The sequence below is a fragment of the Tahibacter aquaticus genome, assembly GCF_004363655.1.
Classification (GTDB): Bacteria; Pseudomonadota; Gammaproteobacteria; order Xanthomonadales; family Rhodanobacteraceae; genus Tahibacter; species Tahibacter aquaticus.
The window spans coordinates 172,064-392,082 of the sequence record NZ_SNZH01000007.1 but is presented as its reverse complement, the minus strand read 5'-3'; the positions used below and the strand labels follow the sequence as shown (position 1 = coordinate 392,082).

At 65.2% G+C, this 220,019-nt stretch carries 192 protein-coding genes and 5 tRNA genes (1 of these 197 cut by a window edge); 89 read left to right on the top strand and 108 right to left on the bottom strand.

Annotated elements, in window-relative coordinates:
- Positions 1-179 precede the first annotated feature (179 nt).
- A complete protein-coding gene (locus tag DFR29_RS13995) occupies positions 180-2,258 on the bottom strand; it encodes a TonB-dependent receptor (protein WP_208113594.1) in 2,079 nt (692 codons plus the stop codon).
- A 320-nt stretch (positions 2,259-2,578) separates the two neighbouring features.
- On the opposite strand from DFR29_RS13995, the gene DFR29_RS13990 reads away from it, so the two are divergent.
- Positions 2,579-4,387: a DUF4394 domain-containing protein gene (locus DFR29_RS13990; RefSeq protein ID WP_133819218.1), complete on the top strand. Its 1,809-nt coding sequence runs from the start codon at positions 2,579-2,581 to the stop codon at positions 4,385-4,387.
- A gap of 82 nt (positions 4,388-4,469) precedes the next feature.
- On the opposite strand, the gene DFR29_RS13985 is transcribed toward DFR29_RS13990, so the two are convergent.
- From DFR29_RS13985 to DFR29_RS13960, 6 genes are all read right to left on the bottom strand, one after another.
- Positions 4,470-6,545, bottom strand: a complete 2,076-nt coding sequence (locus DFR29_RS13985; protein ID WP_166654082.1) for a M13 family metallopeptidase — start codon at positions 6,543-6,545, stop codon at positions 4,470-4,472.
- A gap of 383 nt (positions 6,546-6,928) precedes the next feature.
- A complete protein-coding gene (locus tag DFR29_RS13980) occupies positions 6,929-7,441 on the bottom strand; it encodes a YybH family protein (RefSeq protein ID WP_208113593.1) in 513 nt (170 codons plus the stop codon).
- A 77-nt stretch (positions 7,442-7,518) separates the two neighbouring features.
- Positions 7,519-8,574, bottom strand: coding sequence for a 2-oxoacid:ferredoxin oxidoreductase subunit beta (locus DFR29_RS13975; RefSeq protein WP_133819216.1), 1,056 nt, complete (start codon positions 8,572-8,574; stop codon positions 7,519-7,521).
- A gap of 21 nt (positions 8,575-8,595) precedes the next feature.
- Positions 8,596-8,883, bottom strand: coding sequence for a hypothetical protein (locus DFR29_RS13970; protein ID WP_133819215.1), 288 nt, complete (start codon positions 8,881-8,883; stop codon positions 8,596-8,598).
- On the bottom strand, positions 8,883-10,727 hold the full coding sequence (locus DFR29_RS13965) for a 2-oxoacid:acceptor oxidoreductase subunit alpha (protein WP_133819214.1): 1,845 nt from the start codon (positions 10,725-10,727) through the stop codon (positions 8,883-8,885). Before DFR29_RS13965 ends, DFR29_RS13970 begins: the two co-directional genes overlap by 1 nt.
- A gap of 115 nt (positions 10,728-10,842) precedes the next feature.
- The gene (locus DFR29_RS13960) at positions 10,843-12,669 is read right to left on the bottom strand and encodes an FAD-dependent oxidoreductase (RefSeq protein WP_208113592.1); all 1,827 of its coding nucleotides are present in this window, start codon (positions 12,667-12,669) and stop codon (positions 10,843-10,845) included.
- Between the two features lie 201 nt (positions 12,670-12,870).
- Here DFR29_RS13960 and DFR29_RS13955 point away from each other — a divergent pair, with 201 nt between their 5' ends.
- Entirely contained in the window at positions 12,871-13,956 is a 1,086-nt protein-coding gene (locus DFR29_RS13955; protein WP_133819213.1) for an aromatic ring-hydroxylating oxygenase subunit alpha, read from the top strand.
- Positions 13,953-15,251 carry an amino acid permease gene (locus tag DFR29_RS13950; protein WP_243746049.1) on the top strand — a complete coding sequence of 433 codons (1,299 nt, stop codon included), beginning with the start codon at positions 13,953-13,955 and terminating at the stop codon, positions 15,249-15,251. The genes DFR29_RS13955 and DFR29_RS13950 overlap by 4 nt, the downstream gene beginning before the upstream one ends.
- A gap of 144 nt (positions 15,252-15,395) precedes the next feature.
- Here DFR29_RS13950 and DFR29_RS13945 read toward each other — a convergent pair whose 3' ends face one another.
- The 7 genes from DFR29_RS13945 to DFR29_RS13915 form a co-directional block, all read right to left on the bottom strand.
- Positions 15,396-15,965: a CAP domain-containing protein gene (locus DFR29_RS13945; RefSeq protein ID WP_166654081.1), complete on the bottom strand. Its 570-nt coding sequence runs from the start codon at positions 15,963-15,965 to the stop codon at positions 15,396-15,398.
- A 226-nt stretch (positions 15,966-16,191) separates the two neighbouring features.
- Positions 16,192-16,416 (bottom strand): formate dehydrogenase subunit delta, encoded by a 225-nt coding sequence (locus tag DFR29_RS13940; RefSeq protein ID WP_133819211.1) that lies wholly within the window; start codon positions 16,414-16,416, stop codon positions 16,192-16,194.
- Positions 16,413-17,246, bottom strand: coding sequence for a formate dehydrogenase accessory sulfurtransferase FdhD (fdhD, locus tag DFR29_RS13935; RefSeq protein WP_133819210.1), 834 nt, complete (start codon positions 17,244-17,246; stop codon positions 16,413-16,415). The genes DFR29_RS13940 and fdhD overlap by 4 nt, the downstream gene beginning before the upstream one ends.
- Positions 17,247-17,259: 13 nt before the next feature.
- Positions 17,260-20,109 (bottom strand): formate dehydrogenase subunit alpha, encoded by a 2,850-nt coding sequence (fdhF, locus tag DFR29_RS13930; RefSeq protein WP_133819209.1) that lies wholly within the window; start codon positions 20,107-20,109, stop codon positions 17,260-17,262.
- An 84-nt stretch (positions 20,110-20,193) separates the two neighbouring features.
- A complete protein-coding gene (locus DFR29_RS13925) occupies positions 20,194-21,732 on the bottom strand; it encodes a formate dehydrogenase beta subunit (RefSeq protein ID WP_133819208.1) in 1,539 nt (512 codons plus the stop codon).
- On the bottom strand, positions 21,729-22,250 hold the full coding sequence (locus DFR29_RS13920) for a formate dehydrogenase subunit gamma (protein WP_133819207.1): 522 nt from the start codon (positions 22,248-22,250) through the stop codon (positions 21,729-21,731). Before DFR29_RS13920 ends, DFR29_RS13925 begins: the two co-directional genes overlap by 4 nt.
- Positions 22,251-22,302: 52 nt before the next feature.
- On the bottom strand, positions 22,303-23,955 hold the full coding sequence (locus DFR29_RS13915) for an OFA family MFS transporter (RefSeq protein ID WP_133819206.1): 1,653 nt from the start codon (positions 23,953-23,955) through the stop codon (positions 22,303-22,305).
- A gap of 201 nt (positions 23,956-24,156) precedes the next feature.
- Between DFR29_RS13915 and DFR29_RS13910 the strand changes: the two genes are divergently transcribed.
- Entirely contained in the window at positions 24,157-25,230 is a 1,074-nt protein-coding gene (locus DFR29_RS13910) for a substrate-binding domain-containing protein (RefSeq protein WP_133819205.1), read from the top strand.
- A gap of 161 nt (positions 25,231-25,391) precedes the next feature.
- Here DFR29_RS13910 and DFR29_RS29185 read toward each other — a convergent pair whose 3' ends face one another.
- Positions 25,392-27,842, bottom strand: a complete 2,451-nt coding sequence (locus tag DFR29_RS29185) for a hypothetical protein (RefSeq protein WP_166654080.1) — start codon at positions 27,840-27,842, stop codon at positions 25,392-25,394.
- Between the two features lie 249 nt (positions 27,843-28,091).
- Between DFR29_RS29185 and DFR29_RS29180 the strand changes: the two genes are divergently transcribed.
- The 3 genes from DFR29_RS29180 to DFR29_RS13895 all read left to right on the top strand — a co-directional run bounded on the left by DFR29_RS29180 (position 28,092) and on the right by DFR29_RS13895 (position 31,605).
- Complete coding sequence (locus DFR29_RS29180) at positions 28,092-28,811, top strand: copper homeostasis protein CutC (protein WP_166654079.1); 720 nt, start codon at positions 28,092-28,094, stop codon at positions 28,809-28,811.
- Positions 28,812-28,901: 90 nt separating this feature from the next.
- Positions 28,902-29,573, top strand: coding sequence for a YceH family protein (locus tag DFR29_RS13900; RefSeq protein WP_133819204.1), 672 nt, complete (start codon positions 28,902-28,904; stop codon positions 29,571-29,573).
- A 31-nt stretch (positions 29,574-29,604) separates the two neighbouring features.
- Positions 29,605-31,605: a right-handed parallel beta-helix repeat-containing protein gene (locus tag DFR29_RS13895; protein WP_166654078.1), complete on the top strand. Its 2,001-nt coding sequence runs from the start codon at positions 29,605-29,607 to the stop codon at positions 31,603-31,605.
- Between the two features lie 129 nt (positions 31,606-31,734).
- On the opposite strand, the gene DFR29_RS13890 is transcribed toward DFR29_RS13895, so the two are convergent.
- The 3 genes from DFR29_RS13890 to DFR29_RS13880 form a co-directional block, all read right to left on the bottom strand.
- Positions 31,735-33,075 carry an N-acetylmuramoyl-L-alanine amidase gene (locus DFR29_RS13890; protein ID WP_133819202.1) on the bottom strand — a complete coding sequence of 447 codons (1,341 nt, stop codon included), beginning with the start codon at positions 33,073-33,075 and terminating at the stop codon, positions 31,735-31,737.
- 100 nt (positions 33,076-33,175) lie between these two features.
- Complete coding sequence (gene tsaE, locus DFR29_RS13885; protein WP_133819201.1) at positions 33,176-33,652, bottom strand: tRNA (adenosine(37)-N6)-threonylcarbamoyltransferase complex ATPase subunit type 1 TsaE; 477 nt, start codon at positions 33,650-33,652, stop codon at positions 33,176-33,178.
- On the bottom strand, positions 33,645-35,141 hold the full coding sequence (locus DFR29_RS13880) for an NAD(P)H-hydrate dehydratase (RefSeq protein ID WP_133819200.1): 1,497 nt from the start codon (positions 35,139-35,141) through the stop codon (positions 33,645-33,647). Before DFR29_RS13880 ends, tsaE begins: the two co-directional genes overlap by 8 nt.
- A 192-nt stretch (positions 35,142-35,333) precedes the next feature.
- On the opposite strand from DFR29_RS13880, the gene queG reads away from it, so the two are divergent.
- Positions 35,334-36,395, top strand: a complete 1,062-nt coding sequence (queG, locus tag DFR29_RS13875) for a tRNA epoxyqueuosine(34) reductase QueG (RefSeq protein ID WP_243746048.1) — start codon at positions 35,334-35,336, stop codon at positions 36,393-36,395.
- A gap of 20 nt (positions 36,396-36,415) precedes the next feature.
- On the opposite strand, the gene pgi is transcribed toward queG, so the two are convergent.
- Complete coding sequence (pgi, locus tag DFR29_RS13870) at positions 36,416-38,041, bottom strand: glucose-6-phosphate isomerase (RefSeq protein ID WP_133819198.1); 1,626 nt, start codon at positions 38,039-38,041, stop codon at positions 36,416-36,418.
- A 227-nt stretch (positions 38,042-38,268) separates the two neighbouring features.
- Here pgi and DFR29_RS13865 point away from each other — a divergent pair, with 227 nt between their 5' ends.
- Positions 38,269-38,466 (top strand): hypothetical protein, encoded by a 198-nt coding sequence (locus tag DFR29_RS13865; RefSeq protein ID WP_133819197.1) that lies wholly within the window; start codon positions 38,269-38,271, stop codon positions 38,464-38,466.
- Between the two features lie 114 nt (positions 38,467-38,580).
- On the opposite strand, the gene panC is transcribed toward DFR29_RS13865, so the two are convergent.
- The 4 genes from panC to pcnB all read right to left on the bottom strand — a co-directional run bounded on the left by panC (position 38,581) and on the right by pcnB (position 42,276).
- On the bottom strand, positions 38,581-39,438 hold the full coding sequence (panC, locus tag DFR29_RS13860; protein ID WP_133819196.1) for a pantoate--beta-alanine ligase: 858 nt from the start codon (positions 39,436-39,438) through the stop codon (positions 38,581-38,583).
- 2 nt (positions 39,439-39,440) lie between these two features.
- A complete protein-coding gene (gene panB / locus DFR29_RS13855; protein ID WP_133819195.1) occupies positions 39,441-40,265 on the bottom strand; it encodes a 3-methyl-2-oxobutanoate hydroxymethyltransferase in 825 nt (274 codons plus the stop codon).
- A gap of 92 nt (positions 40,266-40,357) precedes the next feature.
- Positions 40,358-40,870: a 2-amino-4-hydroxy-6-hydroxymethyldihydropteridine diphosphokinase gene (folK, locus tag DFR29_RS13850; protein ID WP_133819194.1), complete on the bottom strand. Its 513-nt coding sequence runs from the start codon at positions 40,868-40,870 to the stop codon at positions 40,358-40,360.
- Positions 40,867-42,276, bottom strand: coding sequence for a polynucleotide adenylyltransferase PcnB (pcnB, locus tag DFR29_RS13845; protein ID WP_425598835.1), 1,410 nt, complete (start codon positions 42,274-42,276; stop codon positions 40,867-40,869). Before pcnB ends, folK begins: the two co-directional genes overlap by 4 nt.
- Positions 42,277-42,325: 49 nt before the next feature.
- Here pcnB and DFR29_RS13840 point away from each other — a divergent pair.
- Both DFR29_RS13840 and fdxA read left to right on the top strand, forming a co-directional pair.
- A tRNA-Glu gene (locus DFR29_RS13840) sits at positions 42,326-42,401 on the top strand.
- Positions 42,402-42,441: 40 nt separating this feature from the next.
- Positions 42,442-42,765, top strand: a complete 324-nt coding sequence (gene fdxA / locus DFR29_RS13835; protein ID WP_133819193.1) for a ferredoxin FdxA — start codon at positions 42,442-42,444, stop codon at positions 42,763-42,765.
- A gap of 147 nt (positions 42,766-42,912) precedes the next feature.
- On the opposite strand, the gene DFR29_RS13830 is transcribed toward fdxA, so the two are convergent.
- Together DFR29_RS13830 and dapA are read right to left on the bottom strand one after the other, a co-directional pair.
- Positions 42,913-43,467 carry a hypothetical protein gene (locus tag DFR29_RS13830; protein WP_133819192.1) on the bottom strand — a complete coding sequence of 185 codons (555 nt, stop codon included), beginning with the start codon at positions 43,465-43,467 and terminating at the stop codon, positions 42,913-42,915.
- Between the two features lie 40 nt (positions 43,468-43,507).
- Entirely contained in the window at positions 43,508-44,392 is an 885-nt protein-coding gene (gene dapA / locus DFR29_RS13825) for a 4-hydroxy-tetrahydrodipicolinate synthase (protein ID WP_133819191.1), read from the bottom strand.
- Between the two features lie 121 nt (positions 44,393-44,513).
- Here dapA and DFR29_RS13820 point away from each other — a divergent pair, with 121 nt between their 5' ends.
- The 3 genes from DFR29_RS13820 (at position 44,514) to DFR29_RS13810 (ending at position 47,033) form a co-directional block, all read left to right on the top strand.
- Positions 44,514-45,098 carry a glycine cleavage system transcriptional repressor gene (locus DFR29_RS13820; protein WP_341829854.1) on the top strand — a complete coding sequence of 195 codons (585 nt, stop codon included), beginning with the start codon at positions 44,514-44,516 and terminating at the stop codon, positions 45,096-45,098.
- Complete coding sequence (locus tag DFR29_RS13815; protein ID WP_133819190.1) at positions 45,098-45,559, top strand: peroxiredoxin; 462 nt, start codon at positions 45,098-45,100, stop codon at positions 45,557-45,559. The genes DFR29_RS13820 and DFR29_RS13815 overlap by 1 nt, the downstream gene beginning before the upstream one ends.
- An 82-nt stretch (positions 45,560-45,641) precedes the next feature.
- A complete protein-coding gene (locus tag DFR29_RS13810; RefSeq protein ID WP_133819189.1) occupies positions 45,642-47,033 on the top strand; it encodes a PhoH family protein in 1,392 nt (463 codons plus the stop codon).
- 141 nt (positions 47,034-47,174) lie between these two features.
- Here DFR29_RS13810 and DFR29_RS13805 read toward each other — a convergent pair whose 3' ends face one another.
- Positions 47,175-48,308 carry a hypothetical protein gene (locus DFR29_RS13805; protein WP_133819188.1) on the bottom strand — a complete coding sequence of 378 codons (1,134 nt, stop codon included), beginning with the start codon at positions 48,306-48,308 and terminating at the stop codon, positions 47,175-47,177.
- A 203-nt stretch (positions 48,309-48,511) separates the two neighbouring features.
- Between DFR29_RS13805 and thiD the strand changes: the two genes are divergently transcribed.
- From thiD to DFR29_RS13790, 3 genes are read left to right on the top strand one after another with little or no spacing between them, the layout of a single operon-like run.
- Positions 48,512-49,336, top strand: a complete 825-nt coding sequence (thiD, locus tag DFR29_RS13800; RefSeq protein WP_133819187.1) for a bifunctional hydroxymethylpyrimidine kinase/phosphomethylpyrimidine kinase — start codon at positions 48,512-48,514, stop codon at positions 49,334-49,336.
- Positions 49,337-49,348: 12 nt separating this feature from the next.
- Positions 49,349-49,642 carry a hypothetical protein gene (locus DFR29_RS13795; protein ID WP_133819186.1) on the top strand — a complete coding sequence of 98 codons (294 nt, stop codon included), beginning with the start codon at positions 49,349-49,351 and terminating at the stop codon, positions 49,640-49,642.
- 41 nt (positions 49,643-49,683) lie between these two features.
- Complete coding sequence (locus tag DFR29_RS13790; RefSeq protein ID WP_133819185.1) at positions 49,684-51,960, top strand: hypothetical protein; 2,277 nt, start codon at positions 49,684-49,686, stop codon at positions 51,958-51,960.
- A gap of 76 nt (positions 51,961-52,036) precedes the next feature.
- On the opposite strand, the gene DFR29_RS13785 is transcribed toward DFR29_RS13790, so the two are convergent.
- A complete protein-coding gene (locus tag DFR29_RS13785) occupies positions 52,037-53,050 on the bottom strand; it encodes an isocitrate dehydrogenase (RefSeq protein WP_133819184.1) in 1,014 nt (337 codons plus the stop codon).
- Between the two features lie 98 nt (positions 53,051-53,148).
- Here DFR29_RS13785 and DFR29_RS13780 point away from each other — a divergent pair, with 98 nt between their 5' ends.
- Positions 53,149-54,264, top strand: coding sequence for a hypothetical protein (locus tag DFR29_RS13780; protein WP_133819183.1), 1,116 nt, complete (start codon positions 53,149-53,151; stop codon positions 54,262-54,264).
- A gap of 42 nt (positions 54,265-54,306) precedes the next feature.
- On the opposite strand, the gene DFR29_RS13775 is transcribed toward DFR29_RS13780, so the two are convergent.
- Positions 54,307-54,693, bottom strand: a complete 387-nt coding sequence (locus tag DFR29_RS13775) for a carboxymuconolactone decarboxylase family protein (protein ID WP_133819182.1) — start codon at positions 54,691-54,693, stop codon at positions 54,307-54,309.
- The gene (gene grxC / locus DFR29_RS13770; RefSeq protein WP_133819181.1) at positions 54,690-54,953 is read right to left on the bottom strand and encodes a glutaredoxin 3; all 264 of its coding nucleotides are present in this window, start codon (positions 54,951-54,953) and stop codon (positions 54,690-54,692) included. The genes DFR29_RS13775 and grxC overlap by 4 nt, the downstream gene beginning before the upstream one ends.
- A gap of 244 nt (positions 54,954-55,197) precedes the next feature.
- On the opposite strand from grxC, the gene DFR29_RS13765 reads away from it, so the two are divergent.
- The 7 genes from DFR29_RS13765 (at position 55,198) to DFR29_RS13735 (ending at position 64,381) form a co-directional block, all read left to right on the top strand.
- Positions 55,198-56,883 carry a M48 family metalloprotease gene (locus tag DFR29_RS13765; protein ID WP_133819180.1) on the top strand — a complete coding sequence of 562 codons (1,686 nt, stop codon included), beginning with the start codon at positions 55,198-55,200 and terminating at the stop codon, positions 56,881-56,883.
- A gap of 47 nt (positions 56,884-56,930) precedes the next feature.
- The gene (phoB, locus tag DFR29_RS13760) at positions 56,931-57,620 is read left to right on the top strand and encodes a phosphate regulon transcriptional regulator PhoB (RefSeq protein ID WP_133819179.1); all 690 of its coding nucleotides are present in this window, start codon (positions 56,931-56,933) and stop codon (positions 57,618-57,620) included.
- 28 nt (positions 57,621-57,648) lie between these two features.
- Positions 57,649-58,965, top strand: a complete 1,317-nt coding sequence (phoR, locus tag DFR29_RS13755) for a phosphate regulon sensor histidine kinase PhoR (protein ID WP_133819178.1) — start codon at positions 57,649-57,651, stop codon at positions 58,963-58,965.
- Entirely contained in the window at positions 58,965-59,885 is a 921-nt protein-coding gene (locus DFR29_RS13750) for a phosphate ABC transporter substrate-binding protein (RefSeq protein WP_133819177.1), read from the top strand. Before phoR ends, DFR29_RS13750 begins: the two co-directional genes overlap by 1 nt.
- Complete coding sequence (gene ppk1 / locus DFR29_RS13745; protein WP_133819176.1) at positions 59,882-61,969, top strand: polyphosphate kinase 1; 2,088 nt, start codon at positions 59,882-59,884, stop codon at positions 61,967-61,969. Before DFR29_RS13750 ends, ppk1 begins: the two co-directional genes overlap by 4 nt.
- Positions 61,970-62,043: 74 nt before the next feature.
- Positions 62,044-63,567, top strand: coding sequence for a Ppx/GppA phosphatase family protein (locus DFR29_RS13740; RefSeq protein ID WP_243746057.1), 1,524 nt, complete (start codon positions 62,044-62,046; stop codon positions 63,565-63,567).
- Positions 63,568-63,694: 127 nt separating this feature from the next.
- Positions 63,695-64,381 carry a peptidylprolyl isomerase gene (locus DFR29_RS13735; protein WP_133819175.1) on the top strand — a complete coding sequence of 229 codons (687 nt, stop codon included), beginning with the start codon at positions 63,695-63,697 and terminating at the stop codon, positions 64,379-64,381.
- An 88-nt stretch (positions 64,382-64,469) separates the two neighbouring features.
- On the opposite strand, the gene DFR29_RS13730 is transcribed toward DFR29_RS13735, so the two are convergent.
- From DFR29_RS13730 to DFR29_RS13710, 5 genes are all read right to left on the bottom strand, one after another.
- Positions 64,470-64,964 (bottom strand): hypothetical protein, encoded by a 495-nt coding sequence (locus DFR29_RS13730; protein WP_133819174.1) that lies wholly within the window; start codon positions 64,962-64,964, stop codon positions 64,470-64,472.
- A 105-nt stretch (positions 64,965-65,069) separates the two neighbouring features.
- Positions 65,070-65,576 carry a hypothetical protein gene (locus DFR29_RS13725; protein WP_133819173.1) on the bottom strand — a complete coding sequence of 169 codons (507 nt, stop codon included), beginning with the start codon at positions 65,574-65,576 and terminating at the stop codon, positions 65,070-65,072.
- Positions 65,577-66,237: 661 nt separating this feature from the next.
- A complete protein-coding gene (locus DFR29_RS13720; RefSeq protein ID WP_133819172.1) occupies positions 66,238-67,662 on the bottom strand; it encodes a hypothetical protein in 1,425 nt (474 codons plus the stop codon).
- A 71-nt stretch (positions 67,663-67,733) separates the two neighbouring features.
- Positions 67,734-68,234 carry a hypothetical protein gene (locus DFR29_RS13715; RefSeq protein ID WP_133819171.1) on the bottom strand — a complete coding sequence of 167 codons (501 nt, stop codon included), beginning with the start codon at positions 68,232-68,234 and terminating at the stop codon, positions 67,734-67,736.
- A 41-nt stretch (positions 68,235-68,275) separates the two neighbouring features.
- On the bottom strand, positions 68,276-69,043 hold the full coding sequence (locus DFR29_RS13710) for a hypothetical protein (RefSeq protein WP_133819170.1): 768 nt from the start codon (positions 69,041-69,043) through the stop codon (positions 68,276-68,278).
- A gap of 336 nt (positions 69,044-69,379) precedes the next feature.
- Between DFR29_RS13710 and DFR29_RS13705 the strand changes: the two genes are divergently transcribed.
- The 3 genes from DFR29_RS13705 to DFR29_RS13695 are packed head-to-tail and all read left to right on the top strand — an operon-like array spanning position 69,380 to position 71,626.
- Positions 69,380-70,072 (top strand): glycosyltransferase family 2 protein, encoded by a 693-nt coding sequence (locus tag DFR29_RS13705; protein WP_133819169.1) that lies wholly within the window; start codon positions 69,380-69,382, stop codon positions 70,070-70,072.
- Entirely contained in the window at positions 70,069-70,449 is a 381-nt protein-coding gene (locus DFR29_RS13700) for a DUF2304 domain-containing protein (protein WP_133819168.1), read from the top strand. The genes DFR29_RS13705 and DFR29_RS13700 overlap by 4 nt, the downstream gene beginning before the upstream one ends.
- 10 nt (positions 70,450-70,459) lie before the next feature.
- Positions 70,460-71,626 (top strand): glycosyltransferase, encoded by a 1,167-nt coding sequence (locus DFR29_RS13695; RefSeq protein WP_133819167.1) that lies wholly within the window; start codon positions 70,460-70,462, stop codon positions 71,624-71,626.
- Here DFR29_RS13695 and DFR29_RS13690 read toward each other — a convergent pair.
- The 3 genes from DFR29_RS13690 to DFR29_RS13680 are packed head-to-tail and all read right to left on the bottom strand — an operon-like array spanning position 71,556 to position 74,964.
- Positions 71,556-72,959 carry a hypothetical protein gene (locus DFR29_RS13690; RefSeq protein ID WP_133819166.1) on the bottom strand — a complete coding sequence of 468 codons (1,404 nt, stop codon included), beginning with the start codon at positions 72,957-72,959 and terminating at the stop codon, positions 71,556-71,558. The genes DFR29_RS13695 and DFR29_RS13690 overlap by 71 nt on opposite strands.
- On the bottom strand, positions 72,956-74,149 hold the full coding sequence (locus DFR29_RS13685) for a hypothetical protein (protein ID WP_133819165.1): 1,194 nt from the start codon (positions 74,147-74,149) through the stop codon (positions 72,956-72,958). The genes DFR29_RS13690 and DFR29_RS13685 overlap by 4 nt, the downstream gene beginning before the upstream one ends.
- The gene (locus DFR29_RS13680; protein WP_133819164.1) at positions 74,149-74,964 is read right to left on the bottom strand and encodes a ferritin-like domain-containing protein; all 816 of its coding nucleotides are present in this window, start codon (positions 74,962-74,964) and stop codon (positions 74,149-74,151) included. The genes DFR29_RS13685 and DFR29_RS13680 overlap by 1 nt, the downstream gene beginning before the upstream one ends.
- A gap of 142 nt (positions 74,965-75,106) precedes the next feature.
- Here DFR29_RS13680 and DFR29_RS13675 point away from each other — a divergent pair, with 142 nt between their 5' ends.
- Positions 75,107-75,895 (top strand): class I SAM-dependent methyltransferase, encoded by a 789-nt coding sequence (locus DFR29_RS13675; protein WP_166654077.1) that lies wholly within the window; start codon positions 75,107-75,109, stop codon positions 75,893-75,895.
- A 45-nt stretch (positions 75,896-75,940) separates the two neighbouring features.
- On the opposite strand, the gene purF is transcribed toward DFR29_RS13675, so the two are convergent.
- From purF to prmB, 13 genes are all read right to left on the bottom strand, one after another.
- Entirely contained in the window at positions 75,941-77,416 is a 1,476-nt protein-coding gene (purF, locus tag DFR29_RS13670) for an amidophosphoribosyltransferase (protein WP_133819162.1), read from the bottom strand.
- A 14-nt stretch (positions 77,417-77,430) separates the two neighbouring features.
- Positions 77,431-78,012, bottom strand: a complete 582-nt coding sequence (locus tag DFR29_RS13665; protein ID WP_133819161.1) for a CvpA family protein — start codon at positions 78,010-78,012, stop codon at positions 77,431-77,433.
- Between the two features lie 4 nt (positions 78,013-78,016).
- The gene (locus DFR29_RS13660) at positions 78,017-78,937 is read right to left on the bottom strand and encodes an SPOR domain-containing protein (protein ID WP_166654076.1); all 921 of its coding nucleotides are present in this window, start codon (positions 78,935-78,937) and stop codon (positions 78,017-78,019) included.
- Between the two features lie 78 nt (positions 78,938-79,015).
- Positions 79,016-80,332 carry a bifunctional tetrahydrofolate synthase/dihydrofolate synthase gene (gene folC, locus DFR29_RS13655; protein ID WP_133819233.1) on the bottom strand — a complete coding sequence of 439 codons (1,317 nt, stop codon included), beginning with the start codon at positions 80,330-80,332 and terminating at the stop codon, positions 79,016-79,018.
- Complete coding sequence (gene accD / locus DFR29_RS13650) at positions 80,329-81,222, bottom strand: acetyl-CoA carboxylase, carboxyltransferase subunit beta (RefSeq protein WP_133819159.1); 894 nt, start codon at positions 81,220-81,222, stop codon at positions 80,329-80,331. Before accD ends, folC begins: the two co-directional genes overlap by 4 nt.
- Positions 81,223-81,331: 109 nt before the next feature.
- Positions 81,332-82,150, bottom strand: coding sequence for a tryptophan synthase subunit alpha (gene trpA, locus DFR29_RS13645; RefSeq protein ID WP_133819158.1), 819 nt, complete (start codon positions 82,148-82,150; stop codon positions 81,332-81,334).
- Positions 82,151-82,205: 55 nt separating this feature from the next.
- On the bottom strand, positions 82,206-83,414 hold the full coding sequence (gene trpB / locus DFR29_RS13640) for a tryptophan synthase subunit beta (protein ID WP_133819157.1): 1,209 nt from the start codon (positions 83,412-83,414) through the stop codon (positions 82,206-82,208).
- Positions 83,411-84,052: a phosphoribosylanthranilate isomerase gene (locus tag DFR29_RS13635; protein WP_133819156.1), complete on the bottom strand. Its 642-nt coding sequence runs from the start codon at positions 84,050-84,052 to the stop codon at positions 83,411-83,413. The genes trpB and DFR29_RS13635 overlap by 4 nt, the downstream gene beginning before the upstream one ends.
- Complete coding sequence (truA, locus tag DFR29_RS13630; RefSeq protein ID WP_133819155.1) at positions 84,049-84,831, bottom strand: tRNA pseudouridine(38-40) synthase TruA; 783 nt, start codon at positions 84,829-84,831, stop codon at positions 84,049-84,051. Before truA ends, DFR29_RS13635 begins: the two co-directional genes overlap by 4 nt.
- A gap of 391 nt (positions 84,832-85,222) precedes the next feature.
- A complete protein-coding gene (locus DFR29_RS30325; RefSeq protein WP_133819154.1) occupies positions 85,223-87,853 on the bottom strand; it encodes a motility hub landmark protein FimV in 2,631 nt (876 codons plus the stop codon).
- Between the two features lie 252 nt (positions 87,854-88,105).
- Positions 88,106-89,143, bottom strand: a complete 1,038-nt coding sequence (locus tag DFR29_RS13620) for an aspartate-semialdehyde dehydrogenase (protein ID WP_133819153.1) — start codon at positions 89,141-89,143, stop codon at positions 88,106-88,108.
- Between the two features lie 63 nt (positions 89,144-89,206).
- Positions 89,207-90,304: a chorismate synthase gene (aroC, locus tag DFR29_RS13615; RefSeq protein ID WP_133819152.1), complete on the bottom strand. Its 1,098-nt coding sequence runs from the start codon at positions 90,302-90,304 to the stop codon at positions 89,207-89,209.
- 61 nt (positions 90,305-90,365) lie between these two features.
- Complete coding sequence (gene prmB, locus DFR29_RS13610; protein WP_133819151.1) at positions 90,366-91,283, bottom strand: 50S ribosomal protein L3 N(5)-glutamine methyltransferase; 918 nt, start codon at positions 91,281-91,283, stop codon at positions 90,366-90,368.
- A 72-nt stretch (positions 91,284-91,355) separates the two neighbouring features.
- On the opposite strand from prmB, the gene DFR29_RS13605 reads away from it, so the two are divergent.
- Both DFR29_RS13605 and asd read left to right on the top strand, forming a co-directional pair.
- Complete coding sequence (locus DFR29_RS13605) at positions 91,356-91,997, top strand: SCO family protein (RefSeq protein ID WP_133819150.1); 642 nt, start codon at positions 91,356-91,358, stop codon at positions 91,995-91,997.
- Positions 91,998-92,056: 59 nt separating this feature from the next.
- Positions 92,057-92,905 (top strand): archaetidylserine decarboxylase, encoded by an 849-nt coding sequence (asd, locus tag DFR29_RS13600; RefSeq protein ID WP_133819149.1) that lies wholly within the window; start codon positions 92,057-92,059, stop codon positions 92,903-92,905.
- A gap of 168 nt (positions 92,906-93,073) precedes the next feature.
- Here asd and DFR29_RS13595 read toward each other — a convergent pair whose 3' ends face one another.
- Both DFR29_RS13595 and DFR29_RS13590 read right to left on the bottom strand, forming a co-directional pair.
- The gene (locus tag DFR29_RS13595) at positions 93,074-93,511 is read right to left on the bottom strand and encodes a hypothetical protein (protein WP_133819148.1); all 438 of its coding nucleotides are present in this window, start codon (positions 93,509-93,511) and stop codon (positions 93,074-93,076) included.
- Positions 93,512-93,692: 181 nt separating this feature from the next.
- Positions 93,693-95,210 carry a transglycosylase SLT domain-containing protein gene (locus tag DFR29_RS13590; RefSeq protein WP_133819147.1) on the bottom strand — a complete coding sequence of 506 codons (1,518 nt, stop codon included), beginning with the start codon at positions 95,208-95,210 and terminating at the stop codon, positions 93,693-93,695.
- Between the two features lie 159 nt (positions 95,211-95,369).
- On the opposite strand from DFR29_RS13590, the gene DFR29_RS13585 reads away from it, so the two are divergent.
- On the top strand, positions 95,370-96,875 hold the full coding sequence (locus tag DFR29_RS13585) for a helicase HerA-like domain-containing protein (RefSeq protein WP_133819146.1): 1,506 nt from the start codon (positions 95,370-95,372) through the stop codon (positions 96,873-96,875).
- 32 nt (positions 96,876-96,907) lie between these two features.
- The gene (locus DFR29_RS13580) at positions 96,908-98,188 is read left to right on the top strand and encodes a DUF4013 domain-containing protein (RefSeq protein ID WP_133819145.1); all 1,281 of its coding nucleotides are present in this window, start codon (positions 96,908-96,910) and stop codon (positions 98,186-98,188) included.
- A gap of 105 nt (positions 98,189-98,293) precedes the next feature.
- Here DFR29_RS13580 and DFR29_RS13575 read toward each other — a convergent pair whose 3' ends face one another.
- Positions 98,294-98,620, bottom strand: a complete 327-nt coding sequence (locus DFR29_RS13575; RefSeq protein WP_133819144.1) for a HesB/IscA family protein — start codon at positions 98,618-98,620, stop codon at positions 98,294-98,296.
- A gap of 178 nt (positions 98,621-98,798) precedes the next feature.
- Here DFR29_RS13575 and asnS point away from each other — a divergent pair, with 178 nt between their 5' ends.
- From asnS to DFR29_RS13530, 9 genes are all read left to right on the top strand, one after another.
- Positions 98,799-100,199: an asparagine--tRNA ligase gene (gene asnS / locus DFR29_RS13570; protein ID WP_133819143.1), complete on the top strand. Its 1,401-nt coding sequence runs from the start codon at positions 98,799-98,801 to the stop codon at positions 100,197-100,199.
- 2 nt (positions 100,200-100,201) lie between these two features.
- A complete protein-coding gene (locus tag DFR29_RS13565) occupies positions 100,202-100,507 on the top strand; it encodes a hypothetical protein (RefSeq protein ID WP_133819142.1) in 306 nt (101 codons plus the stop codon).
- Positions 100,504-100,848 carry a hypothetical protein gene (locus tag DFR29_RS13560; RefSeq protein ID WP_133819141.1) on the top strand — a complete coding sequence of 115 codons (345 nt, stop codon included), beginning with the start codon at positions 100,504-100,506 and terminating at the stop codon, positions 100,846-100,848. The genes DFR29_RS13565 and DFR29_RS13560 overlap by 4 nt, the downstream gene beginning before the upstream one ends.
- Before the next feature lie 22 nt (positions 100,849-100,870).
- The gene (locus tag DFR29_RS13555; RefSeq protein WP_133819140.1) at positions 100,871-101,659 is read left to right on the top strand and encodes an SDR family oxidoreductase; all 789 of its coding nucleotides are present in this window, start codon (positions 100,871-100,873) and stop codon (positions 101,657-101,659) included.
- Positions 101,660-101,865: 206 nt separating this feature from the next.
- Positions 101,866-102,480: a hypothetical protein gene (locus tag DFR29_RS13550; RefSeq protein WP_133819139.1), complete on the top strand. Its 615-nt coding sequence runs from the start codon at positions 101,866-101,868 to the stop codon at positions 102,478-102,480.
- 46 nt (positions 102,481-102,526) lie between these two features.
- The gene (locus DFR29_RS13545; protein WP_133819138.1) at positions 102,527-103,981 is read left to right on the top strand and encodes an aldehyde dehydrogenase; all 1,455 of its coding nucleotides are present in this window, start codon (positions 102,527-102,529) and stop codon (positions 103,979-103,981) included.
- Between the two features lie 84 nt (positions 103,982-104,065).
- On the top strand, positions 104,066-104,719 hold the full coding sequence (gene can, locus DFR29_RS13540; protein ID WP_133819137.1) for a carbonate dehydratase: 654 nt from the start codon (positions 104,066-104,068) through the stop codon (positions 104,717-104,719).
- 135 nt (positions 104,720-104,854) lie between these two features.
- Positions 104,855-106,189: a hypothetical protein gene (locus tag DFR29_RS13535; protein WP_133819136.1), complete on the top strand. Its 1,335-nt coding sequence runs from the start codon at positions 104,855-104,857 to the stop codon at positions 106,187-106,189.
- Positions 106,186-106,614 carry a RidA family protein gene (locus DFR29_RS13530; RefSeq protein WP_133819135.1) on the top strand — a complete coding sequence of 143 codons (429 nt, stop codon included), beginning with the start codon at positions 106,186-106,188 and terminating at the stop codon, positions 106,612-106,614. The genes DFR29_RS13535 and DFR29_RS13530 overlap by 4 nt, the downstream gene beginning before the upstream one ends.
- Before the next feature lie 48 nt (positions 106,615-106,662).
- Here the strand turns inward: DFR29_RS13530 and DFR29_RS13525 are convergent, their stop codons facing one another.
- The 4 genes from DFR29_RS13525 to DFR29_RS13510 all read right to left on the bottom strand — a co-directional run bounded on the left by DFR29_RS13525 (position 106,663) and on the right by DFR29_RS13510 (position 114,643).
- Positions 106,663-108,099 (bottom strand): hypothetical protein, encoded by a 1,437-nt coding sequence (locus DFR29_RS13525; RefSeq protein ID WP_133819134.1) that lies wholly within the window; start codon positions 108,097-108,099, stop codon positions 106,663-106,665.
- Between the two features lie 107 nt (positions 108,100-108,206).
- Positions 108,207-108,602 (bottom strand): hypothetical protein, encoded by a 396-nt coding sequence (locus DFR29_RS13520; RefSeq protein ID WP_133819133.1) that lies wholly within the window; start codon positions 108,600-108,602, stop codon positions 108,207-108,209.
- Positions 108,595-113,802, bottom strand: coding sequence for an RHS repeat-associated core domain-containing protein (locus DFR29_RS13515; protein WP_166654074.1), 5,208 nt, complete (start codon positions 113,800-113,802; stop codon positions 108,595-108,597). The genes DFR29_RS13520 and DFR29_RS13515 overlap by 8 nt, the downstream gene beginning before the upstream one ends.
- Positions 113,803-113,983: 181 nt before the next feature.
- Positions 113,984-114,643 carry a hypothetical protein gene (locus DFR29_RS13510; RefSeq protein ID WP_133819131.1) on the bottom strand — a complete coding sequence of 220 codons (660 nt, stop codon included), beginning with the start codon at positions 114,641-114,643 and terminating at the stop codon, positions 113,984-113,986.
- A gap of 153 nt (positions 114,644-114,796) precedes the next feature.
- On the opposite strand from DFR29_RS13510, the gene DFR29_RS13505 reads away from it, so the two are divergent.
- The 18 genes from DFR29_RS13505 (at position 114,797) to ccmI (ending at position 131,396) form a co-directional block, all read left to right on the top strand.
- The gene (locus tag DFR29_RS13505) at positions 114,797-115,318 is read left to right on the top strand and encodes a 3-hydroxyanthranilate 3,4-dioxygenase (protein ID WP_133819130.1); all 522 of its coding nucleotides are present in this window, start codon (positions 114,797-114,799) and stop codon (positions 115,316-115,318) included.
- 52 nt (positions 115,319-115,370) lie between these two features.
- On the top strand, positions 115,371-116,378 hold the full coding sequence (locus tag DFR29_RS13500) for an amidohydrolase family protein (protein ID WP_133819129.1): 1,008 nt from the start codon (positions 115,371-115,373) through the stop codon (positions 116,376-116,378).
- A 15-nt stretch (positions 116,379-116,393) separates the two neighbouring features.
- Entirely contained in the window at positions 116,394-116,912 is a 519-nt protein-coding gene (locus DFR29_RS13495) for a hypothetical protein (protein ID WP_133819128.1), read from the top strand.
- A gap of 7 nt (positions 116,913-116,919) precedes the next feature.
- Positions 116,920-118,203 carry a kynureninase gene (gene kynU / locus DFR29_RS13490; protein WP_133819127.1) on the top strand — a complete coding sequence of 428 codons (1,284 nt, stop codon included), beginning with the start codon at positions 116,920-116,922 and terminating at the stop codon, positions 118,201-118,203.
- A gap of 25 nt (positions 118,204-118,228) precedes the next feature.
- Positions 118,229-118,723: a hypothetical protein gene (locus tag DFR29_RS13485; RefSeq protein WP_133819126.1), complete on the top strand. Its 495-nt coding sequence runs from the start codon at positions 118,229-118,231 to the stop codon at positions 118,721-118,723.
- Between the two features lie 19 nt (positions 118,724-118,742).
- Positions 118,743-120,167, top strand: a complete 1,425-nt coding sequence (locus DFR29_RS13480; RefSeq protein WP_133819125.1) for an FAD-dependent oxidoreductase — start codon at positions 118,743-118,745, stop codon at positions 120,165-120,167.
- Positions 120,168-120,269: 102 nt separating this feature from the next.
- A complete protein-coding gene (locus tag DFR29_RS13475) occupies positions 120,270-120,608 on the top strand; it encodes a DUF3293 domain-containing protein (protein ID WP_208113591.1) in 339 nt (112 codons plus the stop codon).
- A 105-nt stretch (positions 120,609-120,713) separates the two neighbouring features.
- Positions 120,714-121,280: an ECF-type sigma factor gene (locus DFR29_RS13470; RefSeq protein ID WP_133819123.1), complete on the top strand. Its 567-nt coding sequence runs from the start codon at positions 120,714-120,716 to the stop codon at positions 121,278-121,280.
- The gene (locus DFR29_RS13465) at positions 121,277-124,180 is read left to right on the top strand and encodes a serine/threonine-protein kinase (protein WP_133819122.1); all 2,904 of its coding nucleotides are present in this window, start codon (positions 121,277-121,279) and stop codon (positions 124,178-124,180) included. Before DFR29_RS13470 ends, DFR29_RS13465 begins: the two co-directional genes overlap by 4 nt.
- 73 nt (positions 124,181-124,253) lie before the next feature.
- Positions 124,254-124,913: a cytochrome c biogenesis heme-transporting ATPase CcmA gene (gene ccmA / locus DFR29_RS13460; RefSeq protein ID WP_133819121.1), complete on the top strand. Its 660-nt coding sequence runs from the start codon at positions 124,254-124,256 to the stop codon at positions 124,911-124,913.
- Positions 124,910-125,593, top strand: a complete 684-nt coding sequence (gene ccmB, locus DFR29_RS13455) for a heme exporter protein CcmB (protein ID WP_133819120.1) — start codon at positions 124,910-124,912, stop codon at positions 125,591-125,593. Before ccmA ends, ccmB begins: the two co-directional genes overlap by 4 nt.
- Positions 125,594-125,645: 52 nt before the next feature.
- The gene (gene ccmC, locus DFR29_RS13450; protein WP_133819119.1) at positions 125,646-126,404 is read left to right on the top strand and encodes a heme ABC transporter permease CcmC; all 759 of its coding nucleotides are present in this window, start codon (positions 125,646-125,648) and stop codon (positions 126,402-126,404) included.
- Positions 126,401-126,577, top strand: coding sequence for a heme exporter protein CcmD (ccmD, locus tag DFR29_RS13445; protein WP_133819118.1), 177 nt, complete (start codon positions 126,401-126,403; stop codon positions 126,575-126,577). The genes ccmC and ccmD overlap by 4 nt, the downstream gene beginning before the upstream one ends.
- Positions 126,574-127,038 carry a cytochrome c maturation protein CcmE gene (gene ccmE / locus DFR29_RS13440; RefSeq protein WP_133819117.1) on the top strand — a complete coding sequence of 155 codons (465 nt, stop codon included), beginning with the start codon at positions 126,574-126,576 and terminating at the stop codon, positions 127,036-127,038. The genes ccmD and ccmE overlap by 4 nt, the downstream gene beginning before the upstream one ends.
- Before the next feature lie 133 nt (positions 127,039-127,171).
- Complete coding sequence (locus DFR29_RS13435; protein WP_133819116.1) at positions 127,172-129,154, top strand: heme lyase CcmF/NrfE family subunit; 1,983 nt, start codon at positions 127,172-127,174, stop codon at positions 129,152-129,154.
- Positions 129,155-129,160: 6 nt separating this feature from the next.
- Positions 129,161-129,703 carry a DsbE family thiol:disulfide interchange protein gene (locus tag DFR29_RS13430; protein WP_133819115.1) on the top strand — a complete coding sequence of 181 codons (543 nt, stop codon included), beginning with the start codon at positions 129,161-129,163 and terminating at the stop codon, positions 129,701-129,703.
- The gene (locus DFR29_RS13425) at positions 129,700-130,155 is read left to right on the top strand and encodes a cytochrome c-type biogenesis protein (RefSeq protein WP_243746044.1); all 456 of its coding nucleotides are present in this window, start codon (positions 129,700-129,702) and stop codon (positions 130,153-130,155) included. Before DFR29_RS13430 ends, DFR29_RS13425 begins: the two co-directional genes overlap by 4 nt.
- A complete protein-coding gene (ccmI, locus tag DFR29_RS13420; protein WP_133819114.1) occupies positions 130,152-131,396 on the top strand; it encodes a c-type cytochrome biogenesis protein CcmI in 1,245 nt (414 codons plus the stop codon). The genes DFR29_RS13425 and ccmI overlap by 4 nt, the downstream gene beginning before the upstream one ends.
- Before the next feature lie 233 nt (positions 131,397-131,629).
- Here the strand turns inward: ccmI and DFR29_RS13415 are convergent, their stop codons facing one another.
- The 6 genes from DFR29_RS13415 to trmB form a co-directional block, all read right to left on the bottom strand.
- Positions 131,630-132,268, bottom strand: coding sequence for a response regulator (locus DFR29_RS13415; RefSeq protein WP_133819113.1), 639 nt, complete (start codon positions 132,266-132,268; stop codon positions 131,630-131,632).
- Positions 132,265-132,957 carry a sensor histidine kinase gene (locus tag DFR29_RS13410; RefSeq protein ID WP_243746043.1) on the bottom strand — a complete coding sequence of 231 codons (693 nt, stop codon included), beginning with the start codon at positions 132,955-132,957 and terminating at the stop codon, positions 132,265-132,267. Before DFR29_RS13410 ends, DFR29_RS13415 begins: the two co-directional genes overlap by 4 nt.
- Before the next feature lie 73 nt (positions 132,958-133,030).
- Positions 133,031-136,396, bottom strand: a complete 3,366-nt coding sequence (locus DFR29_RS13405; RefSeq protein ID WP_133819112.1) for a serine/threonine-protein kinase — start codon at positions 136,394-136,396, stop codon at positions 133,031-133,033.
- Between the two features lie 33 nt (positions 136,397-136,429).
- The gene (locus DFR29_RS13400; RefSeq protein ID WP_133819111.1) at positions 136,430-137,323 is read right to left on the bottom strand and encodes an FHA domain-containing protein; all 894 of its coding nucleotides are present in this window, start codon (positions 137,321-137,323) and stop codon (positions 136,430-136,432) included.
- A gap of 21 nt (positions 137,324-137,344) precedes the next feature.
- Complete coding sequence (locus tag DFR29_RS13395; RefSeq protein ID WP_133819110.1) at positions 137,345-138,271, bottom strand: DUF6689 family protein; 927 nt, start codon at positions 138,269-138,271, stop codon at positions 137,345-137,347.
- Between the two features lie 171 nt (positions 138,272-138,442).
- On the bottom strand, positions 138,443-139,111 hold the full coding sequence (gene trmB, locus DFR29_RS13390; protein WP_133819109.1) for a tRNA (guanine(46)-N(7))-methyltransferase TrmB: 669 nt from the start codon (positions 139,109-139,111) through the stop codon (positions 138,443-138,445).
- Positions 139,112-139,207: 96 nt separating this feature from the next.
- Between trmB and metX the strand changes: the two genes are divergently transcribed.
- From metX to DFR29_RS13375, 3 genes are all read left to right on the top strand, one after another.
- On the top strand, positions 139,208-140,308 hold the full coding sequence (gene metX / locus DFR29_RS13385) for a homoserine O-acetyltransferase MetX (protein WP_133819230.1): 1,101 nt from the start codon (positions 139,208-139,210) through the stop codon (positions 140,306-140,308).
- Positions 140,309-140,339: 31 nt separating this feature from the next.
- On the top strand, positions 140,340-140,918 hold the full coding sequence (locus tag DFR29_RS13380) for a cysteine dioxygenase family protein (protein WP_133819108.1): 579 nt from the start codon (positions 140,340-140,342) through the stop codon (positions 140,916-140,918).
- 160 nt (positions 140,919-141,078) lie between these two features.
- A tRNA-Leu gene (locus tag DFR29_RS13375) sits at positions 141,079-141,165 on the top strand.
- A 344-nt stretch (positions 141,166-141,509) separates the two neighbouring features.
- Here the strand turns inward: DFR29_RS13375 and DFR29_RS29175 are convergent.
- A complete protein-coding gene (locus tag DFR29_RS29175) occupies positions 141,510-141,680 on the bottom strand; it encodes a hypothetical protein (RefSeq protein WP_166654073.1) in 171 nt (56 codons plus the stop codon).
- 363 nt (positions 141,681-142,043) lie between these two features.
- Here DFR29_RS29175 and DFR29_RS13370 point away from each other — a divergent pair, with 363 nt between their 5' ends.
- On the top strand, positions 142,044-143,759 hold the full coding sequence (locus DFR29_RS13370) for a phosphotransferase (protein WP_133819107.1): 1,716 nt from the start codon (positions 142,044-142,046) through the stop codon (positions 143,757-143,759).
- Positions 143,760-143,805: 46 nt separating this feature from the next.
- Here the strand turns inward: DFR29_RS13370 and DFR29_RS13365 are convergent, their stop codons facing one another.
- The 13 genes from DFR29_RS13365 to thrS form a co-directional block, all read right to left on the bottom strand.
- Complete coding sequence (locus DFR29_RS13365; protein ID WP_133819106.1) at positions 143,806-146,019, bottom strand: winged helix-turn-helix domain-containing protein; 2,214 nt, start codon at positions 146,017-146,019, stop codon at positions 143,806-143,808.
- A 301-nt stretch (positions 146,020-146,320) separates the two neighbouring features.
- Positions 146,321-147,277, bottom strand: coding sequence for a prolyl aminopeptidase (gene pip, locus DFR29_RS13360; RefSeq protein ID WP_133819229.1), 957 nt, complete (start codon positions 147,275-147,277; stop codon positions 146,321-146,323).
- A 66-nt stretch (positions 147,278-147,343) separates the two neighbouring features.
- Complete coding sequence (locus DFR29_RS13355; protein WP_133819105.1) at positions 147,344-147,985, bottom strand: hypothetical protein; 642 nt, start codon at positions 147,983-147,985, stop codon at positions 147,344-147,346.
- Positions 147,982-148,923: an AraC family transcriptional regulator gene (locus DFR29_RS13350; RefSeq protein ID WP_166654072.1), complete on the bottom strand. Its 942-nt coding sequence runs from the start codon at positions 148,921-148,923 to the stop codon at positions 147,982-147,984. Before DFR29_RS13350 ends, DFR29_RS13355 begins: the two co-directional genes overlap by 4 nt.
- A 361-nt stretch (positions 148,924-149,284) precedes the next feature.
- Positions 149,285-149,361: transfer RNA gene (locus tag DFR29_RS13345), tRNA-Pro, on the bottom strand.
- A gap of 136 nt (positions 149,362-149,497) precedes the next feature.
- Positions 149,498-149,854: a MerR family transcriptional regulator gene (locus DFR29_RS13340; protein ID WP_133819103.1), complete on the bottom strand. Its 357-nt coding sequence runs from the start codon at positions 149,852-149,854 to the stop codon at positions 149,498-149,500.
- Positions 149,829-150,134 (bottom strand): integration host factor subunit alpha, encoded by a 306-nt coding sequence (locus tag DFR29_RS13335; RefSeq protein WP_133819102.1) that lies wholly within the window; start codon positions 150,132-150,134, stop codon positions 149,829-149,831. The genes DFR29_RS13340 and DFR29_RS13335 overlap by 26 nt, the downstream gene beginning before the upstream one ends.
- A 1-nt stretch (position 150,135) precedes the next feature.
- A complete protein-coding gene (gene pheT, locus DFR29_RS13330) occupies positions 150,136-152,514 on the bottom strand; it encodes a phenylalanine--tRNA ligase subunit beta (protein WP_133819101.1) in 2,379 nt (792 codons plus the stop codon).
- 88 nt (positions 152,515-152,602) lie between these two features.
- Positions 152,603-153,598, bottom strand: a complete 996-nt coding sequence (gene pheS / locus DFR29_RS13325; protein ID WP_133819100.1) for a phenylalanine--tRNA ligase subunit alpha — start codon at positions 153,596-153,598, stop codon at positions 152,603-152,605.
- A 221-nt stretch (positions 153,599-153,819) separates the two neighbouring features.
- On the bottom strand, positions 153,820-154,179 hold the full coding sequence (gene rplT, locus DFR29_RS13320; protein WP_133819099.1) for a 50S ribosomal protein L20: 360 nt from the start codon (positions 154,177-154,179) through the stop codon (positions 153,820-153,822).
- A 15-nt stretch (positions 154,180-154,194) separates the two neighbouring features.
- Positions 154,195-154,392 (bottom strand): 50S ribosomal protein L35, encoded by a 198-nt coding sequence (rpmI, locus tag DFR29_RS13315; protein ID WP_133819098.1) that lies wholly within the window; start codon positions 154,390-154,392, stop codon positions 154,195-154,197.
- A gap of 313 nt (positions 154,393-154,705) precedes the next feature.
- On the bottom strand, positions 154,706-155,236 hold the full coding sequence (gene infC, locus DFR29_RS13310) for a translation initiation factor IF-3 (RefSeq protein ID WP_133819097.1): 531 nt from the start codon (positions 155,234-155,236) through the stop codon (positions 154,706-154,708).
- A 45-nt stretch (positions 155,237-155,281) separates the two neighbouring features.
- Positions 155,282-157,186, bottom strand: a complete 1,905-nt coding sequence (gene thrS / locus DFR29_RS13305; RefSeq protein WP_133819096.1) for a threonine--tRNA ligase — start codon at positions 157,184-157,186, stop codon at positions 155,282-155,284.
- A gap of 430 nt (positions 157,187-157,616) precedes the next feature.
- Here thrS and DFR29_RS13300 point away from each other — a divergent pair, with 430 nt between their 5' ends.
- Positions 157,617-158,783, top strand: a complete 1,167-nt coding sequence (locus DFR29_RS13300) for an alpha/beta hydrolase (RefSeq protein WP_133819095.1) — start codon at positions 157,617-157,619, stop codon at positions 158,781-158,783.
- A 102-nt stretch (positions 158,784-158,885) separates the two neighbouring features.
- Here DFR29_RS13300 and DFR29_RS13295 read toward each other — a convergent pair whose 3' ends face one another.
- Both DFR29_RS13295 and DFR29_RS13290 read right to left on the bottom strand, forming a co-directional pair.
- Positions 158,886-161,009: a TonB-dependent receptor plug domain-containing protein gene (locus DFR29_RS13295; RefSeq protein WP_133819094.1), complete on the bottom strand. Its 2,124-nt coding sequence runs from the start codon at positions 161,007-161,009 to the stop codon at positions 158,886-158,888.
- Positions 161,010-161,489: 480 nt separating this feature from the next.
- Positions 161,490-161,564: transfer RNA gene (locus tag DFR29_RS13290), tRNA-Val, on the bottom strand.
- Between the two features lie 246 nt (positions 161,565-161,810).
- Here DFR29_RS13290 and DFR29_RS13285 point away from each other — a divergent pair.
- A complete protein-coding gene (locus DFR29_RS13285; RefSeq protein WP_133819093.1) occupies positions 161,811-162,362 on the top strand; it encodes an NADPH-dependent FMN reductase in 552 nt (183 codons plus the stop codon).
- Between the two features lie 147 nt (positions 162,363-162,509).
- Here DFR29_RS13285 and uvrB read toward each other — a convergent pair whose 3' ends face one another.
- Positions 162,510-164,543 (bottom strand): excinuclease ABC subunit UvrB, encoded by a 2,034-nt coding sequence (gene uvrB / locus DFR29_RS13280; protein ID WP_133819092.1) that lies wholly within the window; start codon positions 164,541-164,543, stop codon positions 162,510-162,512.
- 161 nt (positions 164,544-164,704) lie between these two features.
- Here uvrB and DFR29_RS13275 point away from each other — a divergent pair, with 161 nt between their 5' ends.
- Together DFR29_RS13275 and DFR29_RS13270 are read left to right on the top strand one after the other, a co-directional pair.
- Entirely contained in the window at positions 164,705-165,259 is a 555-nt protein-coding gene (locus DFR29_RS13275) for a GspH/FimT family pseudopilin (RefSeq protein ID WP_133819091.1), read from the top strand.
- A 268-nt stretch (positions 165,260-165,527) separates the two neighbouring features.
- Positions 165,528-165,710 carry a hypothetical protein gene (locus tag DFR29_RS13270; RefSeq protein ID WP_133819090.1) on the top strand — a complete coding sequence of 61 codons (183 nt, stop codon included), beginning with the start codon at positions 165,528-165,530 and terminating at the stop codon, positions 165,708-165,710.
- Between the two features lie 591 nt (positions 165,711-166,301).
- Here the strand turns inward: DFR29_RS13270 and DFR29_RS13265 are convergent.
- Positions 166,302-166,377 (bottom strand) — tRNA-Asn (locus tag DFR29_RS13265).
- Between the two features lie 80 nt (positions 166,378-166,457).
- A complete protein-coding gene (gene ppnN / locus DFR29_RS13260; protein WP_133819089.1) occupies positions 166,458-167,855 on the bottom strand; it encodes a nucleotide 5'-monophosphate nucleosidase PpnN in 1,398 nt (465 codons plus the stop codon).
- A 340-nt stretch (positions 167,856-168,195) separates the two neighbouring features.
- On the opposite strand from ppnN, the gene DFR29_RS13255 reads away from it, so the two are divergent.
- The gene (locus DFR29_RS13255) at positions 168,196-168,702 is read left to right on the top strand and encodes a hypothetical protein (protein ID WP_133819088.1); all 507 of its coding nucleotides are present in this window, start codon (positions 168,196-168,198) and stop codon (positions 168,700-168,702) included.
- Between the two features lie 76 nt (positions 168,703-168,778).
- Here DFR29_RS13255 and DFR29_RS13250 read toward each other — a convergent pair whose 3' ends face one another.
- The 5 genes from DFR29_RS13250 to grxD all read right to left on the bottom strand — a co-directional run bounded on the left by DFR29_RS13250 (position 168,779) and on the right by grxD (position 175,882).
- Positions 168,779-171,979, bottom strand: a complete 3,201-nt coding sequence (locus tag DFR29_RS13250; RefSeq protein WP_133819087.1) for a TonB-dependent receptor — start codon at positions 171,977-171,979, stop codon at positions 168,779-168,781.
- Positions 171,980-172,184: 205 nt separating this feature from the next.
- Positions 172,185-173,924 (bottom strand): bifunctional ornithine lipid synthase OlsF, encoded by a 1,740-nt coding sequence (gene olsF, locus DFR29_RS13245; protein WP_133819086.1) that lies wholly within the window; start codon positions 173,922-173,924, stop codon positions 172,185-172,187.
- A gap of 87 nt (positions 173,925-174,011) precedes the next feature.
- Positions 174,012-174,611, bottom strand: a complete 600-nt coding sequence (locus DFR29_RS13240; RefSeq protein WP_133819085.1) for a YhgN family NAAT transporter — start codon at positions 174,609-174,611, stop codon at positions 174,012-174,014.
- Between the two features lie 195 nt (positions 174,612-174,806).
- A complete protein-coding gene (locus DFR29_RS13235; RefSeq protein WP_133819084.1) occupies positions 174,807-175,565 on the bottom strand; it encodes an SDR family NAD(P)-dependent oxidoreductase in 759 nt (252 codons plus the stop codon).
- Entirely contained in the window at positions 175,565-175,882 is a 318-nt protein-coding gene (gene grxD / locus DFR29_RS13230; protein ID WP_133819228.1) for a Grx4 family monothiol glutaredoxin, read from the bottom strand. The genes DFR29_RS13235 and grxD overlap by 1 nt, the downstream gene beginning before the upstream one ends.
- A 174-nt stretch (positions 175,883-176,056) precedes the next feature.
- On the opposite strand from grxD, the gene DFR29_RS13225 reads away from it, so the two are divergent.
- A complete protein-coding gene (locus tag DFR29_RS13225) occupies positions 176,057-176,635 on the top strand; it encodes a superoxide dismutase (protein ID WP_133819083.1) in 579 nt (192 codons plus the stop codon).
- A gap of 70 nt (positions 176,636-176,705) precedes the next feature.
- On the opposite strand, the gene DFR29_RS13220 is transcribed toward DFR29_RS13225, so the two are convergent.
- Together DFR29_RS13220 and purE are read right to left on the bottom strand one after the other, a co-directional pair.
- Complete coding sequence (locus DFR29_RS13220) at positions 176,706-177,836, bottom strand: 5-(carboxyamino)imidazole ribonucleotide synthase (protein WP_133819082.1); 1,131 nt, start codon at positions 177,834-177,836, stop codon at positions 176,706-176,708.
- The gene (purE, locus tag DFR29_RS13215) at positions 177,833-178,336 is read right to left on the bottom strand and encodes a 5-(carboxyamino)imidazole ribonucleotide mutase (protein ID WP_243746055.1); all 504 of its coding nucleotides are present in this window, start codon (positions 178,334-178,336) and stop codon (positions 177,833-177,835) included. The genes DFR29_RS13220 and purE overlap by 4 nt, the downstream gene beginning before the upstream one ends.
- Before the next feature lie 64 nt (positions 178,337-178,400).
- Here purE and DFR29_RS13210 point away from each other — a divergent pair, with 64 nt between their 5' ends.
- The 3 genes from DFR29_RS13210 to nadC all read left to right on the top strand — a co-directional run bounded on the left by DFR29_RS13210 (position 178,401) and on the right by nadC (position 181,963).
- Positions 178,401-178,667 carry a Trm112 family protein gene (locus DFR29_RS13210; protein ID WP_133819080.1) on the top strand — a complete coding sequence of 89 codons (267 nt, stop codon included), beginning with the start codon at positions 178,401-178,403 and terminating at the stop codon, positions 178,665-178,667.
- A gap of 97 nt (positions 178,668-178,764) precedes the next feature.
- Entirely contained in the window at positions 178,765-181,092 is a 2,328-nt protein-coding gene (locus DFR29_RS13205; protein WP_166654071.1) for a DUF1631 domain-containing protein, read from the top strand.
- A gap of 13 nt (positions 181,093-181,105) precedes the next feature.
- The gene (gene nadC / locus DFR29_RS13200) at positions 181,106-181,963 is read left to right on the top strand and encodes a carboxylating nicotinate-nucleotide diphosphorylase (protein ID WP_133819078.1); all 858 of its coding nucleotides are present in this window, start codon (positions 181,106-181,108) and stop codon (positions 181,961-181,963) included.
- A 229-nt stretch (positions 181,964-182,192) separates the two neighbouring features.
- Here the strand turns inward: nadC and DFR29_RS13195 are convergent, their stop codons facing one another.
- Positions 182,193-182,984: an FHA domain-containing protein gene (locus DFR29_RS13195; protein ID WP_133819077.1), complete on the bottom strand. Its 792-nt coding sequence runs from the start codon at positions 182,982-182,984 to the stop codon at positions 182,193-182,195.
- Between the two features lie 269 nt (positions 182,985-183,253).
- Entirely contained in the window at positions 183,254-185,776 is a 2,523-nt protein-coding gene (locus tag DFR29_RS13190; protein ID WP_166654070.1) for a bifunctional serine/threonine-protein kinase/formylglycine-generating enzyme family protein, read from the bottom strand.
- A gap of 173 nt (positions 185,777-185,949) precedes the next feature.
- Here DFR29_RS13190 and DFR29_RS13185 point away from each other — a divergent pair, with 173 nt between their 5' ends.
- Entirely contained in the window at positions 185,950-186,279 is a 330-nt protein-coding gene (locus DFR29_RS13185) for a DUF3301 domain-containing protein (RefSeq protein WP_166654069.1), read from the top strand.
- A 15-nt stretch (positions 186,280-186,294) separates the two neighbouring features.
- On the opposite strand, the gene DFR29_RS13180 is transcribed toward DFR29_RS13185, so the two are convergent.
- The 5 genes from DFR29_RS13180 to petA all read right to left on the bottom strand — a co-directional run bounded on the left by DFR29_RS13180 (position 186,295) and on the right by petA (position 190,079).
- Positions 186,295-186,687, bottom strand: coding sequence for a ClpXP protease specificity-enhancing factor (locus DFR29_RS13180; RefSeq protein WP_133819227.1), 393 nt, complete (start codon positions 186,685-186,687; stop codon positions 186,295-186,297).
- A gap of 22 nt (positions 186,688-186,709) precedes the next feature.
- A complete protein-coding gene (locus DFR29_RS13175) occupies positions 186,710-187,333 on the bottom strand; it encodes a glutathione S-transferase N-terminal domain-containing protein (RefSeq protein ID WP_133819074.1) in 624 nt (207 codons plus the stop codon).
- A 127-nt stretch (positions 187,334-187,460) separates the two neighbouring features.
- Complete coding sequence (locus tag DFR29_RS13170; RefSeq protein ID WP_425598834.1) at positions 187,461-188,198, bottom strand: cytochrome c1; 738 nt, start codon at positions 188,196-188,198, stop codon at positions 187,461-187,463.
- Positions 188,199-188,205: 7 nt separating this feature from the next.
- The gene (locus DFR29_RS13165; protein ID WP_133819072.1) at positions 188,206-189,480 is read right to left on the bottom strand and encodes a cytochrome b; all 1,275 of its coding nucleotides are present in this window, start codon (positions 189,478-189,480) and stop codon (positions 188,206-188,208) included.
- Complete coding sequence (gene petA, locus DFR29_RS13160) at positions 189,480-190,079, bottom strand: ubiquinol-cytochrome c reductase iron-sulfur subunit (protein WP_133819071.1); 600 nt, start codon at positions 190,077-190,079, stop codon at positions 189,480-189,482. The genes DFR29_RS13165 and petA overlap by 1 nt, the downstream gene beginning before the upstream one ends.
- Positions 190,080-190,356: 277 nt before the next feature.
- Here petA and DFR29_RS13155 point away from each other — a divergent pair, with 277 nt between their 5' ends.
- Positions 190,357-191,565 (top strand): S1C family serine protease, encoded by a 1,209-nt coding sequence (locus DFR29_RS13155; protein ID WP_133819070.1) that lies wholly within the window; start codon positions 190,357-190,359, stop codon positions 191,563-191,565.
- A gap of 37 nt (positions 191,566-191,602) precedes the next feature.
- On the opposite strand, the gene DFR29_RS30320 is transcribed toward DFR29_RS13155, so the two are convergent.
- Positions 191,603-192,532: a lytic transglycosylase domain-containing protein gene (locus DFR29_RS30320; protein WP_133819069.1), complete on the bottom strand. Its 930-nt coding sequence runs from the start codon at positions 192,530-192,532 to the stop codon at positions 191,603-191,605.
- Positions 192,533-192,678: 146 nt separating this feature from the next.
- Here DFR29_RS30320 and miaB point away from each other — a divergent pair, with 146 nt between their 5' ends.
- Positions 192,679-194,010, top strand: a complete 1,332-nt coding sequence (miaB, locus tag DFR29_RS13145; protein WP_133819068.1) for a tRNA (N6-isopentenyl adenosine(37)-C2)-methylthiotransferase MiaB — start codon at positions 192,679-192,681, stop codon at positions 194,008-194,010.
- A gap of 40 nt (positions 194,011-194,050) precedes the next feature.
- Here miaB and DFR29_RS13140 read toward each other — a convergent pair whose 3' ends face one another.
- Together DFR29_RS13140 and DFR29_RS13135 are read right to left on the bottom strand one after the other, a co-directional pair.
- Positions 194,051-196,333, bottom strand: a complete 2,283-nt coding sequence (locus tag DFR29_RS13140) for a serine/threonine-protein kinase (RefSeq protein ID WP_133819067.1) — start codon at positions 196,331-196,333, stop codon at positions 194,051-194,053.
- A 73-nt stretch (positions 196,334-196,406) separates the two neighbouring features.
- Positions 196,407-196,973 (bottom strand): ECF-type sigma factor, encoded by a 567-nt coding sequence (locus DFR29_RS13135; RefSeq protein ID WP_133819066.1) that lies wholly within the window; start codon positions 196,971-196,973, stop codon positions 196,407-196,409.
- Positions 196,974-197,186: 213 nt separating this feature from the next.
- Here DFR29_RS13135 and DFR29_RS13130 point away from each other — a divergent pair, with 213 nt between their 5' ends.
- A complete protein-coding gene (locus DFR29_RS13130; RefSeq protein ID WP_133819065.1) occupies positions 197,187-198,620 on the top strand; it encodes a right-handed parallel beta-helix repeat-containing protein in 1,434 nt (477 codons plus the stop codon).
- Between the two features lie 179 nt (positions 198,621-198,799).
- Positions 198,800-199,339, top strand: coding sequence for an outer membrane beta-barrel protein (locus DFR29_RS13125; RefSeq protein WP_166654068.1), 540 nt, complete (start codon positions 198,800-198,802; stop codon positions 199,337-199,339).
- A gap of 53 nt (positions 199,340-199,392) precedes the next feature.
- Here the strand turns inward: DFR29_RS13125 and DFR29_RS13120 are convergent, their stop codons facing one another.
- The gene (locus DFR29_RS13120) at positions 199,393-200,643 is read right to left on the bottom strand and encodes a right-handed parallel beta-helix repeat-containing protein (RefSeq protein WP_166654067.1); all 1,251 of its coding nucleotides are present in this window, start codon (positions 200,641-200,643) and stop codon (positions 199,393-199,395) included.
- Positions 200,644-200,817: 174 nt separating this feature from the next.
- On the opposite strand from DFR29_RS13120, the gene DFR29_RS13115 reads away from it, so the two are divergent.
- From DFR29_RS13115 to ybeY, 4 genes are read left to right on the top strand one after another with little or no spacing between them, the layout of a single operon-like run.
- A complete protein-coding gene (locus DFR29_RS13115; protein ID WP_133819063.1) occupies positions 200,818-202,401 on the top strand; it encodes a right-handed parallel beta-helix repeat-containing protein in 1,584 nt (527 codons plus the stop codon).
- Positions 202,402-202,459: 58 nt separating this feature from the next.
- Positions 202,460-203,440: a PhoH family protein gene (locus DFR29_RS13110; protein ID WP_133819062.1), complete on the top strand. Its 981-nt coding sequence runs from the start codon at positions 202,460-202,462 to the stop codon at positions 203,438-203,440.
- Entirely contained in the window at positions 203,437-204,282 is an 846-nt protein-coding gene (locus tag DFR29_RS13105) for an SMP-30/gluconolactonase/LRE family protein (protein WP_133819061.1), read from the top strand. The genes DFR29_RS13110 and DFR29_RS13105 overlap by 4 nt, the downstream gene beginning before the upstream one ends.
- The gene (gene ybeY, locus DFR29_RS13100) at positions 204,282-204,749 is read left to right on the top strand and encodes an rRNA maturation RNase YbeY (protein WP_133819060.1); all 468 of its coding nucleotides are present in this window, start codon (positions 204,282-204,284) and stop codon (positions 204,747-204,749) included. Before DFR29_RS13105 ends, ybeY begins: the two co-directional genes overlap by 1 nt.
- Positions 204,750-204,956: 207 nt before the next feature.
- On the opposite strand, the gene phoU is transcribed toward ybeY, so the two are convergent.
- The 4 genes from phoU to DFR29_RS13080 all read right to left on the bottom strand — a co-directional run bounded on the left by phoU (position 204,957) and on the right by DFR29_RS13080 (position 208,938).
- Positions 204,957-205,679, bottom strand: a complete 723-nt coding sequence (gene phoU, locus DFR29_RS13095) for a phosphate signaling complex protein PhoU (RefSeq protein WP_133819059.1) — start codon at positions 205,677-205,679, stop codon at positions 204,957-204,959.
- Positions 205,680-205,826: 147 nt separating this feature from the next.
- The gene (locus DFR29_RS13090; RefSeq protein ID WP_133819058.1) at positions 205,827-206,645 is read right to left on the bottom strand and encodes a phosphate ABC transporter ATP-binding protein; all 819 of its coding nucleotides are present in this window, start codon (positions 206,643-206,645) and stop codon (positions 205,827-205,829) included.
- Positions 206,642-207,892, bottom strand: a complete 1,251-nt coding sequence (pstA, locus tag DFR29_RS13085; protein ID WP_166654066.1) for a phosphate ABC transporter permease PstA — start codon at positions 207,890-207,892, stop codon at positions 206,642-206,644. Before pstA ends, DFR29_RS13090 begins: the two co-directional genes overlap by 4 nt.
- 71 nt (positions 207,893-207,963) lie before the next feature.
- A complete protein-coding gene (locus DFR29_RS13080) occupies positions 207,964-208,938 on the bottom strand; it encodes an ABC transporter permease subunit (RefSeq protein WP_166654065.1) in 975 nt (324 codons plus the stop codon).
- Between the two features lie 307 nt (positions 208,939-209,245).
- Between DFR29_RS13080 and DFR29_RS13075 the strand changes: the two genes are divergently transcribed.
- The gene (locus tag DFR29_RS13075; RefSeq protein ID WP_133819055.1) at positions 209,246-210,376 is read left to right on the top strand and encodes a glycosyltransferase family 4 protein; all 1,131 of its coding nucleotides are present in this window, start codon (positions 209,246-209,248) and stop codon (positions 210,374-210,376) included.
- Positions 210,373-210,933, top strand: coding sequence for a phosphatase PAP2 family protein (locus tag DFR29_RS13070; protein WP_133819054.1), 561 nt, complete (start codon positions 210,373-210,375; stop codon positions 210,931-210,933). Before DFR29_RS13075 ends, DFR29_RS13070 begins: the two co-directional genes overlap by 4 nt.
- Here DFR29_RS13070 and DFR29_RS13065 read toward each other — a convergent pair.
- The 4 genes from DFR29_RS13065 to DFR29_RS13050 all read right to left on the bottom strand — a co-directional run bounded on the left by DFR29_RS13065 (position 210,914) and on the right by DFR29_RS13050 (position 214,701).
- Positions 210,914-211,225 (bottom strand): hypothetical protein, encoded by a 312-nt coding sequence (locus DFR29_RS13065; protein WP_133819053.1) that lies wholly within the window; start codon positions 211,223-211,225, stop codon positions 210,914-210,916. The two genes, DFR29_RS13070 and DFR29_RS13065, sit on opposite strands and share 20 nt — an antisense overlap.
- Before the next feature lie 179 nt (positions 211,226-211,404).
- Positions 211,405-212,280, bottom strand: coding sequence for a carbon-nitrogen hydrolase family protein (locus DFR29_RS13060; RefSeq protein ID WP_133819052.1), 876 nt, complete (start codon positions 212,278-212,280; stop codon positions 211,405-211,407).
- Positions 212,281-212,282: 2 nt separating this feature from the next.
- Positions 212,283-212,879 carry a GNAT family N-acetyltransferase gene (locus DFR29_RS13055; RefSeq protein WP_133819051.1) on the bottom strand — a complete coding sequence of 199 codons (597 nt, stop codon included), beginning with the start codon at positions 212,877-212,879 and terminating at the stop codon, positions 212,283-212,285.
- Between the two features lies 1 nt (position 212,880).
- A complete protein-coding gene (locus DFR29_RS13050; protein WP_133819050.1) occupies positions 212,881-214,701 on the bottom strand; it encodes a DUF885 domain-containing protein in 1,821 nt (606 codons plus the stop codon).
- Positions 214,702-214,869: 168 nt separating this feature from the next.
- Between DFR29_RS13050 and DFR29_RS13045 the strand changes: the two genes are divergently transcribed.
- From DFR29_RS13045 to DFR29_RS13025, 5 genes are all read left to right on the top strand, one after another.
- A complete protein-coding gene (locus tag DFR29_RS13045; protein WP_133819049.1) occupies positions 214,870-215,721 on the top strand; it encodes a 23S rRNA (adenine(2030)-N(6))-methyltransferase RlmJ in 852 nt (283 codons plus the stop codon).
- Positions 215,722-215,836: 115 nt separating this feature from the next.
- A complete protein-coding gene (tdh, locus tag DFR29_RS13040; protein ID WP_133819225.1) occupies positions 215,837-216,859 on the top strand; it encodes an L-threonine 3-dehydrogenase in 1,023 nt (340 codons plus the stop codon).
- Positions 216,860-216,890: 31 nt separating this feature from the next.
- Positions 216,891-218,384, top strand: a complete 1,494-nt coding sequence (locus DFR29_RS13035; RefSeq protein ID WP_133819048.1) for a hypothetical protein — start codon at positions 216,891-216,893, stop codon at positions 218,382-218,384.
- A gap of 119 nt (positions 218,385-218,503) precedes the next feature.
- A complete protein-coding gene (locus DFR29_RS13030) occupies positions 218,504-219,070 on the top strand; it encodes an ECF-type sigma factor (protein WP_133819047.1) in 567 nt (188 codons plus the stop codon).
- A gap of 1 nt (position 219,071) precedes the next feature.
- Positions 219,072-220,019 carry the start of a serine/threonine-protein kinase gene (locus DFR29_RS13025; RefSeq protein WP_133819046.1) on the top strand. It continues 1,416 nt past the right edge of the window, so only the first 948 of its 2,364 coding nucleotides appear in the window; its start codon is at positions 219,072-219,074; its stop codon lies off the right edge, out of view.

Genomic DNA, 220,019 nt, shown 5'->3' with positions numbered 1-220,019 from the left:
TAGCAAGCCGCTACAGCGACGAGAACACAAGCAGCGGTGCGATTGATCGGCTCAATCGGGGCTGAGAGAAAGAGGTGATTCTCAACAGCCTGCTAATAGGCTGAACCCAGCGTGGGAACGCCATTCCTGGGCGCGCTGCATCCATCTCGCATCAATCGCCAACTACGCTGGTACAGCAGTCAGAACGTACCGCGCAAAGTAAACCGCAGCTGGCGCGGTTCTACCGGATGGAAGTGGATATCTGCAACCGCCTCGCTTTCGCCGCGCAGGCGCGATGCGTAGAAATAGCTGATGTCGTTGCTCTTGCTGTCCAGCAGATTCAGCACTTCCGCGCTCAGCCGGAAGGCCGGCGTCAGCGCGTAGCCGATTTCGCCGTTGAGCAGGGTAGTCGAGTGCGAACGCACGCTGCCGTCCTCGATCAGCGGTGCCGGGCCGAGATAGCGATAGCGCAAACTGCCGGACCAGCGGCCATTGCCTTTTGCCTGCACACCGACCGAAGCGACACGTTCGATCGCATTGGCAATGCGCGAGCCCGCTGGATTGCCGTCGAAGCGCGCCATCGAACGCGCGTAGTCCGCATCGATGGCTAGCCAGGGCCGCGCCTGCCAGTACATCGACAATTCCAGGCCATGGCGTTGCGACGGAAAACTCGGCTCGGTCGTGCCGCCGTCGCCGGAGAACACCAGCTCTGAGCCGATCTTCAATTGCCATAGCGCCGCGCTGAGCGTGAGGTTCGGCGTCGGCGTCGTGCGCAGGCCGATTTCCGTGCCGGTGCTCGGCACCAGCAGGTTCTGCGCGAATGCGGCTTCGCCGGTGCCGGTGGGGTCGACGCGCAGCGTGGCGCCGCGTGCATCGTTGCTGTGAAAGCCGCGGCCGGCATTGAGGAACACCTGCGTGCCGGCCCAGGGGCCCAGGATCAGACTCAGCTTCGGGCTGGCGCGGCGATCCGAGGCCGATCCTGAATTTTCCACAATATTGCTATTGACGTCGGTGCGATACGCATCCCAGCGTAGCCCGGCGACGCTGCGCAGCCAGGGCGTCCACTGCGTTTCGTAGCTGGCGAATAGGCCCAGCGACTGCTCGTTCACGCGATCCAGCCGCGTCGTGCCCAGGCGTTGCCGCGCCCGGGTATGAAACAGCCCTACCGTACCGATATCGTCGATGCGCGCATCCAGGCCGACGGCAAGCGCCTGCGTGATCGCTCCGCTCGTCCAGGCCTGCACGTATTTCGCCGTGGCGCCGTAGTAGTCGCGTTCGTCGGCCTGCTCGAACTGGTCGCCGGCGACGGGATCGTCAAGAAAATAGGTGAAATTGGAAAACAGATCCAGCGAATAGCGTGTGTAGTACGCATTGACCAACAACTGGCCGCTGCCGAGTGCACCATGGTATTCGCCGGCCAGCGTATAGCGCGAAGTATCGCCGCCGAGATCAGGATCGATCTGGCCATAACGCCCGACAGCAGCGGACGCGACCGCGCGCAGCGGTATCTGGTCGCTGGATTGCCAGCGGTTGCGATACGCCGAAAACTCCGCGTGATAGCCCTGCGCCTCGTCGCCACCGCGCCATTTGCCGATCATCGAAATGCGCCGCGTGTCCTCGGGCTTTTCCCAGGCGCCGTCATACTTACCCGCGTCCAGGCCGAACATCACGCCGCGGCCGGCCGACAGTTCGTGCGAACCGGCCAGCAGCGCGCGCACATAACCATCGCTGCCCACGCCAAGCTGGTAGACAGGCTGCGGCAACCGGTCGGCATAGCGAATACGCACCGAGCCGGCCGAGGCGAAATCGCCGTCCTCGGCGTAGTACGGCCCCTTGCGATATTCGATGGTGTCGATCAGCTCGGGAATCAGTCCGTTCAGATCGTTATAGCCCTGGCCGTGGGCATGCGTGCGCAAATTGTTCGGTACGCCGTCGACGAACGCGGCCAGGTCGGTGCCGTGGTCGAGATTGAAGCCGCGCAGAAAATACTGGTTCGCCTTGCCGTCGCCGCTGTGCTGCGTGGCGATCAGGCCGGGCACCACTTCCAGCACTTCGGCCGGGCGCGAGATCGGCCGGTTCTCGATCTGCTCCTGCGTCACCACACCGGCCGAGGCCGCATCGGCCTGGGCCAGTTGATCGGGACCGATCATGCCGTAGACATGGTTAGGTGGCAGTTGCGTGGCCGGGAATCCGCTGGCGAACACCGGCCCCTGGCCTAGCCAGGCCAGAATGACCACAGCCGCAACCCAGGCCAGCCGTCCTTTCGCGTCGATTTTCATGCGTCGTCTCCTGGCAGTGCCAGCAGTACGCACGCGACCCGGCGACGGATGCAGGCCGATGTATAAATCGAGAACTATCTCTTTAGTTTCCTGCGACTGACACGGCGCCGTTAGCCTGGAGTGACGTGAAATTCGCGAAAAATGCGCTGGGAAAACGGAATTTCCCTCAGGCGCCGGCATGCATTGCATCACGCGAGATTCACAACTCCGCGATCATTTCGCTGCATCCGTCTGGCGCCCCAGCCACGTACTGCGCCAGACCGTGGTGTCATGAGAGAGGAGACCCACGGCTATCCGTCTTCCAGCCAAGGAATCTCGTCATGAGCAGGCCCGTCGTTTTCTCTGCGCCGCGTTGCGCGGCGCTCGCCGCAACCGCACTCAGTCTTATGCTGCTCGCTCCCGCCGCACTGGCGCGCCCTGTCGTCGTGCTGACCACAGGCAATGGCATCGCCATAGTCGATGACCAGACCCCCGGCTCGCCCGGCGCCGTGCTTCCCGTCAGCGGCCTGACCGTCAGCGACAACCTGGTCGCCATCGATGTGCGCCCGCAGAACAACCGCCTGTATGGCCTGGGCTACAACAACTTCACCTCCAACGTGCAGCTCTACGCCATCGAGTACCGCGCCGGCAGCGCCGTCGCCACGGCGGTAGGCCCGGCCGGCAGCTTCGTCGATGCGGCGGGTTCGCCCCTGCTGATCAACGGCCCCGCCTTCGACATCGACTTCAATCCCACCGTCGACCGCCTGCGCGTGATCACCAGCACCGGCCAGTCCTTCCGCATGAACCCGAACAATGGCGCGCTGGTCGACGGCGACCTGGGCGGCGCAGTGGGTTCGGTAGCCGGACTCAATCCCGACGGCTCGGCCAACGGTGCCGGCACGGCCTTCGATGCTGCGGCCTATACCAATAATCAGGCCAATGTCACAACGACAACCTTGTATACGATTGATTCGGCCAGCGACCGCCTGTTCATCGTCAATCCGCCCAATGCGGGCACATTGACCACGCCCTTGCCGCTGACCCTGGGCGGCAGCACGCTGGATATTTCCAGCGAGAGCGGCTTCGATATTCCATCGGGCATCAACGTCGCCGCCGGCAATGCGGCCGCAAGCGGCCTTGCCTATGCGGCGTTTACCGTAGCCGGTGTTTCCGGTCTCTATCAGCTGGAACTGTCCAGCGGCGTGACAAGCCTGGTCGGCACGCTCGGCGGCCTGAGCGTGCGCGATATCGCCGTCGCCGGCCTGCCCAGTTCTGCGCAGTCGCTCAATGTCAGCGGCAGCAGCCTGCAGCGTTTCCTGCTGCAGTCGCCCGCCAGCAGCGTCAGCGTGACGATTACCGGCGTCGCTGCCGGCGAACGCCTGGTCGGTTTCGACACGCGTCCGGCCACTGGGCAATGGATCGCGCTGGGCGTCAATGCAGCCGCCAATACGGCCACGCTATACCGGCTCGATCCGCAAACCGGCGCCGCGACGCAGCTCGGCGCCACGGCCGGCACGATTGCCTTCGTCGACGCCCTCGGCCTGCCGATAGACCTGGCCGACGGCAGCTACGGCGTCTCGTTCAACCCCTCTGTCGACCGCGTTCGCGTGGTGAGTTCCAGTGGCCTTAACTTCCGCGCCAACCCGCTCACCGGCGGCCCGGTAGACGGCGATCTCGGCGGCCCGAGCGGCAGCGTAGCCGGCACCAATCCCGACGGCCCGGTAACCATCGCCGCCATGCCCGCCGGCCTCGACGGCGCGGCCTATACCAACAATTTCGCCGGCACCACAATTACAACTTTGTATACTATTGAAGCCAGCGGTGACCGCCTGCTGATCCAGAACCCGCCCAACAGCGGCACGCAGACCTTGCCCATGAGCATCACCCTCAACGGCAGCGCCGTCGATTTCAGCGCCGCCACCGGCTTCGACATACCGCCCGGCCCGGCCGCCGCTGCCAACAACCTGCCCGTCAGCGGCCATGCCTATGTCGCGCTGACCATCGCCGGCGCTACGCGCCTGTACCGGCTGCAGCTCGACACCGGCGTGCTGAGCGATTTCGGCCCCATCGGTGCGGGCACCACCGCCAGCGCCGGACTGACGGTCGGCGATGTATTCAGCGATACACTTTTCGAGGATGGATTCGAATAGCCTGGGCGGCACGTAATTCAGGCAACCACGTAGGTTGGGGTAAGCCGTCAGGCGAACTCCAACCTACGCTGCCTGTCGCCAATCACCAGACCGATGCGCGCTTGCTGGCGTCGAGAAAAAGCGTTGCCTGGGAATCAACGCCGAACGCGTCGTACCAGGCCTGCAGATTGCGCACCACGCCGTTGACGCGATACTTCGCCGGCGAGTGATATGCCGTGTCAATCTCGCCGCGCAGCGCGCTTTCCGTCGCCTGCGTACGCCACAGCTGCGCCCAGCCCAGGAAGAAGCGCTGCTCGCCGCTGAAGCCGTCGCGCCCGGCCTTGGTATCCACGCCCTTGGCCGCCGCATACAGGCGATACGCGTCCAGCGCGACGCTGACGCCGACGAGGTCGGACAGGTTCTCGCCCAGGCTGCGGCGGCCATCGAGGTGTGCGCCGGGCAGCGGCGCGAATGCCGAATACTGCGTGGCCAGCACATCAGCCCTTGCATCGAATGCAGCGCGGGCGGCCGGCGACCACCAGTCGCGCAGGTTGCCCTTGTCGTCGAAGCGCGAGCCCTGGTCGTCGAAAGCGTGTGCCATCTCGTGGCCCAGCACCGAGCCGATCGCACCGAAATTCACCGCGCTGTCGGCGCTCGCGCTGAAGGCCGGTGCCTGCAGCAGGCCGGCGGGAAACGTCACTGCGTTGAGCTGCGGACTGAAGCTGCCGTCGACCGACTGTGGCGGCAGGTGCCAGCGATACGGCCGTCCGGGATGGGCCAGGTACTGTGCGTCCTGTTTGATCTGCGCGGCCTTCAGGCGATGCAGGTTGCCGATCGGATCGGCAGGCCGGATCTCGACCTCGGCATAGTCGCGCAGATCGTCCGGATAACCCAGGCGCAGGCGCATCGCGTCGATCTTGGCCAGCGCCGTCGTACGCGTTGCCGCGTCGAGCCAGTCCGCGCCGGCGATGCGATTGCGCAAGGCCTGCTTCAGGAACGGCGCCATCGCATCGACGGCGGCGCGATCCGCCGGGGAGAAGAACTGCGCGACGTAGCGCGCGCCGACCAGCTCCGGCAGGTTCTGGCTGACGAACTGTATGCCGCGATCCTCGCGCGAGCGGCGGGATTTCTGGCCGTTCAGCGTGGTGCCGTAGAAACCGAAGCTCGCATCCTGGAAGACCGTCGGCAGCAGATGCGCATGGTTGTGCAGCCAATGGAAGGCCAGGTAGGAACGCCAGGTGGCTACGGGCGTGGCGGCGAAAATGGCAGCACAGTCGCGGATCGCCGTATCGGTATTCAGCACCAGCGCATCGACGGCGGGATAGCCGCTGGCCTCGATGAACACCTTCCACGGAAAGCCAGGGGCGTATTTCAGCAATTCGCCGAATGACATCGGGCGATAGTTCAGTTGGCGGTCGCGCAGCTGCTGCGCATTCCACTGGGCGCCGGCCAGTTTCGTCTCCAGCGCAACGATCGTCGCAGCGTGAGCGGCACCGTCGGCGATACCGGCGCGCGCCAGGGTTTGTGCGATGTAACCGGCATAAGCGGCGCGCTGGCTCGCATACGGCTCGCCGGCTGTGTCGTAGTAGCGCTTGTGCGGCAAGCCGACGATACGGCCGCTGGCGGCCTGCTGGTCGAGATGCAGACGGCTGCGGCGCGTATCGCCCGCGTCGAGGAATACGTAGCAGGCCACAATGGTGTGCGACAGCGGATGCGCCATGCGCTGCGCCACCTGCGCGTGGCTGGCGATGGCGAGGATCGCATCCAGGTCGCCGCGCACCGGCGCCAGGCCGGCCTTGTCGATGGCGGCCACGTCGACATAGCTGCGATACAGATCGGCCAGCTTGCCGCTGCCGGGCGCCTGCATTAGATCATTGTGGACAATATCCCGTATGCGATTTTCAGTACGCAGGAACATCGCATTCATTTCACCGTACTGCGCATAGCCAGTAGGCCGCACGGTATCGCGCAACCAGCCTTCGTTGACGTAGGCGAAGAAATCGTCGCCGGGCCTGACTGTTGCACTGAGATTGGCCAGGTCGATGCCCCAGCCACCGACCGCAAGGTTTTCCGCGGCAGCGAACACGTGCCGGGTCGCGGCAGCCAGGGGCAGCAGCAAAAAGCTCGCGCAGAGTCGGCGCCGGGCAAGACCGGCGGGCAGCAATTCGGAAACTGGCATGCGTTCACTCCTGCGGACTACCTGTCCCATGCCGCACAACGCGTGCGCGCTCATCGGATGCGGGCTAATGGCAGACGGAAACGCCGTGACGCCGGCGCCTCCCGTCGAGTAGAACGTGGATGCCGTGCGGCAGCCAACGGTCGCAGGTGCGAAGCCGCCGCCCCGATGTCAGCCGCAGCCCAATCCCTGGCGGCGGTGGATCAGATCGTACGCAGCGGAAAGATTCAGTGGCGAAATGCGGATGACACCCGCTTCGCCTCAGGACAGCCCCAGCATGAAATCGTCGTGGCCGCCAGGCGCCAAGCCGCGAACCGTCGATGGCATTTCGGCAGCGGCTTCACGAGACCATCGACGCCGCGTCGATGCCGATTGCCCGACAGGCGCTACGCCTCGGCGAGAACAAGCATGTTCGCGTCCCGCGCCAGCTGCCAACGGCCGTCCGCCTGTTTGCGCAACACCGACAGCACATTGCCTCGCCGCCGCTGCGTTTCGCCGCCCTGTAGCGGCGTGGTGCGCACATCGAGCACGCTCCAGCAGCAGGCCAGGTCGCCGCTGATCGCCACATCCTGTACTTCGCCGCTGCCTTCGAAGCGATGCGTCTGCAGCAGCTGCCGCAAGCCTTTGGCGAAGGCGTCGCGGCCACGCAGGGGCTGTTCGTGGCCGGCGATCAGGAAGACGACGTCTTCGGTCATGAGTTCGAGCACGGCCGCTACGTTGCCGGCAGCGGTTTCGGCGTGCCAGCGGGCCAGAAGATCGCGGATGGCTTGTTCGTCGGGGGACATGGGGATAGCGATGGGAAGGTTAGCGGGTTGCGGGGAGGCCTCGATGTTGGGGTTCGCTTTGCTCACCGCCAACCTACACGAGGAGACCTCGATGTTGGGGTTCGCTTTGCTCACTGCCAACCTACGCGGAGAGACCTCGATGTTGGGGCTCGCTTTGCTCACCGCCAATCTACGCGCTCGTGGGCTTGGGCTTAGCGGAAGCTTGCGTTGATCTTGAGCAACGCGCCTGCCCCGGGCGAAAGCTCCGCCGCCTGCATCTGGTTGAACGGCTTGGCCGAGGTCTTCAGGTGAGTATGCAGGTCTTCGGCTTCCGCATCGACGTAGAGCAGACCGGTCACCACTTCGCCCAGGGCCTGGTGCTGCTGCACGTAGTTCATCGCGGCAATGCGGTTGCGCGGATCGTAGTCGGGATCGAGCTTGTGCAGGCGCAGGCGCGAGCCGTCGTGCTGTTCCACTTCGATGGTTTCGCCCGCAGCGTAGTCGACAGCGATTTCCTCGCGTTCGGGGATCACGTCCATGCGGTTGACGGCGTCGTTGTGGGCGCGCACGTATTCGTAGCTCTTGGTACTGCCGGCGTGGTTGTTGAAGGCGACGCAGGGGCTGATGACGTCGAGGAACGCCGCGCCGCGGTGGGCGATGGCGCCTTTGATCAGCGGTACGAGCTGGGCCTTGTCGCCGCTGAAGCTGCGGCCGACATAGGTGGCGCCCAGTTGCAGGGCCAGGCCGACCAGGTCGATCGGGCTGTCGGCGTTGACCACGCCGCGCTTGGAGGTGCTGCCCTGGTCTGCCGTCGCGGAGAACTGGCCCTTGGTCAGACCGTAGACGCCGTTGTTTTCCACAATGTAGGTCATGTTGACGCCGCGGCGTATCGCGTGCACGAACTGGCCTATGCCGATGGACGCGGAATCGCCATCGCCGGAAACGCCGAGGTAGAGCAATTCCCGATTGGCCAGGTTGGCGCCGGTCAGTACCGAGGGCATGCGGCCGTGCACGGTGTTGAAGCCGTGGGACTGGCCGAGGAAATAGTCGGGCGTCTTGCTGCTGCAGCCGATGCCGGACAGCTTGGCCAGGCGGTGCGGCTCTACGTTCAACTCCCAGCAGGCCTGGATGATGGCGGCGGAAATGGAATCGTGGCCGCAGCCGGCACACAAGGTGGATATTTTCCCTTCGTAGTCGCGCCGGGTGAAGCACAGCGCGTTCTGCGGCAAGGTGGGATGGTGCAGCTTGGGTTTGGCGATGAAGGTCATGGCGCTAGAGAATTCCTTGATTCACGGCACGCGACGTTTGTCGTCCGGCTGCCAGGTGGCGGCGAAGCCGAGGAAGCAGACACCGGTGAGCAGGCCGACCAGCTGCCAGGCGCCCATGAAGATCTCGTTGCTCACCAGTTCGGTGGCGCCGAAGTACATGCCGGCGCGGAACATCAGCATGATCACTTCGAGGATGGCGGCAACGAGTATCCAGGGCGAACGCGTCTTGACGAAAAGCACCACCGACGCGGCAATGAACAGCAGCGGGCTGAGATTGGCCAGGATGGCTACAACGGAAGAACCACCCATCAGCCTGTGACTCCGTGGTTGATGCCCTGCCCTGCCGCGGCGGTGCGCATGCGTTCGGCGATGGCGCGGGCGATGTAGCGAGCGGTGATCGGCGTGCCGTCGTAGTGCAGCACGGCAGGCACCCGGGCGGGGTCGATGTCGAATTCGTTGACGATCAGGCTACGCAGCTGCGCATCGCGGTTCTGCTCCACCACGTAGACGGCGTCGTGGGCGTCGATGAATTCGCGCACGCTGTCGGGGAACGGATAGGCGCGGATGCGCAAGATGTCCAGCGGCAGGCCGTCGCGTTCCAGCAGGGTGATGGCCTCGGCCATGGCCGGGCTGGTCGAACCGTAGTAGATCGCACCGAAGCGCGTGGCACGGCCAGCCTTGCGCAGCTGCGGCTGCGGCACCAGGCTGCGCGCGCTGTCGAACTTATGCAGCAGACGCTCCATGTTGTAGATGTAGTCGGGACCGCGTTCGGAATAGCGCGCGTACGGGTCGCGCGAAGTGCCGCGGGTGAAGTAGGCGCCCTTGTTGGGGTGTGTGCCGGGATAGGTGCGATAGGGAATGCCGTCGCCGTCCACGTCCTTGTAGCGGCCGAAATCCTTGCCGGCCTCGAGTTCTTCCGCGGTCATGACCTTGCCGCGGTCGTAAGCCCTGCTGTCGTCCCAGGCAAACGGCCTGCTCAGGCGCTGGTTCATGCCGATGTCGAGATCGGTCAGCACGAAGATCGGCGTCTGCAGGCGGTCGGCGAGGTCGAGCGCGGCGGCGGAAAAATCGAAGCATTCGGCCGGGTCTTCCGGCAGCAGCAGCACGTGCTTGGTATCGCCGTGGGAGGCGTAGGCACAAGCCAGTACATCCGACTGCTGGGTGCGTGTCGGCATGCCGGTGGACGGTCCGCCGCGCTGCACGTCGATGATGGTGACGGGAATCTCGGCGAAATAGGCCAGGCCGATGAATTCGTTCATCAGCGAAATGCCCGGGCCCGAGGTCGTGGTGAAGGCACGCGCACCGTTCCAGCCGGCGCCGACCACCATGCCGATGGAGGCGATTTCGTCTTCGGCCTGGACGATGGCGAATTTGTTCGCGCCGGTTTCCGCATCGACGCGGTACTTCATGCAGTATTTCTGGAACGCTTCGGCCAGCGACGACGACGGCGTGATCGGATACCAGGCGCAGACCGTGGCGCCGCCGTAGACGCAGCCCAGCGCCGCCGCGGTATTGCCGTCGACGAAGATGCTGTCGCCGACATTGTCAGCGCGGCGTACGCGCAGGCCCAGCGGGTAGGCCAGATTCTGCAGCACGTAGTCGCGGCCGAGGTGGAAGGCGTGCTTGTTGGCGTCGACCAGTTTTTCCTTGCCCTTATATTGTTCGGCGAGGAGGGTTTCGATGACGGCGGGTTCGATTTCCAGCAGTACCGACAGCGCGCCGATATACATGATGTTCTTGAACAGCTGGCGTTCGCGCGCGACGGTGTAGTTCTGGCTGCAGATGTCGGTGAGCGGCACGCCGATGACGTTGATGTCGTCGCGGAACCGCGAGCGCGGCAATGGCTTGGTCGAGTCGTAGAACAGATAGCCGCCGGGTTCGATTTCCTTGAGGTCGGCGTCCCAGGTCTGCGGGTTCATGGCGACCATGAGATCGACGCCGCCGCGGCGGCCAAGCCAGCCGTCCTCGTTGACGCGCACCTCGTACCAGGTGGGCAGGCCCTGGATATTCGACGGGAAGATATTGCGCGGGCTGACCGGCACGCCCATGCGCAGGATGGATTTGGCAAAAAGTTCATTCGCGGACGCGGAGCCGGAGCCGTTGACGTTGGCGAACTTGATGACGAAGTCGTTGCTGGCGGAGATCGGCGTCATGGGCGGGGCTCCGGGGTGTGGGGCTCGCCGGGGTATGGCTCGCGCGCCTGCGCATCTTGCTCCAGCCCTCTCTCCCAGGCTCGCCTGGGGGAGAGGGCGTCATGTTGCTCTCCCATCATGCCGCCTCCCTGCACGCGCCCTTGCTGCGGCAGCCAGGCCCCGCATGGGTCATCTCGATCAGGTATTTGTGCATGTCCCAGGCGCCGGTGGGGCAGCGCTCGGCACACAGGCCGCAATGCAGGCAGACGTCTTCGTCCTTGACCATCACGCGGCTGGTCTTCAATTCGCCGGAGACATACAGATCCTGCGCCAGGTTCAGGGCCGGCGCCGTCAGCTGCGTGCGCAGCTCGGCTTCTTCGGCATTCGGTGTGAAGCTGATGCAGTCCATGGGACAGATGTCGACACAGGCATCGCATTCGATGCAGACCTTGTCGGTGAATACGGTCTGTACGTCGCAGTTGAGGCAGCGCTGGGTTTCCTTCAGCGCGGTCAGCGTGTCGAAGCCCAGTTCCACTTCGACCTTGATATTGCCCAGGGTCTTTTCGCTCGGCGCCCAGGGCACTTTGTAACGGTCGTCGGGCGAGATCTCGTTGTCGTAGCTCCACTCGTGGATGCCCATCTTCTGCGACAGCAGGTGGACCATGGGCGCGGGACGCTCGCCCACGTCTTCGCCGTTGAGCAGCTTGTCGATGGAGATGGCCGCGTCATGGCCGTGGGCTACGGCCCAGATGATGTTCTTCGGGCCGAACGCCGCATCGCCGCCGAAGAAGACGTTGGCCAGGCTGGACTGGAACGTGGCCTTGTCGACGACGGGCATGTTCCATTCGTCGAAGACGATGCCGCTGTCGCGCTCTATCCAGGGAAACGCGTTTTCCTGGCCGACGGCGATCAGTACATCGTCGCAATCGACCGTGACGTCGGGCTCGCCGGTGGGTACGAGCTGGCGCCGGCCGCGTTCGTCGCGCTGGGCACGCACGCGCTCGAAGGTCATGCCGACGAGTTTGCCGCCTTCGTGCAGGAAGGCCTTGGGCACGTGGTAGTCGAGGATGGGTATGCCTTCGTGCTGGGCGTCTTCTTTTTCCCAGGGCGAGGCTTTCATTTCGTCGAAGCCGGAACGCACCAGTACCTTGACGTCGTCGCCGCCAAGGCGGCGCGCGGAACGGCAGCAGTCCATCGCGGTGTTGCCGCCGCCGAGCACGATCACGCGCCGGCCGATTTTCTCGATGTGGCCGAAGGAAACCGAGGCCAGCCAGTCGATGCCGATATGGATGTTGGCTGCAGCTTCGTGCCGGCCAGGCAAGTCGAGATCGCGCCCGCGCGGCGCGCCGCAGCCGATGAAGACCGCATCGTAGCCCTGGGCGAGCAATGATTTGAGCGAGGCGATGCGTTCGCCGGCGCGGAATTTCACGCCCAGGCCGAGGATGTAGCCGGTCTCTTCGTCGATGACCGATTCGGGCAGGCGGAAGCGCGGTATCTGCGTGCGGATGAAGCCGCCGGCCTTGGCTTCGCCGTCGAAGACGGTGACGTCGTAGCCCAGCGGCGCGAGGTCGCGCGCGACGGTCAGCGAGGCCGGACCGGCGCCGACGCAGGCGATGCGCTTGCCGTTGGGCTTGTCCGGCCGGGGCAGGCGCGCGGCGATGTCGCCCTTGTTGTCGGCGGCTACGCGCTTGAGCCGGCAGATGGCGACGGGTTCGGGCGAAGCGCCGTTGTTTTCCTCGACACGTCCGCGCCGGCAGGCCGGTTCGCAGGGCCGGTCGCAGGTGCGGCCGAGCACGCCGGGAAAGACATTCGATGTCCAGTTGACCATGTAGGCATCGGCGTAGCGCCCTGCCGCGATCAGTCGGATGTATTCGGGGACTGGCGTGTGGGCCGGACAGGCCCACTGGCAATCGACGACCTTGTGGAAATAATCGGGAACACGGATATCGGTGGGACGCACCATCACCCTCCTCGCCGCAGTCTTGCGCCGAGAGGCTCCTGGCGTGACGCAGCTGGGAGCCTCGCCTGTCGATCCGGGCCGAGTGTGCCCCGTGTCGCCGAGGAAAGAAAGGAACGCCGCGGCACAAGCGCACGGGCCGCCGCGGCCATGCCGGCGGCGGCGATTTGCGGGTAGAGTCGGGTCAGTTCAGGACCGGTCCTGCCCATGACGTTTTCGCCCGCCCCCGACTGGCTGTTGCCGCAGCCGCTGGCTACCGCCAGCGCCCTGCCTGCGCCGTTCTATACCGATGCCGATGCCGCCGCGCAGGAACGCCGGCGCGTGTTCGCCCATGGCTGGCAGCTGGTGGCACATGCCGCGCAGCTGGCGGCGCCCGGCGACCATGTGGTGGACGAGATCGGCGGCGTGCCCGTCGTGCTGCTGTGCGGCGAAGACGGCATTGTGCGCGGTTTCCACAATGTATGCAGGCACCGGGCCGGCCCGCTGGCCTGGTGCAACGGCCGCGGCGCCAAGGCCTTGCGCTGCAAGTATCACGGCTGGACCTATGCCCTTGACGGGCGCCTGCGCAGCGCGCCGGAAATGGATTCGGCCGAGGGCTTCGTTGCCGGCGAGGTACACCTGCCGGCAATCGAGGTGGCGAGCTGGCAAGGCCTGGTATTCGCCGCATTGGCCCAGGCGCCGCCGCTGCAGAAAGTGCTGCACGGCATAGACGCACGCCTGCACGGGCATGCGCTGGGCAGCTATGCGTTCAGCCATCGCCACAGCTACGAGATCGCCTGCAACTGGAAGGTCTACGTGGACAATTACCTGGAGGGCTACCACGTACCGCATATCCATCCGGCGCTGAACCGGCTGCTGGACTACCGCAGCTATCGCACCGAACTGGCCGACTGGTATTCGCTGCAATGGAGCCCGCTGGAAAACGAGGGCAATTTCTACGGCCAGGGCGATGCGCTGTACTACTTCATCTGGCCGAACATCATGCTGAATATCCTGCCCGGGCGCCTGCAGACCAATCGCGTCGTGCCACTGGCGGTGGACCGCTGCCGCGTCGATTTCGACTACTACTACCCTGCCGCGCTGGACGAGGCCGAACAGGAACGGCGCAGCCAGGACCAGCTGTTCAGCGACGAGGTGCAGCAGGAAGACGTGGCGATCTGCCTGGCTGTGCAGCAGCGGCTGGCCTCGGGTTCGTACCTGGCTGGCCGGCTATGTCCGCGGCGCGAAAGCGGCGTGCATCATTTCCACGAACTGCTGCGCCGCGCCTGGCGCGAACACGGAGCAGGCACATGAGCGGCACGGCCGCACGCCTGGGGCTGTGGACAGCAACAGCGCTGGTCGTTGGCAATATGATCGGCTCGGGCCTGTTTCTGCTGCCAAGCTCGCTGGCACCGTACGGCGCGGCGAGTGCCTTGGGCTGGGCGATCAGCGGCCTGGGCTCGCTGCTGCTGGCGGCGGTGTTTGCGCGGCTGGGACAGCTGCGGCCAGGGGCCTCGGGCGGACCGTATGCGTTTGCCCAGGCGGGCTTCGGCGATGCGGTCGGTTTCGTGGTGGCCTGGTGCTACTGGATTTCGATCTGGAGCGCGGTGCCGGCGATTGCGATTGCTCTGACCGGCTATGCCGGCAACCTGCTGCCGGCACTGACTGCCACGCCGGCGCGCGCGGCGGCATGCGCCATTGTGACTTTATGGATCTGTACCTTGTTCAACCTCGGCGGCCTGCGCACGGCCGGCGGGGTGCAGCTGCTGACGACCCTGGTCAAGGTCGCCGCACTGGTCGTGTTTGCGCTGGCGGGGCTCTTCTGGTTCGAACCGGCCGCAGTGGCTACCGCGGCACCGGCGTTCAATCCTTCCGGCCACAGCCTGGCCGAGGTAGCGTTTGCCACCTCGGCGCTGACCTTGTGGGCATTTCTCGGCCTGGAAAGCGCGACGGTGCCGGCGGGCTCGGTACACGACGCCGAACGCACGGTACCGCGGGCGACCCTGCTCGGCACGGCCATCGCCATCGTCGTGACCATCGCCGCCTGCAGTGCGGTGATGCGGCTGGTGCCGGCGGCCGAACTGGCCCATTCCAGCGCGCCCTTTGCCGACGCCGTGCGGCCGCTGTTTGGCGATGCGGCAGCGCGCGTGGTGGCGCTGGTGGCCGCCATCACCTGCCTGGGCGCACTGAACGGCTGGGTGCTGATGCTGGGCCAGCTGCCGCTGGCAGTGGCACGCGACGGGCTGTTTCCGGCAGCGTTCGGCCGGGTGGATGCGAACGGCACGCCGCGTACCGGGCTGCTGCTCGGTGCGGTGCTGTCCAGCGTACTGGTGCTGGCGAACTACCATGCCAGCCTGGTCAGCCTGTTTACCTGGTCGATTCTGCTGTCGACGGCAGCGTCGCTATTGCCGTTCCTGGTATGCGCGCTGGCCTTGTTGCGGCTGGAACGCGGGCGGCCCCTGCTGTCGCTGCTTGCGGTGCTGGCGGCGCTGTATGCGGCTTACGCACTGGCCGGTACAGGCACGCAGGCCTTGCTCTGGGGCGCCGGCCTGCTGCTGGCCGGCTTGCCTTGCTATCTGTGGCTGCGCTGGCGCCAGCAACAGCGGTGACGGCTGGCGTTGCCGAGGCCGGCCCGGGAGACCTTGCGGCGCAATTCGCCGTGCTCATCGCACCCTACGATGGCCGCGACCGGCTTTTGTAGGGCGCGATGAGCACGGCGAATTGCGCCGTCTTTGCTACGTCTTTCGGCGCCGTCAGTACGGCCGCTGGCCGGTGAAATTTCCCGACGGGCTGTACTGGCAGACGACCAGGGTCCAGTTGGTGAATGGCGGCTGGAACGGCGAGTTGACCGTGCAGTTCCTGCTGCCGCAACCGACGCTGCTGGTCGCGCGCCAGACCATCTGGGTGTAGTGGCCGCATTGGCCGGTGCAGCCCATGGTGGCGTAGTTGTAGTTGGCGAATTCGCCGGCCCAGTTCTGCGCCGCCGCAATTTCCACATTGCTGGGAAATCCTGAAGACACCGCACCGGCATAGAGGTTTTCGCCGACGCCGGCCGCGCCGCTGTGGGCATAGTTGCAATTGTTGGCGTAGTTCTGCGCCTGCGTCGCCAGCGTGGTGCTCCAGCTCAGGTTGGCCAGGCCCGGAGAGGCTGCCGGTACGACGGTCTTGCGCGCGCAGTTGTTCAGGGCGAGATGGCTTTTCCAGTTTGCCGGCGTGGCACCGATCTCGTTCTGGAAGCCGTCGTTCATGAGGCAATCGAGAAATACCGCCTGGGCCGGCAGTGCGCACGGCGCCAGGGCAAGCAGGAGCCAATAACGTTTCATGGCAGTCACCTCCTGGGCGGATAGTAGCCGCCAGATTGCATGAAGCGTCAGTGATGAGGCGTACGCACGAGGCTGTCTGGTGGCCGGTAACGGATGGATCGGAACAGGGGTCGGACTCGTTGCATGCCGGACGCCGCAGCGCAGCAAGCCCGATAGCCCACGCCAGAGACCCATCGGCAGCACGCACTGGGCAGCCAGGACGAGCGAGCGGCTGCCGATTTGTGCGTTACAGGCCGCCCGTGCCCAACCGCCTCACCGCGGCCAGCGCCAGCTCGTCAAGGCCGGCGCCGTCGGCATCGCGGCAATGCGCCGTGATCGCCTGCAGCATGCGCGGTTCCCAGAAGCGCTTGATATGCGAGGCGATGCCGGCAATGCCCTCTTCACGGTCGGGCTCGCTGGCGAAATAGCGGGCGATGTCGTTGGCCATGCTGACCAGGCGTTCTACGTTCAAACGGTGTCTCCGGCGGCGCCGACATAGCGCTGGGGATGGGTGTATACCGCGCAGCCGCCGGGCCGGGCAAAGCCGATCAGGGTCAGGCCGCTGCTGTCGGCCAGGGCAATCGCCAGCGCGGTCGGCGCGGAGATCGCCGCGAGCAGTCCGATGCCGGCGCTGGCGGCTTTCATCGCCATCTCGTAGCTGGCGCGGCTGGTCACCACGGCGAAACCGCTGGCGCTGTCGAGCTGGCCACGCCGCAAGGCGCCGATCAATTTGTCCAGTGCGTTATGCCGGCCTACGTCTTCGCGCAGCAGCTGAATCTGCCCGTCGCAATCGGCCCAGGCCGCGGCGTGCGTGGCGCCCGTCGCAGCGGCCAGCGACTGGCGCGCCGACAGTTGCGCCAGGGCTGTGTCCAGCGCGGCCGCGGTGATGCGCAGCGTGCCGGCTACGCGCGGCGGCACGCGCAGCAGGTCTTCCAGTTCGCGGCTGCCGCAGACGCCGCAGCCGCTGCGTCCTTCCAGGCTGCGTTCGCGCCGTGCGAGCGATACGGCACGCGCCGGCGGAATGTTCAGCTGCAACACAATGCCTTCCAGCTGCCGCTGCTCGTGCAAGGCGAGCAGTTGCGCCGGTATTTCGATCAGGCCTTCGCTCAGGGCGAAGCCCAGGGCGAAATCGTGCAGGTCGGCCGGCGTCGCCAGCATCACGGCGAAGTGCTCGCCGTTGCAGACGATGGCGACCGGCACTTCCTCGGCGATACGGTCGGCGTGCTGGTCCAGGCGGCCCTGGCGCCAGCGCGCGACCGGGCGCAGTACCGCTCCGGCGGGCAGTGCATCGGCTTCGCTCATGCGACGGGCCGGCTCATGGCGCCGGTGAACGAGCCTGGCCGAGCAGGTCCAGCTGGCGCTCGGTGAAGGCCTGATGGCGGCGCTGCCAGTCCGACGGCTGCGACACCCGCGTGGCCTGTACCGCCGTGACCTTGTACTCGGGGCAGTTGGTGGCCCAGTCGGAGTTTTCCGTCGTCACCACGTTGGCGCCGGATTCGGGAAAATGAAACGTCGTATACACCACGCCGGGCTGCATGCGGTCGGAGATGCGCGCACGCAGCACCGTATCGCCGGCGCGGCTTTCCACGCCGACCCAGTCGCCCTCCTGGATGCCGCGCACGTCGGCATCGTGGGGATGCAGTTCCAGCACGTCTTCGTCATGCCACATCACATTGGGCGTACGCCGGGTCTGCGCGCCAACGTTGTACTGCGACAGGATGCGGCCGGTGGTCAGCAGCAGCGGGAAGCGCGCGTTGACCTTTTCCTCGGTGGGTACGTATTCGGTCAGCATGAACTTGCCCTTGCCGCGCACGAACTCGCCGATATGCATGGTCGGCGTACCCAGCGGATGCGCTTCGTTGCACGGCCACTGGATCGAGCCCAACTCGTCCAGCCGCTCAAAGCTCACGCCAGTGAAGGTCGGCGTCAGCGCGGCGATTTCGTCCATGATCTGCGACGGATGCGTGTAGTTCATCGGATAGCCCATGGCCTGGGCGATCAGCTGGGTGATTTCCCAGTCGGCATAGCCGGCCTTGGGTGACATGACCTTGCGCACGCGGGAGATGCGCCGTTCTGCATTGGTGAAGGTTCCCTCTTTTTCCAGAAAGGAACTGCCGGGCAGGAAGACATGGGCGAGCTTGGCCGATTCGGTCAGGAACAGATCCTGCACGACGACGCATTCCATCGCACTCATGGCCGCGGTGACATGCTGGGTGTTCGGATCGCTTTGCGCGATGTCTTCGCCTTCGATGTACAGGCCCTTGAAGCTGCCGTCGAGCGCGGCCTCGAACATGTTCGGAATGCGCAGGCCGGGCTGGTCGTGCAGCGGTACGCCCCAGGCGCGCTCGAAACTTTCGCGCACGGCCACGTCGGACACGTGCCGGTAGCCGGGGAATTCGTGCGGGAACGAGCCCATGTCGCAGGAGCCCTGCACGTTGTTCTGCCCGCGCAGCGGATTCACACCGACGCCAACACGGCCGATATTGCCCGTGGCCATGGCCAGGTTGGCGATCGCCATAACGGCGGTGGAACCCTGCGAGTGCTCGGTCACGCCCAGGCCGTAGTAGATCGCCCCGTTGCCGCCGCTGGCGTACAGCCGCGCGGCAGCGCGCACTTCGGCCGCGGGCACGCCGCTGTCGGCTTCCAGTGCTTCGGGCGAGTTCTTCGGCAGAGAAACGAAAGCGCGCCATTTGGCAAAGGCCGGACCTTCGCAACGCTCAGCGACGAAGGCTTCGTCGATCAGGTTTTCGGTCGTGATCACATGAGCGAGTGCATTGAGCACCGCGACATTGGTGCCGGGTTTCAGCTTGAGATGGAACTGCGCCTGGATATGCGGTGTGCGCACCAGGTCGATGCGGCGCGGGTCGATCACGATCAGTTTCGCGCCCTGGCGCAGGCGCTGCTTCAGGCGCGAGGCGAATACCGGATGGCCGTCGGTCGGGTTGGCGCCGATCACCAGCACTACGTCGGCGTGTTCGACCGAATCAAAATCCTGCGTACCGGCGGATTCGCCCAGGGTCTGTTTCAAGCCATAGCCGGTCGGCGAATGGCAGACGCGGGCGCAGGTGTCCACATTGTTGGTGCCGAAGCCCGCACGCACGAGCTTCTGTACCAGATAGGTTTCTTCGTTGGTGCAACGCGACGAGGTGATGCCGCCGACCGAATGCCTGCCATAGGTGGCCTGCAGGCGCTTGAACTCCGATGCGACGTGCGCGATGGCGGTTTCCCAGCTGACCGGCTGCCAGGGGTCGCTGATGCGCTGGCGGATCATCGGCGTGGTGATGCGGTCGGCATGCGTGGCATAGCCCAGCGCGAAACGGCCCTTGACGCAGGAATGGCCGTGGTTCGCTTGGCCGTCCTGGTTCGGCACCATGCGTACCAGCTCCTCGCCTTTCATCTCGGCGCGAAAGGAACAGCCGACACCGCAATAGGCACAGGTGGTCACCACGCTGTGCTCGGCCTGGCCGAGCTGGATCAGCGATTTCTCGCTCAGCGTCGCGGTCGGGCAAGCCTGTACGCAGGCGCCGCAGCTGACGCATTCGGAAGCCAGGAAGGAGTCGTTCTGGCTGGGCGATACCGTGGAACCGAAGCCGCGGCCCTGGATGGTCAGGGCGAAGGTGCCCTGCACTTCGTCGCAGGCGCGTACGCAGCGCGAGCAGACGATGCACTTGGACGGATCGAAGGTGAAATACGGATTGCTCTCGTCTTTCTTCGCGGCCAGGTGATTGGCGCCGTCGTAGCCGTAGCGCACTTCGCGCAGGCCGACCGCACCGGCCATGTCCTGCAGTTCGCAGTGGCCATTGGTGGGACAGGTAAGGCAGTCCAGCGGATGATCGGAAATATACAGTTCCATTACGCCGCGGCGCAGCTGGCCGAGCTTCTGCGTCTGGGTCTTCACCTTCATGCCGGCGGCCACCGGCGTGGTGCACGAGGCCGGATAGCCTTTGCGCCCCTCGATCTCGACCAGGCACAGGCGGCAGGAGCCGAAGGCGTCGAGCATTTCGGTGGCGCAGAGCTTGGGAATCGCCGTGCGGGCCATGGCCGCGGCGCGCATCACCGAGGTGCCTTCGGGCACGCTGACGGTCTTGCCGTCGATTTCCAGGCTGACAGTGGTGACGGCCCTGGACGCCGGTGTACCGAGATCGTTTTCGACGATGGAAAGCATGATTACCTCCGGCGCGCGCGGCGCAGGTTTTTGCCCGTTCCGTCGCGCGTCGGGCGCACACGGAAAGCGCGGGAAAGGCGGTGCTCAGGAACGCGCACGGAAATCTTCCGGATAGTGGTCCAGCGCGCTGAGCACGGGAAACGGCGCCATGCCGCCCAGTGCACAGAGCGAACCGTTGACCATGGTGTCGCACAGGTCGCGCAGCAGCACTTCGTTGCGCTCGCGCTCGATGCCGGCGCGCATCCGGTCGATCACTTCGACGCCGCGGGTGGACCCGATGCGGCAAGGCGTGCATTTGCCGCAGGATTCCACGGCGCAGAATTCCATCGCAAAGCGCGCCTGCATGGCCATGTCGACCGTGTCGTCGAAGACCACCACGCCGCCATGACCGAGCATGCCGCCGACCGCGGCGAAGGCTTCGTAGTCGATCACGGTATCGAACAGGTGTTCCGGCAGGTAGGCACCGAGCGGGCCACCGACCTGCACCGCGCGTATCGGCCGGCCGCTGGCGCTGCCGCCGCCGAAGTCGTACAGCAGTTCGCGCAAGGTGAGGCCAAACGCTTTCTCGACCAGGCCCCCGTAGCGCACGTTGCCGGCCAGCTGCAGTGGAATGCTGCCGCGGGAGCGGCCCAGGCCGTAGTCGCGGTAGAACCCGGCACCGCGGTCCAGGATCAGCGGTACGCTGGCCAGGGTGACGACGTTGTTGATCACCGTGGGCTGGCCGAACAGGCCGGCAATCGCCGGCAGCGGCGGCTTGAAGCGCACCTGGCCGCGCTTGCCTTCCAGCGATTCCAGCAGCGAGGTTTCCTCGCCGCAGATATACGCGCCGGCGCCGAGGCGTGCCTGCAGATGGAAAGGCTTGCCGTCGCCGCGGGCGTTGTCGCCGAGGTAGCCGGCGGCGGTGGCAAGCTCGATCGCACGGCTGAATACGCGGAAGGCCTGCGGGTATTCGCTGCGGATATACACATAGCCTTCGCTGGCACCGACCGCGAGCGCGGCGATCAGCATGCCTTCGATCAGTGAATACGGATCGCCTTCCAAGGTAAGGCGGTCGGCATAGGTGCCGGAGTCGCCCTCGTCGGCATTGCAGACAATGTATTTTTGTACTGATCTCGCATCGGCGCAGGTTTTCCATTTGATGCCGGCCGGGAATGCCGCGCCGCCGCGGCCGCGCAGGCCGGAGTCGAGTACCTGCTGCACGATGTCCGCCGCGTCCAGCTGCAGCGCGCGGGCGAGGCCTTGCCAGCCATCGTTGGCGGCATAGGCGGCCAGGTCCAGCGGATCGGCCAGGCCGATGCGGCGGTAGGTCAGGCGTTCCTGGCGCTTGAGGAACGGAATTTCCTCGGTAGCGCCCAGCGCCAGCGCATGCGCACCGCCATCGAGAAAACCTGCGTCGAACAGGCCGGCAACATCGTCGGCCGTGACCGGGCCGTAGGCAATGCGGCCTTGTGCGGTCGCGACTTCGACCAACGGCTCCAGCCAGAACAGACCGCGGGAGCCGTTGCGCACCAGGTCGACGGCGATGCCGCGCGCCTGCGCTTCGGCTTCGAGGCGCTGCGCCACGTCGTGCGCACCGACCGATACAGCGGCAGAATCGCCGGGGACATAGACGGTAAGGCTCATGCGGGCTGCTCCAGCACATCGAGCAGCGCATCGAGCTGCGCCGGCGTGACACGGCCGCGCAGTTCGCCGTCGAGCATGAGTGCCGGCGACAGCGCGCAATTACCCAGGCAATAAGCCGGTTCCAGCGTGACCGCCCCGCTGGCGCTGGTACCGTGCCAGTCGGTGCCCAGGCGCTGCTTCGCGCGCACTTCCAGCTGGACCGAGCCCATGGCCTGGCAGCTTTCCGCGCGGCACAGCTGCAGTACATGCCGGCCGGGTGCTGCGCTGCGGAAGTGGTGGTAGAAACTGATCACGCCATGCACGTCGGCGCGGGACAGGTTGAGGCCGTGGGCGATCAGGGGCACGCCCTGCGGCGGTACATAGCCGAGCCGGTCCTGGATCGCATGCAGCAGCGGCAACAGGGCGCCAGGCTTGTCGCGCCAGGCGGCAATCGCTTCCTGCACGGCCGCACGCTCTACGGGCGTGGGGCCGGGATCCTTGACAGGCATCGCAGCGGGCTTGTGGCTGGCTGACGACATTCGCTTGCTTCTCCTTCGTTGCACGGCCCAGGCGGACCACGCAACGCGTAGCCTAGAACAGAACCAGTGCCTTCTGCAGGGTAATCCACGCGCCCCAGAGCATGGGCAGGCCGACCGCCAGCCAGGCCAGCGCGACCGCAGGGGTAAAGGCGGCCGGCGCCGCCGTCGGTGCATCGGGCTCCATGCTGCGTTCGTGCGCCTTGACCTTCTCGGCCGCCAGCTCCGCGTCGCTCATGTGGTACTTCTCGGCGACCGGGCGTATCAGCAGGTTGCAGAGCAGGCCCAGCGCCAGCAGGCCGACCAGGATATACATGGTGATGTCGTATACCTGTGCCTTGGGCACGCCGCTTTCCAGCTGGAAATCGCGCAGGTAGGTGAGCAGGAACGGGCCGAGTATGCCGGCTACCGACCAGGCCGTGAGCAGGCGGCCGTGGATGGCACCGACCATCTGCGTGCCAAACATGTCGGCCAGGTAGGCCGGCACGGTGGCGAAGCCGCCGCCGTACATGGACAGGATCACGCAGAACGCCGCGACGAACAGGGCGATCTGGCCGGCATGGCCGAGGCTGGGAATCGACGCATACAGCGCGATGCCGAGCAGGAAGAACACCGCATAGGTGACCTTGCGCCCGATGCGATCGGACAGCGAGGCCCAGAAGAAGCGGCCGACGATATTGAACAGGCTGAGCAGGCCGGTGAAGCCGGCGGCAATCGTGGCGATCTGCGTCCTCTGCTCGGGCGACAGATCGTTGAAGCCGAGATCGAGCCCGATCAGGCGGCCGCCGAACACTTCCTGCAGCATCGGCGAGGCCATGCCGAGCACGCCGATGCCGGCACTGACGTTGAGGCAGAGCACGCCCCAGATCAGCCAGAACTGCGGCGTTTTCCAGGCTTTGTCCAGATGCACGTTGCGCGAGGTGATCATGGCCTGGCGACTGGGCGGCGGCGGTGTCCAGCCGGCCGGTTTCCAGCCGGTCTGCGGCAGGCGGTAGCCGAACGCACCGGCGCTCATGAAGACGAAGTAGAGCGCAGCCAGCACCAGGAAGGTCTGCCAGACGCCGACCGAGTTCGGCGTGGCGAAATAGCGCATGAGCTTGTCGGCCAGTGGCGCGCCAATCATGGCGCCGCCACCGAAACCCATGATGGCCATGCCGGTTGCCATGCCGCGGCGATCAGGAAACCATTTGATCAGGGTCGATACGGGCGAGATATAGCCCAGGCCCAGGCCGATGCCGCCGATCACACCGGAACCCAGCCAGAGCATCCAGATCTGGTGCGTATAGACGCCGGCCGCGGAAACGACCAGGCCGCCGCACCAGCACAACGCCGCGACGAAACCAGCCTTGCGCGGACCGGCGCGTTCCAGCCAGCCGCCGAAGATCGCTGCCGCCGAACCGAGGAATACAAAGAACAAGGTATACATCCATCCCAGCCAGGTGACTTTCCAGTCGCAGCTGGTTGAGAACACGGCGCTGAAAAAACCCGTGTCGGCCGGACAGGCCAGCGGTGCGGTCACGCCCAGCGCCTTGGACAGGGGCAGCCAGAACACACTGAAACCGTAGGCCATGCCGATGCACAGGTGGATGGCCAGCGCCGCAGGCGGTACCAGCCAACGGTTGTAGCCGGGCGCGGCAATGGTTCTTTCCTTGTCCAGCCAGCCCGGCGCCCGGCCGGGCAGATCTATCGTCTCGGGCACGCTCGCCATTGGTCCCTCCCAGGGCAACAGGATACGGCGGTGGATAGTGATGCGATGGATTCTTTATGTACTGAAAAGCCTATTTACCGGCACACATCGAAACCGATCCTACGTGTTGCTTAGCAAGATGCGCCTGGACATTGGTCTGATATAGGCTGCAGAAAGCCAATGTAATCGGCGGTCAAAAGCCGTCGCGGAGGCGGGCGAAAAATGCTGAAAGTTGCCATTCGTCCACAATGGGAAATGCGATTTCCCGATGGCCGCGAACTGATGCCGCGGCTGATCGATCTGCTGATTGCCGTGGACGAATGCCATCAGCTGGCCGCCGCCTGCACGCGCGTGGCGCTGTCGTACCGCTATGCCTGGGGTCTGCTGAAAGACGCCGAGGCCGCGTTCGGCGCACCGTTGCTGGCCTCGGTACGCGGCCGCGGCGCGCGCCTGTCGCCGCTGGGCGAGAAGCTGGTCTGGGCCGAGCGCCGTGTTGCCGCGCGGCTGACGCCAATTCTCGACAGCCTGGCTTCGGAGCTGGAAGTGGAAGTGGAGCGCGCGCTGAGCGAAACCCGGCCGATTCTGCGCGTACAGGCCACGCACGGCTTTGCGGTGGAAACCATGCGGCGTTTTCTGGTGGAACAGGAAGTGCCGCTGGACCTGAAATACCGCTCCAGCGGTGAAGGGCTCAGCGCCTTGCACGGCGGCGGCTGCGACCTGGCCGGACTGCATTTCGCCGAGGGCAAGCTGCAGCCGCGCGTGATTGCGCGCTATACCGCGCTACTGGACCGGCAGCGCCATCACGTCATTCACCTCGCCACGCGGCGGCAGGGGCTGATCGTGGCGCCGGACAATCCGAAGAACATTGCGCATCTGCGCGACCTGTCGCGCCCCGGCATCCGCTTCATCAACCGCGAGCCGGAATCGGGTACGCGCTTCCTGCTCGATCTGATGCTGCACGACGAAGGGCTGCGCGGCGAAAGCATTCTCGGCTACGACGATATCGAGTTCACGCATGCCGCCGTCGGCGCCTTCGTCGCCAGCGGCATGGCCGACGCCGGCCTCGGCCTGGAAACCGCAGCGCGGCGCTTCGGCCTGGGCTATGTGCCGCTGCTCAACGAACGCTATTTCTTTCTCTGCGACGAGGACATGCTCGACTCGCCGCGCGTGCGCCGCGTGATCGAACTGATGAGCAGCGACCTGTTCCGCACTACGGTCGGCAGCATTCCAGGCTATGACGCCAGCCGCAGCGGCAAGGTGGAGACACTGGTGGCGGCGTTTCCGGCGGCGCGGTGACGCCGCATAATTTTGCTGGGGAAATCCTCGTTCCTTGCGGGTATCCAGTTTTTTGAGTCACCGCACCAGAGCAGCACACTAAGTCCTTGCCGATTCCAAGCCTTTCCCTTCAAGGGGAGGGTTGGGTGGGGATGGTGTTGTTCTGCCGTCAGCTGCGGCCACTACTGAAATCCATTCGCGAAAATCGCATCCCCGCCAACCCGGAAGGTGCGCACCTCGCCCGGATACAGGTCGAAACGCAGTTGCGTCGACGCCAATGCCGTGCCGGCAAGCAGATCCTGCACTACGCCGCTGCCGCCGAGCTGCACGGTCACCGCGGTCTTCGGGGCCAGCGCCGTGTTGATCACCGCGTAGTAGTTGCCCTGCGCTGTGACGATCTCGCGCACGACGACGGCCGCATCGCTGGCCGCACCGGTGCGGGTCGCCGCCGCCAGCGCCGGAAGGCTCAGCAGCGCGCGATTGAAACGCCGCACATAGGCCGGTTCGCCGCGGGAGAAACTCGACGATTCCAGATAGCCGATATTGATCGGATTGCCGTTGGCCAGCGCGCGCGCCTCCGCCAGGGTCACGTAAGGCCCGGCGCGATCGACCGCGACCGCGGTATAGCCGACGCGGCCCTGGAACGGTTCGGTCGGACTGACCGCATAGTGGGTGGTGCAGGCAGCGTCTTCGAATGCCGCGCCGTTGTCTTCGTTGAGCGGATAGAAGTGGGTCAGGGTCTGGCCGGCGTCGTTGCTGAAGTCGCTGAACAACTGCACATCGCCAACAGTATACAAACCCGTGCCAAACGGCAGCGTCATGCTGATGCCGTTGGTGCTGGCATAGCGCAGCGGGTCCGGCGGCGGCGCGGAGTGGGTTTCCTCGGGGCGTTCGCTGCCGCTGCTGGGTATGGCGAAGGTCTTGAACACACCGTTGTAGTGCTGCCGCTGCGTCAGCGCCTGGGCGGGCGTGAAGCCGCCCCATTGCCAGCGATACCAGTTGGCCACATCGGGGTCGGCATTGCCCGACAGGCTGGCGGCATAGGTATTCCACCAGCTCACGTCGTCGCTGATCAGGTTGGTCAGATTGGCCTCGGCCGGCGTGGTATAGGCTGGCGGCGGCGGCTCGCCGGGATAGGCGCTGAAATGCACCTGGGCGAACGCATCGCCCAGTCCGCTGCGCATATAGTCGCGCACGTTGAGCAGCAGGCTACGGCGCTTGCCGTACCACCAGTCGTAGTAGCTGGCGCGGGAAGCCTCGTCGTTGCGCAGCTGGGCGATAGTGCGCGGCTGGGCCGGTACGTCGGCGTTGTAGCGCGCCAGGGTCGCGGGCGAGAAGCTGATCGGCAGCTTGGTCTGGCGCGTGCGCAGCCAGATGCCGACGAAATCGGCCACGTTGCGGTGCGCGATCACGGTCCGGTCGATCAGATGCTGCAGGTCGATCAAGGTATCGGGGTCGGTCACGTCGGCGGAATAGCCTTCGGTCCACCAGACGCAGGTGTAGTAGCTGGTATTGCCGCAGGTCGTATACACGCCGTCCCAGAGTTTTTTCGTGCGCCGCTGCGCGCCCAGCGAGCGATAGCCGCAGTTGGCACCGCTGCAGGCGCCGATGCTGCCGCCGTATTCGAAATACGGCAGCACCGACAGGCCGGCCGCGCCGGCGCGCGCGACGATCTGTGTCCAGATGTCGACCAGCGGCGGCTGGGCGTTCCAGATCCATTGCGCATCGCCGCCGTCGAAGCCCTGGTTGTGGCCCCACTCCATCAGGTCTTTGCCCAGGGTGTTGAAGCCGTAGAAGCGCGCCAGCGTGATCTTGGCCTGGAACCAGTCGATGGGCTGGGCGAAGGCGCGCTGGACGGCGTTGTTGGACGACACGGCCTCGTCGGCCATTTCCTCGCGCCAGAACAGGTGCCGTCGCGGCAGCGGCGCGCTGGGATAGTTGATGGGCGCCGGCAGTGTGGCCGCATTGCTCACTTCGTACAGGCGGATCTTGCCGATGGCAGCGCCGCTGCCGCGCGGATCGTCCCATTGCTTGTTCTGGAACACGACGACGTCGAAGCCGTCGGCCGGCAGCAGGTTGCGGTTGGCGCAGACCGCATTGCGCTCGGCCTTGAGCGTGCTGAAACGCTCGTGCAGCACGAACAGGCTGCGCAGCGAAGTCCACTGCTGCGATTGCGGATAGTCCAGCGATTCCAGGGTGGAACGGGTGAACTGGCGCCGCGCATCGCCGACCGCCTTGCCGGTGGCCAGGCCGCGCACCAGATCGGCGCCGCGGTTGGCGACGTAGATGGTGCGCGCCACGTCGTCCGGATATTCCACTTCCAGCACATAGGCGCGGCCGGCGACCAGGCCGCGACCGGTGCCGATGCGGTAGGCGAAAGCCTTGGCGTCGGGCGACATGCTCATGATGCGTGCGCTGCGACCGAGCACCGTGGCAACACTGCTGGCACCGGCCGGACTCTGGAAGCTCGGCGTTGCGGTTGCGGTATTGATTTCCTCGACCAGCGTGAGGTTGCCGAACGGCTGGGTTTCCAGCGGCAGCGGCGCATCGATGACGGCCTGTGCGTGGCCGCTGGCACTCGCCAGCAAGGTCAGTGCGAAGGCGACCAGGCAGTGCAGCAGTTCGCGTTTCACGACGGACTCCGGCAAGGGTTAAGGCGGCTCACGCTAGCACGCCTGTATAAAGCTAAAAGTAGACGGTATCCGGGTTTCCCGATATGCCCCGTGGATGTCCTGGAGGACATCCGCGTCGGGCCGGCGGGTTCGCCCGATCGGACTATCGCGCGCCCGGACACGTGCAGAATCTGCGACCGTGGTCGCGTGCAAATCTGCGCCGGCCGCAGGACACTCGGCGGCCTGGTTCCCTGTGCCATGGCGATTGACATGCCCGAACTTCCCGTCGAAATCTGCATCGACTGCGGCGACGCCGACAGCCTGGCGGCCGACTGCGCCGCGGCCGCCGCGGGCGGCGCGGCCACCATCGAGCTATGCCGCGACATGGCGCAGCAGGGACTGACGCCGCACTCGGCCGACCTGCGGATCGCGCGGCAGCATTTTCCCCGCGCCGGCCTGTTTCCGATGATCCGTCCGCGAGCGGGTGATTTCTTCTACTCGGCGGCTGAGATCGACACGATGCTCGAACAGATCGCCTTGGCCGCCGAACACGGCGCGGACGGCGTGGTTTTCGGCGCGCTGCGCGGCGACAAGCTGGACACCACCGCCCTCGCCCGCCTGTTCGGTGCAGCGCGGGCACGTGGCCTGCGCACGATGTTCCATCGCGCTTTCGATGCGCTGGACGACGGCGCGGCGGCACTGGAAACACTGATCGGCCTGGGCGCCGACCGCATCATGAGCAGCGGCATGCCCTGGGGCAGCGGCGGCACGGCGCTGGACGGCGCGGCCACGCTGGCGCGCCTGATCGACCAGGCCGGGCAGCGCGTCGAGATCGTGCTCGGCGGCGGCATCGGCGCCCACCTGTTGCGCCGGCTGCTGCCGCAGCTGCCGCCGGGACGCGTGGCCGTGCACGCCTACAGCGCGGTGCTGACGCACAGGCGAGTCGATGCGGCCAAGGTGCGCGAGCTGGGCCAGGCCGGCGCGGCCTGACTGCCTGTCGCCCTTGCGTTGCAGCCATGCGCGCGTTTCCGCCATGGGTTTGCGACTACCATGCGGACCACCTTGGCGCCGGAGCATCCCATGACTGAAACCGAATCGAGCGAAACCCGCACGCCCCCCCTGCTGGAACCGATCGAGGCTCGCGTGCTCGGTTGCCTGGTGGAAAAGGCTGCGACCACGCCCGAGGTTTATCCGCTCACCCTGAATGCCGTGGTTTCCGCCTGCAACCAGAAATCCAACCGCGAGCCTTTGCTGGAACTGGAGCCCGGCGCTGTTGGCCATGCGCTGCGCCAGCTCGAAGGCAAGCGCTTGGTGGCAGGATCGATGTCGGCACGCGCCTCTCGCTACGAACACCGCATGGACCAGGCCTGGAACATCACGCCGCGGCAGCGCGCCCTGCTCGCCCTGCTGATGCTGCGCGGGCCGCAGACCGCGCCCGAACTGCTCACGCGCAGCGACCGCTTGGCCGATTTCCCCGGCCTTGACGATGTGCGCTCCACCCTGGACCGCCTGGCCCAGCGCGAACCGAGCATGGTCGTGCGCATTCCGCGCAGCGGCGGCCAGCGCGAGGACCGCTATATGCACCTGCTGTGCGGCGAGGTGAATCTGGACAGCTACGCCATGGCCGGCGGCAGCGACAGTCCGGGCAGCAGCAGTGCGAATGCGCTGGAAGCACGCATCGAGCAGCTGGAATCGCTGGTCGACGGATTGCAGCAGCGCCTGCGCGAGGTGGAACAGCGCTTCGACGACTGAAGCCTGGTTGCCGGAACCACAAGGAGTGCACATGTTGCATTGTCGACAGCAGCGCCTGCCGTGGTGCCTGGCACTGGCCCTGTCTTGCGTCCCGGCCTGGGCGCAGAACGCCGCGACCCTGGTCGCGCTGGAAGGCTATGGCAATCTGGAAACCGGCGGCGCTGTGGTCACCCTGAGCGGCGACAGCGACCGCGATGCCAGCGTTGCGCTGGAATGGCGCCGCAGCGGCGAGCCGGCTTACCGTGCAGCACAGCCGCTGCTGCGTATCGATGCGACGCATATGGCCGGCAGTCTGTTTGCGCTGGAGCCCGGCACGAACTACGACATCCGCGTCACGCTGAGCGATCCGGACGGTGTCAGCGGCAATGCCGTGGCCAGCAGCAGCCTGGCCACGCGCGCCGACACGCTGGTCGAGCCCAGCCTGCGCCAGCTTTACGTTTCGCCCACCGGCAACGACAGCGCCGATGGGCTGACAGCCGCCACAGCGGTGAAGACGATCCAGCGCGGCGCCAACCTGGCCCAGGCCGGCGACGTGGTGAATATCGCGCCCGGCGGCTACTACGAGTCGGTCAGCCTGCCGCGCTCGGGCACGGCGCTGCAGCCAATCGTGTTTCGCGGCAGCAGCGACGGCGGCAACAGCGTGCTGGTCGGCGCGGAGTTTTTCCATAACAGCAACAGCTGGGAAGCCAGCCAGGGCGTGTATCGCCGCGCCGATGCAGTCGGCAGCTGGCATGTGCTGTCCGACCGGCAGCGCCTGTATCGCTACACCTCGCTGGCCGATCTGCAGGCACTGAGCGCCGGCGCACCGGGCGGTTTCTACTACGGTGGCGGTTTTCTCTACCTCAAGCTGGCCGACGGCAGTTCGCCGGCGGCGCATTCGATCGGCGTGGCGCGGCTGGAAAACGGCTTTGTCGCCGACGGCCGCGCGTTCATCCGTATTGAGAACCTGGAGATCGCCTATTTCGGTTCCACCGAATACGGCAAAGGCATTTATCTGCGCCAGTCCAGCGACGTGATCGTGCGCAACAACCGCATCCACGACATCGGCTCGGCCGGGGTCTGGGTCAAGGGCGGCTCGCGCCATCGCATCGAGGACAACGATTTCTTCGACACCTCGATTCCGGGCTGGCCCTGGGACAAGGTGAAAGCCAGCAGCGCCGAGAACAACGGCGTGATATTCACCGACGACATAGGCCGCGGCAACCTGGTGCGGCGCAACCGCTTCGACGGCTGGTTCAACGGCATAGGCCCCTGCGGCAGCCTGGCGCCGCCGGCCGGTGTGACCAACGAAACCGATGTCTATCGCAACCGCTTCCGCCACCACAACGACGACGCGCTGGAGCCGGAAGGCTATTGCACCAACGTGCGCCTGTTCGAGAACAGCATCCGCGATTCGCACATGGCCTTTGCCGTGGCACCGGCGGCGCCGGGACCGACCTGGATCGTGCGCAATGTCGGCTATGACATCGGCAATACGCGCACCAGCCTGAGCGACGGCTATATCTCCAGTGCGTTGAAAATCAACAGTGGTTTTTCAGAACCGGTCGGACCGGTGCTGCTGTATCACAACAGCTTCGTCACGACAGTGGCGAATACGGAATCGATGTACCTGCTCAATCCGGGCAACAGCACCTTCATCCGCTCGCGCAACAACATCTATGCGGCAACGCGGGATGTGTTGAACAAGGTCAATCCGGTGGTACTGGACTGGAACTACGATGTGCTGCATACCACGGCGGCGAATCGCCTGGTGCGCTGGCTGGGCACGAGCTATACGATGCTGGCCGCCTGGCAGGCTGCCACTCAGCAGGAACTCGACGGCGTGGTCGGTGCGCCGAACCTGGTCGCAGCAGCCGCGGGCGACTACCGGCTGGGGCCGGGCAGCGCAGCAATCGATCGCGGCGTGGCATTGGCCGGCATCAACGACGGCTATGTTGGCGCAGCACCGGATGCGGGGGCGCTGGAGTTCGACGCGGACAGGATCTTTGCCGATGCGTTCAATCGGCGGCGGGGGCCGCCGCCGATTCCCTGAGCTGCAGCGCTGCACCGTTGTTCGCATGATTTGCGGGGAAACGACGCTTTCCGGGTGAGCCGTCGCAGCGGCGAGAGGCGGCGCCATTCGCCGTGCTCATTGGCGCCCTACGTTTCGCGCGGCGCGGAGTCAGCCTTGTGGCGGAATATCCAGGACGTCGCCGACGCGTACATTACCGTCGCCGGCGATGCGGTTGGCTTCGCGCAGTGCGCTCAGGCTGATGCCGTGGCGCGTGGCGATGCCCGACAGGGTTTCGCCGCGCGAGACGACGTGCTCGGACGGTCCGCGCTTGCCGTTGCTGTTGGCGGCAAACCAGGTGCCCGGCGGCGGCGTCTGCAGGAAGTAGCTCTTGATGCCGTCGACCACGGCCGCAGCCAGCTTGGCGCGGTGTTCCGGATCGGTCAGGCGCTTTTCTTCGGCCGGATTGGTGATGAAAGCGGTCTCGACCAGGATCGACGGGACGTCGGGCGAACGCAGCACGACAAAATTGGCTTTCTCCACATAGCCGCGATGCGTGGGACCGATCCTGCCCAGCGCTTTCAGCACGATCTGGGCGATCGCCGCGCTGGCTTCCATGGTGGCGCCCTGGGACAGGTCGAGCAGCACGGCAGCCAGCGTGTTGTCCTTGTCGTCCAGCGATACGCCGCCGACCAGGTCGGACGAGTTTTCCTTGGCCGCGAGCCAGCGCGCCGCCTCGCTGGTCGCGCCACGCGGCGACAACACCCAGACCGATGCGCCGCGCGCACCGCAGGCGCCGGGACAGGCGTCGGCATGGATGGACACGAACAAGTCGGCCTTGGCCTCGCGCGCCTTCTTGTAGCGGTTTTCCAGCGGGATGAAATAGTCGCCGTCGCGCACCAGGAACGACTTCATGCCCGGCTGCGTGTCCACCAGCTTGGCCACTTCGCGCGCGACGTTCAGCGTGATGGATTTTTCGTGCGTGCCGGACGCGCCGATCGCGCCGGGATCGTCGCCGCCGTGGCCGGCGTCGATCGCGACGATGACCTTGCGCCCGTCGCCGGGCAGCACGTCCTCGACGCTCTTGACCACTTCGCGCGAGGCCTTGGTCTTGGGGAACAGGTCGATCACCAGGCGGTGGCCGAACTTGTCTGCAGGCGGCAGCAGGAAACTCTTGGGGCGGACGCCCTGGGGCAGATCGAATACAACGCGCAGATCGTTCTTGCCCTGCTTGCCCAGGCGTACAGGACCGAGCAGGCCTTTGGCCGAGGGGGCGACCACGCCTTCGGCCAGCGTCGAGTTCCTGATGTCGAGCACGATGCGATCGGGATTGGCCAGCTCGAACAACTTGTATTCCAGCGGGCCGGAGACGTCGAACACGGCGCGGGTAGAGTCGGGGCTGGCCCAGACGCGCAGGGCTTTTACCTGGGCGGCGTTCGCGCAAGGCAGAACGAGCCCCGAGGCAAGCAGGAGGCAGGCGGCGCGCAACACGGTGACGGGTACTCCCCACATGGCTGCGGATTCAAACCCAGCTGGTCGAGTATTTCAAGCATTTTCCGTTGCAAAACACGGATCTGTACAGGTTTCCTAGCGGTAGAGGCAGAAAACGCCTTCAAGCGGTGGAAAGCAGTGGGCTTGTTGCAGCCAGCCAAGCCTCGCCCCAGGCGCTGAGCGGACGCACCACAAGGTCGCGTCCGGCAGGGGCGTGAGCGAGCTGAAGTATCAGGTCCGGCGCGGGCAGTTCGCTGCCGCCCCGCTCGGGCCACTCGATCAGGATCAGGCTGTGGTCGCCCAGCAGTTCGTCCAGGCCCAGCCATTCCAGCTCGCCCGGATCGGCGATGCGGTAGAGGTCCAGGTGATGGATGGCCAACGCGTCGACAGCGTAGGACTCGATCAGGCTGTAGGTCGGGCTTTTGATGCGCCCCTGCACGCCGAGTGCCTGCAGCAAGGCACGCGCGAAGGTTGTCTTGCCGGCACCCAGCTCGCCGTACAGATGGATGATGCCGCCCTGCCCCAGCTGCGGCGCGAGGCTTTGCGCCCACTGCGCCACGGCTGCTTCGTCCGCCAGGTGAACGCTCAGCTCAGTCATGCGCCAGTCCTGCCAGCACGCTGCGCAGCGGCAGCAGCAGATCGCCGGCGAGCAGGCCACGCTGGCCTTGTTCGGCGGCGCTATCGCCGGCGCGTGCATGCGCGGCGACGCCAAGACACGCCGCATCCCAGGCGGACAGTCCTTGCGCCAGCAAGGCGGCAATCACGCCAGTCAGCACATCGCCCATGCCGGCGCTGGCCATGCCCGGATTGCCCCAGGGACAGACCGCGACGCTGCCCGCCGGTGCAGCGATCAGCGAACCGGCGCCCTTGAGTACGACGACGGCGTGATAGCGCTCGGCCAGGGCCTGCGCTGCGGCATAGCGGTTCGCCTGCACGTGCGCGCTGTCGCTGGCGAGCAGGCGCGCCGCCTCGGCCGGATGCGGCGTGAGCACGGTAGGGGCGGAAAATTTGCGCGGCTGGCGCGCCAGCAGGTTCAGCGCATCGGCATCGAGCACCGCCGGCTTGGCGCTGGCCAGCGCGCGATGCCACAACGCATGGCCCCAGGAGCGCGTGCCCAGGCCCGGTCCCAAGGCCAGCACCTGGGCACGCTGCAGCAGGGGTTCCAGTTCCTGCTGGCCGGCAATCGGCTGCACCATCAGTTCGGGCCGCGCCGCCAGCAAAGCTGTCAGGTGTTCGGGCTGGGTCGCCACGCTGACCAGGCCGGCGCCGCAGCGCAAGGCAGCCTCGCCGGCCAAGCGGATGGCACCGCCGGTGCCGTGGTCGCCACCGATGGCGAGCACATGGCCAAATTGCCCTTTGTGCACATCGCGCGAACGCGCCGGCAAGCGGCCGCGCAGTTCGTTCCAGTCCAGCAGATGGGCGCCGGCGTGCTCTTCCTCGAACACGCTGTCGGGCAGGGCCAGATCGGCCAGTTCGCACTCGCCGCAGGCATCCAGGCCGGCGCCGGTATGCTGGCCGCGCTTCCAGGCAATGAAACTGACGGTCAGCGTGGCAGAGATGCACGGCCCCAGCCGGGCACCGGTATCGGCCGACAGGCCCGACGGAATATCCAGCGCCAGCACCGGCGATCGGCGCGCATTCAAGGTTTGCACCAGCAAGGCGGCCCCGCCTTCCAGCGGCCGGTTCAGTCCGATACCGAACAAGGCGTCGACATAGACATCGGCCAGCGGCAGCGAATGCTCGCCGGCAAACGGATGCACCATGCCGCCGCAGGCACGCCAGGCATCGGCGGCCGCCTGGGAATCGACATCGGCCGGCGTGCCCAGCGCAATCACGCTGACATCGCGGCCGGATTGACGCACCAGCCGCGCCAGCAGGTAGCCGTCGCCGCCGTTCTTGCCGCTGCCGCAGCAGACCACGACACTGCGCGCCTGCGGCCAGCGCCGCAGCAGCACGGCGAAGGCGGCATCGGCGGCGCGCTGCATCAGCTCGAAACTCTGCAGGCCCAGCGCCGCCACCGCACAGGCATCGATGCGGCGCATTTGCGCGGTCGTGTACAACAGCTGGCTGGAATGCGGTGTGTTCATGGGACGGATTATTGATCGAGGCAGTGCGCGTTGTATCGGCAAAGTCGGCATCGGAGCGCCTGGTCGGGTCGGGATCGCCATAGCAAGCGCGGTTCCAGGCGGTCGCCGCTCATCCCGCCGTTCGCGCTGCCACGCATTGTGGCGATGGCGCGCCTACAATGCCGCCCCGCTCCACCGCGTTGCCGCCGCCGCATGGATTACGCCGAACTTGCCGTTGCCATCCGCCGCTGGGGCGCCGAACTGGGCTTCCAGCAGGTCGGCATTGCCGGTACCGAACTGGCTGCGGACGAAACGCATCTGCTGAACTGGCTGGAAGCAGGCCGTCATGGCGAAATGGACTATATGCAGCGCCATGGCACCAAGCGCAGCCGGCCGCAGGAATTGCAGCCGGGCACCCTGCGCGTAGTGTCGGTGCGCATGGACTATGCGCCACCGGGCATCGCCAATGGCTGGGAGGTGCTGGCCGACACCAGCCTGGGCTATGTGTCGCGCTACGCCCTCGGCCGCGACTATCACAAGCTGATGCGCAACCGCCTGCAACAGCTGGCCGATCGCATCGCGGCACAGATCGGCCCGTTCGGCTATCGCGCCTTCGTCGATTCGGCGCCGGTACTGGAGCGCGCGCTGGCGCGCAATGCCGGCCTGGGCTGGATCGGCAAGCACACCTGCCTGATCAACCGCGACGCGGGCTCGTGGTTTTTCCTCGGCGAGCTGTATACCGACCTGCCGCTGCCGCTGGATCAGGCCGCGACAGCGCATTGCGGCAGCTGTACGCGCTGCCTCGACATCTGTCCGACCCAGGCCATCGTCGCGCCCTACCAGGTCGATGCGCGGCGATGCATTTCCTATCTGACGATCGAACTGCACGGCAGCATTCCCGAGCCGCTGCGCAAGCCCATGGGCAACCGCATCTACGGCTGCGACGACTGCCAGCTGATCTGCCCCTGGAACAAGTTTTCCGAACCGACCGCCGAGGCGGATTTCTCGCCCCGGCACAAGCTGGACGGCGCCGCGCTGATCGACCTGTTTGCCTGGAGCGAGGACGAATTCCTGCGCCGTACCGAAGGATCGGCCATCCGCCGCATCGGGCATGAGCGATGGCTGCGCAATATCGCCGTGGCGCTGGGCAATGCACGCGATACGGCCGGCGTAGTAGCGGCGCTGCAATCGCGCGCCGCGCACCCGTCGGAACTGGTGCGCGAGCATGTGCAATGGGCACTGCAGCAACACGCTACCGCCGCGCCTGCCACATGACCGCGGCAGGCGGCTGAGACTCAGTCCAGCGCGCGGATCGTCTCGATCAGGCCGCGCGTGGAGGCATCGAACGAATCGGGAACCTGGCCCGAAACCAGTGCCGGCAAAATGGATTTTGCCAAGGTCTTGCCCAGCTCGACGCCCCATTGGTCGAAGGCATTGATATCCCACAGCAGCGCCTGCACCAGCACCTTGTGTTCGTACAGCGCGATCAGTGCACCCAGGCTTTCCGGCGTCAGCACATCGAGCAGCACGGTGCTGCTGGGCCGGTCACCGGGGAAGGTGCGCTGCGCGGCCAAGGCCAGGCGCTCGGCCTCGCCGCCGCTACTGGCTTCGGCCAGCGCCTGCGCCTGCGTCTTGCCCAGCGCGAACGCAGCGCCCTGAGCGAGCAGGTTGGACAGCAGCGCATCGTGGTTGTCCTTGAGCGTATGCGCCGGGCGCACGACGCCGAGCAGGTCCAGCGGCACCGTATCGCTGCCCTGGTGCAGCGCCTGGAAATAGGCGTGCTGCGCATTCGTACCGACACTGCCCCAGACAACCGGCACGGTGGCCTGAGCCAGTTCGCCGCCGTCAGCACGTACGCGCTTGCCCAGGCTTTCCATTTCCAGCTGCTGCAGGAAGGACGGCAATTCGGTCAGGCCGTCGAGATAGGGAATCACGCCGTGCGCCGCGTGGCCCAGGCCGTTGCGGTTCCATACACCGATCAGCGCCGCCAGCACCGGCAGGTTGTCGCGCCAGGGCGCACTGCGGAAATGGTCGTCCATCAATGCCGCTCCGCGCAGGAAGGCACGGAAGTTCGGCATGCCGATGGCCAGCGCCAGCACCAGGCCTACTGCAGACCAGACCGAATAGCGACCGCCGACAAAATCCCACATCGGCAATACGCGCTGTTGTGGAATACCAAGCTTTGCCGCAGCTTCCACATTGGCACTGACCGCGATGAAATGGCCGGCGGCCTTGGCATCGTCGCCGCCGTAAGCCTGGGCAATCCATTGGCGCAGCACCTGGCCATTGAGCAGGGTTTCCTGCGTGGTGAAACTTTTCGATACCAGCAGCACCACGGTCGTGCGCGGATCCAGCCGGCGCATCAGCGCCGCAGTCTCGTGGCCATCAACATTGGGCAGGAAATGGCAGCGGAAGCGGCCGCTGTGAAAGGCCGACAAGGCTTCGACGGCCAGGCGCGGACCGAGGTCGGAGCCGCCTATGCCCAGATTGACCACATCGGTGATGCCGGCGGGAATGCCGAAAGCGCCCGCCTCGTCCAGCTCCAGCGCATCGACCAGCGCGCCCATGCGCTGCAGCGTCGCGGCGACTTCCTCGCGCACCGCGGCGGGTGCCAGCGGTGGCAGGCGCGACTCGGCGCCGCGCAAGGCGGTATGCAGCACTGGCCGCTGTTCCGAGGCATTCAGGATGTCGCCACGAAACATGGCATCGCGGCGTTGCTCCCAGCCGCAATCCGTCGCGATCGCGCCTAGGGCATCGAGGGCGGCGGCATCGAGCTTCTGTTTGGAGAAGTCCAGCAGCAGCGGACCGGCGCGGCGCGAAAACTCGGCAAAGCGCTGCGGCTGGGCCAGCAGTTCGCGCAGGTGGATGGGCGTCAGGCGCGCGGCTTCCCGCGCCAGAATCTGCAGCTGTCCGGCAAGCATGATCGTCCTCGGTGGCTACCCGCAGGAAAAAGGCGGGCGTCCGATCTTACTCAGCGCGGAGGAAAGCGGTCGACCTTACCAAGGTCGCGCACGTCTACGGATGCTGACAATTTGGCATAAGCGCAGCGACGAGTCGTCTTGCCCACGCCAGTACTGCAGCGTCCGCAGTGGCAGACCGGCTGTCGCCGACTGGCGGTCACGCGCGTTATCGTTGCGTGAAAACAACAATGAAAATAGGTAAAGGTGTCGTAACTGATGTCGCCAGCGCAATAACGGCAACACGTTCGAGACAGCCGGAATACCTCTCCTCAAAGCTGGCCAATACCGCTTCAGATCTGATTTGGACAGCCAAGCGACTGAAATTTCGGGCAAAAAAAACCCTCGCCGAAATCGGCGAGGGGCTAATCGGAGTGACGATTACCTGAACAATGCGCCCTGCGGGTCACCAAGGCAACGCCGAAGCGTTGCGAAAAACCCAGTGACTGTGGTTAGGCTACCACAGCGTTGTACGGAATGCTACAGGTGTGGACAGCCCGCAGTCAGCCGACACCGTTGTCGATGGCGAGGTTGTCGATCAGCCGGGTATTGCCCAGCCGGGCGGCAATCAGTGCAACCAGGCCGTCGCGCTGGCCCGCCGGCGGCAAGGCCAGATCGTCGGCGCAACGCAGGGCGGCGTAGTCGGTACGGAATCCGCTGGCGTCCAGCGCAGCAACAGCATTCGCCTCGATCTGCGCCAGCGTCTCGCCGCGGATGACGCTTTCGCGCATGGCCTGCAAGGTGTGGTGAATCGCGGCGGCCTGCTCGCGCTCGACCGGACTGAGATACTGGTTGCGCGAACTCATGGCCAGGCCATTGGCCTCGCGCAAGGTCGGAGCGGCAACGATGTCCACGGGCAGGCACAGATCGGCGGCAAGGCGACGAATGGTCAGCAACTGCTGATAGTCCTTGCGCCCGAAAATCGCGACATCCGGCTGTACCAGGTTCAACAGGCGCAAAACCACGGTGGCCACTCCAGCGAAATGGCCGGGGCGAAACGCCCCCTCCAGCATCTCGGTCACCCCACGCACATCGACGCGCGTGGCCGCCTCCGTGCCGAATGGATAAAGCGTCGCAGTCTCGGGTACGAACAGCAGGTCGCAGCCCTGCTCCGCCAGGCCAGCGGCATCGGCGTCCAGCGTGCGCGGATAGCGTGCGAAATCTTCATTCGGGCCAAACTGGGTGGGATTGACGAACACACTGGCAAGAACCCGGTCGCAGCGCTCGCGCGCCGTTCGCAACAGCGAGTAGTGGCCGGCGTGCAGGTTGCCCATGGTCGGCACGAAACCGATACGCAGGCCGGCTGTGCGCCAGCGACCGACAACGGCGCGCAGATCCTGCGCGGAATGCAACATATCCATGATCAGTAGCTGTGCTCGGGAGCGGGGAATTCGCCATTGCGCACCGCCGCGGCATAGGCCTGCAAAGCACTGGCGATGGAATCGTGGCCGGCAAGAAAATTCTTGCTGAAACGCGGGCGCTTGCCCGGCGTGAGGCCGAGCAGGTCGTACATCACCAGCACCTGGCCATCGCAATGCGGTCCAGCGCCAATACCGATCGTGGGAATCGCGACTTCGCGGGTAATACGTTGCGCCAGCGCCGAAGGAACGCATTCGAGCACCAGCAGATCCGCACCGGCGGCACTGACCGCACGCGCATCGGCCAACAGTCGCTCAGCGCGTTCTTCGTCGCGCCCTTGCACGCGGTAGCCGCCGAGTTTGTGCACCGACTGCGGCGTCAGGCCCAGATGGGCGCAGACCGGAATATCGCGTTCTGCCAGGGCGTGGATGACATCTGCCGCCCAACCGCCGCCTTCGAGCTTGACCATCGCTGCCCGACCTTCGCCGATCAGGCGCGCCGAGCTGGCGTAAGCCTGTTCGCGCGTCGGGTAGCTCATGAACGGCAGGTCGGCAATCAGCAAGGCTTTGTGCAGGCCGCGCGCGACAGCAGCGCTGTGATACACCATGTGATCCAGCGATACCGGCAACGTGCTCGACTCGCCCTGTATCACCATGCCCAGCGAATCGCCGACCAGCACCACGTCGATGCCCGACGCGTCCACGGCAGCGGCGAAACTCGCGTCGTAAGCGGTGACCATGACGATTTTCTCGCCGGCCTGCTTGCGCGCATGCAATTGCGGAACAGTGACAGCGGTGCGCGAGGGTGCGGTCGCGGGATTGGCGTACACGCAGGACTCCTGCAGAGGAAAGGACAATTATCAACCCATAGGCCGAGCATCGGATAGATGCGCGACCCTGGTCTTGTGCCACGGCCTGTGTCCTAGGCGACCCGCTCTTCGTCGCACAGCAACGGCGGCAGGCGCGTGCAGGCGCTGAAGTCGATGCGTGCGAGCAGATCTGCCACGCGCCCCAGGCCCGGAACCTGCTGCAACGGTGCGATTTCCGCCAATGGCAGCAGCACGAAGGCGCGTTCGGCCAAATGCGGATGCGGCACACACAGACCAGGCCGGGAGATTATTTGCTGGCCATAGAGCAAGACATCCAGATCCAGCGGCCGCGGACCCCAGCGCGAGCCGTCGCGCACACGGCCGGCTTCGCGCTCGATCTCGAGCAGGCCGGCGAGCAGCGCGGGCGCCCCCAGGCTTGTGGAAATCTCCACAACGGCATTAATAAACGGAGGCTGCTGCTGCACGCCCCAGGGCGGCGTCAGGTACTGCGACGAAACCTGCCGCAACTGCGTACTCGCCAATCCGGCAATACGCTGTGCGGCCTGGTCAACGCTGCGGCGGGAGTCGCCCAGATTGCTGCCCAGGCCGATGAAGGCAGTAATCACGAATCGGCCGGCTGCTCGTCGGACCCGCTACCGGCCGGCTTGCGCCGCCGCCGGCGCCGACGCTTGCGCGCCGCCGTTTTCGGCACCGCGCCTTCGCTGACAGCAGTCGTAGCCACGGCCGCAGGCTGCGCAAGCAACTCGCCCAGCTCGGCGGGCTCCACGGCCTGCGCCTGCTCCCACCAGTCGGCCAGTTCTTCCAGCTCCGGATCCGCCTGCGCCCTCACGACAAGAAAATCGTAGGCGGCGCGGAAACGCGGATGGCTGAGCAGGCGCATCACGCGCTTTTTCAAGCGCTGCTCGAAGCGCGGCTGCAGGGCCCAGATTTCTTCCATGACCAGGGAGAAACGGCGCGGTATCGCCACACGTCCGACCTGCTCCTGGATGACCGCCTCGCCCGCGTCACCCCAGGCATCGGCGGCATCAGTACCGCCGGCGATGGCGCGCTCGGCCCGCTCGCGCACACCGCCCCAGAGCAGCAACGCGAACAGGAACGCAGGCGTAACCGACTTGCCAGCCTGCACACGCTCGTCCGTATTGGCCAGGCCGCGTTCGAGCAGCAGACGGAATTCGGTGCCGCGACTGCGCTTGAGCGCCGTCGCCGTCGACGGGAAGACGAATTGCAGCAGACCGCTGCGGTCAAGCTCGCGAAAGCTCGCCAGGCCGTGGCCAGACAGGAACAACTTGAGCGATTCGTCGAAAAGCCGCGCCGGCGCCGCATCGCAAAGCAACTGGCCCAAGCGCGCGAATGGCTTCTCGGCAGTGTCGTCGATGCGGAATTCGAGCTTGGCCGCCAGACGCACAGCACGCAGCATGCGGACCGGATCTTCGCGGTAGCGCTGTTCCGGATCGCCGATCAGATGCAGGATGCGCGCTTCCAGGTCCTGCATGCCGCCGACATAGTCGCGCACGCTGAAATCGGCGATGTTGTAGTACAGCGCATTGACGCGGAAATCGCGCCGGATGGCGTCTTCCTCGATGCTGCCGTAGACGTTGTCCCGCACGATGCGGCCGTCTACCACGTGACGGTCGACATTGCCCTCTTCACCAATGCCGCGGAAGGTCGCCACCTCGACGATCTCCTGGCCGAATACCACGTGGGCCAGGCGAAAGCGCCGGCCGATCAGGCGGCAATTGCGGAACAATCCGCGCACCTGCTCCGGCGTTGCATTTGTAGCAATGTCAAAATCCTTGGGGTGCCCGCCCAGCAGCAGGTCGCGCACGGCGCCGCCGACGAGGAAGGCCTCAAAGCCAGCCTCGTTCAGGCGATACAGCACACGCAACGCACCATTGCTGATGTTGCGCCGGGAAATTCCGTGCTGATCGCGCGTGATGACACGCACCTGCGGCAATTGCGGCGCCACGATTTCAGCGCTCTTTTCGCTGTTGCGGCGCAATCCACGAGGAATTGCCCGCCGAATGAATTCCGTTATACTTCGCACGCTTGATCCTCGACGCGCTCCCTTCGTCTAGTGGCCTAGGACATCGCCCTCTCACGGCGAGAACAGGGGTTCGAACCCCCTAGGGAGCGCCACTTTACTCCCCTTTCCCAACTCAGCAGGCTCGGTCGCCGCATGCCTTTCGTTGTCACCGAAAACTGCATCAAGTGCAAGTACACCGATTGCGTTGAAGTATGCCCGGTGGATTGCTTCCACGCCGGCCCCAACTTCCTCGTCATCGATCCGGACGAGTGCATCGACTGCACTCTGTGCGAGCCCGAATGCCCGGCCAATGCAATCTATCCGGAGGACGACGTGCCGGCCGGTCAGGAGCATTTCATTGCACTGAATGCGGAACTGGCCAAGAACTGGCCGGTGCTTACCGAACGCAAGGATCCGCCTGACGACGCCAAGGACTGGGACGGCAAGCCGAACAAACTTCCCCTACTGCAACGCTGAACCGGTGGTGCGCCTCCTGGGGCGCTGGCCGGCACCGCTTCGTTGCCGGCCCCTGCCGGCAACGCAATCACTTTCTTTTTCCTGGCATAAAGGTCGCATCGCGCGCCACCTGCGGGCGAACGCGCGGCAACAACCTGCTTACGGCAATCAGCCCAGACGCTCGCGCAGCAAGGCCACGACGCGCTGCACGCTGGCGCTCGGACCACTGACGCTGACGCGGCTGCCTTCGCCGTCGCTGCTGACACCGATATTCACCTGCTCCGTGATCGTCTCGACCTTCTTGCGCGTGAACAGGCGCTTGAAGAAGCCGCCCTCGTCGCGTGTGCGCTTGCTTTCGACGCTGAGGGTATAGGTATGGCCGGCTTCATCGCGTGAAGCCACGCTGCCGACAGCAGCACGTTCCAGCGCCGTGCCGACACGCTGCCAGGTATTGGCGACGTTGTCCTTGACGTGCAGACCGTCGATACCGGTCGGCCCGCTGGCTACACGGCCAGTACCCGCGCTGGCGCCAGCGCGCCCGGCCTCCGGCACGACGAGCTCGTTACGCGTGACCGGAGCCTGCAGATCGGGCGGAACTTCCAGCGGACGCGTTTCGGCCGCCTGGTCCCATGCCGACTTCGACTTGAACAGGCTGCAGCCGCCAAGTACCGACGGCACCAGCACGACGAGCAGGACAATACGGATCGCAGTCTTCGAATTCACAGGCAAACCTTGGCAGTCTTGGGACGAAAAGCGAGCCGAATCAAACCGCCGCATCTTGCAGGGTCGACAGCAGCTCGCGCAAGCGCTCGCGGTGGGAAACAGACAGCTCGACCAGGGGCAGGCGCGGATGTGCGCTACCCAGGCCTTGCGTCGAAAGTCCCCACTTGAGCGGAATCGGGTTGGATTCCAACCCAAGCGCGTCGAACAGAGGCTGAAGCTGCGCATCCAGCGTTTCAGCACGATCCCTGTGCCCGCCGCGGGCAGCATCGCAAAGGGCACGAAACTGCGCCGGCACCAGATTGTTGGCCACCGAGATAACACCGTCGGCGCCAGCCAGCAAGGCACGGCAAGCACTGCCGTCATCACCGGAAAGCACCTGGAACGAAACTGAGCGCAAGGCGAGCAGATCCTGCATGCGCTGCGCATCGGCGACCGCTTCCTTGATGGCGACGATGCGTGGATGCGCGGCCAGCTGCGCCACCGTGGCCGGCACAAGGTCGCAGCCGGTACGGCCGGGAACGTTGTAGAGCACGATCGGCAGCTCGACCGCATCGGCGATCGCGCGATAGTGCTGCAGCAGGCCTTGCTGGGTCGGACGCACGTAATACGGAGTAACGATCAGGGCCGCATCGGCACCCAGGTCGCGCGCGCGTCGCGTGGCGGCGATGGTTTTGGCGGTGTTGGCACTGCCGGTGCCGACCAGCAGCGGAACGCGCCCCGCGACAACGGCAATGGCTTTGGCGACAACCAGTGCCAGTTCATCGTCGGAAAGTGCGTGCGCCTCGCCGGTGGAGCCTGCGACGACCAGACCCTGAGTACCGCCGGCTAGCTGGCCTTGAATCAGTCGTGCGAAGGCATCGAGGTCCAGTTGGCCGTCCGCCTGGAACGGAGTCGCCAAGGCACAGATGCTTCCGCAGAGATTCAAAGCACGTATCCGGGCTACAGACAAAGAGCGGCGGATGTTACTTGCGGCCCCCAGGTGTGGCAAGTATTCTGCCTGCCACTGCCGGCGCGGGTCGGCATCACCTTCAGGCGACGCACGGACCGTGAAGCAAGCAGGTAAATCCGCCTTGACCGAAGCCGCGCCACGCCCACCGGCGAACGAGAACTACCTCCTGATCAATGCGTTCGCACCGCAGCCGGAGTCGCCGCTGGTCGCGGTGACGCGCCGCATTTCCGAATGCGGCTGCAACCTTGTCGATGCGCGCGTCTCCACCCTCGGCTCTGACGTATCGGTGCTTGCGCTGGCAGTCGGGCCCTGGGATGCCATCGCCAAGCTCGAGAACGCGCTGAACAAGCTCGAACGCGGCGAGAACCTGCGCATCACGCATTTCCGCACAGGCCCCAAGCCGATACAGAACACCTTGCTGCCGTACGTGGTCGAGGTCATCGCCGCCGACCGCCCTGGCATATTGCACCAGCTGGCCGAGTTCTTCGGCCGCCGCGGCATCACCATCGAACAGTTGCATTCGTCGCGTTATCGCGCAATGCAAACCGGCGCCGACATGTTCTCGGCACAGGTCACCGTCGGCATTCCCTCGACCACACATATCGCCGCCTTGCGCGACGATTTTCTCGAGTTCTGCGACGGGCTTAACCTCGACGCCATCATGGATCCGATGAAGTTCTAATGCTCGATACCGGCTCGAAAGTTCCCGCCCTCAGCGGCACCAGCACCGACGGAACGTCGCTTGCACTGTCGACACTGAAAGGAAAATGGGTAGTCGTATACTTCTATCCGAAGGACAGCACACCAGCCTGCACTACCGAGGCGCAGGATTTCCGCGACCTGCACGCACAGTTCGCCGCGCGTAACGCAGTCGTCATCGGCGTGTCGCGCGACAGCACACGCAGCCATGCCAATTTCACTGCCAAACAGCAGCTGCCGTTCGCGCTGATCGCCGACACCGACGAAGCCTGGTGCAAGGCGTTCGACGTGATCCACGAAAAGGTGCTGTACGGCCGTCGCTACCTCGGCATCGTCCGCAGTACCTTTCTGATCGGCCCTGACGGCCGCATCAGCCGGCGCTGGAGCCCGGTCAAGGTGGCCGGCCACGCTGCCGAAGTGCTGGCGAGCATTCCGGACGCGTGAGCAGGCGCGCAGCCAACACTGCCCCGCCGCTCCGGCCTGCGCCGGAAATCACTACCCCCTCCCCCACGCCCGAGGCTGAAGCATGACCCGAGGCAAGCGCATCTACGTGCTCGATACCAACGTGCTGATGCACGACCCGACCTCGCTGTTCCGCTTCGAGGAGCACGATGTCTTCATTCCGATGACGGTTCTGGAAGAACTGGACAATGCCAAAAAAGGGACATCCGAGGTTTCGCGCAACGCGCGCCAGGTCAGCCGCTTCATCAACGAGCTGATCGAACATGGCGGCGATCGCAAGATCGAGGAAGGCCTGGATTTGATCTCGCCCCAGGGCGTAAATCTCAAGCGCGGCAAGGCCGTAGGCCGCCTGTATTTCCAGACCCGCTCACCCGAAAGCGTGCCCGGCAAGGCCAAGCCGGACAACTTCATACTCGCGGCCGTGCTGATGCTGCGCGAGCTGTATGCGCGCGTGCCCGTGGTACTGGTGACCAAGGACATAAACCTGCGCATCAAAGCCTCGATCTACGGCATTACCGCCGAAGATTACGAGAACGATCGCGCGCTGGACGATTTCAGCCTGCTCTATTCCGGCCATGCCGAGCTGGCCGAGGGCTTCTGGAGCCTGCATCAGAAAGATCTGAAGTCCTGGCAGGAACGCAACCACACCTTCTATGAGGTGAAGCTGCGCAAGGACGAAGACTGGTTCCCGCACCAGTGCCTGTACATTCCCGACGGCGACGACATGCTCGAACTGCGCGTGATCGAAGTGCGCGACGGCCGCGCGCGCCTGCGCCTGATGGACGACTACACGGGTTCGCACAATGTCTGGGGCATCACCGCGCGCAATCGCGAGCAGAACTTTGCCCTGAACCTGCTGATGGACCCGGATGTGGACTTCGTCACCCTGCTGGGCACGGCAGGCACGGGCAAGACTCTGCTGGCGCTGGCCGCTGGCCTTGCCCAGGTCATGGACCAGCAGCGCTACCGGGAAATCATCATGACCCGGGCCACCGTTTCCGTCGGCGAAGACATCGGCTTCCTGCCCGGCACGGAAGAAGAAAAAATGACGCCGTGGATGGGCGCGCTGACCGACAACCTGGAAGTGCTTACCAGTCCCAGCGAAGGCGGCGCCTGGGGGCGCGCGGCAACCAATGACCTGCTCGCCTCGCGCATCAAGATCCGCTCGCTCAATTTCATGCGCGGCCGCACTTTCCTGAGCCGCTACGTGATCATCGACGAGGCGCAGAACCTTTCGCCGAAGCAGATGAAGACCCTGCTCACACGCGCCGGCCCCGGCACCAAGATGATCTGCCTGGGCAATGTGGAGCAGATCGACACGCCCTACCTGACCGAGACCACTTCGGGCCTGACCTATGCAGTAGACCGCTTCAAGGAATGGCAGCACAGCGCGCATATCACGCTGCGCCGCGGCGAGCGCTCGCGCCTGGCCGACTACGCTTCGGAAAAGCTCTAGCTCCAGCGATGCCGGTTGGCGCAATGCGCCAGCCGGCTCTCAGGCGCCGTTGCAGCCAACAAAGTTACGGGCAAAAAAGACGGACAAAAAGACGGGGGCAAAGCCCCCGTATTCAAAAGCCCGTGTTTCTGAAAACCGGTTTCAGAAGCGCGTCGCCCAGACGGCTTCGAATTCGAGCTGGTTGCCGACCAGACTGTTGCGCGCGGCATAGTTGGTCAGCGTACCGAACAGGTATTGCGATGGCGCGTAGCTGGTGACGAAACGGAACTGGCCGTTGTCGCCAATCGCATGCGAGTAACTCAGGTCGAGGCTGTAGTTGGATACATCGCCCAGCAGGCGATCCAGCAACTGCGATGTCGGTGCCGGCTGCGTACGCGTGCTATAGCGCAGGCCCAGATCGCCCAGACGACCACCATGCCAGGTCGAGCTGAGGCTATAGACGTCCAGGTCGCCCCATGCAAACACCGGGCTCGCACCACTGCCCAGCGTTGCGAGGAAACGCCGCGGCAAGCCGGGACTGGTGAAGGCACGAATTTCACTGTACTTCACGCGCTCCAGGCCGAAATCGAAACTGAGCCAGGACGACGGGGCATAGCCGACATTGACACCCATGCTGGCCGGAATGTCGAAATCGCCCGGATCGGCATAGACCCCACGGTAGCTGTTGAATGCGTCCATGTTCACGCGCGACTGGTAGCTCGCGGTCCAGCGCAGGCGCTGGCCGAGCTTTTCGCTGAACTCCACGCGTACGCCGCGACCGTAGGCAGCCGGACCAGCGCCTTCGACCAGGCGCAACGATTCCGGAGTCACGTCCTTGTCGCCGAACGTGGCATTGGCGAAACGCTGATAAGCGAACAGCGCCGCAACCGACCACCGTCCGCTGTCGCCCCAGCCCTGCACATACGAGGGCGCGACGATATAGCGGTGAAGGCCAGGACGCGATTCGGGAATCAGGCGCGGCACGATGCCGTCGTCGCCAAGCCGGCTACTGGGCAAATCCTCGACCAGACCGCTGCGCACGGACACCCCGATCAAGGCATTGTTGCCTATCGGAACATAAGAAGACGTACCGCTGCGACTGCTGGCCATGGCCAGCTCAAGCAGTTGCGGTGCGACCTTGAGGGATTCGGGTTCTGCCCAGGAGAAATCGGGCTGGATGCTCTGGCGGGCATATTCCTGCCAGCGCTGCATTACGGATTCGCCGCCAAACTGGGCGAGACCCTCGGGAGAGAAGAAATAGAAAGGGAGCGTCAGGCCAAAACTGATCGCTCCCATCGGCTTCTTCAACGCTGCTGTTGCGTTCGCCCGGTACATGTCCCTGCCGCGTGGTTCCATGGCTTGTGGTGATTGTCACGACGGATTTTGGCGATAACGCAACAGCGAGTCAAGTACGCAACACCGAATTTTCAAGCTGAGATGCCGATTTACGTGAGGGATGGCATGATTTCGCCTCAACCTGTTGCAGGATAACAACAACCATGCGTAAAACTGCTCGCCCCAGCGTGCTCACGGTCGCCGGGTCAGACTCCGGTGGCGGTGCCGGCATCCAGGCGGACCTGAAAACCTTCCAGGCCCATGCCGTGCACGGCACTTGCGCGATCACAGCGGTGACTTCGCAAAACACGCGTGCGGTGACCGCGGTACATAGTTTGCCGCCTGCGCATATTTGCAGCCAGATTGCGGCGGTCCGCGACGATTTCGCCATCGCGGCCTGGAAGACCGGCATGCTGGCCGATGCCCGCACCATCCGCGCTGTCGCCACCGGCATGCAAGGCCATGAGGGCCACTACGTGCTGGACCCGGTAATGATTTCCACCAGCGGGGCCGCCCTGCTGCAGAGCTCGGCAATCAGCGCACTGCGCCGTTATTTGCTGCCCCGCGCCAGCCTGATCACGCCCAACCTCCCTGAGGCCGCGGCGCTGAGTGGCCTGCCCGTTCGCCGCAACAGCGATCTGGATCGCATAGCCCGTCTATTGCTGGAAGAAGGCGCGCAGGCGGTACTTATCAAGGGTGGCCACCAGCGGGGCCGCCAGGTCGTCGACCGGCTTTACTGGGGGAATGACAAGCGCGAATTCGTCCATGAAAGACTGGCGCGCAACGGTCATGGCACTGGCTGCACCCTGGCCGCAGCCATCGTATCGAATCTGGCCCTGGGTCTGGACCTCGCCCAGGCCTGCTCCCGCGCGACCGACTACGTGCACGCCGCGCTGCTGAAGGCGTACCGGCCGGGCCGGAGTACCATCGATGTGCTGGAACATTCTGCTGTTGTTGCGCCGATTCGCCGACGCACTACTGTTCGCTGAAAGGAACATGGCATGAACCGACTCTCGCTCGCCGGCACCGTCCTGTTGCTGACCTTTTCGGCCGCCTACGCAGCCCAATCTCCTGAATTCAAGCCGCTGGCGATTGCCACCCACGGCAAGAGTGCTCTTGACGACAGCGGCACGATCCGCCGGCCGCAGGCGCATGTGGTGCGCGCCGCCACGGTCAGCGAAATGCGCGTCGTACCCGACGCAAACGGCGGGCTGAAGCTGCAGTGCACCGACGTGCCAAACCCACGCCTGCGCACGCCGCAAGATCGCACCATCAGCGGAGGGCCGCGCCAATGACGTGCCGATGGCTTGCCACACTCTTTGCGCTCTGCGCAGCGATGCCAGCCTCAGCAACGCCAGCCATCGCACTGCAAAACGGCCAGGCAGCCACTTTCGGCATCCCCGGCGCCAATTTCTCCACGTCTTACTATATCGACGTACCGCTGGGTGCAGCCCAACTCAAGCTGGAGCTGGACAACCAGGGTAGCGGCAACGTCGACCTGCTGTTGCGCTACGGCACACCGTTCGCCGAGAAGACATCGAACGAGGCCGCTTCGCCCGACGCGCAATTGTTCCTCGACTATGCCCACTACTGGGGTCTGAGCCGAAGTGGCGACGAAAGCATCCTGGTACAGAAGTCCAGCCGCATACCGCTGCGACCGGGACGCTGGTACATCGCTGTACTGAACTTCGCACCAACGACGCAAAATCTCAGCCTCAAGGCCAGCCTCAACGGCAGCGTGCCTGTTGCCGGCATCAATTTCAGCTTTCCCGACAACAGCGGTTGCAACAGCGCGCCCTGGTTCGACCTGACCGCCGCAGCCCCCATCGATGGCAACCCCGGCACCACCCTGGGCGAGCAGCGGCGCAATGCACTGGCTCGCGCTGGCGAGCTGCTCGCGCAGCAGCTGCAGTCGCCGATGCCGATCTCGGTACATGCTTGCTGGAAAGCGCTGGGCGGCAGCCAGAGCGAGGGCGCGCGCATTGCCGCGGCCGGCCCCAGCACCTTCATCGTCGACACGGAGGACTTCGTCGTACCGTGGCTGCCGGACAAATACAGCTGGTATGCGGTGACCGAAGCCGTCCGTCTCAGCGGTACGCCCCAGTGCGGCACCTTCGGCAACGACTGCAACGAGCCGGATATAGAGGCCACGTTCAACAGCGATCTCGATCCGCCAGTCAATATCATCAACGTACCGTTCTATTACGGCTTCACTGGTGCATCCAAGCCGGCACGCTCGATCGATTTCATTACCACGACCATGCACGAGCTTACCCACGGCATGGGTTTTGTCAGCCTGATCAATGTCGATCCTGACGATGGCGTCGTCGGTGCACGCGGCAGCAGCGAGGGCGGCGAGTCCTACGACGACGCCTTCAGCCGCCAGCTCGTCGCCGTGGATACGCAGGCGCGCAGCTACCAGCCCTTTCTCGGCCCAGCGACCAGCGATGCACAACGTGCCAGCGCCGCAGTATCCAACGACAGCGTGCGCTGGGCCGGCATGGAAGCAGTGATGTCCGCACTGAACCAGCGCCGCGACCAGCCCATGCCGGACAATTTTCCGCTGATCTTCGCGCCGTGCGAACGCGCGGCGGCCGGCGATCCATGCAAGACCCGGCCCGGATCCACCTTGTCGCATACGGTACAAGCGGGCGACCTGATGAACGCGTTCGACGACGGCAGCTCCAACCGCAGCCTGGGCCTGGCGCTGCCCATGCTGCACGCACTGGGGTGGGCCACGACTGACGCCACGCCACCCAGCTACGCCATACCGGCGACCGGCAACTGGTACGACCGCACCCGCGGCGGCCACGGCATCGACTTCCAGCTGTACCAGCGCAGCGCCACCGAAGGCGACCTGTACTTCGTCATTTTCTATACTTTCGAGAACGACGGGCTGCCCGAATACTACCTGGGCCTGGGCCGCCTGATCGACGGCAAGTTCATCGGCGCCAAACAGAGCGACGGCATCGCGCTGATGCGGCTGCGCTACAACGCCACGACACGGCGCACGGAGCTGGACCGCAGCTCTGCCGGCAATCTGTTCATCGACTTCAACCAGGCAGCGCAATCGCCGAGCTGCCGCAGCGCCGACCGCAGCGGCGCCGGCGCGCTCGCCCTGATGCGCTGGTCGATCCGCGGCGAAAATGGCAGTTGGTGCATAGAGCCGGCTGTGCTGCCCGCTGAACACACCACGCCGGATTTTTCCGGCCACTGGTATGGCGGCAACGCCAGCGATCAGGGCTGGGGAATGGAGCTGCTGAGCATCCGTGGCGCAGCCGGGCAGGCGCAGCTGGTAGCCGTGCTTTACTACCCGGACCAGCAGGGCCGCTCACGCTGGGCTGTTACCCGGCTTGCCGATGTGGATCTTGCCAATACGCAAGAATTGACTTTGTACGAAGTTAGCGGCTACTGCCGCCTCTGCCAGCCCCCGGCCGCGCCGAACGCGACGCGGGCCGTCGGCACCATCAAATTCAGGCTGACCCGGCCTACGCGTACCGAGCCCGCCGACGGCGCCAATCGCGTCAGCATTGCCATCACCCAGCCCGGTGTCGCCAATTTCCGTCGCGACGATGTGCCGCTGACGCTATTGTCAGCGCCACCGGGCGACTGAAGCGGCAGACGCCGGCACCAACGAAAACGGCGTGCCTGGCGGCACGCCGTTTTTTGTTCATGGTTCGCTTCGCAGCTCAGCTTCCGCGCAGGCTGTCGATCAGTGCGTCGGCGAAGCTGGCGGTGCTGCCGTTGCCGCCCAGATCGGGCGTGACCCGGTCCTTGCGCGCCAGCACGTCGCGTATCGCCGCACGTACGCGTTGCGCCTGATCTTCCAGGCCCAGGTGCCCCAGCATCTGGCAGGCTGCCAGCAGCAACGCACAGGGATTAGCCACGCCCTTGCCGGCAATGTCAGGAGCCGAGCCGTGCACGGCCTCGAAGATCGCCGCTTCGGTCCCGATATTCGCGCCCGGAGCCAGGCCCAGGCCACCGACCAGGCCGGCGCAAAGATCCGAGATGATGTCGCCGAACAGATTGGTGGTCACGATAACGTCGAATTGCTGCGGATTCATCACCAGCTGCATGCAGCAGTTGTCGACGATCATTTCGTTGCACTGGATTTCCGGATATTCCGCAGCCACTTCCCGCGCCACCTTTAGGAACAAACCCGAGGTGGTCTTCATGATATTGGCTTTGTGTACGACGGTAATTTTCTTGCGCCCCTGGCGCCGTGCCAGCTCGAAGGCATAGCGCACGATGCGCTCGGAACCGCGGCGCGTCACCTTGATCTGGGAGTGCGCAGTGTCGCCGTCTTCGGAAAGGGTCTGGCCTTCGGAACCGTAGGCACCTTCCGTGTTCTCACGTACGGTGATCAGGTCGATGCCGTCGTAGCGTGCCTTGGTGCCGGGAATGGTGATCGCCGGGCGTACGTTTGCATACAGGTCGAAGCGCTTGCGCAATTCCACATTCAGAGAGGAGAAACCACCGCCGATCGGCGTGGTCAATGGTCCCTTGAGCGCGACACGATGGCGCGCGATGGATTCCATGGTCGCCTGCGGCAACAGTTCGCCGCAGCGCTCTTGTGCCGCCATGCCTGCGTCGACGAATTCGTAGTTCAACCCGGTCTTCAGTTCGTCAAGAACGCGCAAAGTGGCGTTCATGATTTCCGGGCCGATGCCGTCGCCGCGGATAACGGCAATAGTCTTGCTCATGCAATGCTCCAAATACGACTTGCCGGATAGATAGAAAACTCCGCATTATCGGAGATGCCTTCCCAGTGAACAACCACCGCCGTATGCGACCAAGGTCAATGGCTGCCCTGAGTCATGCCGCCAGCGCCTGCTTCGCCCTGGTCCTTGCACTGGCGAATCCGGCACGGGCACAGCAGCCATTCGCGCCCTACAGCCGCAACCCGGAACTGCGTATCGAGGCACTGGAGGGCAAGATCGCCCTGCGCCTGCAAGGCAACTGGCCCACGCCCTGCCTGCCCAGCGTGGAAACCGTGAGCCTCGATGGCAACGAACTGAATATCGAACTGCGCTCGAAACGACCGCTGTGCGCACGTACGCCGATGCCGTTCGACATCGAAGTCGATCTCGCGCCGAAAGTGGGCAAGCGCTGGCCGGATATGCCGCTGCGCGTGAGCGTACGGACTGCCAACAGCGCCACGGCCGCAGCAGAATTGCGCGGCTTCGCGTTGATCGGCAAAGGCGACGGTCCGCGCCCACTGCCGACAGCCGGGCTGTGGTGGCCGCTGCCGCTGGCCGATGCGACCAACCCGATGGCCGGCACCGGCTTCAGCCTTGAAGTGCAGGGCTATACCCTGGCCGTGGCCGTGCTGGGCAAAACGCGCAAAGGCAGTCCGATCTGGTATTTCGGCACCAGCAAATTGCGCAGCCGCACGACCCAGATCGACCTGGTCGCCGCGGGCAACGGCAACCCGGAAGAGCCGACTCCGGACGCTGCTGCCGACAGCGCGCTGCTGCACATGGATTTCCAGGGCAACGGCCGCGCGACGGCCTGGCTGGGCCAATACGAACAAGGCGAGACTCAGCCGCTGCTGCGTCTGCAGGTGATAGAACTGGCCCACCTGCCGTTTGCCGACCAGACCGATGGCGCCTCGTGGCATGGCGACTGGGTGCTGCTGGGCGCAACGCCGGGCCAGCCGCGCAGTGCGCGCCAGTTGCGCCTGAATGCAAACAGCTTTGTCGCCGCGGCGAACTATCGCCTCAGCGGCGATGACGGCTCCATGCTCAGCTGCGAGCGCGAGCCGCAACTGACCCGCGCGGCGCCGCCGCGACGCTGCCGCCTGACCGATGCAGCCGGCGCGCTGATCGCCGATTTCGATTCCATCGATATCAACCGCCTCGACGGCTTTGCGCCGGACCGCACGCCGGTACAGCTGCTGCGCGTACAGAAACGCTGAACCCGGCCATAGGTCTGGCTCAATGTCTCTGTGCGCCGGGGTTCAGACTTGGCCGTGATCGTGCTGGGGCGGTGCCGCAACCTCGGCGGACTCCAGCTGATCGAGGAAATCGACCGCACGGCGCAGATGCGGAATCACGATCGAGCCGCCGACTACCAGACCGACGCTGAAGATCTCGAAGAATTCGTCGCGGCCGACGCCAACCTCTTTGCATTGCGCCACGTGGTACGCGATGCAGTCGTCGCAGCGCAGCACCATGGAAGCGACCAGGCCGAGCATCTCCTTGGTCTTCACGTCCAGCGCGCCAGCCTTGTAGGTCTGCGTGTCCAGGGCAAAGAAGCGGCGCACGACCTGATTGTCTTCGGCCAGGATGCGCTCGTTCATGCGCTTGCGGAAATCGGTGAACTGCCTGACCTTGTCCTCGCTCATGCCGCGCCCTCCAGGATCTGCGCCAGGCGGCCGCTGCGATCGGCGGCGACCAGATCGTCATGCCCGCCGACATGTACGCCGTTGATGAAAATCTGCGGCACCGTGCGGCGCCCTCCACTGCGGGCAAGCATCTCAGCGAGCTTGCCGGCGTCGCTGTCGATGCGAATTTCCTGGTACTCCAGCCCCTTGGACTTAAGCACGCTCTTGGCGGCGATGCAGTAAGGGCAGATCGCCGTTGTATACATTTCTACAGTAGCCACGCTTTTCTCCTGATCGGCGCCGCCGGGTAGACTGCGGCCGCCATAGCTCCTGCGCATTGTGGGGGCTGAAACGGTTTCGGCAAGGGTGGCGCTGCCGCCGCCGGGCCGCTGTGCCCGCGGTTGCCGGGCGCGGCGGCCCAGGCTGCAACCTTCGATGAACGGCGACGCTGCGGCCGTGGCCGCGGAACCCGGGCTGGGTTAAGGTGTCGCAGCTATCTTCCTTCCCCCGCACGACGTCCAGGCCATGCGCAATTGGTTTCTTGTCCTGCTCAGTTTTTGCGCTACCGGCATAGCCGGCGCGCGCGAATCGGGCGTGCGACTTCCCGACATCGGCAGCTCCGCCGCCGCCATCATGTCGCCGCAGCAGCAGCGCGACTACGGCGCCAGCATGCTGCACGAAATGCGCTCGCTGAACCTGATCCTCGACGACCCGCTGCTGGTCGACTACATCAATACCCTGGGCTTTCGCCTGGTCGCGCACAGCGACAAGCCCGAGCAGAGTTACACCTTCTTCGTTGTGCGCGATCCCAACATCAACGCCTTCGCCGCGCCGGGCGGCTATATCGGCGTGAATGCCGGCCTCATCACTACCGCAGTGGAAGAAGGCGAAGTGGCCGCGGTACTGGCGCACGAAGTGGCGCATATCAGCCAGGACCATCTGCTGCGCGCGTTCGAGGATTCGCAGAAATCCTCGTTACCGATCGCGCTGGCCATGCTCGGCGCAATGATCGCAGCCCAGGGTTCGGCCGGCGACGGGGCCGAGGCGGCGCTGGTGGCCGGCACCTCGCTGATCCAGCAGCGCCAGATCAACTTCACCCGCAAGGATGAAATCGAAGCCGACCGCGTCGGCATCCAGACCCTGGCCCGGGCTGACTACGACCCGCAATTCATGGCCAGTTTCTTCGCCCGCATGGAGCGCACGTTGCGCCCGGGTGCCGGCGACCGCGGCATTCCCGACCTGCTGCGTACCCACCCGGTGAATACCGACCGCATCAGCGACGCCAAGGCGCGCGCCGATGCCTTGGCCGCCGAGCAGAAGCTCGTCCGCGCCTCCACAACCAGCCTGCCCGCACCAACCGGCTACTGGTCGCCACCGACCCGGCCGGACGAACTGGCGCCGCTGCCGCGTCTGAGCACAACTGAAGTCAAAGCCACCATCCATGGCGACGGCCTGTATTTCGCCCTGATGCGCGAGAGAGCGCGCGTGCTGGCTGCCGATCAACCCAGCTCGCTGGTCAGCTATTACGCCAGCAACCGGCGCGAAGCCGGCAGCGTGGCGGAGGCCGCGGCCAAGTACGGCCATGCACTCGCCCTGTGGCGCCTGGGCCAGGGCGAAGCCGCACGCGCCCTGCTGGCCGCACTGGCCGAGGAATCGCCCACCATACTGCCCTACCAGCTCGCCCTGGCGCAGACCGAAGCTCAGGCCGGCCGCCGCACCGATGCACTCAATCGCTACGAACGCCTGATCGCCAATTCGCCGGCTAACCGGGCCATCGCCCTGGCCTACGCACAGACCCTGATCGAAGACGGCAAGGCCGGCAGCGGACGCCGCGCGCAGGATCTGCTGCGGCCGATGATGGCCGAGGAAATCGACGATCCCGAGGTTTACCGGGTATTTGCCCGCGCCGCTGAACTGGGCGGCGACAAGATTCGCGCCGCCGAGGCCTATGCCGACGTGGCCCTGCTCAGCGGTCGCCTCGAAGACGCCATGAACCAGCTGCGTACGCTGACCGAACGCCGCGATCTGGACTATTACCAGCGCGCACGCATCGAAGCACGTATTACCGAAGTGACGCCGTACGTGCTGGAACTGCGTCGCAGGGGCATCAAACCGAAGGACCAGGGCCGCCTTGCGCCCGCTTTTTCCTGCCAGGATTCAGACTCTTGTACGTCGGTGTCATTCCAGCGTAACAATCCTGCATTGGAATAAGCCGCTGTCATGAAAGCGTCGCGCCGCGGCGCAACCTGCGGACAACCGTGCAAAAACGCATTCTTATCGTTGAAGACGAAACGGCGATCCGCGATATGGTCGCCTTCGCCCTGCGCAAGGCCGGCATGGATCCGGTCCATGCTGCCGACGCGCGTATCGCCCAGTCCGCCATTGCCGAGCGCGTACCCGACATGATCCTGCTCGACTGGATGCTGCCGGGCATGAGCGGCCTGGAATACGCGCGCCGTCTGCGCAAGGAAGATCTGACCCGCGAAGTTCCCATCATCATGCTCACCGCCCGCGGCGAGGAAGGCGACCGGGTCAACGGACTGGATGCCGGTGTCGACGACTACGTGGTAAAGCCATTCTCCGCGCGCGAGCTGATCGCTCGCATCAAGGCTGTCATGCGCCGCACCCACGGCGACGAAGGCGACGGCGTGATCGAGCAGGGCGGCCTGCGCATCGACGGCGCCGCGCACCGCGTCTATGCCGGCGAGCAGTCGGTGCAGATCGGCCCTACCGAATACCGATTGCTGCATTTCTTCATGACCCATGCCGAGCGCGTCTACTCGCGCAGCCAGCTGCTGGACCAGGTCTGGGGCGGCAGCGTCTATGTGGAAGAACGCACGGTCGACGTGCATATCCGCCGCCTGCGCAAGACCTTGGAGCCGTACAAACTGGAAAACCTGGTGCAGACCGTACGCGGCGCCGGCTATCGCTTCTCGGTAACGCCCTGAGCGCCCCCGCCGCCGCGCCGCCGGCCGCATGAACGCGCGCCTGGATCGAGCACTGCAGGTCAGCCTCTGGCGCATCAGCGGCGGCCTGCTGCTGGCACTGGTGCTGGGCCTGGCCCTGGGCGGGCTGGCATGGTGGCTGTTCGCCGCCACCCTGGCTGCACTGGTCTACCTGCTCTGGCGCCTGCGCCAGTTCGGCCACTGGCTGCAGGGCCGCTCGCGCCTTGCGCCGGTGGACGATGCCGGCCTGTGGGGCGCGCTCTACCGCATCCAGCTGCGCCGCCAGCGCAGCGATACCGAGCGCCGCCGCCGCCTGGTGCAGGTATTGCGGGCATTCCGCAACACCGCGGCTGCACTGCCCGATGCGACCGTAGTGCTCGACGCCGACGGCGTCATCCTCTGGTTCAACGACGCCTCCACCCGTCTGCTGGGACTGAGCTATCCGCACGACCTGTCCGGTCATTTTTCCAATCTGGTGCGTTCTCCACGTGTGACGCGATGGCTGCAGGGCGGCGACTGGAGCGAACCGCTGATGGACGTGCCGGCGCCTGGCGACGACGCGCTGCGGCTGGGCCTGCGCATCATTCCCTACGGCCAGGGCCAGCGCCTGCTGGTCGCGCGCGACATGTCCAAGCTGATGCAGCTGGAGCAGATGCGGCGCGATTTCGTCGCCAACGTCTCGCACGAACTGCGCACGCCGCTGACCGTAGTGCACGGCTATCTCGACCTGATCGAGCCGGACCAGTCGCCAGAGCTGGAACCCATGCTGATGGAATTGCGCACGCAGTCGCGGCGTATGACCCAGATCGTGGAAGACCTGCTGACCATCTCGCGCCTGGAAGCACAGGACAGCCTGCCGGAAGAGCGCGTCTCCATGCCGGGCATGATGCAGACCTTGCGCCGCGAAGCGGAAGCACTCAGCCTGGGCCGCCACACGATCGTGATGGAAATCCGCAGCGAACTCGATCTGAGCGGCTCGCCCAAGGAATTGCATAGCGCCTTCTCCAACCTGGTCAGCAACGCCGTGCGCTATACGCCGGCCGGCGGCCGTATCCAGCTGCGCTGGGAACTGCGCGGCGAGCAGCCGGTATTTTCCGTCACCGACACCGGCCAGGGCATTGCGCCCAATCATCTGCCGCGTATCACCGAACGTTTTTATCGTGTCAGCAGCAGCCGCTCGCGCGATACCGGCGGCACCGGGCTGGGGCTTTCCATCGTCAAGCACGTGCTGCAGCTGCACCAGGCCAAGCTGTGCATCGAGAGCGAAGTTGGCGTCGGCAGCACCTTCGCCTGTGTGTTCGACAACGAACGCGCGCTGCAGCCGGCTACCAGCGAGGAACTGGGCTGATGCACCGCCGCCGCTGGCTGGCCCGCTGCGTCGTGCTGCTGCTGGCGCTTACCAGTGCAGCGACCATGGCCACAGCTGCGCAATTGACCAGCGTTGGTTCCGACACTCTAGGCGAACTGATGCAGGCACTGGCCCAGGCCTATGCACAGGAGCAGCCGCAGCTGCGCTTCCAGATCCAGACACCAGGCTCAGCCGCTGCCCTGCCCGCGCTGGCCGAAGGCCGTGCCGACCTGGGCCCGATGAGCCGCAGCATGAACCCCGCCGAGGAGGCCGCCTACCGCGCACGCCGCGGCAGCTCGCCCGGCCAGGTACAGATTGGCTTCGATGCCGTCGCCGTTTTCGTCCATCCGGACAATCCGCTGTCCCAGCTCAGCCTGGCGCAGCTGGCCCAGATCTGGGCCGACGGCGGCAGCTGCGCCGGCACACCCCTGCTGCGCTGGGACCAGCTCGACGTAAACACCGTGCAACCGCAGGCGCTGCTGCGCCTGGGCCGCAATACGTCGTCGGGTACCTATGAATTTTTTCAGAATGCCGCATTCTGCGGCGGCAGCTACCGTGCCGACGTGGTGCAGTTCCCCGGTGCCGGCGCCGTGGTCGCCGCGGTTGCGCAGCACCCCCGTGCCATCGGCTACGCCAGCCTGGCCCATGCCAACGGCCTGGTGCGGCTGGTCGCGCTGCAGCCGGCGCACGACCAAGCCGCCGTGCTGCCCGATGCGGCAAGCGTCATTTCCGGACGCTATCCTCTGGCACGACCGTTGTATCTGTATTTCAACCACGGCGCCGACGGCCGGGCCGACCCGGCAACGGCAGCCTTTCTACGCTACGTCCTCGGCCCGGCGGGCCAGGATCTGGTCCGGCGCCAGGGCCTTTTCGGCCTGTCGCCGCAGCATGCGAACGAGCAACTGAGGCAATTGCAATGACCCTGCTCACCGGCAACCTGACCCGCGACCTGAGCGATCCTGCGCTCTACATCAACCGCGAGTTGGCCCAGCTCGAATTCAATTTCCGCGTACTTGCCCTGGCTCAGGACGAGCGCGTGCCGCTGCTGGAACGCCTGCGCTACCTGTGCATCTCCAACAGCAACCTGGACGAGTTCTTCGAAGTGCGCGTCGCCGTACTCAAGCAGCAATTGCTGCTGAACACGCCCATGCCCGGCCCCGACGCCATGGCGCCGGTCGAACTGCTAACGCGTATCCGCGCCCGTTCGCTGGAACTGGTGCGTGCGCAGTACGATTTCTGGAACGATGTTCTGCTGCCGTCGCTGGGCGAAGAAGGCATCCGCTTCGTCACCCGCGACAAGTGGACGGTGAAGCAGAAACGCTGGCTGCAAGGCTACTTCCAGAACGAGATCCTGCCGGTGCTGTCGCCGCTGGGGCTGGACCCGGCCCACCCGTTTCCGCGCATCCTCAACAAGAGCCTCAATCTTGCCGTGGTGCTCAAGGGCAAGGACGCGTTCGGCCGCGAAGGACACATGGCCCTGGTGCGCGCGCCGCGCTCGCTGCCGCGCATCATTCGCTTGCCGGCCGAAGTGGCCGAGTCGCCGTACGACTTCGTCTTTCTGTCGGGCATCCTGCAGCAGTTCATCGACGAGCTGTTCCCGGGCATGCGCGTGGAAGGCTCCTACCAGTTCCGCGTCACCCGCAACAGCGAACTGGTGGTGGACGAGGACGAAGTGGAAAACCTCGCCACGGCGCTGTCGGACGAACTGATCGGCCGCGGCTATGCGCATCCGGTGCGGCTGGAAATCGCCGAAACCTGTCCGAAGTCCATCACCGAAATGCTGATGGCCAATTTCGGCCTGACCGAACAGGACATCTATCGCTGCGCCGGCCCGGTCAATGTCAATCGCATCAACGCGATCTACGACCAGGTCGACCGGCCTGACCTGAAGTTCCCCAAATTCAGTCCGCGCGTGGCGCCGGCACTGGCCAACGTGACCAGCGTGCTCGACGTGGTGCGCGAACAGGATGTGCTGATGCACCATCCGTTCGAGTCCTTCGCTGCGGTGATGGAACTGGTGCGCCAGGCCAGCCAGGACAACGACGTGCTGGCGATCAAGCAGACGCTGTACCGCGTCGGCGATCATTCCCCGCTGGTCAACCACCTCATCGACGCGGCACGCAACGGCAAGGACGTGACGGTCGTGGTCGAGCTGCGTGCGCGCTTCGACGAGGAGGCGAATATCCGCCTCGCCAATCGACTACAGGAAGCGGGCGTGCAGGTCGTCTACGGTGTGGTCGGCTACAAGACCCACGCCAAGATGCTGCTGATCGTACGGCGCGAACAAGGCCGCCTTCGCCGCTATGTGCATTTATCTACCGGCAACTACCACCAGATCACCTCGCGCGTGTATACCGACTTCGGCCTGATGACGGCCGATGCGGACATCGGCGAGGACGTGCACAAGATGTTCCAGCAATTGTCCGGGCTGGGCACGGCGATCAAGCTCAAGCGTCTGCTGCAGTCGCCGTTTACCCTGCACAAGGGGCTGTTGCAGAAGATCGAGCGGGAAATGGCCCATGCCCAGGCCGGCCGTCCCGCGCGCATCATCGCCAAGATGAACGCACTGAACGAAGCCGGCGTGATCCAGCAGCTCTACGCCGCATCCAGCGCCGGCGTACAGATCGACCTTATCGTGCGCGGTGCCTGCGCACTGCGACCAGGCATTCCGGGCGTATCGGAAAATATCCGCGTACGTTCCGTCATCGGCCGCTTTCTCGAGCATAGCCGCGTGTACTGGTTCGCCAATGACGGCGCAGCGGAAATCTACTGCGCCAGCGCCGACTGGATGGAAAGAAACCTGCTGCGCCGGATCGAAACCTGTTTCCCCATCGACGATCCGCAACTGGCCAAGCGCGTCTACGACGAGGCGCTGGCGAATTTCCTCGCCGACAATACCCAGGCCTGGCTGCTGCAGGCCGACGGCAGCTACATACGCACCGAGCCCGGCGAAGAGATGCCGCATTCGGCCCAGCTGTCCCTGCTGGCCCAGTTGTGCATGTAGTACGCGCGGCGGATTCGCCATTGCCTGCGACAGGCGTGGCAGAATCCGCCGGACTACCAGCTGCCGAGGTTCCCTTGCCCAACGGCCAGAAGCCCATCCAGGACGGCGAACTGCTAGCGGCGGTCGATCTGGGATCGAACAGTTTTCATATGGTCGTGGCGCGCTATCAGCACGGCGAGTTGCGTGTGATCGACCGCCTGCGCGACAGCGTGCGCATGGCTGCCGGCCTGAATCGCGATGGCAGCCTCGACAGTGCGCGGCGCGATCGCGCGCTGGCCTGCCTGGCCCGCTTCGGCCAGCGCCTGCGCGCCCTGCCGCCGGGACGCGTACGCGCGGTCGCCACCAACACCGTGCGCCGCATGAGCGTGCCGCACGCCTTCCTGCTACCCGCGGAAACGGCGCTGGGCCACCCGATAGAAGTCGTCTCCGGACGCGAGGAGGCGCGCCTGATCTATCTCGGCGTGGCGCACGGCCTGCCCGAATCGCGCGAGCGCCGTCTGTGCATCGATATCGGCGGCGGCAGTACCGAGTTCATCATCGGTGCCGGCATGGAAGCGGTGCAGACCGAAAGCCTGCAGATGGGCTGTGTCGCCAGCACGCTGCGTTTCTTCGACGACGGCAAGCTCACCGCCAAGCGCTGGCGTCAGGCACAGACCGAGATCGGTGTCGAACTGCAGCAGTTCGCCGCCGACTACCGCGCCCATGGCTGGGGCGAAACCATAGGCTCTTCCGGCACCATTCGCGCCATCGGCAACGTTGTGCAGGCCAATGGCTGGAGCGACGGCGGCATCACCGTGTCCAGCCTGGAGCGTCTGCGCGACGCACTGCTGACGGCGGGCAGTATCGACAAGATCCGCCTGCTCGGCCTGTCGGAAGAACGCCAGAGCGTGATCGCCGGCGGCGTCGCCATTCTTGAAGCCGCGTTTTTTGCGCTGGGTCTGCTGCAGATGCAAGTCTGCGAAACCGCCATGCGCGAAGGCCTGCTGTACGACCTGATCGGCCGCGCCGAACAACGCGATCCGCGCACCGCCAGCGTCGAAGCGCTGATGCGCCGCTACGACGTGGACCGGGCCCAGGCGCGCCGGGTCGAAGCCACCGCGCAATTGCTGTTCGACCAGGCCGCCGATGCCTGGCATCTGGATGCCGACGCGCTGGACTGGCTGCGCTGGGCCGCGCGCATCCACGAGATCGGCCTGGCCATTGCACACAGCCAGCATCACGTCCACGGTGCCTATCTGGTGCGGCATTCGGACCTGGCCGGTTTCACACGGCAGGAACAGGATTTCCTCGCCACCGTCCTGCGCTGTCACCGGCGCAAGCCTGACCAGGAAGCGCTGGCTGCGCTGCCCGACCGTTCGCGCCGGACTGCCGCGCGCATCACCGCCTTGCTGCGCCTGGCCGTGTTGCTGCATCGTGCCCGCAGCGCCGATCGCCTGCCGGCCTTGTCGGTACGCGCGGACGAGCGCAGCCTCGAACTGAAGCTCGGACGCGAATGGCTGGAACAGCATCCACTGACCGTGACCGATCTGGACCAGGAGCGCGAATACCTGAAAGATCTGGGCGTGAAACTGCAACTGCGCGCCGCGGAGAAATTCTGACCGCGGCCAGCCTTTCCCACGCGGAACCTGCTGGCATACATCCGGTCAGAGCCGCGTTCGCGCCGCGCCCTGCCCCGCACCGGCTGCGCCGCGTATCATTGTTCCCCCTACTTTCAGGAGTCTCTTCGTGCTGAAGCCCTATCTGCTCGCCTTCGCCTTGCTGCTGCCGCTGTCGGCCGTCGCCCAGGACAAGCCCAAGACCGAAGCCAAACCCGCCGCGGCCAAGACGGAAGCCAAGCCCGCCGCGCCCAAGACCGACGCCAAGCCGGCTGAAGCCGCCGTCGCCGCAGACCCGGCCAAGGCCGCCCATCCCCAGGTTGTTCTGCATACGTCGATGGGCGACATCACCATCGAGCTGTATCCGGACAAGGCGCCCAAGTCAGTCGAAAACTTCCTCCAGTACACCAAGGACGGTTTCTACAACGGCACCGTTTTCCACCGCGTGATCAACGGCTTCATGATCCAGGGCGGCGGCTTCACCAAGGATCTGACGCAGAAGCGCACGCGTCCGGCGATCCAGAACGAGGCCAACAATGGCCTGTCCAACCTCAAGGGCACGGTGGCGATGGCCCGCACCAACGACCCGCATTCGGCCACGGCGCAGTTCTTCATCAACGTGGTCGACAACAAACGCCTGGACTATGTCAGCGACCAGAGCGGCATGACCTATGGTTACGCCGTATTCGGCAAAGTCGTCGGCGGCCTGGACGTAGTGGAAAAGATGAAGGCCGTTGAAACCTCGGCCCAGGGCCCGCTGCCGGGCGATGTGCCCAAGATCGCGATCACGATCGACAAGGCTGAGCTGGTCAAGTAGCAGTCAGTTCCCGGCTACTCGCACCGGCTTTCTGCCCACAAAAAAACCACCGTTACCGGTGGTTTTTTTGTGGGCCTGGATCGCCGCTTCAGTCGATATTGAAGCTTTTCAAAGTCACCGGAATCCGCGGCGCATCGATCGTATAGGCACCGCAACCACCGCTGCCCGGACTGGATGTTACGACCAGATAGTAGATGCCAAGAGGCGCTGGAATCGTCATGGTCTCTGTTCCGCCAGCACCAGCGTTGTCGCCGACTTCCGCGCAGGCAACACCGCCGCCGCAAGATCCTGACAACCACAGAAATGCGGGATTCCAGCCCGCATCCGGCGTCGTCAGCGCAATCGTCGTAGCCGTCAGACTGTCTTTGTTGACGCGGTAAATCACGTCATTCTCCGGCGAGTTGAATGCGCCGCAGAGCGTGCCCAGCTGGTTGACCGACGGCGCACAGGTCGTGCCGCTTACCTGGTGCATATTGGCGACCAGGGGAATGGTTGCGGGCGAGGCACAGGACTGTGCGCCTGCGGAACCGGTGTATGCGGTCGCCAGCAATGTTGCAATAAGCATAAGTGCATTTTTTACCATCACAACCCCCTGAAAGTGACTGAAATGTACTATCCACCCCTAACCGCTTTGCCTTGAGAAATTGACCGCGCGGATAGGTTTTACGGGTTGCCGGTAGCTCCGCCATCAATCGATCGAGAAGCTGCGCAATGTTACCGGAAGGCGTCCGCCGGCATCTACGGTATAGGCGCCGCAGCCCCCCGCGCCCGGGCTGGATGTGACTATCAGAAAATACGCACCGGAGGCATGGGGAGTCAACATGGTTTCGGTACCGCCAGCACCGAAGTTGTCGCTCACGTCAGAACAGTTCACACCACCGCCGCACGAACCCGACAGGTACAGGAACGCCGCATTCCAGGTCGGATCTGTCGTCGACAAGCTGAGTGTGTCGGAGGTACGTATAGGGGGATCGATTGTGAAGCGGTAGATGACGTCGTTCTCGGGCGAATTGAACGCGCCGCATAAGGTGCCGAGCTGGTTGATCGCGGGAGCGCAGGTAGTGCCGCTGACAGTGTGATGACCGTTGGAGTTCTCTGGAATGCGCACGGGCGACGCACAGGACTGGGTAAAGGCGGGCCCGGCGGAAGCGGCGGCGGCCACGCTGGCTATCAGCAGCAATGCATTCTTCTTCATCTTTCTTCTCCGGTATCAGCACAGGCAAAGCGATCGCAGAGGCCATGTCGGGCGGAAGTTAACGACTCCTTTTGAGCCGATAGGCGCGGTTGCGCGCACCGGGACCACACGCCTGTTCGCGCAAACAATCCACGTCGGCACAACTTATTCTTCTACTTATCGGCATTTGACGACAGCCGTGCTCAAGCGCTTGCGCACCGCTAACCGACAGATGCGACCGGCAGCATAGCCTCGGATCAGATCGGCAGATCTAGCGATATCGCAGCGTTTGTACCAATGTATCCGCGTGACTGACTTGCGCCTTAGCAGCCTGTAGCGGATGAATCGGAAGCGGGATGGCACAGGACTGGTCATGCGGGACGCCGTGCGGAGCGACGCCAACGGCCCCTGCTATTGGCCGAGTGAGCAGCAGGACGGGCGAGCTGCTTTCGATTTGTCCGTTAGAGTTCACTAGGCGCCCTGTGACGTCGCGCAAAACTGCAATGCCTGCGCGACGTGCTTGTGCACCTGCCTTGGCTGCTGGATGCTGCGCAAAAGAAAACCCGCCACAGGAGCGGGTTTCTTTTTGCGGTCAAATCGGTTCGGCAAAGGGCGGTTCCTGCCAGGCACTGGTTGCCATAAGCAGGCGCCGCGGCAGCTGCATCGCGCAGCAAGGCTAGTCCTAGCGCGGTTTCACCGTAACCTGACTCGGCGAGGTCAGGCGCTTGCGCGCACCGCGATGGTCCAGCGTGCCCACGAAGTACCAATAGGTCTTGCCGACTTCGGCCGATTCGTCGCGCCACGCGTAGTGGCTCGCAGCATCCTCCACCGAGTCGACGCGCAGCGTAGTGGCGTTGATGCGCTTCCACGGGCCGTCCGCGCTGTCTGCGCGGTACACGTGATAACCGTAGATCAACCCTTCGTTATCCACTTCCCAGCGCAGTACCGGGCCATTACCAGGGGGATCGGCCGGTTTGGCCGTGGTCAGTGCGCGCTTGAGCTGCTGGCCGATCGGCACATTGGAAACCGTAGGACTGAGCGCCGCGGACGAGGAACCCGGAATACCTGTTGCAGCAGCGTCGGTCGAAGCCGCGGCCACCGTACTGGCCTCCGCCTTCTTCATCTCCTCGGCCGCATCCTTGACCTGGGTCGTCTCCGACAGCATGACGCCCCACACCTGGATCGGAAGCGTCTTGCCGTAGTCGGGCAATTCGACGTAGACACGACCTTTCAGATAGCCCAAGGGCTGCTGGTCGGAAATCTTCAGGTTGAGCCAGCGGCATCCGACTGCGGCAGGCTCACAATCGGAAATCTTGACGCTTCCTTTCATGCCCTCAAGACGCGCCGCCCCCAGACGCAGGGGCTTGTCGCCGGCCTGGCGCAGGGGAATGCGGTAGCTGCGCTCGCCTTCGCCACGGCGGACCAGATCCAGCTCCAGCGGATTGAAGCCCGGCACGACGGCGCCATGCACATCGCCCTTGACCTTGAAGAACACTTGGTCTTGGCGGATCGAGCGTACCTTGAGGATGACGTTGGATTCGAACAGGCCCCAGGGCGCCGTGTCACGCACGGAGACCTGGACACTGCGGCCATCCGCACCAGGGGAAACGTTCAAATATTCCGGCGCCGACAACACCTTCTCGATGCGCGCATCGGGGTCTTCGTCGCTGGAGAATGTCAGGGTATAGGGTTTGCGGTTCGCCTCGGCCAGCGCGATCGTGCCGAGGTTCGCTTCCAGGCGCGACAGGTCGAACACGCTGGCGACAAAACCGACAGAGTCGGCATAGCGCTCGGGCTCTTCGCCTTCGACCCGAAACTTCAACGGATGGTGGGTGGTACCACTATCGGTGCTGGTGTCGATCTTGATCTCGACATGCGCGACGCCGTTCGCCGGAACCAGGACCGAGTCAGCGGACAGCCTGTCCTTCGGATCTATCGGCGCCAGCTTGCTCAAACGCAGGGGCTTGCTGCTGCGATTGGAGAACTCGATCAGGCAGTTCGTCGCGTGCCCCTGATAGATCTCTCCAAACTCGCAGGCCGGCGAGGCGCTGATATTTGAAGGCTCGTTGGCCATTGCCAACATCGAAGCGAACAGCAGCGGAATCATCGGTACTCCCAAAAAAGAACCCACCCTTGCGGGTGGGTTCTGACAAACGATTACTGCTGAAGTTCTATCGATCAATCGATCGAGAAGTTCTTCAGAGCCACCGGCAGACGGCCAGTAGCGTCAACCGTGAAGGCGCCGCAACCGCCGGCACCCGGGCTGGAGGTGACAACCAGGTAGTACGTACCATTGCCGGTCGGGGTCGGCATCGTTTCGGTCACGCCATTGCCGCCGTTGTCGCCCACTTCGGCGCAATTCACGCCGCCGCCGCAGGAACCCGACAGGTACAGGAACGCCGGGTTCCAAGCTGCGTCGGTGGTCGACAGGCTCAGGGTGCTGGACGTACGCGTCGCATCGATGTTGAAACGATAGATGACGTCGTTTTCCGGCGAATTGAACGCGCCGCACAGGGTGCCGAGCTGGTTGACAGCCGGAGCACAGGTGGTGCTGGTGATGGCATGGTTGTTGCCGGTCAGCGTGATGATCGACGGCGATGCACACGACTGGGCGCTGGCCGTGCCGACAAACGCGGCAGCGGTCAGTCCTACGGCGAGCAGAAGCGCATTTTTATTCATTTAATTACTCCGACGCTAGAAAAAGGGCGCAATTCAGGGGTTTACTGGCCGATGAAGGTCTGACGACGCGAGTCGAACTCGTCGAAGTTGATTGCCTTGGTAGCCTGGTTGGTACGGAACGAGCTGGTGGAATCGGCCAGGCCGAGCAGGGCGGTGTCGACGCCGACCCAGCCGGCGTTGTCGACGTTGATCGTGCCGCTCGGGGTACCTGCGACGTTGTTGTTCACCCAGACGTTGACCTTACCGGTGCCTGCAGCGCCGATCACGACTTCGCCTTCGACCACGTTCTCGCCGGCAGCGACCGGAGCGACGAACGGGGTGCTGACGTTGCCGTTGGCGATGTCATTGGTGGCGGCCACGAAGGACACCTGACGGCCGGTCGCGCCGCCCGGGATCAGCGACACGCGCAGAACCTGCACGGAGCCGCCGGCAGCCGGGAATGCGGTATTGGAATTCGCCGTGAACAGCTGGACCTTCTGCAGGCCGCTGAACGGGGTGATCGCGTCGGCAACGAGACGGAAACGGAAACGGTAGCGGGTTTCGCCAGCCGGCGTATCGTCACGCACGAACGAGCTGGCCAAACCGCCGGCGCCAGCGTTGAAGCTGGTGGTCAGCTTGCAAGCAGTGGTACCCAGACCCGGCGTGGTGATCGAGAGGGCGCCGCCACCGAGAACGGCCTTGCCGGTCCATGCACCGGTCGGCTGAGCGGGATCGGTCGGGCACTGTGCCATCGAGGCACCGGCAAAACCCAGACCCGCCAGACCCAACACCGCCAGCGACAGCGTCTTCATCATGACATTGGCTTTCATAGTTTTCTCCCAAGTTGGATCGGGCGGAAGCGCACTTCCTGCCCACAGTAGATTCATGGGGCCCGACAGAAGAGGAGTGTAATCACCACAATCAAACCCCGTCAACGCTTTAGCGACGGTTCTGTAGGCAATTGCACGTAATTCCGGTGGACCGATTCGGCACCCTGTGTGGGCACTCGGGAGCTAGTAACGCAGCCCGGTACAGCGAGCGGACACTTTCCGGAAAATTTTTTTCGCGTTGACGCCTGTGCACGCGCATTGGGACAATCGGTTTTTCGCGCTGACGGTCGACTCGTGTCAAATCAACAGATTGCAGCGCCAGCCTGTCTTGCAGTCATGCCCGCCCGAAACGAGCGCAACACGGTTGCAGACGTGGTCCGCGGGGTCAAGGCTGCCTTGCAGTGCGACGTCCTGGTGATCAACGACGCCAGCAGCGACGACACGGCCGCCATCGCCGCTGCCGCCGGCGCCGTGGTACTGAACCTGCCGTTCCAGCTCGGCGCCTGGGGTGCAACCCAGGCCGGTATGCGCTACGCCTTGCGCAACCGGCACGAACGCGTCATTACCCTGGATGCCGACGGCCAGCACCATCCGGAGCAATTGCCGCTATTGCTCCGTGCACATATAGATAGTGGTGCCGACGTCACCATCGGCACCTGCCCAGCCCGCCTGAGTCCGGCCAAGCGCTTGGCCTGGGCTTATTTCCGCCTGATCACTGGCCTGCAGGTAACCGACTTCACCTCGGGGCTGCGCGTCTACGGCCGGCGGGCCGTGCGCACCCTGGCCTCGCGCGAGGCCAGCCTGATCGACTACCAGGACATCGGCGTACTGATCCTGCTGCGACGCAAGTCACTGCGCATCGCCGAGGCTGCGACGACCATGTCGGCCCGGCGTGAGGGGGGATCGCGCATCTTCTCGTCCTGGTTTACGGTCGCCCGCTACATGATCGCGACCACCGTACTCAGTATTGCCCGTGTCGGCGCCAGGGAACGCCGCGCGCGCCGAAGTCTGGAGACCAATTCCCCATGAACGCACAGATCACGGCCGCCCTGATCGGCCTGGCTCTGGCCGGCAGCATCCTCTATCTGGTGAGGCGCGATCACCTGCACGGCCCGTATGCGCTGTGGTGGCTGATCGTGGCCGCGGCTACCCTGGTACTCGGCTTCGTGCCGCGCACCATCGACTGGCTGGCCCACCTGAGCGGGATTGCCTATCCGCCGGTGCTGCCGATCATCGTCGGCGTCTCGCTGATCCTGCTGCGCCTGCTGCAGCTCGATATCGAACGCTCGCGCCAGGAGCGCCAGATCCGCCGCCTCAACCAGAAGCTGGCCATCCTGGAAGAAGAACTGACCACCCTGCGCCGGGCAGTGGAACAGCGCAGCACCAGTCCGCGTCCGCAGGCTTGACCGGCGCGGCATGCGCATACTGCATATCGGCAAGTTCTACCCGCCCGCACCTGGCGGTATAGAAACCTTCACCGCCATCCTGGCCAATGCCCAGGCTGACGCCGGCGACGAGGTCGTGGTGCTGGCGCATGCATTGCGGCGCCAATGGCACAGCAGCGAGCGCCGCGACGGCACCATCTGCATCCATGAAACCGGGCGCTGGGGTCAGCTTGCCTATGCGCCGCTGAGTCCGGCGTTTCCGTGGCAGCTGCAGCGCTGCATCGCTCGACTGCGCCCGCAGGTTCTGCATATCCACGTGCCGAACACCTCGGCCTTTGCCGCCTTGCTGGTTCCTGCCGCGCGGCGCCTGCCCTGGCTGGTGCATTGGCACGCCGATATTCCGCTGGACAGTGCCAGCCGCGCCCTGCGCCTGGCCTATCCGTTCTATCGACCGTTCGAACAGGCCTTGCTGCGCCGGGCCGACCTCGTCGTGGCGACTTCGGCCGCCTATCGCGATGCCAGCCAGGCCTTGGCGCCATGGCGGGAAAAGACCCGCATCGTACCGCTGGCCCTGACCGAAGCTCCCGCCACGGCGGCCGCCGACGGCGCTGCGCTATGGCCGGCGGGCAAGCGCCGCCTGCTCGCGGTCGGACGGCTGAGCTACTACAAAGGCTTCGACGTATTGCTGCAAAGCCTGGCCGAACTGCCCGATTGCGCCCTGCTGCTGATCGGCGGCGGCGAATGCGAAAGCGCGCTGCGTGCCCAGATCGAGCGCCTGGGCCTGGCGCAGCGCGTGCAGATGACCGGCCAGGCGGAGCAGTCGTTGCTGGAGCAGGCGTATGCCCAGGCGGAAATCTTCTGCCTGCCCTCGCTGGACCGGGCCGAAGCCTTCGGCATGGTGCTGCTCGAAGCCATGCGCGCCGGACTGCCCTGTGTTGCCAGCGCGATTGCAGGCTCGGGCGTGACCGAAGTCGTGGTGGACGGGCAGACCGGATGCCTGGTGCCGCCCGGCGATGCGGTTGCATTGGCACAGGCTTTGCGCCAGCTGGCCGATACCCCCGAACTCGCACAGACCTGGGGTAGCGCCGGTGCCGCGCGCTGGTACGCGAACTACCGGCCGGCTGCGGTCAGTGCGCAGTTTCGCTCGCTGTATGCCCAGGCCAGCGAAATTCGCGCAGCAGCAGACCAAGCAGGCTGACCGCCAGCGGCACCCAGTGCAATACCAGGCGATTGCTCGCCGTTTCGCTCGCCGCCCATTTCGCCGCCGGCGTAAACACAAACAGGCAGAACAACGCCGCCAGGCCGCCACCAAGCAGCAAGGCCAAGGTCCCGGGCTCGCCCCGCAGATGCTGGCGCTGCCACAGCATGCAACCCAGCAACAACGGCCAGAGCAGATGCCAGTTGCTCTGTCCGAACAGTCCCGTGGCAAATGCCAGCGCAGCAGAACTGCGCGAAATATCGCTGCTGCCACCGGTAGCGCCGCTGATGGTGTCGCGCACCAGCGCCAGCCAGGGCATCTGCAGCAGCCAGGCCGCCAGCAAGACGAGCAGCACCAGCCCTGCCGCCGCGGCCAGACCGATCCAGCGCCAGCGCGGCGGCATTTCCACCCCTAACGCCAGCCCCAATACCAGCAGGCTCCAGACAGCGCCTTCGAATTTCAGCAGTGGTAGCAGCAGCAGGCAGAGCACAGCCAGGGCCAGCTGGCCGCGATCGCGCGACTGCCGCCAGCGCAGCCAGGCCAACACGCCGAAACTCAAGGCCGTAGCAACCCAGAGATCGGCATAACCGGCCAGTCCTGCATGCACGGACAACAACGGCAGCGACGCCAGCACATAGGTAAGCACCAGCACCAGCAAGCGGTTCATGCCCAGGGCGAGCCACTGACCGGCGCAGCCACAGAGCAGCGCAGCCCACACGATGGGCCAGGCCAACCCCACCGCAGACTCGTTCCAGGCGCCTGCGGCAGCAGCCAGATACAGCTCGACCCGGCTGAGCAGCTCCGGATAACGCCAGGCCAAGGCCGTATGGCTGCCCGTGCTCAACGGCTCCCACCACTGCAACGGATTGATATAGCTAACCTGACCTAGTTCGAACCAGGTCTTGGCCTTGAGCGACCAGGCGTTCCAGGCATCCCAGACGAAAACCGGGCGCAGCACCGCCTCGTCGACCAGCACGACAAAACGCAGCAATACCGCCAGCAACAGCAGTCCGCACCAATATGGCAGCCTCGGCGACAGCCTGCCCGACGGCGCAAGCGCCGGTGCTTCGCGACGCCAGCGCCAGAACGCAGCGCACGCAGCCGCCGTCAGCGCCAGAGCCAGCCAGGGCAAGGTAGCCGCGAACAGCTGCGCACCCGGTGCCTGTGGCGACAACGCCACCAGGCCGCCGCAGGCGAGCAAGCCCAGCAACACGGCATAGCCGCTGCCGGCAAGCCAGTCGCCGGCTTGCCGCGGACGGCCGGCCAGCGCCAGCCATACGGCCAGGCCCAGCAAGAATGCGCCCGCCCAGGCCAGCAATACCGCGCCGCTCATTGCGTCGCTCCCTGGCCCAGCCGGTATAGACGCAGCGGCGGCTGGCCGATCAGTTCGCGCGCCGGCACCACCACATCGTCGTTGAATTCGAGCGCTTGTTTTTCAATGCTGTAAGGCGGCTGCTCCATGTCGAAATAGACCAGGTAGAAGTTCATCGACAGCGGCCAGTCCGGCCCGTAGCCGGTGATATTGACAGGCCCGGTGTTGGCCGGCGCCAGGTGATAGACCAGGCGCGCCCGCAGAAAATCGCTGGCCGAATCGATGAGTACGCGCGCGCGATCCGGATCGCCTCCGTCGGCCCGAATCGCTTCGCGCACCGCCTGCGCCGCAGCCAGCAGTTCCGCATCGGGCTGGCGCTGTTGCCGCTCCTGCCAGTTCACTCCTGCATAGACCTGGCGCGTCGCCGCATGCCGGTCGAACAGGCTGCGCAGCCAGCGCAGATCCAGCAACAGCCAGGCCAGCACTACGCTGGCCAGCATTACTTGCAGCGTGCGCCGCCGCGACTGCGGCAGGAACTGGGTCAGCAGCAACAGGGTGAATACCAGGCCAAAGGCCAGCAGCAGTGCGGGCGAACGCGCACGCACAACACCATTGTCCGGCCCCAGCGCGCTGATCGACATCAGCGACCAGGCTCGCCGCCCCGACCATTCCGTCGCCACCGCAGCCAGGCGCCCTTGCCAGGACGGGCTCCAGAATTCGGCCTTGATCAGGCGAAACGGCTTGAAGCCCTGCTCCAGCGGCACCGACTGCGCCACCGGATAGATGGCAAAGCCGATTTCACTGATGCGTCCCTGCCAATCCTTTTCGCGGCTCAGGTCTATCGTGCCAGTAGAGCCGCGCGGTCGCGTCAGCACCAGGGTACGCACGTCCTGCGGCGAGTCGGCACGACGATAGACGAGGTTGAGTTCCAGCGCCGGCGCCAGGCCTTCGAACTCGTAGCGCAGCACCGGCCACTGCGCTGCATCGTCCAGGTCGACGCTGCGAATCAGCAGTGCGCCGCCGTTCTCGTCGGGCGTCATGATGGCCAGCTCGTCCACATCGACCTGGCCGCCGCGCATGGCGGCAAAACTGGAACCTTGCATAAGGCTGCTTTGTACAGGCCAGGGCGACTGCAACGGGGAAATTTCGGCGAAGACGCCGATCAGCAACAGCCAGCCCAGTACCAGCAAGACGATCAGTATGCGCGGCATCAGGCCACCAGGCTGTCCAGTCGATCCAGTTCCAGCGCGGTAAAACCCGCCGCCAGCCGGTCGGGCCGGTTGAACGGCGGCTTCAGCGCGCCGCGATAATACTGCTGCAGCAGCGCGTCGAAGGTGTCGTCCGCATCCACGCCGGCGCGTTCGCAGCACCAGTGGTACCAGCGCGTGCCCGCGGCGACGTGAGCCACTTCCTCGGCCAGAATCTGCTGCAGTATGGCGATGGTGGCGCTGTCGTTGACGCCGCGCAGGCGTTCGATCATGCCTGGCGTCACGTCCAGGCCGCGCGCTTCCAGCACGCGCGGCACCAGCGCCATGCGTTCCAGGCAGCTATGCGCAGTCTTGCAGGCCATTTCCCAGAGACCGTCGTGCGCCGGCAAGTCGCCGTAGCGCAGGCCGAAGTCGGCCAGGCGCCGCTGCAGCAGCGAAAAATGACGCGCCTCGTCGGCCGCTACGGCGACCCAGTCGCGGTAGTACTCCTGCGGCATGTCGCGGAAGCGATACACCGCGTCCCAAGCCAGATTGATCGCGTTGAATTCGATGTGCGCCACCGCATGCACGAGCGCCGCGCGACCGGCTTCGCTGCCCAGACCGCGCTGAGCCAGCTGGCGCGGCGCCACCAGCAACGGCCGGGCCGGCCGGCCGGGCTGGCCGATCGGCAACGGCGCCTCGCCGTCTTCGCGGTCTAGCCTTCCGGCGGCGAAAGCGTGCGCCGTCGCCGCCGTCAGCATCAGCTTGCGCTCCACCTCGCATTCGCCGAGGCAGGCCGCAGCAGCCACATATAAATTGCCGGGATCGAACGCGCGCATCGGCTGCCTCGGATGCAGACATAAGCCCGATTATGCCCGCAGCGCGCGCATTGAATGCTAGTGTTTGGTGACGGCAAGGCGCGGATGCGCGCAACCGATCACGCTTGCCGGCTTTCTGCCGCGTCATCCGAGGAGCTTCTGCGTGGATTCCGATTTGCCCGCCGCCCGCCTTACGCCGCAACAGCTACTGGCGGCGCTGGACGAGTTTCTGGCCCTCGAATGTGCGCAGAGCGATCCCTACCTGCAGGCCAAGCGTGCGCTGCGCGCAACGCGCGAGGAACTCATCCGCGCCTACCTGCACATACGCCCTGCCCTGGCCAGCAACCAGCGCGTACTCGACTGGGGCTGCCGCCATGCGGCACTGTCCTGGCTGGCCCGTGCGGATTTCGGCAGCGGCGTCGTCATCGAAGGCTGCGACGTCTGCGAGGCGCGGGAATATGCGCCGTTCCATGCCCGCAGCGGCCTAGCCTACCGGCGCATCGAACACCCCTGGCGGCTGCACTGGCGCGACGGGCATTTCGACACCATTCTTGCCGGCGGAACATTGGAACATGTACCCAACGACGGCGAATCGCTTACCGAACTGTGGCGGGTGCTCAAGCCCGGCGGCGCGCTGCTGATCACGCACCTGCCCAATCGCGGCTCCTGGAGCGAATTCCTCTCGCGCCGCCTGTTTCCGCAGCAGGCGCACCAGCGCCGCTACGCGCTGGCGGCATTCCGCCAGCGTCTGCTGCATCACGGACTGGAAACCGAAGCGGCCGGCCATCACCAGCTGATGCCGTCCAGCCTGCCGGCGGCACTTCGCCGGCAGGCCTGGCTGTGCCGCCTGGTCGATGCGCTGCAGCCGCTCAACGCACTGGAAAATGTGTGGCCGCTGCGCCATTTCAGCGCGACGCTGTGGCTGATCGTGCGCAAGCGCGACGGTTTCTGAAAAGCGCACCGCGGACGGCGAAGCCGCCGGCCGCAGCGCGAAAACTCAGGAGGCTCGCTTCAGCGTCTTGGCTTCGTCCGAGCGGCTGAATTCCAGCTCGCGCAGATAATCCGACTGCACGCCGGTGACGTACTCGCCCGAGAAGCACGAGGTATCGAAGTTCTTCAGCTCTTCGTTGCCTTCGTTGACCGCGGCGACGAGGTCGTGCAGATCCTGGTAGACCAGCCAGTCTGCGCCCAGCGCCTCGGCCACTTCTTCTTCGCTGCGGTTGTGCGCCACCAGTTCCGCCGGCGCCGGCATGTCGATGCCGTAGACGTTCGGATAGCGCACGGGCGGCGCTGCCGAGGCGAAATAGACCTTGGTTGCGCCGGCTTCGCGCGCCATCTGGATGATCTGCTTGGAAGTGGTGCCGCGCACGATGGAATCGTCCACCAGCAATACCGTCTTGCGGCGGAACTCCAGGTCGATCGCGTTCAGCTTGCGCCGCACCGACTTCACCCGCTCGCTCTGTCCCGGCATGATGAAGGTACGGCCGATATAGCGGTTCTTGACGAAACCCTCGCGCATGGGCACGCCCAGTTCGCTGGCGAGCGAGCTGGCCGCAGTGCGCGCGGTATCGGGAATCGGGATCACCGCGTCGATGCCGTGGTCCGGACGCAGGCGGCGGATCTTCGCCGCGAGGCGCTCGCCCATGCGCAGGCGCGCCTTGTAAACCGACACGTCCTCGATCATCGAGTCGGGCCGGGCAAGGTATACGTATTCAAAGATGCACGGCGTATGGGCGTAGCCGTCGGCGCAGCGCCGATGATGCAGGCTGCCGTCGAAGCCGAGCAGCACCGCTTCGCCCGGCTCGATGTCGCGCAGGCGGCGGAAGCCAAGGATGTCCAACGCCACCGATTCGGAGGCAACTGCATATTCCTTGCCTTCCGGCGTATCGCGCTCGCCCAGCACCAGCGGACGTATGCCGTGCGGGTCGCGGAACGCAAGGATGCCGTAACCGAGCACCAGCGCGACCACGGCATAGCCGCCACGCGCGCGCTCGTGCACGCCGGCGACCGCCTTGAACAGATGGTCCGGCGTCAGGCTCATGCGGTCCTGGATCTGCAGCTCGTGCGCCAGCACATTGAGCAGCACTTCCGAATCGGAATTGGTGTTGATGTGGCGGCGGTCGCCTTCGAACAGTTCGTTGCTGATCGCCTCGGCATTGACCAGATTGCCGTTATGCGCCAGCGCGATACCGTAGGGCGAATTGACGTAGAACGGCTGCGCCTCGCCGACGTCGTCGGAGCCGGCGGTCGGATAGCGGCAATGGCCGATGCCGACACGCCCACGCAGCTTGAGCATGTCGTCGCGCTGGAAAACGTCGCGCACCAGTCCGCGCGCCTTGTGCAGGCGCAGGCGCGCGCCGTCCACGGTGGCGATGCCGGCCGCATCCTGGCCGCGGTGCTGCAGCACCGTCAGGCCGTCGTAAAGGGCCGAGGCAACCTCGGACTTGCCTACAATTCCAATGATTCCGCACATGGCAAACGCTACCGCTAAGTGGAAGATTTTTTCGCCGCCGCCGCCTCAGCGGGTGGCGTCGAAGTGGGGGCCGCTGGCGCCGCGGGCAATAGCGGCAGGCTCGGCAAGCCGCGAAAATCCAGGTATTTGTTGACGCTTTCCGGCAATTGCGCCGACAGCCATTCGGCACCCCGCTGAAAACTCGGCAGCAGGCTGGACTGGCGCCACCAGGGATCGCGCGGCAGCGGCGTGAAACCCAGCATCAGCACGGCCAGCATCACTACCAGCAGACCGCGCGCCAGCCCGAACAGCATGCCGAACATCCGGTCCGTGCCGCTCAGTCCGCTGCCGGCAATCAGCTTGCGCAGGACGAACGAGATCAGCGCACCGGCAATCAACACCGTCAGAAAACACAAGCCGTAACCCAGCAGCAGACGCACCGACGGCACCTCGATGCTGGTGAACTGCGCAGCCACCTTGTCGCCGAACATCCAGGCCAGCCAGAACGCCGCAGCCCAGCAGGCCAACGCCATCACTTCAGAGATCAGGCCACGCCACAGACCAATCAGAACCGACAGGGCCAGCACACCCAGAATGCAGTAGTCGGCCCAGTTCACGGTGTTATGGCAGCGTCACGATCATGCCGCTGATCGCCAGTTTCTGCTTGACCTGGTCGCGCAGCTTTTCGCTGCCGGCGCGGTCCGGTTCCGGCCCCAACCGCACACGCCAGAGCTTTTCTGCGCCGGCACCGGTGCTGTCGACATAACTGGGGAAGCCGGCGCTCTTGGAACGTGCGAGCAGCTTGTTCGCCTCGTCCTGCGACTTGAACGCCCCCAGCTGCACCGCCCAGCCGCCGGCACGATTGGCCGGAACTGCCGCCGCCGGCGCATCGGCCTTGGGCTGCGCCTGGGCCAGTTCGACCACGGCGCCCTTGAGCTTGGCATCGGCCTTCTGCAATTTCAGCCGCGCCGACTCGGCCGTGCTGCGGTCTTCGAACGGCCCCAGCCGCACGCGCGTGGCCGGCTTGCCGTCGACGTCGGTGGTTTCGGTATAAGCGGTCAGGCCTTGCTTGCGCGCGCTGGCCACTAGCGCGTCGGCGTTGCCGCTGTTGGCGAACACGCCCAGATGCACGGCAAAGCGGCCGTTGGCATTGGCGGCCGGCGCTGCGCGCTCGACGGGCGGCTTGCTCGCCGGCTCGACCGGTTTGGCAGTGGCAACGCTGGTCGGCTTGGCAGAATTGGCGGGCGCCGTGGCGGGTGGCGCATCCGGATAGGCCACTTCGTTGCGCTGATGTCCGCCGACATCGACCGTGGCAACCTTGTCGCTGGGCGGAGCTGCGGCATTCGGCAACGGTGTCGGCGTCGTCGCCTTGCCGCCCTCGGCCGGCACGACGCGGGTCTGGAACTCGCGTTCCGGCGCGGGAGGAATACTCAGATTCTCGGTCACCGTATCGCCTTTCGGCGGCGAACCGGACAGAAACATGGGGACGAAGATCACCGCCAGGGCGATCAGGACGGCGGCACCGATAAGACGCTGTTTCAAAGCGGAATCCATAGCCAGGTGGCCTCCATGAACGGCGGGATTATACGCGCGCCGGCGGCTGGGCCGGCACGTCGAAGGTCATGCAGGTGCAGCGGCTTGCACGGCGTGTTCCAACCAGCGCAGCGCCGCCGCGGCAACATAGAACGATCCGAAGGCAACGATACGCTCGCCCTGCTGCAAACGCGGCGCCACGTTATCCAATGCCGCTGCAACGCCAGCCCAACCATTGCGCGGCAGCGGCCCCAGTGCACCGGTAAAAGCCAGGTCCAGCGACGGCAGGTCGCGGCCACGCTCGCTGTCCTGCGACAAATCGAGCAGGTGCCATTCGTCGACCAGGCGGCCCAGCGGCTGCAGCATGCCATCCACGTCCTTGTCTGCCAGCGCGCCGAACAGGGCGATCGTACGCACCGCCGGTTCGCGCGCCAGCCATTGCGCCAGCACCTCGGCGGCCTGCGGATTGTGCGCCACGTCGATCAGCAGCTCACCGCGGCCCAGCCGCAGCCGTTGCAGCCGCGCGGTGACCCGCGCCTGCGCCACGCCGGCGGCAATGGCCGCATCGCTCAGCACAATCTGGCCAGACAGGCAGTGCAAGGCCGCAATCGCCGCCGCCGCATTGGCGTGCTGGCACGGCGCGGCCAGGCCCGGCGGCGGTAGCGCACGCAGTTCGCGCGCAGCACCGAACCAGCACCAGCCGGCGGCCTGCCGTTCGATACGGAAATCGTGGCCGGCGCGAAACACGTGGGCGCCGGCAGCGGCCGCGGCGTCGAGCAAACCCGCCGGCGGATCGTCCTCGGCCACGACCAGGCAGCGCCCCGGGCGGGCAATGCCGGCTTTTTCCCGGCCTATGCTGTCGCGGTCGCTGCCCAGCCAGTCCTGGTGATCCAGCGCAATGGTGGTGACTACCGCCACGTCTGCATCGATCAGATTGACCGCATCCAGTCGTCCGCCCAGGCCGACTTCGAGCAAAGCCACATCCAGCCCCGCCGCAGCGAAGATCAGCAGCGCAGCCAGCGTGCCGAACTCGAAATAGGTCAGCGGAATATCGCCGCGTGCCTGTTCTATGCGCTCGAACGCGGCAATGAGCGCCGCATCGTCCGCATCGGTGCCGGCAATGCGCACACGTTCGTTGTAATTGAGAATATGCGGCGAAGTATACGAACCGACGCGATAGCCGCCGGCCCGCAGCATGGCCTCGAGAAAGGCCACCGTAGAGCCCTTGCCGTTGGTGCCGGCGACAGAGATCTGCCAGCGCGCCGGTCGCGGCGCGCCAAGGCGCCGCCAGACTTCACCGACCCGGGCAAGCCCAAGGTCGACGCCACGCACATGCACGTGAAGCTGGTAGTCCAGCCACGCCTGCAGGCTGCGCGGCGTTGCCGCCGCGGTTGCCGTGCTCAGGCGGCTGCTCCGGCCGCCGGCGCGGCCGCCGGACGCGGCTGGCGCATCAGCATGGCCAGGATGTCGGCCAGCTTGTTGCGCACCTCGCGCCGGTCGACGATCAGGTCGACAGCGCCGTGCTCGACCAAGAATTCCGAACGCTGGAAGCCTTCGGGCAAGGTCTCGCGCACGGTCTGCTCGATCACGCGCGGACCAGCGAAGCCGATCAGCGCCTTGGGCTCGGCCACGTTGAGATCGCCGAGCATGCCCAGGCTGGCCGACACGCCGCCCGTGGTCGGATGCGTCAGCACCGATATATACGGCAGGCCGGCGGCACGCAGGCGCGCCAGCGCGGCCGAGGTCTTGGCCATCTGCATCAGCGAAAACAGACCTTCCTGCATGCGCGCGCCACCGGTCGCAGACCAGCACACCAGCGGAGTGCGGTCGGCCAGTGCGCGTTCGGCCGCTCGGGTGAACTTCTCGCCGACGACCGAGCCCATGGAGCCGCCCATGAAGCTGAAATCGAATGACACCGCCACGACCGGCCGCGTCTTGAGCAGGCCGCGCATGGCGATCATCGCGTCCTTCTCGCCGGTCTGCTTCTGCGCCGCGACGATGCGGTCCTTGTACTTTTTCGAATCCTTGAACTTGAGCGGATCGACCGGCTCCAGTTCGGTGAACAATTCTTCGGTCGAACCTTCGTCGAAGAAGCTGAGCAGGCGCTTGCGCGCGCCGATCGCATGGTGATGGCCGCACTGCGGGCAGACTTCCAGATTGCGCTCCAGCTCGGGCCGGTACAGCACCGCGGCGCAGCCCTCGCATTTTTCCCACACACCCTCGGGCACCTTGCCCTTGACGCTGTTGCCTTCGGTGCGGATGCGCGAAGGCATCAATTTGGACAACCAACTCATGTCGCCAACCTCTCCGGTAACCGGCGGCAGCATAGGTGCGGCCTCCGGCGATTCAAGCAAGGGCACCGCCGCAGACGGCGCCGGGTTTGGTGCAGGCGTCGGCTCGCGCCTACGCGGCATGGTCCGTGCGCAGCGCATCCAGCGCGGCGCGGATCGGCGCGAGGAACGCCGTCGCACGTGCCACGGCCTCGGCCGCGTCGGCACTGCCCGCCAGTGTATCGACCAGCGCGCTACCGATCACCACGGCGTCGGCAAAGCCGGCGATGTTCGCCGCGGTAGCCGCGTCCTTGACGCCAAAGCCGACCGCGACCGGCGTGTGGGCACGCTGGCGGATTTCCGTCACGCGCCGCCGTACCGCGTCGGTATCCAGGTGCGCGGCGCCGGTGATGCCGGCGAAGGATACGTAATAGAGAAAGCCCTGGGCTGCAGCACAGACCTTTTCCAGCCGTGCCGCATCGGTAGTCGGCGCGGCGAGGAAGATCTGCTCCAGTCCGGCTGCGCGCAAAGGCTGTGCGGTGGTCAGCTCTTCGATTGGACAGTCCACCAGCAATACACCGTCGACACCGGCGGCCACGGCCTGGCTGGCGAAGCGCTGCACGCCGTAGATCTCGATCGGATTCAGATACCCCATCAATACCACCGGCGTGGTGCTGTCGCGCCGGCGGAATTCCTCTACCCAGGCCAGGATCTGCACCAGTCCCACGCCGCGCAGCAGCGCGCGCTCGCTGGCGTGCTGGATCACCGGGCCATCGGCCATGGGGTCGGAGAACGGTACGCCCAGCTCGATCAGGTCGGCGCCGGCGGCGACCAGGGCGTGCATCAGCGCCACCGTCGCCTCGGGCAACGGATCGCCGGCAGTGACGAACGGAATCAGGCCCGGTCGGCAGGCGGCCTGCAGCGCGGCAAAACGGTCGGAAATACGGGACATGGGAACTCGGCAAATAGTGGAAAAGGACCAGCAGCACGGGTGCGCCGCCTTCTGACTACATCAGGTTGAGTCCTTCGCGCCTGGCGATGGTATGCACGTCCTTGTCGCCGCGGCCGGAAAGGTTCACCAGTATCAGCTGATCCTTGGGCAGTTCGCGCGCGAGCTTGATGCCCTGGGCTACCGCATGGCTGGATTCCAGCGCCGCCAGTATGCCTTCGGTGCGGGCCAGCTCGTGGAACGCGGCCAGCGCCTCGTCGTCGGTGATGCCCAGATAGGTCGCGCGGCCGGCATCCTTCAGATAGGCATGCTCGGGGCCGACACCCGGGTAGTCCAGGCCGGCGGAAACCGAATGGGTTTCGCTGATCTGGCCGTTGTCGTCGCAGATCACGTAGGTCCGGTTGCCGTGCAGCACGCCCGGGCGTCCCGCTGCGAGCGAAGCCGCATGGCGGCCGGTGGCTATGCCGTCACCGGCCGCCTCGGCGCCGTAGATGGCCACGTCCGCATCGTTGAGGAACTCATGGAACAGGCCGATCGCATTCGAACCACCGCCGACGCAGGCCACCAGCGCATGCGGCAGGCGGCCGTACTGTTCGAGCATCTGCGCGCGCGCCTCGCGCCCGACCACGGCGTTGAAATCGCGCACCATCTGCGGATACGGGTGCGGCCCGGCCACCGTGCCGATCATGTAGAAGGTGTCGTCGACATTGGTGACCCAGTCGCGCAGCGCCTCGTTGAGCGCGTCCTTCAGTGTTTTCGAGCCCGACTGCACCGGCCGCACTTCGGCGCCGAGCAGTTTCATGCGGTAGACGTTGATCGCTTGGCGCTCCACGTCGACCGCGCCCATGTAGACCACGCAGGGAATGCCCAGGCGCGCGCAGACCGTGGCGCTGGCCACGCCGTGCTGGCCGGCGCCGGTCTCGGCGATGATGCGGCGCTTGCCCATGTGCTTGGCCACCAGGGCCTGGCCAATGGTGTTGTTGATCTTGTGCGCGCCAGTGTGATTGAGGTCTTCGCGCTTGAGCAGGATCTGCGCACCGCCGACCTTCTGCGACAGGCGCTGGGCGTGATAGATCGGACTGGGCCGGCCGACGTAGTGCTTGAGGTCATGGTCGAATTCGGCAATGAAACTCGCATCGGTGCGCAGACGCTCGTAGGCGGCGGTCAGGTCAGCCAGCGGTGCCATCAGGGTTTCGGCCACGTAGACGCCGCCGAACTCGCCGAAGCGGCCATGGGCATCGGGTAAACGGTGGTAATCGATAGTCATCGGAGTTCCCGGTCGGCGCCGGCCGCAGCCAGCGCTTGCATGAAATGCTGCATTTTTTCGCTGTTTTTGATGCCCGGCGCGGTCTCTATGCCGCTGGACACATCCAGCGCGTAGGGACTGGCCAGGCGCAGCGCCTCGGCCACATTGTCTGCGTTGAGCCCGCCCGCCAGAACCAGCGGCCGGCCCAGCTCGCGCGGCACCCGGGTCCAGTCGAACGCCTGGCCGCTACCGCCTTGCCCGCCGGCCGCATGGCTGTCGAGCAGGAAGCCCGCCGCCTGCGCATGTCGCTGTGTATACGCCGATACATTGTCCACACTGGCCATCGGAATGGCCTTGAGATAGCGCAGGCCGAAACCGGTGCAATAGTCCGCCGGCTCCTCGCCGTGGAATTGCAGCAGATCCGGCGTCACCCGGCTAATGACTTCGCGCACCCAGGCCGGCTCGTCGTCGAGCAGCAGCACCACGGTGGCGACGAACGGCGGCACTTGCGCACGCAGCGCGAGTGCTGCCTCCAGGTCGACGAAGCGCTTGCTGCGCCGGGTCATGACCAGGCCGATCGCGTCCACCCCCAGCGCGACCGCCGCAGCGACATCCTCGGCACGGGTCAGCCCGCAGAATTTCACCCGCACCCGGCTCATGCGACCAGCTCCGCACCCGTCACTTCGGCTGGCAGCTGCCATTGCGCCGGGTATAGCGGGCAGAGGAAGGTGAGTCCCTGCGACGGTGCCGTCGGTCCGGCCAGATTGCGGTCGCGTCCCCGCAGCACTTCGCCTATCCACTCGGGCGCACGCTCGCCCTGGCCGACCAGCAGCAGGCTGCCGACGATATTGCGCACCATGTGGTGCAAAAAGGCATTGGCCTGGATGTCGAAATGCAGGTAGTCGCCGTCGCGGCGCACCTCCAGCGCGTGCACCGTACGCACCGGATTCGGCGCCTGGCAGGCCACGGTACGAAAAGCGTTGAAATCGTGCTCGCCGAGAAAATGCTGCGCGGCGGCCTGCATGCGCGCGGCATCCAGCGGCTCGCGCAGCCAGGCGACATAGCGTGCATCCAGCGCCGGGCGCACCTTGCGATTGAGCAGGCTGTAGCGATAGCGCCGCGCCCGGGCAGAAAAGCGCGCATGGAAATCGGTTGGCACACGCTGGATCCAGCGCACGCAGACATCGTCCGGCAGGCGCGAATTCGTGCCCAGCAGCCAGCTGCGGTCGGCACGCTCCACGGGAGGCTCGAAATGCACGACGTTGCAGCGGCCGTGCACACCGGCATCGGTACGCCCGGCGCAGGTCACCGCAACCGGTGTATTGGCAACGAAGGACAACGCCTGCTCCAGCACGCCTTGCACCGTGCGGCCACGGTCCAGGCGTTGCCAGCCTAGAAAATCGGTGCCGTCGTATTCGACGCCCAGGGCGATGCGCAAGCCGGTTCCGGGAGGTGAAGAAAGGGGCGCGATTGTAGCTTGAACGGTAAGTCGTGGCCCGGGGCTGCGCACGGGCGCGGGTACCGTGGCCAGATGGCTGGGGCGAGGCCGGTGCGACACCATCCCCATCCCGGCCTTCCCTTGAAGGGGAAGGAGTTTCCCGCCATGCGGCTGGACAGCGCGCCGACCCCGTCTGAAGCGCGCGAAGCCGCTGGCGGGGTCCATAGGTTCTGATCGTGCGTGCCGGGCGGCCCCGGCTGCCAAGGGGGGAACCAGTGCAGATGTCCGCATCGCCAACCGGGAGTCCCACGGTCTCGATCGCAACGCTGCGGGCGCCAGATGCAAAAAGGCCGGCTTGCGCCGGCCTTTTCGTCACTTGCCCATCATTGGCTCAGCGAATCTCGGCAAGCAGCTTGCGCGCCTCGCCCTTCTGGCCTTCGGAGCCTTCCAGCAGCACTTCTTCGAGCATCGAACGCGCACCGTCCGGGTCGCCCATGTCGAGGTAGGCCTTGGCCAGGTCGAGCTTGGTGCCGATGGCATCGTCGGCGGCGATCAGGTCGTCATCGAGACGCGAGGGCGGGCTCAGATCCGGCATGGGCGGCAACGGCTGCACCTGGGTCTGGTAGTTGCTCGGCGCGGGCGCCGGCGGGGTCAGATCGAAGGAGAAGTCGTCATGCACCGCCGATGGCGGCGGCACTGTCGCCTTGCTGCCCGGCGCGGCCAGGTCGAAGTCGAATGCATCGTCTTCGTGCGGAGGCGTAGCCGCCGGCGGCGGCGCACCGAAACTGTCGTCGAAGCCGTCGAAGCGCATCGGCTCGGGCGAAAGCTGGCTGCCGAAGGCGGGAGCCGACGTCGCCACCGCATCGGCGAACAAGGGGTTGGACGGCACCAGCTCACGCCCCATCGCCTGCACGTTCTGCCATTCCGGCATGTTGGTGTCGTAGATGTGGGCGTACATGGCCTGGGCTGCGGCTTCGAACTTGTCCGCATCGCCCTGGGAGTAGTACAGGCTGGTCAGTTCCAGATGGGCCGAGGTGTCGTCCGGGTACTGGGCCAGACGATCCAGCAACGCATCTTCTTCGTCCTGCAGCGGCGAGGTGGCGTCGGTGAAAGCAGCGCCGCCGGCAGCAGCGGCCGGGGCCTTTTTCTTGCCCAGACGGCTGAGCAGGAAGCCCAATCCGCCGAGCACGGCCAAGCCGCCAAGGCCATACATCCAATAGGTCGGATTGCTGTACCACGGCTGCGCCGTTTCCAGCGGCTGCACCTTGGCCGGCGTGCTCGGCTTGGCTGCTGCAGTGGTGCTGGTAGCAGGCTTTGCCGGTGGCGTGGCCGGCGGGGCCGGTGTGGTGGTCGGTACTGCCGGCGCAGTGCTGGCCGGTGCCGGGGTGGTCGGCGTCGTGCTACCCGGCGGCGTCGCGACGATGGTCTCGCCGGGGCTGGGCGAAGTCGTTGCCGGTGGCGTGCTGGTCGCTGCAGCCGGAGTCGTGCTGGTGCTGGCGGCCGGCGTGGTGCTGCTGGCCGGTGCGGTTGTCGCTGGCAGGGTGGTGCCCGACGTGGCCGGCGAAGTCGTGCTGCTGCCTGGCGTTGCCGCCGGCGGCGTGGCGCTGCTGGCCGGTGCCGTGGCGCTGGCCGTCGGCGCGGTCTTGCTGCCCGCCGCGGCGCCCCAGATCTCTTCCTTGGTCAATTCGCCCGGCTTGGCCGCCGCAGTACTGCTGGTAGCGGTCGCCGGCGTGCTGGCGGCTGGTGTGCTCGTCGCAGCCGTACTGGCCGGCGGCGTCGGGGTAGCGGCGATCGGCGTGCTGGTACCGGGTTTGGCAGCCTTGTCCTGCAGTTCTTTCAGCTTCTGTTGCAGGGCCGCCAGTTCGGAGTCCTTGAGCGAAAGCAGCTTGTCGTTCTTGCTCTTCAGGTCTTCCAGCTCGCGCACCCGCGATTTGAGCTCGCCGGCTTCCTGTTCGCGACTGGTCAGCGCTTCCTTGGTACGGGCCAGTTCGGCGCGCACCGTGGCATCGCCGCTACCGCCGCTACCGGGTTTCTCGGCACTGGCAGTCGAGTTCTTCGCTGTCTTCGGCGGCACCAGTTCCAGCCGGTCAGAGGCTGGCTTGGACGGCGCTGCCGCACTGGCGGAGCTGCTGGACGAAGCCGGCTTGGAACCCGTATCGGCAACCAGGGTAGGCGCAGCGCCGCCGCCGCGGGCGGCGTCGTTCTGACTGCGTACTTCGGCCGCGGCAGCCGCGGCACTGCCGGCAGCGCGGATTTCATCCGCGCTGGGCACGCGCAGGATCGCGCCGCGCTTGAGCGAATTGATGTTGTCTTTGTAGAACGCGTTGGGGTTGGCACGCAGCAGAGAAACCATGACCTGGTTCAGCGAAACGCTGTCGTCAGGCCGGGTCGATGCAGCAACTTCCCACAAGGTTTCGCCCTGGGCGACCGGACCGTACTCGCCGGCGGCGGAACTGCGCGGTGCGGCTGGAGCCGACGGCGTGCTCGGCGTGCTGGCAGTACTGGCGGCGCTGGAACGCGGCGGCTTGGCCGGCTTGCTCGCTGCGGCCGGAAGCGGGGCCGACGCGGTTGGGCTGGTGGCATCCTTGACCGGCACGGTGCTGGCGCGGGAGCCCTTGATCGCCGGAGCCATCGTCGGCGGATCCAGCAGCACGGTGTACTCGCGCAGCAGCTTGCCCTTGGACCAGTTCACCTCGATGAGGAAGTCGAGGAAGGGATCACGCACCGCTTCCTTGGTAGTGACCTTGATTACTGCATTGCCCTTCGCGCCGGTAGCCACCGTGAATTCCAGTGGTACCGCGATGCGCGAGCGGGACAGTCCTACGCGTTCGAAATCAGCTGCTGCGGCGAGGGCGACGCTGACGCCCGCGGTTTCATCTGGGCCACCGGTCACCGGAATTTCGGCAACCAGGGGCTCGTTCAGGCCCGACTTGACCTGGATCATCCCCAGGCCCAGCGCCAGCGCATTGGTACTGCTCAGTGCGAGCGCTACGGCCAGCGTTAGTTTCAACGATCCATTCATGAGGTCAGCCCCCTGGGTGGCAGTGGCCTACGGCCCGGTATTCATCTGTCGATACAGCCCCGCGAACCATCGGCAGATGCGCAGGCACCGGCCAATCCCCTTCGCAGCGTTATTCCCACGCGTTTCTTTTCCCCGATCAATCACTTGCGCGACCAGCGGGTGGTTTCGCATCCCTGCGTAAGCGTATCCGGCGGCCGTTTCGGGCCGCCGGACAATCTCGAAAATGCCTTATAACACAATCGTAACTATAGATCACAGATACGATTTCACCAATAGCTCGGCCACCTGGACCGCATTCAAGGCGGCGCCCTTGCGGATGTTGTCTGAAACGACCCAGAGATTCAGTCCGCGCGGGTGCGAGATGTCCTCGCGGATCCGGCCCACATAGACCGCATCCTTCCCCGCCGCGTGCGAAACCGGCGTCGGATACCCACCGGGCACCCGCTCATCGACGACAACAACGCCGGGCGCGCTTTCTAACAGTTCGCGGGCCTGGGCTGCTGTGATCTTGTCGCGGGTTTCGATATGCACGGCCTCGCTGTGGCCGTAAAACACCGGCACGCGCACCGCGGTCGGGTTCACTTCGATGCTCACATCGGCAAGAATCTTGCGCGTCTCCCAGACCAGCTTCATCTCTTCCTTGGTATAGCCGTTGGGCTGGAAGTCGTCGATCTGCGGGATCAGGTTGAAGGCGATCTGGGCCTGGAACTTCTGCGGCGTGTACTCCTGGAAGTTCAGGATGGCCGCGGTCTGGCGACCCAGCTCTTCCAGGCCGCTGCGGCCGGCACCGGATACGGACTGGTAGGTAGCAACATTGATCCGCGTAATGCCCACGGCGCGATGGATAGGCGCCAGCGCCACCAGCATCTGCATGGTCGAGCAATTCGGATTGGCGATGATGCCGCGCGTGGTATAGCCGGCGATCGCGTCCGGGTTCACCTCGGCCACGACCAGGGGAATGTCGTCCTGGTAGCGGAACTCCGAGGTATTGTCGATCACTACCGCGCCGGCCGCCGCGGCGCGCGGCGCATGCTCGCGGCTGACGCTGCCACCGGCGGAAAAGAACGCAATGTCGACGCCGTCGAAGTCATACGTGGCCAGGTTCTGCACCACGACCTTGTGATTGCCCCAGTCGACCTGCCCGCCGGCCGAGCGCTCGCTCGCCAGCGGCACAAATTCGCCAACCGGAAATTTGCGTTCTTTCAGAATGCCGATCAGGGTTTCGCCGACCGCGCCGGTCGCGCCAACCATGGCCACCTTGAACTTGCGCTCCGCAGAACTCGCAGACATTTCAACTTCTCCAGTTTGATACTTCAGGAATGCGGACGGCCGGCTGCGCGCCCGCGCAGGGCTTCAGGGTTTGGCCGGAATGCGTGGCTCTACCGCGCCGACATCGCCGCACTGGGCGCGATGGCGCAGGGCCTGGTCCATAAGCACCAGCGCAACCATGGCCTCGGCAATGGGCGTGGCGCGAATGCCGACGCAAGGGTCGTGGCGGCCCTTGGTCACTACTTCGACCGGCTCGTTGCGCACGTTTACGCTGCGGCCGGGAATCAGAATGCTGGACGTGGGCTTGAGCACGATAGAGGCCAGTACATCCTGGCCGCTGGAAATGCCGCCGAGGATGCCGCCGGCATGGTTGGACAGGAAGCCCTGCGGCGTCATCTCGTCGCGATGCTCGCTGCCGCGCTGGGTCACCGCGGCGAAACCGTCGCCGATTTCCACACCCTTCACCGCATTGATGCTCATCAGCGCCGCGGCGAGCTCGCCGTCGAGCTTGCCGTAGATCGGCTCGCCCCAGCCCGGCGGCACGTTCGACGCCAGCACGTTGACGCGCGCACCGATGGAGTCGCCGGATTTGCGCAGGCGGTCCATGAAGGATTCCAGCTCCTGCACCATGGCCGCATCGGGCCAGAAGAAGGGGTTGTCCTCGATCGCCGCCCAGTCGAACGCCGCCGGCGTCAGCGGCCCCAGCGCGGCGAGCCAGCCGCGCACCGCAATGCCGTACTTCTGCGCCAGCCAGCGCTTGGCGATGACGCCGGCGGCGACGCGCATGGTGGTTTCCCGCGCAGACGAACGACCGCCGCCGCGGGGATCGCGCAGGCCGTATTTGTGCCAGTAGCTGTAGTCCGCATGGCCGGGACGGAAACGCTCGGCGATGTCGGCATAGTCCTTGGAGCGCTGGTCGGTATTGCGGATCAGCAGCGCGATCGGCGTGCCGGTGGTCTGGCCTTCGTAGACGCCGGAAAGAATTTCGATCTCGTCGGCTTCGCGCCGTTGCGAGGTATGCCGGCTGCGACCGGTGGCGCGGCGGTCGAGATCGTCGCGGAAATCCTCCGGCGCAATCGCCAGTCCGGGTGGACAGCCGTCGACAACGCAGCCGATGGCCGGGCCATGGCTTTCGCCGAAAGTGGTGACGGTAAGCAGTTTGCCGAAGGAATTACTGGACACTTCAGTTTCTCGATGGCGCCCGGCCGCGACGCGAGCGGTACAGCCCGCGCCGGGTCTGCGGTTATCTGGCCTGCAGCGCTGCGCGGATATCGTCCGCGTGCGCCACGAGATCGCGCCGGTCCAGCGCGAAAATGCCCATCTGGCCGACATTGAATTCGATCCAGGTGAACGGCACGCGCGGCAGCAGTTCGGCCAGGGCGCGCTCGGATTCGCCGACTTCGACGATAAGCAGACCGTTCTCGGACAAATGCTGCGGCGCCTCGGCCAGGATGCGCAATGCGAAATCCAGGCCGTCGTGACCGGCCTTCAAACCTAGCGCAGGCTCATGGCTGTATTCGGGCGGAAGTTCGGCAAATTCCTGCTCGGTGACGTACGGCGGGTTGGACACGATCAGGTCGTAGACCTCGCCCTGCAGCCCACCGAACAGGTCGGATTCGATCACGCGTACGCGTTCGCTCACGTCCTGGAACTGCACATTGCTGCGCGCCAGTTCCAGCGCCTCCGGGCTGATGTCGACCACGTCGACCTGCCAGTTCGGATTGTGCGAGGCCATGGCGATGCCGATACAGCCCGATCCGGTGCACAGGTCCAGGGCGCGCTCCACCTCGACATCGTCCAGCCAGGGGCTGAAGCCGTTCTGGATCAGCTCGGCGATCGGCGAGCGCGGCACCAGCACGCGCTCGTCCACCTTGAACAACAGCCCGGCAAACCAGGCTTCGCCGGTCAGGTAGGCCACCGGCTTGCGCTCGCTCACGCGCTTTTCGAACAGTTCCAGCAGGCGCTGCTTTTCTGCCTGCACCAGCTTGGCCTGGCCGTAGTTTGGCGACAGATCGTGCGGCAAATGCAGCGTATGCAGCACCAGATGGGTCGCCTCGTCCAGTGCGTTGTCGTAGGAGTGGCCGAAGGTCAGGCCGGCTCCGGCAAATCGGCTGGCGCCGTAGCGGATGAAGTCGATGATGGTGGAAAGTTCAGCGGTCATGAGGCGTGCAGCGACAAAGGGCCGCACAGTATAGGGCGCTGGCCCGGCCCCGTCCGCGTCTATACTGAGGCAATGAACACACGTCATAACTCGGGCCGGGTTCTGCCCACGACCCTGATCCTGCTGGCCGCATTCGCCGCCGGCCTGGGCCTGTGGCTGGCCAGCCAGTTCTATGCCAGCAACGCGCCGTCTACCGTTGCATTGACGCGTTATCCCAAGCCGCGTGCCCTGGCCGATTTCCAGCTCACGCGCAGCGACGGCAAGACGCTGACCGCCGCCGATTTCAAAGGCCACTGGAACCTGGTCTTCTTCGGCTTCACCCACTGCCCCGACATCTGCCCTGCCACGCTGGGCGTGCTCAAGCAGGTGCGCGCGACGCTGCAGCAGGCCGGCGCGGCGGATCAGGTGCACATCCACTTCATTTCGGTCGACCCGCAGCGCGACCAGCCCGAGGTACTCGGCCGCTATGCCGGTTTCTATGATCCCGGATTCATCGCGGCGACCGGCAGCGACGAGGAGCTGACCCGGCTGAGCCGCTCCATGGGCCAGCTGTATACGCGCACCACGCCCGATGCCAGCGGCAACTACAGCGTCGATCACAGCGCCTCGATCGTGCTGATCGACCCGCAGGGCCAGCTGGCCGGGCTGTTCCGCCCACCGCTGGATGCCGCTGCGATCGGCACCGACATGCTGACACTCGCGCGCAAGCCCTGAGTCCGGCGCTTGCCGGCTGCTTCAATTCCACTACCGAATCCGGGTCCAGACCCTCGCCGATGAAACCATCGATCATTCTTCAATACGCCCTGCCGCACCGCCTGCTTTCGCGCCTGGTCTACTGGGCCACGCGCTGGACCTGGCGGCCGTGGAAGAATTTTCTGATCGGCACGATCGTGCGCAACTACCAAGTCGACCTGAGCGAAGCGCAGACAGCGGACATCGCTGCGTTCGAACATTTCAACGCGTTCTTCACCCGCCTGCTCAAGCCAGGCGCGCGCAGCGCCGACACCGACGCCGACGCCCTGCTCTGCCCTGCCGACGGCAAGATCAGCCAGGCCGGCCCCATCCGCGCCGGCCGCATCGTGCAGGCCAAGGGCCAGCACTACAGCGTGGCCGAATTGCTCGCGTCGGAAACCGACGCGCAGGCCTATGCGGATGGGAGCTTCGTCACGGTCTATCTGTCGCCGCGCGACTACCACCGTGCGCATATGCCCTTGCGCGGCACCTTGCAGTACAGCGTGCACGTGCCGGGACGGCTGTTCAGCGTGGCGCCGGCGCCGGTGGCCGAAATTCCGCGCCTGTTTGCGCGCAACGAGCGCCTGGTCTGCCATTTCCAGGGCGAGCACGGCCCGTTCGTGGTCGTGATGGTCGGCGCCATGCTGGTTTCCAGTGTGTCGACGGTCTGGTCGGGCCTGGAAATTCCGCCCTATGCCAGCCGCGTCACCCGGCGAGACTGGCGCGAGCAGAACCTCAGCCTGGAGCGTTTCGCCGAAATGGCCCGCTTCAACATGGGCTCGACCGTGATCGTGCTGCTGCCGCCGGCTGTCGGCCGCATCGACGACAGCCTGCAGCCCGAGCAGCCGGTCAAGGTCGGCCAGCGCATCGGCAGCATTGCCGTCGCGTAGAACCCCGCAGGGCGCGATGAGCAAAGCGAATTGCGCCGCCCGATTGCACAGACGGCGATTGCCGCCCAAGAACAGCACTGCCGCCAAAAAGCACAATCCACAAAGAAAAAACGCGCCATCCCTGGCGCGCAATTTCCTCTAGCCCGATTTGCTACCCGGATCGTCCAGTCAAGCGGCCTGTTCGCTCGTGAACCAGCTGGCGGAAGTACTCGCCGGCATGGATTCACGCAGAAAACGCAGGCTGCGCAACAGCGAACGATGCACTCCATCGAGTGCCGGCAGGCTGGTACCGCGGGTTTCGTGATAGGCCACGGTCAGCCACAAGGCGATGCCGCGGATGCGCACCGGCAGGTTTTCCGAGCGGGCGCGGGTAAGACCGATATCGGTACCGCTGCCCCAGGCCGTATAGCGCTGTTCGGGCGGCGTGCCGTAGAGATGCGGGAATTCGCTCTTCGAGGCGGCAGCAAATTCTTTCTGGGTCAAGGTGGCCAGCTGCAGCCGGGCGGCATTGTTCAGCCCGTTCATCAGCTTGTCGATTTCCTTGAATTCGCGCTGCAGCTGATACGCACGTTTGGTCGCGACGAGGCGCCAGATCAACTGCTGCATACGCTTATCCCCTCAATTGTTCAACGATCGCCGGCAATGGTAGTCCGACAGCCGGTGGAGATTAGCCGAACCCGTCACAAACTGACAATCCTTGTCAGCAACCAGCTTTGTAACGTTCTACGAAGTTGTTCCAAGAGGCGCTGCGCGCAGGAGAATTTCGCATAACGCACAACAATCCAGCTCAGCGCGAACAACCCGGAATCTGCAAGGTCTGTCCCGGCTTGATCGCATAGCCGGGCGCGCGCAACCGGTTGAGACTGGCGATTTCGCGTACTTCGGCACAACGGTGCTTGCGAGCGATCGCAGCCAGTGTGTCGCCCTTGCGCACCGTATAGCTGCTGCGGCCGGCAGCCGCGCGATTGCGCGCGGCCAGCGCCGGGCTGGGCGTGGACACCAGCGGCATGCTCGCGCGGTGCAGTTCGGCCGCCAACGCCTGCCACTGGCCTTGGGCGCAGGTACGCGGGAAAGCCGCTTCGAGCACTGCCGGTACGTCCAGCCGTGTTCCCGGCGGCAGCGAAGCCTGATGGTCATAGGCGGGATTGAGATTGCGCAGGGTGCGGAACCAACCTTCACGGCTGCCGCCTTCCTGGCCAAAACAGATCGACAGCTCCGACAGCGACATGCTGCGCGGCAATACCACACTGCCGAGCTTGGTCTCGATGCGCGGGAAATTCAGGTTGTAGCGCTCCGGATGCATGAACAGCCAGGCCGCTGCCAGCACCATGGGCACGTATTCGCGCGTCTCCGGTGCCAGGGCCGTATATACCGAGGAATCGTAGAAGCGCGCACGGCCACCGCCGGCCAGCCGGCCTACCCGCCCTTCGCCACCGTTGTAAGCGGCCAGCACCAGCTCAAGATCATTGTTGAAGATTCGAAGCTGCTCGTTCAGATAGGCCGCGTTGGCACGCGCCGACAAGGCCGGATCGAAGCGCTGGTCGAAGCCGTTCTCGGTGCTCAGGCCGAAACGCAGGCCGGTGGCGTACATGAACTGCAGCGGCCCACTTGCACCCGAACGCGACACTGCATGCACCTTGCCGCCAGATTCCTTGGCGATAAAACCGAACAGCAGCGCCTCGGGCAAGCCGGCCTTCTCGTATTCCGGCCACATCAGCTGGCGCATGTACTGGTAGTTCACATAGGCCTGGATCAGGTTCGGCCGGTACTGGGTCAGCCATTCCTCCAGCGCCGCCTTGACCGGCTCGTTGACGGCAATCATCTCGGCCAGCGGACGGCCCTTGAGCAAGGTGATCGCGCGCGCCGTCTCGGGCAGATCGGCAACCACCGGCGAACCTTCGCCCGCCGCTTCGGGCACGCCGTCTTCGCCGGGCGCGGCGTCCTTTTCGCCACCAGCCGCCGCTGTTGCCGGCGCATCGCGCCGCAACAGGCCATCGAAGGCCGACAGAAAGCGTTCTTCCTCGCAACCGGGCAGTTGCTTGCAGCGCAGCGCAGCGGCGCGCAGGTCGTCCAGCGCGGCATTGCCTTCCCGCGCAGCACGCTCGCGCTCTCCGCTGGCAGCGAGATCGGCGCTGCCCTCATAGCGCTGCACCGCTTCGCCCAGGCGCGCATACAGCGTGCCGATTTCGGCTTCGTCCACGGCGGTGGGCGCTTTCGCCGCCTTGTCCGACTTGGCAGGAGTGCCGGCGCAGGCAGCCAGCAACAGCGAGGCGGCCAGGGCCGGTACGAAACGAAGGCGATACATAGGCGGTTTTTTCCGGCAGAGCGACGAACGGCCGGCACGTTACACAGCGTTTCGCGGTGTTACAACCGCAGTGCGATTCGCTGGCAACGGATTTCCCTGGCTACAATCGCGCCGGATACACCATCCTTCACATCACCTTCGCACGATCAGGGAGAGCCCGTGGCCGACATTCTCTTGGGCAAGAGCGACATCGACGTCCTGCTTCGCTCCAAATATGCCAACCGTCACGGCCTTGTCGCCGGCGCCACCGGCACCGGCAAATCCGTCACCCTGATGCGGCTGGCGGAAGGCTTCTCGCAACTGGGCGTGCCGGTGTTCCTGGCCGACGTCAAGGGCGACCTGGCCGGCCTGTGCCAGACCGGCGGCGGCAATGCCAAGGTCGATGCACGCGTGACCGAAATGAAAGTGGACTGGAAAGCCGCCGCCAACCCGGTCGTATTCTGGGACATCTTCGGCGAACTCGGCCATCCGGTACGCACCACCATTTCGGAGATGGGCCCCAACCTGCTGGGCCGCCTGCTCGAACTCAACGACACGCAGGAAGGCGTGCTGGAAATCGCGTTCAAGCTGGCCGACGACGAAGGCATGCTGCTCCTCGACCTGAAAGACCTGCGCGCCCTGCTCACCTTCTGCGCGGAAAACGCCAAGAGCATCTCGCAACGCTACGGCCTCGTCTCCGGCGCGTCGATCGCGGCGGTACAGCGTTCCCTGCTGTCGCTGGACCAGGCCGGCGGCGACCGCTTCTTCGGCGAACCCGCGCTGGCGCTGGACGACTTCCTGCGCCAGGACATGAATGGCCGCGGGATCATCAACGTCCTGGCTGCCGACAAGCTGATCCTCAAGCCCAAGCTGTATTCCACCTTCCTGCTGTGGATGCTGTCGGAACTGTTCGAGCGCCTGCCCGAAGTGGGCGACCTGGACCAGCCCAAGCTGGTGTTCTTCTTCGACGAAGCCCACCTGCTGTTCGACGACGCACCGCCGGCCCTGCTGCAGCGGGTGGAACAGGTCGTACGCCTGATCCGCTCCAAGGGCGTCGGCGTGTATTTCTGCTCGCAGAACCCCGACGACGTGCCGCAGACCATCCTCGGCCAGATGGGCAACCGCGTGCAGCACGCCTTGCGCGCGTTCACGCCACGCGACCAGAAGGCAGTGCGGGCGGCGGCGGAAACTTTTCCTCCCAATCCAAAAAACAAGAATGTCGCCGACATCATCACCCAGCTCGGCGTCGGCGAAGCCCTCGCCACAACGCTGCAGGACGGCGGCGTGCCGCTGCCGGTCGAGCGCATCCTGGTGGTGCCGCCGGGGTGCCGCATCGGCGCGATCACCGATGCGGAGCGCCAGGCCATCCGCGCCCGCTCGCCCGTAGGCGGCAAATACGACACCACGGTCGACCGCGAGTCCGCCTACGAAATGATTGCCGCGCGCAACGCCCACGCCGCGGAGGAAACCGCGCAGGCCGAGCCCGCCGCGAAGAAGAAGGCCGGCGCCGAGCCCGAAGGCGACGGCTGGGGCGATATGCTCAAAGGTGCGCTGTTCGGCACCAAGCGCCGCCAGGGCGTGATCGAGGCCACCGCCAAGTCGGCCATGCGCTCGGTCGGTAACCAGCTGGGCCGGCAGATCCTGCGCGGCGTACTCGGCTCCATCATGGGCGGCAGCCGCCGCTGAACGCCGCCATTGCGCGATAAGGAACATCGAACATGAACGACCAGGCCATAGTGCCGTTCTGGCAGCGGCTGCGCGAAATCACGCTGTATCCGGCGCAGAGCGCAGCCCTGATGGTGATTGCCGGCTTGGCCTTGCTGCGGCTGCTGAGCCTGCTGCCGCTGATCGGCTGGGTCATCAACATCGCGCTGACCATAGGCCTGTACAAATTTGCTTTCGAAGTGCTGCGCGCCACCGCCAATGGCCGCATGGAACCGCCCGAAGGCATGATGGAAGTCGACCAGTCCATCGGCTGGATGGGCATCTGGCTGCAGGTGATCTTCATCGTGATGGGCTTCGTGCTGCTCATCGTATTCGGCGTAATGGGGCTGGGCTGGCTGGGCCTGGCCTTGTGCGTGGTGATGATGTTCGGCTACCCCGGCGCCGTGATGTCGCTGGCCATCGACGAAAACCTCGGCCATGCGCTGAGCCCGCCGACCTGGCTGCAGATCATGGCGCGCCTGGGCTGGCCGTACTTCGTCGCGTTCGGCCTGATGCTGGTGATTTTCATCAGCGCCGGCAATGCCCAGGCCTGGCTGTCGAACATCCTGCCCCTGGTCATCGGCTTGCCGGTGTTCCACTTCATTTCCGGCTACGCCCTGATCGCGACCTTCCACCTCATGGGCTATCTGATCTGGCAGTACCACGAAGAACTCGGCTATACGCCGGACAAGCCGCTGAAACTGGCCAGGGCCAGCGACGATCCGGACCAGTTCATCCTCGACGAAAGCGCCGAAATGGTACGCGACGGCGAGACCGACATGGCCACCGAGGCCTTGCGCGCGCACCTGCGCGAACGCGGCGGCACGGAAAAAGTGCACCAGCAATACCGCAAGCTGCTCAAGCTCAAGGGCGATTCGGCCGAGATGCTGCGCCACGGCAAGGAGTACCTGCCGATACTGCTGGCGCAGGACAAGGAAAAGGCCGCGGTGGAGCTGTATCGCGAACTGTCCGAACTGGAACCGGCCTTTATTCCGACCGATGCGGAATCCAACGTGCGCCTGGCGCGGCGCGCCGCGCTGCTCGGCCATGCCCAGGTCGCCTTGCGCCTAGTCAACGGCTTCCACAAACGCCATCCGCGCAGTTCGGACATTCCGCAGATGTATCTCATGGCGGCGCAGCTGCTGAGCGAGCGCATGGGCAAGGATGCGGAGGCCAAGGCCCTGCTCACGCAGATCCGCACAGCCTATCCCAACCACGAACTGGTGCCGGAAATCGACAATCTGCTGAAGCTGATCGACAGCGTCAGCGCCGGGCGCAAACCCGCGCCAGGCTGAGTTCGCTGTGAGGGCAGGCTTGCGCGGAGCAAGCCTGCCGTGGCTGCGATGAACATCGCTCGGAAACCCTGCCGAGCTTGCTCGCTACGCGCCGGTCAAAGCATCTCAGCCGACGGTAAAGCTCTCGCCGCAGCCGCACTCGCCGGTCATGTTCGGGTTGTCGAACACGAATTCGGCGTTCAGCCCCTTCTTCTGGAAATCGATCGAGGTACCGTCGAGCAGGGCCAGGCTCTTGGCATCGACGACAAGCCTGACGCCGGCTTCCTCGACCCAATGGTCATCCTCGGCAATGCGGTCGGTCAGGTCGACCACGTAGCTGTAGCCGGAACAACCGGTACGCTTGACGCCGAAACGCACGGCCTTGGCCGATTCGTTTCGGGCGAGGAAATCTTGCATGCGCTCGCGCGCTGCAGTTGTCAGGGAAATGGTCATGCGGCGCATTCTAGGGTTTGCCGCCTGAGCCACCAACTGGCAGCCAGGCATGAGGCGGGCAGGTCCGTTGTGGGGGCGCTGGCTGGAGAAACAAGGCCGGGCACCGGCCCAGGCGAGTTCCGCTATCATTGCCGGCTTTCCGGCGCGCAAGACGCCAAGAGCAGTGGAGCAGAGTTTCATGGCCGCAGTCAGTATCAAGGCCGTCCTGGCCGGCACCTATCCCGTCGGCAGCGAAGTCACCGTACAGGGCTGGGTGCGCACCCGGCGCGATTCCAAGGCAGGACTTTCCTTCGTCAATCTCAGCGATGGCTCCTGCTTCGATCCGATCCAGATCGTCGCCCCGACCAGCCTGGCCAATTACGACAGCGACGTACTCAGGCTCAGCGCCGGCTGTGGCGTCATCGCCCGCGGTAGCGTGGTCGAATCGCAAGGCAAGGGACAGAGTTTCGAAATCCAGGCCAGCTCGATCGAAGTCACCGGTTTCGTCGACGATCCGGAAACCTATCCGATCCAGCCCAAGCCGCATTCGATGGAGTTCCTGCGCGAAGTCGCCCATCTGCGTCCGCGCACCAACATATTCGGCGCCATTACCCGCGTACGCCATTGCCTGGCCCAGGCAGTACACCGCTTCTTCCACGAGAACGGCTACTACTGGATCAACACCCCGATCATCACCACCAGCGATGCCGAAGGCGCCGGACAGATGTTCCGCGTGTCCACGCTGGATCTGGCCAACCTGCCGCGCACCGACAAGGGCGCGGTCGACCATTCCAAGGATTTCTTCGGCAAGGATGCATTCCTCACCGTGTCCGGCCAGCTCAATGTCGAGGCCTACTGCCTCGCCCTGAGCAAGGTCTACACCTTCGGCCCCACCTTCCGCGCCGAAAACTCGCAGACTTCGCGCCACCTGGCCGAGTTCTGGATGATCGAACCGGAAATCGCCTTCGCCGACCTCGCCGCCGATGCCGACCTGGCCGAGGCGCTGCTGAAATACGTGTTCCGCGCCGTGCTGAACGAACGCGCCGACGATATGGCCTTCTTCGCCGAACGCGTGGAAAAGACCGCAATTTCCCGTCTGGAAAATTTTGTCAATGAGCCGTTTGCGCGCATCGACTACAGTGAAGCGGTGAAGATCCTGCAGAACTCCGGCAAGAAGTTCGAATTCCCGGTCGAATGGGGCATGGACCTGCAGACCGAACACGAACGCTTCCTGGTCGAGCAGCATGTCGGCCGCCCGGCCGTGGTGATGAACTACCCGGAACAGATCAAGGCCTTCTACATGCGCCTGAACGACGATGGCAAGACTGTCGCGGCGATGGATATCCTGGCACCGGGCATCGGCGAAATCGTCGGCGGCTCGCAGCGCGAGGAGCGGCTGGACCTGCTCGATGCGCGCATGGCCAAGATGAACATCGATCCGGTGCACTACCAGTGGTACCGCGACCTGCGCCGCTACGGGACGGTGCCGCATGCGGGCTTCGGCCTGGGCTTCGAGCGCCTGGTGGTCTATACCTGCGGCCTGGCCAATATCCGCGACGCGATTCCCTACCCGCGCGTTCCGGGCCACGCGGAGTTCTGAGCATGCTGTTTCTGATCCTGCTGGCCCTGGGCCTGGCCATCTTCGGCTTGACCGCCTATGTGATGAGCTGGCCACTGGTGGCGACGCAATTGCGCGACCGCCATCCGCAGGACCGGCCGCTGATGGGCGCGACGCCGTTTTCGCCCATGGCCTTCGGCTGGTTCCTGCGCTGCGCCTGGCGCGTTTCGCCGGACCAGAACCTGCGCTTCCTGGCCCTGCCCGGCAGCGTGGCGGCCTGGTCCATCGCCCTGGGCGGCAGCGCCGCGGCGCTGTTGCTGTTGCTGCGTGTCAGCGGAGTGGTGAAATGAACGAACACAACGACATCGACGGCGGCGAAGAATCGCCGCGCGCGCTGACCTACTGGTGGTGCGCCGGTTTTGGCGACACCTTGATCTGGTCACGCCTGGACGTGCTCGACAGCGGCATCGCCGAAGTGTTCGGCGCCACTGGCGAATACCTGCGCTACGACGACGAAAACGCGGCACGCATGGCCCTGCTCGATGCCGAATTCCGCGAGTTCGACGGCCTGGACGAGGACGACGCCGCGGTCATGGGCTTCGACCTCGACAGCATGGACGTGCCGCGCGGCGATAGCGACGAAGAACTGCTGCCGCGCATGGTGCACAAGATCGCCCGCGGCCTGGGCTGAAACACCGCAACCGGAGAAGCGCATGCAGCTGGATCTGAACGGACGCCACGCCCTGGTCTGCGGCGCCTCGCAAGGCATAGGCCGCGCCGCGGCGCAGGAGCTGGCCCTGCTCGGCGCCAACGTCACCGTGCTGGCGCGCAATGCGCAGACGCTGGCCACGGTGGTCGACGAACTGCCGCGCGTGCATGCGGCGCAAAGCCATGCTTTCATCGCCGTGGACATGGCCGATGCGGAAACGCTCCGCCGCAAAGTGGAAAGTTCCGCTTATGCCGCACCGGTGCAGATCCTGGTGAACAACACCGGCGGCCCGCCGGGCGGCCCGGCCCAGGCAGCCAAGGCCGACGAATTTGTCGCCGCGTTCTCGCATCACTTGCTGGCCAATCACGCCCTGCTGCAAAGCGTGCTGCCGGGCATGCGCGAGGCGGGCTTCGGCCGCGTGATCAATGTGATCTCCACCTCTGTGAAAGAACCGATCAGGAATCTCGGCGTCTCCAACACCATCCGCGGTGCCGTGGCCAGCTGGGCCAAGACCCTGGCCGGCGAGCTTGGCCCACTCGGCATCACGGTCAACAACGTATTGCCCGGCTATACGCGCACGCAGCGGCTGGAGCAGATCGTGCGCGACCGCGTCGCCGCCAGCGGCAAGAGCGTCGCCGAGATCGAAGCCGCCATGCTGGCCAGCGTACCGGCCGGACGCTTTGCCGATGCAGCAGAGATCGCCGCGGCAATCGCTTTTCTTGCCTCGCCCGCGGCGGCCTATATCAACGGCGTCAGCCTCGCTGTCGATGGCGGACGCATGCAGTCGATCTGAGCGGCACGGCAGCGCCTCGGCGCTGCATCGCCACACGGGCCGGATGCGCACGCCACCCTGGTAGCCAATCGCCTGCGTACGCAACATCGAATCGATGCAGCAGCAACATTCATAACAACCGCTGAGCACCCGGCAAGGCACACTGTCAGTGCGCGCTGCCGTTGCAGGCGCGCGCGCAAGCCAGCTGATCAGCGAGGTGCTGCAGCGTGCGAGCCCGTATCGTCCAGAACGCCGTGCTGAGCGCCATCGTGACCGCGCAGACCCTGCTCATTGCCCTGGACAGCCGGCGCCTGGTCAGCACCTTCAGCCAGGCGGCACAGTATTTCAGCCTGGCCGACGGTTTCAGCGGCTGGTTCAGCCAAGGACCGGTCGGTGTCTACACCTGGATACTCGGCCTGCTGCCGCTGCTGGCTACCCTGGCAGTCGGCGCCGCTGCCGCCTGGCTGCTGCGCGCCCTGTCGGCAACGCCCGATCATCTGTGCGAGCTGGGCCAGGCCATCGCCGTGCTGGCTTTGCTGCAATTCATCGCGCTTACGGTTGTGTTCTGGCTGCAGCCGCCACCGCCGAGCAGCGACTGGCATAACGACGGCCTGGCCTACACCGCGCTGCTGGTACTGACCGCAACCCTGTGGTCCTTCGCCAACCCACTGCTGCTCTGGCGCGCCGCCAGCGGCCGTTCGCGCCAGACCGACCCGGACGAACTGCACCGCCTGTACGCCATTGCGCTGCAGCGCTCACGCGAAATCGCCAGCCGGGAAATGGCCCGCTCCATCGCCATCGTGCGGGCCGAACGCAAGCCGCGCGGCACGCCGCCGCCCTGACCCTGCTGCATGGCGCGGCGCACGCCTGCAGGCTACGCTTCGAGGCATGAGCATCCACACTCTCGCCAACCTCATCGACGGACGCCTGCAGCCACCCGTCAACGGCCGCTACCTCGACGTGTTCGAGCCCGCTACCGGTCAGCGCTATGCGCAATGCCCCGATTCCGATGCGGCCGACGTCGCCGAGGCCGCTGTCGCGGCCGAACGTGCGTTTCCGGCCTGGTCGCGCACACCCGCGGCCGAGCGGGCACGCCTGCTGGAACGCCTGGCCGAGCAGATCGAACAGCACCAGGAAGAATTCGCCCTGGCCGAGTCGCGCGACAGCGGCAAGCCGCTGCAGCTGGCGCGCAGCGTGGACATACCCCGTGCAATCAGCAATCTGCGCTTCTTCGCGGCAGCCATAACCCAATGGAGCAGCGAAGCGCATGCGATGGAAGACCGCGCGCTCAACTACACCTTGCGCCAGCCGCTGGGCACGGTCGCCTGCATCAGCCCGTGGAACCTGCCGCTGTACCTGTTCACCTGGAAGATCGCGCCAGCCCTCGCAGCCGGCAACTGCGTGCTGGCCAAGCCGTCCGAAGTCACGCCGCTGACCGCGCACATGCTGGCGCAGGCAGCCATCGACGCCGGCTTTCCCGCCGGCGTGTTGAATATTCTGCAGGGCAGCGGCCACTACACTGGCCAGTCTCTGATCGATCATCCGGCGATCAAGGCCATCTCCTTCACCGGCTCCACCCGGGTCGGTGCGCATATCGCCCAGAGCGCTGCCGCCCGGTTCAAGAAGACCTCGCTGGAACTCGGCGGCAAGAACGCCACCCTGGTATTCGCCGACTGGGAGGGCAGCGAAAGTCAGCTCGACACCATCGTGCGCTCAGCTTTTGCCAACCAGGGGCAGATCTGCCTGTGCGGCTCGCGCATCCTGGTCGAACGGCGCATCTATGCCGAATTCCGCGACCGCTTCGTCGCGCGTGCCCGCGCCCTGCGTGTCGGCGACCCGCAACTGCCCGGCAGCGATCTCGGCGCCGTCGTTTCGCAGGCGCATTTCGACAAGGTGATGAGCTGCATCGAGCTGGCCCGCAACGAAGGCGGCCAGGTGCTCGCCGGCGGCGAGGCAGTGCGCGTGGACGGCCGCTGCGCCCAGGGCTGGTTCATAGCGCCTACCGTGATCGACAACCTTGGCCCGCACTGCCGCACCAACCAGGAAGAGATCTTCGGCCCGGTAGTCACGCTGCAAGCCTTCGACAACGATGCGCACGCGCTGGAGCTGGCCAACGACACGTCCTATGGCCTGGCCGCCTCGGTCTGGACGCGCGACCTCAACCGCGCCCACCGCATCGCCGCCAGCCTTCACAGCGGCATTGTCTGGGTGAACTGCTGGATGCTGCGCGACCTGCGCACGCCATTCGGCGGCGTCAAACAGTCCGGCGTCGGCCGCGAAGGCGGCGTGGAAGCGCTGCGCTTCTTCACCGAGGCCAAGAACGTCTGCATCGCCCTGGGCTGAACCGAGCACCGCCACCGCGCGTCATTTCAACGTGCCGCAGCGTTGCGGCTATGCTTGCGCACTTTTTCCAGGAAAAAGCCGCCCATGAACGACCTGTCCGACCTGCTCAAGCGCAACAAAGCCTGGGCCGAATCCATGCGCGCCCAGGATCCAGCCTTCTTCAAGCGCCTGTCCAACCAGCAGGCGCCTAAATACCTCTGGATAGGCTGTTCCGACAGCCGCGTGCCGGCCAACCAGATCACCGACATGCAACCCGGCGAAGTATTCGTCCACCGCAACGTGGCCAACGTCGTCGTACACACCGATCTGAACTGCCTCAGCACCATCCAGTTCGCTGTCGACCTGCTCAAGGTCGAACACATCATGGTGGTCGGCCACTACGGCTGCAGCGGCGTACATGCCAGCCTGACCGGCGTGCGCGTAGGCCTGGCCGACAACTGGCTGCGCCATGTCGGCGACGTGGCACAGAAACATGCGGCAATGCTGGACAAGCTGGAACTCGACGCCTTGCGCCATGCGCGCCTGTGCGAACTGAACGTGATCGAGCAGGTTTTCAATGTCTGCCAGACCACCATTGTCGAAGACGCCTGGGCACGCGAGCAGAACCTCAGCGTACATGGCTGGATCTACAGCCTGTTCGACGGCCGCATCACCGACCTGGGCATGACCGTCGGTGCGCGCGACCAGCTGCCCTCGGTCTATGCCGCCGCCCTGGCGCGCCTGGCCCAGCGCGACTGAGCCGTGGCTGCCGCGCCGTTGTGACCGTGACTGCGCGTTCGCCCGCACAAGGCCACAATGGCGGCAACGCACACGCGCTGCAAAACCGGCGCTTTCCGGCCTGACTTATGCTGCGCGCACACCGGAGGCCATCCCATGCACCAGCGCTTGATAGTCCTGCTCTCGTCCGTCCTGCTGTGCGCCGCCGCGCCGTTATCCGCAGCCAGTTGGAAGGAACAGCAGATAGCCGCGGCGGAAAAATCCGAATCCATTTTGCGCCAGACGGAAAAAGTGCGCGGTCTGCTGGCGCAGTACCAGATCATGCGCGCAGCCTATGCGGCGGACGAATCCAAGGCCTTCCGCCTGATCTTCGGCCAGTATCTGAGCTGGCATCAAAGCTACCTCGGCCTGCACGAAGACGCATTGCAGTCGTTCTCCATCCAGCAGATCAGCGACAAGCAGGACGCGCCCTCTCCGCTGGAAGGCGACTGGCAGCTGCAGCCCGCCGTCGATGTGATTGCGCGCCTGGCTCAGGGCCAGCGCGCTGTGTTTTTCAACGAAGCGCACAACGCGGCGATCACCCGCTCGCTCACGGTGGAAATGCTGCCTCGACTGAAAGCACTGGGCTTTACCCATTTCGCCGCGGAAACCCTTTACGAAACCGACCACAAGCTGGCCCAGCGCGGCTATGCCAACGACGATAGCGGCTTCTACACGCAAGAGCCGGTCTATGCGGAAATGGTCCGCACCGCGCTCAAGCTTGGCTTCATCGTCGTGCCCTACGAGGCTGCCTCGGACGCCACCGGCGATGCGCGCGAACGCGAACAGGCGCGCAACCTGTACCAGCGCGTGTTCAAGGACAATGCCGACGCGCGGCTGGTCGTCAACGCCGGCTATGCGCATATCGTCGAATCGGGCAAATACCTCGGCGGCGCCAGCATGGCGCAGCATTTCCGCAAGATGACGCGGATCGATCCGCTCACCATCGAGCAGACCATGCTGATACCGCATACCCAGCTCGGCCAGGACCACGCCTACTACCGCGCGCTGCTGGCCAAGTCGCCGCCGAAACAGCCCGGCGTGTTCGTCGCCGCGGACGGCAAGCCGTGGACCCTGCGCCCCGACCAGTACGACCTCAGCGTCGTGCTGCCGCCATTCACGCGCGAGAACGGCCGCGAGAGCTGGCTAAGCCTCGACGGCGCGCGCGTGCCTTACAGCGTCGACGGCGAAATCTGCCGCAACAGCATGCCCTGCCTGCTCGAAGCCCGCTACCAGGGCGACGGCGACGACGCCATTCCGGCCGACCGCATCGTCATCGGCCTGCGCGACAACAGCCTGTCCAACACCGAACAGAAATTCCGTACCATCGACCAGCTGCGTACCGACCTGTATCTGCGCCCGGGCAAGTACCGCCTGCGCGCCACCAACGCGGACAATCAGGTCGTGACCACGCAGAACATCACCGTCGGCAACCGAGACCGCAATCCGTGAGCGATACCATCCACGCCAGCAACGCACCCGCCCCCGTCGGCGCCTATCCGCACGCACGCCGCGTCGGCAACCTGCTGTTCCTGTCCGGCGTAGGCCCGCGCACACCCGGCAGCAATGCAATTCCCGGCAATGTATACGACGCGGAAAAACGCCTGCTCAGCTACGACATCGAAGCGCAATGCCGCCAGGTATTCGCCAACGTGCGCGCCGTACTGGAAGCCTCCGGCGCGCGCTGGGAAGACCTCGTCGATGTCACCGTCTACCTCACCGACATGGCCCGCGATTTCCCCGCCTACAACCGTCTCTACGCCGAACACTTCACCACGGCGCAGCCCTGCCGCACCACGCTGGGCATCACGGCATTGCCGACGCCGATTGCGATCGAGCTGAAGTGTGTGGCGGCGCTGGATGGCAACTTCGCCTGAGGCGCACTCCGTCGCGCCGTCAATTTGCCAGCGTATGGCGTATTTCTCTCAAGTGGCCGGTGCCCCACACTGCGCCGGCAACGGCGACAGCGCCATTGCACAGGCATTACCCGTACGGAACTGCAGCGTCGGCGACAGGAATGTGCTGATGCCGAAGCGGCAGCTCGCCGCCGGAACTACCGATGTGTCCGGGTTGGTGATCACCAGCGGATTCACGGCGATATTGAACAGCTGCTGGCCGGACGCGTTGGTCTGCGTCGTCGATGGCGTTGCCGATAGCGTGGTGTTCTGCTGGGTACAGCTCGGAACGATGACGAACCCTGCATAAGACGGATTCATCGTAACCGTGACGCCGGTAGATCCGGACTGGGTAATCTGTGCCGGGTTGAGCGAGAAGGACGGATTGATCCGCTTTCCTGCCGCCGTGTACTGATAGACGGGCGACAGGCCGTCGACGTTGAAATTGCAGCGGATACGTGGCGTATCGGTGATGCTGACCAGTTTCTCGGCGATCACGCGGAAGCTGACTTGTCCTGCTGCATCGCTCATCTTTTCGGCAACGACACTGGCCGCCGGCGTGGTACCGCCATCCAGGCGCACTGTCGCCGGCGTTCCCTCGTTGGAACAGCTGGCGCGGATCTTGACGTTGGCCGCAACCGGCGACGCCGTCTTCACCGTCACGACCTGATCGATCGCCTCCGCCGGCGCAGCAGCCACGCTCACCAAAGACGGTGTTATCTGCAGCGACGGCGCAATCCGCTCGCCCTGCACGGTCACGTCCAACAACTTGCTGCCACCGGTCGGCTGGAACGTACATTTGCCCGACGGCGCCGGGCCACTGGAAGCAATCAGCCGCAGCTTGGACGCCGTGATCGTAAACGCGGTCTTGCCCTGGCTGTCGGTATTGGCCCAGGCCGGTGTCACGCTGATCACCGCCGGAACCGTCGGCCCGCTGGTGCTGGTACATGTGGCATCGATGCGCGCACCGGACAGCGGGATTTCAGTGACCAGCTGAATCTCGCGCGGGTAGGAACCGTCGACCGTGATCGCGCTGGCCGGCGTTGCGGTTACCGCAGGATCGACACGGAACCGAAAACGCTGCGGCGAAGCGCAAAGCGGATTCGGCCCCGCCAGAATGCAATGCTCGAATTCCACATATTGCGTACTGGAACCCGCTGCACCGGTCACAGCCAAGCCGCGCGTTTCCAGTATCACCGGCGACGAGGCATCGATGGTACGGCCATTGCGGTTGTTGTCCGGGTCGGAAATGACGTTGGTCGGGTGCCAGGTATAGCCATTGCCGAAGAAGTGATAGCGAAAATAGACCGTACCGGCCGGCGTACTCACATTGGCCACCGGACGCGCGTTGCCGTCGACCAGCCGTTCGGCCATGGACTCGGGGGTTTCTTCGCTGCCATTTTGTGCATTAGCACCGGCAGAGGCGAACACGCCCGCCAACGCAATAGCAAGAATTATTGGCTTCATAGCACCTTTTGCATAACAGAATCGGCAACACACGAAGATATCCCGAGCAACAGACGCTCAACAGTTTGACCAATCAAACCAAAAACCAAGAATAAATGACTCTGTCGCTAGGGAACAGGAACAGGAACCACGCCACCCAGGGAAACACTCATCATGTAACGCCCCCCTTCGGCAAATGAAAAATATTTTATATTCGTAAAACCCTTCTTTTCAAGCATTCCTTTTACATTTATTATCTTTTTGAAAGTCACACTTTCATCGAAAATAACACCAAAAGGCTCCATCATGCTCGCCTGGTTGAACTTGCCTTCCATCTCAGTATAGATATCCGGAAGCGGCATTTTTTTTCCGCGGAAAGTGTAGACGCCGGAGCCATTTTTCTCGCCGAGAATGAAAATAGATGCGTCGAATTTCTGCGAAAAAACGGGCGGTGACACAGCTACCGCAACAACCAGAAAGACGATTGCTTTTTTATGCATTCCTCTCATAGCCATATTAATCACCAGTGTAGCGGCGGAAGGTTTTGTTGTTAAACTGGCCAGGCACAGGTCCTACATTGAACTCGTGAGCGCTTTGATTCGATATACCGGCGTCACATTCACATGATGTGATAATGCCGGTGTGCCCGGTTGCCCCTACCGTAGAAAGGCCATCGTCCAAGCGGAACGCAGCCACATCTCCAGGCCCTGGCAATTCACTCGGCTTTAGGACACGCCAATTGGGAATGGGCGCCCCAGTATTAGCCATTTCCCCGGCTGTAGGCCGTCTAGTGTTTCCTTCCTTGGTTCGCACAACCATCGGAGCATCGGCTTCGGCCAACACATCATTTACAAACAAATTGCATTTATTGCTACCGGGCGGATGGTCGCCTTTGCGGACATTCTTTGCCCACAATGGACTGCCCTCATAGCTCTTCGCGATTTCGTCAATTCTACGACGGCGATCGAGATTTCCCTGACTTCCTTCGATAAGACCCAGGAAGTCGAACAGTGACAGCGGATTTCCGCTGACATAGGAATAGGTGGCAAGTCCCCCAGCCAACCCAATCGGATCACTCTCGATATACCGCCCCGTCTTCGGCTCATAGTCGCGGAAGTAGTTGTGATACAGCCCCGACTCCTTGTCGTAGAACTGGCCCGGATAGCGCATATTCAATTCGTAGCCGCTTTCCAGTGCCACCGGCGCGTGGTCGCCGAAGGCGGTGTTCTGCAGATCCCAGCGCCACTGCTGCGCGCCGCTACCGACGTTGATCGCCACGCGCGGTGTGCCCAGGTGATCGGTATGCAGGTAGCTCAGCTGCACTGTCGGATTGCTGCCGCTGTAGCGCGCCAGCACTACCGGCAGGCCGTCCAGGTAGAGGTATTCGGTGCGCGATTTCGCCGCCACGATGGCCGTGCCGCCGCCGGGGCAGCCGATTGCGCTGGCAACGTGCCCGGTCCCGGCGGTTTTGCGCGAAACACTGCCGCTGCAGTCCACGCTCCACACTTCGTCCACCAGGCGCGAGCCCGATTCGTCGTAGAAGGTGTCGACCAGTTCATCGCCGCGGGCCTTGCTCACCCGCTGGCCCAGGCCGTCGTAGTCGTAGTTCACGCCAACGCTGGCCCCCTGCCCCGGCGCCGTGACCTGGCTCAGGCGATTGGCGTCGTCGTAAACGAGTGGATAGCTGGAGAAATCCAGTCCGCCCGTGGTGTTGCCGTTGGCATCGTAGCTGCGGCCGACGCTGCCGCTGCTGGCCAGGCGGTGCGTGCCCGGCTGATAGGAATAGTTCTGCGGCGACTGGGCGCCGATGCGCTTGCTCAGGCGGTCGCCCACCGCTGTATAGCCGAACTGCTCCAGCATGACATTGCTGCCGTCGCGCATCTCGGTCAGGCGATTGAGCGGGTCGTAGCTGTAGCGCCGCAGCGGCGGGCCGTCGATGCTCGGCGCTATCGCCATGACATTGCCCAGCACGTCGGTCTGCAGGTCCAGCACCAGTCCGCCAGGCTGCGTGCTTTCGATGCTGTCGATCATGTAGTTGGCGTCGTAGTTCTTCACCAGTTGCAAGGTATTGCCGAAGGTCAGCGCGTGCAGCGGGCCGAACGGGTAGTACTGCGCATTCAGCACCAGCTGGCTGACCGGGCCGCCGGCATAGGGCTGCCAGGAAAGGCCGGTCGCCTGGCCGTTGGCATTGCGCGCGTAACTGACCACCGATCCATGCGGATAGACGATCTGGCGCAGCAGGTTGCTCTTGTCGTAGGCGTAGTGAACCTGGCGCATATCGCCGCTGAGCAGGGTCTGGCCCGGTTTGAGGCGGATCTTGCGCACCACATTGCCGCGCCGGTCATGGCAATACGTGGTACTGCCGCTGCGGTCGGTAATGCGGCTCAGACGCCCGGTGGAATAGGAGTCGACGCAGCCGCTGGCGCTGTCGGCCAGGTCGTAGTCGCGGCGCACGTGGCGCGACAGATCGGGGTAGAAAGTGTCCGTAACGCGATTCAGCGCATCGTAGACATGCGTCGCCGTAGTGCCGCGCGCATCGGTTTCGGTGATTTTGTTGCCGGCAAGATCGTAGGTATACGTGCTGGTGCCACTGTCGCGGCTGACAACCTGGCGCAGATCGCCGAGCCCGTTGTGGTGGTAGCCGGTAGGTACGCCGTCGGCATCGGTGACGCTGGTCAGGCGGTCTTCGGCGTCGTAGCCGTAACGTGTTTCCGCGTTGGCTGTCGGCCCGCTGCCCTGGTAGTCCTGCAAGGTCTTGACCAGGCGATTGAGCGCGTCGTACTGCATGTCGAGCAGCACCGCGCGGCCGTCGATCAGGCGGCGCGGATTGCCGTTGGCGTCGTGCCCGTCCATCACGCCTGCCGGCGTGTCGTTCAGATTCATGTGGTACAGCGGCCGGCTGAACGCATCGAGTTCGAACACCAGCTGGTTCAGCTGGTTGTAGTTGCGGTACAGGCTGTGGGTATCGATGCCGTCAGGGCCGGAGCGGCGTTCGCTGCGGCGGTTGCCGGAGCGGTCCAGATCGTAGGTGAGGGCATTGCCCAGCGCGTCGCCGATGCGCACCAGGCGCTGCGCGTCATCGTAGCTGTAGCTCAGCGTGCCGGCGTTGTCGGGTGCGATCTGCCGTGTGACATTGCCGCTGCGATCGTATTCCAGCGTAGTCGTCGCATCGGTGGCGCTGGGTACGCCGCTGGCAGTGGCACGCACGGTGCGCGTGAGCAGCCAGCCGCGGGCGTGGTAGCTGTAGTCGGTCAGGGTGCCGTTCTCGTCGCGCACGCGCAGCGGCCGTCCGGCGCGGTCGTAAGTCACGATCTCGCTGCTCTGGCCCAGCGCGTTGGTGATGCGGCGCAGGTCGCCCTTGCGCTGGCAGGGGCCTGCCAGGCTGCCGCAACCACCCAGTGCGTCAACGGTGTAGTAGGCGTAGCTGACGGTATCGGCAACATCGGTACGCGGGCCGTCGAAGCTCTTGAGCTGGCCCGTCAAGGCGCAGCCTGTGGCCGGATTGACTACATCTGTACTCGTGCAATAGGTATACGACGTGCTGCGGCTGCGGCCGTCCAGCGGATCGACCCGGTCGGTACCCGCCAGCAGTGCGGTGCCCGGCACATAGCGGAAGCGCCGGTCGAGCAGAAGCTTGCGCGGCCCGTTGCTCGGCTCGGCGTAAAGGCGTTCGCCGGTCATGCGCCCGGTGCTGTAGTCCCAGTCGAATTCGGTGCGGCGCTGGTCCGGCGTGCCCTTGGCCTCTACCCGCGCCACCTGGTGGCTGTTGGCCGGGTTGTAGTCGAATTCGGTACGTATGCCGCGCCGGTCGATGCGCGCCTTGACGCGGTGCCCGCTGGGCTGGAATTCATAGCTGACCGTGCCGGCCATATCGACCACGCTGGACAGCTGCCGGTACGGCTCGGTCGGATGGAAGCGGTATTCCACTTCGCCGTAGGCCGGCGTGCGCACGATGGCACGGCTGTCGTCCTGCGCGGTGCCGCCCGGCGTCACGGTGGGATAGACGATCTCGACTTTGCCGGCATCCAGTCCATGCCAGCTGGCCTTGGCCCGGCCCCAGTCGTCGTAGGCATAAGTGGCGTAGCGGCGCTGTTCTTCGTCGATCACGCCGGTGAGCCAGGCGCCGCGCACGCCGGCGGCCACGTCGAGATAGGCCGGCTCGTTGTAGAGAAACTGCTGGCTTTCGCCGAAACGCACGAGCGCGCTCAGGCGGCCGCTCGGGTCATGGTCGAAACGCGCCAGCTCGGTAATACCGTCGTCGGCGACGATGCGCGCGAGCGGCATCAGACGGCCGCTGCCGTAGTGGAAGGTGACATAACGGCCGCTGCCGTCGGTGATGCGGTCGATGCGCCAGAACGCTTCTTCCAGATGCGCGGTTTCCGTCTGGTGGCTCTGGGTGATGGCGCGACCGCGGTAAGTCAGCACGAGGTTGCCGGCAGGGCTGCCGGCACGGCGCATTTCGAGCAGGCGGCCGGCACGATCGTAGATTTCCACCTGGCCGTCGGTATAGGTCAGCTCGTAGCGCGGCGCGGTTGCGCCGTCCTGGCCGAAGTAGCGCACGGTGCGGCCCAGGCTGCTGGTGGCGCGGAACTGGCCGGCCGGCAGTACACCGTCGCGGCGGTACACTTCCAGCGCCGGCATCTCGTCCTGCACGAAAACAGTAGCGACGTTCTCGATCGGCGCGTTTTCCGGATTGGTGCCGAAATGTCCGGGCGCGCCCCATTCGGTCAGGATGCGCTTGGCAAAGCTGTGCGACCAGTTCTGGTCGATATAGCCGAAATTGCGCAACTGGCGCAGCGAGCCGTAGTGCAGGCTCAGCGCAATGCGGCCGTAGTCGAATACCTTCACATCGGCCGTCTTGTTGCCGTTGCCCGGATAGCAGGGATTGCCCGCACTGCACTGGTTCGGCGCCTGGGTGAATTTCGGGCCGTTGACGATGGCTTTTTCGAACCGCGTGCTGCACGCATCGCCGGCCGAGGTTGCCGCGCCGTTGACGGTCGAGCCGGCGCCGCAGGAGATAGTGTCCTGGCGCGCCATGCCCCAGCTGAAGGATTGCGTGGCCGCCGGGGTTTCCGCATCGCGCCCGGCGACACAGGTCTGCAAGGTCGCCGACAGCGTCGCACCCGAATCGTTGGCCGTGCTGCTGCTCGGTGCAAAGAGCAGCGATCCGGATTCATTGCCTGCGCCGTTGGCGCGGGAGAAGCGCGTGACGGCGCCACTGCTGCTCACGTTGCCGGACAGGTTCCAGCAATAGCGCGGGTCCTGCGACCAGGTTGCCGCGATCTGGCATTGCAGACGCTGGCGTTCCAGCTCGGGCGTGGCGCAACCGGTACTGTCGCACCCCGCCAGCGGGCAGCTGCCCGGCGCTGGCGGCCAGTTCTTGGCATACGTACGAAAGAACGAAGTGGTGGAAACCGGCGCCCCCGTCAGCGCGCTGGCGCCGGGCTTCAGTGCCCCGTAGGGCCGGTAGTCGAGCAGGGCGCGCGAACTGGGCCCGTTGTCGAAATCGTACGGAATGATGAAAGCCAGTTGCACCGCCGGCAGGCCGCCACTGCCGCTGCGCAGCAGCGCTTCCGCTTCTTCCAGCGTGGTGCAGTTGCCCTGGGTGCCTACCTGGTAACCGTAGACGGTCGATTCGGCACCCGTCAGGTCGCAGCGCGCCAGCGCCGGTGCAGCCATACCCAGCGCGGCCATCAGGGCGACGCCGGCAATCCATCGTTTCATGCAAACCCCTAGACGGTACAACGATAGGCCGGCAGCACGGCTGACGACCGGAGATTCAGCGGGAGAGAACAACCAGCACAGGACTGCGGCTGCACGCATGAGCGGGCCGACGGCCTGCCGTCCTGTGCCAACAACCCACTATCGCGAAACGCCGCGGAACAGGGTCACGCCGCCCGATGGGCTATCCGCCGGAGGAGTCTGCTGCACCCTTGCTGCCGCAGCGCAAGGTCGCCTTGACGCTGCTCAACAGCGCATCGAAGGTGCGCGAATTCTTGCCGTCGGCGATGACGTCTTCGAATTGCAGAGTCGCTACCTTGCCCCGTCCCAGCGGTAATTTGAACACGAGAAATTCGTGCTCGTCACCGACGAAAGGCGTACGCATACGGATGCCAGCGATGTCCTTACCACACCAATTCGCCTGCGCCGCTTTGGCCGGCGCCGCCACCTTGGCATCGCGTGTGTTGAAAATATCTTGCATGCGCTGCAGGTAGTCGACGGTGTCGGCTTCGCGTTCGGCCTGGGATTGTTCTTCCGCGTCGCGCTCTATCGACAGCGCCAGTTCCGCGTCGCCGCGCCAGATTCGCCAACCGTCGCCGTCTTCGGCCAGGTTGACGCGCAGCACGGCCGGATAGTCGAAGGCGATACCGGCCTGATCGAAGCGCGCGGTCTCCTTCAGGGCGGCATCGCTGGGCTGGCCGAAAAGCTCATCGGCGAAGGCGCCCCAGAAGGTGGACCAGCCCGACGAGACGGCATAGTCCTGCGCGCACAGCGGCACTGGCAGCAGTGCGGCACTCGACAACAGGATTTGCACTGCGCGCAGGCGGACGCAAGACAGTGACATGGCAGCCTCGGATGCAGCCCGTCCCCGGGCGGAAAGGCGCGCATGATGCGTCGCGTCGGCAAGCCCGTCCAGCGCAGGACGAGGCAGCCACGCCACGGCAATACGCCGGCGCAGCCGCTACACTGCGCCGTCAACCTGGCCCGGAACGCCGCCATGCCGCTAGCACCGCCCCTGAACTTCCAGCGCTGGATCGAGGACAACCGCCACCTGCTCAAACCGCCGGTGGCGAACAAGTGCATCTACGACGGCGACTTCATCGTGATGGTGGTGGGCGGGCCCAACCAGCGCACCGACTACCATATCGACGAAGGCCCGGAGTTCTTCTACCAGCTCGAAGGCGAGCTGGTGCTGCGCATCCAGGAAGACGGCCAGCCGCGCGATATTCGCGTCGGCGCCGGCGAGGTGTTCTACCTGCCGCCGCGCGTGCCGCATTCGCCGCAGCGCGGGCCGGATTCGATAGGGCTGGTGGTCGAGCGCAAGCGCCTGCAGCACGAGCTGGACGGCCTGCAGTGGTACTGCGAGCGCTGCAACAACAAGCTGTACGAAGAGTTCTTTGCCCTGGCCAATGTCGAGACCGATTTCCCGCCGGTGTTCGACCGTTTCTACGGCTCGCCGGCCGCGCGCACCTGCAAGGGCTGCGGCCATCTGAACCCGGCCCCGGCGCGCTACGGCTGATGTGCCCGGCATCGCCCCACCACCACCGCCCCGTCGCTTACACTCGCCGACCATGCTGAAGATCGATACCCACGCCCATATCCTGCCGCGCGACTGGCCCAACCTGGCCGAGAAGTACGGCGACGACCGCTTCCCGGTCATCGTGCATACCGATGACCGCCATCGCATCTACAAGGACGGCAAGTTCTTCCGCGAGATCTGGCCGAACACCTGGGACCCGCAGCTGCGCGTGGACGACTACGCCAAGTTCGGTGTGCAGGTGCAGGTGATTTCCACCGTGCCGGTGCTGTTCTCCTACTGGGCCAAGGCCAACCAGGCGCTGGAACTGCATAGGCACCTGAACGACCACACCGCCCAGCTCTGCCGCGACTATCCGCGCCACTACGCCGGCATCGGCACGGTGCCGCTGCAGTCGCCCACCCTGGCCATCCAGGAAATGCAGCGCTGCGTCGAGCAGCTCGGCCTGAGCGGTGTGCAGATCGGTTCCCATGTGGAAAACTGGAATCTTGATGCACCGGAACTGTTTCCGTTCTTCGAGGCCGCGGCCGACCTGGGCGCGGCGATCCTGGTCCACCCCTGGGACATGATGGGCCGCGAAAGCATGCCCAAATACTGGCTGCCCTGGCTGGTCGGCATGCCGGCGGAGCAATCGCGCGCGGCCTGCTGCCTGATCCTCGGCGGCGTGCTGGAACGGCTGCCCGAGCTGCGCGTCTGCCTGGCCCATGGCGGCGGCTCGTTCCCGTATACCATCGGCCGCATCGAGCATGGCTTCCGCATGCGCCCGGATCTGGTCGCAACCGACAACGCGCGCAGCCCGCGCGAGTATTTCGACCGCCTGTTCTTCGATTCCTGCGTGCACGATCCGCAGGCGCTGCGCTACCTGGTCGATGTCGCCGGCATCGATCGCGTGATGCTGGGCACCGACTATCCCTTTCCCCTGGGCGAACAGCAGCCGGGCAGCGGCATTGCCGCGCTGAACCTGGCCGAGCCGGATGCGGCGCGCATCTACCACGGCACCGCGCTGGAGTGGCTGAGCCTGTCCGCTTCGCGTTTTTCCTGAACCCCTGGAGGCTGCATGTTCGCTCGCCCGATTCTCGCCCTGCTGACCCTGTTCGGCGCCGCCAGCGCAGTGGCGGCGGCGGACTACAGCCTCAACGACGGTATCGTCACCTTCAATGCGCCGGACGACTGGCCGGTGATCATGCAGATGACCGAAGGCAGCCCGCAGGTCGTCGCGTTCCAGGTCAAAGACCCCGCCGACAGCGGCACCGACGAGGCCAGCCGCGTCAGCGTCACCACGCGCAAGCTCGACGACGCGCAGGCGTTCCAGGCCTTCGTCAGCACCAGCATGGAAAAGGCACGCCAGACACCGGGCTACGAAAGCGAAAACGGCCCGGACGGCAGCAGCAGCCTGCGCTACTCCGGCCTGAATGCGAAGACACGCTATAAATATCGCGAAAGCTATTTTTTCCAGAATGGCATCGGGGTACAGCTGCGCTGCGCGCATCCGGTGCTGAAGAACACCAGCGCCGCCTGGCTCGCCGCGTTCGACCGCGGCTGCGAGCAGGTCGCCGCGTCACTGCAGAGGAAGTGAGCCCTCGATGAGCTACTCGTTGGATTTCCAGCCCGGCCTGGACTGGGCCCGCACGCAAGACCAGGCCGACCCGCTCAAGACCTTCCGCGACGAGTTCTGCATTCCGCCGCACGGCAATGACGCCCAGGTCTACCTGTGCGGCAATTCGCTCGGCCTGCAGCCCCAGGCAACGCGCCAGGCGCTGCTGGACGAACTGGACGACTGGGGCCGGCTGGCAGTGGAAGCGCATTTCCGCGGCCGCCATCCGTGGATGCCGTATCACAGCTTCGTGCGCGACAACCTGGCGGGCCTGGTCGGTGCCCAGCCCGGCGAAGTGGTGGCGATGAATTCGCTCAGCGCGAACCTGCACCTGATGCTGGTGAGCTTCTACCGGCCGACCACGACGCGCAATGCAATACTGCTGGAAAAGCGCGCATTTCCGTCCGATCAATATGCCCTGCAGTCGCAGGTACGCTTCCACGGCCATGACCCGGCCACCGCGCTGATCGAACTCGACGGCGACGAAGCCAACGGCGTCATCTCGCTGGACGCAATCGCCCGCGCGCTGGACGAACACGGCGAGCGCATTGCCGTGGTGCTGCTGCCCGGCGTGCAATACCTGACCGGCCAGATATTCGACCTCAAGGCGATCACGGCGCTGGCCCATGCCAAGGGCTGCATCGTCGGCTTCGACCTGGCCCATGCCGTCGGCAACGTACCGGTAGACCTGCACGACAGCGGCTGCGATTTCGCCGTCTGGTGCCATTACAAATACGTCAACTCCGGGCCCGGCGCCGTCGCCGGCTGCTTTGTGCACGAGCGCCATGCGCGCAGCGAGTTGCCGCGCTTTGCCGGCTGGTGGGGACACGACCAGTCCACGCGCTTCCAGATGGGTCCGCAGTTCGTGCCCACGACCGGCGCCGACGGCTGGCAGCTGTCGAATCCGCCGATCCTCGCGCTGGCGCCGCTGCGCGTCTCGCTGGAAATCTTCCATCGCGCCGGCATCCGGCGCCTGCGCGAGAAATCGCTGGCGCTGACGGCGTACCTGGCCTGGGCGATACAGCGCGAAGTACCGCAGCTCATCGACATCCTCACGCCGGCCGAGCCGCAGCGCCGCGGCAGCCAGCTCAGCCTGCGCGTCAAGGGCCCGCGCGATGCGGGCCGTGCGCTGTTCGAGCACCTCAGCGAGCAGGGTATCGTCGGCGACTGGCGCGAACCCGACGTGATCCGCGTCGCGCCGACGGCGCTGTACAACCGTTTCGACGATGCGTGGACACTGGTGGAAGCGATGAAGGCGTTTGCGCGTGCGTGATTGCCTGCGCCGCGTCCGATTCGCCATGATCGCCGTGACGGCACTCTTGTGCGACAGCGCTGTTGCCGATGCCACGTGGTGGAAGACGTTCACCCTGGAACCGCGCGACACCGAATTGCTGGGCGTTCCGGTCGACCGGGTCAACCGGGAATGGGTACGCGCGACGGCGCTGGAGAGTTCGGCCTTGTCGGCGGCACAGCGAGCCGATGTGACCAGCAGGAATCGCCAGTTCGTGGTCAACAGCGATTTCAACGCCGACGGGCGCCCCGATCGCGCGCTGGTTGGCGTCTATCAGGACAAGCAGGGCAAACGCGGCAGCTTCGTTGCTGTGTTCACGCTACGCGACGACCGCGCCTGGCAACCGGTCTTTTCCGAAGTCGGCGACGAACCAGGGCACTTCAGCGTGCTGCACAGCGTGCCGGACCATTTTTCCAGGGTGTACTGGGACCAATGCCTGGACTGCAAGGCATCGGCGGCAGTCACCTGGAGCGGCATCAACTATTTCCTGGCTTACTTTTAGTCACGGCCTCCCCCCTATCATGCCGAGCAAACCTGAAATCACCCTCATCGGCGCCGGCCTCGTCGGCTCGCTGCTGGCCACCTTGCTGGCCCGGCGCGGCTTCCGCGTGACGGTGTTCGAACGCCGGCCGGATCCGCGCATCCACGGTTTCATCGGTGGGCGCTCGATCAATCTGGCCCTGGCCGAACGCGGCTGGCATGGCCTGCGCGTGGCCGGCCTGACCGAGGTGATTGCACCGATCGCGGTGATGATGCGCGGCCGCCGCGTACACGACACGGCCGGCACGACCAATCTGCAGCGCTATGGGCGCGACGACAGCGAAGTGATCTGGTCGGTCAGCCGCGGCCAGCTCAATTGCACCTTGCTCACAGCCGCGGAACAGGCCGGCGCGACGATTCATTTCGCCCAGCGCCTGGAATCGGTGGACTGGGACACGCTGCGCATCCATCTGCGCAACGATGCGGACAACAGCCAACACGTACACCAGACCAGCCTGCTGCTCGGTGCCGACGGCGCGGGCTCGGCCCTGCGCCAGGCCATGCAGGGCGTAACCGACCTGGGCGAGCGCATGGACGCCCTCGGCCATGGCTACAAGGAACTGGAAATTCCGCCGCTGCCGCAATTGCCGCCCGCGGCGCTGAGCGCAGAATTGCGCGAAGCCCAGGCGCGCGGCGATCTGTTTGCGATGGACCCGAATGCGCTGCATATCTGGCCACGCGGCAGCTATATGTGTATCGCGCTGCCGAATGCGGAAGGCAGCTTCACCGTCACCTTGTTCCTGCCGGGCAGCAGCACCGGCACTGCACCAGGCTTCGACACGCTGACGACACGCGACGCCGTCGCCGCGTTTTTCCAGCGCGATTTCGCCGATGCCGTGCCACTGATGCCGGACTACCTCGACGATTTCACGCGCAATCCCACCGGCCTGCTCGCCACGCTGTACCTGGAGCGCTGGCATCTGGACGGCCGCGCCCTGCTGCTGGGCGATGCAGCCCACGCCATCGTGCCGTTCCACGGCCAGGGCATGAACTGCGGTTTCGAGGATGCGGTGGAACTGGCCGATCTGCTGTCCGCCGGCCACGCCGCACCAGCCGAGGTGTTCGCCGAATTCCAGCGCCGGCGCAAGCCCAACAGCGATGCGATCGCCGCGATGGCGCTGGACAACTACGTCGAGATGCGCGACCGCGTCGACGATCCCGACTACTTGCTGATGCGCGAACTGGAACGCGTGCTGGCGCAGCGCCATCCGGATCGCTATCTGCCGCGCTATGCCATCGTCACGTTCACGCGCCTGCCGTATGCGTTTGCACGCGAGCGCGGCGAGCAGCAGTCGCGCCTGCTGCGCGAACTGGTACACGGCAAGGCCGCGCTGGCGGAACTCGACATGCAGGCCGCCGACGCAGCCGTACTGGCGCAATTGCCGCTGCTGCCGCCGCGCGACTGAGTGGCGATCGCGGCGGCGCTACTGCAGCTCTACCGCGATACGCACTTCGAAGTACGGCTGCCATCGCGCGCCGGCCGCAGCTGCCTGCGCATCGGCCAGCCTTTGCCCGAGACGGTGCAAGCCTGGCTGGGCGATGCGCCGCTGTGCGCATTCATCACCGCATACAACCCGTTTTCGCAGGCACAGGCAGCAGCGCTGAATCGCGCCGCGCAACACGCGCTGCTGCGGCAGTTGAAAAACCTGCAGGCACGCTGGTTGCCTGCCGTCGGCCGTATTCCTGGCCAGGCCTGGCGCGAACCGTCGCTGCTGGTCGCGGATCTGGCGCTCGACCGCATCGACGCACTTGCGTGGCACCATTCACAGAATGCAGTCGTGATGGCGCACAGACAGGCCGCGGTGCAGCTGCGAATCTATGCCGCAGACGGCGCCCGCACGCTCTGAACCACGCACCGCCGGCACGCCACGCGGGCCGCAGCGACAACGGCCTGCGATTGACGCCGCCACCACCTTGCTCGACAGTTGCGCCGTCGCTTCCGGATCGCCTTTATGCACGATGATGTGACTGCCTTGCTCGCCGCTTCCAGCCGAGGCGAGGCCCTGGCCCAGGACCGGCTGTTCACCCTGCTCTACGACGAACTTCGCCTGTGCGCGCGGCGCCAGCTGCGCGGCAACGCCGTACTCACCCTGTCGACCACGGCGCTGGTGAATGAAACCTATGTGAAGCTGGCCGCCGCCAGCCAGCTCAATCCCAGCAACCGCCAGCATTTCATGGCCCTGGCAGCGCGCGCCATGCGCCAGGTAATGGTGGATCATGCGCGGCGCATCCAGGCCGACAAGCGCGGCGGTGGCGCCATCATGGTGACCCTCGACGACCGCCTGCCCGACCGTCCCGACGATGCCATCGACGTACTCGCCCTGGACCAGGCACTCACCACGCTGGAACAGATCGACGAGCGCGCCGCGCGTGTGGTGCAACTGCATTTCTTCGCCGGCATGGCCTTTCCCGAAGTGGCCGAACTCGAAGGCCTGACCGTACGCACGGTAATGCGCGACTGGCAGGCAGCACGCGCCCTGCTTGCTGCGGAAATGGCCACGCCGCCGCCCGGCGCATGAACGATACCAGCGACATCGAACTCAAGCGCCGCGCCTATGCGCTGCTGCGCGAGGCGCTGGAACTGGCGCCGTCGCAGCGCGAGGTTTTCGTCACGGCCCACTGCGCCGGCGACACGCGCCTGCAGGCAGTGCTGCAGCAGCTGCTTGCCGCGGAAAGCGCGCCGCACCTGCTCGACGGCAGCGCCGCGACGGTGGCCGAGCGGCTGGCTGCACATACCGACGACGAACTCGCCGCCGGCACGCAGATCGCCGGCTGGAACATCCAGCGCTGTATCGGCCGCGGCGGCATGGGCGCGGTATTCCTGGTCGAACGCAGCGGCGACGGCTATGTGCAGCACGGTGCGCTGAAGTGGATCAAGCGCGGCATGGATTCGGGTGAAATCCTCGCCCGTTTCCGGCGCGAACGGCGCATCCTGGCGCAATTGCAGCATCCGCTGATTGCGCGCCTGCTCGACGGCGGCATCAGCGAATCGGGCCAGCCCTGGTTCGTCATGGAATATGTCGACGGCGTGCCGCTGCAGGACTGGGCAGCGACGTCGCGGCCGACCCTGGCGCAGCGGCTGGATCTGTTCCGCCAGCTGGCCGAAGCCGTGGCCTATGCGCACGGACAGCTGGTCGTGCATCGCGACCTGAAGCCCGGCAACGTGCTGGTCGATGCGCAGGGCCTGCCGCACCTGCTGGATTTCGGCGTGGCCAAGGTGCTGGAAGAAGACGGTACCGATGCGCGCACCAGTACTGGCGCCCGTTTCCTCAGCCGCGCCTATGCCGCACCGGAACAGATCCGCGGCGAAGCCATAGGTACGGCCGTCGATGTCTACGCCCTGGGCGTGCTGCTGTTCGAACTGCTCAGCGGCGCGCGCTTTCACGACAACCCGGCGGCCCAGTCCGGCCCGGTCAGCGAACGCCTGAGCAAGGCAGCAGGCACCGGCAGCGCGGTGCCGCCGCGGCAGTTGCGCGGCGATCTGGCCGTGATCGTCGCCCGGGCCACCGACGCCGAGCCGGCGCGGCGCTATCCCACGGCGCAGGCCCTGGCCGACGATGTACAGCGCTTCCTGCGCGGTGCGCCCATCCTGGCGCGGCGCGACAGCGGCTGGTACCGGCTGCGCCGGCTGGTGACGCGGCACAAGCTGGCCAGCGCCGCGCTGCTGTTCGGCCTGGCCGCCATCATCGCCGGCAGCGCGCTGGCCCTGTGGCAAGCCCGCCGTGCCGCGCACGAGGCGGAACTGGCCCGCGCCGCACAGCGCTTCCTGACCGGCGTGTTCGATGCCTCCGCACCCGACGCCGCCAGCGGCAACCGCATCACCGCGCGCGAACTGCTCGACCAGGGTTCGGCCCGCATCGGCGAGGAACTCGCCGGGCAGCCGGCACTGCAGGCGGAAATGCGCCAGACCCTGGGTACCTTGTACCGCCAGCTCGGCCAGTTCGACAAAGCCGCCGAGCTGCTGGACCAGGCGCGCAGTGCGTTCCAGGCGGAAAACAATACTTCATCACTTGTGGAAAACGCATTGCAGCTGGCGCAGGTACGGCGGGAACAGGCGCAGTATGCCCAGGCGCTGGAGTTGCTGACCCAGACACAGCAGCAGACCGACGATCCGCGCCAGCTCAGCGCGCTGCTGGCCGAACGCGCCCAGATCGAAGACCGCCAGGGCAAATTCGCCGACGGCCTGGCCTCGATCCGCGCCGCCACGGCCCTGAGCGACCGCCTCGGCATCCAAGGCTTGGCCGAGCAGGCCCGCGACCACCAGCTGGAAGCGCTGCTGCTGGCCCGCCTGGCCCGCTACGACGAAGCCGATGCAGCCTTCCGCGATGCGATTGCCCGCGCCGAAACTGCCTACGGCAATGAACATTCGCAGCTGGCGACCGTACACAACGACTATGCCGTGATGCTGCTCGACCGTCAGTCCAGCGCCGCCGGCGAACGCGAAGCGCGCATCGGCCTGGATATGCGGCGCAAACGCCTGGGCCTGCAGCACGCGGCTGTGGGCGAAAGCCTGACCATCCTCGGCATCGCCCTGCGCCAGCAGGGCAAGCTGGAAGAGAGCGCCGCCGTGCTGGGCGAGGCACTGGCGATACAGCGCGCGGCGCTGGGGCAGCGCCATCCGGCCGTGGCCTCGACCCTCAACTCGCTGGCCAACCTGGCCATGAGCCAGCAGGATTTCCCGCGCATGGTGGATCTGCTCAGCGAATCGCGGGCGATCTTCCAGGAAAACCATCTCGGCGATTCGCCCCAGGGCCGCACCGTCGACAGCAACCTTGGCATAGGCCTGACCCGGCTGGAGCGGCTGGACGAAGCCGAGCCGCTGCTGCGGGCGGCGCTGGCGCGCAATCGCCAGGCCGTCGGCGACATGCACCCGCTGGTGATGAGCAGCCTGAACGGCCTCAGCCAGTGGGAACGCCGTCGCGGCAACGGTGCCGCGGCCGAGGCCAATGCGACCGAAGCGCTCGCCATTGCGGACAAGCTGCTGGCCGGCAGCCGCGACAACGCCGCGGTGCGCCAGACCCTGGGCGCGGCGCAACTGATCAACGGCCATGCCGAGGCCGCGCGGGACAATTTCCGTTCCTGCCGTGCCGTGCTGGAAAAACTCGGCGCCCAGGCCGAGCCGCGCTACGCCGGCGCAATGCTGGGCCAGGCCCGCGCCGAGCTGGCCTTGGGCCATGCGGCCCAGGCCAGCGAACTGGCGCAGGCGCTGCTCGACAACGGCGCCAGCTACGGCGCCGGCTCGGCCGCGGTGCGTGCCATGGCCTGGGCCATCATGGCCGAGGCTGCCAGAAACCTGGGGCAACCGGCGCAGGCCCTGGCGGCACAGAAGGAGGCCGAACGCCTGCTGCCCGAATGGACCAACCCCGACCCGGAAAATCTGCGCCAGTTTCGCGCCCACCTGGGCCAGGCCACGCGCTGACCGCCGCCGCCGCTGCGGCGCGATGCCACGGTGCGTGGCAAGCGCGCCTGCGCGCGGTTAGGATTGCGCCCGCATGAATTCCCCTATCGATTCCGAGGCGCCGGCGCTGTTGCAAGCGCGCGGCCTCGCCTACCTGCGCAACGACGAGCCGATCTTCGGGCCGCTGAGCTTCCAGTTGTACGGCGGCGACGTGGTGCTGATGGAAGGCGACAACGGCAGCGGCAAGACAACCTTGCTCAAAGTGCTGTCCGGCCTGCTGGAACCATCCAGTGGCGAGATTCTGCTCAACGGCGAGCCGCTGACCCTGGCGCGGCTGTCGCACCAGGTCGCCCTGCTCGGTCACCTGCTGGGGATAAAAGCGGAATTGTCGCCTTTGCAAAATCTGCGCTTCGCCATCGGCATCGGCGGCCTGCGCGCGGGCATCACACCGCACCACGCGCTCAAGAGCGTCGGCCTGGAAGGCTACGAAGACGTGCCGCTGCGCCAGCTTTCCGCCGGACAGAAGAAGCGTGTCGCGCTGGCGCGGCTGCTGCTGGTGCCGGCAGCGCTATGGCTGCTGGACGAGCCTTACGCCAACCTCGACCGCGAAGGCATCGGCCTGGTCAACCGCCTGCTGGAACTGCACGCGCTGCGCGGCGGCGCCGCACTGATCACCTCGCACGGCGCCTACGCCTATACCTCGGGCACTCCGCGGCGTATTGCCCTGCGCAATACCGATATGGCGGCCGCATGAGCTACGGCACGGCAACTTCCGCCTGCCGCGCCGTGTTCGTGCGCGATTTCGGCCTGGTCTGGCGCCGCCGCGGCGATGCGCTGAACCCGGTGCTGTTCGCCATCATGGTGGTCGCACTGTTCCCCTTCGCGCTGGGGCCGGAGCCCAAGGCACTGCAGCAGATCTCCGCCGGCGCGGTACTGGTTGCGCTGCTGCTGGCCGGGCTTTTGTCGCTGGACGCGCTGTTCCGCTCGGACCTGGAAGACGGTTCGCTGGAACAACTGGTGCTGTCGCCGCACCCGCTGGCGCTGCTGCTGGCCTGCAAGATTGCCGTGCACTGGCTGACCACGGCACTGCCGCTGCTGCTGGTGGCGCCGCTGCTGGGCGAAATGCTCTATCTGCCACGGCCGGTGCTGGGCACCTTGATGGCGGCGCTGGCCTTGTCCACGCCGCTGCTCAGCCTGATCGGCGCGGTCTGCGTGGCGCTGACGGTCGGCATGCGGCGCTCTGGTATGCTCCTGGCGCTGCTGGTGCTGCCTTTGTACGTGCCGGTGCTGATTTTTGCCGCCGGCGCCTGCAATGCGGCGCAACAGGGCCTGCCCACGCTGGCGCCGCTCCTATGGCTGGGCGCCGCGCTGGCGCTGGCGCTGGTGCTGGCACCGCTGGCCTGCGCCGCCGCGTTGCGGATTTCGCTGAACTGATGCAGATGACGATGGCACATCCCTCCACAGTTGCGGCCTTGTATAGCAGTCCATGAATCCACTTCTCCTCTGGTTCCACAAGCTTGGCTCGCCGCCCTACTTCTACCGGCTGGCGGGGCGCCTGCTGCCGTGGCTGTGGGCGCTGGCGCTGGCCGGCCTGGCGCTGGGCCTGTACGGCGGCCTGTTCGTCGCGCCACGCGACTACCAGCAGGGCGACGCCTTCCGCATCATCTTCGTGCACGTGCCCTGCGCCTGGATGAGCCTGTTCGTGTATTTCTTCATGGCGGCGAACGGCTTCATCGCCCTGGTCTGGCGCATCAAGCTGTCGGAAACCCTGGCGATGGCGGCGGCGCCGATCGGTGCCGCATTCACCTTCATCTGCCTGGCCACCGGTTCGATCTGGGGCAAGCCGATGTGGGGCACCTGGTGGACCTGGGACGCACGCCTCACCTCGGAACTGGTACTGCTGTTCCTCTACCTCGGCGTGATCGGTCTCTACCATGCCATCGAAGACCGCCGCCAGGCGGCACGCGCGGCGGCCTTCCTCGCGCTGATCGGCATCGTCAACCTGCCCATCGTGCATTTCTCGGTCAACTGGTGGAACACCTTGCACCAGGGCTCGACCGTGAAGCTGTTCGGCCCTTCGCTGATCGATGCACGCATGCTCTGGCCGCTGCTGACCATGGCCGTTGCGACCAAATTCCTGTTCGCCGCCAGCCTGCTGTCGCGCGCCCGCGTCGATCTGCTGGAACTGGAATCGGGCAAGGACTGGGTGCGCCAGATCGCCCTGGCCGAGGAGCCGCGCGCATGAGCGAGTTTCTCTCCATGGGCGGCTACGGCGGTTATGTCTGGAGCGCCTTCGCCATCTTTATCGTGGTGCTGGCGCTGGATGCGCTGGCGCCGCTGCTCAAACGCCGCCGCGTGCTGCGCGAATTGCGCGGCCGCTTGCGCCGTACGCAGAAACGCAACGAGGAAAACACATGAACCCCACCCGCAAACGCCGCCTGATCGTGGTGTCGCTGATCCTCGGCGCGGTCGGCATTGCCGCCACGCTGACGGTATTCGCGCTGCAGCAGAACATGACCTACCTGTACACGCCGGTGGAAGTGCTCGGCGGCAAGGTGCCGGCCGATGCGCGCTTCCGGCTTGGCGGCATGGTCAAGGCCGGCTCGATCGAGCGCGCCAGCGATTCGCTCAGGATCGGCTTCACCGTGACCGACGGCGATGCGGAAATGCCGGTCGAGTACACCGGCATCCTGCCCGACCTGTTCCGCGAGAAGCAGTCGGTGATCGCCACCGGCACTATGCAGGGCAATCGTTTCGTCGCCAGCGAAGTGCTGGCCAAGCACGACGAAAACTACGTGCCGCGCGATGTAGCCGAGGCGATGGCGAATGCGCACAAGAAGCATGCTGTGCCGGAAGCGGCGAAGCCAGAAGCGAAATGACTGGTCCGATCCTGATCGGGCGGATTTTGTATTCGCGTTTCACGATGTCGAGGAAGTCGGTCCGTGCATGCTTGCTCGCATCGCCCGGCTTGCCAGCCTTACGCCCACTGATTTGTAGCTAGCCAGAGACGCCATGCTGCCCGAACTCGGCCAATTTGCCCTGATCCTCGCCCTGCTGCTGGCCATCGCGCAGACCGTGCTGCCGCTGCTCGGCGCCTGGCGCAGCGACGGCCGCCTGATTGCCACGGCGCGCCCGACCGCGTTCGGCCAGGCCATCTTCGTCGCGATCGCGTTCGCGCTGCTGACCACGGCCTTCGTGAAGCAGGATTTCTCCGTCGTCTACGTGGCGCAGAACTCCAACGCGGCTTTGCCCTGGTATTACCGCTTTTCCGCGGTCTGGGGCGCGCACGAAGGGTCTTTGTTGTTGTGGATATTGATACTCAATGTATGGACCGTCGCCGTTGCCGCCTTCAGCCGGCGCCTGCCCGCGGCGTTCATGGCGCGCGTGCTCGGCGTGCTCGGCTTCATCAGCGTCGGTTTCCTGCTGTTTACCCTGCTCACCTCCAACCCGTTCCTGCGCCATGTGCCGGCGCTGGCCGACGGCAACGATCTGAACCCGCTGCTGCAGGATTTCGGCCTGATCGTGCATCCGCCCATGCTGTATATGGGCTATGTCGGCTTCTCGGTTGCGTTCGCCTTTGCCATCGCTGCGCTGCTCGGCGGCGCGCTGGACGTGGCATGGGTGCGCTGGGCGCGTCCCTGGACCAACGTGGCCTGGGCCTTTCTCACCCTGGGCATCGCACTGGGCTCGTGGTGGGCCTACTACGAACTGGGCTGGGGCGGCTGGTGGTTCTGGGATCCGGTGGAAAACGCCTCCTTCATGCCCTGGCTGGTCGGCACGGCGCTGATCCACTCCCAGGCTGTCACCGAAAAGCGCCGCTCGTTCCGCGCCTGGACCCTGTTGCTGGCGATTGCCGCGTTCTCGCTGTCGCTGCTGGGCACCTTCCTGGTGCGCTCGGGCGTGCTCACCTCGGTACACGCCTTTGCCAGCGATCCGCAGCGCGGCCTGTTCGTGCTGGCCTTCCTGGTGGTGGTGGTCGGCGGCTCGCTGGTCATCTACATGTTCCGTGCGCCCAAGGTCGCCGGCGGCGAGCCGTTTGCCGGCGTCAGCCGCGACACCCTGCTGTTGATCAATAATCTACTTTTCTCCATTGCCGCCATGATGGTTCTGCTGGGTACCCTGTACCCGCTGCTGGGCGAGGCGATGGACGCAGGCCGCATCTCGGTCGGGCCGCCTTACTTCGGCTTCATGTTCATGCTGCTGATGGCACCGGTGGTGTTGCTGATGCCGTTCGGACCCTTCCTGAAATGGCGCCAGGGCCAGCTCGGCGCGGCGCTGAAATCGCTGCGCCCGGCGCTGATCGTCGCCGTGCTCGCGGCGGTGGCTGCCTTGCTGTTGTTCCGCGACCTGCCGTTCAAGGCGGTGGTCGGCGTGGCCGTCTCGCTGTGGGTTGGCCTGGGCATCGCCTTGTATGCGCTGTCGCGCTGGCGCAATGCGCCGGCCGGACGGCGCTATACGCCGGAAATGCTCGGCATGATCTGCGCGCATTTCGGTGTGGCCGTCTTCGTCGCCGGCGTGCTGGTGACCGAATCCACCGGCATCGAGCGCGACCTGCGCTTCGCCCCGGGCGAACGCGTGGAAGTCGGCCGCTACAGCTTCCAGTTCGAAGGCGCCAGGCACGCGCAGGGGCCGAACTACGAAGCCGATGCAGGCACGGTCGTCGTGCGCGACGGCGACACCACCATCGCCACACTGGTGCCGCAGAAGCGCCGCTACCTGCGCGGCCAGGTGCAGACCGAATCGGCCATCGCGCCGGGCTTTACCCGCGATCTCTATGTCGCCCTGGGCGAACCGGTCGGTACCGACGGCGCCTGGTCCATCCGCGTCTATGTGAAACCGCTGATACGCTGGATCTGGCTGGGTGCGCTGCTGATGACACTGGGCGGCCTGGTGGCCGCGGCGGACCGGCGCTTCCGCAACCTGGCCCTGTCGCGCGATGCGCAGCCGGAACCCGATCCGATTCCCTCCACCGGCACCAGCTCCGCAAAGGCCTGATCGCCCATGGCACGCGCAATTCCGCTGATTCTGTTTCTGCTGCTGGCCGCCCTGCTCGGCTTCGGCCTGGCCTGGAACAACACCCACGACCAGCGCGAGGTGCCTTCGCCGCTGATCGACAAGCCGGCGCCGGCCTTCAGCCTGCCGGTGCTCAACGATGCCACGCGCGAATTCGGCAGCGCAGACCTGAAGGGCAAGCCCTACCTGCTCAATGTATTCGGCAGCTGGTGCCCCAGCTGCGTCGACGAACATCCGGTGCTGATGCGTCACGCCAAGGAACTGGGCGTGCCGCTGATCGGCTACAACTGGAAAGACGACCCGGCCGACGCCACGGCCTGGCTGGCACGCTTCGGCAATCCCTACGATGTCATCGTCACCGACCGCGTTGGGCGCACCGCGATCGATTTCGGCGTCTACGGCGCGCCCGAGACCTTCCTGGTCGACAGCAACGGCAAGATCCGCCTCAAGCGCATCGGTCCGGTCACGCCGGAATATGTGGAAAAAGTATTGAAACCGGCAGTGCTCGCACTGCGGAGCGGCATGCCATGACACGCCGCGATCTGCTTCCGCTGCTGCTGGCGATGCTGCTCGCCCTGCTGCCGCTGTACGGCGCTGCCGTGCAGCCGCTGGAATTCAAGGACACGGCCGAGGAGCAGCGCTTCCAGCACCTGACGCGGCAACTGCGCTGCCTGGTCTGCCAGAACCAGAACCTGGCCGATTCCGACGCCGGCCTGGCCGGCGATCTGCGCCGCGAAGTGTTCGAGCAGTTGCGGGCGGGCAAATCCGACGACGAAATCAAGCAATACCTGGTGTCGCGCTATTCCCAGTTCGTGCTGTACGACCCGCCGCTGAGCGGGTCGACCTGGCTGCTCTGGTTCGGCCCCTTGCTGGCGCTGCTCGTTGGCGCCGGCGTAGTGACGGTCATCGTGCGCAGACGCGCCGCAAACGCCGCGACGGCGCCGCAGACCCGCGGCCCGGCGCACGAGGAGGAAGACTGGTGAACAGCACATTCGTGATCACGTCCGGCGTCATGGTGCTGGCCGCGCTGGGTTTTGTCCTGCTGCCGCTGCTGCGCGCGCGCAGCGGTGGCGGCGGCAGTGCCGCGGCAAGCCGCCGCCGCGCGCTGGACGATGCCTTGAGCGCCGGCGTGATCAGCGCCGAGGAACACGCGCTGAAACTGGCTGCGCTGGAGCAGTCCGGTCCTGCCCGCGCCGACACGGCCGCGCCGCGCACGCGAGGCGCCTTTGCCGGTGCCTTGCTCACCCTGCTGTTGCTGCCGGCTTTGGCGATAGGCCTGTACTTCAAGCTCGGCAATGTGCAGGCGATGGACCCGGTTGCCCAGGCCGCAGCACCCGGCACGCCGGGGCCGGATATGGACGCTGCCGTGCAGGGCCTGGCGGCCAAGCTGGCGAACAATCCCGACGATGTCGAAGGCTGGATGCTGCTTGCCCGCGCCTACAAAAGCATGGAACGTTTCGACGACGCGCGCGATGCACTGAAGAATGCATACGACCGCGCCGCCGACAATGTCGATGTAAAAGTGGATTATGCCGAGGCCCTGGCCCTGGCCGGCCAGGGCCGGCGCATCCAGGGCCAGGCACGCGAACTGCTCGATGCGGCGATCAAGGCCGACGCGAAGCACCAGCGCGCGCTGTGGCTGCTCGGCATTGCCGAATATCAGCAGCAGAACTACACCGCCGCAGTCGACTACTGGGAACGCCTGCGCAGCCAGCTGCCGTCCGAAGCCGATGCGCGCGGCTCGCTGGATACGCAGATTGCCGATGCGCGCCAGCGCGCAGGCATGCCTGACGGCGGCGCAGCAGCCGCCGCGAGCCGTGCGCCCGCCGGCGGCGTGGCGGCAGCCGGCCAGGCCGATGCCGGCGCAGCGGCCGGCGATATTCGCCTGACGGTACAGGTATCGCTGGACGACAAGCTGCGCGACAAGGCCCCCGCCGGTGCCAGCGTCTTCGTATTCGCCCGTGCAGCGAACGGACCACCGATGCCGCTGGCCGTGCAGCGCCTGACCCTGGCCGACCTGCCCGCCACGGTCACCCTGACCGAAGCCATGGGCATGCTGCCGAACATGAAACTGTCGCAGTTTCCCCAAGTGGTGATCGGCGCGCGCATCTCCGCTTCGGGCAACCCCAAGGCACAGAGCGGCGACCTGCAGGCGCTGTCGGCACCGCTGGATGTGAAATCCACCGCACCGGTGAAGCTGACGATCGATCAGGTTGTACCGTAAGGGTCAGCGGATTTTTGCCGGGCGGTTTTGCGTCCGGGCGGCCTGGCCGCCGTTGCGGGACCGCGACGGTGCAATTTGCGTTGCTCATCGCACCCTGCGAAAAAACAGACGCGCCACGTAGGGCGCGATGAGCGCAGCGAATTGCGCCGCCCGGCGCTAGGTTTGCGCCATCGCACGATGCACTGCTGCGCGGCCGGCGCGAAACCGGCACTGGCGAAAAACCGCCGAGATTTTCAATCGATCAGATGGTTGCGCGCGGCATAGCGCACCAGCTCGGCGGCATTGCGCACGTCGAGCTTGGCGAATACGCGCTGGCGGTGGTTCTCGGCGGTCTTGATGCCGATGTCCAGGCGCAGCGCGATTTCCTTGGTGGTGAGGCCGTCAACGATAAGATGGAATACTTCGCGTTCGCGCGGCGACAGGTCGCGGTACGGATCGGCCGGCATCGGCCTGGCCTGCTGTACCTGCATCGCCATCGCCCGCGTCGCATGGGCGCCGAAGTGCAGGCCGCCGCCGCCCAGCGCACGCACCGCTTCGAGCAGTTCGGCCATGGCGGCGTCCTTGCGCAGATAGCCCGCCGCGCCAGCACGCAGCATATGCAACACGTATTCCTCTTCCTGATGCATGGTCAGCACCAGAATGCGCATCTGCGGCAGGTCGGCCCGCAGACGGCGTACGACTTCGATGCCGTTCAGTCGCGGCATGGAGATGTCCACAATGGCGATATCAGGCTGCAGGCGCAGGCATTGGTCGACTGCCTCGATACCGTCGGCCGCCTGGCCGACAACCATGCATTCGCCGCTGGCGTCGAGGGCGGCGACCAGGGTCTCGCGCACGATGGTGTGGTCGTCGGCAACCAGTACGCGAATCATGGATCGTTCCTCATTGCGCTGCGCAACGGCAGTTCGATGCTGATGCGGAACCCTTTACCCGGGGTCGATTGTAGATCGAGTTTGCCGTCGAACAAGTCGATTCTGTCGCGCATTCCGCCCAATCCGCTGCCATGGCCTTCACGTCCAGCGGAAAGCGCCTGAGAAAGCTCGCAACCACGTCCGTTGTCGTCGATTTCCAAACGTATCCATTGTCCATTCGCGTGCGCGTTCAGCGCAACCTTCACCTGGGTGGCACCCGAGTGGCGCGAGGCGTTGGACAGCGCCTCCTGGCTTACACGAAAGATCAGTGTTGAAATTTCGTCGCTTATTTCCGGCAGTTGTTCGGGCAACTCCAGCGTCACCGCCAGGCCTTCGATGCTGCGCGCCAGCCAGCGCAGCGCCGACTCCAGGCCCAGGTCGTCGAGAATCTGCGGCCGCAGCAGGCGTGACAGGGAACGCGTGTCGTCCAGCGTCAGCTGGACCAGCTCGCGCGCGCGCAGCAAACCCTCTCGCCCGGCCGTTGCAGCGGCGGGTAGTCCGGCAGAAATCACGTCGAGCTGGCGCATCAGCGCAACCAGGTTCTGGCCAACGCCGTCGTGCAGTTCGCGCGCGATACGCCGGCGCGCCTCTTCTTCGATGCGCCAGACCGAGCGGGCAAGATGGCGCGTGCGGTGCTGGTCCTGCTGCAACTGGGTCAGCAGCGCCGCGTGCTGGCGCATCAGATCGTCGATGCGCCGGCCCAATTCGCCTACGTTGGCCGAATCAGCTGCCATGCCCATCGCTGATTTCGCCCAGCCGGGAGGCGAGCACCTGTTCGAACTGGCCGCGCAGGCTGGCCGGCGCGGCTTGCAGCAACTGACTGCGCGCACGCCCGGCGGCCGCTTCGGCCGCCGCGGCCTCGGCGCGGTTGCCCGCGCGCGCCAGCAGACGCGCGCCCAGGGACTGCAGTTCGGCCTCACCCTGCCAGCGCCCCAGCTGGCGCAGCAACACTTGTGCTTCGCGATAGCGCGCGATCGCCGCATCGCCGCGGTCCAGCAGGCCGCGGCGCAGTTCCAGCACGATCACCGCCAGCCGCAGCGGCGCCTGGCCGCGACGCCCCGCTTCCTTGACCAGCTCGGCAATCTGCGTATCGGCGCGGCTCAACTGCTGCACCTGCAGGCTGATTGCTGCCTGTTCGATTCGCGATTCCAGCAACAACGCGGCATTGTGCGCTTCCCCCGCAAGCCTTTCCGCCTCGACCAGCGCCGTCGATGCAGCATCTACGTCCCCGCGCAATCGCGCAAGCCGTGATTTGGCCAACAATGCGGTGGCTTTCTGTTCAAGACTGAGTTCGCCCTCGGCCAAGCCACTCAGTGCCGTCTCGGCACCGGCCGCATCGCCCAGGAAAATGCCCGCACGCGCCAGCAGCAGGCGCGCTTCGGCCAGTCCGCGCTGGTCGGCACGGCGCTCGAAACCGGCGACGGCCGCAGTGCCGGCGGCCAGTACGTCGGCGCTACGCCCTTCGGCCAGGGCCAGTTCGCCGCGATACACCTGGGCTACCGCAATTTCCTCCGGCAGCTGCAGATCTTCGGCCTCACGCAACGACGCATCCAGGCGCTGGCCGGCCGCTGCATAGTGGCCACGGCTGAGCTCCAGCAAGCCCATGCTCTGCACCACGTGCAGCGCGCCTTCGCGGTCGTCGATCTGCTGGTACAGCGCCAGCGCCTGCTGCCAGTAGACCGCGGCGTTGTCGACCTCGCCCAGCTGAAAATAGCAGAATGCAACATTGTTCAAACTTTGCGCCGCCAGGGCCGGCGCGTTCAGCTGCTGGCGCAGGGCCAGCGCTTCGCGATAGGCGGCCAGTGCGGCGCGGAAGTCGCCGCGTTCTTCTGCCACCACGCCGCGGTCATTGTGCAGGTCGGCAATGCTGGCACGGTCGTTCAGCGCTTCGAGCAGCAGCTTGGCCTTGTCCAGGGTCGCTTCGGCCTGGACTCGGTCGCCGCGCACTGCCTGTACCACGGCAAGATTGCGCAGGCTGGTGGCCTGGCCGCGGCCGTCGCCGAGCTTGCCGCGCATCTCGGCGGCGCGCGTGTATTGCTCGACCGCGGCCTCCAGCTGGCCGAGGCGCTCGTAGCCCACGCCCAGCGCGTTGCGCGTCTCGGCTTCGGCGCGTGCATCGCCGGCACGTGTCCACAACACCAGGGCGCGCAGCAGATAGTCATCGACAGCACGATGGGCCTGTCCTTGCTGGATCTCGATGCGACCCAGCAGGAACCAGGCGCGCGCATCCTGACTGTCCGCGGCAACACGCTGTTCCAGCAGACGCAGCGCGCGTTCGCCCTGTCCCGCGTCGGCCAGGGCCTGGGCGGTCTGGATCGCCAGCTCCGCATCGTGCGGAAAAAGCGCCAGACTGGTTTCCAGCAGGCGCAGGCGCGCGGGCATGTCGGCACCGTCCAGCGCCAGGGCCAGCGCCTGGCGGCCGGCCAGATCGTTCGGCGCCGCGGCCCGGCGCAGCTGTTCGCGCGTGGTCTCCGCCAGCACTTCCTCGTGCGCATCGATCTGCGCCTGCAGCAGGCTACCTTGCAGTAGCGCACTGGCAGCGAGATCGGCCGCCGGCAGCGCGCGCAGGATCTCACTGGCCCGGGCCGGCTGCTGGCCGTCCAGGGCAAGCAGCGCCTTGCCGTAGACGGTGACGCTGGCATCGGCCAGTGGCGGCGGCGGCAAAGACTGCAACGACGGGGCGGCAGCCAGCACGCGCCGGTAGTCGGCAAACAGCGCCGCCGCATCGGCACCCTCGGCCTGCAGCGCGGCGCCGGCTTCTTCCGTGCCGCTGCGCAGCAGTTCCAGTTTCCACAGTTCCCCTTCGTGGCGCAGAGTACCGCGCCACAGCTGATCGACGCCGGCAGCGCGCGCCAGCTCCGGCAGGCGCCGACGCAGTGCGTCGTCGGCCAGATCGGGGGCGGCGCGGGCAACCGCAGCCAGGGTACGCTCGCGCGTGGCCACGGCCTGACCAGCATCGCTGCGCAGCCAGTCGCGCAGGTGTTCTTCCACTGCCCTGGCCAGCTCCAGTGCCGGCTGGTCGCTGCTATCGGCGACCAGGGGCAACACGGCGACGCGGGCGACCTGGACGGCTACTGCGGGTGGCGGCGCAGCCAGCAGCACAGGCAGCTGGCGCCGGCCCAGTTCGAGCATCCCCCAGGCACCGACCAGGGCCAGCAGCACCAGCAGCAGGCGGCGGCGGTCGACGGGCGGTCGCGGCACGCGTTGCTGCTCCAGCGCGCGCAATGCGTCCTCGGCCGAAGCGAAGCGATGCCCGGGCACCAGCTTGAGCAGGCGGTCGTCGAAGGCATGCAGCCAGGCCGGCAGTTCCGGGCGAATCTTGGCAAGCGAAGGCGGCGGCCGCACCAGCCGGCGCATCACGGTTTCCGCCGGCGTGCCACCGGCGAACGGCAGGCTGCCGCTGAGCGCCTCGTACAGGATCAGTCCCACCGTATACAAATCGCTGCGGCCGTCCAGCGTTTCGCCGCGCGCCTGTTCGGGCGAGAGGTATTCCGGCGTGCCGATGATCAGACCGGTCTGGGTTACGCCAGTGGCACCCAGGCTGCGCGCCACGCCGAAGTCGGTGATGTAGGCGCGATCGTTGCGGTCGAACAGGATATTGGCCGGCTTGAGGTCGCGGTGGATGACGCCGCACTGGTGCGCCGCCACCAGGCCGGCCAGCAGTCCCCTGGCCAGCGCCACGGCCGCATCGGGCTGTAGCGGACCTTGGCGTTCCAGCCGGTGCTCCAGCGATTCGCCGTCGATGAAGTCCATGCTGATCAGCCAGCGCTCGCCGTGCTGGGCGATGTCGTGGATGCGCACCACGTGCGGCGAGGACACCTGCCGTGCCAGCAGCAGTTCGTTGCGGAAGCGCTCGAACGCCTCGGGCTTGCGCGCCAGTTCGGGCCGCAGCAGCTTGATGGCGACGTCGATGTCCAGCGACAGGTCGCGCGCGCGATAGACCACGCCCATGCCGCCTATGCCCAGCAGCGACTCGATACGGAAACGGCCGGCGACAACTTCGCCGAACTTCAGCTCGTGCGCCACGAGCAGGCCGGTCACGGTGGCTTGGGCGCCGATCTCGGCGTTTTGCGCGACGGGTTGACTCATGCGCTCACGATAACGCAGAACCCCGCATGCTACTCAGCGTGGGCGCAGTTCGTTCCAGTGCAGCGAGGCGACGCCTGCTTCGTTGGCTGCCCGACGCAGTTCGTCGACCGCGCCGCGCAAACGCGCCGCGGCCAGTGCCGCCGCACCTTGGTGCGCCACGCCCTCGACCAGTTCCATATCGAACTCGGTCAGCAGCGGGCCCGGGCTGCGGCTGTCGGCGTAGATCGCACCGAGTATTTCCTGCCCCAGCAGCAGCGGCACGCAGACCAGCGCACGGATACCTCCCAGCACGACGCTGGGCCGCGCGCCCAGCCAGGGTGAATCCGAGGTATCGCAGCAGATCACACTGCGCCGTTCGGCCATGCAGCGTTCCAGCGAACCGGCGCTGCCGGAAAAACTGCTGCGGCTCAAATCGGTGCGATCCATGCCCTGGGTGGCGCGCACGTGCAGCTCGGCCGGGCTGGCGCCGTACAGCACGAAGCCGCGCTCGAGCTGGGACAGCTCCAGCACGGCGTCCAGTACCTGACGCAGCAGCAGGTCGACACTATGGACCTGCTGCAACTGCTGCGACAGCGCGCGCGATGTCGACCGGCGCACGTCGGCGAAGGCCGCCGCATCGCGCGCGGTTTGGGCACTCATGGGTTCGAGCCAGCAATACACGTCGCCGATGGCAAACCAGGTGGGAGAACTGAGACTGGCCTCGGATACCAGCCGGCCGTCGACACGCATGCCGTTCTTGCTGCCCAGGTCAGTCAGGCGCCAGACGCCGCCTTCCTGGACGATTTCCGCATGCATGCGCGAAACCGAACTGTGGTCCAGCTGCACCTCGCAGACCGCGGTCCGGCCGACCTGGTAGCGCTGGGAATCGTCCAGGATGCGGACGACGACGGCTCGATCCGGTGGATAAGCGCTGAATCGGGCCGGCATGGTCCTCGGTATGTCCTTACTTTACGGGCCGCCGTTGAGGCGCAGGATGCTGTAACGCAGGGAGCGCGCCAGGCCGTCGATATCGCCCGCATCATTGATCAGATCGCGCTGCGATCGCCACTCGTTCTGCATGCCGCTGCCCGCCTCCTGATTGACGCGCAGTATCAGCTGGTCGACCTGGATCAGCGCCGTGGTGTAGTCCAGCAGCAGCAGCGCTGCCTGTACGTTGGTCAGCAACCCCGCCAGCTCCAGCCGCAGCAGGTTGTTGAGGATGGCGCCGACCAGGCGCAGCTCCAGCTCGACCACTTTCAGCAGCGCGATCACCGGCAGGCCCAGCCCCAGCAGGCCGACCAGCTCCGGCCGCGTGTCCTTGACCATCATGAACTGCGAGAAACCGCCGCTGCGGCCGCGGCCACGCACACTGCCGTTGCCCACGTCGGCCGTGATGTCGAAGAACGCGCCGCCCAGTGGCGCCTTGAAGATGCGGTAGGGCGTACCCGGCACGTACGTCAGCTCGTGCGTATGCACCTGCATTTCGTAGGAATTGAGGAAACTGAGGTTGCCGTCGCCGCCTTCGAAGGTCTGCATGCCCGAGGCGAAGATGCGGTCGGAAAAATAAAGCGGTTCGATCGTGATCAGTACCGGGAAGGCCGGATCGATGTTCACGCCCGCTGGCAGGCGATTGACGATGGCCGGATCGGTAGGGCTGACCAGCTGGGCCTGGAAATTCAGGTTCTGCGCCGTGAGGTTCAGCGGCTGCACGAAGGTGATGCTGACGTCGGCATCGATGGTGGTGAAGCCGTTGAACAGGGCAATGTCGACATTGGCGACATTGCCGTTGATCGTCACTGTGACCTGAGCCTGGGCGGCACAATTGCCAAGCAGGCCCAGCAGCAGAAACAGGAACAGCGCTCCTGTTTTCAGTGATCTTTCGCGCACGTTGTTCATGACAGCCCCCCAACATCCGCAGCTTGGTGCAGGCGCTGCGGTTTGACGGGCAGCCTAGCCCGCCTTGACATCAATGAACAGCGAAAAACTGTGAGTAATGTTTGCAAGTCAGACACTTGGGCGCAATTCCTGGCCTTGTTTGGGGGTTTCCCGCAGCGACCAGGCTCTAGCTCAGTCCGTGCGAACCCGCCACAGCGCATGCCCCGAAGCCTGGTACTTGGCTTCGAACGGCGTCAGCGGCGACTCTGCCTGCAGGACCAAGCAATCGATATGCCATGACTGCCCGGCCAGACTCAGCGCCCGCGTCCATTCGTCGGCGTAAGGCCTCCAGTTGCTGCGCAGCTCGATCGTGCCGCCGCAATGCAGCAGCGCCGGCAACACCGGATGCGCCGGCCAGCGCCGCATGACGTGCTCGGGCTTGGGCCAGGGGTTCGGGTAAAGCAGGTATTGCCGCGCGAAGCGCCACTCGGCCGCCGCGGCCAGCAACCAGAAATCAACAAGGTCACAGCGCAACAAACGTACATTTTCCGGCGCCCCGGGCAGCGCCGCGGCGCGCATCCCCTTGTCCAGACGAGCAGCCGACTTGTCCACGCCGATGACCAGCGCACCGGCATGCAGCCGTGCCAGCTGCAGGCTGCTGGCGCCGGTGCCGCAGCCGGCATCCAGCACGCGCGGGCGAGGGTCAGCCGCAATGGCGGCGGCCAGGGTGGCAAAGGCCTGCTGCGAGGCGGCGCTGACCGGCTTGCGAAAGGGTTGCCAGAGATGCCGCAATACCAACTCGTCCAGGCGCGGATGCGCGCCCAGCTGGCGACTGCTGACGATAGACGAGTTCGCGAACATCGATAGATACCAACGACCTAACGCAAGCCTTGGATTGGCAAGGGCATGAGTTTACATTCGCGCCTCCGCGCACCGACGCAGCCTGGCCACCGCACCATGGGCGACGCCCGCCGCTATTTCGACCTGCCCTCGCCGTTTCCGATGAAGCGCGGCGGCCAGCTGCACCAGGCCTGCCTGGCCTACGAAACCTGGGGCGAGCTCAGTCCTGCCCGCGACAATGCCCTGCTCATCTTCACCGGCCTGTCGCCCAGTGCCCACGCCGCCTCCAATGCCGCGGACGACAGCCCGGGCTGGTGGGAAGAAATGCTCGGCGTCGGTAAATACATCGACACCGGCCGCTGGTTCGTCATCTGCGTCAATACCCTGGGCAGCTGCAAAGGCTCTACCGGTGCCGCCTCCATCGATCCGGCCAGCGGCCAGCCCTACCGGCTGGACTTCCCCGAGCTGACCCTGGAAGACGCCGCCAATGCCGCCTACGCGCTGGTGCGCAGCCTGGGCATAGAACAACTGGCCTGCCTGCTCGGCAATTCCATGGGCGGCATGACGGCGCTGGCCTATCTGGCCCTGCACCCGGGCGCGGTGCGCAGTCACATCAGCATTTCCACCGCGCCGCAGGCGCAGCCGTTCGCCATCGCCATCCGCTCGCTGCAGCGCGAGGCGATCCGGCTCGACCCACAATGGAACAATGGACACTATTCCGACGACAGCTACCCCGAAGCCGGCATGTCGATCGCGCGCAAGCTCGGCGTGATCACCTACCGCTCGGCAATGGAATGGGTAGGCCGCTTCGCCCGCATCCGGCTGGAGTCGGACCAGCGCGAGGAAGAACCGTTCGGCGCCGAGTTCCAGATAGAGTCCTACCTGATCGGCCATGCGCGCCGCTTCGTGCGCAATTTCGACCCGAACAGCTACCTCTACCTGTCGCGCGCCAGCGACTGGTTCGACATCGGCGAATACGGCCGGGGCGGCGTAGCCGACGCGCTGGGGCGCATTGCGCTGCAGCACGTGCTGGTCATCGGCGTGGAAACCGACATCCTGTTCCCGCTGAGCCAGCAGGAAGAAATTGCCGAAGGCCTGCGTGGCGGCGGCGCCGAGGTCGAATTCGTTGCGCTGGACAGCCCGCAAGGCCATGACGCCTTCCTCGTGGACATCGTGCGTTTCGGCGCGGCCATCGCGCAGTTCCTGGCCCGGCTGTAAACTGCGGCCGCTATCGTTTTCGGACCCAGCCATGCTTACCCTGCCCTTCCCCGGCGCCCAGCGCCTGGTCGATGCCCTCGACGCGGCGATCTGCCGCGACTGTCCCACCGAAATCACCGATCAGCTGCGCCATACCCTGTGCCGCCTGATCCGCGACCCGGAAGTCAAACTGCCGGAATGCGTGTTCGAACCCGTCGGCGACCACTATGCTCGGCGCGAGCTCTACCGTAGCGACGACCATGGCTACAGCGTCATCGCCATGACCTGGGGACCGGGCCAGGGCACGCCGATCCACGATCACGCGGGCATGTGGTGCGTCGAAGGCGTCTGGTACGGCCAGCTGGAAATCACGCCGTACGAGATGACCGGCCAGAACGACGAGCGTTACCGCTTCGAATCGCGCGGCACCATGATTGCCGGCGCCGGCTCCGCCGGCAGCCTGATCCCGCCGCACGAGTACCACACCATCATGAACCCCAGCGACGACGACGTTGCCGTATCGCTGCATATCTACCGCGGCCCGATGACCAGCTGCAGCGTATTCCGCCCACTGGAAGACCGCTGGTACCAGCGCGACAAGCGCCAGCTGTCGCTGGATCATACGCACTGAAGCAGGCACTGCAGCGGAGCGAAACGGATCATCACCCGGCCTTTCGCTCCGCCGCCCAGGGCGGCTTGTGTAGTGACCGCACCTCTTCACTGACGGCGTCTTTCCGCTATACTCGCCGCCCCTACCAGCGCCAGCAGTCGATTGCCGGCGCACACCTTGTGCCGGTGTGGCGGAATTGGTAGACGCGGCAGACTCAAAATCTGTTTCTGGCAACAGAGTGGGGGTTCGATTCCCTCCACCGGCACCATTCGCAAGTCCGGCGGCTATCCGCCAATATCCTGAAACCCACCTCGCCGCCGGCTTTCATACCCGCCGACAATCCAGCGCTATCCATGGATAGTCCGGCTAAGCCTATCCGTTGGGAACAGATTGGGTAACCGTTCGCGAGTTGACTCCATGCCGCTGGCCAGCACCCGAGCCTGCACGACGCAGACTGCTCGCGGAATTCGCTCGATGTGGATATTTATTCTTTTTGCAAAACCCCGGCAGTTCCTGAGTCGTGCGTCGCGCGCGGCTTCAAGCAGGCAGCCTGGGCCGACGGAAAACCCGGCGGTGGCGGCGGCCAGAACCTGCCAATGCTCCCTATCGGCTTCAGCCGACCGACATAACAACAGGTAAGGCGAGATCCGCCACTACGGCGACTGCAAGGCTCACCACCATGCGCCAGGTCGCGGCGATGAGATGCGCGAACGCGCCACGGTCGCCCTGCTGCGCGGCAATGAAACCACGCGTTACGGCGGTGTTAGGAAGACCAGAAGTCATGAGTGTCTCGCCACTCGGGAATGGCTGGAACCCCGGCGTTGCCGCATGCGGATGGTGATCCCTGCACCGAGCAGCGGCAGCATCGGCCCGCAGCCGGTGCTGCCGCTGCCCCGACCTCTGATCGACCAGGCCCGCAGCCGACTCGAAACATACGTAATCGCACGCTAGTATGCGCAAACGTACGGGCAAGGCGCCCGCTACCGCCTGCGAGGGACTGGACTGTCCCGTCGCAGGCGTGGCGCAACGGCTGCGCTGAATCTTCGGTGTTCATCATTTTTGGCGACCGGCATGGCGGGAGGCAATGCGGGTTGCGGTTCTGTGCCCCGCTCCGGGGCGCGCGAAATCCTAAGGGGGGATTTCCGCATGAATTTTCCTTCGCTGCGGCGAGCGCTGACCGCGCTGTTGATGCTGACCGCGCTGCCACTACAGGCGCGCGAACCGGTCGAACACGACGAACTGGAAGCAAGCCTGGCCGTGCCCTATCAGGCCGACAATGCCGGCGGACGCGAACTCGTGATCGAACTGCTGTTTCCCGGCGGCTCGGCCGTAGCCGTGGCCTGGCAGTTGCAGATCGTCGATGCGCAGGGACGCCTGCAGCGCGAATGGACCGGGAGCGCTGCGGCTGGGGATCGCCGCAGTCGGCTGGCGCTGCGCTGGGACGACACGGACGCGGCCGGACTGCCCTTGCAGGCCGGCATCTACACGGCGCGGCTGGCCACGCTGGAAGGCACGCCGGAGCAGTTGCAGCAAGGCCTGGCTGCCGTCGAGGTGGAATCAGCACTGGCCAATCCAGTCCGGCTGCCGCAATTGCAGCAGTGGGATTTCGTCGTCGGACCGCTACCGCTCGCCGCCATGCCGTCATTCGAACCAATGCCGCTGGCCGGCAGCACGTCCTGGCTTCGCGCTGCCAGCGACGGCCCGCCCTACGCCATCCACTTCGGCAATCTGCACAGCCAGACCAACCACAGCGATGGCGGCGGCGACCTGAGTACCTGCAACAACGCCGAGACGCCGCAGGCCGGTGCGTTCGGCCCGGCCGCAGCGTTTGCCTATGCCGATGCGCATGGCCTGGATTTCCTCATGGCCAGCGAGCACAACCACATGTACGACGGCCGCGCCAACGGCGTCAGTGCCAGCGCCACGCCGCAATTCGCCAACAACCTGTATGCCGACGGCCTGGCCCAGGCCGCCGCGTACAGCGCGGCGCATGCGGATTTCCTGGCCCTGTACGGCATGGAGTGGGGCGTAACGACGGACGGCGGCCACCTCAACGTGATCGGTGCCGAAGGCCTTTACAACTGGGAATACAACAGCAGCAACCAGCTCATCGGCAGCTTCTACACGCCGAAAAGCGATTACGCAGCGTTATACAGTTTTATGCGCGGTCAGCAGGCGCTTGGGCAGTTCAACCATCCGGATACCTCGGGCCAGTTTCTCGTCGCCAGCACGGCACTGGGCTATAGCAGCGACGGCGACGAGGTGATGGTACTGACCGAAGTACTGAATTCCTCAGCGTTCTCGGTCAATACGACGGAAAGCGAAACCAGCCGCAGCAGCTTTGAAGGCGCCTGGAAACGCCTGCTCGAACGCGGTTTCCATACCGCGCCAGCAAGCAACCAGGACAATCATTGCGCCAACTGGGGCGCGGCCTACAGCAATCGCACCGGCGTACTGGTTCCCGCCGGACAGCCGCTGACGCCACAGAGTTTCCGCACCGCCCTGCTGGCCCGGCGCGTATTCGCGACCATGGACAAGACCGCGCAGCTGCTGTTTTCCTCGGGCGAACGGATCATGGGCATGCGCTTTGCCAACAGCAGCGCGCTGACATTGCGCGTGGACTACGCCAGCAGCAGCGGACACCTGCCGTCGCAGGTGCAGATCTACGAGGGCGTGCCTGGCCGCAACGGCACGGTCACGCTGGCAGCAAGCACGGCCACGCCGACGCTGAATCCGGCGCCGGGCGAACATTTCTACTATGCCAAGATTACCCAGGACGACGGCAAGTCGCTGTGGTCCGCGCCGCTCTGGGTGACCCAGCTCGACCCGGCCGATGCGATCTTCCGCGACGGGTTTTTCTAGGCCGGCGGCGCGCAGCACGCCGGGTGCAATGCCGGCGGAATCTTGCCTAGGGCTTCACGATCGAGCTGAGATCCAGCAGCATCACATCGGTGTCGTCGCGCGCGACCACGGGCAGCACAGCCTTGGTCGCGGCGCGGTCCAGCGCCAGGCCGCCTTCGGCCAGGGCCCAGTCGACCTTGCGCAGCAGGCGCGGCTCGCCGCCGTCCCAGGGTTGTACGAACAACTGCATCTTCAGATCTTCGCCGGAAAACAGGTAGTACAGGCCGGTGGGATCGGCGCGCCAGGCGTTCATGTTCCAGAACTGGATGCTGTTGTTGACGCGCGCTTCCGCGCCACTGGCCAGGTCGATCGAATACAGGCCGCCTTCTCCGATATTGGCAAAGTATAGTTTTCCATTACCAACGCCGTCGCTGACGCTGTAGGCGGTGGATTCGCTGATGCGCCGGCTGCTGCGCTTGGCCAGGTCGCGCTGCCAGATATGCCAGGCGCCGTCGCGGTCGGAAACGTAGTACAGGCTGCGCCCGTCGGCGGCATAGGTGCCGTAGCGCACGTTGTCGCCGTCGTCGCTTTCCTGCCGTGTCTGGCCGGAATCAACTTCGACCGAAAACAGCTTGCTCTGCGCATTGCCCCGCGCGACATACACCACGCGGCGCCCGTCCGGCGACCAGTTGGGCGCGCTGAGTTCGACATTCTTGTGATGGGTGATCTGGTACGAGGTGCGCGCGCCGGGCTCGGACAGCCACAGTTGCGAGTCGCCGCCGCGGTTGGATACGAATACCAGGCGGTCGTCGTTCGGCGCGAAAGCCGGCCAGGATTCGCTGCGCGTGGACGAGGCGATGCCCTCGCCAGCCGCATCGACCGACGCATCGAAGCGGAAGCTCTGCAGATTGACGTCGGCATTGTCCTGCTGGAATACCGCATAGGCGCGGCCTCGGCTGAGCGACGGATAGCTGCCGCCGGCGATGCCGAGATTGGCCAGCTCGCCGCTTTCCGTATCGAGCAGGTACAGGCCCTGGGTGCCGCTGTGGTCGGAGGACAGCAGCATGTGGCGGCTGTCGGGCAGCCAGTCATAGCCACGGATGCGTGCGCGCAGGCGAGTGATCTGGCGCACTGCACCGCCGTCGCTGGCGGTGACGAAGATGTCGCTATAGGGCACGGCGCCGCGGCGGAACGCGATGCGCTTGCCATCCGGCGATACGCGCGGCTGGATATCCGGCTGGCTGCTGTCGCGCTGATAGTCCAGCGCGCTGACCTGGCCGTCTTCCAGCGACAGCAAGTGCAGGCTTTTGGTGCCTTCCACGCGCGCCTTGCCGTCGCCGCCGGGCGGCAGTGCCCGCAGGCGCGAAACCACCAGCGAGCGGCCGTCGCGGGTCCAGTCGAAATAGTCGATGAAATACGGCTCGCAGCTCGACGCTTCGCGTTCGCGCCCGCCCAGGGCCGCGACCACGACGATACGGCAGTCGGCGCCACGCATGCGCACGAAAGCGATCTGGGTGCCGTCGGGCGACCACACCGGATAGGTCTCCTCGTTGGCCTCGCTGCGGCTCAGGCGAATAGGCGGAGAACCGGACAATCCGCGCAGATAGATATGTGGACCGTCGTCGCCGGGATAGCGAGCGGTATAGGCTACCGAGGTGCCGTCCGGAGAAATGCTGGGAAAGGTTTCGCTGTCGGACTCGGCCGTGACCGGCCGCAGCGGCAGGCCGTTGAAGGCGAACACCGGATTGCGCATGTCGACCCGCGAAGGCGGCGGCGCGCGGCCGAAAACCGCAAGCAAGGCCAGCATGGCGACGATGCCCGCGACCACGATGGCCATGGCCTGTGGCCGCTTGGCCGGTGTTTCGGGCTCCAGCCTGACCGGGCTGACAATTTGCTCGGCGCTGTCGCCGGGACGGCCCGGCAGCTGCTCCAGCCACTCCACCGTCGTCAGCAGGCGATAGCCGACCTTGGGAATGGTCTCGATATGCCGCGGCAGCTTGGGATCTTCCTCGATCGCACGACGCAGTTCGGTGATCGCGTGAGTCAGCACGTCGTCGGTGGGAAAGGCGTCTTTCCACACCGTGTCCAGCAATTCGCTGCGCGTCTGCGGTGCGCCGTTGGCCAGCATCAGCTGGCGCAGCACGGCCATGGCCTTGGGCGTAGGCCGCAATTCGCGCTCGCCACGCAACAGACGGTTGCTGGCCAGGTCGACCAACCAGTCGCCCAGGCGCGCAAATCGTGTCTGTTCCTGTGGTCGCAACACTCGAATGCTGGCGCTCACCCAGTCTCCCAACGGCGGAATCGATGATGTCGAGCTGGCAACTCGCCGGCGTGTCTGCCGGCAAACTGCGGCGGCCGTGCCCGTGCGGTGGCGGCAACAGCCAGGAACTGCTCGACCAGGCTCAGCCGGCACCCGCCAGGCTCAACCGGCTTCGTTGCGCTCGCGCGCAGCGCTCCGGCTTGGCCTGTTCACTGTCGGCTGTCGCCGGCCCATCGGTCAACTGCCAGAGGTGGGACGGCACGCCAACGCGCTACTACGTTCTACCTGCGAGGCGCGGCGCGCAAGCGCTGCAACATGCATATCAGCGAAAACGGTCGGTGGCTTCGACCAGTTCGTGCGTGATGCCGGGCTCCATCGCCGAATGGCCGGCGTCGGCGACGATGCGCAGATCGGCCTCGGGCCAGGCGCGGTGCAGATCCCAGGCCGACCGGGCCGGACAGACCACGTCATAGCGCCCCTGCACGATGACCGCCGGAATCTCGCGCAGCCGCTGCGCGTTGCGCAGTAACTGGTCGTCGTGTTCGAAGAAACCGCCGTGCACGAAGTAGTGGCATTCGATGCGCGCGAAGGCCAGAGCGAACTGGTCTTCGCCGGTGGCGGCGATATGGCTGGAGTCCTGCAGCAGGAAGCTGGTCGCCCCTTCCCAGATCGACCAGGCTTTCGCTGCTGCCGTGCGTACTGCAGCATCGGGACTGGTCAGGCGGCGGTAGTAGGCGCTCATGAGATCGCCCCGCTCCACCGGTGGAATCGCGTCGAGATAGGATTCCCACACATCGGGGAAGATCGCATCGCAGCCGGCCTGGTAGAACCATTCCAGCTCCCAGCGGCGCAGCATGAAGATGCCGCGCAGCACCAGCTCGGTCACACACTGCGGATGCGTCTGCGCATAGGCCAGGGCCAGGGTCGAACCCCAGGAGCCGCCGAAGACCTGCCAGCGGGCAATGCCCAGGTGTTCGCGCAGACGCTCTATATCGGCGACCAGATGCCAGGTGGTGTTGTCGCGCAATTCCGCATGCGGCGTGGAGCGGCCGCAACCGCGCTGGTCGAACAGCACGATGCGGTAATGCGCCGGATCGAAGAAACGGCGCGAGTTGGCATTGCAACCGGCGCCGGGGCCGCCGTGCAGAAACACCACGGGCTTGCCCTGTGGATTGCCGCACTGCTCATAGTACACATTGTGCAGATCCGAAACCTGCAGGCGGCCGCTGTCGAACGGCTCGATCGGCGGATACAGCGTGCGGCGCGGCGATTTCGGCATTGGCATGGGCACGTCCTGGCAAGTCGATCCGGCGATTTTAGCCGGCAGCCAGGACTTGTGTGCATTTCATTGCTCTGCCATGGCGGCGCTGTCGGCGGAGCGCTTGCAGATCAGTTCCTTGTTGAGGAATTCGCGACCATTGGACGCGCGCGAATACAGGCGCGATCGAATGCGGCCTTCGTCGATCCATTGCCAGTCGAGCCGCTCGGGCTGTACCGAATCGCTCTTCTGCGCCATCTGTACTTTGCCGCTCAGGTGGCGCAGATCCGGCGCAAGTTCCGCATCGACGGTCAGGCTGCGGTCCGGCGCATTGGCGTCGAAACCGCTAGACAGGATATGCGTGGTTTCCGGATCGACGCTGAGCAGGTTCAGGCCGACATGCACCGTGTCGCCACCGCGCAGCACGGCGTAGATCGATTCCTGCAGGAAATTGCCCTTGAGCACCCATTCGAAGCGGCGCTTCTGCACCGTTTCCACCATCTTTTCGTGGAAGCGGTCGTCCCAGGTGCGCAGGTTGCAATCCCAGCTGCCGATCAGCGGCATGGCGAAGGACTTGAACGCCTGGCGCGAATCCTGCGCCACGCGCGGATCCACCGCCGTCGCCATGCCGCTGACCAGCAACAAGGCCAGCATCAGCACGTAGCGCAGGCGCTGCGTCCATGCCGTGCCGACTTCAGCCGTGTTCATCGTGCCTACCTCTTGAATCATGCCGCCTCCGGCTGGTGACTGTAAGCGATCCGCGTGCCGTTGGTACCCAGCACACCGAACGCCCGGGTCACGCTGGCGCGTGCCTGCAACAAGGCCATGCGGCGCAGGCGCGTGGCCGGCGTGCCGAACTGCTGCTTGAACAAGCGGGCAAACGCGCAACGATTGATGAATCCCATGCGTTGGGCGATGGTACCAATAGGAACGCTGGTCTCGACCACCATGCGGCGTGCACGCAACATGCGCTGCTGCACCAGATAGCGATGCGGCGATGCGCCGAACACGCGGTGGAACAGACGCAGGAAATGCGAAGGCGACAGACTGGCAACCTGGGCCAGCGCGGCCAGATCCAGCGGTACCGCCTGGCCATGATCGATCACGTGCTTGGCCCGCAGCAGGCGTGCGTACAGTTGGCGGCGATGACGCTCGCTGCGCCCGGGGCAATCGGCCAGTGCCTTGCCCAGTTCCTGCTGGCGGCGCGAGAGCTGGCCGAGCACGAGATCGAGTGCCGCATGCATGTCGATCGACAGATCCTGGGTGGATTGGGCCAGGCGGCCCAGGCTTGTCGCCAGCTCCACATCCTGGGCAAAGAACGCCGGCAGCGGATCGATGCTGGCGCGACCACGCAACGTAGCCGGAGCCAGCCACAGCACCGCGACGCGCGCTTCGCCGCCGGCGGCTTCCATACGCAGGCCATTGCCACCTTCGGTCAGCAGCACATCGGAAGCACCCAGTTCGACGCTGCAGCCGCGGTTGTCGACATGGACACGGCCGCGCAGGGCGATGCACAGCGCAGGCGGCGTCCAGCCCCAGCTATGCGCCTCGCGCAGATCGCCGACCCAGATCAGGGCCCGCGGACCGAAACGCTCCAGATAGTCGTCGCGGTCCCGCCAGCTCGGGAATGCCGCATTGCCTTCATGACGCCAGTGCACACAGTTCATGTCTCGCCCTCCTCGTTGAGATGGGCCGATCTTGGGAAGCGGCGTCCGGCGAGTCCCGAGTGGGCGGCGAGTTCGTGACGAATTCCGCAACATCGACTGGCGAGGTTTCGGCGAAATCTCGGCGAGGTCACGGAAAATCAACAGCTTGGAATGTGGAATCGGCGATGGCAGCGGAAAGTGCCAACGCGAACAGATGGAGATGGCGGCACAGCTGCGCAGCACTGCAACGCGAAAATCCGGCGTAGCGGACAGCCACAGGCCCTGCGAGATTCAAGCGAGAGGGGATTTCGGGGCGAACGCCCCAAGGTTCAAGCAGGAGTATGGCAACTGGCAGCGAATGCTGCGGCAATCGAACCGGTGTTGGTCGGGACGGCGGGATTTGAACCCACGACCCTCTGCCCCCCAGGCAGATGCGCTACCAGGCTGCGCTACGCCCCGACACGTGTAACCGGTGATGCAAGAGCCGGCGAGTATAGCGACTGCCAGCCTGATGCTGCAATGCAGATAAAACAGATCGGCATGGAGCCGCTGCGGCTTGCTGCAGCCTGCAGTCGCCCCACACCAAGAAACGGCCCTAGCGGCGCAGGATCTGCAGCACTTCCTCCAGCTCCATGCGCACCTGGCGCACGATCTGGCTGGACATGCTGACTTCATTGCGCTGCTGCTGACCGTCCAGGCGCTGACGCGCTCCGGTGATGGTAAAGCCCTGGTCGTACAGCAACGAACGAATCTGCCGGATCATCAGCACGTCATGGCGCTGATAATACCGACGATTGCCGCGCCGCTTGACCGGCTTGAGGTTGGTGAATTCCTGCTCCCAATAACGCAGCACGTGCGGCTTGACGCCGCACAGCTCACTGACCTCACCGATAGTGAAGTAGCGCTTTGCCGGGATTACCGGAAGCTCACTGTTGCTGCCCTGATCCAGCATAGGCCTCGACTCTGACCTTCAGCTTCTGACCCGGCCGGAACGTTACCACCCGCCGCGCAGAGATGGGTATCTCTTCGCCGGTCTTGGGATTACGTCCGGGACGCTGATTCTTTTTGCGCAGATCGAAATTGCCGAAACCCGACAGCTTGACCTGCTCCCCTTTTTCCAGAGCCTCACGCACTACATCGAAGAACGCATCGACAAATTCCTTGGCCTCACGCTTGTTGAGGCCTACATCGAGGAACAGTCGCTCCGCCATTTCCGCCTTGGTCAGCGCCATGCTACCCCCGCAGTCTACCGCCGCATTCGCGTTCCAGGGCAGCCAAGGCCGAAGCCACAAAATGGTCTGCATCCTGATCCGTAAGAGTGCGGTAACTGTCCTGCAAAATCAAGCCAATAGCGAGGCTCTTTAGACCTGAACCTAAGCCCGTTCCGGCATAACGATCAAATACCACAAGTTCACGCAGCGCGTCTCCAATTGCGGCACGAACCACGCTTTCCGCCCGGCTCCAGCTCACCTCCTCGGGCAGCACTACCGCAATATCGCGGCGTACCTGCGGGAAACGGGATAGCTCGGCGGCCGCTGGCAGCCGACCAGCGGTGAGCCCATCCAGATCCAGCTCGAACGCATAGACGTCCTGGTCCAGGTCCAGCACCTTGAGCAGGCGCGGGTTCAACGCGCCGACAAAGCCTACCGATTCACCGCCGATGAAGACTTCTGCGCTACGGCCCGGGTGAAATTCTTTCCGATCCAAGGGGCGATACTCGACGCTACGATCAGACCCGGCCAGATCGAGCAGATTTTCCAGATCGGCCTTCAGATCGAAGTAGTCGACGGCGCGCTTGTCGCCGCCCCAGTGCTCGGGCAAGGCGCGACCGCAGACGACAGCAGCGATGCGGCCCGTTTCGCGCGGCGCATCGACACCCCGCTCGAAGACCCGCGCCAGTTCGAACAGGCGCACGCGCTCCTGCTGCCGGTTGAGGTTGTGTTTGAGTGCCTCGACCAGACCCGGCAGCAACGAAGTGCGCATGACGGCGAGATCCGCGCTGAGCGGATTGGCCAGGGCCACGCTGCCTTCGCTGCGTGACCAGCGCTGCAGCCATTCCTTCGCCACGAAGCTGTAGCAGACCGCTTCGAAGTAGCCGCGCGCCACCAGCTGTGCGCGCAAGCGTTCGGCCGGCACCTGCACTTCCGGCGCCAGCCCCAGGCGCAGCTGGCCGCTGGGGGCTCGCGTCGGTACACGCTCGTAGCCGTGTACGCGCACGACTTCTTCGATCAGGTCTTCCTCGATCTCGATGTCGAAGCGGCGCGACGGCGGCGTTACCGACCAGCCGGCATCGTTGGCCGCGACCTGCATGCCCAAGGCACGCAGGATGCGTTCGACTTCGGCGTCAGCCACACTCATGCCCAGTACGCGCCCCAGGCGCGCCCGGCGCAAGGTCACTGCCGTGCGCTGGGGCAGTTGTTCGGGCGCCACCGCCTCCACCACCGCACCGGCCTTGCCGCCGGCAATCTGCAACAGCAATGCGGTAGCGCGCTCCAGCGCCGCACGCGGCAATTCCGGATCGACACCGCGCTCGAACCGGTGCGAGGCATCGGTATGCATGCCGAGCTTGCGCGCCCGGCCCATGATCGCAGGCGGCGAAAAATACGCACTTTCCAGAAATACATTGGTTGTCGCGTCGGTACAGCGCGAATCCAGCCCGCCCATGATGCCGGCCAGCGCAACCGCGCGCGTCGCGTCGGCGATGACCAGGAACTGTGGATCAAGCTTCGCGTCGCTGCCGTCGAGCAGGGCAAGGGTTTCGCCCGCGCTGGCACGACGCACCACGATGCCACCGTCCAGCCTGTCGTTGTCGAAGGCATGCATGGGCTGGCCCAGTTCCAGCATCACATAGGCCGTGATGTCGACCACGGCGCTGATCGGGCGCAGGCCGGCGCGGCGCAGCCGCTCCTTCAGCCACAGCGGCGAAACGACGGTCGGATCAATGCCCTCGACCACGCGGCCCAGATAGCGCGGACAGTCGGCCGTAGCCGCCAGCGTCACCGGGCGCACAGCGGCACTGGTCATCGGCACGATGGCCGCATCGGCTTCGCGCATCGGCGCACCGAACAAGGCCGCAACGTCGTAAGCCAGGCCACGCAGGCCAAGGCAGTCGGGCCGGTTCGGCGTCATTTTCAGTTCGATGCTGGCATCGGGCAGAGCCAGGTAGTCGGCCAGCGCCGCGCCGACCGGCGCGTCCGTTGGTAACTCCATCAAGCCCGATGCATCCGCATCCAGTCCCAGCTCCTTGGCTGAGCAGAGCATGCCGAACGAATCCACGCCGCGCAGCGCCGCCTGCTTGATTGCCATGCCATTGGGCAGATTGGCGCCAATGGTCGCCACCGGAGCCTTCAGGCCCAGGGCCGCATTCGGTGCACCGCATACGATCTGCAAAGGTTCGCCTGTGCCGATCGACACGCTGCAGACGCGCAGCTTGTCCGCGTTCGGATGCTTTTCGCAGGCAACGATCTCGCCGACCAATACGCCAGCCAGCCCTTCGCCGAGGTTTTGCACGCCTTCGACTTCCAGGCCCGCCATGGTCAGGCGATGGCAAAGTTCGGCGCGGTCGGCGTCCGGGTTGACCAGGTCACGCAGCCAGTTTTCGCTGAATTTCATTAGTCGGCAATCGAGAAATGTTTAAGAGTTAGCAACGCCCAGCCTTGCATCGAGCAAGGCCGACGCCGCAGCGGTCGGCTCGTGCGCTTCAGCCAAATTGGCGCAGGAAGCGCAGGTCGTTCTCGAAGAACTGGCGCAAATCTTTCACGCCGTAGCGCAGCATGGCGAAGCGTTCCACGCCCAGGCCGAAGGCGAAGCCGGTATAGCGTTCCGGATCGATGCCGCAGTTGCGCAGCACGTTCGGATGCACCATGCCGCAGCCCAGCACTTCCAGCCAGCGCTCGCTGCCGTCTTCCTGGTCCCAGCGAATATCGACCTCGGCCGAAGGCTCGGTGAACGGGAAATAGCTCGGGCGGAAGCGCATATCGAAATCGCGCTCGAAGAATGCGCGCACGAACTCGGCCAGGGTGCCCTTCAGATCGGCAAAGCTGGAGGTTTCGTCCACCAGCAGGCCTTCAACCTGGTGGAACATGGGCGTATGGGTCTGGTCCGAGTCGCTGCGATAAACCTTGCCTGGCGCGATGATACGGATCGGCGGCGTCTTGCCGCTCATCGCACGAATCTGCACCGGCGAGGTATGCGTGCGCAACAGGCGCCCGTCGGGAAAATAGAAGGTGTCGTGCATGGCGCGCGCCGGATGGTGCGGCGGGAAATTCAGCGCCTCGAAATTGTGGTGGTCGTCCTCGATCTCCGGACCTTCGGCAACCTGGTAACCCAGGCGCTGAAAGATGTCGGTGATGCGCGCCAGCGTGCGCGAAACGGGATGCACGGCACCTAGATCAGCGACACGGCCCGGCAAAGTCACATCGATGCGCTCGTTGGCCAGGCGTGCGGCGAAAGCCGCCTCTTCCAGCACGCTGCGCCGCATGGCGATGGCTTCCTGCAGGCTGTCCTTGGCGCGATTGACGCGCTCGCCGGCTAGCTTGCGCTCGTCCGGAGCCAGCTTGCCCAGTGCCTTGAGCTGCTCAGTGACTAGGCCGCTCTTGCCGAGCAGGCCTACGCGCAAGCTTTCCAACTGGTCGATCGACGCGGCATCGTTGATACGCGCCAGCGATTCGTCCACCTGCGTCTGCAATACGTCCATGCAAACTCCACCCAATGCTTGTTCGATGCCATTCCTGGCCGCCTTACGGCAGGGCCAGCGATCCGATACGCGCCGCCCCGCAGCCAGCAAAACACGGCCGGCCTCATAGCGGCAAACAACATTTCACATGACAAAAAAATGGGGAGCGAGGCCAGAAAGCCCGCGCTCCCCACGTTTTTGCAGCCGGCGGCGCATACGTCGCCGCGGGTATTGCGCTGCGGTTACGCGGCCAGGGCGGTCTTCGCCTTCTCCGCCAACGCACCGAACGCTGCGATGTCATGCACCGCGATGTCGGCCAGCACCTTGCGATCGACCGTGATGCTGGCCTTCTTCAGGCCATTCATCAGGCGGCTGTAGGACAGGCCGAACTGACGCGCACCGGCGTTGATGCGGACGATCCACAGACGGCGGAACTGGCGCTTGCGCTGCTTGCGGCCGATATAGGCGTACTGATGCGCCTTGGTAACGGCCTGCTTGGCTACGCGGAATACTTTGCGGCGGGCGTTGTAATAGCCCTTCGCCTTGGCCAGGATTTTCTTGTGGCGACGACGCGCCGTTACACCTTTCTTAACTCGTGCCATTGTTCAATCCTCGACTCAGAGATACGGCAACATGCGTGCTACGCGACCTGCATCCTCGGCGCGAACATGGTTCGTGCCGCGCAGGTTGCGCTTACGCTTGGTCGACTTCTTGGTGAGGATGTGGCTCTTGAAGGCGTGGCCGCACTTGAATTTGCCGGACGCCGTCTTGCGGAACCGCTTGGCGGCGGCCCGGTTGGTTTTCATCTTGGGCATGATCTGCTCCGTTCTGGTTTTTTATACTGATACGAGCGGTGGCTGGCGCCACACTTTCCGTCCTGCTCGAGTCGGCGAATAAGCCCACGCATGCGTAGGCGGGTTCCACAGCAAAGCCCGATAAGCACGTACATCGAGGTATCCGGACCAGATTGCGTATCCCCGCAACCCCGGTCGGCGTCTGCATCGCAGACACCTTGGCCCCTGAACTCCAGGAACTCCGGAAACCGACAGCTGATGTACGGCTTGCCTTGCTTTGCCTATCCCACGGCAATCGCGCCGCGGGAAATTCCTGCATCGCGCCTGGGCGCGATTACTGCTGCTTCTTCTTCGGAGCGACCATCATCACCATCAGACGGCCTTCCAGACGCGGCCACTGCTCGACCACCGAATCCTCGGTGATTTCCGCAGCGATGCGCTTGACCATCGCGTCGCCCAGTTCCACATGCGCCATTTCGCGGCCTTTGAAGCGGATCACGACCTTGACCTTGTCTCCTTCGGCCAGGAAGCGCTTCATATTGCGCATCTTGACTTCGTAGTCGCCGTCGTCGGTGGTCGGGCGGAACTTCAGTTCCTTGATCTCGACCTGTTTCTGCTTCTTCTTGGCCGCATGGGCCTTCTTCTGCATCTCGAACTTGAACTTGCCGAAGTCCATGATGCGGCAGACGGGCGGGTCAGCATTGGGCTGGATCTCGACCAGATCCAGCTCCAGATCCTGAGCCATGCGCAGCGCGTCATCGCGCGACAAGACCCCGACCTGTTCTCCGTCTGCGCCGATCACGCGGACCCGCGGAACGCGGATCTCGAGATTACGGCGGTTGGCTTTTTCAGCAGTGGCGGCGATACGCGCGTCCTCCTAGGAAACTATTTGTATTGAGCAATCAGCAACTTAGGTACCGATCTGCTCACCCTTTAGACGCTCGGCGAACTGGGCAACGGTCATTGAACCCAAGTCTTCGCCCGAACGAATACGCACAGAAACAGCCCCGGCATCCCTCTCGCGATCACCGATCACCAGGAGATACGGAACCTTCTGCAACGTGTGCTCGCGGATTTTATAGCCGATCTTCTCGTTGCGCAAATCTGCCTCTACCCGGAAACCTTGCGAGACAAGGGTTTGCACCGCCTGGCTGACGGCCTCTGCCTGGGCGTCGGTGATATTCATGACGACCGCCTGCACCGGCGCCAGCCAGGACGGGAAATTGCCTGCGTGATGTTCGATCAACACGCCGATGAAGCGCTCCAGCGAGCCGACAATGGCCCGGTGCAGCATCACTGGGGTGTGCCGGGCCGAATCTTCGCCGACGTATTCCGCACCGAGGCGGCCGGGCATGGAGAAATCGACCTGCATCGTGCCTACCTGCCAGGCACGGCCGATCGAATCCTTCATGTGGTATTCGATCTTGGGGCCATAGAACGCGCCCTCGCCCGGCAGCTCTTGCCATTCAACGCCGCTGACGCGCAGCGCTGCACGCAAGGTCTGCTCGGCCTTGTCCCAGACCTCGTCCGAGCCGATGCGCTTGTCCGGGCGCAGCGCGATCTTCAGCGCGATCTCGGAAAAACCGAAGTCGGCGTAGACCTTCATGGCCTGACGATGGAAGGCCGTGACCTCGGCCTCGATCTGCGACTCCAGGCAGAAGATATGGCCGTCGTCCTGGGTGAAGCCGCGTACCCGCATGATGCCGTGCAGCGCACCCGACGGTTCGTTGCGATGACAGGCACCGAATTCGCCGTAGCGGATCGGCAATTCCTTGTAGGAATGCAGGCCGTGGTTGTAGATCTGCACGTGACCGGGGCAGTTCATCGGCTTCAGCGCGTAGTCGCGGTTTTCCGAGCCGGTGGTGAACATGTTCTCGCGGTAGTTCTCCCAGTGGCCGGTTTTCTGCCACAGGGTCTGGTCGAGAATCTGCGGGCAGCGCACTTCCTGGTAACCGCTGTCGCGGTAGACCTTGCGCATGTACTGCTCGACCACCTGCCAGATAGACCAGCCCTTGGGATGCCAGAACACCAGCCCCGGCGCTTCCTCCTGCAGATGAAACAGATCCAGCGCTTTGCCGATCTTGCGGTGATCGCGCTTTTCCGCTTCTTCCAGCTGGGTCAGATAGGCCTTCAGATCCTTGTCATTGAGCCAGGCCGTGCCGTAGACACGCTGCAGCATTTCGTTCTTGGCATCGCCGCGCCAGTAGGCGCCGGCCACCTTCATCAGCTTGAAGGCCTTGAGCTTGTTGGTATTCGGCACATGCGGGCCGCGGCACAGATCGATGAACTCGCCCTGGGCATACAGCGAAAGATCCTGGTCGGCCGGGATCGAGGCAATGATCTCCGCCTTGTAAAGTTCGCCCTTGCCCTTGAAGAAGTCGACCGCAGCATCGCGGCCCATCAGCGAGCGCGCCACAGGCATACCCTCGGCGGCAATCTTCTTCATCTCGACCTCGATCTTGTCGAGGTCTTCTGGAGTAAACGGCGTCTTGCGCGCGAAATCGTAATAGAAGCCGTTGTCGATCACCGGGCCGATGGTGACCTGGGTATCGGGAAACAGGCGCTGGGTCGCCTGGGCCAGCAGATGCGCGGTGGAATGGCGTATCACTTCCAGCGCGTCGGGATGTTTTTCGGTGACGATCTCCAGCGCTGCGTCGGCCTCGATGCGATGGCTGGTATCGACCAGCTTGCCGTCCACCTTGCCGGCCAGGGCCGATTTGGCCAGGCCTGGACCGATGGAAAGCGCAATGTCCTGCACCGAAACCGCGTGCTCGAACTCGCGCTGGCTGCCGTCAGGTAGCGTGATGCGAATCATGGGGTTGACCTCGATTGCCGCGCCCACCGGGAATCGCGGCCAATAAAAAGGGCGCCGAGCGCCCTGGTGCGGGTGGCTCTGCGCGGAAATTCAGAATTCAGTGAAAGTTCGCGTGCTCATGTCACACCCTAGACCGGCGCTTTGGCGCGGGCCACCTCGGTTGTATTGCGTCGCGGCGGCGACGCAGACGCACAGAAACTAGTGCACTGCAACAGGCGCTGTCAACGCCATTTTTGCCGCCGCGATACTCGCCGGAACAGCAGCGCAGGAGCAATCTGCAGACATGGCCAGCCCCCTGCTGCTGTTGCCAGCAGCCCGCTGCGGCGGCGTCAGGCATTTCTTGCGGCGACGTAAGCACAACAGTTGAAACTCCGCCGAATTGGTTCAAGATCCCGCGCCGTACCGTTGTGCTCGCCCCTAGGAGATTGCGATGTTCCGCCCCCTGTTCTTCCTGTTGCTGGTGCTGCTGAGCTGTGCCGGCGCCAAAGCCGCCGAGCCGGTGGCCATTGGCCAGCTCTACCAGATCCATTCCGAAGTACTCAACGAAGACCGCCCCTACCGCGTCTACCTGCCGGCCAGCTATCGCTGGGCCAGCAACCGGCGCTATCCGGTGCTGTTCCTGCTCGATGGCCAGAGCCGCTTCGGCCACACCGCAACGTCGGTCGATACGCTCGCCGCCGCCGGCGACATTCCCGAAATGATCGTGATCGGCATCGACAGCACGCTGCGTACGCGCGATTTCACCCCGACCAACTGGGAAGCCATTGTTGGCGGTGGCGGCGCCGACAAATTCAGGAGCTTCCTCTCGACCGAACTGATTCCGTCGGTAGAGAAGGAATACCGCGCCAACGGCTACCGCGTTCTTTCCGGCCATTCCCTCGGCGGGCTGTTTGCGCTGTACTGCCTCAGCGCCGAGCCGGCCCTGTTCCAGGCTTATTTCGCCATAGCCCCCAGCCTGGACTGGGACAAGAACCTGGCCCAGCGCCTGCTGCAGAAAACCTTTGCGGCCGACAGCACCATCAAGGGCTTCGCTTATATCGCCCGCGCCGACGACGCCGGCCAGGCCCTGGCCGATTTCGAAGCCGTGGCCACCACCTTCAAAAACAGCGCGCCGCCGGGACTGCGCTGGCAGGCTTCGGCATTCGCCGACGAAACCCATGTCAGCGTGCCGTTGCTGGCGCAGATCGAAGCACTGCGCCGCCTCTATCTGGACTATCGCTTCCATTCCGACAACTACGCCAAAGGCCTGGCCTTCGCCGAGGAACACTTCTCCCGCGTATCGCGCATCGTCGGCACGCCGTTGCCGGTCAGCGAAGAAGCGCTCAGTGGCGTCGCCGACGAATTACTGCAGAGCAAGCCCAAGGACGCGCTGAAGCTGTTCCAGCGCAACCTCGACGCCAACCCGAACTCGGCCGAGGCACACCTGGGCATGGCCAATGCTTTTGCCAAGAATGGAAAATGGAAAGACGCCGCGCGCGAAGCCGACCGCGCCGTGGCATTGGCGGGCGAATACCAGCTGCCGGCAACCGCGCAGACCTACTACAAGGATCGCGCGGCAAAGATCAAGGAAGGCCCTAAGGCCAAGGGCGCCAAGTAATCCTGTTGTGCAAACCGCAGCAAGCGCTTGCGCGCTTGCTGCGTCGTCTGTTTTGCCCGCCGGCGCCGCGTACCTCGGTACGCGGCGCCGGCGGAGGGCTGGTCAGAAGCCCCAGTCCAGAATGACGCTGGCGCTGCGGCCCATCTCGTCCGCACCCGAGCCGTGCTCGCGGTAGCGGCGATCGGCGATGTTGTCCAGGTGCAACGCCAGACTCGCCGCCTGGGCAAAGTGCCAATTGAAGCGCGTATTCCAGGTATTCCAGCCAGCCGTGCCGTCCGGATTCACGCGCGGATCGGTCAGATCGCGCGGGCTCAGTCGATCCTGCCGCGTCGCATAGACCGCATTCACGTCCAGGCTGAATTCCGGCGTGAACCAGTGCAGCAGGCCCAGCCGGCCGTTCAGCGGCGGCACGCGATCCGCGTCGTAGTTGTCGCCCGCATAGGTTTCGTCGCCGCGGGTGAAATTGAGCACGCCATAGAACTGGCTGGTATCGCTGAAGAGCCAGCGCGCGCCGGCTTCCACGCCCCACAGGTCCAGCTCGGTCACATTGCGGTTGGTGACGATGATGCGGCCCGTATCCGTCAGCTCGCCGGTTTCCACCGAAGTGATCTTGTCCTTGTAGTTGGACTTCCACACGAAAGCCTCGGCTTGCCAGCGCGGGTTGTCCCACTTCAGGCCCAGGTCGTAGGTGATCACGGTTTCCGGTTTCAGATCGGTATTCGGCATGGCGAAACGATTGCTGGGCCGGTCACCGAATACACCCAGGTCGAAGATGTTCGGCGCACGGAAGCCGCGACCGATATTGCTGACCACATGGACCGTATCGGTCGCCTTGAACGTCAGGCCGGCATTGCCGGTGAAATCGTCCGGGCTCAGCTTCACGCCGATGCCCTGGCTGTTGGTCGGCAGTTCGATGTCGAAACTGGAATAGCGGCCGCCCAGATCCAGCTGCCAGCGCGGCGCCAGGGCGATACTGTCGTTGAGAAACACGGCGAAGCTGTTCATGGTCGAGCCGTCGGGAAAGCGCGGCGGCCGTGCACTGATCGCATTGCTGTTGATGTTCAGGCGTTCGCGAAAGCTGTCAATGGTGTCGTAGTAGAACTCGGCGCCGTAAACCAGGCCGTGATTGCCCAGCTGCTTGTTGAACGTCGCAGTGACGCCGCGCAGACGGCTGGCGTTTTCTTCCAGCTCGCGATTGGCCGTGCCGAATTCGCGCGTGCGGCGGTCGTCGTTGATTTCCTGGTAGCCGACATGGAACTCAGCGCGATCGAACCAGCCCGCCTGCTGCTCGATGGTGTAGCGCGCCTGCACGAACAGGCGATCCTGCGGCTGGAAATAGAACTCGACCGAGTTGGGCCGGGTCTGGCCGAAGCCCGCGACGAGTTCATCCACGCGCGGCGTCTTGGGCTGCTTGAGATAGGCCGCCGACAGCATCAGCTCGTGGCCTTCGATCGGACTCCACAACAGCTTGGCGTCGGCCGCCCAGGAGCTGAAGTCGGTATACGGCAGGCGTCCACCGTCGCCGCCGAGCTTGCGCTGGCCCACGTCCTGCACGGTCACACCGCCAGCAATGGAAATGCCGTCCTTGCCCGCAGCACCGGCGATGCGGCCGAGGCTGGACAGGTCTCCACTGGTGTATTGCGCGCGGAACCGCCCGCGGCCGTCCCAGCTCGACCCCTCGAAACGCTCTTCCGGCGTAACGATCTGCACCACGCCGCCCATCGCGTCCGAGCCGTACAGGCTGGACTGCGCGCCGCGAACCAGCTCGATCTGCTGCACGTTCTGCGAATCGGCCAGGGCGAAGTACTGGTTCGGCGAATTGCGGAAGAAGGCAGTGTTCATGCGGAAGCCATCGACCATATGCAGCACTTCCGACCCTTTCAGGCCGCGCACGATGGGGATGGCCTGGCCCGGCGTAGTCGCCTGGATGAACGCACCCGGCTGCGCGCGCAGGTAGTCGGCTACCGTCAGCGCCGGCTTGCTGCGAATTTCCTCCTGGCCGACCACGGTAACCGCAGCGGCGACATCGAAGGTGGACTTGGCGGCGCGCGTCGCGGTGACCTGGATCTGCTCCAGCGGCGCAGCGCCCGACAGGTCTGCAGACTCAGCCGCATCCGCCTGCTCGCTGATTTCTGCGGTTGCCGCATCGGCTTCTGCAGCGGTCTCGGCAAATGCCGGCAGCGCCAGCGACAGCAGAATTGCAGCCAGCAAAGGAGAAATACGCATGGACAACCCTCGTTATATTGTCGTTAAGACGTGGCGAGTCGCGATTGTCCTGAGTTGGCAACGCTTGGCATCAGCCCAAAGACCCATCTTTACTAGGCCCTTAGATGTAACAACTTCCGGCACAGGCCCGTTTCCAGCCTCCGGCGCAAGGCCAGACGGGGCGATACGTGCCAGGACAGGGTTTCGCCGTCGCGGCCGGCTTTGCAAACAATTGCATCGCGCACTGAACAAATCCACCCTTGGCATACAAGGTTTGGCGCGCCAGGCGGCGCACCTGCGGACACTGGGCTGCGGCGGTACAGCGCAGCACTTCGCGCGATGAAACTTTGTATATTTTGTACCAGGCAGGATACGCAGGATCACCGCGGCGGCCATCACGCGGCCTGCATTGCAAGGAGCGTGGAATACTCGCCAGCTCGCAGCCGGCGCAAACAGAAACGGCGCGAAGCCAGGGGCCCGCGCCGTTTCTGTTATTCAAATTGGTGGGCGCGACAGGGATCGAACCTGTGACCCCTACCATGTCAAGGTAGTGCTCTACCGCTGAGCTACGCGCCCAATGAAGGGGCGCGAAATATAGCGGACTCGTTGCGGCAGTACAAGCCCGGCAATGCATTTCGATGCGACTGCGTGCACTGGCTTTTGTCATCCCGGGCTGTACGGTTTATCACCCGAATGGGCACTGATCGAATGCTGCCGCACCAGTACAGTGGAGCCTTCGTCAGTATCAGCCGCCGCGCGCCCTGGCGGGAGGCGGTGCAGACCCGTTTGCCGTTAGTTTTTTTCACTCTGAAGGAGCCCGTCATGAGCCAGTATCGTATCGCCGTCGTCGTCGGCAGCCTGCGCAAGGATTCGTTCAACAAGAAGCTTGCCACTGCGCTGACCCGCCTGGCACCGGCCGATTTCCACTTCGCGACATCGCGCATCGACGACCTCCCGCTGTACGACCAGGACGACGATGCCAACCAGGCCGATGCGGTCAAGCGCCTCAAGAGCGAAATCAGCGCCGCGCAGGGACTGCTGTTCGTCACTCCGGAATACAACCGCTCGATGCCCGGTGTGCTCAAGAACGCGCTGGACCATGCCTCGCGCCCTTACGGCACCAGCGCCTGGGACGGCAAGCCTGCCGGCGTGATCGGCGTATCGGTCGGCGCCATCGGCACCGCGCTGGCGCAGCAGCATCTGCGCAACGTGCTGGCCTATCTCAATGTGCCTACGCTGGGCCAGCCCGAAGCATTCATCCATGCCAAGGAAGGACTGTTCGAGGCGGACGGCAGCATCGGCGCGGCCAGCCGTGAATTCCTGCAGAAATGGATGAATCAGTACGCAGCCTGGGTCAAGCGGCACGCTGGCTGAGCATCGCGGCGAGGACAACGCTCCGCCCTGGCATGGCAAGGGCATGCGTTCATCTGCATGCCTCGTGCTGGGCCAATAGAAGCGGCGCGAACCAAAGGCTAGCGCCGCTTCCATCGATGCCGTTGCGAATCGGCGCGACGGGGCGGCTCAGCTGATCAAGCCTTCGTTACGCAACGTGTGGATTTCGTCGCGTACCCGCGCAGCCTCTTCGAATTCCAGATCCTGGGCGTGCTTGTACATCTGAGCCTCGAGCTTCTTGATGCGTGCAGCGATCTGCTCCGGCGACAGCAGCGAATAGTCGGCGGCAGCCTCGGCCACCTTGAGCTCGCCTTTGCCTTTGCCTTTGCCCTTGCCTGCCCTCTCGTTGGCAGCGTCCGCACGCGCGCCTTCCATGATGTCGGAAATCTTGCGCACGACGGAACGCGGCGTGATGCCGTGTTCCAGGTTGTAGGCCACCTGCTTGGCGCGGCGGCGGTCGGTTTCCTCGATCGCCGCCTTCATCGAATCGGTGATGCGGTCGGCGTAGAGAATCGCCCTGCCGCGCAAATGGCGCGCTGCGCGGCCGATGGTCTGTACCAGCGAGCGCTCGGAACGCAGGAAGCCTTCCTTGTCCGCATCAAGAATCGCCACCAGCGACACCTCGGGCATGTCCAGCCCTTCGCGCAATAGGTTGATGCCGACCAGCACGTCGAACACGCCCAGGCGCAGGTCACGGATGATTTCCACGCGCTCTACCGTCTCGATGTCCGAATGCAGGTAGCGCACGCGTATGCCGTGTTCGCCAAGGTAATCGGTCAGGTTCTCCGCCATGCGCTTGGTCAGGGTCGTCACCAGTACGCGGTCGCCCAACGCAATGCGCTTCTTGGCCTCGCCGAGCAGGTCGTCGACCTGGGTTCCGACGGGACGCACCTCGACCTGCGGATCGACCAGGCCGGTAGGCCGTACCAGCAGCTCGACCACGCTGCCCTGGGACTTTTCCAGCTCGTATTTGGCTGGCGTGGCCGACACGAAGATCGAGCGCGGCGCCCGCGCCTCCCATTCCTCGAAACGCAGCGGCCGGTTGTCCAGCGCTGACGGCAGGCGGAAGCCAAATTCGACCAGGGTTTCCTTGCGCGAGCGGTCGCCCTTGTACATGCCGCCCAGCTGCGGAATGGTCACGTGCGATTCGTCCACGACCAGCAGCGAATCCGCCGGCAGATAGTCGAACAGCGTCGGCGGCGGATCGCCGGGCAGGCTGCGCGTGAGATGGCGCGAGTAGTTCTCGATGCCCTGGCAGTAGCCGATCTCCACCAGCATCTCCAGGTCGAACTGGGTGCGCTGCTGCAGGCGCTGCGCCTCGAGCAGCTTGTTCGCCTTGTACAACTGGTCCAGGCGCTCGCGCAGTTCTTCCTTGATCGTTTCCACCGCGTGCAGCACGCTTTCCCGCGTGGTCGCGTAATGCGTCTTGGGATAGACGGTAAAGCGCGGCACCTTGCGCAATACCACGCCGGTCAGCGGATCGAAGATCGACAGGCTTTCGATATCGCCGTCGAACAACTCGATGCGCAAGGCCTCCATTTCGCTTTCCGCCGGAAACACGTCGATGACCTCGCCGCGCACGCGATAGGTACCGCGCTTGAGCTCGTAGTCGCCACGCGTGTACTGCAGTTCTGTCAGATGGCGGATCAGCTCGCGCTGGTCGGTATGCTCGCCACGCATCAGGTGCATGCGCATCTTCAGGTACTGGTCCGGATCGCCCAGGCCGTAGATGGCCGACACCGTCGCCACGATCAGCGCGTCGCTGCGCGACAGCAGTGCCTTGGTCGCCGACAGGCGCATCTGTTCGATATGGTCGTTGATCGAGGAGTCTTTCTCGATATACGTATCGCTCGACGGCACGTAGGCCTCGGGCTGGTAGTAGTCGTAATAGCTGACGAAGTATTCCACCGCGTTATGCGGGAAAAACTCCTTGAATTCGCCGTACAGCTGCGCGGCCAGGGTCTTGTTCGGCGCCAGCACCAGGGTCGGCTTCTGGATCTGCTGCACCACATTGGCAATCGTATACGTCTTGCCGGAGCCGGTGACGCCGAGCAGCGTCTGGTGCGCCAGCCCGGCCTGGAAACCGTCGATAAGACGGGCAATGGCCGCCGGCTGGTCGCCGGCTGGCTGATACGGCGACACCAGTTGGAACCGGTCGGTCATGGTTTGCTCCCGTCGAAACGCCAGTATAGGTGGGGAGTACGCGCACTGCGATCAAGCCCAGGCCGCGCTCGGAAACATCCGATTAGCGCACGCGGCAATCGCCGCTGCTGAGACAGCGCGCCACTGCCTAATCTGCCGCTCCCATCTTTCGGAGCACGCCCATGCAGCACTTTCCCGGCGCCGCGCAGCGCGGCATCAGCCTCATCGAACTGTTGTCCACCCTCGGTCTCATCGGTGTGGGCCTGGCCGTCGCCCTGCCCTGGCTGGGCGATTTCAACGCAGGTGCACAGTTGCGCGGCAGCACTCACCAATGGATGACTACGCTGGCCACAGCACGCAGCAGCGCGGTCAGCAGCGCCCAGGTCGTCGTGGCCTGCCCGGCGCAGGAAGACCATTGCCTCCGCACACCCTGGTGGCATCAGGGCTGGATACTTTTCCTGGACGGCGACCGCAACGGCGAACGCGACGCCGCCGAACCGATACTGCTGCGCGACACGGGCCAGACCGGCGTGCAGATCGCAGGCAGCAGCGGACGCCCACGCATCCGTTACCTGCCCGACGGCAGCAGCGAGGGCAGCAACGTCACGCTGACCTTCTGCAACCGCGGCGGCGCCGCCAGCGCGCGCACGATCGTCGTCAACAATGCAGGGCGCGCGCGTACCGGCAGCGCAACGGCGGCCCAGGCGGCCACCGCCTGTGCCGGCATAGGAGCCTGAGCCGCCGCCTGGCGCAGTTTCCGCAACATCTGCCGCCGCCGCGCTCCAACCCGGACAGATCTCGGAAATTTCCTAGACAACTGCCGGTGTTTTCCTGATTCGCAACCACACCAGACGGCGCAGTCTGGTGTGGCTTCGAGGACGTGGGCCCGCGGCGGGCATAAGGAAGCCCGTAACGCTGATGGGACGAATAAGCCCCATGACCGAGCAAGCCGACGGCCGGCGCGCTGCAGAGCGCCGAGGCCATTCGCGATCATGAGGAACAACCATGCAAGCCGCAGCACGCCAGACCTTGACCGACATCCGTACCATCCAACGGCTGGAATGCTATGTGCGCTGCGCCCGCGCCGAGCTCGCCAGCAATCCCGACGATGACCTGCTGCGCGAGTTCATCCGCCTCAACGAGTCGCTGATCCGCGACGAGCGCGCAAAGCTGCTGAGTACCGCTTAGCGGCCCCGACGCCAGTCGAGCGCTCGCAAGGGCGATCGACGCGTCCATGCAGCACCCGTTCTACACTGCCGGCCCGTTTATCCTCTGGCGCAACGGAATGCGAAACGGTGCCGGCAGTGATTTCTCTGCAGAAATACGCCAATCGCTCGGATAATTCGGGCGTGCCTGCCTTTCGCACCTTTGATGATGCGATCATCGTGCAGTTCGGCGGCGGCGCTGTCTGACGTTATTCGAAGGCGAGCGCCGGTTCGCGCCACCTGGCCACGCCGAAGCAACTCGCCCGCGCCAGCGCCGGTTTGGCGACATTTATCGCGCAGCATTGCGACAGCCTGGACTACGAGCGCTGAGTCGACACGGCTGACAGGCCCGCGCGCCCTACTGGTGCGAGCCGGCTTACGCAGCAGTGGCATTGACGACGGCCAACGACACCGCGGCGCCACGCCGCTCCGCGCAAACAATCCACTTTGTTCTTTTTACAAGATGCGCAATACGCAGGGGCGCACAAAGAAAACCCGGCACTAGGCCGGGTTTGATGTGTGAAACAGCATGGCAAAAAAAAATCGGGACCGACTTTTCGCTACGCTTTTTATTTGGCTCCCCGAGACGGACTCGAACCGCCGACCCAGTGATTAACAGTCACTTGCTCTACCGACTGAGCTATCGGGGAATGTGTAAGGCGCGGGATTTTGCCGATACACCCTGCCCTCGTCAAGCATTTTCAGTTCTTATGGCGTATCGGCATGCAAATCAGTCGACGATGACGCGGTAGCAAGGCTTGTAGGCGCTGCCGCCGGGCAACTTCATTCGGTGCTGCGCGACAAAACTCTGCAGCAGGCCGTCGAGTGCGCGCATGATTTCCGGTTCGCCGTGGATCTCGAACAGGCCGTGCTGTTCGATCGCACGGATGCCGTCTTCCTTGACGTTGCCAGCGACGATGCCGGAGAACGCACGGCGCAGGTCCGCAGCAAGGCGATAGGCGGGCTGGTCACGATTGAGCTTCAGGCTGGCCACGTTCTCGTGAGTGGGCTTGAACGGCAGCTGCAGGTCGATCTGGATGCGCAGCGCCCAGTTGAAGAAGAACGCGTCCTTGGTGTCCAAGCGATAGTCGCGCACCTTGTCGATGCCCTTGACCATCAGCTTGGCCACTTCGGCCGCGTCGTCCACGACGATGTGGTAGCGCTTGGCGACATCGTCGCCGAGGGTCAGTCGCAGGAAGCGGTCGATCTGCTCGAAATACGCGGCCGATTCGCGCGGGCCGGTGAAGATCAGCGGGAACGGAATGCCGGCATTGTCCGGATGTAGCAGGATGCCCAGCAGATAGAGGATTTCCTCGGCCGTGCCCACGCCGCCCGGAAACACGATGATGCCGTGACCGACGCGGACGAAGGCTTCGAGGCGCTTCTCGATGTCGGGCATTATGATGAGGTGGTTGACCGACGGATTCGGCGACTCGGCCGCGATGATGCCGGGCTCGGTGATGCCGATGTAGCGGTTGTTCTTCCGCCGCTGCTTGCCGTGGCCGATGATGGCGCCCTTCATCGGCCCCTTCATCGCGCCGGGGCCACAGCCAGTGACGATGTCGAGACTGCGCAGGCCGAGCTGGTAGCCGACCTGCTTGGTGTATTCGTATTCGCGCCGGGCGATGGAATGGCCGCCCCAGCACACCACCAGGTTGGGATCGTTATGCGGGCGCAGCACGCGCGCGTTGCGCAGGATCTCGAACACCGCGTGGGTGATGCCGGCGGAATCGTCCAGATCGAAGCCTTCGGCCTCCATCTGTGTTGCAACGTACACAATGTCACGAATTACCGCAAACAGCAGCTCGTTCACGCCGCGGATGATACGGCCGTCGACGAAGGCCTGCGCCGGCGCGTGGCTCAGCTCGATCTTGATGCCGCGGTCCTGCTGCAGCACCTGGATATCAAAATCGGGGTAGCGATCGAGCAGCGCGCGGGCGTCGTCGGTTTCCACGCCCTGGGTCAGTACCGCCAGCGCGCAGCGACGCAGCAGCGCGCGCACGCCGCGCTGGGAGGCATCGCGCAGGCGGCTGACTTCATTGCGGGAAAGTACATCGAGGCCGGCGGCGGGGGAAATGCGCGCCGATACGGTGGTGGGGCGGTTGGAGGTCTTGCTTTCTGGGCTCATGGATTTCCATCTTCTGCAGGCGATATCGCGCCGTCGCGACATCGCGGGGATCAGGGTCGGCCTAGCAGCGCGGTGGACGACAAATCCAGCGCGACCGGGGCCGAAGCAACGTGTGCGGAACACCGTGTTCCGCGCCCGACTAGGGGCTTTCGAGTCGTTTCGCCAGCATTCCGCATGCGGAAGCGTGCGTCAACTGCGGCCCGGGTGGGACATCGCACGCCGTGACCATCCGGGTGCGTCCGGAAGGTTTAACCTCAAGCTAACTCCGTCAAGCGAAATCATGCCTACTCTTTCATTTGTCACACAATGTGACAAACATACTTACCTGAAAGGATTGGTCATGACCTTACACAACACAGTCGCCCGCTTGGGCGCTTTGGCAGCTCTCGCAGTAGGCGGATCAGCATGGGCCCAACCTAGCGGACTGCCGGAACTTTGCCAGTGGTATCCAGGCGTTCCCGAGTGCAGCTGCAATATCAATCCTTACAACGTCGTATGTGGCAGCGGCGGCTGGCCTAATGTTCCAGACCTGCGTGACGGTGTTACGCCTCCAGATCCGCAACACATTTACATTCATGTGCCGAAAACATCGAACAATCCGTACTCGGCAACGTGCTGGTCGTCGTCGATTGACCGCTACAACTACGCTTATTGGGAGGTCGTCCACGGCTGGGCAGATGGCGACGAAAACCTGGGCTATTGGTGGGGGAGTAAGTGGTTCTTCGTCGTCTATTCGGACAACACCCTGAGTGAAGGATATGCGCACTCCCAAGGATTCTGGGAGTTGTACCAGGAGCCCGACATGCGAACCTGCGGCCGACCGCCTCTGCCTCACCAGCTTCCATAAATAAAAACCCCCTGGCGGCAAGGCCAGGGGGCTTCCTAGTGCGCCAGCAAACAGCGGCGCAAGTTCACTACGAGTTTCAGAACGAGTAACGCAGACCTACCTGGACCGCCCAGCGCGATTCGCCGATGTTGTCCTTGGTCACGTAGTCCTGTGCGGCACGCGGATAGCGGTAGATGTACTTGCCGGTAGCCGCATCGACGCCGCCGAACTCGGCTACGCCGAGGCGCTGGCCGCCGTTGCCGTTGAACGGCGCTTCTTCGATATGGCCCCACTTCTTGTTGAGCAGGTTGGTGAAGTTCAGGATGTCGATCCAGAGCTCGCCCTTGTTGCCCTTGAAGAAGCCCGGTACTTCCTGCGAGAAGCGCAGGTCGACCTGGTTGATCCACTTGCTGCGGGCGCTGTTGCGGCTGACGACCTGACCACGGTGGCTGTTGAGGAACTCGTTGCTCTGGATATAGTTCCAGAAGTTCGCCGCCTGGGTCGGATCGGCAATGATCACGTCGTTGGCGTCGACCGGCACATAGAACAGGTCGTTCCCCGCGTTGCCGTCGCCGTTCGCGTCATTGGAGAAAGTATAGCTGTACGGACGGCCGGTACGGCCTTCGTAGAAGCTCGACACCGTGGTGTTGTAGTCGCCGAAGAAGGCATGACGCCAGCTCAGCACCGCGGTGAAGCGCTGCTGGATTTCCGAAGCGGCCGTGGCGGCCACGTCTTCATTGGCGTTGTAGACCGCGAGCGAGTTCCAGTTCGACAGCGCGACCGAGGACGAGCCCACGTTGGTTTCGGTCGAATTGCCGTAGGAGTAGCCGACGCGACCAGCCCAGCTGTTGGAGAACGGCTTTTCCAACGACAGGGTCAGGTTGTTCGCCTTGCCTTCGTGCGTATTGCGCAGCAACACCACGTCACCGAAGTTCGGATTGCGACGCGAACGGCTGGTCTGAGCAGTATTGATATTGCCCCAATAGGCCGCGCGGCCATCGGGCAGCTTGCCAGTGGACGGACCGAGGTTGAGATAGTTGAACTGCACGCCGTCACGCACGTCCAGGTAGATGTACTCGGCCGAAGCGACCAAGCCCATCCACGGCAGTTCATGATCGAATGCGAGCGAGCTCTTCCACACAGACGGCGCGTGGAAATTCGGCGTCATCAGCGAAATGGTCTGCAGCACCGGCTGACCGACCGGACGCGGCTGGTTGTTCGGATCGGGCGAGAAATCCGTGCCGCTCGGCGAACGATAGGTCGAGAAAAGCAGGCCGTTGTTGCTGTACGAGTTCGACAGCCACACGCCCGGGCTGCCGCCCTGGAACAGACCTACGCCACCGCGCAACTGGGTCGGGCGCTCGGTATCGAAGGTGTAGTTGAAGCTGGTGCGCGGCTGCCACACCTTCAGGCCGTTGACGGTGGAGTCATTGCGGTAGTTGAACACCGGTTCGACGCTGGCGTTGTACAGCGGGAAATCGTCGGTAACGAAACGGTCAAGACGTACGCCGTACTGCACCGACAGGTTCGAGGTGACCTGCCAGGTGTCCTGGGCGAAAAAGCCCCACTGTTCCAGTGCCCAATCGGCTGCAGCATTAGCTGCATCACCACCGATCGGGGCGTTGAGCTGATAACCCACGTTGCCCGACAGGAGGCCGCCGGTATAGCCAGCCGGTAGCTGGGAATAACGACCCGCTTCGAAATCCGCGATGCTGGCGAACGCATAGTTGCCGTAGAAGTCCTGCAGGAAGAGATTGAAGGTATCGCTCTTCTTGTAGTCCAGGCCGAACTTGATGTCGTGGTCGCCAACGAACCAGTCGCCGGCCCAGAATGCGTTGACGCTCTTGACGTCCAGCGCATTGGCCTGGCGCGAACGCTCCGAGCCGAGGAACACGGTGGTGTTGGCTGCGCCATTGAGACCAGCAACCGCAATCGCCATGGCCGGCAGGTTGGAGGTGCGCAGCGACTGGTTGGTGTACTTGCTGTACGACACCGACGCTTCGGACGAGAAGTTCGCCGACCAGTCGTTGTACAGGTTCAGTGCGTAGTTCTCGAAGTCGTAGGTCTTGTCATACCACCAGGACGACAGCGAGATCTGGCCGCCGGTCAGGCGTTCCAGCACCGGCACCGAGGATTCCGTCTTGTTGTAGCGGAAGCTGGCGCGGTGATAGTCGTTGATGTTCCAGTCGAACTTGGCCAGGTACTTCTTGTCGGTCAGGTCGCCGGAAGGATTGAGCGAACCGGCATTGAAGCCCCACTTGTCGCGCGCGATGCGCACGATGTCGTCGAGCTGGGCCTGGGTGATGCCTGCTTCGTTGGTCGCGCCCGAACCGCGCACGCCGACGTCCGGCGCCACGTTGGTGCGCTCGAACTCTTCGTAGTTCAGGAAGAAGAACAGGGTGTCCTTGACTATGGGGCCGCCCAGGGTGAAGCCCTTGTTGGTCTGCTTGCCGAAGCCGGTGAACTTGGTGCCGGCTTCGTTCTCGCCGACCAGGTCCGGATCGCGGTAGGTGAAGTAGACCGAACCCTTGAATTCGTTGGTGCCGCTCTTGGTAACGGCATTGATCGACGCGCCCACGGAACGCGAATTGGTCACGTCGTAGTTGGCGGTGGAAATGTTGAATTCTTCAATCGTATCGATCGAGATCGGCTGGCTGCCGGTCTGCGACGGCAGTCCGGTGGATTCCAGGCCGAATTCGTCGTTGGTCGAGACCGCGTCGATCTTGATGTTGTTGTAGCGCGAGTTCTGGCCAACGGCGGAAATTTCGCCGCGTTCCTTGTCGGTCTGCACGATGCGCGGGTCTATGCGGACATAGTCCTGGATCGAGCGCGAGATCGACGGGAAAGCCTGGATCTGCTGGTTGCTGACGTTGGTGGACAGGCCCTTGTTGTCGGCCAGGAAGGTCGACGACAGAGCGGTGGCGGTGACTTCGACCGCTTCCAGCTGGGCCGCATCGGCGCCCAGGGTGAGATCGACGGTGGTGTCTTCGGCCAGCTTCAGATACACGTCGCTGCGCTCGGCCTTGCTCAGGCCGCTCTTTTCCGCGTCGACAACGAAGGGACCACCGACACGCAGACCGCGTGCGACGAAGCGTCCGTCGGCATCGGTGGTGACCGTCTTGGTGGTATTCGAGGGGACGTGGACGATTTCCACGGTGGCGCCGACGACCGGGGCACCGGCAGCATCGGTAATGCGGCCCGACATGGCCGCCGAAGTGTTCTGTGCAAAGCCTGGCGAGGAAGCCAGTAGCGAGGCGAGCATCAGCGGGAGGACTCTGACACGGAGTCGCTTATTCATCGTTTCACCCTTGGGTTGCGTGCAATTGTTACAGTCGTTGGTCAAACGAAAACCGCGGCGCCGATGGTCCCCACCGGCGTACGCGGCTCCGAATACCTTGATGTTCTTCTTCCCCTGGATCCTGACCCTGCGAGTCCATGCGCCGGCGGATCCGTTAACTCCAGTTTAACAGCAACAGATGACAGATTTGCAAAACCCTAGCCCGTTATTCGCTTGACGCGCTCGCTTCGGTCAGGTAGCGCGCGCGTTTGGCCGATTTGAGGCGGCTCAAGTCGAGGCGGATCAGTCCATCGACGCAACCGCCGAATTCCGGATCGACGCCGAAGGCGAGGAAGCGCACGCCGTCGGGCTCGCACAGATCGACGTACTGGCGATACAGGGTCGGGATGGATTGGTCGGACGTAGCCAGTTGCTGCTTGAGCAGGCTCAAGGCTGCCTTGGGATCTTTGCCGGCCAGCGCCGCGTCGGCCTCGCGCGCGATGGCCGGGGAAATCTGAAACGGGTTGCGCGCCGTGGCGAGCTGGTCCGGGTCGGCGAAAAAGCGGCCATGGGTATGCACGATCAGCTCGCGCACCGGCAGCGGCAGTGAGGCCGACAGGCTGACCGGGCCGAACAGATACCGCAGGTCGGGCCGCTTACGCAGGAAGGCGCCTATGCCCTGCCAGAGATAATCCAGGCTGCGCGAACCCCAATAGGCCGGCTGTATGAAGCTGCGCCCCAATTCCACGCCGTTCTGCAGGAACTCGTCGGCGGCAGGGGCGTAGTCGAACAACGAGGCCGAATACAGGCCTTGCATGCCGTGTTCGCGCAGGATGCGGGCGGATTCGCCCAGGCGATAGGCGCCGACGACGGCCAGGGCTTCGTCGTCCCACAGCACGATATGGCGGTAGTACGCGTCGAAGCGGTCGAGGTCGCGACGGTTGCCAGTGCCTTCGCCAACGCGGCGGAAAGCCAGCTCGCGCAGACGACCGATCTCGCGCATCACCGGACAGTCGGGCTGCGCGTCCAGCAGCAGGATGCGCTTGCCGTCGTTGGTCGAACCGAGGATTTCGGCGCGCTCCTTCAAGGCATTGCGCACGGCCAGCGGGGGTTCCGGGTGGGCGATCGCGGTCGAGGTGCTGAACTGGTTGGGCTGGCGCCTGGTCAGCTGGTAGACGTGCCGGCGCATGGCCTTGGCCAGCTGTTCCGGCGTGGCGCCCTCGCGCTCCAGTGCGGCAGGGGGTATCAGCTTGCCGATGGTGAAGCCGATGCGCATATGCCGCGCGCCGAACATCTCGCGCGACAGCAGCAAGGCCGACAACGGCTTGGCCAGCATCGACACGCCGTAGAACAAAGGAGAATTGTGCGCCGCGATGTGCACCGGCAGCACCGAGGCCTGGGTCTTGCGCGCCATGCGCAGGAAACCGGCCGACCAGCGTCCGTCGCGTACGCCATTGGGGCGCATGCGCGACACTTCGCCGGAAGGAAACACGATCAATGCCTGGCCTGCTTCCAGCGCGCGATAGGCTTCGCGCATGCCGCCGGCGGTAGTTGCATCGCCGCCGAAGACGTTGATCGGCAGCAACAGCGAGCGCAGGCGGGTGAGGTGCATCAGGACATCGTTGGCCAGGATGCGCACGTCGCGGCGCACGCTGCCGACCAATTGCAGCAGCGCCAACGCATCGAAGGCACCGAGGGGATGATTGGCGACGATCACCAGCGGCCCGTCGACGGGAATGTTCTCCCGGTCCGTATTGGCCACGCTGTAGCTGATGTCGAAATGTTCCAGGCCCTGCTCGACGAACTCGAAGCCGGAATACGAATCCAGCGCGGCGAGAGCCTGGTTGACCTGCTCTTCGCAGACCACTTTGCGCAGCAAGCCGACCACTGGCTGCGAGAACGTGCGCGCCACGCCTTCGGCCAGGCGCGGAAACTTCTCATACAGGCTGCGTTCGACGCTGATCACGACCATCTCCATTCAGGTTCGAGCGATGCTCGGACGCCGATGTTACAGGCGTTTGAATGGAGCCTCTATTCGGTCTTTGCCAACGGTTCAGAGCGGCGGCGCGTGCAGGTACCTGGCAATGCCGTCGAGCAGCATTTGTACGGAAAGTGCAATCAGGATCATGCCCATCAGGCGCTCCAGCGCCGTCAGCACGCTTTCGCCGAGCAGGCGATAGAGATAGGTGGCCGACCAGAGGATCAGCGCCGTCACGAACCAGGCAGCGAACAAGGCCAGCGCCCACTGCGGCAGCTTGCCGGGCTGGGTGTTGGTCAACAGCAGCAGCGCAGCCATGGCCGACGGCCCGGCGACGCCGGGAATGGCCATGGGCACGATGAACGGCTCGCCACCCTGGGTATCGCCGAAGATGCCGCCTTCCTTGGGCGGAAAGACCATCTTCACGCCGATCAGGAACAGGATGATGCCGCCGGCGATGCTGACCGACTCCTGCTTGAGCTGCAGCACCTTCAATATGTACTGGCCGCCGAGCAGGAAGGCGAACAGCACCACCAGTGCAATCAGCAGTTCGCGCAGCAGCACCAGACGCCGGCGTTCCGGCGCTACGCCCTTGAGCAGGCTCAGGAAAACCGGGATGTTGCCGAGCGGATCCATGATCAGGAACAGCAGGATGCCTGCGGACACGGTGCTCATCTGGCTATCCATTCCGACTCCTAGGTAGCGTTGTGTTTGTGGCTTTTGTGGCCGGCTGCGTGTCTCCACAACCCTGCAAAACCCTTGCGCTGCAAGGGCTCCCCCCTTTTCTCAAGGGGGTTCCAACGGCAACAGCAACAGGCAGCAGCAAACAACAGCGGGTTCTGGCATGTCCTGGACTTCCCCGTCGACCGATCAGTGCGTGGTACGCAGGTCGAGCAGTTGTCCGCGCGCTGCCTTGCCTTCGCTGCACAGCAGGTAGACCACGGCGGCGGCGAACTGGGCGGGTTCGGGGCGGTCGAGCGTGTTCTCGCCGAAATAGGCCATGCGGCGCAAGGCCGTGCGCATCGGCGGCGGCAACAGGCTGGCTATGCGCACGGTCGAATTCTCGGTTTCCTCGTGCAGCATCGCGACCAGGCCCGTCAAGGCCGCCTTGGCCACGCCATAGGCGCCCCAGAACGACTTGCGTACGCGCGCCGGATCGTCTTCGACGAACACCACGCTGGCATCAGCCGAGCGCTGCAGCAGCGGCAACACGGCCTGGGTCAGCAGGAACGGACCGTTCAGATTGACCTGCAATACGCGCATCCATTCTTCCGGCTTGAATTCGCGCAGCGGCGTCAGCCCGGCAAAATGGGCCGCCGCGTGGACCAGGCCGTCCAGGCCACCAAACTCGCGCTCCAGCGTATCGGCGAGCTGTTCGTAGTCGGCCGGCGTCGCACCTTCCAGGTTGAGCGGATAGATCGCCGGCGTTGCACCGCCCAGCGCTTCAAGCTCGTCGTAGAGTTTTTCCAGTGCCGGCACCTTGCGCCCCAGCAGCACAACGCAGGCGCCGGCTTCCGCACAGGCCAGCGCACTGGCCCGGCCAAGTCCGCCGGTGGCGCCGGTAATCAGGATGGTGCGGCCTTTGAGAGCGACGGCAGCAGGCGTCCAGTCCGCAGGCAGGGTTGCCATCACGGCTTCCGCGTCTCGCGCACAATGCGCTCCAGCTCGCCGGAGTCGTACAGTTCGAGGGTGATGTCGCAGCCACCGATCAACTCGCCGTTGATAAACAGTTGCGGAAAAGTCGGCCAGTTGGAATAGCGCGGCAGGTTGGCACGGATTTCCGGATCTTCCAGCACATTCACCGCGACATAGTCGGCATTGACCGCCTTGAGCGCCTGCACGGTACGACTGGAAAAACCGCACATGGGGAACTGCGGCGTACCCTTCATATAAAGAACGATGGGGCTGCCTTCGACGGTGGTTTTGATGCTTTCGAGAATGTCCATGGCGGAAACCTGGCAAATGGCGGCGCGACGGCGCGAGACCGGCGATTGTAGCAGCGCACGGCAGGCCCATCGGCAGGCCGCGCGCGCGCGCCGCTTGAAACGGTCGCGCATTGCCGCCATGAGCTACCTATAATCCCGGTTTCCAGCCACCAGCCCACCAGCAAGGAACAGCCCATGGCGATCGAACTCCCTCCCCTGCCCTATGCCAAGGATGCGCTCGCGCCGATCATTTCGGCCGAGACCATCGATTACCACTACGGCAAGCATCACCAGACCTACGTGACCAATCTGAACAATCAGATCAAGGGCACGGAATTCGAGAATCTTCCGCTGGAAGAGATCATCCGGAAATCGAGCGGCGGAATGTTCAACAACGCCGCGCAGATCTGGAACCACACCTTCTACTGGAACTGCCTCAAGCCCAACGGCGGCGGCGAACCCATCGGCAAGCTGGCCGACGCGATCAACGCGGCGTTCGGCTCCTTCGCCGCCTTCAAGGAACAGTTCACCAACACGGCCCTGACCACGTTCGGTTCGGGCTGGGCCTGGCTGGTACAGCGCACCGACGGCTCGGTCGCCTTGCTCAGCACCTCCAACGCCGCCACACCGCTGACCGGCTCGGACAAGGCATTGCTGACCTGCGACGTGTGGGAACACGCCTACTACATCGACTACCGCAATGCCCGCGCCAAGTACGTGGAAGCATTCTGGAATCTGGTCAATTGGGATTATGTGCAGTCGCAGATGGCGTAAGCCCTGGCGCAGCGCATGACAAAAAGCCGCTCATCGAGCGGCTTTTTTGTGCCTGCAGCCGGCGCCGAGATCAGCCGGCCAGTGCCTTGAGTACCGGCTCGGCCTGGTCCTCGCGTCCCAGCGCCCAGGCAACCCGCGCCAGGCGCTCACGCATTTCCACTACGGTAAAGGCGCACAAGGTCGCATGACCGACCTTGCGTCCGGCGCGAGGCTCCTTGCCATAGTCGTGCCAATGCGCGCGCGGCTCGGCCAGTACTGGCGCCGATTCGGGCAGGTCGCCGATCCAGTTGAACATCACATTGATCCCCAGCGACGCGGTATCGCCCAAAGGCAGGCCCAGGACGGCGCGCACATGGTTTTCGAACTGGCTGCAGGGCGCGCCTTCGATGGTCCAGTGGCCGGAATTGTGTACCCGTGGCGCCATCTCGTTGCCGAGCAGACGCCCCTCGTGCACGAACAACTCCAGCGCAAAGGTGCCGACATAGTCGATCGTCTCGGCGATACGCCGGGCCAGTGCGCAGGCTTGCTCGGCCAGGCTGTCCGAATCGGGTGCCGGCGCCAGACTCATGGAAAGAATGCCGTCGGCATGCCAGTTCTGCGTCAGCGGATAAGTGCGGAACTCGCCTTCGCGCGAACGCACGGCAATCACCGACAACTCGCGCTCGAACGGCACGAACGCTTCGACGATCAGCGGCGCATGGCCCAGCGCCGCCCAGGCCGCATCGACATCGGCCGCGCTGCGCAGGCGGAACTGGCCCTTGCCGTCGTAGCCCAGACGCCGCGTCTTGAGCACGGCCGGATAGCCGATCGTCTGCAGCGCCTGGATCAGTTCTTCCTTGCTCTCGACCGCGGCGAAAGCCGGCGTATCCAGGCCGATCTCGCGGAACAGGGTCTTCTCGGCCAGGCGGTCCTGCGCCAGCGCCAGCGCGCGCGGATTCGGATAGACCGCCGTGTGCTCGGTCAGCCAGTGCGCGGTCTCGGCTGGTACGTTCTCGAAATCGAAGGTGGCGACGTCGATGCGGCCGGCAAACTGCTCCAGCGCGGCAAAGTCGCGCCAGTCGGCCTGTTGCAGCGGCGCGACCTGGCTGGCGCAGGCGTCGGCCAGACTGTCGACGATAAGAAAACGAACGCCGAGCGGAGCGCCGGCCAGGGCCAGCATGCGGGCGAGCTGGCCGCCACCGAGAATGCCTACAGTACTCATGAGTGGCGCGGGTCCGCGTTATCCAGCACGGTCTGGGTCTGGTTGCGGCGGTACTCGGCCAGGGCCTGGCCGATGTCGGGGTGACTGGCCTGCAGCAGCGCGGCGGCGAACAAGGCCGTATTGATGGCACCCGCCTTGCCGATCGCGAACGTCGCCACGGGAATGCCGGCCGGCATCTGCACGATGGACAGCAGCGAATCCATGCCGTTGAGCGCATGCGACTGCACCGGCACGCCAAGCACCGGCACGGCGGTCTTCGCCGCAAGCATGCCGGGCAGATGTGCCGCACCGCCGGCACCCGCGATGATGGCGCGCAGACCGCGCGCCGCTGCCTGCTCGGCATAGCGAAACAGCAGATCGGGGGTACGGTGCGCCGAGACGACCTGCACTTCGTGCGGCACGCCCAGACGGGTCAAGGTGTCGGCAGCATGCTGCATCGTGTCCCAGTCCGACCGCGATCCCATCACTACGCCTATCAGAGGCTCGCTGCCGCTCGCCATGCTCATTGGTCCGCCCTGGGCAAAAACGGTATTGTAGAGGCAAATCCTTGCAGGGACGTGGGCCATGGACAAGCGCCTGTTGGACATCCTGTGTTGCCCGGTCAGCAAGGCGCCTCTGGCGCTGCTGTCGCGTCAACAGCTCGATGCCTTGAATTCTTCGATACGCAGCGGCACCGTTGAAACCGTGGCAGGCCAGAAGGTAGGCACGGCCCTTGCTGCGGGTTTGTTGACTGCCGACGCGAAAGTCATCTATCGGATCGAGGACGATATCCCCGTGATGCTGGCCGACGAAGCCATAGGCACTACCCAGCTGTCCGGCTTTCCCACCTGAATACTGCGGGGCGAAATCCATCGGTTCTGGCGACTGAGGGGTTTCCGATGCTGGCAAGGTACCGCCCAACCGCCGAGACCAACCACCCATGCGGCCTATGAGCGCTAACGACAACAATCCCAAAGTAGTCGATCTGAATCAGCGCAGCGCCGCAGCCAGCCTTGGCGAGAAGCCTGCAGAAGCACTGGCGCAGGTGCGCATTCACGCACTCAAGCGCCTGACCGCGCTGGCTACGACGCTGTTCGAGAACGCCGACGACGCCCTGTTCGATCTGGCCAGCAAGGCCGACAACAATGCCGTGCAGGCGCAGTATTTCGACGGCATGCGCGAAGTGCGCAAGAAACGCCAGCAGATCGAAGCGCGCTTCCAGGAGCAACTGGCACGGCAGTTCGTCGATTTTGCCGCCGGCCGCGGCATTGTGGCCAAGCCCGAGAACAGCAACGGCGAACTGTCGCTGTCGCTGGTCGAGAACACCGAACTGGAAGAGTCGCTGGCAGTAGCCAGCATGGTGGCGAAAACCGAGAACCGCCTGCAGCGCGTCCTGTTTGCGATCAACCAGCGCTTGTCGCATATCAGCAACCAGCGCGTGGAAGATACCAATTCGCCGGTAGGTCCGGCCGCGGTAGGCCAGGCCTTCCGTCTCGCCAGCGGCGAGCTCGAAGTCGAGCTGGCCGTGCGGCTGATCATCTACAAGCTGTTCGACCGCTACGTCATGGGCGGCCTGGACCAGTTCTACGACGAACTGAACGCGCTGCTGGTCCATGCCGGCGTGCTGCCGCAGATGCGTGCCACGGTCGCCCGCCGCCCCGGCAGCCCGGCCCCGCCGCCGAGCCGCCCCGGCGAAGCGCCACCCAGCATTCCCGGACTGGAGCAGGCAGAAGGCGCCAACAGCTACGTGCCGGTGGATGCGGTCGCCGCCGAGCTGCAGGCGAATTTGTACAGTTCGCTGCGTTCGCTGCTGGCCACGCGGCGCGGCGAAGGCAGTCCCGACGGCAGCGGTGCCAGCTACGTGCCGGCCACCTACAACCCGAACGTGATGCCGCTGAACCCGAGCGAGCTGCTGTCAGCTCTGTCTATGCTGCAGAACCAGAATTTCAGCGCGCAAAGCGCGGCCGAATCGGCCCAGGTGGCGTTGCGCGTCAAAGAGGAACTGCTGGGCCAGGCCGGCAAACTGCGCGGCGAAAACGGCGCCAATGTATCGAATGCCGATGAAGACACCATCGACCTGGTCGGCATGCTGTTCGAATACATCCTGCAGGACCGCAACCTGCCAGCACAGATGCAGGCCATGCTTGGCCGCCTGCAGATTCCCTTTCTCAAGGTCGCCCTGCTCGACAAGCATCTGTTTGCCCGCCGCACCCATCCGGCACGCGTGCTGCTGGACAGCCTGGCGCAAGCATGCGTGGGCTGGTCGGAAGAGTCCGACCGCGACCACCGCCTGTACGACAAGGTGCGCGAGATTGTCGAATCGGTACTCAAGGATTTCGAGGACGACCTCGGCATCTTCGATCGCCTGCGCGTCGATTTCGAAGCCTTTGCCGATACCAACAAGCGCCGCGCCGAGCTGGCCGAACAGCGCGCCAGCGAAGCCACCCGTGGTCGCGAAAAGCTCACCGATGCGCGTCGTACCGCGGCGCGCGAGATCACCCTGCGCATCGAAAACCGCAACATGCCGGACATGATCCGCAACTTGCTGTCGCGGCCCTGGGCGAACTATCTCGTCCTTGTGCTGCTGCGCCAGGGCGACAGTTCGGACGAATGGCGCCACGCACTGCGTTTCGCCGACGAGCTGGTCTGGAGCGTACAGCCCAAGCACAACGCGGCAGAACGCGAGCGCCTGACCGCCGTGCTGCCGCAACTGGAAAAAACCCTGCGCCATGGCCTGGCGACCGTCGCTTTCGACGAGACCGACGTGCGTCGCCTGATGCTGCAACTGAACGTGCTCTATCAGGCCTTGCTGCAGCCGGCGGCGCCGACCGCGGTCACCGAAGTGCCGATGCTGGAACTGACCGATCCGCTGCCGCCGCCCAGCCAGGACGGCGGCGATACGGTGATGAGCTCGATCGCCGAGGAAGAGCCACCTGCACTGCCGGTGGAGTCGCTGGACGAGCGCTGGGTGATTGCCGTGCGCGAGCTGAAGGTCGGCACCTGGATCGAATTCCTCGACGACCAGGGCGCCAAGGAGCGCGCCAAGCTGTCCTGGATCAGCCCGATCAGCTCGAAATACCTGTTCGTCAACCGCAAAGGCCTGAAGGTGGCGGACCGCACCCTGGTGCAGCTGGCCAGCGACCTGGCCGAGGGCCGCATCACAGTGCTGGAAGAAGTACCGCTGTTCGACCGCGCACTCGATGCGATCGTCGAGCGCCTGAAGAGCACGCACGCGGCCAAGATGGCGCCCGTCGCTGCCGCCGCACCCGCCAGCTGAAGTCCGCGCAAGGATGCACGACATGCGATTACAACCGCCGGACACGGCGCTGATCCTGGCCGATGTGCGCCGCGCCCTGGCCGAAGACCTGGGCAGCGGCGACGCCACGGCCGAACTGCTGCCGGCCGACGCCGTCGCCAGCGCGTACGTCATTTCGCGCGAAGCCGCCGTGCTATGCGGCCAGGCCTGGTTCGAGGCCTGTTTCCATGAGCTGGCAGCCGACATTGCCATCACCTGGTACGCGGCCGACGGCGATTGGCTGCAACCGAATCAGCGCTTCGTGGAAATGCGCGGCAATGCACGCGCTCTGGTCTCGGCCGAACGCTGCGCGCTGAACTTCGTGCAGACCTTGTCGGGCACGGCCACAGTCACGGCTGCCCATGCGGCCGCGCTGGCGGGTACTCGCACGCGTGTGCTGGATACGCGCAAGACCCTGCCCGGCCTGCGCCTGGCACAGAAGTACGCCGTGCGCTGCGGCGGCGGCAGCAATCACCGTATCGGCCTGTACGATGCCATCCTGATCAAGGAAAACCACATCGCCGCCGCCGGGTCGCTGGCGGCCGCCGTCGCCGCGGCACGGGCGCGCCATCCCGAGCTGCTGCTCGAAGTGGAAGTGGAGAATTTTGAAGAATTGCACCAGGCGCTGGCCGCGGGTGTCGACCGCGTGATGCTGGACGAATTCTCCGATACCGACCTTGCCCGCGCCGTTGCAGAAGTCGCCGGCCGCGCGGAAATCGAGGTTTCCGGCGGCGTCGACCTGTCGCGCCTGCGCAGCATTGCCGCCAGCGGTGTGGATTTCATTTCCGTCGGCGCACTGACCAAGCATGTGCGCGCGGTCGATCTGTCGATGCGGGTGACGCTGGGCGGGTAAGCACGGTAAATCAGCTTACACCGCATTGTCAGTGCGGGCAGCACGCGTAGTGCCGGCAGCTTGCGATGCCATTCGCTGCTGCTCGTCGCAGCTGGCGCAATCGCTCCGATGCATACGTCGTGTCGCAACCCTCACCCAGGGCGCGATGAGCGCAGCGAATTGCGCCGAAGGTTGTTGCGCGGCGACCGCCACATTGCGGTCATCGCCCGTCACATCAGCAACGACCGGCTCAGAACAAACCGGCCAGCTTCGCGACCACCACCGCGACGACGACAAAACCGATACCAATGCCGATCCACAAGCCCGCGCCAGGGCCGGATTTTTCCGGCGCTGCCGCTACCGGCGCGCTCAGGTTCGGTTTGGTCGTTTCCATGCCCGGCGACATCAGCAGGAAGCGCACCGTGTCCAGGCGCAGCTCCTCGCCCGGCTTGATCACGCCGCTGTGCACCCGTTTGTCGTTGACGAAGGTGCCGTTGGCCGAGCCCATGTCCTCGACCATGACGCCGTCAGGCAGTACCTGTACGCGGGCATGATGGCGCGAGATTTCATCGCCCGGCAGGCTGATGTCGCACTCCTGGTGCCGGCCTATGGTCATGGTGCCGACGAGGGCGTAGGTCTTGCCGAAGGTGGAGCCGGAAACGCCGCGCAGCATGAACTTGGGCAGCGCCTGGCGGATGCGCGTGCGGCCGTCGTTCTCGTCGGTTGCCGCTGGACGCGGCGGCGGCGCAGGGGTTTTTTCGGGAGCCGTGAGCACCTGGCAGCCGACCTTGGCGAACAGCAGCAGATCGCCTGCCTTGAGCGCCGTATCGGTCGTCACCTGGCGGCCGTTGAGTACGACGACGTTGCGCGGATCGGGTACGCGCACCAGCGCCTGTCCATTGCGCAGGTGCACTTCCGCGTGCCGCAGGGCGATACCGGGCGCAGCCAGGACGATAGGACATTCGGCCGCCGTGCCAATCGCGGTGATGCCTTCGCCCAGGGTTACCGGCTCATGCTCGCCGTTCGGAAAAATCAGCTTCATTCGATCCTGCCCCTTGATCGTTCGTCAGTGCCCGCTCCCATCCCGGAGCGCGCTATTCTCGACAGCTTAGGCGGCGTGTATTGCAGCGCGCAAGCGACGCAACAAACGGCTTTTGCTGCCGCGGGCGAACATTCCGCCCGGAGCAAGCCACTCGTAGCCGTATCGCTACGCGGCTCAGCCACGCAATGTGCGGTTTAATTCCCGGCCAGCCAGGGCAGGCAAAAAGCACAAGGCCGCGCCTGCCAGCATTGCCCCCCGTCGGTACGGATTCAGCGGTCCAGCTCGCGTACTACGCGCAAGCCGAGGCTGTTGAGCGCCACGTCGCCGCTCACGCTTTCGTTCGCGTCCACGCTTTCCTTTTCCGGCGGCGAAAGCCAGCTGCGGCCGCGGGCACGGCGCTCCGCCACCCATTCCCGCACATTGCCGTCAATATCGTAGAGCCCGCTGGCGCTGGCGCCGAAACGTCCTACCGGCGCTGTGCCGGCAAAACCGTCGTCGCAGGTGGCGCCGGAGCGCGAGTCGAACGCCTTGTTGAACGCGCTGTCGGCCAGATTCGCCGCTGTGCAGCTGTTGCCACGGCTCTCGCGGGCAAAACTGTCGAACTCGGCTGAGCTCATCAGACGATACGTCTTGCCGGTGCGCTGCGACAGCCAGCGCACGAATCCGCTGGCCTGCTCGAAGCTGACGCAGACTGCTGGATGCGAGTCGTCCTGGTCGATATCCGGATTCTGCCAGCCGCGCTTCTTGGAGCTGCGGAACACCGACTCGCGGTCGCGGCAGGACACTTCCTTGGTGGTCTTGCCCGCCGCCGTCCAGTAGCGGCGGAATTCGGCCCGAGTCACCTCGTAGCGGCCGGCGGCGAGCTTGGTACCGGGCAGCACGACCAGTTCCGGCCCCTGGCTGCCATCGTCGAGCTTGTCGCGGAAAACGAAACCGGCAGAGCCGATCGACGGCAATTTGCGCAGACCTTCCTGCGCGGCAACATTGCCCGGATCGAGCGCGAGCGCCTTGTCATAGGCTGCCTTGGCTTTGGCCTTGTCCCAGGCAGCCGCCGCCAGGCGCGCCTCCTCGAGCAGCGGCGTAGCCAGGTTGCTGCGGCGCTGCTTGACCTCGTCGGCAACCGGCCTGGCCTCGGGAATCAACGCGGCGATTTCCAGCGCCTTGTCGAAATTCGTCTTCATCGTAGCCAGGTCGCCACCGCCATAGGCCTTGTTGCCCAGGGCGTAGTAGGCCTTGGCCGTATCGCTGATGCCCTGCTTGGCGTTCTTGTCCTTGGCATCGATGCGCAAGGCCAGGCGGAAGCGGTCCAGCGCGTTCGCATCCGGTGGCGCGGCATAGCGCTGGGCCTTGAGATCGGCCCTGGCCAGGCGCACCAGCTTCTGCACCGGATCTTCCACCGTCGGCACGTCGGCAGGATTGGCCGGCTCGCCGTCTTCCATCAGCAGCGGTGTCGGACCACTGGGCATCGTCGCCACCGCGTCGGACACCGCGGAGGTTTCCTCGGGAAGTGTCTCGGGCGGCACAGCTGCGAGCGAATCGATGGCTGCATCGGTGCCGCTGGTTGCCGCATTGACCGGAATGCCCGTGGCTGCGGACGGCGTTTCTGGCGGCGTGGCTTCCGGCGGCGGCGCCGACACCTGTGCTACCGGCGTGGGCGGTGAGGCAGGCGGTGCAGTGGCAGCAGGCGGCGGCGTGACTGCCGCAGTCGCCTGCACCACCGGCGCCAGCGGCGCACGCGAAGTCCACCAGATATAGCCGCCCAGGCCCGCGGCACCGAGCACGCCGACCGCGACCAGGCCCAGCCAGAGCGCGCCACTGCTGCTGCGCGCCGGCGTATCCGTGTCCATTTTCTTCGCTGCTGCTACCTTGGCTGCCGCCGGCTTGGACGCCGCGGCAGGCTTGGCCGGCTCGGGCCGCGCCAATGCCACGGTTGCAGCCGGCTTGGCCGCTGCGGCCTCGGCCGGCTTGGCCACGGCTTCGCCGTTGCGGGCGGCGCGGCCGACCGAAACCGTGTCGATCGCCGCCAGCACCTGCTCGGCATTGGCATAGCGATCCTTCGGATCCTTGGCCAGACAGCGGTCGATCAGTTCCTGCCAGTGGGCCTTTTCCGGCGCCAGGCGCGGAATGGGTTCGAACACATGGGCATAGGCCACGGCAAAGCCGTCGGCGCCGTCATAGGGCGGCTTGCCGTTCAGGCCGTACCAGGCCAGTACGCCGAGGCTGTACAGGTCCGAGCGCGCGTCCAGATCGCCGCCGCGGGCCTGCTCCGGGCTCATGTAATGGCTGGTACCGACCGAGAAACCGGTGCTGGTAATGCGGGTGGACTGGCTGGCTGCCAGGGCAATGCCGAAATCGGTCAGTACCGGATTGTCGGCCGAGTCGAACAGGATATTGCCGGGCGCGACGTCGCGGTGTACGTAGCCGCGCTCGTGCGCATAGGTCAGCGCCCGCGCCACGCCGACCAGCACACGCTTGAGCTCGGCTTCGTCCAGGCCGCGCTGAACGCGTGCGATGAAGTCGCCGCCGGCCAGGTACTGCATGGAAAAATAGTGCAACTGGTTCGGCGTCACGCCGACGTCGAACACTTGCACAATGTTGGCGTGCGCCAGTGAAGCCAAAGTGCGCGCTTCCTGCAGGAAGCGCCGGGTGAACGCGGGATCCGCAGCCAGCGCCGGCGACATCACCTTCAGCGCCACCTGGCGCTCCAGCGAGGTCTGCACCGCGAGATGGACGCTGGCCATGCCGCCTTGGCCGATCTCGCGTTTGATCTGGTATCCGGGTATTTCGATCACGGCCTTCGCACTCCCCTGTGTCGGCGAAACCATCAGCGGCGCCATTGTAAGGAGTGTCGCAGCCAGTTGTGCGTCTACTGCTACGCATCGTGATTGCGCCGTCTCTGGCAGAACCGGCGACAGCAGTTGAGATTCGGCCAGGGCGTCGCCACACTGCGACGATGATCGAAGCCATGATAATGCTCGTTGTCGTCGGCACCTGCGCCATCGTCTGGCAGGACGTGCTGCGTGCACGCGACCGCGCCATCGCCGCCAGCCGCGAATTGTGCGCACGGGCCGGCGTGCAGCTGCTGGACCAGTCGGTCAGCCTGCGCCGCTTGTCGCTGGCGCGGCTGCGCGGCGGCGGCATCGGCCTGCGCCGCCAATACACGTTCGAAGTCAGCACCAACGGCAGCGACCGCCATCGTGGCAGTCTGCACTACGAAGGGCGCCGGCTCGACAACTTCAGCCTGCCGCTGCGCGCCGACGATCCGTCGCTGGCCAGTCTCACCCGCCTGAACTGAGGCCGCGCTCGCGGCCTATTTCACCACGCGCAGATGACCGCCCTTCTTGGGCGCTTCCGCATCGCTGCTGCCATTACCCGGCGGTGGCGCCTGCGGTGCGTCTTCGGCCGGGAACATCATGCCCTGGCCATTTTCCTGCGCGTAGATTGCCAGTACCGCACCTAGCGGCACTTCCACGCGCTGACTGACGCCGCCGAAGCGAGCGCTGAAATAAATCCATTCTTTACCCAGTTCCAGCCCGGCCACGGCGCGCAGCGCGATATTCAGCACCACGCGTCCGTCCTTGGCCGCCTGCGGCGGCACCGATACGCCGGGCCAGGCCGCATCGACAAGCAGATACGGCGTAAGACCGTTGTCGCTTATCCATTCGTGGATGGCGCGTACCAGGTAAGGCCGGTTGGAGGTCATGCCGGCAACGCCGGACTCTTTCTCAGTCACGCAACAATTTCTCGTCAGGGGTCAGGCTGCGGGTAAAGCCCGGATTGCGGAAAATGCGCTCGCCATACTCGGCGATGGCATGGGCCTCGCGGGGCAGGCTTACGCCCAGATACTGCAGCCGCCAGATCAGCGGTGCCAGGGCACAGTCTGCCAGGCTCAGTTCCGGATTGAGGAAAAACTTCGCCGCCTTGAACAGCGGCAGCGCACCAATCAGGGATTCACGTAGTTTTTTCCGTGCCGCCTCGGAGTTCTTGCCGCTACCGGCGCATTGCTCGACCAGCGGCAGCCAGTCACGCTCCATGCGCACGATGGCCAGGCGCAGTCGCGCCCGGGACAAAGGATCTATCGGCATCAGCGGCGGATGCGGATAGCGCTCGTCCAGGTATTCGGCCACGACTGCGGTTTCGTACAGCACCAGGTCGCGATCGACCAGGGTGGGCACGCTGTGGGTCGGGTTCAGATCGATCAGGTCTTCGGGCGGTTTGGCCGGATCGACCATTACCAGCTCGTAGCTGACGCCCTTGGCGGCCAGGATGAGTCGGATGCGATGGCAATGAACGCAATCGCGGGCCGAGTACAAGGTTAGGATCGTGCGCGAACGGGTGCTCAAGGCCATGCCTCTCCCCTGACACGGTGAGGCGACCGCTCCCGGGTCGCCTGCACCGAATCTACTACGCGTGCAGGCATTCGCCTAGACGCCAGGGGGAATGGTACGGCGGAACCCTCCGCCGTACCGGCACGATTCAGTGCACGTCCTTCCAGTATTCCTTCTTCAGCAACCAGGCCAGGAAGGTGAAGAAGGCCAGGTACAGCACGACCCAGGCGCCCATGCTCTGGCGCTTCAAGGCCGCCGGCTCGCCCACGTACTGCAGGAAGCTGGTGATGTCCTTCACGGTTTCGTGGAACTGCGCTTCGCTCTGGGTGCCAGGCGTCACCAGCTTCAGGCCTTCGATATGCGCTTCGCCACCTTCCTTGGCATGGCCCATCTCGGCGTGCTGTATGCCCTGCATTTCCCACAGCACGTTGGGCATGGAAGCACCCGGGAAACGCTTGTTGTTCCAGCCCAGCGGACGCGAGTGGTCGACGTAGAACGACTTGAGATAGTCGGCAATCCAGTCCGGCCCCTTGGAGCGGGCTTCCAGCGACAAGTCCGGCGGCGCCTTGCCGAACCAGGCGGCCGCATCGGCCTCGGGCATGGCAGAAACCACGGTGTCGCCGATCTTCGCGTTGGTGAAGGCGGCGAAATTCTGCACCACCTCGTCCTCGGACAGGCCCAGGTCGTCAGCGATGCGCGAATAGCGCATGAACTGCAGCGAGTGGCAGCCGACGCAATAGTTGAAGAACAGCTTGGCGCCGCGCTGTACCGACGCGATGTTGTCCGCGCGCGTACCGATCGCCGGCGGTGCGTTACCTTCGCTGCTGGCCAGAACCGGCGACGCAGCGGTCAACGCAACGGCCAGCGTGAGACCCAGCTTGGTCATGGCGTGCTTAATCATGCATCGTCACCCGTTCCGGAACCGGCTTGGTCGCGTCAGCCTTGGACCACAGCGGCATCGTGATAAAGAAAGCGAAATAGATAAAAGTCAGCACGCGGCCGATGATCGTCTCGACCGGGTCGGTACCCGGGCCGGCGCCGATCTTGCCCAGCCAGAGGAACGACAGGGCGAACAGGCCAAGCAGCACCTTCGACAGCCAGCCACGGTAGCGGTACGACTTGACCGGGCTGCGGTCCAGCCAGGGCACGAAGAACAGCACGGCGATCGCACCGAACATGGTCAGCACGCCGAGCAGCTTGTCCGGCACCACGCGCAACATGGCGTAGTAGGGCGTGTAGTACCACACCGGCTTGATGTGCTCGGGAGTGACCAGCTTGTTCGCCGCGACGAAGTTGTCGTGTTCGAGGAACCAGCCGCTGACGGTCGGCTCGAAGAACAGGACGAAGGCGCAGATGGTCAGGAAGAAGCCGACGCCGAACAGATCCTTCACGGTGTAGTACGGATGGAAGCCGATGCCGTCCAGCGGCTTGCCGCTGGCGTCCTTGTGCTTCTTGATATCGACACCGTCGGGGTTGTTGGAACCCACCTCGTGCAACGCGGCCAGGTGCAATACCACCAGCAGCAGCAGCACCAGCGGCAACGCGATCACGTGCAGGGCGAAGAAGCGATTCAGTGTCGCATCGGCCGGCAGGTAGTCGCCCATTATCCACTCGACCAGCGAGTCGCCGATCATGGGAATCGCGCCGAACAGCGAGATGATCACCTTGGCGCCCCAGAACGACATCTGGCCCCAGGGCAATACATAGCCCATGAAGGCTTCGGCCATCAGCACCAGGTAGATCAGCATGCCGAGCAGCCAGACCAGCTCGCGCGGCTTCTGCGCCGAGCCGTACAGCAGGCCGCGGAACATGTGCAGATAGACCACGATGAAGAATGCCGATGCGCCGGTGGAATGCATGTAGCGCACCAGCCAGCCCCATTCCACATCGCGCATGATGGTCAGTTCGACCGAGGCGAAGGCCTGGGAAATGCCCGGCGCGAATTCCGCGGCGCTGGGCTTGAAGTGCATGGTCAGGAAGATGCCGGTAAGGATCTGGTTGACCAGCACCACCAGGGCGAGAGAGCCGAAGTAGTACCAGATGTTGAAATTCTTCGGCGCCCAGTATTCCGACATGTGCTTGCGGTACATCGGACCGAAAGCCTTGGCGCGGTAGTTGAACCAGTCCTGCAAGCCGGCCACGGCCGTATTGATACGGGTCGACAGCATCACGCGGCTCCTTCCGGCTTCACGCCGATGACCAGGGTGTGGTCATCCACGAAGTGATAGTCGGGCACCTTCAGGTTGGTCGGCGCGGGCACGCCATCGAACACGCGGCCGGCCATGTCGAAGCGCGACTTGTGGCAGGGGCAGAAGAAGCCGCCTTTCCACTCCGCATCGAAAGGCTCGGGCTTGATCTCGCCATGGAACTTCGGCGAGCAGCCTAGGTGGGTGCACACGCCGATCATGACCAGCCACTCTTCCTTGATCGAGCGGTAGCCGTTCTGGGCGTACTTGGGCTGCTGGTCTTCGTTCTTGGAATCCGGATCGCGCAGGCGCGAATTCAGCGAAGGCAGTTGCTTAATCTGATCGGGCGAGCGGCGGATGATCCACACCGGCTGGCCGCGCCATTCGGTGATGACCATCTGGCCGGTTTCGATCTTGCTGATGTCCTGGGTCACCGGTGCGCCGGCGGATCTCGCCTTCGCACTGGGCAGCCAGGTCTTGATGAATGGCACTGCCGCTGCCAAGGCCCCTGCAGCGCCGACGACTGCTGTCGTAGCCGTGAGGAACCGACGGCGGCCATGATTGACGCCTTCGTTCGCCATCCGGATCTCCGGTTTCAATACTGAGAATACGTTCAGGGGATTCGTCGCGCCCGGCTTTATCGGCGGCGACGCGGGACCGATACGAACGCGAAATGCCTTTCGCGCCGACCGTCACTGCGTGCCGCTGAAGACAAAGCCTGCTCGCCGGCATAGCCGGCCAACGTGACGGCTGGCCCCAAAAATCGTGTTAGTTTAGCGACTGAACCGGCAGCGCACAATCAAACCTGCCGCCCGCTCCGGCACGTTGCAGCTAGCCCGTGCCCCCCATGGACAGGTCATGAAACCAGCGTTTCGCGCGCTAGCCTTCGTGCTGCAATTCGCCACCCTTGGCCTGGCGATCGCCTTCATCGTCACGCGCCTGTGGCCCGAGATTCCCGCCCGTCTGCGCGGCGGTGCCGAGACCGCCGGCAGCAGCGTGAATGCCAGCGCCGCAGCCATGCCGCAGGCGCCGGTGGCGGCAGCCGGCAATCTCGGCACCGGCCCGGTTTCCTACGCCGACGCGGTCGCGCACGCCGCACCGGCCGTGGTGAACATCTATGCCAACAAAGTGATCGCTTCGCAGCGCCGGCTGGTCCAGGTCGACCCGCTGACCCAGCGCATGCTCGGTGGCATCAGCGTAGGACCACCGGCCTACCGGCGCGAGCAAAGCCTGGGCTCGGGCGTCATCGTCAGCCCCGACGGCTATGTGCTGACCAACAACCATGTCATCGCCCGCTCCAACGATATTCAGGTGCTGCTCTACGATGGCCGTATTGCCACGGCACGCCTGGTCGGCGGCGATGAGGACACCGACCTGGCCGTGCTCAAGATCGATGCGACCGACCTGCCCAGCATGAAGCTGGACGAGGCGCCGGCCGTGAACGTCGGCGACGTGGTGCTGGCAATCGGCAACCCGATCGGCCTGGGCAAGACCGTGACCATGGGCATTGCCAGCGCCATCGACCGCCAGCTCGACCAGTGGGCCTACGAAGATTTCATCCAGACCGACGCCGCGATCAATTCGGGCAACTCCGGCGGAGCCTTGGTCAATGCCCGTGGCGAACTGGTCGGCATCAATACCGCCAACGTGCCGCAGCGGCAGATTGCCGAAGGCATCGGTTTCGCGATTCCGGTCGCCACGGCCAAGGGTGTGCTGGACCAGATCGTCGAGCACGGCATGGTGGTGCGCGGCTGGCTGGGCGTGGAATACGGCCGCATGCCGATTCCAGCCGGCACCACCCTGGCTACCGCGGTGCGCGGCGCCCAGGTACTCGGCGTCTATCCGCAAAGCCCGGCCGACAAGGCCGGCCTGCAGGTCGGCGACGTACTGCTGAGCTTCAACGGCGAGGAAATCGACGACGCGCTGGAATTGCGCAAGCGCGAAGCCGCCGCGGCGCCGGGCAGCAAGGCCCATGTCAGCGGCCTGCGCGCCGGCATCGCCTTCGAAGCCGACGTCACCCTGGTACAGCGTCCGGTACTCAATCGCATCCAGATTCCGACCGGCTGAACCCGCCGCCTGCGACAAAAGACCGCAGCGGCACTGTTCAGTTGGACTGGCGGTAGCGATCTCGCAGAGTCGACACGCGCGAAACATAGACCTGGGTTTCGTCGAACGGCGGCACGCCGCCGTACTTGCTCACATTGGCCGGACCGGCGTTGTACGCGGCCATGGCCAGGCGCTCGTCACCTTGGAAGCTCTTCAGCTGCTGCGCCAGGTACTGCGCACCGCCGCGGATGTTCTGCGTGGCATCGAACGCGTTCTCCACGCCCAGGTCGTCGGCCGTGCCCGGCATCAGCTGCATCAGTCCTTGCGCGCCCTTTTTCGACAAGGCATTCGGGTTGAAGGCCGACTCCGCATGCACCACAGCGCGCAGCAGCGCCTCGTCGACGCCGAACTCCAGCGCCGCCGCGGCTATTTCCGCGCGGTAGGCCTCGCGATTGAGCTTGGTCAGGGAGAAGTTGACCGTCGAGCGTACGTCGCAGGCGAAACAGGTGGCCATGTAGGTAAACAGCACCTGATAGCTCTTTCCGGCCGGCCGTATATTCGTATACTCGGTAATGCCGTTGCGTTTGTTGATCTTGTATACCGCGCCGCGCAGCACCTTGGGCGACTCGGACCTGGCAACCGCGGGCGCCGGTGCCGGCGTGCCGGCGGCGGCGGCTTCGGCGGCGCCGGGCTGGCTGTCGTTGTACTGCCACTGGCCCGGCTGCGGCGCAGCCTTGGCCGATTCCACCGAGAACGTCGGCTTGCTGATATCCGGCGCGGTATCCGCGGTAACCGGCTTGGCCTTGGTTTCCTGGTAGCTCGCCACCTGCACGCAATTGGCATAGCCGGCCGGCTTGTTGGTATAGGCCAGTTCGCCCTTGGCACCGCTGCAGCGGTAGAGGCCGCCGGCAAAGGCCGGTGCGCCCAGGGTCGCAAGGACCGGGGCGACCAGCCAGCAAATGTGGCGATGGCGCGCGTTCGACTTCATGTAATCCCCAACTCTTGGGTGCAAGTTTCTGACAGGAAAAGCGAAATTCCAAGACCGCCGTGGTACGGGTTCGTTCCCGGACCGCTGGCGAGGCCGACAAAACGCGCGTAAACTACCGAGTCCATTCGCTTTTTTGGTTCCCGCCCATGGCCGGCAAGCTGTTCATCAAGACCCATGGTTGCCAGATGAACGAGTACGACTCGTCCAAGATGGCCGATGTTCTGGGCGCGGCCCACGGTCTGGAGCTGACCCAGAACGAAGCCGAAGCCGATGTCATCCTGATCAACACCTGCTCCATCCGCGAGAAAGCGCAGGAAAAAGTGTTCTCCCAGCTCGGCCGCTGGCGCGAGCTGAAAAAAGCCAACAGCAACGTCGTGATCGGCGTCGGCGGCTGCGTCGCCTCGCAGGAAGGCGAAGCCATCGTCAAGCGCGCGCCCTACGTCGACCTGGTATTCGGCCCGCAGACCCTGCACCGCCTGCCGGAAATGATCGACGCCAAGCGCCGCACCGGCAAGGCGCAGGTCGACATTTCCTTTCCCGAGATCGAGAAGTTCGACAAGCTGCCCGAACCGCGCGCCGACGGCCCCAGCGCCTTCGTCTCCATCATGGAAGGCTGCTCCAAGTACTGCACCTTCTGCGTCGTGCCGTATACCCGCGGCGATGAAGTCAGCCGCCCGTTCGACGACGTGATCGCCGAAGTCGCTTCCCTGGCCGACCAGGGCGTGCGCGAAGTGAACCTGCTCGGCCAGAACGTCAACGCCTATCGCGGTCCGCTGCACGACGGCGGCGTCGCCGACCTGGCCCTGCTGATCCATGCCATCGCCCAGCTCGACGGCATCGGCCGCATCCGCTTCACCACGTCGCATCCGCTGGAGTTTTCCGATTCCCTGGTCGAGGCCTATGCCAGCGTGCCCAAGCTGGCCAACTACCTGCACCTGCCGGTACAGGCTGGCTCCGACCGCGTGCTTGCGGCGATGAAGCGCGGCTATACCGCGCTGGAATTCAAGCAGAAGATCCGCAAGCTGCGCGCGGTAAGACCGGACATTTCCATTTCTTCCGATTTTATCGTCGGCTTCCCGGGCGAAACCGACGCCGATTTCGACAAAACCATGAAACTGATCGAAGACGTGGGCTTCGACCAGAGCTACAGCTTCATTTTTTCCAAGCGTCCGGGCACGCCGGCGGCCAACCTCGACGACGACACCAGCGCCGAGGTCAAGCACGCGCGCCTGGTACGCCTGCAGAACGCCGTCACCGAAAACTCCAACCGCATCAGCCAGGCCATGGTCGGCACGCGCCAGACCGTGCTGGTCGAAGGCCCCAGCCGCAAGAACCCGAACGAAATGACAGGCCGTACCGAAAACATGCGCTACGTGAATTTCCCCGGCGATGCGCGCATGACCGGGCAGTTCGTCGACGTGATCATCACCGAGGCGATGACCAACTCGCTGCGTGGTCGCGTTGCGCTGGATGCCTGAGGCACGACTCTCCGGCGCCGTGCAGAACTGATCCCTGCATTCAGCGCTGCGCACCACAGGCCGCCGCAACGCGCCCTGCCGCTGCCGCAAGCAGGGCCCGATCGCGCGGCAGCGCGGGTTGTAGTGTTGCCAGCCGCTGTGCGGCAGAAGCGAGATTCGTCTTTGCCGCCGCGCAATCGCCGCGCTGCGCAGCAAGGTCGGCCAGCAGCCAGTCGCGCATCAGCGCGTCCTTGCCGGCGACGGGCGTCTGGTCCAGCACCTGTGTTGCCGCCGCCAGCGTGGCCTGGGCCGCCGCGACATTGCCCTGCAACAGCAGCAGATAGCTGTTCTGCAGATCGAACACGGCCCGTTCGCGATGGCCGGCGGGAAATTCCGCGTAGTAAACCACCTGCGCCGCGGCCAGGTGCGGTTGCGCCGCCGCGGCATCGGACTGCGCCAGCAGGGTTTCGGCCAGCAGCAGTTCCGCCTCGGCCCGACGCATGGCCGAGAACGCCTGCGGCGCCGCCTCGATCTGTGCCAATGCCTGCAGCAACGAGCTGCGCGCGCGATCGAGCTCGAACACGCGCAGGGCAGTCCAGCCGCGCTGGCGCCAATAGTTCTCCACCGCGCCCGGACGCAGGTTGCCGGCCTGCGCCAGCAATGCGTCGCCGCGCGCGAACAACCGGCTGGCCTGCTCGAACTCGCCCAGCTTGCCCAGCGAGCCGGCAACGCCGCCGAGCGCATCGACCGCAACGGCGACATCGACATCGGCGGCGAGTGCCGCGATACGCTCGGCGGTCGCACGCAGGCCGTCGCGAAACGCCGGTTCGTCCTGTACCGCCGCCAGCAGCTTGTAGGTGCCCAGCTTGCCGGCCGCCGTGGCGCTGTTATCGCGCTCCAGCTGCACCGCCGCGGCGCGCAGCACCTGTTCGGCTTCGTGCGGCTTGCCCAGGTTGATCAGGCCGTGCCCGATCTCGCTCAACGCACGCTGCAACAGCGCCGGGTCGTCGGCACGCTCGCGCTGCAGCGTCTCTGCCGCGGTACGCAGGAACTCGCTGGCATGCGGATCGCGCCCGGCGTAGTACTGCGGATTGGCGGCACCGAGCACGCCGAGCATCGCCTCCAGATGCGCCCGGGCGATGCGCGCCTGTTCTGCCGCGGCACGGGCCTGGCGCAAGGCCACTACCGCTCCTGCGCCCAGCGCCAGCATCGTCGCCGCCGCTACGATCAGCGGCCAGCGATAGCGCGCGAGCAATTGCCGCGTCTGTTCGCGCGCGCCACCGATGCCGCTGCGCAGCGGACGCTGCGCCAGCCAGTCGTCGAGGTCGTCCGCCAGCGCTGCCGCGCCGGCGTAGCGCAACGCCGGTGGCTTGGCCAGCGCTTTCTGCACAATGCGCTCCAGCCCGCCGCCGAGGCGGTGGCGCTGCCGCGGCGCGTAGTCCACCTTGCACACCTGCAGCAGGCTGCGCGGCGGCTCGCGCATGATGGCCGAAGCCCAGTCGCCGCTGCCGGCATCGGCGGCGGCATACGGCGAACAGCCACTGACCAGCTCGAACAGCAGCAGGCCCAGCGCATACACGTCGGTGGCCGTAGTCGTGCGTTCGCCGGCGATCTGTTCCGGTGCGGCATAGCGCGTCGTCATCGCGCGCAGCCCGGTGCGCGTCTGCTCGTCGCTGCTGTCGTCGAGCAGCTTGGCAATGCCGAAGTCGAGCAGCTTGGGCTCGCCGTCGCTGCCGACCAGAATGTTCGCCGGCTTGATATCGCGATGCACAACCAGGTTGCGCTGCGCATAAGCCACCGCCGCCGCCACGCGCGCGACCAGTGCCACGCGCGCATCCAGCCCCAGCTGGTGCTGCCGCGCGTACACCGCGATGGTTGCGCCAGCCACATAGTCCATCGCCAGCCAGGGCTGGCCGGCCGGCGTGAAACCGCCGTCGAGCAGGCGCGCGATATTCGGATGATCCAGCCGCGCGAGAATCTGCCGCTCACGCAGGAAGCGCCGCGTCAACTGGCGCGACAGCCCGCCGTGGCGCACCAGCTTCAGCGCAACGCGCTGTTCGAACCCGCCGTCGACACGCTCAGCCAGGTAGACCTCGCCCATGCCGCCGCTGCCAAGCAACTGCTGCAGACGGTAAGGCCCGATCTGCACCGGCGGCGCTGCGCCGCCTGATTCCGGTGCCTGCAGATCGGTTTCCGCCAGATTCACCAGCAATCCGCGCACCGCTTCGTGCAGTTCGCGATCCTGCGTGGCGAGATGGGCCAGATGCGTCTCGCGCGCGTCCGGCGCCAGCTCGATCAGGGCATGAAAAGCGTCGCGCAGCGTGCGGAAGTCGGCGGCGTTCATGGCGGCATGGATGTCGGCTGGCAGTCCCGGTGGCTTACGTCGAATCCGCTGCCGGACTGACAGCGGTGTGATTTCACTCGCCCAGTTGCTGGCGCAACCAGGCGCGTGCCATGGCCCAGTCGCGATACACGGTGCGCTCGTCGACGCCCAGCAGCACGGCGACCTCGCTGACTTCGAGACCGACGAAATAGCGCAGTTCGACGATCTCGGCCATGCGCGGGTCCAGCCCGGCCAGCGCATCGAGTGCCTGGTCCAGTGCCGGCAGGTCGGTGTTCTGTTCGATCGGCAAGGCCATCGCCTCGATGAAATCCGCGCGCTGCCACTGCCCGCCACCGCGCTTGTCGCGCTGCTGGGCGCGGATGCGGTCGATAAGAATCTGGCGCATCAGCTTGGCCGCCGTTGTATACAAATGCTTGCGATTGCCGATATCCAGGCTGCCGGCGCCAAGCAGGCGCACGAATACATCGTTGATCAGCGCAGTAGGCTGCAGGGTTTCATGGCCGCGGTTGCTGCGCAGCTCGTGGGCGGCGATGCGGCGCAGCTCGTCATACACCAGCGGCAACAGCGAATCCAGCGAGGCAGCATCGCCCTGCTGCCACTGCAGCAACAGCTGCGTCACCTCGGCCTCGTGCTCGGCCATCGTACTGCCCCCGGGTACTGCGTCTCCCGGCAGGAGTTTAGCAGCCCGGCCCTGGCCAGCCGGTGCGGCAATCGGCGCAGGCAGTGTGCACGAATCGACGCTTCGGCCTGCCGTGTCAGTCCTGGGCGGCAACGGCGTAAGCCCTGGCAGATCAGCCGCCGCCGGCAGTGCGCGGCGCGACCGCCCACCCGTTCGCCATCAGGAGCAGCACCAATGTCACCGATCCACCGCCTTGCCACCGCCTTTGCACTGGCCTGCGCCGCCAGCGGCAGCCACGCCGCCGAGTGGTTCGTCTCCACCAGCGGCAGCGACAGCAGCGGTACCGGCGCCATCGGCCAGCCGTTCCGCACCGTCACCCATGTGGTCGACCCCGCCAACGACATCGTGCAACCCGGCGATACGATCACCCTGCGCGGCCCAGTCGGGAACAATGTATACAACGAAACCGAAGTGCGCCTGCGCATTCCGCTCACCCTGCGCAGCCAGCCCGGCGAATGGGCACATATCGCCTGCCCCATCAATGTGCCGGATACGGTGTGCATCCAGATCGACCCGGATGCATCGGGCAGCCGCCTGTCGCGCCTGGAAATCAGCGGAGGCTTCTATTACGCCGTGTTCCTGCAGACCGACTGGTATTCCGACGGCGGCGAAACCGGCACCGGCGCTTCCAGCATCGTGATCGAAGATTCCAGGCTGCACGGCAGCGGCCGCGACGTAATCAAGATCACGCCCAAGTGCAACAACGTCACCATCCGCCGCAACGAGATCTACAACTCCGGCGCCAGCTATCCACCGGGCACGCCGCCGGAAGAAAAGAACGCGGAGGGCATCGACAACGTCAACGGCGCCGACATGCTGGTCGAGGACAACTACATCCACGATACCGCCACCACCGGCGTGTATTTCAAGGGTGGCGCCAGCAACGCCATCGTGCAGCGCAACCGCATCGAGAACGCCGGCGAGGCCGGCATCCTGGTCGGTTTCGATACCAGCCCCGAATTCTTCGACCTTGCCGCCAACCCGAATTACTACGAAGCCATCGGCGGTATCGTGCGCAACAACATCGTGCGCAATACCAACTACGCCGGCATCGGCCTGTACGCATCGCTGAATGCGGTCGTCGCCAACAACACTATCGTCAATACCGCGCTTTCCGGCCATGCCGCGCTGTACTACGGCGTCACCCTGCAAGACTTCGAGCCCCAGGCCGGACGTCCGCCCAACAGCAATCCGCTGGTGCGCAACAACCTGGTCATCCAGAACGGCCGCGATTGCATGGGTATCCGCTATTCACAGGATCTGGGCGGACTGAGCGGCCTCACCGGCAATCCCGGCACCAATCACAACGCGTTCTTCAACACTGCCGGCGCCTGCAATTTCTTCGACCGGCGGCCCGGCAGCCCGCTCGACGACGGCGGCACGCTGGCGCAATGGCGTGCCGCGCTGTCCAGCGATGCGCAGAGCTTCGAAGCCGCGCTGAGCCTCAGCGCCGACGGCCATCTTCCCGCCGCCAGCCCGGCCATCGATGCAGGCCAGACGCTGGCCCAGGTCAGCGACGATTTCGACAGACAGCTGCGCAGCGGTGCCAATGACATCGGTGCCGATGAACGCGCGGGCGATGCTATTTTTGCCAATGGATTTCAATGACCCTGCCATAGGTCATGGGGACGTTTGCGGGCATTTGCCCAACGCATGAATGCGCCCACAACCGTTCAGCAATCGCACCCCCAATCGTTCAGCTCGATTCTTCGATAGTCGCGCAGCCTTGAGCGGGAGCGCGCCCCGCCATGGTTTTTTTCCCACTATCCACAAAGCAGGAAAACGCGATGAATACGAAATTCGTGGCCACGCTGGTATTGGCCTTGGCGGGCAGCACTGTCTTTTCGTCGGCAGTCAGGGCCGACGGCTTCTTTATCGACGGACGCGCCGGACGCTCCAGTTTCGACAGCGGCAACGACACGGCGCTGGGCATCAACGGCGGCTATCGCTGGGGCGCGTTCGGCCTGGAAGGCGGCTATACCGACCAAGGCAAATCCGATCCGGGCCGCAACGGCAGCAGCGGGCAGCACGACGGAATCGGCCTGAAGGGCTGGACCGCCGGCGTCAACGGTCATTTCAACCTTACGCCCAACTGGTATCTGTCCGCCCGCGGCGGTCTGTTCCACTGGAAGGCCGACATGGACCTGGCCGGCAGCAGCCGCAGCGCACAGTTCAATGGAAACAGCTGGTACGGCGGTGTCGGCGCCGGCTACGACTTCAGCGAACGCTTCGGCGTAGGCATCAACTACGACATCTATCGCGCGCGCAAAGGCGACATGAATTTCGACGCCAAGACGGTCAGCGTGAGTACCGAGTACCGCTTCTGACCAGGCTGCCACCTGCGATGCCGCCGGCGATTGTGCCGGCCGGCATCGCTTTCTCATTCCAATCCATCGGCAAAAATGCGCAGCGGCAATCCGCCGCCCTGTGTCGTTTCGCAGCCGCCCTGGGCGTCGTATTCCAGTGCACCCACATCGGGCAGGCCGTCATTGCGCCGATTGGCGCAGAAATCGTCGGCGACCAGCGGCGCGGCCACGCCGAGATTGACCAGGCTGGCGCCATTGACCAGGCGGAAATCCGCCGACGCCGGCGCCTGGAACCAGGCAGCAAAATTCGCCATCGATACATTGCTCAGATTTCCCGCATTCGTGCTGCTGCCGCCGTTGCGCAGATTGATGCCGGCACTGCTGAGGTTATTGCGCACATCTGCCGTGGAAGCGGCGAAACGCACGTCGATGCCGCTGGTCGCGTACAAAGTGTTGTGCTGGATGCGCGAATTGGCCGCACTGTTGAGATAGATACCGACATCGTTGCAGGACAGAATCACATTGTTGCGCATGATGCCGTTCTGGTGCTCGGGTATGCAGATACCGTCTTCGCAGATCGAATTCGGCCCGGTACCGCCACCACCGAAGGACAGGCCCAGGCGCGTGCCGCCGCTGAACTGCTGGCTGCAGCGCACCAGATTGCGTTCGAACACGCCGTCGCGGGAATTGCCCTTGAGAAAGGCCGCATAGCTGACGCCGTCGCCGCCGAGCTTCTGGTAGTCGCGGATGGTATTGCCGCGCAGCAACCAGCGCCGGCCGCCGACCACATCGATCTTGGTCACCGGATTGGCGGTATTGCGTGCCCGCGTGTCGTAGAACAGGTTGTTCTCGATCACCACGTCGTCGGGATAGACATACACACCGCCCGACGACACGCCGTTGCTTTTGATCTGGGCATTGAAATCGCGCAACAGGTTGTCGCGCAGCTGCAGGAATTCCGCGTTGCCGAAAACGTGGAAGGCATGTTCGCAATTGGCATCGGTAGCGCAGGTTCCTTCCACATCCAGGCCTTCGAAGCGCCAGTATGCGCCGCTGACCTTGAAGCCCTCGACCAGCCCCGTGCCGAAACGCAGCAGCACGCTGCGCGGCGTGGCTGCCCGCACGCGGATCGGCGCCGCTGCCGTACCGCTGGCGAGGCAATTGAGATTGGTATCGACGGTATAGGTGCCCGCAGCGAGCACAATATCGTCGCCAGGCGCCGCATTCTGCAGCGCTGCGCGCAGGCCAGCCACATCGCCGACCGGCACCAGCCCCGCCCCGGCCGGCACTCCGGCCAGCAAGCCCAGTGCCGCCATCGTCGTCATCAGGATTCGCCGCATTGCCCTGCCTCGCCGCCATCGTCCCCCGCAGGACTCAGGCCGCGATTGTGTCCTGTCGCATCGCCGCCTGCCGTGACCGGCGCACGCTGCGCGGCGCGTGTCAGCTGCCGCGGCGGGCGAGCGTAAGTCCAGACAGTCGCACTCTGCGGAAACCTGCCGATGAAACCTTGCGCCCTGCCGCATCCCGCCCTTTCCTGCCTGTTGCTGCCGATGCTCGCCCTGGGCAGTGCCATCCCCGCGACAGCAGCCACGTTTGTCGTCGATACCGGAGTGGACACTGCACTGAGCAACTGCGTTGCCGGCCTGCCCGATGACTGCTCCTTGCGCGGTGCGATGCAACGCGCCAACAGCAACGCCGGCGAAGACCGCATCGAATTTGCCATTCCCAGCAACGATCCCAGCTACCAGAGCGCCAGCGATCATTGGCGTATTGCCGTCGGCACGACCTCGCTGCCACCGATCGAGAACGCCGTCGTGATCGACGGTTACAGCCAGCCCGGCGCGCTGGAAAACACCTTGTCGCCCGGGCAAGGTGGGCTGGATACCCTGCTGCGCATCGAACTGGTGCCGGGCACGGCGTCCGCCCCGCAACAGAACGGCCTGGAACTTTCGCTCAACTTCCCGGGCCAGGCCGCCAGCACGTTCCGTGGTCTCGCCATCAATCGTTTCATGCGGCAGATTCAGCTCAGCGGCAGCGCTGCGCACCGCGTCGAAGGCTGCTTTCTCGGCACCGACATCGGCGGCAGCGTCGCCGCCGTGCCGGGCAATACCGGCCGCGGCTACGGCATCTATGCCCTGGGCTCCGGCGCCTATGTCATCGGCGGCACGCTGCCGGCGGCGCGCAACCTGATCAGCGGCATGCTCGGCGGCATCGTGCTGCAATCGTCGAGCAACGGCCTCTCCGTCCAGGGCAACCTGATCGGCACCGACGCCAGCGGAACACTGCCGCTGGGCCATAGCAATTTCGCCGCGATCTATTCCTCCGCCAGCGTGACCAATGCGCTGATCGGCGGCGGCTCCGCGGCAGCGCGCAACGTGATCTCCGCCAACCCCTTCGGCGCCATCGTCTTCAGTGGCGGCAGCAACGGCGCATTCAGCGGCACGCGCATCGAAGGCAATTTCATCGGCAGCGATGCCAGCGGCACACAGGCGCTGGGCAACGGCGCGGCATCCAGCCCGCAGCCGGCCCTGCAGATCTTCGGCAGCGGCGATTGCGCCATCGGTATCGGCGGCGACAGCACGGACGCCGCCAATCTGATTGCCTACAACGCCGGGCCCGGTCTTGCCGTCATCGGCTGCAGCCGTGTCAGTGCCGGCGGCAATCGTTTCGTCGGCAACCGCGGACTGGCTGTCGACCTGGCCGGCAACAGCGGCAGCCTGCCCGACGGACCGACACCCAACGATGCCGGCGATGCCGACGAAGGCAGCAATCGCCTGCAGAACAAACCGGTGATCGAGCAGGTGGTCTATGCCGATGCCGGCGCAACGATCCATCTGACCTATCGCGTCGACACCGCCGCCGCGAATGCCAGCTGGCCGCTGCGCATCGACCTGGCCCGCGGCCTTGCTGCCGGCAGCGCGCTCGACAGCTACAGCCAGGCCCAGGCGCAGACCAGCAAGACCATCACCTTCCCCGCTGCGTCGCTACAGGGCTTGCCACTGATGCTGCTGGCCACCGACGCCGACGGCAACAGCAGCGAATTTTCCAGCGACCGCCTGTTCGGCGACGGCTTCGGCGCCTGAACATGTCGTCTGTGCGTAGCTGGCAAGCGGCGGAGGCAGGCGCTACGCTGCCGCCCCTATGCCCCATTCCCATCGCGATTTCACGCTAGAGCCCGACCAGACCGACCGTCTCGCCAATCTGGCCGGCCCTTTCAACGAACACCTGCGCCAGATCGAACTGCGCCTGGGCGTGACCGTGGACAACCGCGGCAACGTCTTTCGCGTCAGCGGCGAAACACGCCACGCGGAACTGGCACGGCGCCTGCTGCAGGAATTCTACGCGCTGACCGAGAGCGAAGTACTCGACGCGCAGCGCATCAACCTGCTGCTGCAGGATTCCAGCATTGCCGCGCTGGACGAGGAAGCCGCCGCCGGCGCGCAGGAAATCACGATACGGGTCAAGCGCGGCACCATCCGCGGCCGCGGGCCGAACCAGCAGCGCTACCTGCATGCGGTGGCCACGCACGACATCAACTTCGGCATAGGCCCGGCCGGCACCGGCAAGACCTATCTCGCCGTGGCCAGTGCGGTCGACGCGCTGGAAGACAACCGCGTTCAGCGCATCATCCTGGTGCGCCCGGCGGTGGAAGCCGGCGAGAAGCTCGGCTTCCTGCCCGGCGACCTGACCCAGAAGGTCGACCCCTACCTGCGTCCGCTCTACGACGCGCTGTACGAGATGCTCGGCTTCGACAAGGTGGCCAAGCTGATCGAGCGCAACGTGATCGAGATTGCGCCGCTGGCCTATATGCGCGGACGTACTCTGAACGACTCTTTCGTCATCCTGGACGAAGCGCAGAATTCCACCGTGGAACAGATGAAAATGTTCCTTACCCGCATAGGCTACGGATCAGTCGCAGTGGTCACCGGCGACATCACCCAGGTCGACCTGCCCAAGCAGGTGCGCTCGGGCCTGCGCGATGCGATCGACGTGCTGCGCGACGTATCCGGCATCAGCTTCACCTTCTTCAGTGCCAACGACGTCGTGCGCCATCCGCTGGTGCAGAAGATCGTGCGCGCCTACGAAAAACACGACGCGGCACAGAACGGAGCCAAGGCATGAAACGCATCCTGCTCACCGCGTTGCTTGCCCTGGCTGGCACCGCCCAGGCACAGACCCTGGCCAGCCCCGAGAGCCTGGAATTCCATCCACGCAGCGGCCGCCTGCTGATCGCCAATACCAACAGCAGCCAGATTCTCGCGCGCAGTGCGGCCGGCACGCTCAGCGTTTTCACCGCAGTGAGCTCGCCCTATGGCATCGAGCTGCTGCGCGGCACCCTGTTCGTGCTGAGTTCCGGCAAGGTGATGGGCTACGACATCGACAGCGCCCAGCAGGTGATGAACCTCAGCATCCCCGGAGCGAGCTTTCTCAACGGCATCACCTCCAACGGCGTCGACACGCTGTACATCACCGATTTCAGCGCCAAGAAGCTGCTCAAAGTGAATGTTGCCGACCTGGCCAATCCGGTGCAGACGCCGCTGCAGACACTGACCCTGACGCCCAACGGCGTAGTCTTCGATGCCGCCGCCAACCGGCTGCTGATTGGCACCTGGTCGGCCGCACGCGTGCTCAGCTACGACATTGCAGCGAATACCGCACCGACGACGCTGATCCAGCCCAGCGGCTATTCGAATATCGACGGCATCGCGCTGGACTGCGAAGGACGCATCCATATCACTGCCTGGAGCTGCCCCGGCGGCGGTGGCTGCCTGCGCCGCTTCGATCCGCCGTTCACGCTCGCATCCACACCCGTCAGCCTGGGCCCGGCACTGACCGCGCCGGCCGACATCGACTTCGGCGCACGCAGCGGCGACCTGGCCATACCCGAGACCAGCGCCAATCGCATCACCCTGGTGCCGGCCGGCTGCGCCGCCAGCCTGTTCGCCGACGATTTCGAACGCTGATGCCGGTGCAGGTACATGTCAGCCGCGCTGCCGGACTTTCCGCCCGCGGCATTCCCCGCGCCGACAGTTTCCGCAACTGGGCCCAGACCGCGCTGCAGGCGGTACGGCGGCGGCGCGCCAGCGAGCTGTCCGTATACATTGTCGATAGTGCAGAAGGGCGCGAACTGAACCGGCACTACCGCAGCCGCGACTACGCCACCAACGTATTGTCTTTCCCGGCCGAGCTGCCGCCCGGCGTGCGCCTGCCCCTGCTCGGCGACCTCATCCTCTGCGCGCCGGTCGTCGCTCGCGAAGCAGCCGAACAGCACAAGCCGCTGCGCCATCACTACGCGCACATGACCATACATGGCGTGCTGCATCTGCTCGGCTATGACCATCTTGTCGATGCCGAGGCCGAACGCATGGAGGCTTTGGAGCGCAGGGCGCTGGCACAGCTGGGAATCGCGGATCCCTACGAAACCGCATAACGGTGCGATCACGACAGCGAGACCGCAGGTTTGGGCAAGCCGCAGGCGCCCCCAACGTCGCTGGTGTATCCACAACAAAAACCCCGTGCCGAAGGAATCTCGCTGCGTGCGGAAAATGCCCTTCGGCATCGGTTCTCCGATGGTGCGGCACCTCGATGTCGGGGCGCGCCTGCGGCTTTCCCCAACCTACGAACTCAACATTCGCTTCTACGATTTCACGTCGGGCAGCGGCGCAACGCTGCGTGCCAGGCCGGTGTGGCGCACATCCTTGCCGCGCACCAGGTAGATCACCTGTTCGCAGATGTTCTTGCAGCGATCGCCGATGCGTTCCAGCGCGCGCGCGCTCCACAGCAGTTCCAGCGCGGCGGGCACGCGTTCGGATTCGCGCTGCATCAGGTCCACCAGCAGGCGCGTTAGCTCCTTGTACAGCACATCCACTTCGCGGTCGCGGCGCAGGCGTTCCAGCGCGCGGGTTTCGTCCATGCGTGCAAAAGTATCCAAGGTGCCGCGCAACTGGTCGCGCACCAGGTTGCCCATCTGGATCAGCTTGACCAGGTAGTGTTCGGCCAGCTCCGCCGCACCGAGCTTTTCGGCGATGCGGGCGATGCGCTCGGCTTCGTCGCCGATGCGCTCCAGGTTGGCCACCATGCGCACCACCGCCAGCACCAGGCGCAGATCCGACGCCGCCGGCTGGCGCCGTGCCAGGATCTGCGTGCAGCGCGCATCGATTTCCAGCTCGGCCGCATTGACCTCGTCTTCCCGCGCCATCACCTGTGCCACCTGGCGCAGGTCGCGCGCGGCTAGCGCTTCCAGCGCCGTGGCCAGCTGTGCCTCGACCAGTCCGCCCATGGCCAGCACCTGGCGCGTCAGCGCGGCCAGTTCGCTGTTGAACTGCTGGGAAATATGCTGGCCTAGATGCAAGCGATCCATAGGTATCGTCGTGTCCGTGGGGCGTAAGCAGGCTAGCGTAGGTCTGGCCCGATGACACCGTGTTTACATTGAGAAAAATCTAGTCTGAGAATACCAGCGAAAAAAACAGAAAGACGGCCCAGGCAAGGAATTTCACTGCCCTCCGTGCTACTCCTCGTCCCGCGCCAGCTTGCCGGTAATGTAGTCTTCCGTGCCGCGCAGGCGCGGGTTGGTGAAAATGCGGTCGGTAGTATCGAATTCGAGCAGCCGGCCAGCCTGCATATACGCCGTGTAGTCGGCCACGCGCGCCGCCTGCTGCATATTGTGGGTCACCAGCAGTACGCTGTAGCGCTCGCGCAGGGCCACCACCAGTTCCTCGAAGCGCAGGGTGGAGATCGGGTCCAGCATCGAGGCTGGCTCGTCCATCAGCAATACCTGCGGCTCCACCGCCAGCGCGCGCGCGATCACCAGGCGCTGCTGCTGGCCGGCCGACAGGCGCAGCGCGCTTTCGCCCAGGCGGTCGCGCACTTCCTCCCACAGGCCGGCGGCGCGCAGTGCCGCCTCGACGCGGTCTTCCAGCTCCAGGCGCGCACGCAGGCCCGCCAGGCGCAGGCCGAAGGCCACGTTTTCGCTGACCGACTGGGGAAACGGGTTGGGTTTCTGGAACACCATGCCGACGCGGCGGCGCAGCTCCGGCAAGGACAGCTCCGCCGCATACGCATCGGCACCGAATACGCGCACGTCGCCGACGATGCGGCAGTCGGCAATCTCGTCGTTGAGCCGGTTGAAACAGCGCAGCAGGCTGGACTTGCCGCAGCCGGAAGGGCCGATCAGCGCAGTGACGCGACGGCAGGGCACGGCCAGGTCTACCGCATCCAGCGCGCGGCGCGAGCCGTAGTCCAGGCTCAAGCCGCGCGCCTGCAAGGCCAGCTCCTGGCCGTCAAGCAAGCCGCCGGGCATGGCGGCCACAGGTGCCGGCGCACTCATGCGGACAACTCGCGGCTGCGCTCGCGCAAGCGGTTGCGCACGACGATGGCCGAGGCGTTCAGGCCTATTACCACCAGCAACAGCAGCAGCGCCGTCGCATGCGCCTGGGCCAGGTCGCGCGGCCCGTCGCTGCCGGTCAGCGCCAGGTCGTACACGCCATGCCCCAGGTGCATGAATTGCTGCGATAAATGCAAATACGGAAATTCTCCATTAAGCGGCAACGCCGGCGCGTACTTGACCGCGCCCACCAGCATCAGCGGCGCCACTTCGCCGGCCGCCCGCGCCACGGCCAGAATCAGCGCTGTCAGCAGGGCCGGCCGCGCCACCGGCAACACCACGCGCCAGAGCATTTCCGCCCGCGTCGCGCCCAGGGCCAGTGCCGCCTGGCGCAGTCCCGGCGGCACGCGCGCCAGGCCCTCCTCCACCGAAATCACCACCACCGGCAAGGTCAGCAGGGCCAGGGTCAACGCCGACCAGAGCAAACCACCCCTGCCCCAGTGCGGCACCGGCGCTGTCGTACCACTGAGCAAGACATCGAGGCTGCCGCCGATACCGTGCACGAACAGCACCAGGCCGAACAGGCCGTAGATCACCGACGGCACGCTGGCCAGGTTGGCGATGGCGGCGCGCAGGCCGCGTGCCAGTTGGTCGTTGCCGGCGTACTCGTGCAGCCACAGCGCCACCAGCACGCCCAGCGGCATCACCAGCACGCTCATCAGCATCACCAGAACGACGGTACCGAGCAGCGCAGCGAACAGCCCGCTGCCGCCGGTGCCGCCGGCAAAACCCAGCGCCCGCTGCAGCCCTGTGCCCAGGCGCTGCCAGCCGCTCAGCGCGTTGACCGCCACGACTTCCACCAGATCGGCCCCGCGCACCGGAACTTCGCCGTCCGCCCCCGGCAGTACCAGCCGCTGCTGCGGATCTAGACCGCGCCAGGACTGCTCGCTGCCGCGCAGCAGGATTTCGCGCCCGTCGGCCAGGCGCAGGTTCAAGGCATCCGCCGGAAAGGACAAGTGCACAAGGGAAGAACGCAGCACGCGCCGGTAGGCATCGCCACGACGCTGCCACTCGCTGCCGCGCACAATCAGCACCTGTTCGTCCTGCGCCAGCACGCTGGCGAGCAGGCTGTGTTCGCCGGCATCGTCGCGCCACTGCAGCAGTGCGACCGGCGCGGGCGCAAACGCCTGCCAGGACTGCGCCAGCAACACCCAGAGCAAGGCCGCCAGCGCGAGCAGGCTGGTGCTCACGGCGGCAGCCGCCAGCCAGAGGCCAAGATCCCGGCGCTGCACCGGCCTGGAAGCATTACTCGCCATCGCCGCTAGCTTCCGGCCAGGCGCTGGCGCAGGCGTGCACGCACGCCCTCGGCCAGGGCATTCAGCAACAGGCACAGGCCGAACAGCAACAGCGCCGAGAACAGCAGCTGGCCGTAATGCACACTGCCGCGAACCGCATCGGGCGCTTCCAGGGCAAGGTTCGCCGCGACCGAACGCAAACCGCTCAGCGGCGACACCTGCAACAACGGCGTGTTGCCACTGGCCATCAGCACGATCATGGTTTCGCCCAGGGCGCGGCTGAAACCCAGCAATACTGCCGCAGCAATGCCCGGCGCAGCGACCGGCAGCACCAGCCGCCACAAGGCCTGCCAGCGCGTCGCCCCGAGCGCCTGCGCGCCGGTAGCGAGATCGGCCGGTACGGCGAACAAGGCGTCCTCGGCCAGAGTGAATATCACCGGCATGGTGGCCAGGCCCAGCATCAGGCCGATGACCAGGCCATTCCAGGGCGAGGCCGGCTGCAACTGGGCAGCGAAGGACGCAAACAGCGGCGCCTGACCCAGCCCCAGGGCCAACGGCACCAGCAAGGCCGCCAGCGGCAGCAGCAGCCCGATTTCGCGGCCGCGCCAGAAGCGTTGCCAGCCTGCCGGCGCCAGCCGCTGCCATAGCCAGCCCGCGGCCAGTGCCAGCAGCGGCAGCAAGGCCAACAACAGCACCAGGCCCAGTACACGCTGCGCCAGCCAGGGCGCCAGTATCAAGGCAGCGATCAGCCCCAGCACCACCGCGGGCACCGCCTCGAACAGTTCGAACACCGGCTTGAGCAGGCCGCGCAGCCCTGGCGTGGCAAAGCGCGCGCACCAGATCGCCGCGCCCAGTCCCAGCGGCAAGGCCACCAGCATGGCGTACAGCGCCGCCTTGAAACTGCCGGCCAGCAAGGGCAGCAAGGCTTCGCGCCAGGCATCGTCGATACGGGCGTTGAATAGCAGAAACAGCGGCAAGGCCAGCAGCAACAGGGCCAGCAACAGGCTGAGCCCACGCAGGCCGCGTCCCAGCCAACGCTCACGCCACTGCCGCCGCGCGGCGCGTGCGGCAAATCGGGCAGTGAGCGAGTGAGGCGGGAAAGATGCAGCCGGAACGGACATTTGGACCAAGCTAGGCGGTGATTGTGACAGTCATATTACATAGCCCGGCCATGGCCGTACGCTGTCACGGCGACGTCACGCCAGCGCAACCGGCGCGCAATCGCCCCGCCGCAGCATGGACCAAACCTGAGGATGCCAGCCGGCTGTGGCGACACGGCAGAACGCTGATGCGTCCGGAGTCCGCGCCGTGCGCATCGCCATCGTCACCGAAACCTATCCGCCCGAAATCAACGGCGTCGCGCTGACGGTGCAGTCGTTGGCCCAGGGCCTGCACGGCCGCGGCCACCAGGTGCAGCTGATCCGCCCGCGCCAGCCAGCGGCCGACGCCGATGCAGCCCTGGTCGACGACGACGTACAAGTCACCGGCGCCGCACTGCCGCGCTACCCGGGCCTGCGCTTCGGCCTGCCGGCGCGGCGCCGCCTGGAATCGCTGTGGAAAGCGCAGCGCCCCGATGCCATCTACGTCGCCACCGAAGGGCCGCTGGGCCATTCCGCCCTGCGCGCGGCAAACCGGCTGGGCATTGCCGCCAGTACCGGCTTTCATACCCGCTTCGACGACTTTGCCCGCCACTACGGCGTGGGTTTTCTCACACCGCTGGTGTTCGCCTGGCTGCGCCATTTCCACGGCCGTTCCGCCGCGACGCTGGTGCCGACGCAGGAACTGGCCGATTTCCTCGGCAAGAACGGCTTCAATCATGTGCGCCTGCTGCGCCGCGCGGTCGATACCCAGCTGTTCGATCCGGCCCGGCGCGATGCCGCGCTACGCGCCCGCTGGGGCCTGACCGACGACGAACTGGCCGTGGTCTACGTCGGCCGCATTGCGCCGGAGAAAAACCTCGCCCTGAACGTGCGCGCCTTCCGCGCGCTGCAGCAGCACTGTCCGGCGGCACGCTATATCTGGATTGGCGACGGCCCGGCCCGGGCCGAACTGGCGCGGCAGAATCCCGACTTCATCTTCGCCGGCACGCTGCGCGGCGAAGAACTGGCGCGGCATTTCGCCAGCTGCGATTTATTCCTGTTTGCCTCGCTCAGCGAGACCTTCGGCAACGTCACCCTGGAAGCCATGGCCAGTGGCGTGGCCACGCTCGCCTTCGACTACGGCGCGGCGCGCGAACACATCGTCGACGGCGGCAACGGCCGCCGCATCGCCTGCAGCAACGGCGAGGCCTTTGTCGAAGCTGCTGTGCAATTCGCCCGCGATCCCGCACTGCGCCACCGCCTTGCTGCCGCTGGCCGCGATGCGATGCGCGGCCTGAGTCCCCAATCCGTCACCGACCACTTTGCCGAACTGCTGGCGAACCTGAGGAGCCGCGCATGAACGCGATCGAACGCTGGAACCGCCTGGAAGTCCGCAGCGGCGAATGGCGCGTCTGCCTTGCCGCCAATCGCTGGGGCACACGCCGCACCATCGCGCGCTTTTTCTGTGCGGTCAGCCGCGCCGGCGACGGTGTGTTCTGGTACAGCCTGATGGCCGTACTGGCCCTGTTCGGCGGCAGCCGCGGCGCCCAGGCGGCGCTGCACATGGCCGTCGTCGGCATTGTCGCCCTGCTGCTCTACCGCAATCTGAAAAAACGCACCTGCCGGCCACGCCCGTTCCGCGCCCACCACGGCATCGTGGCGCATATTCCACCCTTGGACGAATACAGTTTTCCGTCCGGACATACCTTGCACGCGGTGAGCTTCAGCCTTGTCGCAATCGCCTATTTCCCGATGCTGGCTGTGCTGCTGCTGCCGTTCACGCTGCTCGTCGCCGCGTCACGCGTGATCCTCGGTCTGCACTTTCCCAGCGATGTAGTGGCCGCTGCCGTGATTGGCAGCGGCCTGGCTTCTGTTTCGTTGTGGGTGGTGCCCGGAGTTACGCTGCTGCCGGGCTAGACACTGCCCGGTTCGACCGCGGCCCCACTGCAATGCGCACCTGCTTGCGCCGGCTCGGATCGAATTCCAGCGCCGCGAAAGCGATCTCGCCGCGATACCCGGCGACGATTTCGGCATTGTGGTTTTCGTAGATCGACATCGCCGCCGCTGTATCGAAGCCGGCATAGTAGAGCTTGAACACGGACGGGTATTCATCCCGCTCCGGATCAAAGCGGCAATCGAGAATCCAGAAACCGGCAGCGTCCTGCGTCAACAGTAGACGCGGAACATCCCAAAAGCCGCGGTAGGCCATATAGGCAGCCAGATACCGGCCTCATAGGTCATCAAGCGATTCATCTGCATGCCCGGTCCACTTTCGCCAGTGTTGAACATGTCCTGTGCCGTTGCTACTCGTGTGCCGTTACTACGCATGGCCACGACACAGGGTGGCCAGAATAGCCACCAGACCTCGCCGGTGAAAATGGCGGGTTGTCATCGCACGATTGCCGCCGCAAGCCCAGGCCGCAGCTGCCCTTCCCAATCGACGGCATTGGCAACTTGGCCGTCTCTGCGTACTTCGTCCAAGGCATCCGCAGCGATATCGGCAACGAGCCAGGCGTCGCCGGGCGACGCCCGCGCCACGACGCCGTCGTCGGGCAGGCCGCGATCGCTGGGCGCATAGATCGCCGCGCTGCCGGTATTCGTATCCAGCGCCGGGCTCCAGGCCGCCTCGCCAGCCGTGACGGCCTGTACGACATGGACCTGGTTTTCCAGTGCGCGCGCCTGGCAGCCCACGCGTACGCGCGTTGCACCAGCTGGCGTGTCGGTACAGCTGGGCACCAGCAGCAGGCGTGCGCCGGATTCGTACTGGCGCCGCGCAAAGAGGGGAAATTCGGCGTCGTAGCAGATATTCACGCCGATGCGGCCGAGCGTCGTATCGAATACCTGCAAGACATCGCCGCCTTCGATCACGCCACTGGCGCGTTCGAAGCCGGTCAGCAGCAGCTTGTCCTGGAACCACTGGCGCCCGTCGGGCGCATACAGTATCGAGCGATTGCGATAGCGGCCGTTTGGCTGGCGCAGCAGGAAACTGCCGGCCAGCACATGCAATCCGCACTCGCGCGCCATAGCGCCGAACAACGCGTTCCACGCCGGAAAGAAAGCCTGCAGCGCCGCCAGCGAACGCACGAAATCGCCGCGTACCTCGGCATCAAATACCGCAGCCAGTTCCAGCGACAGGTATTCGGGTAGCACCGCCAATACCGCACCGCGCTGCGCCGCGGCGCTCAATTCATCCTGCAGACGCTGGGCAAATACATCGAAATGCGCAGGCTCGCCGACCGGCCATTGCGCGCTGGCGATGCGCATCGTCACTCCTCGTCCAACGGGCGCAGCCAGAAGCGCAGATCGTGCAAGCTGGTCTGCTCGTGCCCGATTTCCTGCCATTCCAGCCGGCAGAACATGTCGTCCTGGCGGCGATAGCCGCGCTTGCACCAGAACGCATCGTTGTCGCGATGGCGTGGCGGGCGGCGCGGATCGTCGGCGCTGCGCTCCACCGCGCAGAAGGCGGTCAGCGCAAAGCCGCCGAGTTCGCGCGCCCGTGCCTCGCGCGCATCGAAGAACGCGTGGCCCAGGCGCCGGCCGCGATAGGCCGGCAGCAGCACGGATTCGCCGAAATAGAACACCGTGTCCAGCGTCATGCCGCGCTGCAGGAACGGCTGCTGGAATGCCGCCGTTTCGTCGGCCAGGGGAATTGCCGTGGAAGCGCCGACGACGGCGTCGCCGTCGAAGGCCAGCACGAACAGGCTGCGCGGCGAATGTGCATAAGTGGACAGATAGCGTGCTTCGTATTCCGCGCTGCCCTGGTAACAATACGGCCAGTCGCGGAATACGTCGATGCGCAATGCAGCCACCGCCGCCAGGTGCGGCGTCACCGCCGTACCCGACAGGCATTCGATGCGCGTCACCTCAGGCACTCTTGCTCTTGGCGATCCACTCGTCAACAACGCGTTCGAGCAGCACCAGCGGCAGCGAGCCCTGCTTGAGAATGACATTATGGAACTGGCGAATATCGAACTTGTCGCCGAGTTCTTTCTTGGCTTTCTCGCGCAGCTCCAGGATCTTGAGCATGCCGACCTTGTAGCCCAGAGCCTGGCCGGGCATGACGAAATAGCGCTCGATCTCAGCCACCACATCGGTCTCGACCATGCCGGTATTGGCCAGCATGTATTCGACCGCCTGCTCGCGCGTCCACTTCTTGGAATGGATGCCGGTATCCACCACCAGGCGCACCGCGCGCATCATTTCGTCGCGCAGGCGGCCGAGGTTGTCCAGCGGATCGTTCTCGAAGCCCAGTTCCCAGGCCAGCCGCTCGGTATACAGCGCCCAGCCTTCCGCATAGGCAGTGAACGGCAGTATGCGGCGGAAGAACGGCACGCCCTTGAGTTCCTGCTGGATGGCAATCTGGAAATGATGGCCGGGAATTGCCTCATGATAGGCCAGCGTGCGCATGGTGAACTTTGGCATTTCTGCCACATTGCGCAAATTGGCATAGAACACGCCAGGCCGCGAACCGTCGAAGGCGCCTGGCTGGTAGTAAGCGCCCGGCGCGGTGGCCTGGGAGAACTCCGGCACCGCCTCCACTTTCACGCCCAGCTTGGGCCGGATGTCGAAGGCCGGGCCGAGCTTGCCGTCGATGTCGTCGATGATGGCCTGGAAGCGTGCCAGCAGCTCCTTCTTGCCTTCCGGCGTGTTCGGGAAGAGCTGGTCCGGGCTGGCGGTGAGCGTGCGTACACGGTCGCCGATCGAACCTTCGGTCATGCCGCGTTCGCGCAGGATAGCATCCATCTCGCCGCTGACGCGGGCCACTTCGGCCAGGCCGATCTGGTGGATCTGGTCGGCGCTCATCTCGGTGGTGGTGTGGTTGCGCACGCACCAGGCGTAGTAGGCGTCGCCGTCGGGCAGATGCCAGGCACCGTAGTTGCCGTCGGCCTTCGCGCGCAGGGCTTCCTCGTGCGCAATCAGTTTCTTGTACGACGGGTAGACGCTGTCGTTGATCGCCTTCTCCACCTCGGCCAGCAGGCCGTCGCGGGTGGACTGGTTCATGCTGTCGGCAGGAATCTTGTCCAGCTTGTCCTTGAACGTGACGTACAAGATGTTTTCCTTGGCCGGCACGCCGGTGAACCCCTGCATCTGGGTAATCACCTTGTCCACGGTAAAGCGCGGCGGCACGATGCCCTTGCCCTCGTAAAGGCGCAGGCTTTCCAGGGTCTGGTCGAACTTGAGCGGGAACTTGTTCAAGCGCTTGACGTAGTCCTTGGCCTCGCCCTCGCTCGCCACCGGATGCTGCTGCGCCATGAAATCGGGCAGGCTGCTCTGGATGCCGAACATCTGGTTGACGGGGAAGCCGTAGCCGCGGAACTTGTCGCCTTCCACCTGGACGCGCAGGAAATATTCCATCACGTCGTAGGACAGCTTGCCTGCATCATCCAGGCCGCTGCGGTGGTAGGTCAGCAGCATGTCGTGGCTGTCCTTGACCAGCTGGAACTGGCGTTCGTCCTCGGCCGGCGACGCGTCGCCCAGGTCATCGCTGTAGAAATCCAGCCACGGCGGCACGATGCGCATGCTCGACAGCATTTCCGGACTGGCCACCGCGAACTTGGCGAATACACGGCCGTAGAACCAGTTCAGACTGACCGGTTTGAAGTACCAGAAATTAGCGAACAGCAGTCCAATGACCGCGACCAGAACCAAAAACAGGCTGAACAGCCATTTCAACAGGCGTTTCATGGTTTCCCCAGGGGCAAGGTGATAGCAACGTGAACAGACTTTCGCATGTTGCACGCCGGAAGTAGGTGCCGGAAGTCATAGCGGTGGGTACGATCGGGCGGTTTCGCGCAGAACCCGCGCGGGTGCGCCCGTATACTGCATCGCCGTTCGTCGTGCGAAGGAGAGCCCATGAACTACCGGCATGCCTATCATGCGGGCAATTTCGCCGATGTACTCAAACACAGCGTACTGGTCGGGCTGATCGAGGCGCTGAAGCAGAAGCAGACGCCGTTCTGCTATTTCGACAGCCACGCCGGGCGCGGCCGCTACGACCTGCATGGCGAGGAAGCCCTCAAGACGCGCGAATTCTCCGACGGTGTGATGCGCCTGCTCGATGCCTCGCGCCTGCCGGCGGCATTGCATGTCTACCTGAACCTGGTGCGGGCCTTGAACGGCAACCGCGGCGGCCACGACATTTCCGTCTATCCCGGCTCGCCCCTGCTGGCCAGCCTGCTGCTGCGCGACGGCGACCGCGCCCAGCTGTGCGAACTGCAGCCGGAAGAAGCCGGTCATCTGCGCAGCCTTTTCCGCGGCGATGCGCGCGTCGCCGTGCACGAACGCGACGGCTACGAAGCGCTGAAAAGCCTGCTGCCTCCGAAGGAAAAGCGCGGCCTGGTACTGATCGATCCACCATTCGAGGCCCAGGACGGCGAGTTCCGCCTGATCGAAGCCGCCCTGAAGCAGGCCCAGGCGCGCTGGCCCACCGGCATCTACGCCATCTGGTATCCGATCAAACTGCGCCAGCAGTTGGCCGGTTTCCATCGCTGGCTCAAGGGCAGCGGCTTCGGCAAGGTACTGCTGGCCGAACTGCTGGTACACCCGGACAACTCCGCCCTGCGCCTGAACGGCAGTGGCATGGCCATCGTCAATCCGCCCTGGAAGTTCGACCGCCAGCTGGAGGAACTGCTGCCCGTGCTGAGCCAGCACCTGGCCCAGGGCCGCTTCGGCCAGCACACGGTGGAGTGGCTGGTCCAGGAATAGCCTGGCCTGCCGCCCGCGCCGTGCGGCTGAACCTCGGCCGTCCGGCACAGGTCTGCAGCTGGCCCATCGCGCCTATAATCGCCGCCCCACCGCGAGGTTCCCCATGTCCAAGACGATGAAAGCCCTGGTCAAGCGCGAAGCGGCCAAGGGCATCTGGATGGAAGAAGTGCCGATGCCCGAGATCGGCCCCAACGATGTGCTGGTGAAGCTGGAAAAGACCGCAATCTGCGGCACCGACCTGCATATCTACAAATGGGACGAGTGGTCCCAGCGCACCATCAAGCCCGGCCTGGTCATCGGCCACGAATTCGTCGGCCGCATCGTCGACATGGGCGCCGGCGTACGCGGCTACCAGATCGGCCAGCGCGTTTCCGCCGAAGGCCATATCGTCTGCGGCCACTGCCGCAACTGCCGCGCCGGACGCCAGCACCTGTGTCCGAACACCGTCGGCATCGGCGTCAACCGGCCCGGTGCGTTTGCCGAATACATCGCCATGCCGGCTTCCAACCTCTGGCCGATTCCCGACCAGATTCCGTCCGAGCTGGCGGCCTTCTTCGACCCCTACGGCAATGCCGCGCACTGCGCGCTGGAATTCGACCTGATCGGCGAAGACGTGCTGATCACCGGCGCCGGCCCTATCGGCATCATCGCCGCGGGCATCTGCAAGCACGTCGGTGCACGCAATGTTGTGGTTACCGACGTCAACGACTACCGCCTCAAGCTGGCCGCGGAAATGGGCGCCACGCGCGTGGTCAACGTGGCCAAGCAGTCGCTAAAGGACGTGGTCAAGGAACTGCATATCGAAGGCTTCGACGTCGGCCTGGAAATGAGCGGCAACCAGCAGGCCTTCGGCGACATGCTCGAATGCATGTACCACGGCGGCAAGATCGCCCTGCTCGGCATCATGCCCAAGGGCGCCGGCATCGACTGGGACAAGGTCATTTTCAAGGGCCTGGTGCTGCACGGCATGTACGGCCGGCGCATGTACGAGACCTGGTACAAGATGACGCAGATGGTGCTCAGCGGCTTCCCGCTGGCCAAGGTGCTGACCCACCAGATCCATATCGACGACTTCCAGAAAGGCTTCGACCTGATGGAACAGGGCAATTGCGGCAAGGTCGTCTGCAGCTGGAACTGACTGCGACGGCGCCACGCTGCCGCCGCCTGGCATGAATCCGTACCTGCCCGCTGCCGCATCGCCGCAGCCCCGTGCATGCAAAGCCCAGGCGCTGAGCCTGGGCTTGTTGCTTTGCCTGGTCTCTACCGCGCGTGCCGACGGCGACGAGCCGTTCGAAGACGAGCCGCGCCTGGACGCCGCCGCGATCGTGCAGCCGGCGCTGCTGTCGGCGCCGAATGCGACGGTAGCGCCCGAGGCGCGCGTACATGGCTACATGGCGCGCTTCGCGCTGGATACGCCGTTCGGCCCGCTCGCTGCCGAAAGCGTGGAGCTGCTGGCCATCCGCCAGGCCGAGATTCCCGCCATCGAAACGCTGGAGCAGGCCAGCCGCCGCGGCGCCTTCGCCCATGCACTGGGCGAGAAGTTCAAGAAGACCGGCCAATCGATCTGGCAGGTGGTCAGCCATCCGGTCGGCACCGTAGCCGGCCTGCCCGCCGGCGTGGCGCGCTATTTCAGGAAACAGATCGAACGTTGGAGCGGCCGCGCCCAGTCGGTCAGCGACCGCGCCGCGCGCGAACTCGGCGTGGACGGCGATCCCTTCCGCGGCGCGCAGGCACCGATGTCCTCTGCCCGCGCTGCCCTGCCGGGCGAAATTACGCAAAAAGTGGACAAGCCCTGGTATGGCAGTGTCGGCAAGGAAATCGGCCGCGAAGCCAGGCGCCAGCTCGACTACAGCAAGATGCGCCGGCAGATCGCCCAGCACCTGGGCGTAGACCCCAGCTCCAGCAATCCGCTGCTGCGCGAACGCCTGGACACGCTGGCCTGGGCTGCCGTCGCGGGCAATTTCACCGCCGGCACCGCGCTGGATGCGGTCGGCGGCACGGCAGCGGAAGTGATGTCGGTCGGCGGCCGGCTGAATTCCCTGGTCTGGGAGCTGGACGAAGAGAACCTGCGCGAACGCAACCGCGTGCGTATAGCACGCTGGTGCAGCGACGAATTCGCCCTGCGCCAGTTCCTGCGCCGCGGCGGTTTCAACGACAGCCTGCGCACTGCGCTGGCCGACGAACTGGACCAGCTCAAACCCGCCAAAGGCTGCAACGACCTGATCGAGATCGGTGCCGGCACGCGCTCCGAGCTGGAAGCCCGCTACCTGGTCAATGCCCTGCGCCTGCTGCGCAGCCAGCAGGCGCAGGGCGGCGAGCTGTTCGTGGTCGGCGCCGCACTGGCCTGGCGCTCCGGCGATGGTAACCGGCTGCTGCTGCCGCTGCCGCTGGACTGGCTCAGCTGGACGGCAGACATGGGCGAGTTCTTCGCCGCGCGGCAATTCCGCATCGAAGACAAAAGCCTGCTGATCGGCGGCGAAGCCTCGGCAACGGCACAGCGCGCCCTGGCCCGGCGCGGCTGGAACCTGCACCTGCGCCTGCCCTATGCGGGCGCGCCAGCTTATGCGGACGATCTGTCGCAAGGACTGCCCACCGCGCTGGAGCGCAGCGAAACGCCGCAGCTCTGTGTCGGCGACGTGGCGGAGACCGCAGCCTGCCTGTAAAAAAATCGCCCCCCAGTGTGACCGGATCGACAGTACGACTGTGGGCAAAACCCCGACAGCACCGGCGCCGATACCCCGATAATGCCCAGGCCAGATCGCACCGCCCGCAGGACTGACGCATGCTCGCTTCGCCTCCGCAACAGATCACCCAGCTTCTGCGCGCCTGGGAGGCCGGCGACGGCGTCGCGCGCGAATCGGTCGTCAACCTGGTCTACGACCATGTCCGCGCCATCGCCGCCTGTTCGCTGAGGCATGCCCCCGGCGCCACGCTGACACCGACCGAAATCGCCCACGAGGCACTGCTGCGCATCCTCGGCGCCGAGGCCGGCTGGCAGGACCGGCGGCATTTCTTCCACGTCATCGCCCAGGCCACGCGGCAGATCCTGGTCGACGCCGCGCGACGCCGTCATGCGGACAAGCGCGGCGGTGCGGTCGAGCGCATCGACATCGCCGAGGCGGCCGAGCAGATCGCCAGCGCCGATTCCGATGCCCAGCTGCTGCGCATCGACGCTGCCCTGGCCGAACTCGGACGCAGCGACCAGCGCCGCGCCCGCACCATCGAACTGGTCTATTTCGGTGGCTACTCGCGCGCCGAGATCGCCGCCACGCTGGACGTGTCCGAAGGCACCGTCGATCGCGACCTGCGCCTGGCACGGGCCTGGCTGAAAGTAGCGATCGAGGCCTGAAATGGCGGCCGACGCGGTCGCCCTCGCCGCTCTGGACGAACTGCTGCTGCTCGGCGCCCCCGAGCGCGCCGCCGCACTGCAGCGCTGGCGGCGCGAACAAGGCGATGAATTCCACGAATTTCTTTTGCGACTTCTTGCCGCCGACAGCGATGCCTCCGATCCGCTCGCCGTCGTCGTCGGCGACGCGATGCGCACGCTGGATCTGCCGGCCCAGCCGCTGCAGCTGGGCGCCTACCGCCTGCTGCAGGAGATCGGCAGCGGCGGCATGGGCACGGTATTCCTGGCCGAACGCAGCGACGGTGCCTATGCGCAGCAGGTCGCGATCAAACTGCTGCGCGGCTTTCCCACCCGCGACGGCATGCGCCGCCTGCGCCAGGAACGGCAGATCCTGGCGACCCTGGACCATCCCTGCATCGCGCGCCTGCTCGACGGCGGCGAAACCCCGGCCGGCCAGCCCTGGCTGGCGCTGGAATATGTCGCCGGCCTGCCCCTTGGCGAATGGGTAGCGCAGCATTCGCCCAGCCGCGGCCAGCGCCTACAGCTGTTCGAGCACGTACTCGCCGCAGTACAGCACGCGCACCAGCGCCTGGTCGTACATCGCGATCTGAAGCCGGCGAACATCCTCGTGCGCAGCGACGGCATGCCGCGCCTGCTCGACTTCGGTATCGCCAAGCTGGTCGAAGGCGACGACGGCACGCGCGATACCTCGACCCGCGTGATGACGCCGGCCTGGGCCAGCCCGGAGCAGCAAGCCGGCCGCCCGATCACCACGGCGAGCGACATCTACACCTTGGGACTTTTGCTGCGCGACCTGCTGCTCGGCGCCGACGCACGCGGCGGCACGACCGCGCTGGACGCCGAATTGCGCGGTGTGGTCGCCCGCGCCACCGCGACAGATCCGGCGCTGCGCTACGCCAGCGCCGAGGCTTTCGCCGAAGATCTGGCACGC

What these genes read in the sequence shown, in the direction of transcription:
- DFR29_RS13555 (WP_133819140.1), top strand. Translation starts at nt 100,871, where the DNA reads ATGCAGCTGGATCTGAACGGACGCCACGCCCTGGTCTGCGGCGCCTCG.
- DFR29_RS13710 (WP_133819170.1), bottom strand. Translation starts at nt 69,043, where the DNA reads ATGAAAGCCAATGTCATGATGAAGACGCTGTCGCTGGCGGTGTTGGGT.
- DFR29_RS13495 (WP_133819128.1), top strand. Translation starts at nt 116,394, where the DNA reads ATGTTCGCTCGCCCGATTCTCGCCCTGCTGACCCTGTTCGGCGCCGCC.
- DFR29_RS13925 (WP_133819208.1), bottom strand. Translation starts at nt 21,732, where the DNA reads ATGAGCCTTACCGTCTATGTCCCCGGCGATTCTGCCGCTGTATCGGTC.
- DFR29_RS13105 (WP_133819061.1), top strand. Translation starts at nt 203,437, where the DNA reads ATGAAACGCATCCTGCTCACCGCGTTGCTTGCCCTGGCTGGCACCGCC.
- kynU (WP_133819127.1), top strand. Translation starts at nt 116,920, where the DNA reads ATGAGCTACTCGTTGGATTTCCAGCCCGGCCTGGACTGGGCCCGCACG.
- DFR29_RS13465 (WP_133819122.1), top strand. Translation starts at nt 121,277, where the DNA reads ATGAACGATACCAGCGACATCGAACTCAAGCGCCGCGCCTATGCGCTG.
- DFR29_RS13270 (WP_133819090.1), top strand. Translation starts at nt 165,528, where the DNA reads ATGCAAGCCGCAGCACGCCAGACCTTGACCGACATCCGTACCATCCAA.
- DFR29_RS13335 (WP_133819102.1), bottom strand. Translation starts at nt 150,134, where the DNA reads ATGGCGCTGACCAAGGCGGAAATGGCGGAGCGACTGTTCCTCGATGTA.
- DFR29_RS13205 (WP_166654071.1), top strand. Translation starts at nt 178,765, where the DNA reads ATGAGCGCTAACGACAACAATCCCAAAGTAGTCGATCTGAATCAGCGC.
- can (WP_133819137.1), top strand. Translation starts at nt 104,066, where the DNA reads ATGAACGACCTGTCCGACCTGCTCAAGCGCAACAAAGCCTGGGCCGAA.
- prmB (WP_133819151.1), bottom strand. Translation starts at nt 91,283, where the DNA reads ATGACCGCTGAACTTTCCACCATCATCGACTTCATCCGCTACGGCGCC.
- DFR29_RS13220 (WP_133819082.1), bottom strand. Translation starts at nt 177,836, where the DNA reads ATGAGTACTGTAGGCATTCTCGGTGGCGGCCAGCTCGCCCGCATGCTG.
- DFR29_RS13535 (WP_133819136.1), top strand. Translation starts at nt 104,855, where the DNA reads ATGCACCAGCGCTTGATAGTCCTGCTCTCGTCCGTCCTGCTGTGCGCC.
- DFR29_RS13795 (WP_133819186.1), top strand. Translation starts at nt 49,349, where the DNA reads ATGAACCGACTCTCGCTCGCCGGCACCGTCCTGTTGCTGACCTTTTCG.
- DFR29_RS13180 (WP_133819227.1), bottom strand. Translation starts at nt 186,687, where the DNA reads ATGACCTCCAACCGGCCTTACCTGGTACGCGCCATCCACGAATGGATA.
- DFR29_RS13690 (WP_133819166.1), bottom strand. Translation starts at nt 72,959, where the DNA reads ATGAGCGGCGCGGTATTGCTGGCCTGGGCGGGCGCATTCTTGCTGGGC.
- DFR29_RS13515 (WP_166654074.1), bottom strand. Translation starts at nt 113,802, where the DNA reads ATGAAACGATGGATTGCCGGCGTCGCCCTGATGGCCGCGCTGGGTATG.
- DFR29_RS13140 (WP_133819067.1), bottom strand. Translation starts at nt 196,333, where the DNA reads ATGAACGCCGCCGACTTCCGCACGCTGCGCGACGCTTTTCATGCCCTG.
- ybeY (WP_133819060.1), top strand. Translation starts at nt 204,282, where the DNA reads ATGCCGGTGCAGGTACATGTCAGCCGCGCTGCCGGACTTTCCGCCCGC.
- DFR29_RS13125 (WP_166654068.1), top strand. Translation starts at nt 198,800, where the DNA reads ATGAATACGAAATTCGTGGCCACGCTGGTATTGGCCTTGGCGGGCAGC.
- panC (WP_133819196.1), bottom strand. Translation starts at nt 39,438, where the DNA reads ATGGATATGTTGCATTCCGCGCAGGATCTGCGCGCCGTTGTCGGTCGC.
- DFR29_RS13405 (WP_133819112.1), bottom strand. Translation starts at nt 136,396, where the DNA reads ATGAGTCAACCCGTCGCGCAAAACGCCGAGATCGGCGCCCAAGCCACC.
- DFR29_RS13955 (WP_133819213.1), top strand. Translation starts at nt 12,871, where the DNA reads ATGACGTTTTCGCCCGCCCCCGACTGGCTGTTGCCGCAGCCGCTGGCT.
- DFR29_RS13880 (WP_133819200.1), bottom strand. Translation starts at nt 35,141, where the DNA reads ATGAACACACCGCATTCCAGCCAGCTGTTGTACACGACCGCGCAAATG.
- DFR29_RS13135 (WP_133819066.1), bottom strand. Translation starts at nt 196,973, where the DNA reads ATGGCCGAGCACGAGGCCGAGGTGACGCAGCTGTTGCTGCAGTGGCAG.
- DFR29_RS13575 (WP_133819144.1), bottom strand. Translation starts at nt 98,620, where the DNA reads ATGACCATTTCCCTGACAACTGCAGCGCGCGAGCGCATGCAAGATTTC.
- pheS (WP_133819100.1), bottom strand. Translation starts at nt 153,598, where the DNA reads ATGGACGTATTGCAGACGCAGGTGGACGAATCGCTGGCGCGTATCAAC.
- DFR29_RS13110 (WP_133819062.1), top strand. Translation starts at nt 202,460, where the DNA reads ATGCCCCATTCCCATCGCGATTTCACGCTAGAGCCCGACCAGACCGAC.
- DFR29_RS13255 (WP_133819088.1), top strand. Translation starts at nt 168,196, where the DNA reads ATGACCTTACACAACACAGTCGCCCGCTTGGGCGCTTTGGCAGCTCTC.
- DFR29_RS13275 (WP_133819091.1), top strand. Translation starts at nt 164,705, where the DNA reads ATGCAGCACTTTCCCGGCGCCGCGCAGCGCGGCATCAGCCTCATCGAA.
- DFR29_RS13705 (WP_133819169.1), top strand. Translation starts at nt 69,380, where the DNA reads ATGCCCGCCCGAAACGAGCGCAACACGGTTGCAGACGTGGTCCGCGGG.
- DFR29_RS13915 (WP_133819206.1), bottom strand. Translation starts at nt 23,955, where the DNA reads ATGGCGAGCGTGCCCGAGACGATAGATCTGCCCGGCCGGGCGCCGGGC.
- ccmA (WP_133819121.1), top strand. Translation starts at nt 124,254, where the DNA reads ATGAATTCCCCTATCGATTCCGAGGCGCCGGCGCTGTTGCAAGCGCGC.
- DFR29_RS13285 (WP_133819093.1), top strand. Translation starts at nt 161,811, where the DNA reads ATGAGCCAGTATCGTATCGCCGTCGTCGTCGGCAGCCTGCGCAAGGAT.
- DFR29_RS13060 (WP_133819052.1), bottom strand. Translation starts at nt 212,280, where the DNA reads ATGCGCATCGCCAGCGCGCAATGGCCGGTCGGCGAGCCTGCGCATTTC.
- DFR29_RS13505 (WP_133819130.1), top strand. Translation starts at nt 114,797, where the DNA reads ATGCCGCTAGCACCGCCCCTGAACTTCCAGCGCTGGATCGAGGACAAC.
- pip (WP_133819229.1), bottom strand. Translation starts at nt 147,277, where the DNA reads ATGCCGAAATCGCCGCGCCGCACGCTGTATCCGCCGATCGAGCCGTTC.
- fdhF (WP_133819209.1), bottom strand. Translation starts at nt 20,109, where the DNA reads ATGCTTTCCATCGTCGAAAACGATCTCGGTACACCGGCGTCCAGGGCC.
- DFR29_RS13685 (WP_133819165.1), bottom strand. Translation starts at nt 74,149, where the DNA reads ATGCCGCGCATACTGATCGTCTTGCTGGTACTGGGCTGGCTGTTGCTG.
- DFR29_RS13635 (WP_133819156.1), bottom strand. Translation starts at nt 84,052, where the DNA reads ATGAGCCGGGTGCGGGTGAAATTCTGCGGGCTGACCCGTGCCGAGGAT.
- DFR29_RS13975 (WP_133819216.1), bottom strand. Translation starts at nt 8,574, where the DNA reads ATGACCTTCATCGCCAAACCCAAGCTGCACCATCCCACCTTGCCGCAG.
- DFR29_RS13170 (WP_425598834.1), bottom strand. Translation starts at nt 188,198, where the DNA reads ATGACCAAGCTGGGTCTCACGCTGGCCGTTGCGTTGACCGCTGCGTCG.
- DFR29_RS13395 (WP_133819110.1), bottom strand. Translation starts at nt 138,271, where the DNA reads ATGAACAACGTGCGCGAAAGATCACTGAAAACAGGAGCGCTGTTCCTG.
- DFR29_RS13235 (WP_133819084.1), bottom strand. Translation starts at nt 175,565, where the DNA reads ATGGCAACCCTGCCTGCGGACTGGACGCCTGCTGCCGTCGCTCTCAAA.
- DFR29_RS13185 (WP_166654069.1), top strand. Translation starts at nt 185,950, where the DNA reads ATGATAATGCTCGTTGTCGTCGGCACCTGCGCCATCGTCTGGCAGGAC.
- miaB (WP_133819068.1), top strand. Translation starts at nt 192,679, where the DNA reads ATGGCCGGCAAGCTGTTCATCAAGACCCATGGTTGCCAGATGAACGAG.
- DFR29_RS13900 (WP_133819204.1), top strand. Translation starts at nt 28,902, where the DNA reads ATGACTGAAACCGAATCGAGCGAAACCCGCACGCCCCCCCTGCTGGAA.
- fdxA (WP_133819193.1), top strand. Translation starts at nt 42,442, where the DNA reads ATGCCTTTCGTTGTCACCGAAAACTGCATCAAGTGCAAGTACACCGAT.
- ccmB (WP_133819120.1), top strand. Translation starts at nt 124,910, where the DNA reads ATGAGCTACGGCACGGCAACTTCCGCCTGCCGCGCCGTGTTCGTGCGC.
- DFR29_RS13130 (WP_133819065.1), top strand. Translation starts at nt 197,187, where the DNA reads ATGTCACCGATCCACCGCCTTGCCACCGCCTTTGCACTGGCCTGCGCC.
- DFR29_RS13370 (WP_133819107.1), top strand. Translation starts at nt 142,044, where the DNA reads ATGAATTTTCCTTCGCTGCGGCGAGCGCTGACCGCGCTGTTGATGCTG.
- DFR29_RS13920 (WP_133819207.1), bottom strand. Translation starts at nt 22,250, where the DNA reads ATGTCGTCAGCCAGCCACAAGCCCGCTGCGATGCCTGTCAAGGATCCC.
- DFR29_RS13415 (WP_133819113.1), bottom strand. Translation starts at nt 132,268, where the DNA reads ATGATTCGCGTACTGGTTGCCGACGACCACACCATCGTGCGCGAGACC.
- DFR29_RS13195 (WP_133819077.1), bottom strand. Translation starts at nt 182,984, where the DNA reads ATGAAGCTGATTTTTCCGAACGGCGAGCATGAGCCGGTAACCCTGGGC.
- purE (WP_243746055.1), bottom strand. Translation starts at nt 178,336, where the DNA reads ATGGCGAGCGGCAGCGAGCCTCTGATAGGCGTAGTGATGGGATCGCGG.
- asnS (WP_133819143.1), top strand. Translation starts at nt 98,799, where the DNA reads ATGGCCGCAGTCAGTATCAAGGCCGTCCTGGCCGGCACCTATCCCGTC.
- DFR29_RS29180 (WP_166654079.1), top strand. Translation starts at nt 28,092, where the DNA reads ATGCCCGAACTTCCCGTCGAAATCTGCATCGACTGCGGCGACGCCGAC.
- DFR29_RS13045 (WP_133819049.1), top strand. Translation starts at nt 214,870, where the DNA reads ATGAACTACCGGCATGCCTATCATGCGGGCAATTTCGCCGATGTACTC.
- DFR29_RS13960 (WP_208113592.1), bottom strand. Translation starts at nt 12,669, where the DNA reads ATGGTGCGTCCCACCGATATCCGTGTTCCCGATTATTTCCACAAGGTC.
- purF (WP_133819162.1), bottom strand. Translation starts at nt 77,416, where the DNA reads ATGTGCGGAATCATTGGAATTGTAGGCAAGTCCGAGGTTGCCTCGGCC.
- DFR29_RS13470 (WP_133819123.1), top strand. Translation starts at nt 120,714, where the DNA reads ATGCACGATGATGTGACTGCCTTGCTCGCCGCTTCCAGCCGAGGCGAG.
- rplT (WP_133819099.1), bottom strand. Translation starts at nt 154,179, where the DNA reads ATGGCACGAGTTAAGAAAGGTGTAACGGCGCGTCGTCGCCACAAGAAA.
- DFR29_RS13865 (WP_133819197.1), top strand. Translation starts at nt 38,269, where the DNA reads ATGAAAATAGGTAAAGGTGTCGTAACTGATGTCGCCAGCGCAATAACG.
- DFR29_RS13430 (WP_133819115.1), top strand. Translation starts at nt 129,161, where the DNA reads ATGGCACGCGCAATTCCGCTGATTCTGTTTCTGCTGCTGGCCGCCCTG.
- DFR29_RS13780 (WP_133819183.1), top strand. Translation starts at nt 53,149, where the DNA reads ATGGCTGCCCTGAGTCATGCCGCCAGCGCCTGCTTCGCCCTGGTCCTT.
- DFR29_RS13890 (WP_133819202.1), bottom strand. Translation starts at nt 33,075, where the DNA reads ATGTGGGGAGTACCCGTCACCGTGTTGCGCGCCGCCTGCCTCCTGCTT.
- DFR29_RS13165 (WP_133819072.1), bottom strand. Translation starts at nt 189,480, where the DNA reads ATGCTGTCGACCCGTATCAATACGGCCGTGGCCGGCTTGCAGGACTGG.
- DFR29_RS13910 (WP_133819205.1), top strand. Translation starts at nt 24,157, where the DNA reads ATGCTGAAAGTTGCCATTCGTCCACAATGGGAAATGCGATTTCCCGAT.
- pheT (WP_133819101.1), bottom strand. Translation starts at nt 152,514, where the DNA reads ATGAAATTCAGCGAAAACTGGCTGCGTGACCTGGTCAACCCGGACGCC.
- asd (WP_133819149.1), top strand. Translation starts at nt 92,057, where the DNA reads ATGAAACCATCGATCATTCTTCAATACGCCCTGCCGCACCGCCTGCTT.
- DFR29_RS13810 (WP_133819189.1), top strand. Translation starts at nt 45,642, where the DNA reads ATGACCCGAGGCAAGCGCATCTACGTGCTCGATACCAACGTGCTGATG.
- DFR29_RS13350 (WP_166654072.1), bottom strand. Translation starts at nt 148,923, where the DNA reads ATGAACTGTGTGCACTGGCGTCATGAAGGCAATGCGGCATTCCCGAGC.
- rpmI (WP_133819098.1), bottom strand. Translation starts at nt 154,392, where the DNA reads ATGCCCAAGATGAAAACCAACCGGGCCGCCGCCAAGCGGTTCCGCAAG.
- DFR29_RS13050 (WP_133819050.1), bottom strand. Translation starts at nt 214,701, where the DNA reads ATGAAACGCCTGTTGAAATGGCTGTTCAGCCTGTTTTTGGTTCTGGTC.
- DFR29_RS13545 (WP_133819138.1), top strand. Translation starts at nt 102,527, where the DNA reads ATGAGCATCCACACTCTCGCCAACCTCATCGACGGACGCCTGCAGCCA.
- queG (WP_243746048.1), top strand. Translation starts at nt 35,334, where the DNA reads ATGGATTACGCCGAACTTGCCGTTGCCATCCGCCGCTGGGGCGCCGAA.
- DFR29_RS30320 (WP_133819069.1), bottom strand. Translation starts at nt 192,532, where the DNA reads ATGAAGTCGAACGCGCGCCATCGCCACATTTGCTGGCTGGTCGCCCCG.
- ppk1 (WP_133819176.1), top strand. Translation starts at nt 59,882, where the DNA reads ATGACCCTGCTCACCGGCAACCTGACCCGCGACCTGAGCGATCCTGCG.
- DFR29_RS13070 (WP_133819054.1), top strand. Translation starts at nt 210,373, where the DNA reads ATGAACGCGATCGAACGCTGGAACCGCCTGGAAGTCCGCAGCGGCGAA.
- DFR29_RS13725 (WP_133819173.1), bottom strand. Translation starts at nt 65,576, where the DNA reads ATGAAGAAGAATGCATTGCTGCTGATAGCCAGCGTGGCCGCCGCCGCT.
- DFR29_RS13155 (WP_133819070.1), top strand. Translation starts at nt 190,357, where the DNA reads ATGAAACCAGCGTTTCGCGCGCTAGCCTTCGTGCTGCAATTCGCCACC.
- DFR29_RS29175 (WP_166654073.1), bottom strand. Translation starts at nt 141,680, where the DNA reads ATGACTTCTGGTCTTCCTAACACCGCCGTAACGCGTGGTTTCATTGCC.
- trpB (WP_133819157.1), bottom strand. Translation starts at nt 83,414, where the DNA reads ATGACTATCGATTACCACCGTTTACCCGATGCCCATGGCCGCTTCGGC.
- DFR29_RS13340 (WP_133819103.1), bottom strand. Translation starts at nt 149,854, where the DNA reads ATGCTGGATCAGGGCAGCAACAGTGAGCTTCCGGTAATCCCGGCAAAG.
- DFR29_RS13595 (WP_133819148.1), bottom strand. Translation starts at nt 93,511, where the DNA reads ATGCAGCAGTTGATCTGGCGCCTCGTCGCGACCAAACGTGCGTATCAG.
- DFR29_RS13250 (WP_133819087.1), bottom strand. Translation starts at nt 171,979, where the DNA reads ATGAATAAGCGACTCCGTGTCAGAGTCCTCCCGCTGATGCTCGCCTCG.
- DFR29_RS13240 (WP_133819085.1), bottom strand. Translation starts at nt 174,611, where the DNA reads ATGAGCACCGTGTCCGCAGGCATCCTGCTGTTCCTGATCATGGATCCG.
- DFR29_RS13765 (WP_133819180.1), top strand. Translation starts at nt 55,198, where the DNA reads ATGCGCAATTGGTTTCTTGTCCTGCTCAGTTTTTGCGCTACCGGCATA.
- DFR29_RS13485 (WP_133819126.1), top strand. Translation starts at nt 118,229, where the DNA reads ATGATCGCCGTGACGGCACTCTTGTGCGACAGCGCTGTTGCCGATGCC.
- thrS (WP_133819096.1), bottom strand. Translation starts at nt 157,186, where the DNA reads ATGATTCGCATCACGCTACCTGACGGCAGCCAGCGCGAGTTCGAGCAC.
- DFR29_RS13995 (WP_208113594.1), bottom strand. Translation starts at nt 2,258, where the DNA reads ATGAAAATCGACGCGAAAGGACGGCTGGCCTGGGTTGCGGCTGTGGTC.
- DFR29_RS13700 (WP_133819168.1), top strand. Translation starts at nt 70,069, where the DNA reads ATGAACGCACAGATCACGGCCGCCCTGATCGGCCTGGCTCTGGCCGGC.
- metX (WP_133819230.1), top strand. Translation starts at nt 139,208, where the DNA reads ATGGGCGACGCCCGCCGCTATTTCGACCTGCCCTCGCCGTTTCCGATG.
- pgi (WP_133819198.1), bottom strand. Translation starts at nt 38,041, where the DNA reads ATGCTTGCCGGACAGCTGCAGATTCTGGCGCGGGAAGCCGCGCGCCTG.
- ccmC (WP_133819119.1), top strand. Translation starts at nt 125,646, where the DNA reads ATGAATCCACTTCTCCTCTGGTTCCACAAGCTTGGCTCGCCGCCCTAC.
- DFR29_RS13355 (WP_133819105.1), bottom strand. Translation starts at nt 147,985, where the DNA reads ATGATTCAAGAGGTAGGCACGATGAACACGGCTGAAGTCGGCACGGCA.
- DFR29_RS13065 (WP_133819053.1), bottom strand. Translation starts at nt 211,225, where the DNA reads ATGGCCTACCGCGGCTTTTGGGATGTTCCGCGTCTACTGTTGACGCAG.
- DFR29_RS13815 (WP_133819190.1), top strand. Translation starts at nt 45,098, where the DNA reads ATGCTCGATACCGGCTCGAAAGTTCCCGCCCTCAGCGGCACCAGCACC.
- DFR29_RS13090 (WP_133819058.1), bottom strand. Translation starts at nt 206,645, where the DNA reads ATGAGTGCGCCGGCACCTGTGGCCGCCATGCCCGGCGGCTTGCTTGAC.
- DFR29_RS13480 (WP_133819125.1), top strand. Translation starts at nt 118,743, where the DNA reads ATGCCGAGCAAACCTGAAATCACCCTCATCGGCGCCGGCCTCGTCGGC.
- DFR29_RS13115 (WP_133819063.1), top strand. Translation starts at nt 200,818, where the DNA reads ATGAAACCTTGCGCCCTGCCGCATCCCGCCCTTTCCTGCCTGTTGCTG.
- DFR29_RS13990 (WP_133819218.1), top strand. Translation starts at nt 2,579, where the DNA reads ATGAGCAGGCCCGTCGTTTTCTCTGCGCCGCGTTGCGCGGCGCTCGCC.
- DFR29_RS13380 (WP_133819108.1), top strand. Translation starts at nt 140,340, where the DNA reads ATGCTTACCCTGCCCTTCCCCGGCGCCCAGCGCCTGGTCGATGCCCTC.
- DFR29_RS13030 (WP_133819047.1), top strand. Translation starts at nt 218,504, where the DNA reads ATGCTCGCTTCGCCTCCGCAACAGATCACCCAGCTTCTGCGCGCCTGG.
- phoU (WP_133819059.1), bottom strand. Translation starts at nt 205,679, where the DNA reads ATGGATCGCTTGCATCTAGGCCAGCATATTTCCCAGCAGTTCAACAGC.
- DFR29_RS13400 (WP_133819111.1), bottom strand. Translation starts at nt 137,323, where the DNA reads ATGCCGGCCCGATTCAGCGCTTATCCACCGGATCGAGCCGTCGTCGTC.
- DFR29_RS13945 (WP_166654081.1), bottom strand. Translation starts at nt 15,965, where the DNA reads ATGAAACGTTATTGGCTCCTGCTTGCCCTGGCGCCGTGCGCACTGCCG.
- tdh (WP_133819225.1), top strand. Translation starts at nt 215,837, where the DNA reads ATGAAAGCCCTGGTCAAGCGCGAAGCGGCCAAGGGCATCTGGATGGAA.
- DFR29_RS13730 (WP_133819174.1), bottom strand. Translation starts at nt 64,964, where the DNA reads ATGGTAAAAAATGCACTTATGCTTATTGCAACATTGCTGGCGACCGCA.
- uvrB (WP_133819092.1), bottom strand. Translation starts at nt 164,543, where the DNA reads ATGACCGACCGGTTCCAACTGGTGTCGCCGTATCAGCCAGCCGGCGAC.
- ccmD (WP_133819118.1), top strand. Translation starts at nt 126,401, where the DNA reads ATGAGCGAGTTTCTCTCCATGGGCGGCTACGGCGGTTATGTCTGGAGC.
- DFR29_RS13560 (WP_133819141.1), top strand. Translation starts at nt 100,504, where the DNA reads ATGAACGAACACAACGACATCGACGGCGGCGAAGAATCGCCGCGCGCG.
- DFR29_RS13785 (WP_133819184.1), bottom strand. Translation starts at nt 53,050, where the DNA reads ATGAGCAAGACTATTGCCGTTATCCGCGGCGACGGCATCGGCCCGGAA.
- nadC (WP_133819078.1), top strand. Translation starts at nt 181,106, where the DNA reads ATGCACGACATGCGATTACAACCGCCGGACACGGCGCTGATCCTGGCC.
- DFR29_RS13590 (WP_133819147.1), bottom strand. Translation starts at nt 95,210, where the DNA reads ATGTATCGCCTTCGTTTCGTACCGGCCCTGGCCGCCTCGCTGTTGCTG.
- DFR29_RS13985 (WP_166654082.1), bottom strand. Translation starts at nt 6,545, where the DNA reads ATGCCAGTTTCCGAATTGCTGCCCGCCGGTCTTGCCCGGCGCCGACTC.
- DFR29_RS13805 (WP_133819188.1), bottom strand. Translation starts at nt 48,308, where the DNA reads ATGGGAGCGATCAGTTTTGGCCTGACGCTCCCTTTCTATTTCTTCTCT.
- fdhD (WP_133819210.1), bottom strand. Translation starts at nt 17,246, where the DNA reads ATGAGCGAAGCCGATGCACTGCCCGCCGGAGCGGTACTGCGCCCGGTC.
- ccmE (WP_133819117.1), top strand. Translation starts at nt 126,574, where the DNA reads ATGAACCCCACCCGCAAACGCCGCCTGATCGTGGTGTCGCTGATCCTC.
- DFR29_RS13775 (WP_133819182.1), bottom strand. Translation starts at nt 54,693, where the DNA reads ATGAGCGAGGACAAGGTCAGGCAGTTCACCGATTTCCGCAAGCGCATG.
- thiD (WP_133819187.1), top strand. Translation starts at nt 48,512, where the DNA reads ATGCGTAAAACTGCTCGCCCCAGCGTGCTCACGGTCGCCGGGTCAGAC.
- DFR29_RS13225 (WP_133819083.1), top strand. Translation starts at nt 176,057, where the DNA reads ATGGCGATCGAACTCCCTCCCCTGCCCTATGCCAAGGATGCGCTCGCG.
- DFR29_RS13715 (WP_133819171.1), bottom strand. Translation starts at nt 68,234, where the DNA reads ATGAATAAAAATGCGCTTCTGCTCGCCGTAGGACTGACCGCTGCCGCG.
- DFR29_RS13695 (WP_133819167.1), top strand. Translation starts at nt 70,460, where the DNA reads ATGCGCATACTGCATATCGGCAAGTTCTACCCGCCCGCACCTGGCGGT.
- grxD (WP_133819228.1), bottom strand. Translation starts at nt 175,882, where the DNA reads ATGGACATTCTCGAAAGCATCAAAACCACCGTCGAAGGCAGCCCCATC.
- DFR29_RS13510 (WP_133819131.1), bottom strand. Translation starts at nt 114,643, where the DNA reads ATGTCACTGTCTTGCGTCCGCCTGCGCGCAGTGCAAATCCTGTTGTCG.
- DFR29_RS13295 (WP_133819094.1), bottom strand. Translation starts at nt 161,009, where the DNA reads ATGCGTATTTCTCCTTTGCTGGCTGCAATTCTGCTGTCGCTGGCGCTG.
- DFR29_RS13620 (WP_133819153.1), bottom strand. Translation starts at nt 89,143, where the DNA reads ATGTCTGCGAGTTCTGCGGAGCGCAAGTTCAAGGTGGCCATGGTTGGC.
- tsaE (WP_133819201.1), bottom strand. Translation starts at nt 33,652, where the DNA reads ATGACTGAGCTGAGCGTTCACCTGGCGGACGAAGCAGCCGTGGCGCAG.
- DFR29_RS13895 (WP_166654078.1), top strand. Translation starts at nt 29,605, where the DNA reads ATGTTGCATTGTCGACAGCAGCGCCTGCCGTGGTGCCTGGCACTGGCC.
- DFR29_RS13120 (WP_166654067.1), bottom strand. Translation starts at nt 200,643, where the DNA reads ATGACGACGATGGCGGCACTGGGCTTGCTGGCCGGAGTGCCGGCCGGG.
- DFR29_RS13035 (WP_133819048.1), top strand. Translation starts at nt 216,891, where the DNA reads ATGAATCCGTACCTGCCCGCTGCCGCATCGCCGCAGCCCCGTGCATGC.
- DFR29_RS13435 (WP_133819116.1), top strand. Translation starts at nt 127,172, where the DNA reads ATGCTGCCCGAACTCGGCCAATTTGCCCTGATCCTCGCCCTGCTGCTG.
- DFR29_RS13750 (WP_133819177.1), top strand. Translation starts at nt 58,965, where the DNA reads ATGCACCGCCGCCGCTGGCTGGCCCGCTGCGTCGTGCTGCTGCTGGCG.
- DFR29_RS13950 (WP_243746049.1), top strand. Translation starts at nt 13,953, where the DNA reads ATGAGCGGCACGGCCGCACGCCTGGGGCTGTGGACAGCAACAGCGCTG.
- DFR29_RS13680 (WP_133819164.1), bottom strand. Translation starts at nt 74,964, where the DNA reads ATGCGCGCGTTCGATCCCGGCAATTTATATGTGGCTGCTGCGGCCTGC.
- phoR (WP_133819178.1), top strand. Translation starts at nt 57,649, where the DNA reads ATGAACGCGCGCCTGGATCGAGCACTGCAGGTCAGCCTCTGGCGCATC.
- petA (WP_133819071.1), bottom strand. Translation starts at nt 190,079, where the DNA reads ATGGCGAACGAAGGCGTCAATCATGGCCGCCGTCGGTTCCTCACGGCT.
- DFR29_RS13175 (WP_133819074.1), bottom strand. Translation starts at nt 187,333, where the DNA reads ATGGCCTTGAGCACCCGTTCGCGCACGATCCTAACCTTGTACTCGGCC.
- DFR29_RS13425 (WP_243746044.1), top strand. Translation starts at nt 129,700, where the DNA reads ATGACACGCCGCGATCTGCTTCCGCTGCTGCTGGCGATGCTGCTCGCC.
- trmB (WP_133819109.1), bottom strand. Translation starts at nt 139,111, where the DNA reads ATGTTCGCGAACTCGTCTATCGTCAGCAGTCGCCAGCTGGGCGCGCAT.
- DFR29_RS13970 (WP_133819215.1), bottom strand. Translation starts at nt 8,883, where the DNA reads ATGGGTGGTTCTTCCGTTGTAGCCATCCTGGCCAATCTCAGCCCGCTG.
- DFR29_RS13500 (WP_133819129.1), top strand. Translation starts at nt 115,371, where the DNA reads ATGCTGAAGATCGATACCCACGCCCATATCCTGCCGCGCGACTGGCCC.
- accD (WP_133819159.1), bottom strand. Translation starts at nt 81,222, where the DNA reads ATGAGTTGGTTGTCCAAATTGATGCCTTCGCGCATCCGCACCGAAGGC.
- DFR29_RS30325 (WP_133819154.1), bottom strand. Translation starts at nt 87,853, where the DNA reads ATGAATGGATCGTTGAAACTAACGCTGGCCGTAGCGCTCGCACTGAGC.
- DFR29_RS13720 (WP_133819172.1), bottom strand. Translation starts at nt 67,662, where the DNA reads ATGATTCCGCTGCTGTTCGCTTCGATGTTGGCAATGGCCAACGAGCCT.
- DFR29_RS13790 (WP_133819185.1), top strand. Translation starts at nt 49,684, where the DNA reads ATGCCAGCCTCAGCAACGCCAGCCATCGCACTGCAAAACGGCCAGGCA.
- DFR29_RS13580 (WP_133819145.1), top strand. Translation starts at nt 96,908, where the DNA reads ATGAACGACCAGGCCATAGTGCCGTTCTGGCAGCGGCTGCGCGAAATC.
- ppnN (WP_133819089.1), bottom strand. Translation starts at nt 167,855, where the DNA reads ATGAGCCCAGAAAGCAAGACCTCCAACCGCCCCACCACCGTATCGGCG.
- DFR29_RS13565 (WP_133819142.1), top strand. Translation starts at nt 100,202, where the DNA reads ATGCTGTTTCTGATCCTGCTGGCCCTGGGCCTGGCCATCTTCGGCTTG.
- trpA (WP_133819158.1), bottom strand. Translation starts at nt 82,150, where the DNA reads ATGTCCCGTATTTCCGACCGTTTTGCCGCGCTGCAGGCCGCCTGCCGA.
- DFR29_RS13300 (WP_133819095.1), top strand. Translation starts at nt 157,617, where the DNA reads ATGTTCCGCCCCCTGTTCTTCCTGTTGCTGGTGCTGCTGAGCTGTGCC.
- DFR29_RS13605 (WP_133819150.1), top strand. Translation starts at nt 91,356, where the DNA reads ATGAACACACGTCATAACTCGGGCCGGGTTCTGCCCACGACCCTGATC.
- DFR29_RS13210 (WP_133819080.1), top strand. Translation starts at nt 178,401, where the DNA reads ATGGACAAGCGCCTGTTGGACATCCTGTGTTGCCCGGTCAGCAAGGCG.
- DFR29_RS13965 (WP_133819214.1), bottom strand. Translation starts at nt 10,727, where the DNA reads ATGACGCCGATCTCCGCCAGCAACGACTTCGTCATCAAGTTCGCCAAC.
- DFR29_RS13525 (WP_133819134.1), bottom strand. Translation starts at nt 108,099, where the DNA reads ATGAAGCCAATAATTCTTGCTATTGCGTTGGCGGGCGTGTTCGCCTCT.